Below are 226,863 nucleotides of genomic sequence, written 5' to 3'. Positions count from 1 at the left end.
CGGTGGCCGTCCCGGACGCGGCCTCCGCCTCCGGCTGGCGGATGCTGCGCGGCGACGAGGTCGGCGCACTGCTCGCCGCCCATCTCGTGCACAAGGGCGCCACCGGCGTCTTCGCCGAGTCGATCGTCTCCTCCTCCCTCCTCGGGCGGATCGCGGAGGCCGCGGGCGTGGGCTACGAGGAGACCCTCACGGGCTTCAAGTGGATCTCCCGCGTCGAGGGCCTGCGCTACGGGTACGAAGAGGCGCTCGGCTACTGCGTGGACCCCGAGGGCGTCCGCGACAAGGACGGCGTCACGGCCGCCCTGCTCGTCGCGGAGCTGGCCTCGGAGCTCAAGGAGCAGGGCCGCACCCTGACCGACCTGCTGGACGACCTGGCGATGGAGCACGGTCTGCACGCCACCGACCAGCTCTCGGTCCGCGTGGAGGACCTGTCGGTCATCGCCTCGGCGATGGCGGCTCTGCGCGCGGAGCCCCCGGTCTCGCTGGCGGGCCTGCGGGTCGCCTCGGCGGAGGACCTGAACGAGGGCACGGCGACGCTCCCGCCCACGGACGGGCTGCGCTACTACCTGGAGGGCGACTACAAGGCCCGGGTGATCGTCCGCCCGTCCGGCACGGAGCCCAAGCTGAAGTGCTACCTGGAGGTCGTGGTCCCGGTGGCGGAGGCCTCCGACCTGCTCCCGGCCCGCGCCCGCGGCCAGGAAGTCCTCGACGCGATCAAGAAGGACCTCGCGGCCGCGGCCGGAATTTAGCCGCTGCTTCCCGACGCGAAGGCCCCCCGAGCTCCTGCTCGGGGGGCCTTCGCGTCGGCGCGTCCCGCGTCAGGAAGGAGTCAGACTCGGAGCCGGGCTCGCCGACGGCCGCACCACGTCGCCCAGCGTCGGGACCGCCTCCGGGCGGGAGCGGACGGCGTCCGTGCACTCCCAGGCCCTCGGCGGATCCGCGTCGGGACCGCCCAGGACCACCGGGCCCGGCCCCGGCGACACCGCGTCGCTCTCCGCGAGCGTGCACACCAGCTGCGACAGCGCCACCGGCGGCAGGTCCTCGGGCTTGCGGCTCAGCCGTACCGTGCCCTCCGGATCGCCCGGCCGCGGCGCCGAGGCCGCCAGCAGGGCGGGCACCTCGGTCGTGAAACCGGCCTCCCGCTCCTCCGCCGACGGCTCCCGCTGGAGCACCTCCAGCAGGGCCTGGGTGACGAGCACCGCCACGTCCCGCGCCGGCCGCTTCTCCGGCACCGGCACCACCCGCTGGACGCCCACCAGCTGCGCCCCGCAGACCAGTTCCACCGTGGTCCGGATGCCCTGCATCCCGCCGGTTCCGGCCGGCGTTCCCGCCGGGGTCTTGCAGGAGACCCGCGAGGGCGCCGGACCCACGTCCACCGGCACGGTGGTCGCGCGGATCCCGCACCCGGTCAGGGCGCCCAGGGACAACAGGCCCATGGCCACCACGACGGCCGTCGTACCGAGCATCGCGCCGAGCGCGGCGCCGCGCCCCGCGCCGCGCCCCGTCCCGCGCTCCGCCGCCCTACGCCTCGTCGTCGTCGTCACCGGCGATCACCTTCCCCACGTCCACCGGCAGCCGCAGCGTGAACAGCGCACCGCCCTCCGCCCCGTTCTCCGCGGTGATGTCGCCGCCGTGGATGTGCGCGTTCTCCATCGCGATGGAGAGGCCGAGCCCGCTGCCGTCCGACTTCGGCCGCGACGCGCTCGCCTTGTAGAACCGGTCGAAGACGTGCGGCAGTACGGCCTCGGGAATGCCCGGCCCGTTGTCCCGTACGGCCATGACCAGCCAGTCCTCCTCCACCCGGATGGAGACCCGTACCGGCGATCCGCCGTGCTTGAGCGCGTTGCCGATCAGGTTGGCCAGGATCACGTCGAGCCGCCGCGGGTCGAGGCGCGCCACGATCCCGCGCTCCGCGTCGAGTTCGACCGCGTCGAGCCACGCCCGCGTGTCGATGCACGCCGTCACCTGGTCGGCGACGTCCACGTCGTCCAGCACCAGCCGCGCCGTTCCCGCGTCGAAGCGGGTGACCTCCATGAGGTTCTCCACGAGGTCGTTCAGCCGCCTGGTCTCGCTCACGACCAGACCCACCGCCGGTGCGATCATCGGATCGAGGTCGTCGACCTCGTCCTCCAGCACCTCGGCGACCGCCGTCAACGCCGTCAGCGGCGTGCGCAGTTCGTGGGACATGTCCGCGACGAACCGCCTGCTGGACTCCTCCCGCGCGCTCATGTCGGCGACCTTCTTCTCCAGCGCCTCCGCCGTCTTGTTGAAGGTGTGGGCCAGGTCGGCGAGTTCGTCCGTCCCGGACACCTCCAGCCGGTGGTCCAGCTCCCCCTCGCCGAGCCGGCGCGCCGCGTCGCCGAGCCGCTGCACGGGCTTGAGGACCGTACGGGCCGCGGCCTGCGCGAGCAGCGCGGACCCGAGCAGCGCGAGGCCGGTGGCGATGGTCAGCGACCAGGCCAGGGCGTTGAGGTCCTCGCGCTCCTGGGCGAGGGACTTGTACATGTAGCCGGTCGGGCCGCCGCCCACGATCCGGGTGCCGCCGACCAGGTACGGGTTCCCGTTCGGCTTCGTCCGCTGCCAGTACACGTGGTACTCGGCGTCGTTGGCCGAGGTGGTCTTCTGCCGGTCGTCGACGGCGTGCTGGAGCGACTTCGGTACGTCGGCCAGCGAGAAGGCGTCGGGACCGGCGGTACCGGCCACCTTGCGGCCGTCCTTCTCGTCCACGAGCAGCACGCTGTAGCCGGGGCTGCTGCCCGCCATCATCTCGGCGGTGTGCTGCAGCTCCTCCTGCGTCGGGTCGGCGGGCAGCGCCGCGGCCCGGTTCTGCATCTCCTGCCGGAAGTCGCCGAGGGCGGCGTCCTGGGTCCGGGTCAGGACGGCCTCGCGGTTGAGCCAGTACGCGATCCCGGACGCGGAGACGGCGGCCGTCAGCGCGACCAGTGCGAACACGACGAGGAGCCGCAGCCGCAGGCTGGTCCAGCGCCGGCCCGCGAACAGGGCTCTGATCACTGCGGGGAGTCCAGTCGGTAGCCGACGCCCCGCACGGTACGGATCAAGGTGGGCGAGGACGGCACTTCCTCGACCTTGGCGCGCAGCCGCTGCACGCAGGCGTCGACGAGCCGCGAGTCACCGAGGTAGTCGTGCTCCCACACCAGCCGCAGCAGCTGCTGGCGGGAGAGCGCCTGGCCGGGCCGGCGGCTGAGCTCGAGGAGCAGCCGCAGCTCGGTCGGGGTGAGCTGGAGGTCCTCGCCGTTCTTGGTCACCGTCATGGCGGAGCGGTCGATGACCAGCGGGCCGAAGACGGCGGTGTCCGTGGACTCGCGCTCACCGCGGCGCAGCACGGCCCGGATGCGGGCGTCGAGCACCCGCCCCTGGACGGGCTTGACCACGTAGTCGTCGGCTCCCGACTCCAGGCCGACGACCACGTCGATGTCGTCGTTGCGCGCGGTGAGCAGGATGATCGGCAGCTGGTCGGTGCGGCGGATGCGCCGGCACACCTCGAAGCCGTCGATTCCGGGCAGCATGACGTCGAGCACGATCAGGTCTGGCCGCTGCTCGCGCAGCAGTTTGAGGCCGTCCTCGCCCGTCGCCGCGGTGGCCACACGGTGGCCCTGGCGTGACAGGGAGAGTTCGAGGGCCGTGCGGATGGCGTCGTCGTCCTCGATGAGCAACAGGAAGGGCACGGGCTCATTCTGTCCCATCGCCCCTCGGGACTTCGACCGCCCTGCACCTCCAATCCCGGGACGGCCCCGGCACGGCTCCCCCCGGGACCCTGTGACAGGCCTGTGACAGTCGAAGGACACCCCGGTTATCTCGGGCGGGCAGTCTTCTTGGCAACGGACCAGACAGACTCCACGACGGGGGGCGCGAGATGAACACGCTGCACAGCACCAGCACCAGCGCGGTTGTCACGCGGCTGCACGATGTGAACCGCCGCACGGCAATCCGTACGGCGACGGCCCCTTCCCGGCGGCCGGCGCACGTGGTGGCCATCGACGCGAAGACCTACGAGCGCCCCTCCGTCCCCGCCCAGCGCACGGCGGGCTCCACGGACGTCCCGGACTCCTCCAACGAGGCCGAGTTCACGGCGTACGTCCAGGAGCGGCGGGCCGCCCTCTACGCGACGGCCTTCCACCTGACCGGCGACCGCTACGAGGCCGAGGACCTGCTGCAGACCGCGCTGTTCTCCACGTACCGCGCCTGGGACCGCATCAGCGACAAGGCCGCGGTCGGCGGGTACCTGCGCCGCACGATGACGAACCTGCACATCAGCGCCTGGCGCCGGCGCAAGCTCAACGAGTACCCGACGGAAGAGCTGCCGGAGACGGCCTCGGACACGGACGCCATGGGCGGTACGGAACTGCGCGCCGTGCTGTGGCAGGCGCTCACCCGCATCCCGGAGCCGCAGCGCACGATGCTGGTGCTCCGGTACTACGAGGGCCGCACGGACCCGGAGATCGCGGAGATCCTGGGCATCAGCGTCGGCACGGTGAAGTCGAGCATCTGGCGTTCGCTGCGCCGGATGCGCGAGGACGAGGCGCTGAGCTTCGGCCGCGACGAGTCGGAGTCCTTCGAGGACCTGGTCGCGTAACAGCGGCCTCCAACAGACCAAAGGGCCAGGGGGCCCGTCCTGCGGGGGTGGGACGGGGGCCACGGGGGCAAAGGGCGGGATCGAGCGGACGGGGGTCCGCACGATCCCGCCCTTTGGCATGCCGCCGGCCTACCAGCCGTCCGGCGGCCAGTCGGCGACGGCTACACCGCGGCCGCAGCCCGGTGCCGCCCGGCCGCGGCGGCGGCAAGCCGCCCAAGAGCCTCGTCACGCCCACAGGCATGCGCGCCCAGCGCGGTGTGCCGGGCCACGATCCCGCGCTCGGCCCGCATCAGCCGCCACCCCCGCCGCACGAGCACCGGCACCGATTTGCGGCCCTCGCGCAGATCACGGGCCAGGCGGCGCCGGAAGGTGGTGCTGGGCCGCCCGCGCAGGCAGATCGCGTCCGCCAGCAGCCCCAGCTCCTGGCACCGCACCGCGACGTCCGCCGCGAAGATCCCCTCGGCGATGAACAGCGGGGTCCGGGAGATGTCCAGCGTCTCCGTACCGGTCCGCGAGGAGGTGGCGATGTCGTACACGGGGACCTCGGTCCGCCCGCCCGCGCACAGCGCGGCGATCGCGGCCACGGCCGCCTCCGCGTCCCAGGACAGCGGGGAGTCCCAGTCGATGTCGGCGCTGCCCTCGACCAGCGGGAGGGTGGGGTCGTCGCCGTCCTTGTAGAAGTCGTCCAGGCGCAGCACGGGCAACCCGGAACGGGCCGCCAACGAGGACTTGCCGGAACCCGAGGGTCCGGTCAGCAGAACGACACGCGTAGGCAAAGGAGAGGTACGGCTCACGGAACACAAGTGTGAACTATTAACTCCGGCAGGGGACCTACCCAAAGGCCCGTTGGTATCCAGGATCACACCTCCACTACGCTGCGTGCGCACGCGATCACGACTCCGTACGAGCCCACAGGCGGGAATCCATGGCACGTCACGCAGCCCCCAAAGCCCCCCACCCCAAGGCGCTGCGCACCGCAGGCCTGACCCTCTCCATGGCCGGTGCGGCCCTCGCGCTGGCCGCCGGCGGTGCCCAGGCGGGCCAGCTCGACGTTCCGGCAGCCCTCGCCGGGGTCTCCGACCCGATCTCGAACCTCAAGGTGAACCCGCTGGCCCACACCGGCGTGGACCCCCTCGACAACGGCGTCGCCACCAAGGTCGCGGATTTCCCCTCGGTCGGCACCGGCATGGTCACCGGCATCCTGACCCAGGGGCCGTCGGTCGGCGAGCTGCCCACCGCCGCGGCCTCGTCCCTCCTGGGCCCCCTGACGGGCGGCAAGCAGCTCCCGTAGGACATGAAGAGGCCCCGGCAGCGCGGGGGACACTGCCGGGGCCCGTCTTCGGGGGGAGGGGCCTCTAGTACGAGGACCCGCCCGCGCCCAGCGACCCGGTCGGGTGCCAGACGGTCTTGGTCTCCAGGAACGCCGTCATGCGCGCCGTACCCGGGTCCGCGCTCCAGTCGTCCACAGGCTGTGGACGAAGGACGCGCTTGAGGTTGTCCGCGGCCGCGATCTCCAGTTCCTTGGCCAGCGCCTCGTCGGCGCCCGCCAGGTCGATCGCGTTGACGTCCTGGTGGGACGCCAGGTGCGGGCCCATCTCGGCGGCCTTGCCGGACAGGACGTTGACCACGCCGCCGGGCAGGTCGGAGGTGGCCAGGACCTCGCCGAGGGAGAGCGCGGGCAGCGGCGCCTTCTCCGAAGCGATCACGACGACGGTGTTGCCCGTGGCGATCACCGGGGCGATCACCGAGACCAGTCCGAGGAAGGACGAGTCCTGCGGGGCGACGACCGTGACCACACCGGTCGGCTCGGGGGTGGAGAGGTTGAAGAACGGGCCCGCGACCGGGTTGGCCCCGCCCACGATCTGGCCGATCTTGTCGGTCCAGCCCGCGTACCAGACCCAGCGGTCGATCGCCGCGTCCACGACGGCCGCGGCCTTGGTCTTGGACAGGCCTTCGGCCTCGCCGACCTCGCGGACGAACTGCTCGCGGCGGCCCTCCAGCATCTCGGCGACGCGGTAGAGGATCTGGCCGCGGTTGTACGCGGTCGCGCCCGACCAGCCGCCGAAGGCCTTGCGGGCGGCGACGACCGCGTCACGGGCGTCCTTGCGGGAGGACAGCGGGGCGTTGGCCAGCCACTTGCCCTTCGAGTCACTCACCTCGTACACCCGGCCGCTCTCGGAGCGGGGGAACTTGCCCCCGACGTACAGCTTGTAGGTCTTGAAGACGCTCAGACGCGTCTGCGCCGAAGAATCAGACATCGAGGTAGCCCTCCAGGCCGTGACGGCCGCCTTCGCGCCCGAAGCCCGACTCCTTGTATCCGCCGAAGGGCGAGGCCGGGTCGAACTTGTTGAACGTGTTGGCCCACACCACACCCGCGCGGAGCTTGTTGGCCACCGCGAGGATGCGGCTGCCCTTCTCCGTCCAGATGCCGGCGGACAGGCCGTACTGGCTGTTGTTGGCCTTGGCGACGGCCTCGTCGGGCGTGCGGAACGTCAGCACGGACAGCACCGGGCCGAAGATCTCGTCACGGGCGACGGTGTGCGACTGGGAGACGTTCGTGAAGAGCGTCGGGGCGAACCAGTAGCCGGCGTTCGGCAGTTCGCACGGCGCCGACCAGCGCTCGGCGCCCTCCGCCTCGCCGGTGTCCGCGAGGGCGGTGATCCGGGCGAGCTGCTCGGCGGAGTTGATCGCGCCGATGTCGGTGTTCTTGTCGAGCGGGTCGCCCAGGCGCAGCGTGGTCAGCCGGCGCTTGAGCGAGTCGATCAGCTCGTCGTGGATCGACTCCTGGACCAGGAGGCGCGAGCCCGCGCAGCAGACCTGGCCCTGGTTGAAGAAGATGCCGCTGACGATGCCCTCGACGGCCTGGTCGATGGGGGCGTCGTCGAAGACGATGTTGGCGCCCTTGCCGCCCAGCTCCAGGGTGAGCTTCTTGGAGGTGCCGGCGACCTGGCGCGCGATGGCCTTGCCGACGGCGGTGGAGCCGGTGAAGGCGACCTTGTTGACGTCGGGGTGCTCGACGAGGGCCGCGCCCGCGTCCCCGTACCCGGTGAGGATGTTGACGACGCCCTTGGGCAGGCCCGCCTGGCGGCAGATGTCCGCGAAGAAGAGCGCGGAGAGCGGGGTCGTCTGGGCCGGCTTGAGCACGACCGTGTTGCCGGTGGCGAGCGCCGGGGCGATCTTCCACGCGAGCATCATGAGGGGGAAGTTCCAGGGGATGACCTGGCCGGCCACGCCGAGGGGGCGCGGGTTCGCGCCGTAGCCCGCGTGGTCGAGCTTGTCGGCCCAGCCCGCGTAGTAGAAGAAGTGCGCGGCGACGAGCGGGAGGTCCGCGTCGCGGGTCTCCCGGATCGGCTTGCCGTTGTCGAGGGTCTCCAGGACGGCCAGCTCGCGGCTGCGCTCCTGGATGATCCGGGCGATGCGGAAGAGGTACTTGGCGCGCTCGGAGCCGGGCAGCGCGGACCACTTCTCGAAGGCCTTGCGGGCGGCCTTGACGGCACGGTCCACGTCGGCGGCGCCGGCCTGCGCGATCTCGGAGAGGACCTCTTCGGAGGCCGGGGAGACGGTCTTGAAGACCTTGCCGTCCGCCGCGTCGGTGAACTCGCCGTCGATGAACAGCCCGTAGGAGGGCGCGATGTCGACGACCGAGCGGGACTCGGGGGCGGGTGCGTACTCGAATGCGGATGCCATGGTGATCAGTCCACCGTCACGTAGTCGGGACCGGAGTAACGGCCGGTGCTCAGCTTCTGGCGCTGCATCAACAGGTCGTTGAGCAGGCTGGAGGCTCCGAAGCGGAACCAGTGGTTGGACAGCCAGTCCTCGCCCACCGTCTCGTTGACCAGGACCAGGAACTTGATCGCGTCCTTGGTGGTCCGGATGCCGCCGGCCGGCTTCACACCGATCTGGATTCCAGTCTGCGCCTTGAAGTCGCGGACGGCTTCGAGCATGAGGAGCGTGTTCGCGGGCGTCGCGTTGACCCCGACCTTGCCGGTGGACGTCTTGATGAAGTCGGCCCCGGCCATCATGCCGATCCAGGAGGCGCGGCGGATGTTGTCGTACGTGGACAGCTCGCCGGTCTCGAAGATCACCTTGAGCCGGGCCGCGCTGCCGTCGGGGCGGACGCAGGCCGCCTTGACGGAGCGGATCAGCTCGTAGGTGTCGAGGTAGCGGCCGGCGAGGAAGGCGCCACGGTCGATGACCATGTCGATCTCGTCGGCGCCGGCGGCCACGGCGTCGGCCGTGTCGGCGAGCTTGACGGGCAGGGCCGCGCGGCCGGCCGGGAAGGCGGTGGCGACGGAGGCGACCTTGACGTCGGCGCCGTGCAGGGCGGCCTTGGCGGTGGCCACCATGTCGGGGTACACGCAGACGGCGGCCGTCATGGGCGTGGTGCGGTCGGTCGGATCGGGGTTGGCTGCCTTGGCGGAGAGCGCCCGGACCTTGCCCGGGGTATCCGCGCCTTCCAGCGTCGTCAGGTCGATCATCGAGATGGCGAGGTCGATGGCGTACGCCTTGGCCGTCGTCTTGATCGAGCGGGTGCCGAGGGAGGCCGCGCGGGCCTCCAGGCCGACAGCGTCGACGCCGGGCAGCCCGTGCAGGAAGCGGCGCAGCGCACTGTCGGACGTCGTCACGTCAGCGAATGCGGTGAGGGTGGTGGGCATGGTCACCACATGAGCATATCTACGCGCGTAGCGGCCTGTCACCCCCTCCCCCCGATTCAATCGGAATCGGACACCCCGTTTGCTGTTACGCGGCCATGACAGGAAGCGGATCGTTCACACGTACAAGATCCGTAAATTCTTTCTCAGCAGCCCCGCCACACCTGACCCGGTGAACCAGACCGAACAGACTCAACGCGGCATGCGACTCTCCTCCACTCTCCTCACCCACGCTTCAGGAGTCGTTATGCGTACCGCCCTCCGCACCTCGATCGTCACCGCCGCCCTCGCCGGCGCGATGCTGGCGCCCGCCGCCGGTGCCGCCTTCGCGGCGCCCGGCCCGCAGGCAGCGACCTCGATGGAGGCGGCCGCGTCCAAGGCCAAGCGGGTCACCCTCAGCAAGAGCCTGGTCGCCGACATGATCAACTCCGCGACGGAGCCGCCCTCCGTCAAGGTCTTCGCCGTACTCCCGGATGGCACGGTCCACCCGAAGGCGATCGCCTCCCTCGACCGCAAGCACACCAAGGTCTCGGTCCAGGGCACGACCTTCACCCTCACCAAGGCGGACTCGGCCGAGCCGGTCCTCACCGTGTTCGTGGCGACCCCCGAGGGCGGCACCACCACGTCGTTCCCGCTGCCGAAGGGCAAGGCCGCCACCGAGCCCGCGTCCTGCGTCTCCGAGGTCAAGACGGTGCGGCTCGGCGAGTACCTGTCCGCAGACCTGACGATGTCTCCCAAGGGCCCGAAGGCCTTCGTGCAGACCCTGGAAGGGCAGCCCAACCCGCGGACCCTGGACCGCACCCACCCCGGTCGGAGCACGGACGCCCTGCGCATCGAGAACCCGAACGGCGCCAAGCCGGTGTTCCGGTGGGAGTACCAGGTCGGCGACGCCACCAAGAGCGCCTCCTTCCCCGCGCTCCCCAAGGGCTGCAAGCTCGACTACAAGATCATCGAGGAGCAGGGCGCGAAGCCGGCTCCGAAGCCGAAGCCGGGCGCGCAGACCAGTGTCGTCCCCAAGGGCCCGGTGGCCGCGGGTGCCGAGCTGCCGGTCGAGACGGTCGCCGACACCGACAACACCACCACGGCGCTGGCCGGCGCCGGCCTGATCGCGGTCTTCGGCGCGCTCGGCGCGAGCGTGTTCCTGCGCCGCCGCCGCGCCCAGGGCTGACAGCCACCCCGTTCAGATCTCGACTCGCCTCCGGCGGGCCACCCCCGGTGGCCCGCCGCGGCCCGTTTCACCGGAGCCTCCCATGAACCGCCGCACCGCCCGGTCGCTGATCGCCGCCGCCCTCCTCGCCGCCGCGCTGACCGGATGCGGCGGCGCCGCACCCGCCCCGGAGGCGGCGGCCACGGCCGCCGCGCCGCCCGCCGTCATCCCCACCTCCGCCCCGGCTGCCCCGGCGTCCCCGGCAGCGGCCCCGGCCGCCCCGAAGCCCGCCTCCGCGCCCGTGCGCGTACGGATCCCCTCGGCCGGGGTCGACGCCTCGCCGCTGCTGACGCTGGGCCTGGCTTCCGACGGCACCGTCGAGGTGCCCTCCGTGGCCGACGGGGACAAGATCGGCTGGTACGACAAGGGCGTCACCCCCGGGGAGACCGGGCCCGCCGTGCTGATCGGCCACTTCGACACCGCCCGCGGCCCGGCCGTGCTCAAGGACGTCTCCAAGGTCCGCGTCGGCGACGAGGTCACCGTCTCCCGCGCGGACGGCAGCACCGCCGTCTTCCGCGTCCGCGAGCTGGAGCAGGTCGACAAGAAGCGGTTCCCCACCGACAAGGTCTACGGGAACACCGCCCGCCCCGAGCTGCGCGTGATCACCTGCGGCGGTGAAATCACCGACGGCCACCGCCCCGACAACATCATCCTGTATGCCGATCTCGTGGGCTGAGACGGCTTGAGGCAGAATCTGCCGCATGAGCAGCGATCAGCCCACCGAAGAGCCGGCGTACGACGACCGGGTCTACCGTTCCCCGATGGCCACCGTCACCGGGGTGGTGCTGCTCGCGCTGCTCGCATGGCTCTGCGGGGACGCCGTGGTGCGGGGCGCCGGGAACGTCCCGTGGATCGCCCTCGCCTGCGCCCTGTGCCTGGCCCCGGTCATCGTCGCGTTCACGGTCCGCCCGGCCGTCTTCGCCAACGACGACCGGCTGCGCGTGCGCAACCCCTTCCGGGTCGTCGAGCTGCCCTGGGCGGCCGTCGACACCGTGCGGGCCCGGTTCTCCGCGGAGGTGCTGGCGGAGGGGACGACGTACCAGATGTGGTCCATCCCGGTCTCCCTGCGGGAGCGCAAGAAGGCCAACCGCCGGCAGGCGGGCCGGCTGGGCCTCGGCAACGGCCAGGCCAAGACGCCGGACGAGGAAGTCCGCCGGGCCTCCGCCGACCGGATCATCGACGAGCTGCGCGAACTGCACGAGCGCTGCGCCTCGCGGGCCGGCGCCCAGGGCGCCGTGAAGGTCTCCTGGTCGTACGAGATCATCGCGCCCGCCGTGATCGGCGCGCTCATCCTGATTGTGCTGCTCGCCACCGGCTGACCGGCGGTTTCCCCGGAACCGCGAACACCGGAAGCGGCGTCTCCACTGGCGTGCACCGTCTCAAGGGCAAGCGTGTCAAGGGCAGCCGCGTCAACTGCAGCGGCAGCGCCGCCGTACAGCTGTGGATCAGGCTTCTCGCCGGGGTCCTGCTGGCCGCCCACCTCCTCCTCGTCGGCTGGCTGATGCTGCGCCCGCTGGACGTGCCCTGGGCGGCGGCGGCCAATCTGGCCCCGCTGGAGGGGATCAGGGCCGACCTCTCCTACGGGCCCCTGGAGGCCGCCCGCCGGATCGGCGGCGGGCTGGCCCTGCTGGCCCCGCTCGGGTTCCTGCTGCCGCTGATCAGCGGTCGCGTGGAGCTGTCGCCGCTCGCCACGTGGTCCTCGCCGGCCCGGACGGCCGCTGCGGGCGCGCTGTTCTCGGTCGGCATCGAGATGCTCCAGACCGCGGTCCCGGGGCAGGTGGTCGATGTGGATTCGGTGCTGCTGAACACCCTCGGCGTGATGCTCGCGCACCTGGCCGTCGTCCCGGCCCTGCGGGCCCGGCTGCGGCGTTCTCAGGGCCCGACCCCGAGAATTACCAGGGTCGGGCTCGGCCCTTGGACCGACGTTCTTTCCTCTGTCCAGCGGGAGTATTGAGGCATCGCGGGAAAACATCCCGCGGACCGCACAACGACCGAGGAGAGACCATGAGCGCCCTTGCCCGCCCCCGTGACGGACGATGGATCGGCGGAGTCTGTGCCGGTCTGGCGCGCCGATTCGGAATATCCGCGAACACGATGCGGATCATCTTCGTCGTCTCGTGCCTGCTGCCCGGCCCGCAGTTCCTCCTTTACCTGGCGCTGTGGGTACTCCTGCCGAACGAGAAGTCGAGCGCCTCTTCCGCCGCCACCGGCTGGTAGTCGGCCGGACCCGGAATTCAGCGCGCGGCGCGGACCTTCTGGAGCTGCTTGTCCGCGACCTCGTGCGGGACCTGGGGGGCCTGCCGGCCGCCCGCGACGTTGAGCGCCATGAGGCGCATGACGGTGTCCCCTTGGCGTACGACGACCAGGTGCACCTGGGCGGTGACACCTTCGGCGGCCGCGGTCGTGGTCCAGCTGACGGTCTCGTCGCCGGCCGTCTTGTAGTCGGCCGCCTTCACGTCGCGGTACGAGCCGCTCTGCTTCTCGACCGTGGCGTTGAAGCCCCCGGCGCAGGCGGCCACGGCGTTCCTCAGCCGGGCGATCAGCGCCTTGGCGTCGGACTCGGCGTAGGAACTGACGGAGGCGGAGACGGCCAGGCCCATCTGCTTCTGGGAGCCGATGCCCCGGTTGACGGTCTCGCGCGCCGACGGGTCGGGCTTGTCGCCCATGATGTCGGCGAGGGGCTGGCAGGCCTTGCGGTCGGCCTGCGGCTGGCCGTCCGGGGCGTTCGGGTTCTTGCCGTTCGCGGAGATCTGGTAGCCGGTCAGGTCGCCCTGTTCCAGGGCGGAGCGCTCCAGCCTGCTGCCGCTCCGCTGGGGCGCGGTCGCGCCGCCCGTGGCGCCCGTACCACCGGCTCCGCGGGTGCCCGCGGAGCCGGGGGCTCCCGTGCCGGCCGAGCCCGCTGACGCGGACTGCCCGGGCGCGCTCGCGGAGCCCTTCGGGTCCGGGCCCTTGCCGGAGGCCGGGGTGTTCGTACTGGTGCAGCCCACCATCGCGGACAGCAGGGCGGGGAGCAGCACGGCCGTGGCCGTTCGCGCCTTCATCGGGCTCCTCTCGGTGCAGCCCCCTGTTGGATTGGGGAGGGGGCGGGGCCTTCGGGGCGGCTGGTGTAGGCATAGCCGTCGGCTCGTTGGAGAAGCCGGAAGTGCCTATGTCCGATGCCCTGAACGAGGCCCTGTGCGGTTTTGATGTTGAAGCTGCCGGTGGAGCGGACGGCGATACGGCCGATGTGAGTACCAGTCTTCTTGCCGGTGGGCACGACGGCGCGGGCGAGATCGCCGGTCTGATAGCCGAAGAACTGCTTCTGCCTGGGCAGGCGCAGACGGGGAAAGCCGTACTTGTCGGTGCGGGTGCGGGCGTAGCTACCGCGCCCGGTCGCGGCGACCACGAGGACACGGGCCGGCGTACGGGTGACAGAGTCGAATTCGCCTACGCACAGGGCATCGAGGGTGTGTGTCTTCGGGGTGCCGGTACGGTGCCGGTTCCACTTCGTGCGGCCACCGGATGCGGTGCACACCGCCGGAAAGACGGCGGCGAGGGCGTGCCACAGAGCCCATCGGGTGGCATTGACGGCTGCCGCGTCGCGGAGTGGGGCTTTCCCCTGGGCAAGGATGTGGGTCAGCAGGCGATGGGACTTCCTGAGGAAGTGTTCAACCGGCTGGTTGGATTTCTTCTCGTTGCAGGGGATGCAGGCAGTGCACAGGTTGGAGATGCGGTCGCTTCCGCCCCGTGAGCGGGGGCGGATGTGGTCGATGTTGAGCGGCACCCCGGTGGCCCCGCAGTAGGCGCAGGCCCTGCCCCACTTGGTCAGCAGGTACTCCCGTACCTCTGTTCCGTGCAACGTCCCGTGCTGGTATTCGGCCCCTTCCAGCTGCCCACCTTGGGACATGGCATGGGTGTCGAACGCGACCCGCTCCACGTGCACCGTACGGACAGGTGCCCAGCGTGCGAGTCGGGTGGTCCACGACATGGTGGTGTCCACGCGGTGACGCAGTGATGGGGCAAGCCAGCCCTTGGGGCGGGTGCGGTTGGAGAAGCGGGGTGCACGGTAGCGTAAGTTGCGCGATCGCCTGCCACGCCGGTAGGCGGCACGAGTAGCGAGCCTGTCCCGGATCGCGCCGCCTTGGTGGGCAAGTTCGAGTGCGTACAGCCCACGGCGATGGCCGTCCTTGGCTGTGAAGACAGCTATCCCGGTGAGCTTGGACCCGGGGTCAATGCCGAGTTCGACTCCGTCCACCTGGGATGCATGGACCGTACGATCCTTGAGACGGATGACGAACGGGGTGTGCCGAGCCACGACCGCCCGGCCCTGACGGAGGAGCCTGCGGGCTCTCGCGGGGCTGGTGGGTTGGAGCGGTATGCCGTGCCTGTCCAGGACGAACACGACGGGGTGGCCCTCACGGGCCCTCTCCCCAACCTTCTGATTGGGGGTGACGCGCCCGGCGCCAGGTGAAGCATCGGGCATCTCCCCTCGCACATGTTCCACGCCGGGTGCCTTGCGGCGTTCGAGTCCCGTTTCATTCCCGATCCGGGGGGTGTCTACTGATTCGAATTCCAGAGCAGCCCGCTGAGGAAGCACGGACTGGTGGGTCTTCTCGCCTACGTGGAACGTAGCCAACTTCGTTCACCTCCACACACGCGTGCTGGCTGGTGCTGGTAACGGCGGCCCCCAGCCGAAGCGGCTGCAAGCCCCCTCCCATCAGAAGGGGGATCCCGTTACACCCAGTGTTTTGGCGGGCAGTTGGCGGTGATCCTGGCACATGCCGCGACGCGGCACACACCTGGTCGAAGAGGTGTGCGCCGCGTGGGCGTGCGTGCGAATCGCGTACGGGTCGCGTACGAATCCGACAGGGGATCCGAAGTGGATCAGGCGCCGAGGCCGCTGGTCGGCAGACCGCCGAGCAGGCCGGTCACCGTGCCGAGCGCGGCGGCCGGGTCGGTCGCCTCGGGGGCCTGCTTGCCCTCTTCGGCGGTCACGTGCTGCTGGCTGGTCGCGCCCTGGACGGCGCCCGTGACGGTGCCCAGCGCGTCACCGAGACCGACGGCGGGGACGGCCGAGGCGGTACCGGCGGCGACGGCGGCGAAGGCGGCACCGAGAGCGGCAACACCGAGGGTCTTGGCAGCTGACTGCTTCATGAAGAATCGTCCTTGCGACGGGGAAATGAGCGGCTCCGCAAACTAGTCACTTCAAACCCCCTCTCGCAAACATCATTAAATACGAGAAAGCGCCCGGGAATTGCTCCTCCCGGGCGCTTTCAGTCCGTCACGCCATGGCCTAGGCCGAGACAGAACCGCTGGTGGAAGCGGTTTGACGGAACAGCCATTCCGACTTCAGCTCGGCATAACCGGGCTTGATCACGTCGTTGATCATGGCCAGTCGTTCATCGAAAGGAATGAACGCGGACTTCATCGCATTGACAGTGAACCACTGCATGTCGTCGAGCGAGTACCCGAAGGTGTCGACCAGGTGCTCGAACTCGCGGCTCATGCTGGTACCGCTCATCAGCCGGTTGTCGGTATTGACGGTCAGCCTGAAGTGCAGTTTCCGCAGCAGGCCGATCGGATGCTCGGCATAGGAGACCGCCGCGCCCGTCTGCAGGTTCGAGGTCGGGCACATCTCCAGCGGGATCCGCTTGTCCCGGACGTACGAGGCCAGGCGGCCCAGCGTCACGGAACCGTCGGCGGCGACCTCGATGTCATCGATGATCTTCACGCCGTGGCCGAGCCGGTCGGCGCCGCACCACTGCAGTGCCTGCCAGATCGACGGCAGACCGAAGGCCTCGCCCGCGTGGATGGTGAAGTGGTTGTTCTCGCGCTTGAGGTACTCGAAGGCGTCGAGGTGGCGGGTGGGAGGGAACCCGGCCTCGGCTCCGGCGATGTCGAAGCCGACGACGCCGTTGTCGCGGTAGCGGTTGGCCAGCTCCGCGATCTCCAGCGCGCGGGCCGCGTGCCGCATCGCGGTCAGCAGCGCGCCGATGCGGATGCGGTTGCCGTTGGTCCGTGCGCGGCGCTCGCCCTCGCGGAAGCCCTCGTTGACGGCCTCGACGACCTCTTCGAGGGTCAGGCCGGCTTCGAGGTGCTGCTCGGGCGCGTAGCGGATCTCGGCGTACACGACGCCGTCCTCGGCCAGGTCCTGGGCACACTCGGAGGCCACCCGGAAGAGGGCCTCCTTCGTCTGCATGACCGCGCAGGTGTGCGCGAACGTCTCCAGGTAGCGCGGGAGGGAACCGGAGTCGGCGGCTTCCCGGAACCAGATGCCGAGCTTGTCGGCCTCGGTCTCGGGAAGGTTCTCGTAGCCGACCTTGTGCGCCAGCTCGATGATGGTCCCGGGGCGCAGCCCACCGTCGAGGTGGTCGTGCAGGAGCACCTTCGGGGAGCGGCGGATCTGATCCGGTGTGGGCAGGTTGGGGGTCTCGCTCGTCATCTGGGCACTCTAGCTCCTACGCGCGTAGAGCGGTGAGACGGCGTCCACCCCCGATATGTAACAGTGACCGCGCGGACGGGTGGCGTACACCTCGGCGTCTGAGACTGTTCCGTCATGGCACAGCATGCGCCGCCGGCGCGCGGGGCCCGCCTGGGGCGGGCGGCCGGCGCGAACGGCTCGGTCTCAACGGTCAGTGGTGTGGTGCTCCTTCTCCCCGGAGCGTCCAGATTCTCCCCCGGTCCGGTACGTCCGCTGGCCCGGGCCCTGGCCCGTGCGGGCGCGGCGGACGGGCTGGTCACGCACCAGGTCATCCACGGCGCGGGCACCCGGGAGGGGGACGCGGAGTGGGCCGCGGACGAGGTGGTCCGGCTGTACGGGGACATCCCGGTATGCCTGGCCGGCTATGACGCGGGCGGCCGGGCGGCGCTCGCCGCGGCCGGCCACGAAGCCGTCAACTCCGTTCTGGCGCTCGCCCCCTCACTCCCGCGGCAGTCCGACACGGACTCCCCCGAACCGGTGAAGCAGCTCTCCGGCCGCCGGGTCCTGATCGTGCACGGCACCAACGACGCCCGCAGCGACCCGGAGTTGTCGTACCGGCTGGCGGCCCGGGCGAAGAAGGCGAACCGCACGACGTGCCGCTTCGAGGTGCACTCCGACGGGCACGGACTGCGCGATCACCAGGACGAAGTCGTGGCCCTGTCAGTGGACTTCGTCCTGGGCTCCGTGTTCTCGGGGTCCTACTCGCGGCCGGTGACCGACGCGCTGGCGGCTCCCCCGCCGCTGGGCCTGCGGATGCCGCTGGCCTCCGGCTACGGGCGTTCCCTGCGCGGCTGACACCCCGCGAAGGCGGCTGCGGATCAGGTGGTGGTCGCGCCGGGCCGTCCGTGCCGGCCGCGCCGTCCCCTCCCGGTCGGATGACACGGGCGGGCCCGGCGCGACCACCTGAGGCACCCGCCCGCGCGAGGGCGCGGTGCCAGGGCCGGCGAAGCGCGGACGTGTAGCTGCCCGCGCCCTCCCCCGAGAACGCCGTGGTACCACTGTGCCGGTTCGGCCTATCCTCACGAAGATCGGAGGGCATCGTCTTGGTGCCTTGCGGGAACACGAGGGGTTTACGAATCGGTACAGGCCAGGACGAATATGCATATGCCATCGGATGAAACGGACCAACTGAGCTCCGTGGCCCGGCGCCTTTACGGGTTCGCGGCCGAGCGGCACGCCTTCTCCGAGGCCGAGGCCGACGAGGCGCTCGGCGAGTCCGTCGGCGCCGCCCTCGCCGAACTGGCTGCGGCCCAGCTGATCCAGCCCCGCTCCCGCCCGGCCTCCATCGCGGACGGCGCCGGCCCCGACGAGCCCGCACGGATCCACTGGAGCGCCGTGTCCCCGCAGGCCGCGGTGGCCCGGACGCTGGCCCCGCTGGCCCTGCGCGTGCGCGAGACCCACGACGAGATGGACCGGCTGCGCGTCCGGCTGGAGGAGCTGCTCCCGGAGTACGAGGCGGGCACCGACCTGCGCGACCGGGGCCGGGCGAACGCCCTGGAGCTGGTCACCGACCCGGCCGCGCTGCAGGACCTGATCGGGGAGCTCATCGCCTCGGCCGAGTCCGAGGTGCTGACCTGCCACCCGGGCGGCGGCCGCAGCCCGGAGACCCTGGAGGGGGCGGTGGTCCGGGACGAGGCGATGCTGGCCCGGGGCGTGCGGATGCGCACCCTCTACCAGCACACCGCCCGCTACTCCCGCCCGACGGCCGCCTACGTGGAGCGGGTGACCGCCCTCGGCTCGCAGGTCCGTACCGTCGGCGACGGGCTGATGCGGATGATCCTCGTCGACCGGCACACCGGGCTGATGGAGGTGCAGGACGACATCAAGGCGGCGCTGGTGGTGCGCGAGCCCAACGTCGTCCAGTTCATGGCGCAGACCTTCGAGCGCTGCTGGTCCGAGGCCGAGCCCTTCAGCACCACGGTCGGGCCGGACCAGGCCCGTTCCATCTCCGACGAGCTGCGCCAGACCATCGTGCGGCTCCTGGCGGAGGGGCTGGAGGACAAGGTCATCGCCCGGCGCCTCGGCATGTCGGAGCGCACCTGTCAGCGCCACATCGCCGAGATCATGCGGGCGGTGGGGGCCAAGTCCCGTTTCCAGGCAGGGTTCCTGCTGTCGGCGACGGCGGCGGCCGTTGCCGCTTCCGCGGCCTCCCCGGAATCCGCGGCCTCCCCGGCCTCCGCCGACACTCGGGCCCCCCTCACTCACCCCCCGGCTGAAGCTCCGGAATCAGCCGCCCCCGACGGGACAGCAGAAACTTCTTGAACTCCGCCACCGGAGGCGTGTCCGGGTGCCCGTCGAGCCAGGCCACCCCGATCTCGCGGACCGCGCGCGGGGCGGTGACCGTCAGCTCGACGACCCCGGGCCGGGCCACCGCGGGCGGCGGCAGCAGCGCCACGCCGAGACCTGCGGCGACGAGCCCGCGCAGGGTCTCGGCCTCCTCGCCCTCGAAGGCGACCCGGGGTGTGAACCCTGCCTCCGCGCACAGGTCGTCGGTGATGCGGCGCAGACCGTAGCCCGGCTCCAGGGTGACGAAGGTTTCCTCGGCGGCCTCCGCGAGGCGGATCCGCTTGCGCGTGGCGAGCCGGTGGTCCTCGGGGACCACGAGCCGCAGCCGCTGCTCGTCGAGCCGGCGGGCCACCAGGTCCGGGGCGTCGGGCAGGGGCGAGGTCAGGCAGAGGTCGAGCTCGCCGGCGCGCAGCTTCTCCAGCATGGCCTCGCCGTAGTTCTGGACCAGGGAGAACCGTACGCCGGGGTGGTCGGCCCGGAAGGCCCGGATCAGGCCGGGTACGGTCTCGGGGCCCAGGGTGTGCAGGAAGCCGAAGGCGACCTTGCCGAAGGACGGGTCGGCGTCCTGCTGCACGGAGCCGGCGGCGCGGGCGATCTCGGCCAGCGAGCGCTCCGCCGAGGCGAGGAAGGTGCGGCCGGCCGTGGTGAGCGCGACCGTACGGCCCTTGCGGGCGAACAGCGTGACGCCCAGGTCCTGTTCGAGGCGGACCATGGCCCGCGACAGGGTCGACTGCGGAACGCCCAGCTCGTGCGCGGCGCGGGTGACGTGCTCGTGCCGGGCGACGGCGACGAAGTACGCGAGGCGCGGGGCCAGCGCATGTGTCACGGCCATGTCTTCTTCGTAACGACTCATCGATAGGCACCCATCTGACCTGCGCTGATGCACGGATGGATTGATTATCGCGAATCTGTGCATTGGACGCATGAAAAGGAGGACCCTACCGTCGTACGCATGCCTCCCGCTCATACCGGGGCACCCGTCATCCCGGGTGCCTCCACCCCGTCGTTCCCCGCCTCCGCACCCGAGGCGCACGAGCCCGGCCGTCCCGGCTACCGCCGCCTCAGCCTCGCGCTCTTCGCCGCCGGCCTGGCCACCTTCGCCCTCCTCTACTCCACCCAGGCGCTGCTGCCCGCGATCTCCGACGGCTTCGGCGTGACGGCGGGTCAGGCGAGCTGGACGGTCTCCGCGGCCACCGGCGCGCTCGCGCTGTTCGTCCTGCCGCTCAGCGCGCTCTCGGAGCGCTTCGGCCGGACCCGGATGATGACCTGGTCCATGGTGATCGCGGTCGGCGTCGGCCTCCTGGTGCCCTTCGCGCCGAACCTGGAATGGCTGGTCGCGCTGCGCGCCGTCCAGGGTGCGGCGATCGCCGGCATCCCGGCCTCCGCGATGGCGTACCTGGCGGAAGAGGTGAAGCCGAAGGCGCTGGTCGCGGCGATCGGCCTGTTCGTGGCGGGCAACTCCATCGGCGGCATGAGCGGCCGCCTCGTCACGGGCTGGGCGGCCCAGGCCTGGGGCTGGCGCGGCGGGCTGCTGACCGTGGGCCTGATGTCGCTGGCCTGCGCGGCGGCGTTCCTGGTGCTCCTCCCCCGGGCCCGGTTCTTCCGCCCGGCCTCGCTGAACCCGCGCGCGGTGGGACGTACCGTCTCCGGGCACCTGCGCGATCCGCTGCTGCTGCGGCTGTACGGGATCGGCGCGCTGTTCATGACCGTGTTCGGGGCGGTGTACACGGTCATCGGCTACCGCCTGGTGGACGAGCCGTTCTCGCTCGGGCAGGGCCTCATCGGCTCGATCTTCCTGGTCTACCTGGTCGGTACGGTCTCCTCGGCGGCGGCCGGGCAGCTGGTGGCCCGGCTGGGCCGACGCGGTGCGCTGTACCTGGCGGTGACCACGACGGCGGCGGGCCTGTTCCTCTCCCTCGCGGACTCCCTCAGCGCGATCCTCCTCGGCCTGATCCTGATCACGGCGGGCTTCTTCGCGGGCCACGCGGTGGCCTCCTCGGCGGTGAGCCGGACGGCGAAGACGGGCCGCGCGCAGGCCTCGGCGCTCTACCAGTCGGCGTACTACGTCGGCTCCAGCGCCGGCGGCACGCTGGGCGCCCTCGCCTACCACTCGGCGGGCTGGGCGGCCACGGTCACCCTCGCGCTGCTCGCGGTCGCCGGGGTCGTCACGATCACCCTGTACGGGTCCCACGCGGCCCGCTCGGCCCGGATCGCGGCGCTCGCGGCGCGCTGAGGAGCCGCCGCACCGGGGCCCGTCACCCGGGCCTGGCATGATCGCCGACCATGGCCACAGTCAACATGCACCTCATACTCGGCAGCACGGTCAGCATGGTCGTCCCGGCCCGCGTGGTGGAGTCTGCCGCCGACGGCCTGCTGCTGTGGGTGGCCCCCGGCACCCCGCTCTGGCGCGCCACCATCCCGCCCGGCACCCATCTGCGGGACCTGCCGCCGGAGGGCCCGTACCCGCTGCGGGCGGACCGGTGGCGGCACGGGGGCTCGCTGATCCTGCAGCCGGCCGGGGCGGGGCACGCGGTGTGGTGGAACTTCACGCCGGAGCAGGAGTTCCGCAACTGGTACGTGAACCTCGAATCCCGTGTCCGCACCCGGGACGGCGCGGACGTCCACGTGACCGACCAGGAGCTCGACATCACGGTGGCCCCGGACCGCGCGTGGGAGTGGAAGGACGAGGAGTCCTTCGCCGCGAAGACGGACCACCCGGTGTACTGGACGGCGGCCGAGGCCGCCGCCATCCGCGCGGAGGGCGTGCGCGTCACGCAGCTCATCGACTCGGCGGCCTACCCCTTCGACGGCACTTGGTGCGACTTCCGCCCCCCGCCGTCCTGGCCCCTCCCGGCCCGCCCGCCCCTCGCCCTCGGGCCGGTCACCGCCCCCTCGGGGGTGCTCGTGCTGGGCAAGGCGGGCTGGATCGACCACCGCCAGGACGGCGCCCCGCCCCTCTCCGGCCGCGCCCTGGCCATGGCGGCCACGGGCGGCGGCCACCTCCACGACGGCGGGGCGGCCGGCCCCGAGCCGTGGGGCTTCGAGGCCGTGGCCGTCCCCGCCGCCACCGACCGACCCCTCCCGGTACGCGCCTGGACCTCGCCGTCCCCCTTCGACGGCGCACCGGTGATCTCGGCCCTGGAGATATCCCTCGGCCTCCCCTGGACCCACGGCCCGACCCCGCTCCCCCTCGGCGACCTCCCGGTCGACCGCTGCGGCATGATCCTGGGCGACGCCCGGGCCCTGGACACCTTCGAGGGCCTGAACGGCGAGTCCGTGAACGGCCTGGCGGACGTCACCTACTGGGGCAGGTACGCGGACGAGGCCCAGACGGTGTTCGGCGGCGAGCCGACGTCCGAAGCCGCCGGCACCCGAGGCTTCCTCGGCCTCCCGCTCGCCGAGGCGGCGGCCCTCGCCGGGCGGATCGAGGACTGGGTCCGCGAAGGCCCGGGCAACGGGTTGATGGTCTCGCTGAAGGCCCACACCGACTACCACCGCTTCCGGCGCGCCGGCTGGGGGCACCCGGTACTGGCCGGGGCCATCGAGGTCGGCGGGTGCCGGGTGCTCGGCCTCGACTGGGACCCGGGCGACCACTCCGAGCGGCACCGGGGCGAGCGTGAGTACGGTCAGGTGTACCCGGTCACCCTGGAGGACCGGGCGGGCGAGGCCGTCCTGCGGTGGGTCATACCGCCGTACGAGGCGCCGGCCGGGACCGGGGACGAGGACTGACGTGCCGCCGCTGCCCCACGCGTACCGGGTCCACGGGCCGGGCCCGGTGGAGGCGCTAGGGGGACGCTCCGTCTCCGTGTTCCGGGCTGCGGTTGTCAGTGGGCTCGGGTAGTTTCCGAAGTATCGGGAACTAGCAGGGGGATCAAGGGACATGACGGAAACCACCGACCTCGGGCCCGGGCTGGACGCGGCGCTGGACCGGTACCGCGTCGAGCTCACCGGGTACTGCTACCGGATGCTCGGCTCGGCCTTCGATGCCGAGGACGCCGTGCAGGACACGTACATCCGTGCCTGGCGGAGCTTCGAGAAGTTCGAGGGGCGTTCCTCCCTGCGGTCGTGGCTGTACCGGATCGCCACCAACGTCTGCCTGGACCTGCTGAACGCGGGGAACAAGCGGGCCCGGCCGATGGACCTGAGCGCTCCGCAGCACCAGGCGTCCGCCGTGCTGAACGAGCGGCCCGAGGTGACCTGGCTGGAGCCGGTGCCCGACGGGCGGGTGCTTGCGCAGACCGCCGACCCGGCCGAGATGGCGCTGGCCAAGGAGTCCGTACGGCTCGCCTTCGTCGCCGCGCTGCAGCACCTGCCGGCCAAGCAGCGGGCCGTACTGATCCTGCGCGAGGTGCTGGCCTGGAAGGCCGACGAGGTCGCCACCCTGCTGGACACCACCGTCGCCTCGGTGAACAGCGCCCTGCAGCGCGCCCGCGCGACCCTCGCCGCGACCCGGATCCGGGAGAGCGAGTCCGCGGACCCGCTGGACACCGACCAGGTCAAGCTGCTGGAGCAGTACCTCGCCGCCTTCGAGGCGTACGACATCTCCCGGCTGACCGCCCTCCTCCACGAGGACGCGGTGCTGTCGATGCCGCCGTTCGACCTGTGGCTCCAGGGCCACGAGGACATCGCGGCCTGGCACCTGAACCAGGGCATCGGCTGCAAGGGCTCGCGGATGATCCCGACCACGGCGAACGGCATGCCCGCCTTCGGCCAGTACCGGCTGCGGGAGGACGGTCAGCCGGGCTGGACCCCGTGGGCGCTCCAGGTGCTGGAGGTGTCAGGCGGGAAGATCGTCGGGCTCAACGCCTTCCTCGACACCGCCCGGTGGTTCCCGCTCTTCGGGCTCCCCGAGCAGCTCGACGAGTCCTACGAGGTGGAGCAGGGCGCGTAAGGGCGGGCCGACCCCGGTGACCCGGAGGGGGATGCCGAGGCGCCGGGCGGTCAGGGCTGCACGTGCGAGGGCTTGAACGGTCGCGAGGGTGGGTGCGGCGACTGCGCGGACGTCGCACACCAGCCCGTCGGGCCCGTCCCTGCACAGGGTGCGCACGCGTGCGCACAGCTCAGCGGTGTCCGGCTCCGGCCCCTCCAGGGCCAAGGTTCTGATCTCCACATGAGGGCAGACCCCTGGCCTCGCCCGAACTCATCGGCAGGGGAGGGGGAAGTCCGAAGTGTCCAGCGTGCAGTCGAACGGCTTGGGGATGTGGATCGGCTCGCCGAACTCGACCACCGACAGCAACCGGTACGTGCCGCCCTGGGGCTCGCCGTACAGGTGGACGGTGGGCGTGCCCGACACGTGAGGGTCGATCAACAGGTAGAGCGGCACGCCTGCGGCGGCGTAGCCGTTCAGCTTGGCCACCCGGTCGTTGGAAGCATTCGACTTCGAGGTGATCTCCACAACGATCTCAGCGGTGTCCGCGGGGACGTAATTGCCCTCCCTGCGCACCACGTCGCGCGGCACGACCGCGAGGTCGGGAATGTAGAGGCCGTTTCGAGTCGGGACTGCGACATTGAGCGTCTGGTAGATCCCACAGTCGTCGGGCTTCGCCGCGTACAGGCCCTCATGAACCAGGTCGGCGATGTAGTTGTGACGGTTGACCGGTGGTGGTGCCACGGTGACGATCCCCTCGATGATCTCCACCTTGCAGCCCTCGGGTCGGTCCGTGTCCTCCCAACGACGGACGAGGCCCTCCCAGCCCTCGCCGCGTTCGGGCTCGTGCTCGTGCTGGACCGTGAGTGCGCTCATGGTGTGCTCCTCAAGCTGTTGGCACCGATCCCAGCATGCAGAACGGGACCGGCGGTCGTCCACCGGTCCCGTTCAGCCGTACGAGTGAGCGTGCAGGATTACGCGATGCGGTCCAGCACGATCGGCGTGGCCGAGAAGGCCGTGCCCGGCGCCGCGATGTCGAAGGTGCCGTCCAGCGCCGCGAGGGCGTAGTCGAACTTCTCCGGGGTGTCCGTGTGCAGGGTCATCAGGGGCTGGCCCGCGACCACCGTGTCGCCCGGCTTCGCGTGCAGCTCGATGCCCGCGCCCGCCTGGACCGGGTCCTCCTTGCGCGCGCGGCCGGCGCCCAGGCGCCAGGCGCCGACGCCGACCCCGTACGCGTCCAGCCGGGTCAGTACGCCCGAGGAGGGGGCCGTGACCACGGTCTGCTCCCGTGCGACGGGCAGGGCCGCGTCCGGGTCGCCGCCCTGCGCGGCGATCATCCGGCGCCAGACGTCCATCGCGCGGCCGTCGGCCAGCGCCTTCGCCGGGTCGGCGTCCTTGATGCCCGCGGCGTCCAGCATTTCCCGGGCCAGGGCCAGGGTCAGCTCGACGACGTCCGAGGGCCCGCCGCCCGCCAGGACCTCGACCGATTCGCGGATCTCCAGGGCGTTGCCCGCGGTGAGGCCGAGCGGGGTGGACATATCGGTGAGGAGGGCGACCGTCTTGACCCCGCTGTCCGTGCCCAGGCCGACCATCGTGCGGGCCAGCTCGCGCGCGTCCTCGATGTTCTTCATGAAGGCGCCGGTGCCGACCTTCACGTCGAGGACGAGAGAGCCGGTGCCCTCGGCGATCTTCTTGGACATGATCGAGGAGGCGATCAGCGGGATGGCCTCGACGGTGCCGGTGACGTCGCGCAGCGCGTAGAGCTTCTTGTCGGCCGGGGCCAGGCCGTCGCCGGCCGCGCAGATGACGGCGCCGGTGGTGTCCAGGACGTGCAGCATCTCCTCGTTGGAGAGCAGGGCGCGCCAGCCGGGGATGGACTCCAGCTTGTCCAGGGTGCCGCCGGTGTGGCCCAGGCCCCGGCCGGAGAGCTGCGGTACGGCCGCGCCGCAGGCGGCGACGAGCGGGGCCAGCGGCAGGGTGATCTTGTCGCCGACGCCGCCCGTGGAGTGCTTGTCCGCGGTCGGGCGGGAGAGGGAGTCGAAGTTCATCCGCTCGCCGCTCGCGATCATCGCGGCGGTCCAGCGGGCGATCTCGGTGCGGTTCATGCCGTTGAGCAGGATGGCCATCGCCAGCGCCGACATCTGCTCGTCGGCGACCACGCCGCGCGTGTACGCGTCGATGACCCAGTCGATCTGCTCGGGGCTCAGTTCACCGCGGTCGCGCTTGGTGCGGATGACGGAGATGACGTCCATGGAAGTGCTTCCTTCTACGCGCATAGAGAGAGGAGGGGGGTACGTACGGAGGAAAGGACGGCGGCCCCCCGCCCGGCAGGGCGGAGGGCCGTCGCGCGGCTATCTCAGGTGGTCCGGCCCGAAGGCCTGCGGCAGCATCGCGGAGAGCGGCAGGACGCCTTCCGGCGTCTCCACCTGGAGTTCGGCGCCGCCGAACTCGAAGAGGAGCTGGCGGCAGCGACCGCAGGGGACGAGGATCTCGCCCTTGCCGTCCACGCACGTGAAGTGCGTGAGGCGGCCGCCTCCGGTGGCCTGGAGGGAGGAGACCAGCCCGCATTCGGCGCACAGGCCGAGCCCGTAGCTGGCGTTCTCCACGTTGCAGCCGACGACGGTGCGGCCGTCGTCGACCAGCGCCGCGACGCCGACCGGGAAGCCCGAGTACGGGGCGTACGCCCGGGACATCGCCTCCCGGGCGGCCTCGCGCAGGGCCTCCCAGTCGGGAGCGGCCGTCACTTGCCCTGGCCCTTGCGGTACGGCATGCCGTCCGCCTTGGGCATCCGCAGGCGCTGCGCGGACAGCGCGAGCACCAGCAGGGTGGTCAGGTACGGAGCGGCGTCCACGAACTGGCTGGGCACCTGGTCCGTGAGCGCGTACCAGAGGAACAGCAGCACGGCGAAGACCGCCGAGATGCCGGCCGGGACGTAGCGCTTCTTGTAGAGCTGCCAGGCCACGACCAGGACGAGCAGGATCGCGATGAGCAGCAGCATCGCGTGGACGTTCTCGGCGCCGCCGCGCAGCTTGAGGCTGTCGGTGAAGCCGAACAGGCCGGCGCCCAGCGCCATGCCGCCCGGCATCCAGTTGCCGAAGATCATCGCGGCGAGGCCGATGTAGCCGCGGCCGCCGGTCTGGCCCTCCTGGTAGATCGGGCTGGCCACGATCGACAGGAACGCGCCGCCCAGACCCGCGAGGGCGCCGGAGACGATCACGGCGATGTACTTGTACTTGTAGACGTTGACGCCGAGCGATTCGGCGGCGATGGGGTTCTCGCCGCAGGAGCGCAGTCGCAGGCCGAAGGTGGTGCGCCACAGCACCCACCAGGTGCCGGGGATGAGCAGCAGCGCGACGACGGTCAGCAGCGACAGGCCGGTGACCAGGCCGCCGACCACGCCCGCGACGTCCGAGACGAAGAACCAGTGCTTGCCCTGGAGGGTCGCCATCCAGTCCGACAACCCCGGCACGGTGATCTCGTAGATCGGCTCGACGCGCGGGGACTGCTTGGAGGAGCCGCCGGGCGCCTCGGCGAACGTGAAGTTCGACAGGTACTGGGTGAAGCCCAGCGCCAGGATGTTGATGGCCACACCGGAGACGATGTGGTTCACGTTGAAGGTGACCGTGATGATCGCGTGCAGCAGGCCGCCGATGGCGCCGCCGATCAGGCCGGCGATGACGCCGGTCCACGGGCCCCACTGGTAGCCGGCCCAGGCACCGAACCAGGTGCCGAGGATCATCATGCCTTCGAGGCCGATGTTGACGACGCCCGCGCGCTCGGCCCACAGGCCGCCGAGTCCGGCGAGGCCGATCGGCACGGCGAGGGAGAGGGCTCCGGAGACCTGGCCGATGGAGGTCAGGTCGTTCGCGCCGCTGATCACGCGGACCAGCGAGATGAGCGCGAGGCCGCCCGCGATGATCAGCATGATCCACGGGAGGGTGAGCTTGCTGCGGCCGCCCTGCTTCTTGGGCGCGGCGCTGGTCGCGGAAACGGTGCTGGTGCTCACGCCGAGACCTCCTTCTCGGTCGTGATGGCGTGGCCTGCGGCCAGCTCCTCGCCGACCTTCTGCTGCTGGCGTCGGATCCCGTAACGGCGGACGAGCTCGTAGGAGACGACGACCGCGATCACGATCAGGCCCTTCATGATCGTGCCGATCTCCTTCGCGTACCCGGCCGTGTCGAGCGAGGCCGAGGCCTTGTCGATGAAGGCCATCAGGAACGCGGCGAAGAAGATGCCGACCGGGTGGTTGCGGCCGAGCAGCGCGATGGTGATGCCGGTGAAGCCGACACCGACCGGGAAGGACAGGCTGTACGTGTGGCTCTCGCCCAGCAGCACCGGCATGCCGGCGAGGCCGGCGACGGCGCCGGAGATGAGCATCGAGGTGATGATCATCTTCTTGGCGTCCACGCCGGAGGCCTGCGCGGCGGACTCGCTGGCGCCGGTGGCGCGCAGGTCGAAGCCGAAGCGGGTGCGGCCCAGCACGAACCAGTAGACGATGCCCAGCGCGAAGGCGAGGAAGGTGAAGCCGTAGATCTCCAGGCCGTCACCGAGGGAGATCGCCGGGAACCAGCCCGACTTGGCGATCTCGCCGGTGGTCAGGTCGTTGGAACCCTCGGGCTGGACGCCGAGGTTCTTCGGCAGGATCAGCCAGGCGATCAGGCTGGTGGCGATCGCGTTCAGCATGATCGTGGAGACGACCTCGCTGACTCCGCGCTTGGCCTTCAGGACGCCCGCGATGCCGGCCCAGAAGGCGCCGACCAGCATGGCGACGATCACGATCATCAGGATGTGCAGCGGGCCGGGCAGCGAGACCGCCGCGCCGACGACCGCCGACACCATCGCCGCGAGCCGGTACTGGCCGTCGACGCCGATGTTGAAGAGGTTCATCCGGAAGCCGATGGCCACGGCCAGGGCCGCCAGGTAGTACGTACCGGCCTGGTTGACGATGAGGACCTGGACGTCCTCGTAGCTCGCGTTCTCCACCATGAGCCGCAGCGGTTCGATCGGGTCCACACCCGTCGCCGCCAGTACGGCCATGGTCAGCAGGAAGGCGGTGACCAGCGCGAGCGCGGGCCCGGCGAAGCCGAGGAGCAGCCGGTCCTTGTCGAGTTTCTTCATCGGGCCTCGTCCTCCGGGGAGTCGGTACGGGCATCCGTGCCGGCGTCGGAGCGGTTGTCGGTGGCTTCGGTGGCGTCCGCGTCCTCGGCAGGTGCTTCGAGGTGCCCGGAAGCGGCGCCCGTCATGGCGGTGCCGAGTTCCTCGGGGGTCACGGTCGCGGGATCGGCGTCGGCGACCAGGCGGCCGCGGTAGATGACGCGCAGGGTGTCGGACAGGCCGATGAGCTCGTCCAGGTCGGCGGAGATCAGCAGGACCGCCAGGCCTTCACGGCGGGCCTCGCGGATCGCGTCCCAGATCTGCGCCTGCGCGCCGACGTCCACACCGCGGGTGGGGTGGGCTGCGATGAGGAACTTCGGGTTGTGGCTCATCTCGCGGCCGACGATCAGCTTCTGCTGGTTGCCGCCGGAGAGCGAGGCCGCGGTGACCTCGATGCCGGGCGTGCGGACGTCGTACTCGCGCACGATCCGCTCGGTGTCCTTGCGGGCGGCCTTCGGGTCGAGGATGCCGCGCTTGGAGTTGGGGGCTTCGGTGACGTGGCCGAGGATGCGGTTCTCCCAGAGGGAGGACTCCAGCAGCAGACCGTGCCGGTGGCGGTCCTCGGGGATGTAGCCGATGCCGCCCTCGCGGCGCTTGCGCACCGGGGACTTGGTGATGTCCTTGCCGTCGAGGGTGATGACGCCCGCGTCGGGGGTCATCATGCCCATGAGGGCCTCGATCAGCTCGGTCTGGCCGTTGCCCTCGACGCCTGCGATGCCGAGGATCTCGCCCTTGTGGATCGTGAAGCTGATCCCGTCGAGCAGCAGGCGCCCGGCGACCGGGGCCTCGCGCAGGTTGGCGTCCGGCAGGCCGGGCGTGCGCGCGGTGTCCTCCGTGGCGACGGGCACGCCGCCCTCGGCGACGGTCAGGTCCTGGACCTGGAGCATCGCGGTGGTGGTCACCGTGGACTCGCGGGTCTCCGGGGACGGCAGCTCGGAGCCGACCATCAGCTCGGCGAGCTGCTTGGTCGTGGTGTTCCGCGGGTCGGCGGTGCCGACCGTGGTGCCGCGCCGGATGACGGTGATGTCGTCGGCGACCTTCAGGACCTCGCCCAGCTTGTGCGAGATGAAGATGACCGTCAGGCCCTCGGACTTGAGCTCGCGCAGGTTGTCGAAGAGTGCGTCGACCTCCTGCGGCACGAGCACGGCCGTCGGCTCGTCGAGGATGAGGATCTGCGCGCCGCGGTAGAGGACCTTGAGGATCTCCACGCGCTGGCGGTCGGCGACACCGAGGTCCTCGACCAGGGCGTCGGGACGTACGCCGAGGCCGTACGCGTCCGAGATCTCCCTGATCTTCTTACGGGCCTTCGCGCCGATGCCGTAGAGCTTCTCGCCGCCGAGAACCACGTTCTCCAGGACGGTGAGGTTGTCGGCGAGCATGAAGTGCTGGTGCACCATGCCGATGCCGCGGGCGATGGCATCGCCGGGGCTGCTGAAGGAGACCTGCTCCCCGTCGATCGCGATGGTGCCCTCGTCCGGCTTCTGCATGCCGTAGAGGATCTTCATCAGCGTCGACTTGCCGGCGCCGTTCTCGCCGACGAGGGCGTGGACCGTGCCCTTGCGGACGGTGATCGCGATGTCCTTGTTGGCGACGACGCCGGGGAAGCGCTTGGTGATGCCGTGCAGTTCTACGGCGGGGGGCGGGCTGGACGCGTTGATGACGCACTCTCCTTGGCGCGGAAGGAGCTGAAGGCAGGGAGGGGACAGGGCGGGGGGGAGAAAGTATCGCGTCCACGATGCTTCTACGCGCGTAGCACTGTCGAAAGTGAAAACTTGCGGCCAACCGGCCACAAGATCACATGAAACCACGTGACACGGGCCGGGGCCCGGGAGCGATGAGACCGCTTCCCGGACCCCGGGTATCACGTGTGCAGCGAGCCGGACGGCACCTTACGGTGCGGTCTTGACCTGGATCTTCTTGGCGATGATGTCGGCCTTGGCCTTCTCGACCGCGGCGACGACGTCAGTCATCTCCTTGTACTTCGGGTTGGAGTCGGCCAGGCCGACGCCGTCCTTGTCGAGGCCGTAGCGGACCTCGCCGGACTCGGGCTTGCCGTCCTTGACCGACTTGATCAGGTTGTAGACGGAGTCCGCGACATCCTTGGTGACCGAGGTCAGGATGAACTCCTTGTACTTCGCCAGACCGGCCTGGTTGTACTGGTCCGAGTCGACGCCGATGGACCACTTGCCCTTGGCGGAGGCGGCCTCGATGGCACCCGAGCCGGCCAGACCGGCGGCCGAGTAGATCACGTCGGCGCCCTTGTCGAGCTGGCCCTCGGCCGCGGCCTTGCCCAGGTCGGGCTTGGCGAAGCCGTCGAAGTTCGGCGGCTGGGTCAGGTACTGGGTGAGCACCTTGGCGTTCGGGTTGGTGTCCTTGACGCCCTGGACGAAGCCCGCCTCGAACTTCTTGATCAGCGGAACCTCGACACCGCCGATGAAGCCGACCGTGCCGGTCTTGGACGCCTTGGCGGCGGCGACGCCGGCCAGGTAGGAGCCCTGCTCCTCGTTGAAGACGAGGTTGGCGATGTTCTTCGCGGTCACCGAGGTGTCGTCGATGATGCCGAACGTGGTGTTCGGGAACTTCTCGGCGACCTTCTTGATGGCCGGCGCGTAGGCGAAGCCGACGCCGATGACCGGGTTGTTGCCCTTGCGGGCCAGCTCGGTGAGGCGCTGGACCTTGTCGGCCTCGCCCTCTCCATCGGTGGGCTCCGCTTCGGCGCCCTTGACCTTGAGGTCCGTCTCGGCCTTCGAGAGGCCCGCGTAGGCGGCGTCGTTGAACGACTGGTCGCCGCGGCCACCGATGTCGTACGCGATGGCGGCGGACCCCTCCGAGGAGGTGGAGGCGGACGAAGACGAGTCCGAGGACTTCTTACCGCCACAGGCGGTGGCCGAGAGGGCCAGCGCCGCAGAGGCGATGCCCACGGTGGCGATCCTGGTGATCCGGCGCAAGGGGAGGCTCCTTCAAAACCTGACCGAAGCGCCACGACCGGCGCTGGTTTCGCCGAGATCGTAACGCGCGTAGATGTCAGTTAAAGGCCCGTTCATGAGTCGTTATCGGATCGTCGTGAACCAGACAGTAACCGATCAGTAACTGCCGACGCGTCCGGCCCATGTGTACCAAGGGCTGGACGCGTCCGCCGGATCAATCGCCGATGTTGTACGAACTTCTACCCCGCCGACCCTGCGAGCCTGGCGCGTCGCCCCTCGGCGGGGTGCCCGTCGAGCAGCGCGGCGGCCGTGAAGAACTCCACGCCGACCCCGATCGCGGCCTCGTCCACGTCGAAGTCGCCCCGGTGCAGATCCCGCTTCGCGGTGTCCCCGGGCGTACGGACGCCCAGGCGCGCCATGGCTCCGGGGACGTGCTCCAGGTACCAGGAGAAGTCCTCGCCGCCCAGGCTCTGCTCGGTGTCCTCGACCGAGGCGGCCCCGCGCCGGGCGCCCATCGCCTCGCGGAGCAGTTCGGTGACCACCGGGTCGTTGACGACCGGGGGCACTCCGCGCACGTAGGTGATCTCCGACTTGGCCCGGTGCATCGAGGCGATCTCGTCGATGACGGCGTGGATCTGGTCGGGGGCCTCGTGCCAGGAGGCCAGGTCCAGGCAGCGAACAGTTCCGGACAGCTCCGCGTGCATCGGGATCACGTTGCAGGCGTGCCCGGCCTCGATCCGGCCCCAGGTGACGGACATGCCCGAGCGGGCGTCCATCCGCCTGGCCAGCACGGCAGGCAGGTCGAGGGCGAGCCGGGCGGCGGCCGTCACCAGGTCGGTGGTGAGGTGCGGACGGGCGGTGTGCCCGCCGGGGCCGTCAAGGGTGACCTCCAGCCGGTCGCAGGCCGAGGTGATGGGCCCGGCGCGCAGGCCGATGCGGCCGGCGTCGACCCGGGGGTCGCAGTGCAGGGCGATGATCTTGCCCACGCCGTCCAGCACCCCGGAGTCGATGGCCTCGGTGGCGCCGCCGGGGAGCACCTCCTCGGCGGGCTGGAAGAGCAGCCGCACCGGGCGGGGCAGCTCCCCGCGGCGGTCGAGCTCGGCGAGGACGAGGCCGGCGCCGAGCACCACCGCGGTGTGCACGTCGTGGCCGCAGGCGTGGGCGCGGTCCGGGACGGTCGAGCGGTACGGGACGTGCGTCTTGGCATCCGGGATGGGCAGGGCGTCGATGTCCGCGCGCAGGGCCAGCATCGGCCGTACCCCGTCCCACGTGCCCACGTCACAGATGAGCCCGGTGCCGGACTTCAGCACCCGCGGGCGCAGGCCCGCTTTCTCCAGCCTGGCCTTGATCGCCGCGGTCGTGCGGAACTCGTGGTGACCTAGCTCGGGATGCATGTGCAAGTCCCGGCGGAAGGCGATCAGTTCGGCACGCAGGTGGTCCGGAAGCTTGCCGGGCAGCTCGGGCCGGTCGGGCGTGCCGGGCAGGGCGGTCTGGGACTCGCGGGACATCAACTGGTTCACCCGTTTAAGGGTAGGCCCACCCATGGGTCAACTGGCTGGAGATCACCAAAAGTTCATGCCGTTAGGGGAAAGAAACCCGACCTCTGGACGCATGACCGGATGGAGGCGCGGGTAAACTCGCGCGCTCACGCATCCACTCATCCGGCTGCCGGAGCCGCTTGAGCAGGAAGTCTGTGCACATCACGGGCGGTGTCGGTGACTCCGGCGAGGAAACCGCGGGCCCGTTCCGAGGCCGACGCGGTGAGCCAGCTCGGATCCACATCGCATACGGCCACCGTCACGCCGGTGCCGATCAGCGCGTAGGGCAGCGTGTGGACCACCGTGGAGGGAAAGCTGACGATCGTCCGGCCGACCGGGCCCCGCCTGGCGATCAGCTCCAGCGGCAGGTCGGGACGTACGATCTCCAGCCCGGTCGCCTCGCTCAGGCCGCGCAGCTTCTCCGGGGATTCCCGGCGGTGGGCGAAGTAGCGGGTGGCCCCGTGTTCCAGGGTCAGGGCGCGGACCGCCTCCAGGTAGCGGTCCGGGTCGACCACGCCGGTCTCCACCAGTGAGGTCCCGACCAGGTCGGTGCCCTTGGTCAGGCGGGGCGGGCCGAAGCGGGCCCGGGTCCAGGCGAAGTCGTTGAGGCGTACGGTCATCCCGCTGTGCGCGGTGACCGGCATCGAGGTGAACACCTCGACGCGGCGGCGCCCGTCCGGGCCAGGGGTGAAACGCCGCCGGGCCGTCGCCGAGACCGGCGCGTACGCCAGCTCGCGCAGCCGGCCCGGGAGGCCTCCGCCGCCGACCCGGTGCCAGCGCACGAGGCGCTCGCCGCGGCCCGTCTGGGCGACGAACTCCATGGTCGCGGTGCCGTCGTCGACCACGACGAGCTCCTCGGCCCGGACGAGGGTGAGCAGCAGCTGCACGTAGCGGGAGAACGGATCCCCTACCACCACCCGCTTGGCCGAACGCACTTCCCGCGCGAGCGCCGCGAAGGCCTGGAGCGGCGCGAACCGGCCCCCGCGGGCCTCCTGCCACCGCACCTCGTGCCCCTCGTCCCGGGCCAGCCCGGCCATCCGGCGGAGCTGGCCCCGGGACATGGGGTCGGTGGGCGGGAGCACCACGATCCGCAGGCCCTCGGCCGGGCCCGCCCCGGCCTGCCCCGCCCCGGACTGCCCCGGCTCGGTCCCGCCGCCGCGGGCCGGCTGGCGCGGGACGACTCCCAGGAGCCGGCCGGCGCCTTGGGCGTGCGCCCACTCCAGGACGTTGAGGAGCTGGACCGGGCTTTCGACGAAGGCCAGGGTCGGGGCGGGGGCTGAGGGTGTCACCACATACTCCTCGTCAGAGGGTGGAGGGGAACGGTGCGGTGCGAGGGGTGCGCGAAGGATCAGACGGAGGCGAGCTCGCCCTGGACGCGGCGGAGCTTCTTCATCGGGCCGAGCTCGGAGTCGTAGACCCGCTTGATGCCGTCGCCCAGCGCGGTCTCGATGGTGCGGATGTCGCGGACCAGGCGGGTCAGGCCGCCCGGCTCGACGGAGGCGGCCTGGTCGGAGCCCCACATCGCGCGGTCGAGGGTGATGTGGCGCTCGACGAAGGTGGCGCCCAGCGCGACGGCGGCCAGGGTGGTCTGCAGGCCCGTCTCGTGGCCGGAGTAGCCGATCGGGACGTTGGGGTACTCCTCCTGAAGGGTGTTGATCACCCGCAGGTTGAGCTCCTCGGCCTTGGCCGGGTACGTCGAAGTGGCGTGGCAGAGCAGGATGTTGTCGCTGCCGAGCACCTCCACCGCGTGCCGGATCTGCTTCGGGGTGGACATGCCGGTGGAGAGGACGACGGTGCGGCCGGTGGCGCGCAGGGCGCGCAGCAGCTCGTCGTCGGTCAGCGAGGCGGAGGCGACCTTGTGGGCGGGGACGTCGAACTTCTCCAGGAAGGCGACGGCCTCGGTGTCCCACGGGGAGGCGAACCAGTCGATGCCGCGCTTGGCGCAGTGCTCGTCGATGGCGCGGTACTCGCTCTCGCCGAACTCCACGCGGTGGCGGTAGTCGATGTAGGTCATCCGGCCCCAGGGGGTGTCGCGCTCGATGTCCCACTGGTCGCGGGGGGTGCAGATCTCGGGGGTGCGCTTCTGGAACTTCACGGCGTCACAGCCGGCTTCGGCGGCGGCGTCGATGAGGGCGAGGGCGTTGCCGAGGTCGCCGTTGTGGTTGATGCCGATCTCGCCGACGACGTAGACGGGGTGGCCGGGGCCCGCGATGCGGGAGCCGAAGGTCCGGAGGCGGGAGGTGGGGGTGACCGTCATGGCAGGGCTGTCCTTCGGAGCGTGGGGTGTACGGGGAGGTGCGGGCACGGACGCCGGCACCGGGGTGTGAGCTGAGGGGTGGACCGCGGTGGAGCGGGGCGTGGCGGCCGGTGCGGCCACGGGAGCGAGTACGGGTACGAGGGCGCGGGCGCGGGCCAGGTCGTGGGGATCGTCGATCTCCAGCACCCGTGCGGGGTCGGTGGCGACCGGGAGGGTCCGCCCGAAGAAGCGGTGGCGGGCGGTCCGGAAGCCGGCGGCGTCCATGGCGTAGGCGGCGCCGGTCTCCAGGAGGTCCTGGGGGCGGTCCTGGCGGCGGGGGCGGTACGCGATGTCGTGGTTGACCCCGGTGCCGGAGCCGTCGGGGGCCGCCCGCCAGAGGAAGCCGTGGAAGGGGGCTGCGGTGAGCGCGGAGTCGGCGGCGCCGGACGCGACGGCGGCGGCGACGGACTCCACGTCGCAGGCGGTGACGAAGGGGCTGGTGCACTGCACGAGGAGGACCACGTCGACGGTGACGGAGTGCAGTTCCTCGAAGGAGTCGAGCGCGTGCAGGACGGCGGCCTCGCTGGTGGCGGTGTCCCCGGAGATCCCGGCGGGGCGCCGCAGCACCACGGCCCCGGCCCCGCGGGCGGCGTCGCCGATGGCCTCGGAGTCGGTGGACACGAGGACGTCGGTCACGGTCGCGGCGCCCAGGCAGGCCCGGACGGCCCGGACCACGAGCGGCATCCCGCCGACGTCGGCCAGGTTCTTCCCGGGCACTCCCTTGGACCCCCCGCGTGCGGGAATCACGGCGAGCACCCTGGGCACGGCGCGGGCCGCGCGGAGGGATCCCGCGGTGGCCGGGGCGGGGACGGCGGCGGTCGCGGGGGGCGCGGGGGGCGCGGCGATCTCCACGGCGGCAGCCGCGGCAGCGGTGTCGGCGGCGGTCAGCGTTCCGGCTCCGGCCGGGCGGGGGCTCACAGCTCCCCCAGGCGGCGGATCACCGGCGCGACGCGCTGCACGCCGTGGCGGTAGGCGCCGCGGGCGGCTTCGCGCAGGTGGGCGCGGAGCCGGCGGCGCAGCCGGGAGCCCCCGGCGTCGGTCCGGGCCGCACCGGGCAACGGGTGGCCGTCGGGGCCGAGATGGTGTCTGGCCAGGATCCCGGGCAGGTATCCCGGCGCGGTGTCCTGCGTGTAGTAGGGCGCCACGGCCGGGAGCGGGCCCCCGTCCAGCAGCTCCGTGAGGCGTGCCCGGGCGGCGGCGTAGGGGTCGCGCCCACCGGCCGGTCCGGCCGCGCCGGCCAGCTCGGCCGCGCCCGCCAGTTCGATCGGGCCGGCCGCCGGTCCGGCCGCGCCGGCCGGTTCAGCCGCGCCGGCCAGTCCGGCCGCGCCGGTCAGCCCGATCGGGCCGGCCGCCGGGGTGCCCACGCCCTGCGCCGCCAGCCAGTCCGGATCCGCCTTCGGGAGCAGGCCCGCGTCGAGCTGGGTCCAGGAGGCCATGCAGCCGGAGCCCAGGAAGTGATGGTTGCCGAGGGCTTCGCGGACGCCGAGGTCGGTCAGGACGGCCGTCGGGATGCCCCGGTGGAGGGATTCCAGGGCTGCCGTGGAGGAGACGGTGACCAGCAGGTCCGTGGTGTCCAGGACCTCGCCCATGTTCCCGTACACCAGACGGCAGTTGGAGGGCAGGCCGCCGGGGAGCTGCTCCGCGAGGCGCTGGTACGGGAGCTCCTCCAGGTGCGTGGTGTGCTCCCCCGGCCGGCTGCGCAGCTTGATCAGCACCTCGCGCCCGGGGTGCAGCCGGGCGTGTTCCGCGGCGCGGCGCAGCAGGTAGGCGCGGTCCGCCCGGGTGTCCGGCACGGACGGCTGGACGGCGAAGACCACCCGGTGGGCGGTGGTGCTCACGGGTTCGTACGGCCGCCCGTCGAGGAAGGGCAGCGCGGTCTCCACGACGGCTCCGGCGTCCGCGCCGACTCCCTCGTAGACCCCGCGGAACCGCCCCGCGTCGTGGCGGGAGTTGGCGAGGACCAGGTCGGCCCCGTGGCGCAGCAGCAGGCCGTCGGCGAGCTTCTCGTAGACGACCCCGACGTACCCGGTGACGAACACCGGCCGCGCGGCCGGCTGCGGCCACAGGGCCCGGGCCCCGTGCAGGACGGCCTGGACGGCGCCGCCGACCAGGGCGAGGACGATCACGTCGTACGGCTCCCGCTCCGGCGCGCGGAGTTCGGCGAGGAACTGCGCGCAGGTGACCTCGGTGAGCCGGTCGGCCGCGACCCCGACCTCGCCGAGCTGGCGCGCGGTGGGCGTGGCCCGGCCGCGGAGCAGGTATCCCGTCAGGTGGACGGAGTCCGGCTCGGGGGCGAGACGGCGTGCGGTGAGCGCTCCCCATTTCCAGCGGGTGTCGGAATCGGCGAGTACGGCCACACGGAGGGCGGCCCCAGGGGCCGGGCTGTTGCTTGCTGGCACCCGGCAGAAGTTATTCCGGCTTTTCGGTGATCGGCCCAACGAACGCACAACAGCGGGTTAACAACCCGTCGATTCAATGCGAAAGCGTGCGGGTTAACGCTCCCGCCGTACGTCGTTCACATGGAATCCGCGTCCGGGCCACAGTCAATGACGAACCGCGCTCTAATGTCTCGCTAGTGCTCAAGCTCTCTGTTGTCGTGCCGTTCTTCAACGTGCAGACGTATGCGCCGGATGCCCTGAAAAGCCTCGAACTCAACGCTCGGGACGATTTCGAGTTCCTGCTCGTCGACGACCGCTCCACGGACGGGACGCCCGCGCTCCTGGAGCGGGCGGCCCGCGAGCTGCCGGGCGCCGTGCACCTCAGACACGAGCGCAACGGCGGCCTCGCGACGGCGCGGAACACCGGCCTGGACGCGGCCCGCGGCGAGTACATCGCCTTCCTGGACGGGGACGACTGGCTGGCGCCGGGCCACCTGGCCCGCACCCTGGCCGCCATCGAGGCCCTGAAATGCGATTTCGTCCGTACCGATCACGTCCAGTGCACGGGCAGGACGCGCATCGTCCAGCGCGTCCCCTACGGGCCGGAGTCGGTGGCGGCCGATCCGCGCACCGGGATCCTGCCCGTCAGCCGCGCCACCTCGGTGGACTATCCGTACGCCTGGGCGGGGATGTACCACCGCCGGCTGCTGGACCGCGGCCTGCTCCACTTCACGGACGGTCTGCGGACGGCGGAGGACCGGCCGTGGATCTGGCGGCTGCACCGGGAGGCGGAGTCCTTCGCCCCGGTCGGTCTGCCCGGAATCTTCTACCGTCGCGGGGTCTCCACCTCGCTGACACAAATCGGCGACGAACGACAGCTCGATTTCATCCGGGCATTCGATCAGGTGCTGACCGAAACGGCTTCCGACCGGGAATCCGATCTCCTGCTCCCGAAGGCCGTCCGAACATACTGCGCGATTATCGCGCACCATGTCGGGTCCATCGAAAGGTTCGAACCACCCGTGGCCAGAAAACTCCGCTCGATGAGCACGGCCGCACTCGGCAGAATGCCGCAGCAGCTCCTGGACCAGACCCTGGACACGATGGACGCCGACCGCGCGGCCCTGCTCCGCAGGCTCCGCCGGCGCGGCACGGCCGGATCCGCCCCGGCGGCTCCCACGCCACCCGGGACCCCCTCGGCCCCCGCCGCGCCCGCCGGGGTGAAGGCGTGAACGTCACCCAGATCTTCCTGGCCTCCACCCTCTACGGCACGGCCACCCTCGCCGCCGCCCTCGACGCGGACCTCTTCCCGCCCGCCGGCCGCCGGATCCTGCTGACCAGCAACCACGCCGTCACCGCCGAGATCACCCCGGACCTGACCGCCGCACCCGGCTTCGCCACGCTGAGCACCCGTTTCGACGAGGTCCTCGACTGGAACGCCTTCATCGCCCCGCAGCACCCCAGCACCTGGAGCCCGCGCCCCGACGACGTCCCGCTGTGGGAACGCCAGTTGCGCTCGGAGTGGGGGCTGGGCGCCGACCGCGTCGAGCTGATCGTGGAATCGCTCCAGGTGCCGCCCGCCCAGAGCCTGTGCCGGCTCTTCCCCGGAGCGGCCATGGAGGTCTACGCCGACGGCCTGATGAGCTACGGTCCCACCCGCTTCCGCCTCGACCCCGGGCTCGGGATGCGCGTACGGCGCGTGCTGCACCTGGACCTCGTACCGGGCCTGGAGCCGCTGCTGCTGACCGAGTTCGGCGTACGGGCCGAGGCGATCCCGGCCGCGGCCTTCCTCAAGGTCATCGGCGAGCTCGAAGCGGCCGTGGAGATGCCGGTGGAGCTGGTGTCACAGCCGGCCGGCGCGGACTCCGTGGCCCCCGCGCTCCTGCTGGGCCAGTACCTCTCCGCCCTCGACCTGGTGCCGGCCGACGAGGAGGAGGAACTGCACGGGGAGATGGTCCGCGGGGCGCACGCGCTGGGCCACCGCGAGATGGTCTTCAAACCGCACCCCAGCGCCCCCGCCGCCTACTCCCGCCGGGCGGAGGAGGAGGCCGGGCGGCTCGGCGTGCGGCTCACCGTGCTGAGCACCCCGGTGCTCGCCGAGACCCTCTACGAGCGGCTGCGCCCGGCCCTGGTCGTCGGCTGCTTCTCCACGGGACTGCTGACCGCCGCCACGCTGTACGGGCTCCCGGTGGCCCGGACCGGCACGCGAGCCGTGCTGGCGCGCCTGGCCCCGTACCCGAACAGCAACCGGATCCCGCTCGTGCTGGCCGACGCCCTGCTGCCCGACCTCGCGGACCCCGCGGCCGTACGCTCCTGGACCCCGCCGGGGCCCGAACGGGTGGCTGCCGAGCTGGCGGGCCTGGTCACGGCGGTGGGCTTCACCATGCAGCCCAAGCTCCTGGCGGAACGCCGCACGGAGGCCGAGCGCTGGCTCGCCGCGGGCCTGACCCCGGACACCTGGCGCTACTTCACCCGCGGCCGGCTGACCACCCTGGGCCTGCCGGGCGGCATCCCGGCGCAGTTGTCCTTCCTGCCCCGCAGCCGCGCGGCCCGCCGGGTGGCCCGGCTGCTGCGCAGGGCGGTCGGCTGACCGCCCGCCGGGTCAGCTGACGGCGAGCTTCGCGGCGAAGCCCAGGAACAGCACGCCGGCCGCGGAGCTGGCCCCGGCGGCGAGCCGCTTGCGGCGCCGGAAGACGGCCGCCAGGCGGTTGCCGCCGAAGATCAGCGTGGTCAGGTAGAGGAAGCTGCCGATCTGCATCAGGGTGCCCAGCAGCAGGAAGGACAGCGCCGGGTAGGCGTAGGCGGAGTCCACGAACTGCACGAAGAAGGACATCAGGAAGAGGATGGCCTTCGGGTTGAACACGCTGATCAGCAGCGCGCGCCGGTAGGGCCGCTCCGTCTCGCCGGGCTTCACCTCGGCGGCGGCCGCGCCCACCTCCGGGGCGGCCTCGACGGGTCCGTCGATCGCGGCGCGCTCGCGGCGGGCGCGCCACATGGTCCACGCGCCCCGCAGCATGCCGACGGCGAGCCAGGTCAGGTACCCGGCGCCGAGCAGTTTGACGACGCCGAACACGATCGGGCTGGTCTGCAGCAGCGCCCCCGCGCCGACCGCGGCCAGGGTCATGAGCAGGGCGTCCCCGGTGAACACGCCGGCGGCGGCCCGGTACCCCCGGCGGACCCCGCCGCGCGCGGCGACGGAGAGCACGTAGAGCGAGTTCGGCCCCGGCAGCAAAATGATCAGCACCAGGCCGGCGATGTACGTCGGAAGATCTGTGACACCCAGCATGTGCAGGAGTGTCCCATGAGGACACACCTGTCGCGCCACTCCATTTCACGGATCGGGACCGAACCGGAATCAGCCACGCTCACCAGCTGGAATCAGCCGCCACGTACGTCCCCCACACCTCCCGCAGCGCACCGCACACCTCCCCGACCGTGGCCCTGGCCCGCAGCGCCTCCCGCATCGGATAGAGCACGTTCTCCGTGCCCGCCGCCGCCTCCCGCAGTGCCGCCAGCGCCTCGTCCACGGCCGCCCCGTCGCGCCCCGCGCGCAGCGCGGCCAGGGAGGCGCGCTGCCGGTCCTCGATCGCCGGATCCACCCGCAGCGGCTCGTACGGCTCCTCCTCGTCCAGCGCGAAGCGGTTGACCCCGACCACCACGCGCTCGCCGGCCTCGGTCTCCCGGGCGATCCGGTACGCGTTCCGCTCGATCTCCGCCTTCTGGAAGCCCGCCTCGATCGCGGCCACCGCCCCGCCCATCGCCTCGACCCGCGCCATCAGGTCGAGCGCCGCCGCCTCCACCTCGTCCGTCATCCGCTCCACCGCGTAGGACCCCGCGAAGGGGTCGACGGTGTGCGGCACGTCCGTCTCGTACGCCAGCACCTGCTGGGTCCGCAGCGCGAGGCGGGCCGACTTCTCGGTGGGCAGCGCGATCGCCTCGTCGAAGGCGTTGGTGTGCAGCGACTGGGTGCCGCCCAGCACGGCGGCCAGCCCCTGCACGGCGACGCGGACCAGGTTGAGCTCCGGCTGCTGCGCCGTCAGCTGCACCCCGGCGGTCTGGGTGTGGAAGCGCAGCATCAGCGACTTCGGGTCCCGGGCCCCGAACTCCTCGCGCATGACCCGGGCCCAGATCCGCCGGGCCGCGCGGAACTTCGCGACCTCCTCCAGGAGGGTGGTGCGGGCGACGAAGAAGAACGACAGCCGGGGCGCGAACGCGTCGACCTCCATCCCGGCGGCCAGCGCGGTGCGTACGTAGGCGATCGCGTCGGCCAGCGTGAAGGCGATCTCCTGCGCGGGCGAGGCCCCGGCCTCGGCCATGTGGTAGCCGGAGATGGAGATGGTGTTGAACTTGGGGAGCTCGGCCCGGCAGTAGCGGAAGACGTCGGCCGTCAACCTCAGGGAGGGTCCGGGCGGGAAGATGTAGGTCCCCCGTGCGACGTACTCCTTCAGCACGTCGTTCTGGACCGTGCCGGTCAGCAGGCCGGGCTCGATCCCCTGTTCCTCGGCGACCAGTTGGTAGAGCAGGAGCAGCAGCGCGGCCGGCGCGTTGATCGTCATCGACGTGGAGACCCGGTCGAGCGGGATCCCGTCGAACAGCACCCGCATGTCCTCGACCGAGTCGATCGCGACGCCCACCTTCCCGACCTCGCCGTGCGCGAGCGGGGCGTCGGAGTCGTGCCCCATCTGGGTGGGCAGGTCGAAGGCCACGGACAGCCCGGCGGCGCCGCCCCCGATGAGCTGCCGGTAGCGGGCGTTGGACTCGGCGGCCGTACCGAAGCCGGCGTACTGGCGCATGGTCCAGGGCCGTCCGGTGTACATCGTCGGGTGGACGCCCCGGGTGTACGGGTACTCCCCCGGCTCTCCCAGTTCGGTCCCGGGGTCCCAGCCGGCGAGGTCGCCCGGGCGGTAGACGGGCGCGATCGGGATCCCGCTCTCGGTGTGCCGCTCCATGTGACGCGCTCCTTCGTGGATCCGGGGGGCCCGGGGCTGATAAAACGTCCCCGCGGCTACCGCGTGGTGTCCGCTGGTCACAATGGCGCAACATCGCGGCCGACCCTGCAACTGACCACGCCCACGTCGCATCACCTAGATACACACGTAGAAATCGGGGGACCGCTATGCACCGCCAGAGAGCAATAGTTCGCGCACTGGGCCTGGCCACCGCCGTCGCGCTGGCCGCGACCGCCTGCGGGCCGCAGGAGGCGGGGTCCGCGGGCCCCGGTTCTTCCGCGCCCGCATCGCCCACGGCGGTCGCCTCTCCCGACGCCTCGCCGTCGACGGACGGAAAGCCTGGCGACGCCTCGCCGTCGGCCTCCCCGTCCACGTCCGCGTCGCCGTCTCCTTCGGCTTCCGCCTCGCCCTCGCCGACCGTGAAGCAGGTCATGGCGAACGGCGACGAAAGCGAGCTGGTCCGCGAACTGCAGGCCCGGCTGCGCCAGCTCAAGCTGATGACGGTCGCTCCGACCGGTTTCTACGGTTCGAAGACGACCGCGGCGGTCAAGTCCTTCCAGGCGAAGAACGGCCTGCCCGCCACCGGCGGCGTGGACGAGCCCACCTGGAAGAAGATCCAGAACGCCACCAAGAAGCCGACCGCCGCCGAGCTGCGCCCGCCGACCGTCAACGAGCCGGACGCGCCCGACGCACGCTGTATGACCGGCCGGGTGATGTGCATCAGCAAGGAGAGCCGCACCCTCGCCTGGATGATCGACGGGAAGATCGTCTCCACGCTGGACGTGCGCTTCGGCTCGGAGAAGACCCCGACCCGCGAGGGCGAGTTCAAGGTGGAGTGGAAGGCCAAGGACTGGACGTCGACGATCTACCACACGCCGATGCCGTACTCGATGTTCTTCAACGGGGGCCAGGCCGTGCACTACTCGGCCGACTTCGCCGCCCGCGGATACGCCGGCGCCTCGCACGGCTGCGTGAACGTCCGGGACAAGGCCAGGCTGGCGACGCTGTTCGACGCGGTGAAGGTCGGCGACAAGGTCGTCGTCTACTGGTGATCCGCCGGCGGCCGGGAGCGGGGACGTCCGGTCCGGGCGTCCCCGGCCGGATCTCGGTGTCCATGGCGTCCATGGCGTCCATGGCGTCCACGGTCGGAAGTTGAGGGCGCGGGCGGGATCGGGGGAACGAATCCCGCCCGCGCCGGTTGCGCAGAGCCCAGGGGTACGGGGGGAACCCCGGCTCATGCGCGCCGATGACCAGTCGGCTCGTTATGTACTGCGCCACCGGTTCGAAAAGTGTTACAGCGGGGGTTCGAACCGTTTCACGCCAGTGTCCGGTACCCGGTCCTCAGCGGCGCTGACCCGCGTCCGGACCCTTCGGCGGAGCCGTCCCGGCCGGGGCCAGTTCCAGCGAACGCGACGGGGAGTCCGGGACCGAGGGCGTGTCCGAGCCCGGTGGGGAGCCCGGCGCGTCCGCGCCCGATCCCCCGCCGGTGGCCGCGTCGAGCACCACCTGGCAGTAGCGCGGGACCCGCAGCAGCCCCTTGGCCAGACGCACGAGCTTCTCGCGGCCGGCCTCGTCGATCCGCCCCGACCGGAAGTCCCGGCACAGCTGCGCCGCTCCGGTGCGGCCCTCCCGGTCCCGGTCGCCGTCGCGGGGGTCGGTCGTCGCGCCGTCGGCGCCGCCTTGGAGGGACCGGTCGTGACCGTCCCTGCCGCCGGTCGAGCCGCTCGAGCCGCTCGAGGAGGGCTCCCTGCCGGCGCCGCCGACCGCCCCGCCGACGCCGCCGGATGCCGTCGGCGCACGTCCTTCCGTGCCCGGGGTGTTGCCCGGGCTCGGGCTGCCGCTCCTGCCCCCGCCGTCCGGTGGCGTGGTGGTGCGGGGCAGCGCGAAGGGTGTCGCGTACCCGCCGTCCGCCGAGGCCCCGGAGGAGGAGCCGACCGACACCGAGACGGCCGGCACCCGGCCGGCGGTGTCCCGGGCGTCCGGGTCCAGCAGTCCGGTGCCCGCGGCGGCCGCCAGGCCGCCCACGGCGACGCCGGCCACCGCGGCCGCGAGGGCGAAGCGGATCGGACGGCCGCGCCGGGAAGGGGGTGCGGCCGGGCCGGCCTGCGGGCCGAGCTCGACCACCGTGTCCGCGGAGCCGAACAGCGCGGCGTCCGGAGCCCCTGCCTGGAGGTCCGCCCGGAGTACGGAGCCGCGCGCGCGGAAGGCGGCCACCGCGGCGGCCTCTCCGCGCAGTTCCCCGGGCAGCCCGCCACGGGCCGCGGGCGGCGGCTCGGCGAGAGCGTCGAGGGCGGCGCGCAGCCGCTCGGACCGGACCCGGGCCTGGTGCTCGGCGCCAGGTGCGGCCGGTTCTCCGCGCAGCAGTCTGTCCGCCGCGGCTTTGTCCAGCCACCTGTCGCGCTCGTCGGCCATCACATGTCCTTCTGCGTCCGCCAACGTGAATGCGTCACACCGGTTTGTTCTACGAGGCCCGCGGCGCGGGCCCGCTGCGCCGGTACGGCGTCGAGGTCCCGCCCGTCCCCGGCGTCCCGTGCGCGACTCGCGTCATTATCACCGAGGCCGCGCCGGCGCCCGGAGCCGACGCCCACGGCGGAGCCGGCGGCGGCCTCGGCGGCGGAGTCCGGATCGAAGTCCTCCTCCGCGCCGAGCAGCTCGGCCAGCTTCTTCAGGCCCCGGTGGGCGGCGGTGCGCACCGCGCCGGGGCGCTTGCCCAGGGTCTCGGCGGCGCTCTTGGCGTCCAGGCCGACGACCACCCGCAGGACGACGGCCTCGGCCTGGTCCTGCGGGAGCTGGGCTATGAGTTCCATGGTGCGGCAGGTGGAGAGGGACTCCATGGCCTCGCCGGCGGTGTCGGATTCGGCGGCGTGCCCCGTCAGCTCGGTCTCGTCCCCGCCCACGGCGGGCCGGCGCCCGCGCATCCGGATGTGGTCGAGGGCGCGGTTGCGGGCGATGCGGGCGGCCCAGCCGCGGAAGCGGTCGGCGTCGCCGGTGAAGGAGTCGAGGTCGCGGGCGATCTGCAGCCAGGCTTCGGAGGTGACGTCCTCCGCGTCGCCGTCCCCGACGAGCGTGCGGACGTATCCGAGCAGGCGCGGGTGCACGGAGCGGTACACAGAACGGAACGCGAGCTCGTCGCCGTCTTGTGCCGCGAGCACCGCGGTGGTCAGCTCCGCGTCGTCCCCCAGCAAAATCCCCAACCCGTTCACAGTCCCGTATGTGTGGCGCAAATCAGCACGTTACGGCGTTCAAGCACCTTCGTCCACGAGTTGTACAACGTGCAACCATCCCTGCGCGGAGCGAGGTGTGACACAAAACGCACCGAAGACGCTGACAGGGGTGCGGGCTTGTCGCACGAGTCCGCGACGGATGGCGGCCGGGGCCTCTCCTGTGGGGGGTGGCGGCCTCGGTCGCCCTCCCCTTCCGCGCCGTCCCCACGGCCATCATGCCCCGGCACCCGCGGGGGCCCCAAGTGGCCCCGCGTCCGGTCCGACATGCGCTCTCGTCATCCTTTCGGCTCACTTCCGAGTGAAATCCGCGAATGGGTACGACACACCCGGCCTCGCGTCGATAGCGTGGCGGGACACCCGCGCCACGCCACGAGGAGCCCCCCGCTGTCCAGCCACCTTCCGGCACAGGCCCGCGGAGGCTCCGACCCTTCACACGGCTCCCACTCCCTCCACGGCGCCGGCCCCTTCGGCGACTCCGACCCTTTCGCGGACTCCGGGCTCGGGCGGTTCAACGCCCTGTCCCCCGAAGCCGCGCACTCGGCCCTGCTGCACTGCTGCGGCAGCGGGCGCTGGGCCCAACGTGTGGCCGCCCACCGCCCTTACCCCGACTTCGGCGCGCTACTCGCCGCCGCGGACGAAGCTTCGTACGACCTCTCCCAGCCGGACCTCTCCGAGGCGCTGGCCTGCGAGTTTCCGCCGGAGCTGGAGCGCGGGGCCTCGTACGCCGCGCTCCTCGCGCTCGACGCGGCGCACGCGGAGTACGAGCGGACCTTCTCCCACGCCTTCGTGATCTGCCTCGACGGGACCACTCCGGAGGAGCAGGCGGACCAGCTGCTGGCCGCGATCCGGCGGCGGATGGAACTGGACGTGGACGAGGAGCGCGCGATCTCCGCGGACGAGCTCCGCCGCGTCGCGCAGGTCCGGCTCGCCGACCTGACACACTGGCTGACCTCGGCGGATGGGGTATCTGCGGCCGAATTCGGTCTATTCGCCCCTGTGGGATAGTCCGTCCGTGCCTGTTTGATCACACCGATGGCCCCCGCGCGAGGGAACCGACAAAGCGTCGCTACGATGTCCGGGGCCGGAGGACCGTACCCGGCCGGGCCCGACCGACAAAGAAGCCGGCTGGCCCCCGCCCCGCTTCCGGAGGGTTTTCCGTGCCGGCTGGAACGTTGTACCGCGGCCGGGAAGGAATGTGGTCCTGGGTGGCTCATCGAGTCACCGGCGTCCTCATTTTCTTCTTCCTGTTCGTACACGTCCTCGACACCGCTCTCGTCCGCGTCTCCCCCGAGGCGTACGACGATGTCGTGGCTACCTACAAGACGCCGATCGTCGCGCTGCTGGAATACGGCCTCGTCGCCGCAATCCTGTTCCACGCGCTCAACGGTCTCCGTGTCATCGCCGTGGACTTCTGGTCCAAGGGCCCCCGCTACCAGAAGCAGATGCTCTGGACCGTGGTGGGCATCTGGGTCGTGCTGATGGCCATGGCCCTGTACCCCGTACTGGGTCACGCCTACCTCGAACTCTTCGGGAAGTGACACGCATGTCTTCTGACACTTCTTTCGAAAAGGGCATCGGTGACGTGGAGGGCGTGTCCCTCTACGACGTCGACAACCCGGCGCCGTACATCGAGGCCCCGCGCAAGCGCACAGCCAAGACCCCGCGCTCGACCCGCGGCAACTTCGAGATGCTCGCGTGGCTCTTCATGCGCCTCTCGGGCATCGTGCTCGTCGTCCTGGTCATCGGCCACCTGCTGATCCAGCTCGTGCTCGACGGCGGCGTCTCCAAGATCGGCTTCGCCTTCGTGGCCGGCCGCTGGGCCTCCCCGTTCTGGCAGGGCTGGGACCTGCTGATGCTGTGGCTCGCGATGCTCCACGGCGCGAACGGTCTGCGTACCGTCATCAACGACTACGCGGAGCGCGCCAACACGCGGCTGTGGCTCAAGGGCCTGCTCTACACCGCCACCGTGTTCACCATTCTTCTGGGCACGCTGGTGATCTTCACCTTCGACCCGAACATCCGCTAGGCAACGGGGCTGAGGCGAAACCAATGAAGATCCACAAGTACGACACCGTCATCGTCGGGGCGGGCGGCGCAGGCATGCGCGCCGCCATCGAATCGACGAAGCGCAGCCGCACCGCCGTGCTGACCAAGCTCTACCCCACCCGCTCCCACACGGGCGCCGCGCAGGGCGGCATGGCCGCCGCGCTCGCCAACGTGGAGGACGACAACTGGGAGTGGCACACCTTCGACACGATCAAGGGCGGTGACTACCTGGTCGACCAGGACGCCGCCGAGATCCTGGCGAAGGAGGCCATCGACGCGGTCCTCGACCTCGAGAAGATGGGCCTGCCGTTCAACCGCACCCCGGACGGCACCATCGACCAGCGCCGCTTCGGCGGGCACTCCCGCAACCACGGCGAGGCGCCGGTCCGCCGGTCCTGCTACGCCGCGGACCGCACCGGCCACATGATCCTCCAGACGCTGTACCAGAACTGCGTCAAGGAGGGCGTGGAGTTCTTCAACGAGTTCTACGTCCTGGACCAGCTCCTGGTCGAGGAGGACGGCGTCCAGAAGTCGGCCGGCGTGGTCGCGTACGAGCTCGCCACCGGCGAGATCCACGTGTTCCAGGCGAAGTCCGTCATCTACGCCTCCGGCGGCACCGGCAAGTTCTTCAAGGTGACCTCCAACGCGCACACCCTCACGGGTGACGGCCAGGCGGCCTGCTACCGCCGCGGCCTGCCGCTGGAGGACATGGAGTTCTTCCAGTTCCACCCGACGGGCATCTGGCGCATGGGCATCCTGCTGACGGAGGGCGCCCGCGGTGAGGGCGGCATCCTCCGCAACAAGGACGGCGAGCGCTTCATGGAGAAGTACGCGCCGGTCATGAAGGACCTCGCGTCCCGTGACGTCGTCTCGCGCTCCATCTACACCGAGATCCGTGAGGGCCGCGGCTGCGGTCCCGCCGGTGACCACGTGTACCTGGACCTGACGCACCTGCCGCCGGAGCAGCTCGACGCGAAGCTCCCGGACATCACCGAGTTCGCGCGCACGTACCTGGGCATCGAGCCGTACACGGACCCGATCCCGATCCAGCCCACCGCGCACTACGCCATGGGCGGCATCCCGACGAACGTCGAGGGTGAGGTCCTCATGGACAACACCACCGTCGTCCCGGGCCTGTACGCGGCCGGCGAGGTCGCGTGCGTGTCGGTGCACGGCGCGAACCGCCTGGGCACCAACTCGCTGCTGGACATCAACGTCTTCGGCAAGCGCTCGGGCATCGCGGCGGCCGCGTACGCGCACGCCAACGACTACGTCGAGCTGCCCGAGAACCCGGCGCAGCAGGTCATCGACCAGGTCGAGCGGCTGCGCTCCTCCACGGGCAACGAGCGGGTCGCGGAGCTGCGCCTGGAGCTCCAGGAGACGATGGACGCCTGCGTGATGGTGTTCCGCACCGAGCAGACGATCAAGACCGCGGTCGAGAAGATCGCGGAGCTGCGCGCGCGCTACAAGAACGTGTCCGTCCAGGACAAGGGCAAGCGCTTCAACACGGACCTGCTGGAAGCCATCGAGCTGGGCAACCTGCTCGACCTGGCCGAGGTCATGGCCGTGTCCGCGCTGGCGCGCAAGGAGTCCCGCGGCGGTCACTACCGCGAGGACTACCCGAACCGCGACGACGTCAACTTCATGCGCCACACCATGGCGTACCGCGAGGTGGACGACAACGGCCAGGACTCGGTCCGCCTGGACTACAAGCCGGTCGTCGTCACCCGCTACCAGCCGATGGAGCGTAAGTACTGATGGCCACCCCGACCCTCAGCAAGACGGACCAGATGGAGGAGGCGGCCGCCGCCTCGCCCTTCATCACGGTCACGTTCCGGATCCGCCGGTTCAACCCGGAGATCTCGGACGAGTCGACCTGGCAGGACTTCCAGATCGAGATCGACCCGAAGGAGCGCGTGCTCGACGGTCTCCACAAGATCAAGTGGGACCTCGACGGCACGCTGACCTTCCGTCGCTCGTGCGCGCACGGCATCTGCGGCTCCGACGCGATGCGGATCAACGGCAAGAACAGGCTCGCCTGCAAGACGCTGATCAAGGACATCAACCCGGAGAAGCCGATCACGGTCGAGGCCATCAAGGGCCTGACGGTGATGAAGGACCTCGTCGTCGACATGGAGCCCTTCTTCCAGGCGTACCGGGACGTCATGCCGTTCCTGGTCACCAAGGGCAACGAGCCGACGCGCGAGCGCCTGCAGTCCGCCGAGGACCGCGAGCGCTTCGACGACACCACCAAGTGCATCCTGTGCGCCGCGTGCACGTCCTCGTGCCCGGTGTTCTGGAACGACGGCCAGTACTTCGGCCCGGCGGCGATCGTCAACGCGCACCGCTTCATCTTCGACTCGCGTGACGAGGCGGGCGAGCAGCGCCTGGAGATCCTGAACGACAAGGACGGCGTGTGGCGCTGCCGCACGACCTTCAACTGCACCGATGCCTGCCCGCGAGGCATCGAGGTCACGAAGGCGATCCAGGAAGTGAAGCGGGCGCTCATCACCCGCCGCTTCTGATCTTCTGACGTACGAAGGCCCCGCCCCCGGTGTCCGCATCGGGGGCGGGGCCTTCCGCGTACCGGCAATCACCCTACTGGCCCGCCCAAGCCTGTGGAATCATCGGGCACATGAGTGAGCAGCAGCCGAACCCGAACCCTTACGCGAGCGACCCCGGCCAGGGCGACGAGTACAAGTGGGGCCCGGGAACTCCGAGTTACGGCTACCCGCAGCCCTACCCCCAGCCCCCGGCCTATCAGCCGACCATCGGCGGGGCGGGCCTTCCGGCCCAGCTGCCACCCATGGCGCCGATGCCGTCGATGCCGTACCCGGCCGCCGGGCTCTCCCTGGGCGACATCACGATCGCCGGCGACCAGATCATCACCCCGTCGGGCACCATGCCGCTGCGCGGCGCCATCTGGAACGCCACGGACTTCTCGCGGACGGAGGAGAAGATCCCGGCGCACGCGATCGTGCTGGCCGTCATCTTCTTCCTGTTCTGCCTGCTCGGCCTGTTCTTCCTCCTGATGAAGGAGCGCCGCACGACGGGCTACATCCAGATCACCGTGAACAGCGGCGGCCGCCACCACTCCACGATGATCCCCGCGGTGGACCCGGGCACCTACATGTGGGTCATGAGCCAGATCAACCAGGCGCGCGCGCTGAGCATGTGAGCCCCGCCGGGCGGGAATCGGGTGGCGCGGCGGCGGCCGCTCACCGAGGATCACCGGATGATCATTTCTCATGATGTGGACGGTCCCGCCGATGCCCCGGCCGTCGTACTGCTCCATTCCTCCGTGTGCGACCGCCGGATGTGGGAGCCGCAGTGGCAGCCGCTGCTCGCGGCCGGGTTCCGGGTGGTCCGGCCGGACTTCCGCACCTGCGGGGACTCCCCCGCCGCCGAAGCTCCGTACAGCGACCACGGGGACGTACGGGCACTGCTGGACCACCTCGGCATCCGGCGGGCCGCGTTCGTCGGCAGCTCCTACGGCGGGCGGGTCGCGCTGACGCTGGCCGCGCTGCGTCCGGAGCTGGTGAGCGCGCTGGCGCTGCTCTGCCCCGCCCGGCCCGCGCAGCGGCGCGGTCCCGCACTGCTCGCCTTCAACGCCGCCGAGGCCGCCCTGCTGGAGGCCGGCGACCTGGAGGGCGCGGCCGAGCTCAACGCCCGCCAGTGGCTGGGCCCGGACGCCGACGGGGCCGCACACGCCCTCGTACGGGCCATGCAGCTCGGGAACCTGCGGGGCGCCCTGGCCGCCGACGAGGACCACGAACTCCCCGAGCCCGCCTTCGAGCCGGCCGCGGTCACCGCCCCCGTGCTCGCCGTCGGCGGCGCGCACGACATCCCCGACTTCCGGGACGTCCCCGCCGAGCTCTCCTCCCTCGTACCCGGCGCCGTCCACGTCGAGCTGCCCTGGGCCGGCCACCTCCCCTCCCTCGAACGCCCGGAGGAGATCAACCGGTTGCTGCTGCCCTTCCTCTTCGAGGCGGCCCTCCCGGGACGCTGACGCAGCCGGGCGCGGCATTCGCTTGAACCTGTTCAAAAAGAGGTCTACAGTCAGTGCTGTCAGCAGTTGAACACGTTCAAGGGGGCTGAGGGCAATGGACCTCACCGTGGTCGCGTACGTCATCTACCTGCTCATCAGCATCGGCCTCACCGTCTGGGTGGCCCGCACGCTCAGCCGCAACGGCCGGGTCTTCATCGGCGACGTCCTCCAGGGGAACGAGAAGCTCGCCGACGCCGTCAACCAGCTCCTGGTGGTCGGCTTCTACCTCGTCAACATCGGCTTCGTGACCCTCTACCTGCGGTCGGCCGAGGAGATCATCGCGGCCCGCGGGCTCTTCGAGGCCCTGTCGGTCAAGCTCGGAGTCGTGCTCCTGGTCCTCGGCTTCATGCACCTCGGGAACGTCTGGGTGCTGAACAAGATGCGCCGCCGGGGAATCATGGAGCGCCAGCAGACTCCGCCGGTCGCCCCCCAGGGGTGGACCGCGCCGGCCGGGGCCTGATCCCGGTGGACACCGCTCCGACCGCGGCACCGACGCCGGCTCCGGCCACCGCTCCGGCGCCGGCTCCGGCCGCCGCACCGACCGCCGCCGTGACCCGGCACCTGACGGTGCTCTACGACGCGAACTGCCCGCTCTGCGTGCACATCAGGCACTGGCTGCTCGGCCAGCGCTGGCTGGTACCCCTCCGGCTCATCCCGGCGGCCTCCTTCGAGGCGCAGCGGCGGTACCCGCGGCTCGACCACGCCTCGACGCTGAAGGAGATCACCGTCATCGGCGACTCCGGGCAGGTGTGGACCGGGACGGACGCCTTCATCGTCTGCCTGTGGGCGCTGGCCGAGCACCGGCCGAAGGCGAACTGGCTGGCCACTCCGGCCGGCCGGCCCTTCGCCAGGGCGGCCATGTACACCGCCTCCACCTGGCGCGAGGCCGTACGGGACGGTTCCCCGGCGCAGACGGGGGAACCGGCCTGTGACGACCAGTGTTCCGCGCCCCGATAGGCTCGGGACCGTGACTGATCAGAAGGCTCCCAAGAGCGAGCAGACCCGCACGCTCATCCTCGAAACCGCGCTCCGCCTCTTCCAGGAGCGCGGCTTCGACAAGACGACGATGCGCGGTATCGCCAAGGAGGCCGGAGTATCGGTCGGCAATGCCTACTACTACTTCGAGTCCAAGGAACACCTGGTCCAGGGCTTCTACGACCGGATCGGCGCCGCCCACCTGGCGGCGGTCCGGCCGATCCTGGACAACGAGACGGATCTGCAGAAGCGGCTCGCCGGCGTACTGACCAGCTGGCTGGACATCGCCGCGCCGTACCACGAGTTCGCCTCGCAGTTCTTCAAGAACGCCGCGGACCCCGAGAGCCCGCTCAGCCCGTTCTCCCCGGAGTCGGAGGCGGCCCGCAAGCAGGCGATCGACATGCACCGCGAGGTGCTGGCGGGGGCCAAGACCAAGGTGCCGGACGAACTGGCCGACGTACTGCCGGAGCTGATGTGGCTCTCGCAGATGGGCCTGGTCCTCTACTGGGTCTTCGACCGCTCCCCGGACAGCGAGAAGACCCGGCGCCTCGCACAGCGCGGCGCGCAGCTCACGACCCGGGGCATCATCCTGGCCCGGTTCCGGGTGCTGCGGCCGCTGGTGCGGGAGGTGCACGAGCTGTTCACGGACTTCCTGCCGGGCATGGCCCAGAGCGCGGTGTCCCGGCCGGGCCGCAAGCGGGCCTCCGACCCGGACGCCGGCCCGGAGCCGGGCCCGGAGGAGGGCCCGGCGTAAGGCCTGAAGCGGCAGTGGGTCCGGCCAGGGGCCGCGGTCCTACAGCCAGTTGAGCTCCCACAGCCGCCACACGCCGGTGCCATCCGAGAGGTACTGGGCGCCCGTGACGGCCTCGCGGGACATCACGTAGTCCTTCTTCTGCCAGATCGGCAGCATCGGGACCTGCTGGGCGACCAGCTTCTGCAGGTCGCGGAAGTCGTTGGCGGCGCCGCCGCGGTCCGAGAAGGACTGGGTGCGGGTGATGAGGGAGTCGACGGCCTTGTCGGAGTAGCCGTTGTTCATCGAGTTGTCGGCGCCGACGAGCGGGGCGAGGAAGTTGTCCGCGTCCGGGAAGTCGGCGATCCAGCCGATGGTGTAGGCGTCGAACTCGCCCGCCGCGTAGGCCTTCTGGAAGTCGCTCCACTTCTCGACCGGCTGGATGGTCAGCTTGAAGAGGCCGGTGGACTCCAGCTGCGCCTTCAGTTCCTCGGCCTCGGCGACGCTGGCGCCTCGCACGTTGACCCCGAGGGTGATCGCGACGGGGGTGGCGATCCCGGCGTCCTTGAGGAGCTTCTTCGCGGCGAGCCCGCTCGGCGTGGGATAGGCGTCGAAGAAGGGCGTGCTGTGGGCGGAGATGCCCGCCGGGACGAGGGAGTAGAGCGGGGTGACGGTGCCCTTGTAGACCTCGGTCGCGACCTTGGCCCGGTCCACGATCGCCGCGACGGCCTGGCGGACGGCGGGCTGGGCCACCGGGGAGCCGGGGCGGAGGTCGAAGACCATGCTGCGGATCTCCGTACCGCCCGAGGCCTGGTACCGGGTGTCCTCCAGGCCCGGGTTCAGGCCGGCCAGGACCGCCGGGGGCATGTCGCGGTGGGCGACCTCGATCCCGCGGTCGTTCCAGGCCTGCTCCAGCTGCGCGGAGTCCTTGAAGTACTTCACGGTGACCGCGCTCTCGGAGACCTTGCCCTGGCCCTTGTACGAGGCGTTGGGCCCCAGCTCGGCGCTCGCGCCGGCCGTGTAGCCGTCGAGGGTGAAGGGGCCGGAGCCGTCGACCTTCTCGTCCTCGCGCAGGGCCTTGGCCGGGTACTTGTCCTTGTCGACGATCGAGGCGGCGCCCGTCGCGATCTTGAACGGGAAGGTGGCGTCGCCGGCCGAGAGGCTGAAGGTGACGGTGCGGCCCTCGGCCTTGACCGACTCCAGGGTGTTGAACAGCGGCGCCGGCCCCTGGTCGGAGTTGATCGCCTTGATCCGGTCGAAGGAGTACTTGACGTCCTCGGCGGTGATCGCCCGGCCGGAGGAGAACTTCAGGTCCGGGCGCAGCTCGCACTGGTAGGTGGTGAGCTTGTCGCCGACGAAGTTGCAGGCGGAGGCCGCGTCGGGCACCGGGGTGTCCGAGCCGGTCTTGATGGTCAGCAGCGACTGGTAGACGTTGCTGAACAGGGCCCAGGAGCCCGCGTCGTACGCCCCTGCGGGGTCGAGGGAGGAGACCACGTCGCTCGTGCCGACACGGATCGGCTCCCCGCCGCCGGCGCTCTCCGGCAGCAACTGCCAGGTGGTGACGCCGGCCACGCCGAGGACCAGCCCGGCCGCGATGGCTTTCGAGCGGACAGACCGCAACATCCTTGACTCCACCCCACGTGGGCGCACACCGAAGTCTGCGACCCGTTATCCGATTATCGGTCACATCCCATCATGGAATTTCGGCCTCGGGAAGGCCGATTTGTCGCGTGGCGTTGGAGGTTCGGACGGTTCAGGCCTGATATGAGCCGAGTTCGACGACTGTGATGTCCGACGGCGCGCCCACCCGGACCGGCGGACCCCAGGCGCCCGCGCCGCGCGAGACGTACAACTGGGTGTCGCCGTAGCGCTCCAGCCCGGCGACGGTGGGGTTGGCGAGCTCGGCGAGGTACTCGCCGGGCCAGAGCTGGCCCCCGTGGGTGTGGCCGGAGAGCTGGAGGTCGGCCCCGTACCGGACGGCCTCGTCGATGACGATCGGCTGGTGGGCGAGGAGCACAGCACTGCGGGCGCGGTCCCGGTCGCCCAGGGCCGCCTGGAAGTCCGGCCCCTGGCCCTCGCTCTCGCCCGCGATGTCGTTGACCCCGGCGAGGTCGAAGTGCGGGAGCTCGCGGCGGGCGTTCTCCAGGGGGGTGAGGCCGAGCTCGCGGACGTGGTCCACCCACTGCTGGGCGCCGGAGAAGTACTCGTGGTTGCCGGTCACGAAGTACGAGCCGTGGCGCGCGCGGAGGCCGCGGAGCGGTTCGGCGGCGGGGCCGAGGTCTTCGACGCTGCCGTCGACGAGGTCGCCCACGATGGCGATGAGGTCGGGCTGCGTGCGGTTGATCGTGTCGACGATCCGGGTGGTGTGGGCGTGGCCCAGGATCGGGCCGAGGTGGATGTCGCTGACCACGGCGATGCGGAAGCCGTGGGCCGCGCGGGGGAGCTTCGCCAGGGGGACCTGGACCCGCTTCACGCGGGGGCCGCGGAGGACTCCGTACGTGCCGTAGCCGACGGTGGCGGCCGTTGCGGCGGCTGCCGTGCCGGCGACGATCCGCGCGAAGCGGCGGCGGCTGACGCCGGAGGGGGTGGGCTGCGCGGTGGGCTGCGCGGAGTCGGCCTCGGCGGAGGCGCCCGCCTCGGGGTTGGCCTCCGCCGGGTTGGCTGCCGCCTGGTCGGCCGCCGTGGCGTGCTGCGCGGCCGGGGCCGCGGGCTCGGCGGTGGCTTCGAGGGTGGCCTGCGGCGCTGATCCCCTCCCCGCCCCTTCCCGAAACTGGGGCTCCGCCCCAGACCCCGTCGCGTCCGCGCCTGCGGCGGCGGGGACGTTGCGGGGCTGCGCCCCCGGCCCCGAGGTGTCCGCGCCTGCGGCAGTGTGGCGGGGCTCCGCCCCGAGCCCCGGAGCGGCCGCGCCTTCGGAGGCCAGGGCGCTCAGGGCCGCCTGCGCGGTGGCCCTGTTCTGGCGGCGGAGCCAGAAAATGCGGACCGGCTCGGCCAGCAGCATGGCCAGGGTGAGGTAGAGGAGGACGGCCAGCCAGAGGTAGCCGGGCCAGGCGACCGTGCGCTCCAGCCAGAAGGGGGCTCCCGCGCGGCCCGCCATCAGGGCTGCCACCGAGAGGAGCGGGAGCGCGAAGGCCAGGGCCGTGCCCGTGCGGCGGATGGCGCTGCCGGGGGTGGTGGTGTCGCGGACCAGGCGGATCCACAGCCAGCGGTGCACGAGGACCAGGAGGGTCAGGACCAGCAGGGCCACGACCGCGAAGAGAAGGATCGTCACGCGCCCGCCTCCGTACGTGATTCACGCCGCAGCGCCCGCACCCCGCGCAACCCGATCACTCCGACGGCCGTCCCCAGGAGAAAGGACGCCACCGCCAAGAGAAGGTGGACCCAGAAGTACCCGGTCGGGTCCCCCGCGTCGTCGAAGGCCAGACCGCTGCCGTCCTTCCACAGGTTCCGGACGAAAGACACCCAGATGAACCAGCTCCACACTCCGAAGGCGAGCAGGAACCAGGAAACGGCGCGGCTGAGTTTCATGGACTCAGTATCGGTTTCGTCCCCAGGACGGACGCGCCGGGGTGGGCTGTCCCGGCGGTGGTTGCGGCGGGTTGGCCGGTCCGTGACGCTAAGCACAGCATCGGGATGTACTTTCACCTGCGTGTCTGCCAAGAAGACCGCGTTGACGGTCCTATCCGCCGCGCTTCCCGCCCTGCTGGTCCCGGCGCTGCTGGCCCCGCCCGTGCACGCCGCGCCGACGCCGACGCCACCGGTGGACGGGAAGGGGCAGCCGCGCAAGGCGCCGGCGCCGCCCGCCTCGATGTCCACGGTCGGCGGCTCGGCGCTCGGGCAGCCCGGTACGCAGGTCAGCCTGCTGCCCGGCGCGCCCGCGCTGCCGACGAACCTGACGGGCCGTTCGTGGATCGTGGCCGACGCCGAGACGGGCGAGATCCTCGCCGCGCACAACGCGCACTGGCGGCTCCCCCCGGCCTCGACCATGAAGATGCTCTTCGCCGACACCGTGCTGCCGGGCCTGCCCAAGGACCGGGTCCACAAGGTCAGCCAGGACGAACTGGACGGGGTCGGTTCCGGCTCCAGCCTGGTGGGCATCAAGGAGGACGCCGAGTACAGCGTCCACGACCTGTGGCTCGGGGTGTTCCTGCGCTCCGGGAACGACGCCGTGCACGTGCTTTCGGCGATGAACGGCGGCGTCGAGAAGACCGTCAAGGACATGCAGGCGCACGCCGAGGAGCTCCAGGCCCTGGACACGCACGTGGTGTCCCCGGACGGCTACGACGCTCCGGGCCAGGTCTCCAGCGCCTACGACCTCACCCTCATCGCCCGCTCGGGTCTGCAGAAGCAGGACTTCCGGGAGTACTGCGGCACGGCCAGCGCGAAGTTCCCCGGCCGGCAGGAGTCGGGCAAGCCGCGCGAGACCTTCGAGATCCAGAACACCAACCGGCTGATGACCGGCGCCGGCGGCCTCTCCCCCTACAAGGGAATCGCCGGGGTGAAGAACGGCAGCACCACGATGGCCGGCTCCACCTTCACCGGCGCCGCCCAGCGCGGCGACAAGAAGCTGCTGGTCACGGTGATGAACCCGGGCACCGGCGGCGCCAACTCCGTGTACGAGGAGACCGCCGACCTGCTCGACTGGGGCTTCGCGGCGAGCGGGAAGGTCAAGCCGGTGGGCGAGCTGGTGCCGCCGAAGAGCGCGGACACCACCTCCCACGGCTCCCCGGCCCAGTCCCACGAGAACAACCCGTCGGCGTCCGGTACGGGCTCCGGCGGCGGGATCGGTACGGCCTTCGGCGTGGCGGGCGGGGTGCTGGCCGTGGTGGCCGGCGGGGCCTACGCCGTCAACCGGCGCTGGCCGCGGGGGCGCGGCCGCCGGGCTCGCGGCCGGGCGTAGCGGAGCCGGCGGGCTCCGGGGCGGGCTCACGGCCGCCCGGCTCCGGGCCCGGCTCCGGGTCGGTCTCCCGGCCCGGCTCCGGGTCCTCCACGCCGTCGCCGTCGGCATCGTCGCGGCTCGCGGTCCACGCCGCGCAGAACAGCAGCAGCTTCGCCGTCAGGTTGATCCAGATCAGCAGCGCGATCGGCACGCCGAAGGCCCCGTACATGCTCTTCGTGGCGACCTCCCGCATGTAGCCGCTGAGCAGCAGCTTCAGCAGCTCGAAGCCGGCCGCGCCGAGGAGGGCCGCCTGGATCAGGCGGCGGCGGGGCGGTTCGACGCCCGGGAGCAGGGTCAGGACGTAGAGCAGGAGCAGGAAGGCGGCCAGCACTCCGACGACGAAGCCGCCGCCGCGCAGCAGCCCGCCGCCCGCACCGTCGCGCGGTACGCCCAGCCAGTCCCCGGCCTTGCCGACCGCGCTGGAGCCGAAGATCGAGGCGGCGGCCGAGGCCAGGCCGACGCCGCCGAGGCCGATGAGGACGAGCGCGTCCTTGCCCTTGCGGACGAAGGGGTTGCCCTCGTCCTCGTCGTCCTTCTCCCACACCGCGCGCAGGCAGTCCCGCATCGACGTGATCCAGCCGATTCCGGTGAAGAGGAGCACGGCGGCGGCGATCAGGCCGACCGTGCTCGCGTTCGCGACGAGGGCGTTGATGTCGAGCTGGTCGGAGATGCCGGGGACCTGCTCGGCGAGGTTCTTCTGCAGCCGGTCGAGCTGGTCCTGGGTGAGCAGTCCGGCGCCGATCGCGGCGGCCACGGTGATCAGCGGGAAGAGGGCCAGGAAGCTGATGAAGGTGATCGCGGCGGCGAGCCGGCTCCAGTGCACGCGGTCGAGCCGCTGGTACGAACGCCACAGGTGGGTGCGCATCAGGGCGGACACCAGGGGCCCGATCAGCGGGAGTTTCGTCAGCCAGTCCATACGGTCACCGTAAATGAGCTGTCGTAAATAGCCGGTATTGCCGCTTTTGGGGACTACGGTCGTCGATTGTGACTTTTCGCCCGACGGCTCGGCCGTTCCACGCCCTGATCCTGCGAAGGATCGGTTTCCGGTTGCGGTTCCTGCGTCAGGAACGGCGTGCGGTCGCCTCGCCCGCGGCTGCCGCCGCACTGCTGTCCGTCGCCGAGCCGAGCTGCGCCGGAACCGCGCTCGCCCCACCGCTTGCCCCGTTGCCGAACGGATATTCCCGCAGCTTGCGCCAGACCCCGTCCGAGCCCTGCTCGTAGAGGGCGAACCCGGAGCAGAGCCACTGGGCCGCGTAGTCGGCGAGGGTGTCGAACGCCAGGTCCATCGCCTCCTCGGAGATCCCGTGGGCGACCGTGACGTGCGGGTGGTACGGGAAGGAGAGCTCCCGGCTCAGCGGCCCGTCCGGGTCGCGGACCTGGCCCTGGAGCCGGGTGCAGCCGGAGCCGCCCTCGACGACCTGGACGAAGACCACCGGCGAGAGGGGACGGAAGGTGCCCGTGCCGGCCAGCCGCATCACGAACGAGCGGCCGGCGGCCGCGACCGCGGCCAGGTGGGCGCGGATCTCGGGCAGCCGGTCCGCGGCCACCTCCGTCGGCGGTACGAGGGTGACGTGGGTGGGAATGCCGTGCGCGGCGGCGTCCCCGAAGCCCGCGCGCAGCTCCTGAAGGCTGCTGCCGTACGGCTCCGGGACCGCGATCGAAACGCCGAGCGTTACGGTCCCCACGTAGCTCTCCTCCGCCTGTAGTCCCTGTGCGTGGTCTGTGCTTCGCATGTGCTCCGCGTGTGCGTCGCACGAGTGCTGCCGCCCCAGTGTGGCGGCAGCACCCCCCAGATCGCCAGGGCCCTCTTTCTCTTCGGTCCCCGTCAGTGCTTCGCGGGGAGGAAACCGAGGTGGTCGTAGGCCTGCGCCAGGGTCTCGGCGGCGACCGCCCTGGCCTTCTCCGCGCCCTTGGCCAGCAGGGAATCCAGGGTCTCCGGGTCGTCCAGGTACTCCTGGGTGCGCTGCTTGAACGGTGTGACGAAATCGACCATCACGCCGGCCAGATCGGTCTTGAGCGCGCCGTAGCCCTTGCCTTCGTACGCGGCCTCCAGCGCGGGGATGGACTCCCCCGTGAGAGTGGAGTAGATCGTGAGCAGGTTGCTGACGCCGGGCTTGTCGGCCGGGTCGAACCGGATCACGGCCTCGGTGTCGGTCACGGCGCTCTTGATCTTCTTCTCGGTGGCCTTGGGCTCGTCGAGGAGGTTGATCAGGCCCTTGGGCGAAGAGGCCGACTTCGACATCTTGATCGCCGGGTCCTGGAGGTCGTAGATCTTCGCGACCTCCTTGACGATGTGCGCGGCGGGGAGGGTGAAGGTCTGTCCGAAGCGCTGGTTGAAGCGCTCGGCCAGGTCCCGGGTCAGCTCGATGTGCTGACGCTGGTCCTCGCCGACGGGGACGGCGTTCGCCTGGTAGAGCAGGATGTCGGCGACCTGGAGGATCGGGTACGTGAACAGGCCGACGGTGGCGTTGTTGGCGCCGTTCTTCGCGGACTTGTCCTTGAACTGGGTCATCCGGCTGGCCTCGCCGAAACCGGTGATGCAGTTCATGACCCAGCCGAGCTGCGCGTGCTCGGGCACGTGGCTCTGGATGAAGAGCGTGCAGCGCTCGGGGTCGAGACCGGCGGCGAGGAGCTGCGCGGCGGAGAGCCTGGTGTTCGCGCGGAGATCCTTCGGATCCTGCGGCATGGTGATCGCGTGCAGGTCGACGACCATGTAGAAGGCGTCGTGCGTCTCCTGCAGGGCGACGTACTGCCGGATGGCTCCGAGATAGTTCCCGAGGTGGAACGAACCGGAGGTGGGCTGGATGCCGGAGAGCGCGCGAGGACGATCAGAAGCCATGGCTCCATTCTCTCAGGTGTGACACCGGGCTCGGCCCCGCCGCTGGCCGGAACCCGGCGGGTCGCACCCCCCTCGCCCGGCCCCCGCCCGGGTACCGCCCGGTAGCGCCCCGTCCGGATCTTGCCTCGGCCGAGCGACCGCTTTCCGTTGCTCCCGCGCCGAGGTCCAGGGGGTCCCGCTGCACGGGGCTCCGCGGGCGCCGCCCCACCCGCGCCTCAAACGCCGGCGGGGCTGGATTCACCCGGCGTGGCCGAGCCCCTGCGGCGCCGTTGCACGGGGGCCAGCCCCCGGACCCCCGCTCCTCAAACGCCGGAGGGGCTGAGATTGCCCTCCGGGCAATCCAGCCACGCCGGGGCCCACGATGCGCTGCGCGCACGTGAGGGCCGACGCCAGCCAAATCCAGCCCCGCCGGCGTTCAAAGCACGGGGTCCGGGGCGGAGCCCCGGGGCTTTTCAGCCGTCCGGCGTTTGAGGACCGGGGTCTGGGGCGGAGCCCCAGGGGGGTCCGGGCGCAGCCCGGGGCCCCGTTCCTTTCAGCCCGTCCGGCGTTTGAGGACCGGGTCAGGGCCGGCCCTGGGAACGGTGGAAGGGCGGGTCGGGGACTCCGCCCCGCAGGGACCGCCCCCGTCCGGGACGGGTCAGGCGACGGGGAGGCCCGGGGCCGGGAAGGCGGCCATCAGGTCGGCCACCGCGGAGCGGATCGCGCCGAGGGCCACCTCGTCACCCTTGGCGGCCGCGGAGACGGCCTCCGCGATCCAGTCGGCGACCACCGGCATGTGCTCCGCACGAAGCCCCCGCGAGGTCAGCGACGGCGTACCGATCCGGATCCCCGACGGGTCGAACGGCTTGCGCGGGTCGAACGGCACCGTGTTGTAGTTCACGACGATCCCCGCCCGGTCCAGCGCCTTCGCCGCGATCTTGCCGGATACGCCCTTCCCCGTGAGGTCGATCAGGATCAGGTGGTTGTCCGTACCGCCGGAGACCAGGTCGAAGCCCCGCTCCAGCAGAGCCGCGGCCAGCGCCTTCGCGTTGGCCACGACCGCGTGCGCGTACGACACGAACGAGGGCTGCGCAGCCTCGTGGAGCGCCACCGCGATACCGGCCGTCGTCTGGTTGTGCGGGCCGCCCTGGAGGCCGGGGAAGACCGCCTTGTCGATGGCCTTCGCGTGCTCCTCGCGGCACATCAGCATCGCGCCGCGCGGACCGCGCAGGGTCTTGTGTGTGGTCGTGGAGATCACGTCCACGTGACCGGCCGGGGAGGGGTGCGCCCCGCCCGCGATGAGGCCGGCGATGTGCGCCACGTCGGCGACGAGCACCGAGCCCGCCTCCTTCGCGATCGACGCGAACGCCTCGAAGTCGATCGTGCGCGGGAGCGCCGTACCGCCGCAGAAGATCAGCTTGGGCCGCTCCGCCAGCGCGAGGTCCCGTACGGCGTCGTAGTCGATGAGGCCGGTGTCGGCGCTGACCCCGTACTGCACGCCGCGGAACCAGGAGCCCGTCGCCGAGACCCCCCAGCCGTGCGTCAGGTGCCCGCCCATCGGCAGCGCCATGCCCATCACCGTGTCGCCGGGCTCGGCGAAGGCCAGGTAGACCGCGAGGTTGGCGGGCGAGCCGGAGTACGGCTGCACATTGGCGTGGTCGACGCCGAAGAGGCCCTTCGCCCGCTCCACGGCCAGCGCCTCGATGCGGTCGATGTTCTGCTGGCCCTCGTAGTAGCGGCGGCCCGGGTAGCCCTCGCTGTACTTGTTCTGCAGCACCGTGCCGGAGGCCTCCAGCACGGCCGAGGACACGTAGTTCTCGCTCGGGATGAGGCGCAGGGTCTCCGCCTGGAGGGTCTCCTCGGCGGCGACGAAGGACGCCAGCTCGGGGTCGGTCGCGAGCAGAGCGGGGTGACGGTACGGGTGGTGGTGGTTCGCGCTCATGGCGGCTCCTCCGGGGTCGATGTCAGGTCTCGTCCCCGCGAGGCCCAGGCGAGCGGCCCTGTATGCGGTCGTGCGCGCACGGCTCCCCCGGAGTTGGTTCTCCGTGCGCCAGTCGCCGTGCGTGTCCGACACCTTAGCGGGCACGCCACAAGAAAGGTTTCTCCGTCCGGTATTCGAGCGAGGATGGACAGTGACGCCACCCTCGTCACCGGCTTGACGGACGATCGGAGACCCCGTGTCGACAACTGCTGATGCCATCCGCTCCGCCGACGCGCACAGCGCGCACAACTACCACCCCCTGCCCGTCGTCGTCGCCACCGCGGAGGGCGCGTGGATGACCGACGTGGAGGGCCGCCGCTACCTCGACATGCTCGCGGGCTACTCCGCCCTGAACTTCGGCCACGGCAACCGCCGCCTGCTCGACGCCGCCCGCGCCCAGCTGGAGCGGGTCACCCTGACCTCCCGCGCCTTCCACCACGACCGCTTCGCGGACTTCTGTACCGAGCTCGCGGCGCTGTGCGGCAAGGAGGCGGTCCTGCCCATGAACACGGGCGCGGAGGCCGTGGAGACGGCGGTGAAGACCGCCCGCAAGTGGGGCTACGAGGTCAAGGGCGTACCGGACGGCCACGCCAAGATCGTGGTGGCGGCCGACAACTTCCACGGCCGGACGACGACCATCGTGTCGTTCTCCACCGACCACGACGCCCGCGACCACTTCGGCCCGTACACCCCCGGCTTCGAGATCGTCCCGTACGGGGACCTCACCGCGCTCGCCCACGCCGTCACCTCCAACACCGTCGCCGTGCTCCTGGAGCCGATCCAGGGCGAGGCCGGCGTCCTCGTGCCACCGGCCGGATACCTGCGGGGCGTACGGGAACTGACGCGCGAGCGGAACGTCCTGTTCATGGCCGACGAGATCCAGTCGGGCCTGGGCCGCACCGGGAAGACCTTCGCGTGCGAGCACGAGGGCGTCGTCCCGGACGTGTACATCCTCGGCAAGGCGCTGGGCGGCGGGGTCGTCCCCGTGTCGGCGGTGGTGGCCGACCTCGACGTGCTCGGCGTGTTCAAGCCGGGCGAGCACGGCTCCACCTTCGGCGGCAACCCGCTGGCCTGCGCCGTCGCCCTGGAGGTCATCGCGATGCTGCGCACCGGCGAGTACCAGCAGCGCGCCACCGAGCTCGGCGACCACCTGCACCGGGAGCTGAACCTGCTGGTCGGCGGCGGCGCCGTGACCGCTGTACGGGGCCGCGGGCTGTGGGCGGGCGTGGACATCGACCCGTCGCGCGGCACCGGCCGGGAGATCTCCGAGAAGCTGATGGAGCTCGGCGTGCTGGTCAAGGACACCCACGGGTCGACGATCCGGATCGCACCGCCGCTGGTGATCTCCAAGGAGGACCTGGACTGGGGGCTGGACCAGCTCAGGTCGGTCCTCGGCGCCTAGCTGCCCCTAGAGGATGCTGCGTCCTACAAAATGACGTGGGGCAGGAAGCGGGCGTACTCGTCCGTGACCGGCCCCGCCGATTCTCGGATGCCGAGGCCCGCCGACTCGTCCTCGACGACCCACGCGCCGAGCACCACCCGGTTGCCGTCGAAGTCGGGCAGCGGGGCGAGGCCCTGGAAGACGTACGTCTCGCCCTGCTCCGGTGTGAACGGCTCGCCGTCGACCGGGTGCAGGGTGACGCCCGCGCCCTCGCGGCCGAGCAGCGGCTTCGCCGCGTAGCCGGTGGTGGTGGCGAGTTCGCGCGGGCCGTCCAGGTAGGCGGGCAGCAGGTTCGGGTGCTCCGGGAAGAGCTCCCACAGGACCGCCAGCAGCGCCTTGTTGGAGAGCAGCATCTTCCACAGCGGCTCGATCCAGGCGGTGGTGCCGGAGCCTCCGCCGTGGTCGTACGTGCCGAGGACCTGCGGGGCGAACTCGTCGGTGGCCAGCCACTCCCACGGGTAGAGCTTGAAGATCGCGCGGATGAAGCCGAGCTTCTCGTCGACGAACCGGCCGGACAGGGAGTCCCAGCCGATCGCCTCCACCGACAGCTCCCGCGTCTCGATGCCGGCCTGCTCGGCGGTCTCCTGGAGGTAGGCGACCGTCATCAGGTCCTCGCCGAGCTCGTCGGTCTCGGAGTGCGCGAAGTGCAGCGGGCCGGGCGGGAGCAGCTCCGCCTGGCGCCGCCAGGCGTCGACGAGCCGCTCGTGGAGGGAGTTCCACTGGTCGGCGCCGGGGAAGCGCTCCTCCATCCAGAACCACTGCGGACTGGCCGCCTCCACGAGGGAGGTGGGGGTGTCGGCGTTGTACTCCAGCATCTTGGCGGGGCTGCCGGTGCCGTCGTAGCGCAGGTCGAAGCGGCCGTAGAGCGAGGGCTGTTCGGCGCGGCGCCGCCAGGACTCGGCGATCAGCGCGGCCAGCTTCGGGTCCGCGATGCCGAGGTCGGCGAAGCGGTCGTGGTCGACTATGTGCTGGGCCGCCGCCAGGCACATGGCGTGCAGCTCCTCGACGACGTTCTCCAGCGCCTCGACCTCGGGGAGGGTGAAGGAGTAGTACGCGCTCTCGTCCCAGTAGGGACGCAGGGAGTCGTCGGGGTAGCGGGTCAGGGGGTAGATCAGCCCCTGCTCCTCGACGGTCTTCTGCCAGTCGGGGCGGGGCTCGATGGTGTGGCGCTTCACGCTGGATCAGCCGCCCGAGGAGCTCTTGTGGCTGCCGCCGATGCCGCCGCGGGTGACGGCCGACTTGTCGAAGCTGCCGCCGCTGACCTTGTTCTTCGCGACGGTGCCGCCGTAGTAGTAGGCGCCTCGGCCGCCGCTCTTGCACTCCTTGGAGTTCAGCTTCTCCAGGGTGGCGCGGTCCGCGCAGCGCTTGTCGGGCTCGTTGCTGCTGCCGCAGGCCACGAGGGCCGCCGCGAGCAGGCCCATGCCGCCGAGGGCGACGGTCCCGGAGCGCATGCGGCGCTTGGTGCGGGTGGTGTCGGTGCTGCTGCTGCTACTGCTGCTGTCCATGGACTGTTCGCTCCCCCTGGGTGGCCGGCTGCGCACAGACTAGAACGGCCGCCCCGGCCGACGGAATCCGGCCGACGTGGGATCCGTGACCTAGAGTCGGTTCGTGCTCATTGGGATGATTTGCGCGCTCGGTGCGGCGGTCTGCTTCGGCACGGCGTCGGTCCTGCAGGCAGTGGCGACGCGGGCGACCGTGCCGGGGACGGGCTCCGGGGTCGACGCCGCGCTCTTCCTTCGGGCGCTGCGCCAGTGGCGCTATATCGCCGGACTCTGCCTGGACGGGGTCGGCTTCGTCCTCCAGATCATCGCCCTGCGGCACATCCCCATCTACGCGGTGGGCGCGGCCCTCGCGGCCAGCCTCGCGGTGACCGCGGTGGTCGCGGCGCGGCTGTTGCGGGTGCGGCTGAGCGGGACGGAGTGGGGCGCGGTCGGCGTGGTGTGCGCGGGGCTGGTGATGCTCGGGCTGGCGTCCGGGGAGGAGGGCTCGGGGAAGGGCACGCTCGCGCTGAAGCTTGGGCTGCTGGCGGTGGCGGGGCTGGTCCTGGTGGTCGGGGCCGTGGCGGGCGGGCTGCCGGACCGCAGCCGGGCGCTGACGCTGGGTCTGGCCGCCGGGACGGGCTTCGGCGTGGTGGAGGTGGCGGTCCGGCTCATCGACGACATCTCGCTCTCCGCCCTGTCCAACCCGGCGTTCTACGCACTGCTGCTCGGCGGCGGCGCCGCCTTCCTGCTGCTCACCTCGGCGCTCCAGCGCGGCTCGGTGACGGCGGCGACCGCCGGGCTGGTCCTGGGCGAGACGATCGGCCCGGCGGTGGTGGGCGTGGCCTGGCTGGGCGACCGCACCCGCGAGGGCCTGACCTGGCTGGCGGTCGCGGGCTTCCTGATCGCCGTGGCCGGCGCCCTGGCCCTGGCCCGCTTCGGCGAACCCCCGGCGGACCCGATCCAGCCGTCCGGCCCGCCCGCCGCGTGAGGACGGGGTCCGGGCGCAGCCCGGTGCTCCTGGGGCTCCGCCCCAGACCCCGCTCCTCGAACGCCGGAGGGGCTGGATTTTCCAGACCACCGGCGGTCGCGTGCGAGCTGACGCCGGCACGATCCAGCCCGTCCGGCGTTTGAGGAGCGGGGTCTGGGGCGGAGCCCGGGGAACGGGGGAACCGGGGGTCCCCCCGGACGGAGTCTGGGGGAGGGTAGGGGACAAGCCCCGCAGGGCACCCGTCACGGGAGCGCAGCGACCAGCGCCGGAGACGGACCATATCGGCGGGCCGCCCGGATCGTAGGTTGGAGCCATGACCCACACCGAGAAGGCACCCGAGCACACCCCCCGCATGCAACTGGCGAAGCTCGCACCGGAGTTCTACAGGGCCGCCGTGGCCCTGGACACGGCCGCCGCCAAGGGACTGGACCCGGCCCTGGTCGAGCTCGTCAAACTGCGCGCCTCGCAGATCAACCACTGCGCCTACTGCATCGACATGCACTCCAAGGACGCCCTCGCGGCGGGCGAGGACGTGGAGCGGCTGCTGCTGCTCGGCGCCTGGGAGGAGTCGCGGCACTTCTACACGGAGAAGGAGCTCGCCGCGATCGAGCTGACGGAGGCCGTGACCGTCCTGACCGACGGCTTCGTTCCCGACGAGGTCTACGAGCGGGCCGCGCGGCACTTCGAGGAGAAGGAACTGGCCCAGGTGATCGCCCTGATCGCCGCGATCAACGTCTGGAACCGGATCGGCGTCACCACCCGCCTGGCCCCGGGGCACTACACCCCGGGGATGTACGACAAGTAGCCGGCCCGACGGGCTCCCGGCCCCCCCGTCAGCCGCCCGTGGGGCGGAAGGCGGTCAGCGCGGCCTCGTGGTGCTCCTGGGTGAGCGTCCACTCGGCCGCCGGGCCGGCCGTCAGCACGGCCCACTTCTTGCCGTCCTGCGCGAAGAAGACCCGTTCCACGCCACGGCGCCGGCCGTGTGACTCCGCACTGTCGTACTCGTAGACCAGCTCCCCGCCCTCGGGGGTGCCCGGGGCCGGGCCGACGCGGATCTCCTGGTAGCCGGTGGTCTGGGCCCGCAGGTAGGTGGAGGCGCCCCGGACGGCCGCGAGCGGGGTCAGTTCGGCCTCGCTCACCTGGAAGACCTGGATCAGGGCGGCGCGGTCGGGAGAGCGGTAGAAGACCCCCGCGGCGGCTTCCTCGCGGAGCCACCCGGCCGGGACGGCGATGGTGAACCCCTTCGCGTCGCGCACGGTCTCGTGGGCGGGGTCGCTGCCGCTCGGGCTGGGACTCGGGCCGGGACTGCCGCCGTCCGTCGGCGACGGGGAGCCGGTGGCCGTGGCCGAGGGGGCCTGCGAGTACTCCCCGCTCGGCGCGGCGCTGGTGGCCGTCGGCCCCGCGTGCGCGGGCTGCTCGCCGGAGTCCCGCGCCACGAACCACACGGCCGCCGCCCCGATCGCGAGCGCGGCGACCGCGACGGCCGCCGTGCCCGGCGTCAGCCACCGCCCGCCGGACCGCACGGGCCGGGCCGGAGCGGGCTGCACCGGCTGTCCGGGCTGCGGGTACGGATACGCGGGGTACGGATACGGGTACGGGTCCTGCGCGGGCGCCCCGGGGCCGTAGCCGCCCGGGGCCGGGTGGTGGCCCGGGGCGGGTGCGTAGCCCGGAGCCGAGTCGTAGCCCGCGGCCGGGTCGTGGCCTTGGCCTGCGGCCGGAGCGGTGTCCGGGGCATGACCGGGAGCGGGGGCCGCCGGCGGCCCGGGGGCCGGGTCGTAGCCCGCCGGCGGGGTCGGCGGAGGGGTGTGGTTCGGGGGCGGGGCCGGCTGGGGGTCCGTGACCCAGCGTTGGGTCGCGGGGTCCCAGCGCGGGGTGTCCTGCGGGGGCACGGTCAGCCTCCCAGAGTGGTCAGGAGCCCGGCCAGGGCGGTCGCGGCGCTGACCGAGTCCACCAGCGGAGCCCAGCGTTCCAGGGCTCCGCGCAGCCGCGGGACCAGGCCGGGCCGGATCTCCTCGGCCCCCTCCAAGCCTTCCGCGACCCCGTCCAGTTCGGCGTCGAGCGCCGCCCTGTCCTCGCCGCGGGGCAGCCGTACGAGGGCCGCGCGCAGCTCCAGTACGGCGTCGAGCAGGGCCTGCGGCCCTACGGTGTCCGCCCCCGCTCCCCCGTGGTGCACGGTGTTGGTGTTGTTGCCGCCGCCGATGCTGAACGCGCTGCCCGTGACCCCGCCGATGTGGACCGCGGGCGCCTGCCCGGCCGCGCCGGCGCCCGTACCCGTACCCGTACCGCCGTTTTCAGTTGCCACCGGTGCTCCCCTTGACCTTCGTGCTGTTGGTGTTGTTGCTGCCGCCGACGCTGAAGGCGCTGTGGTTCACCGACTGGATGAACACCCCGCCCTCGGCGACGTTGACCGCGCGCTGCGCGAACTCCTCGGTGTGCCAGCCCGCTTCGTGCAGTGCGACGACGACGCCCCCGACGACCCGGTCCTGGATGGTCTTCAGGAAGCGGTCGAGGTCCATCAGGTGGAAGAGCGAGCCGTTGTCCTCGGAAGCCAGGTCGCGCACCGACACCCGCGGCCCCTCGGGCCGGGCCCCGCCGTGGCCGCCGGTGACGATCCGCCACCAGCTCGCCAGGCCGCGGCCCAGCGTGCCGGCGGAGGCGACCAGTGAGCCGGGCGTGTTGCGCAGGGCCCAGACGGCCTTGCCGAAGGGGTTGTTGTTGCGGTAGCGCTGGGCGTCCGCGTCGGCGTTGTGGAAGTCGGTCCGGACGGGCAGCAGCACGTGCGGGGCCACCTCCAGCATCACCATCCCGCCCTGCGTGTGCACCCGTACGAAGACGGTGACGACGAGGTTCTCGTCCCAGCCGCCCACCCGCACGCGCAGGAAGTGCCGGCGGCGCTCGCCGCCCTCCTCGATGGAGGCGGCCCGCTGCTCGCCGAACTGCCCGTGCACGACCTGCGCGGTGTCCCGGTGCGGCAGCCCGCCCGCGGGCAGGAACACGCACTCGTCCAGGACCAGTTCGCGCATCCGGTCGCCCACGGCGGCGGCCTGCTCCGGGGAACCGTGCGGGGAGGGCACCCGCAGGCGCTCCAGCAGCGGCACGATCCGCGCCAGGATGTGGGCGTTGGTGACGGCGACGGGCTTGCGCTCGGGGCCGAGGTCCTCGCGCGGGCGCAGTTCCACGGACAGCTGCCAGGGCCGGAAGGGATCACCCGCCCCGCAGAACGGGTCGTTGACGTCGTACATGATCATCGGCGCGTGCTGTTCGGCCCGGATGCGCTGGCGGACCCGCTGGAAGCGGGCCCCCTCGGCAGCTTCGGCCTGGTCGTTCGCGTGGTCGGCGTAGCGGCGCTCGGAGAGGTCGGTCGCGATGGTCCGGAAGACGTGGCCGCGCTGGAGCCCCACGACGGCGACCACCCCGGCGAAGACCACGGGCAGCCACCACAGGGCAGCGGCGGCGCCGAGCTCCCCGCCCGTCGGGAGGAACGACAGGAAGCCGCCCCCGCCCACCTCGTCCACGGCCCCGAGCAGGGCGAACCCGCCGGAGAAGAGGGCGAGCACGGCAGTGGCGATCGCCACCCAGACGTAGATCCGCAGGACCCGGGAGAGCAGGCGCAGCACCGGCACGTTCCGGGCGCGCAGCCAGTCGGCCAGGCTCAGCAGCAGGAAGGGCACGATCAGCGCGGCCAGCGCGCCGCCCGTGAGCAGCGAGCCGACGAACCAGGCTCCGAGGACTCCGGCGGCCCAGCCGAGTTCGGCGCGGCGGGCGCGCAGCGCGTGGGCGAGGACCCGGGAGGCGTCGTAGCCGTAGGAGGGGGCGACGATCCGTTCCTCGTGGACGTACAGCTCGTCGATGACCCGGTCGCGGTACCCGGCGTCGAGGTACGTGCCCGCACACAGGAAGCGGCCGGCCTCACTGAGGGAGGGGTGAACCGGGGGGCGGCCCGCGGAGGGGTCGGCCCAACTGCCGATGGGCTGACGGGGAATCGGGTTCTCGGTCACCGACCGACCCTAGGGTTCCCCTCCATGCGGCGACAGAAAGATTCACGCCAAACGCCCCGGCCAGGTTTGGCCGGGGCGTTTCGGTGTTCACACGGGTTCACGTGCACTCACACGCGTTCGTACGGGGGCCTGCGCGGCCGTGCCGTACGGAGGCGGTCAGATCAGGCCGAGCTCGCGCACCGCGTCGCGCTCCTCGACGAGCTCCGCCACGGAGGCGTCGATGCGCGCACGGGAGAACTCGTTGATGTCCAGGCCCTGGACGATCTCGTAGCGGCCGTCCTTGGTGGTGACCGGGAAGGAGGAGATGATGCCCTCCGGGACGCCGTAGGAGCCGTCCGACGGGATGCCCATGGAGGTCCAGTCGCCCGCCGCGGTGCCGTTGACCCACGTGTGCACGTGGTCGATGGCGGCGTTGGCGGCCGAGGCGGCCGAGGACGCGCCGCGGGCCTCGATGATCGCCGCGCCGCGCTTGGCGACGGTCGGGATGAAGTCGTCGGACAGCCAGGCCTGGTCGTTGACCAGCTCGGCGGCGTTCTTGCCGGCGATCTCCGCGTGGAAGATGTCCGGGTACTGGGTCGCCGAGTGGTTGCCCCAGATGGTGAGGCGCTTGATGTCGGAGACGGCGGCGCCGGTCTTGGCGGCCAGCTGCGAGATCGCGCGGTTGTGGTCCAGGCGGGTCATCGCGGTGAAGCGCTCGGCCGGTACGTCCGGGGCGGCGGCCTGCGCGATGAGCGCGTTGGTGTTGGCCGGGTTGCCCACGACCAGGACCTTGATGTCGTCCGCGGCGTTCGCGTTGATCGCGGCGCCCTGCGGCTTGAAGATGCCGCCGTTGGCGGAGAGCAGGTCACCGCGCTCCATGCCCTTGGTGCGCGGGCGGGCGCCGACCAGCAGCGCGACGTTGGCACCCTCGAAGCCCTTGTTCGGGTCGTCGAAGATGTCGATGCCGGCGAGCAGCGGGAAGGCGCAGTCGTCGAGCTCCATGGCGGTGCCCTCAGCGGCCTTCATGCCCTGAGGGATCTCCAGAAGACGGAGCTTGACCGGCACGTCCGCGCCGAGCAGGTGGCCGGAGGCGATGCGGAAGAGCAGCGCGTAGCCGATCTGGCCGGCGGCGCCGGTGACGGTGACATTCACGGGAGTGCGGGTCATGGCCTTCTCCGTTAGACAGCTGGCGGTGGGGCGTCCCTGCCCCATGTGCTGGGAGGACGCCGCTCCGTGGCCCAGTAAATCTTGACGTGAAGAGACATCCGCCGTCAGGCTATCCGACCCTGGAGCACCCCAATCCCCCGCCCCGTGTGGCGCGGGGCACACGGGGCCTCCCCCGGGGGTGTCCCGGGGGCTCCGGGAGGGTCAGCGGACCGTGAAGCGGACCGCGGTCTCCAAGAAGGGGACGTCCAGGAGCGGGTTGGGCTCCATCACCAGGGCGAGCAGCACGATCGCCACGCCCAGCAGGCCGTACGTGACCATGTCCGTGAAGCGGGAGCGCACCGCGAGCATGCCCACGGAGGGCAGCAGCCGGCGCATCACCGCGCCCGCGATCAGCGCGGCGCCGATCAGCAGGCAGCCGATGCGCGGATGGCCCATCGCGGTGAGCAGCAGCCCGGCGGCCGTGGCGGTGAGGACGGCCAGCATCGGCCACTGCCGGGCCGGAGCCGGAGCGTCGCCGGGCGCGGCCCGGCCGCCGCCCTCGGGACGCGCGGTGTCCCGGGTGACGGAGGGGAAGCGGCGGGACCTGGCAGCCCCTTCGGGCCCCGGCGGGGCGGTTGCCCCGGCGGGCACGGGCTCGGGGACCGCGCTGTGCGCCGGCTCGGGCTCAGCCGGCACGGGGAACCGCCCGCTCGGCCGCCTCGACCACGTTGACGAGCAGCTGCGCCCGGGTCATCGGGCCGACGCCCCCCGGGTTCGGGGAGATCCAGCCGGCCACGTCCGCGACCCCGGGGTGCACGTCCCCGACGATCTTGCCGTTCTCGTCGCGGCTGACGCCGACGTCGAGCACGGCCGCGCCCGGCTTCACGTCCTCCGGCTTGACCAGGTGCGGCACACCGGCCGCCGCGACGATGATGTCGGCCTGCCGCAGCTGTGCGGCCAGGTCCCGGGTGCCGGTGTGGCACAGCGTCACCGTGGCGTTCTCGGACTTGCGGGTGAGGAGCAGGCCCATGGAGCGCCCGACCGTGATGCCGCGGCCGAGGAGCACCACGTGCGCGCCGTTGATCTCGATTCCGTGGTGGCGCAGCAGCTGGACGATCCCATACGGGGTGCACGGCAGCGGGCCCGGCTCGTTCAGGACCAGCCTGCCGAGTGACATCGGGTGCAGGCCGTCGGCGTCCTTCGCCGGGTCCATGAGCTCCAGGACGCGGTTGGTGTCGATGCCCTTGGGAAGCGGGAGCTGCACGATGTAGCCGGTGCACTCCGGGTTGGCGTTCAGCTCGCGCACGACCTCCTCGATGTCCTCCTGGGAGGCCGTCGCGGGGAGTTCGCGCTGGAGGGAGGCGATGCCGACCTCGGCGCAGTCCTTGTGCTTGCCGTTGACGTACCAGCGGCTGCCCGGGTCGTCGCCGACCAGCAGGGTGCCGAGGCCCGGGGTGATGCCCCCGGCCTTGAGCGCCGCCACGCGGGCGGTCAGTTCGGACTTGATCGCGGCTGCGGTGGCCTTGCCGTCGAGAATCTGGGCAGTCATGGACCCATCCTCCCGGATGGAGCGGTCGCGGATCCAGTCGCGGATCCGGTCGCGGGTCCGATCGCGGATCCGATCGCGGATCCGATCGCGGGCCCGGTCGCCGCCCCGCACGACCTGTCATCGCTTCGTTCCGGCTTCGTTGCACTTGCACAACAAGTGCCGGGCGGACGGTGTCCCGGCTGGACAAGCCCGGTCCGGCCGGACCACGATGCGGGGATCAGTAGTGCCGCGAGCAGTGCCGGGGGGCGGGCCGCACGACTTGCAGCGACTCCTCCGCGCGTGCCGTGCGTCCCCGCACTTCCACGGAGGAACACCCCAGATGAGCTTCGGCGACCCGAACAACCCGTACGCGCAGCAGCCGCAGGGCGGCCAGCCCGCCTACGGCTACCCCCCGCAGGCCCCCCAGGGCATCCCGGCCCAGGGCGGCTACGCCTACCCGCAGCAGGCCTACCCGGGCGTCCCCGGCTACCCGGGCTCGCCGATGCCGATGCCGGGTGGCGTCAAGGGGGCCCGCGTCATCCTGTTCATCCTCGGCGGGTTCCAGGCCCTGCTCGGCCTGTTCATCGGCGTCGGTGGCGCGCTGTTCGCCTCGGCGCTCTCCGATTCCAGCTCCAGCTCCAGCGAGGCGGGGACCCTCGCGGGCGGGTTCGCCGTCGTCATCGGCCTCGTCGTCGTCGGGTTCTCGCTGTGGCCGATCCTGACCGCCGCCAAGCTGGGCAAGGGCCGCGGCGGCGTCCGGGTCTCCGGCATCATCTACGGCTCGCTCCAGACCTTCTTCGCCGCCGCCAGCCTGATCATCAACATCGTGACGCTCAACGGCCTGCACGAGGCCGGCGGCGCCCCCCTGCTGCTCGCGTTGATCCCGGCCCTGATCTCGCTCGGCCTGGGCCTGTGGATCCTCTTCGGCCTGGCCAACTCGGCCGCGGGCGAGTACTTCCGCCGCCCGCAGTACTGAGACGGCTCCGTGCACAGCGAAGGCCGCGACCCGCACTGTTGCGGGTCGCGGCCTTCGCCGTATGCCTACGGGGTGACGGGTCCGGGTCAGTGGAAGAAGTGACGGGTCCCCGTGAGGTACATCGTCACGCCCGCCGCCTTCGCGGCCTCGATCACCAGCTCGTCGCGCATCGAACCGCCCGGCTGGACCACGGCCTTGATGCCGGCCGCCGTCAGGATCTCCAGGCCGTCCGCGAAGGGGAAGAAGGCGTCGGAGGCGGCGTACGAGCCCTGCGCGCGCTCGGCGCCCGCCCGCTCGACGGCCAGCTTCGCGGAGTCGACGCGGTTGACCTGGCCCATGCCGACGCCGACCGAGGCGCCGTCCTTGGCGAGGAGGATCGCGTTGGACTTCACGGCGCGGCAGGCCTTCCACGCGAAGGCGAGGTCGGCGAGCTCGTCGGCGGAGAGGGCCTCGCCGGTGGCCAGTGTCCAGTTGGCCGGGTCGTCGCCCTCGGCCTGGACGAGGTCGCTCTGCTGGAGCAGCACGCCGCCGGAGATCGGCTTGAGCTCGGCCGGCTGGTGCGGGGTGCCCGCCACCTTCAGGACGCGGATGTTCTTCTTCTTGGCGAGGACCTCGACGGCGCCCGGCTCGAAGTCGGGGGCCACGATGACCTCGGTGAAGATCTCCGCGACCTGCTCGGCGAGCTCGACGCTCACCGGGCGGTTGACGGCGATGACGCCGCCGAAGGCGGAGGCCGTGTCGCAGGCGTGCGCCTTGCGGTGGGCCTCGGCGCCGTCCTTGCCGACCGCGATGCCGCACGGGTTGGCGTGCTTGATGATCGCGACGCAGGGCTCTTCGTGGTCGTAGGCGGCGCGGCGGGCCGCGTCGGTGTCCACGTAGTTGTTGTAGGACATCTCCTTGCCGTGCAGCTGCTCGGCGTTGGCGAGCCCGCCCGGCTGCCCGTCCGTGTACAGCGCGGCCGCCTGGTGCGGGTTCTCGCCGTAGCGGAGGGTGGACTTGCGCTCCCAGGCGCCGGCCAGGAACTCGGGCAGTACGGCCTCCGGCTCCGGGGCGTACGCGTTCGTGAACCAGGAGGCCACGGCCACGTCGTACGCGGCGGTGTGCTGGAAGGCCTCGGCCGCGAGCCGCTTGCGGGCGGTGAGGTCGAAACCGCCGCCCTGGGCCGCGGCGAGCACGGCGTCGTAGCGCGCCGGGCTGGTGACCACGGCCACCGAGGGGTGGTTCTTGGCTGCGGCGCGGACCATCGAGGGGCCGCCGATGTCGATCTGCTCCACGCACTCGTCCGGGGTCGCGCCCGACTGGACGGTCGCGAGGAAGGGGTAGAGGTTGACGATCACCAGGTCGAAGGGCTCGACGCCCAGCTCGGCGAGCTGGTTGCGGTGGTCCTCCAGGCGCAGGTCGGCGAGGATGCCGGCGTGCACGCGCGGGTGCAGGGTCTTGACCCGGCCGTCCAGGCACTCGGGGAAGCCGGTCAGCTCCTCGACCTTGGTGACGGGCACCCCGGCGGCGGCGATCTTCGAGGCGGTGGAGCCGGTCGAGACGAGCGCGACACCCGCCTCGTGCAGACCGCGGGCCAGCTCTTCCAGGCCCGTCTTGTCGTAGACGCTGATGAGCGCGCGCCGGATCGGGCGCTTCGACGCGGCGCGGTCCTCGCCCTCTGCGGTCACGGTCTCTACGGTCCCTGCGGCCTCTGCGGCGGTCACTGGATTGTTACCTTTCGTCCCTCGATGCGGTAGCCGTGCCGGGCCAGGCGCCCCACGACGTCGACGAGCAGCTCGCGCTCGACTTCCTTGATCCGCTCATGGAGAGCGGCTTCGTCCTCTTCGTCCCTGACCTCGACCACACCCTGGGCGATGATCGGACCGGTGTCCACGCCCGCGTCCACGAAGTGGACGGTGCAGCCGGTGACCTTCGCGCCGTAGGCGAGGGCGTCCCGTACGCCGTGGGCGCCCGGGAACGCCGGGAGGAGGGCGGGGTGCGTGTTGACGAACCGGCCGCCGAAGCGGCCGATGAACTCGGGCCCGACGATCTTCATGAACCCCGCCGAGACCACCAGGTCCGGCGCGTGCGCGTCGGTGGCCGCGGTCAGGGCGGCGTCCCATTCCGCACGGCTCGCGTACGCCTTGACCGGGCACACGAAGGTGGGGATCCCGGCCTTCTCGGCGCGCTCCAGGCCGGCGATGTTCTCGCGGTCGGCTCCCACGGCGACGACTTCGGCGCCGAAGCCCTCGGGTCCGCCGGGATGGGCGTCGATGGCGTCGAGCAGGGCCTGGAGGTTGGTGCCGGATCCGGAGACCAGCACGACCAGGCGGGAGGCGGCCATGGGAGGCCCTTTCTCGTCGAGCGGGGGCGCCTCCCGGCGTGAACCAGGGGCGCGTCGTTCGTCTTGTGCGATCGCATGAAACTTCGGGTCCCCGGTATACGGGGGACCATACGAAGCCACCGACCGCCTGCAACGATACCGGCACACCGGACGGCCCCCGAGGGACGGGGGGACGGGTGGGCGGTAGCGTCTGGCGTACACGCCGTAAACAGGCCTCGGACGTCGCAGCGGCGTCCACGACACAGGGGATGAAACACACCCGATGCCGGACCGCCCCCAGCCCGACCGCCCCACCGACGACAACCCCTTCGCGGCGCCCCCGGAAGGCCGGCCCGACCAGCTCTGGGAGCCGCGCGCCGGCAGTGACGGCGGCGACAAGCAGAACCCCGGGTCGGGACCGGGCGCGGACCCCGGGTCGGGACCGGCGCGCTGGGACCCCACGGACCCGATCCAGCGGCGGGCCCGGTACGCCCTGCTGGCCGGCATGTGGGGCTTCTTCTTCGGGGTCTTCGGCATCCCCTCGATGGGGTTGCTGCTGGGCGCGCTCGCCCTGTACTGGGGCATCAGCGCGCTGCGCGGGGTCCCGCCGAAGCCGTCCGGGGACGGCGCGCAGGGCGGCTCGCGCGGCTCGCGCGGCACGGGCGCCTCGGCGGCGGACGTGGGTACGGGGACGGGCAGGGACGCCGCTGCGGATGCGGGTGCCGGTGCGGCTCCCGGGGCGGCCCGGGGCGGACTGGCGGCGATGGGCGCCGCCGCCCGGCCCCAGCGGACGGCGGCGGCGAGCGGCCTGGTGACGGCTTCGCTGGCGATCCTGCTGGCGCTGTCCTCGTACGCGGTGCAGCTCACGTACAAGGACTTCTACGTCTGCAAGCAGGACGCCCTCACCAAGCCGGCCGAGCTGCAGTGCAACGACCTGCTGCCCGACAACTTCATCGGCAAGATGCTCGAGGTCCAGCGGTAGTCCGGCGGCAGTCCGGCGGTGGCTAGTCGATCCGGGCGGCCTCCGGCTCGGGCCGTCCGGCCTGCCCCGGGTCCTTTTCCGGTCCCGGTTCAGGTCCCGGTTCCGGTCCCGCTGCCGGTCCAGGTTCCGGCTTCCGGCGGGTCAGTACGCGGGCTCCGGTCACCGGCGGGACGAGCGGGGCCGGGGGCGCCGGAAGGGACGATCCTGCTGCCACCAGGGCCCCGGGCTGGGGCGCGGGTACCGGCGCGGGCGCGGTTGCCCCCGCGATCGCCGGTGGCGGCTCCGCGGGCAGCGCGGGGAGCGGGATCGGGGTCAGGTCCAGCTTGAGGCCGGGCATGACCAGTACCGGACGCTTCGGCGGTGCGGACACCGGCCGGGGCGCTTCCTCCGGGACCCGGGCCGGGGACGGCCCGTCGCCCTCGGCCGGGGTGCTGGAGAAGTCCGGGATCAAGGTGCCCGCCGCCCGGCGCAGGGCCGCCCAGCGGACCTCGCGGACGCCGCTGTCGTGCCAGCCGTCCTCGGCGCCTTCCAGGTCGCCCTGCGCGGGCCGGTTCCGCCAGGCGTGCACCGTGACGGCCAGCGGAACCGCGAGGACCAGGGTCCAGCCCAGGGCCGCCGCACCCGTCTGCCACCACACGGGGCCGAAGGCGGCCAGCTCCCGGGAACCGAGCGGCCCCGCCGAAGCCGCGGCGAGGGCGGCGGTCGCCAGCGCGCACACCAGGGAGCCCAGCGCCGCCGTGAGCGCGGTCTCCCCGTACGAGACGTCGCGCGCCCGGCGTACCGCGAACCAGCCCACCGCCAGCCCGGCCACCACCGGCACCGCGCCGACGGCCCAGGTCAGCGGCGTGCCGGGGCCTTCCGGAGGCAGCGCCGCGAGCAGCGGGAAGCCCGGCAGCGCGGGCGAGGCGCCGAAGCCGAGCGGGGTCGCGGCGGCTCCGGTGCCCAGCGCGAAGCCGGGGCCCAGCGCGTAGGCGGCGCCCCAGACGACGGCGTTCGGGATCAGCACGAGGGCGAGCAGCAGCACCGCGAAGCGGCCCGACCAGTCCCCGGTCAGCGTCGCGAAGGAGCCCTGCACCTGCGCCCCGTGCCAGGCCAGCGAGGCCCCGACCAGCAGGGCTCCGCCGCCGAGGAGCACCAGCACCCCGCCGGCGCCGGCCCGCAGCGCGAGGGCGTAGCGAGGCCGGGTGAGCCGGCCGGGCAGCTGCCCGAGCGGCCTCCCCCGGGCCTCCCAGACCCCGCCGGCGGCGGCGAGGGCGGCGACGATCGGGAGGTGCCGGGCCGCGCTGAGCGGGTCGGCGGGCATCGGCCCGGCGGCGGCGTACACGACGGCCAGGGCGCCGACCCCGAGGTAGCCGCAGAGCACGGCGGAGAACACCACGCCCGCGGGCAGCGGCTCCGCGCCCCGGTCCTCCTGCGCGGCGCTGCCGAGCCGGGCGGCGCGCCGGATGAGCAGCGCCGGCAGGGCCACGAGCAGCAACGGGGTCAGGCCGACGGGGGCCGGCACCCCGGAGAGCGTCTCGTAGCGGACTAGCTCGGTCCCGTGGGCGAGCAGCCAGAGGCCCGCGGCGAGGTGCAGGGCACCGCCGGGGCCGCTGTCGGGGTAGGGGGAGCTGATCCACAGCACGATGACGAGCACGGCGAGGAAGCCGAGCCCCAGTACTGCGGCGACGGCGCCACCCACGACACACGCGGCGGCCGCCGGTGAACGGCGCCGTGCGGGGGCCCTGGGGGGCATGGGCAACGAGGTCCCGCGTTCGGTCACTTGGGTCACACCGCCATGGTGCCAACGACACGCGCTATGGGCGGGTAACAGGCGAATGACCGTGGTGTCGCTCAAGATACGTTTATGTACTTTTTCGCTCAGGGCGTCCGGGTCGCGGGGAGTGTGGCATGACACAAAGCGTCACGGAGCTGGGCCTCCCCACCCCGAAGGAACGCCGACGCCTGCGCGAAGCGGCCGACCTGACGCACGAAGAGGTCGCGGCGGCAGTGGGCGTCACCTCGAACACGGTCCGCTCCTGGGAGACAGGCCGCACCCACCCCCGGGGCCGCAAGCTGGAGGCCTACTCCAAGCTCCTGACCCGCCTGTCCGCGGACGAGTCGGCCCGATCCGCCCCCTCGGGCCCCACCGCACGCGGCGACGGCTCGGCTTCCCCAGACGGCCCCGCCGCGGGGGCCGCTGCCGCGGCGCGCCCGGACCGGGGCGGTGACGGGCCCGAAGACGGTGCCGTCACCGGCGCGGTGGGGGTTGCCTCCGCCGGTACGCCCACCCGGCCCGCCTGGGCCAACGGCAGCGCCGCAGTTCGGGCCGACACGGCGCACGCCGGCGCGTCCACCGTCGGCGCGTCCGCCTCAACCGGCCCCGCGGGGGCGGACACGGACGCGGCGTCAGCCCCGGGCGCCGCGCCCGCCAGCCCGCTCGACAGCTCGCCCGACAGCTCGCCCGACAGCGACGCGGAGCACGCCGCGTCGGCAACCGGCGCCGCTCCGGCGGACGCAGACACGGCGTCAGCGGACGACGCCCCCGAGAGCCGGTTCGGGCTGCGCGTGATGCGCGGACTCACCCGGCCCGCCGGGGCGCAGACCAGGCCCAAGGCCGCCGTCAAGCGCGCCGCGAAGCCCCCCGTCGGGACGCCCCGGCACGAGCCCAAGCCGACGGTCAGGACCGCAGCCGCGCTGGGCGGCGGCCACGGCGGAGCCGGCTTCGCAGCCCTCCGCCCCGGCGGCCCCCTGCCCCCGGGCAGCGGTACGGGCACCAGCACGGGCACCGGCACCGGCGCGGCCCCTGACACCGGCTCAGGCGCCGGACCTGACTCCGAGGCGCGCTCCGAGAAGGCCACCGCGCCGAGCACCGGGACGAACACCGGGCCGGGCAGGGGCAACCACGCCGGGTGGGGCTCCGAAGCCGCCACCCGGACGAGCACCACCGGGCCGGACTCCGCGCCGGCCACCGGTCCGGCGCAGGCCGGGCCGGACTCCGAGGCGGGCTCCGGCCCCGGCTCCGGCCCCGCGCAGTCCGCGGGGAAGGCCGCCGTGGAAGCCCCCGCTCCGGAATCCGCTCCGGACTCCGCCTCGAACTCCCCGTCCGCCGGCGAGAACGCCGGCAAGGACGCCGGACCAGCGGCCCCCGAGGGAGGCGCCGACACGGCGGGCGGCCCGGCCGAGGAGGCCCGTACCGCCCCCGACGACGCCCCCCGGGACGCTCCCGGCGAGGCCGCCCCGACGGTGACGGCGGTCTCCGCCTTCGACGCCCTCTACGACCGCACCGCCCCCGCCCTGGCCCGCCAGGCCTACCTCCTCACCGGCCGCCACGCCCTCGCCTGCGAGGCCGTGGAGCACGCCTTCCAGCAGGCCTGGGAGCGCTGGCCCGAGGTCGCCACCGATCCCGATCCGGTCGGGTGGGTGCGCGCGGCGACGTACGAGTACGCGCTCTCCCCCTGGCACCGGTTCCGGCGGTCCCACCGGCACCCCGACAAGCCCCCGGCCGACCCCGCGGACCGCGTCCTGCTGGACGCGATGCTCGCGCTGCCCCCGGCCCACCGCCGCACCGTGCTGCTCTACGACGGCGTCGGGCTGGACCTCCCCGACACCGCCGCCGAGACCGAGGCGTCCACGCCGACCGCCGGCAGCCGCCTCGTCAACGCGCACGCCGACCTCGCCGACCAGCTCCCCGAACTGGACGGCGTAGCGCCCGCGAAGCAGTCCGCGGTGCTGCGCGAGCGGCTCGGCACGCTGAGGCCGGCCCTCCGGCTGGAGCCGCGCGCGGCAGCCGTCGTACGGGTGGCCGGCGAGCACCGGACCCGGCTGTGGACGCGGGCGGTGATCGGGGTGACGGCGGCCATCGCCGTGGCGACGGCCTACACCTGGGCGACCGCTCCGACCGAGTACGAGCCTCCGCGCGCCCCCGGCGCGAGCGTGTCGGGCGTGCCCCCGCACAGCGGCCCGCAGCAGCTCACGGACGAGGGCCGGCAGCTCCACGACAAGCTGCTGTCCGATCCGTCGGCCGGCCCGTCCCGGATCTCACCGAGCCTCGAATAACCGTACGACCGGCGTTCGTCGCGTTCGCCGCGTACGCCGCGTACGGAAACGGGCGTGGCCCGCACCCCTCACAGGGTGCGGGCCACGCCCGTCTGCACGTACAGCCGAAGACGGCTGCTCACTGCAACTGCTACTGCTACTGCTTGCTGCTTACTGCGCGGCGTTCAGGATCTCGCGCGCCAGCTTCGCGGTCTCGGTCGGCGTCTTGCCGACCTTCACACCCGCGGCCTCAAGGGCTTCCTTCTTGGCCTGTGCGGTGCCAGAAGAGCCGGAGACGATCGCACCGGCGTGACCCATGGTCTTGCCCTCGGGGGCGGTGAAGCCCGCGACGTAGCCGACGACCGGCTTGGTGACGTTCTTCGCGATGAAGTCCGCCGCGCGCTCCTCGGCGTCGCCGCCGATCTCGCCGATCATGACGATCAGGTCGGTGTCGGGGTCCGCCTCGAACGCCTCGAGGGCGTCGATGTGCGTGGTGCCGATGACCGGGTCGCCACCGATGCCGACGGCGGAGGAGAAGCCGATGTCACGGAGCTCGTACATCATCTGGTAGGTCAGCGTGCCCGACTTGGACACGAGACCGATGCGGCCGGGCTTGGTGATGTCGCCCGGGATGATGCCGGCGTTGGACTGGCCGGGGGTGATCAGACCCGGGCAGTTCGGGCCGATGATCCGCGTCTTGTTGCCCTTGGACGTCGCGTACGACCAGAAGGCGGCGGAGTCGTGCACCGCGATGCCCTCGGTGATGACGACGGCCAGCGGGATCTCGGCGTCGATCGCCTCGACCACGGCGGACTTGGCGAACGCCGGCGGGACGAAGAGGACGGAGACGTTGGCGCCCGTCTTCTCCATCGCCTCGGCGACGGAGCCGAAGACCGGGACCTCGGTGCCGTCGAAGTCGACGGTGGTGCCGGCCTTGCGCGGGTTCACGCCGCCGACGATGTTGGTGCCGTCAGCCAGCATCAGCTTGGTGTGCTTCATGCCCGTGGCACCGGTCATGCCCTGGACGATGACCTTGCTGTCCTTGTTGAGGAAGATAGCCATGTGAGTCTGTGACCTCTGCCCTTACTTCGCAGCCGCGAGCTCGGCGGCCTTGTCGGCCGCGCCGTCCATGGTGTCCACGCGCTGAACCAGCGGGTGGTTGGCGTCCGAGAGGATCTTGCGACCCAGCTCGGCGTTGTTGCCGTCGAGGCGGACGACGAGCGGCTTGGTGACCGCCTCGCCCTTGTCCTCGAGCAGCTGCAGCGCCTGGACGATGCCGTTGGCGACCTCGTCACAGGCGGTGATGCCACCGAAGACGTTGACGAAGACGGACTTGACGTCCGGGTCGCCGAGGATGATCTCGAGACCGTTGGCCATGACGGCGGCGGAGGCGCCACCGCCGATGTCCAGGAAGTTGGCGGGCTTGACGCCGCCGCCATTCACCGACTTGTACGCCTCGCCGGCGTACGCGACGACGTCGAGGGTGCTCATGACGAGACCCGCGCCGTTGCCGATGATGCCGACCTCGCCGTCGAGCTTCACGTAGTTGAGGTTCTTCGCCTTGGCGGCGGCCTCGAGCGGGTTCGCGGCAGCGTGGTCCACGAACTCCTCGTGACCCGGCTGGCGGAACTCGGCGTTCTCGTCGAGCGAGACCTTGCCGTCGAGCGCGATGACGTCGCCGTTGGCGACCTTCGCGAGCGGGTTGACCTCGACGAGGAGCGCGTCCTCGGCGATGAAGGTCGCCCACAGGGTCACGAGGACCTCGGCGACCTTCTCGGCCACCTCGGCCGGGAACTGCGCCAGCGCGACGATCTCGCGGGCCTTCTCGATGGTCACGCCCTCGTTGGCGTTCACCGGGACCTTGGCGAGCTTCTCCGGGGTCTCCTCGGCGACCTGCTCGATGTCCATGCCGCCCGCGACCGAGGCCATGGCCAGGAAGGTGCGGTTGGTGCGGTCGAGGAGGTACGAAACGTAGTACTCCTCGAGAATCTCGGGAGCCGTCTCGGCGATCATCACCTTGTGGACCGTGTGGCCCTTGATGTCCATCCCGAGGATGTCCGTCGCACGGGCGACGGCCTCGTCCGGGGTGGCGGCGAGCTTGACGCCGCCGGCCTTCCCGCGGCCGCCGACCTTCACCTGCGCCTTGACGACCGACTTGCCACCCATGCGCTCGGTGGCCTCGCGGGCTGCCTCAGGCGTGTCGATGACTTCACCGGCCAGCACCGGTACACCGTGCTTGGCGAAGAGGTCCCTCGCCTGGTACTCGAACAGGTCCACGCGCGTCCGTCCCTTGTCTTTTTTAAAGATTCGCAGTGATTCGCGGTTGTCTGCTATCTGCGTGGGCGTGCCGCGGAGGGCAACGTGACGGCGCTGTCACAAGGAAGGCGCACACGGTGACCGTGGACGCGGCATGTCCGTCCCGCAGGTTATCCCCGTGGGACGTAGGTCCCTAAATCGCAGATCACACCTGAGCGGTGATACCTGTCACAGATCGCCTCACGGTTGAACTGCATCTTCGTGCGATCTGCCGATGGCCGACCGCCGCGAGGGCTCCTCTACTGGCCCCCGGCGCGGGCGGCGCCGCAGCGGACCGACAGCTCACGGGACGGGCAGGGGACGCTTCTCCAGCGCCGCGGCCATCACCTCCGGGAACAGGTCGGGCGTGCAGGCGAAGGCCGGTGCGCCGAGCGCGGCGAGGGCCGCGGCGTGGTCCCGGTCGTAGGCGGGCGCGCCCTCGTCGGACAGCGCGAGCAGCGTCACGAACTCCACCCCCGCCGCCTTCATCGCCGCGACCCGCTTCAGCATCTCGTCGCGTATGCCGCCCTCGTAGAGATCACTGATGAGGACGACGACGGTGTCGGCGGGACGGGTGATCTTCGACTGGCAGTAGGCGAGCGCGCGGTTGATGTCGGTGCCGCCGCCGAGCTGGGTGCCGAAGAGGACGTCGACGGGATCGTCGAGCAGGTCGGTCAGGTCCACGACAGCGGTGTCGAAGACGACCAGCCGGGTCGCGATCGACCGCATCGAGGCCAGCACCGCCCCGAAGACGGATGCGTAGACGACGGAGGCCGCCATCGAACCGGACTGGTCGATGCACAGCACGACCTCCTTCTTCACCGCCCGCGCGGCGCGGCCGTACCCGACCAGCCGCTCGGGGACGACGGTCCGGTACTCGGGCAGGTAGTTCTTCAGGTTCGCCCGGATGGTCCGGTCCCAGTCGATGTCCGCGTGCCGCGGCCGGCTGATCCGCGCGGACCGGTCGAGCGCACCCGTCAGCGTGGCCCGCGTCCGGCTCGCGAGCCGCTTCTCCAACTCCTCGACCACCTTGCGGACGACGGCGCGGGCGGTCTCCCGAGTGGTCTCGGGCATGGCCTTGTTGAGGGAGAGCAGGGTGCCGACGAGGTGCACGTCCGGCTCTACGGCCTCCAGCATCTCGGGCTCGAGCAGCAGGGCGGACAGCCCGAGGCGCTGGATCGCGTCGCGCTGCATGACCTGCACCACGGAGGTGGGGAAGTACGTCCGGATGTCCCCGAGCCAGCGCGCCACGTTGGGCGCGGACCCCCCGAGCCCGGCCGACCGCTCCCCGGCCCGCTTGCGCCCCCCGCTCCCGCCGGCCCCGTAAAGCGCCCCGAGCGCGCCATCCATCCCGGCATCCGCCCCGCTCAGCGCGCACCCGGTCCCGTCCCCCTCTCCCCCACCGAGCACCATCCGCCACCGCCGCAACCGCTCCGCGCCGCCACCACTCACTTCCGCACCAGCCATCTGTCCTACCTCCCGTTCTCGAAGCGATACCGACCACCACCGACCGCCCCCGCCGGCCGGTGCCGCTGCACGGGGCGAGTCCCAGCAGCACCCTTTACCGCTGCGCGGGGCGAAGTCCCCGCAGCTCTCTCTGCCGCTGCGCGGGGCGAAGTCCCAGCAGCACCCTTCGCCGCTGCGCGGGGCAAAGTCCCCGCAGCACCCTCTGCCGCTGCGCGGGGCGAAGTCCCAGCAGCACCCTTCGCCGCTGCGCGGGGCAAAGTCCCCGCAGCACCCTCTGCCGCTGCGCGGGGCAATGTCCCCGACCCGCCCTTCCACCGTTCCCCGGGCTCTGCCCGGACCCCGGTCCTCAAACGCCGGACGGCTGAAAAGCCCTGGGGCTCCGCCCCAGGCCCCGCGCCTCAAACGCCGGCGAGGCTTGAATTGCCCTCCGGGCAATACCAGCCCCGCCAGGGCGCACTTCGTGCACGTACAGGCTGACGCCAGGCAAAATCCAGCCCCTCCGGCGTTTGAGGAGCGGGGGTCCGGGGGCCGGCCCCCGGGAACGCCGCCGCACGGGCACACCCACCACGGCTACACCCAGCCCCGCCGGCGACTGAGGCACAGGGGCCGAGGGCTGGCCCCCAGGTGCGGCGCCGCACGGGCACATCCACCACGGCTACACCCAGCCCCGCCGGCGTCTGAGACGCACGGATCCGGGGGCCGGCCCCCGGGAACGCCGCCACACGGGCACACCCACCACGGCTACACCCAGCCCCGCCGGCGTTTGAGGCGCAGGGGTCCGGGGGCCGGCCCCCGGGTGCGGCGCCGCGCGTGGCGGGGGTCCGGGCGGAGCCCGGGGAACGGGGGAAGGGTGGGTAGGGGACTCCGACCCGCGCAGCGGCACACCGCAGCCCGCCCGCGCCGGGCCCGGGCCACCCCCGACCGCCGCGGCCCCGCCAGGGCCCCTCACCCCGGCGCCCCCGCCAGCAGCAGCCGGACCAGGTCCACCACCGCATCCGCCCGGACGGGATCCAGCTCCGGACCGAAGCCGACCGGCGCCACCCCGGCACTCGCCCCGGCCGGCCCCCGACCCGGCCCCCGCCGGACCAGCTCCCCCAGGCTCCGCCGCACCCCCGCCTCGTACCCCCCGAAGGTCCTCCGCAGCAGCGGCAGCACGTCGATGAACGCCCGCTCCGGCACCGACACCAGCCAGCCGTCGATCAGCGCCAGCAGCCGCTCGTCGTGCAGCAGCAGCGTGCCGCCGCCCGAGCCCCCGCCCGCGAACCCCTCGATCCAGCCCGCCGCGTCGGCCGGCGCGCACGCCGGGGACAGCGAGAGCCCCATCAGCCGCGCGGTCTCCTCGGGCGGCAGCCGCCCGTCGTCGAGCAGCAGCCGCGCCGCCCGCCCGCGTATCAGCCCGGGAACGGTGTCCCGCGCGGCCAGCGTCCGCAGCACCGCCGCCCAGCGCTCCCGCAGTCCGTCGGTGTCCAGTGCCTCCAGCAGCCCGATCGCACCGTGCACGCCGTCCACGTGCCCCCGCAGCTCCTCCGCCGCGTCGGCGTCCAGCCCGGCCGCGCAGGCGGGCGGCAGCGCCACGCATATCCGCTCCGCGAGCCCGGCCGCCACCGTCCCCAGCGCCGCCGCGTCGGTGCCGCGCACGTCCCCGTACCGCAGCGAACGGGCCAGCGCGGGCAGCGCCTTGGCCAGGCCCGCCACATCGGTGTCCAGCGCCGCCCGGTCGGCGAGGGCCCGCAGTACGGCGGGCAGTGCCCCGGAGAGCCCGGCCAGCAGGCACCGCTCCGCCAGGGCGGTGACCTCGCCCAGCTCCCCGGCGCCCGCCGCGTCGGCCTCGGCCCTGGCGGTGGCCGCCCCGAGGACGGTGGTCCCCCAGATGCCGGCTTCGGCCACCCGCACCGCGAGCTCGGGCTCCCAGCGCAGGCGCCAGGTCTCGCGGAAGGTGCCCGTGCTCCCCCGGGAGGCCGTCGGGACGCCCCAGTCGACGCCCAGCAGCCGCAGCCGGTGCAGCAGCAGGGACTTGGCCGCGTCGGTGTCCTTGCGCAGGTCGAGCTCCAGCTCCCGGTCCTGCGCCTCGGGCTTGAGTCGCAGCGAGCGCTGCTGCCGGGTCAGGTCCCGCTGGAGCGGTACGACGGGCGCCGCGTCGGGGACTTCGCCGAGCACGTCCCCGACGACGAGCCGGTCCTCGATCAGCGCGAGCGGTATGTCGGAGCCGTCGCACATCACCGCCCGGACCGCTTCCAGGGTCTCCGTCAGCCCCGGCACCGGCCGGCCCCGCATCGCGGCCAGGGTGTCCGCGAGCCGGACGGCTTCGATGACGTGGGCCGGGGACACCTGCCGGTCCTCCTCGCGGAGCAGGCCCGCGACCTTGGTCAGCCAGCGCTCGACGGGCCGGTCCCGGGCCGCGAAGAGGTGCGCGTACCAGCCGGGCGAGGTGATGCCCGCGCCGTACCCTCCGGCCCGGGCGAGGCGCCGGTGGGTCCAGGGCACCCAGGTGGTCTCCACCTTGACCTTGGGCAGCCCCGTGAGGAGCGCCTTGTCCGCGGCCGCGGTGGTCCTGGCCCGCAGTGCCGGGACGTGCCAGGCCCCGCAGACCACGGCGTAGGCGTCGCCGAACTCCCGGCGCGCGGCCCGCATCCGCTGCCGCATGTACGCCTCGCGCACCAGGTCCCGGTGGTGGCCGCCCGCCCCGTACTCCTCGCGCAGGGCGCCCATGGCCTCCCCGAGCGCCTCGAACACGCCCAGCGGGTCGGCGGCCGGTCCGGTCCCGCCGCGGTGCTCGACGACGTCCTCCCACCACCGCTCGGGGTCCTCGTACCCGGCGGTCGCGGCCAGCACGGCGAGCGGGTCCAGCCGTACGGATCCGGGCGCCGCTCCGTCCGCCCCGCCCTCCCGGTCCGCCTCGCCCTCCTGATCCCCCGCCCCCTCCCCCACGGCCAGCGAGTGCGCGGCCGGCAGGTCGATGAACCGGACCGGCACGTCCCGCTCCTGCGCCCACCGGATGGCCGCCCATTCCGGGGAGAAGCCGGCCAGCGGCCAGAAGGCGGCCCGCCCCGGGTCGTCGGCCGCGTGCGCGAGCAGGGCGACGGGCGGCCGCATCCCCGGGTCCGCAGCGAGCGGGAGCAACGCGTCCCCCTCCGGCGGTCCCTCGATCAGCACCGCCGCCGGCTGCGCCGCGTCCAAGGCTGCGCGCACCGCCCGGGCCGAGCCGGGCCCGTGGTGCCGTACGCCCAGCAGCAGCGGGCCGGTGGCGTCCTTGCCGGCCGTACCCGGGCTCATGCCGTCACCTCCCTGCAGGCCCGGTAGAAGTCCTTCCAGCCGTCGCGCTCGCGGACCACGGCCTCCAGGTACTCCTGCCAGACGACCTGGTCGGCGGCCGGGTCCCGGACGACGGCTCCGAGGATCCCCGCGGCCACGTCGGAGGGGCGCAGGACGCCGTCCCCGAAGTGGGCCGCCAGGGCGAGGCCGCCCGTGACCACCGAGATGGCCTCGGCGGTGGACAGGGTGCCGCTGGGCGACTTGATCTTCGTGCGCCCGTCGTCGGTGACTCCGCCGCGCAGCTCGCGGAAGACGGTGACGACGCGGCGGATCTCCTCCAGGCCCTCCGGGGCCGCGGGCAGGTCGAGGGCGCGGCCCATCTGGTCGACGCGGCGGGCGACGATGTCGACCTCGGCGTCGGCGGTGGCGGGCAGCGGCAGGACGACGGTGTTGAAGCGCCTGCGCAGCGCGCTGGAGAGCTCGTTGACCCCGCGGTCGCGGTCGTTGGCGGTGGCGATGAGGTTGAAGCCGCGCACGGCCTGCACCTCCTGGCCGAGCTCCGGTATCGGGAGCGTCTTCTCGGACAGGACGGTGATGAGGGTGTCCTGGACGTCGGCGGGGATCCGGGTGAGCTCCTCGACTCGGGCGGTCATGCCCTCGGCCATGGCCCGCATGACCGGGCTCGGTACGAGCGCTTCGCGGCTCGGGCCGTGGGCGAGGAGGCGGGCGTAGTTCCAGCCGTAGCGGATGGCCTCCTCCGGGGTGCCCGCGGTGCCCTGGACGAGGAGCGTGGAGTCTCCGCTGACGGCGGCGGCGAGGTGCTCGGACACCCAGGTCTTGGCGGTGCCGGGCACGCCGAGGAGCAGCAGCGCACGGTCGGTGGCGAGGGTGGTGACGGCGACTTCGACGATCCGGCGCGGGCCCACGTACTTGGGCGTGATGACGGTGCCGTCGCCGAGCGTGCCGCCCTGCAGGTACGTCGCCACGGCCCACGGGGAGAGTTTCCAGCGGGCCGGGCGGGGCCGGTCATCTGCGGCCGCCAGGGCTTTCAGTTCGTGCGCGAAGGCGTCTTCGGCGTGCGGTCGCAGCGCCTCTGCGGTGGTCTCGTTCCCGGTCGTGGCCATGGTCCCCCTCCAATGCTCCGCAGCCGCTCGACGACTGCTGGAACCACGATGCACCCGACCACTGACAACGACCCCCGGGAGATGCGTCGTTGCAGGTCAGAGCGATTGTCAGTGGGGGTCTCTACGGTGGAACACATGACTGAGCAGGGGGTTCGCTGGACAGCGGAACAGGTACTGGCTCTGGCTCCTGACGACGCCTCACGCAAGGCGGGGGCCAGACTCGGCGGCGCGGGGCCGTGGTCACAGACCGGAGGTTCCGCTTCCGGTGCGGTGTGGGGGTTGTGCAAGGGCAGCGGCAGCAAGCCGTACCGGACGGTCGTCGACCTGTCCGGGCCTGCGTACAAGTGCTCCTGCCCGAGCCGGAAGTTCCCGTGCAAGCACGCGCTGGGCCTGCTGCTGCTCTGGGCCGAGGAGGGGCTCGACACACCGGCCGACACCGCGTCCGGCACCGCGTCCGGAGCCTCGGCCGAGGCTCCGGACTGGGCGGACGAGTGGCTCACGGAGCGGGCGGCGAAGGCCGCGCGCCCCACCGACGGTTCCGGCCGGGCCGGGCCGGCCGACGCCGAAGGGGCCCGCAAGCGGGCCGAGCGGCGGGCGGCCCGGATCGGCGCGGGCGTCACCGAGCTGGAGCAGCGGCTCGCGGACCTGGTGCGCGGCGGCCTCGCCGGTCAGGAGCAGGCGGGATACGCGGCCTGGGAGGAGACCGCCGCCCGCATGGTCGACGCCCAGGCACCCGGCCTGGCCGCGCGGGTGCGGGAGTTGGGGACGATACCCAGTTGCGGCACCGGCTGGCCCGCCCGGATGCTGGAGGAGGCCGCGCTGCTGCACCTGCTGGACCGGGCCTGGCTCGGGGTTTCCGCACTGCCGCAGCCGCTGGCCGCGACGGTCCGCAGCCGTCTGGGACTGCAGCCCCAGACGGAAGGCGAGGCCGTACGGGACCACTGGCTCGTGCTGGCCCAGTACGACACGGCGTCACCGGACGGCCGTCTCACCACCCGCCGGATATGGCTGCGCGGGCTGGCGAGCGGGCGGCCGGCCCTGGTCCTGGACTTCGGCCCGCCCGGGCGACCGCCGGGGCTGGCGCTGCCCGTCGGTCTGGTGCTGGAGGCGGAAGCCCGCTTCCGGCCCGGCTCCGCCGGGCTGCGCGCGGACCTCGGGGAGAGGTTCGCGCCGGCCGCACCGTCCCGGACCGCGCCGACCGGCGTGAGCACGGGCGCGGCACTCGAGGCGTACGGCGCGGCGCTGCGCGAGGACCCCTGGCTGGAGTCCTGGCCGGTGGTGCTCGGACCGGTGGTTCCGATACCGGGGGGACAACAGGGAGGAAGACAGGGGGAGCAACAGGGCACAACCTCATGGCAATTGGCGGACGCGGAGGGGACGTCCGCCCTGCCCGTGCCCCTGACCGGGCCCGGGAGCCGGCCCGGGACCGGGCTGTGGCAGCTGGCCGCGCTTTCGGGGGGCGGCCCGGTGACGGTGTTCGGCGAGTGCGGACACCGCGGATTCACCCCGCTGACGGCCTGGCAGCCGGGCTCCTCGGAGCCGGTGGTGCTGGGCTGAGCGGGCGCAGGGGAAGGCGGCGGCGCGGGGGCGCCGACGTATTCGAAACGAGTGAGCCGGGGGGCTTTCGTGGACGACAACCACGCCAGTTGAGGCCGTAGTCACGGCCGTGTGCGCCACAGGGGAAACAGACCGGGCTGCTCCGGTCCCGCGGAGGGGGCGGGACCGGGGCGGCCCCGCCACCCGCACACGGCACACGAGGGAAGAGGGAGGGCATCCGGTGAACACGACCACGGAAACAGCGACGAACAGCGCGACGGGCAGAGCCGCAAGCGGGCCCACGGACACGGCCTACGAGGACGAGAACTGGGACGAGCTGGTGGGCGCCGCACTGCTGGGCACCGAGCGGCGCCGGGGCAGCCCCGAAGCCCTGCTCAGGACAGCGGCCGTGCAGACGCTGCGGCGCCGGGCCGGGCTCAGACCCGCCGAGGCGGGTCCGCTGCCCGAGCCCGCGCCGCGCGACCCGCGCCCGGAGCCTCCGGAGCCGGCCCGGCGGCGGCTCGCGCAGCTGCTGGCGGGCCGGGCCGGTGCGGGCAGCGGCAGCGGGCGGCGGGGGGCCGCCCCGGACCTGACGGAGCTGCTGCCGCAGTGGCTGGCCGCCGCCGGACAGCACGGATACCGGGCGCCGGCCCCGCTCGTGCCCGCGCTGCTGGACGTCGCGCGGGCCCGCAGCGACCTCCGGCCGCAGGCCCTGGCCCTGGCCGGGCCGCGCGGGCTGTGGCTGGCCCGGCTCAATCCGGACTGGCGGTTCGCACTGCGCGGGGGTTCCGGGGGCGCCGGCGAACTGCCCGACGTGCAGGACGCGGTGGGGGTGGAGCGGCTGTGGCAGGAGGGGCTGTTCGCGGAACGGGTCGCACTGCTCGGCCTCGTACGGGCCCACGAGGCGGCCGCCGGGCCTCGACTGCTGGAAACCACGTGGAGCACCGAGCGGGCCGAGGACCGGCTGATGTTCCTCGACTCCTTGCGGGTGGGGCTGTCGGCGGGTGACGAGCCGTTCCTGGAGGCGGCACTGGGCGACCGCAGCCGCAATGTCCGGGCGACGGCCGCCGAGCTGCTGTCGGCGCTGCCGACCTCGGCGCTGGCCGGGCGGATGGCCGAGCGGGCGCTGGCCTGCGTCGGCCCGGAGGGGGTGACGCCGCCCGCCGAGTGCGACGCGGGGATGCTGCGCGACGGCGTGGTCAAGCGGCCACCGGCCGGACGCGGGGAACGGGCCTGGTGGCTCGGCCAGTTGGTGGAGTCCGCGCCGCTGTCGTGCTGGCGGGACCGGTTCGGGGGGCTCGGCCCGGCGGAGATCGTGGCGCTGCCGGTGGCCGAGGGCTGGGCGGAGGAACTGCACGCGGCCTGGTGCCGGGCCGCGGTCCGGCAGGGCGACCCCGCCTGGTCCCAGGCCCTGCTCGGCTCGGCCTCCGCACCGCCCGCGGCGGGCCCTGCGACGGCGTCGCTGGCAGAACGGGCGAAGCTCCTGTCGATCCTCGGGGCGGAGGAACGGGCGGCGTGGGTAGCGGAGTTCATACGTGCGCACGGGCTGTCGGAGGCGTTCCAACTGCTCGGGGTGTGCGTGGTGCCGTGGGCGGGGGCGCTGGGCCGGGCGGTGATCGAGGCGCTGGACTCCGCGCGGGAGGCGGGCGGCTACCCGTGGAGCTTCAGCGGGGTGATGGGGCTGGCGGAGCGGTGCCTTGATCCTGCGGAGGCGGGGCGGCTCGATGCGGTGGCGGCGGAGCCGGTGGAGGAGGGGGGTGCGGCGGCGTACTGGTCGGAAGCCTTCCAACGCCTGGTCGCCACCCTGCGGCTGCGGGCCGCGTTGCACGCGGAACTGACCCCGCCCCACTGACCCCCCACGCGTACCGCAGCCGGATCGGCCCTGCGGGGCGAAGTCCCCTACCCACCCTTCCACCGTTCCCAGGGCCAGCCCTGACCCGGTCCTCAAACGCCGGACAGGCTGAAAGAACCTGGGGCTCCGCCCCAGACCCCAGTCCTCAAACGCCGGACGGCTAAAAAGACAAACCCCGGCCGGGACGAAACACTCGCCCCCCCCGGGGGTACGGAACACTCGAACCCCCGGCCGTGGGGGGGAACGCTCGGACCCCCGGCCGGGACTGGACGTTCCCCCGGTCGGGGTCGGACGTTTCCCCCGGTCGGGGTCAGATGTTCCCCCTGGCCGGGGTCGGACGTTTCCCCCGGGCGGGGTCGGAGGCTCGGCGGGGCGGGGACGGGGGCGGGGTGGGGTGTCGGCCTGGACGTAAAGCGTGATTTGTGGCGCACAAGAAGGCCGCCACTCTCAAAGCCGAACACAGGGCGCCTAAATCATGCAGTCCAGGCCGACACCCCACCCCGACCCCGGCACCGACCCCCACCCGCAGCCACCGCGCCCCGGCACAACCCAGCCCCGCCGGCGTTTGAGGCGCAGGGGTCCGGGGACTGGTCCCCGGCAGCGGCGCCGCACCGCGCGGGCTACGCCGGCTGACGCACGTGCGCCCGAACCCACTCGACGATCGCCGTGGTCGTCGCGCCCGGAGTGAAGATCTCGGCCACGCCCTTCTCCTTCAGCGGAGCGATGTCCGCCTCCGGGATGATGCCGCCACCGAACACCTTGATGTCTGCCGCATCGCGCTCCGCGAGGAGTTCCAGCACGCGCGCGAACAGCGTGTTGTGCGCGCCCGACAGGATCGACAGACCGATCGCGTCGGCGTCCTCCTGGATCGCCGTGTCGACGATCTGTTCGGGGGTCTGGTGGAGGCCCGTGTAGATGACCTCCATGCCCGCGTCCCGCAGGGCCCGCGCGATCACCTTGGCGCCTCGGTCGTGGCCGTCGAGGCCCGGCTTGGCCACCACCACACGGATCGGACCGGTCACACCCATCGCACTGCCTCCCGAGTGAACGAACGTTAAGTACAGCATCGCGCACACCCCCGTTTCGCGGTCAACCACGAGGGGGAAATCACACGTGGGATGGCGTACCACCGCTCCGCGCCGACAGCCGCACGGCACGGGGCGGTCGGACGCCCCGGTCCCAAGACGCTAGGGGGGCCGTCCATGGGGCTGACCATGTCCGGGGCCGCGCTGCGGGCGGGCGTACTGGAAGTCATCGTGCTCGGCGGGCACATCCTGCTGTATCCGACCGGGGTACTGCCGGAGCGACCCGCCGCCGCCACCCACGAGCGCCCGCCGGTGGTACTGCTCCACGGGTTCACCGACAACCGCTCCGTCTTCGTCCTGCTGCGCCGCGCCCTCGGGGCCGGCGGCCGGCGGCAGGTGGAGGCGTACAACTACTCCCCCTTCACCCGCGACCTGCGCGCCACCGCCCGGCATCTCGGCCGACGCGTCGAGGAGCTGTGCGAGCGCACGGGGCAGGACCGCGTGGACCTGGTGGGGCACAGTCTGGGCGGGCTGGTCGGGCGGTACTACGTCCAGCGCCTCGGCGGCGACGCACGCGTCCGCACGCTCGTCACGCTCGGCACCCCGCATTCCGGCACCCGCGTGGCGCCCTTCATGGACGCGCACCCCCTAATCCGGCAGATGCGCCCGGATTCCGAGGTGCTCACCGAACTGCGCGCGCCCGCGCCCGGTTGCCGGACCCGGTGCGTGGCGTTCTGGAGCGAGTTCGACGAGCTGATGGACCCGCCCGGGACGGCCCGTATCGAACACCCGGACCTGATCGCGGAAAACGTGCAGGTCACCGGCATCGGACATCTCGCCCTGCCCGCGCACCCCACCGTCATAGCGGCGGTCCGGCGCTCGCTCGACGGACCCAGGCCGATCGCGCTCCCCCACCCCGGCGCCGCTTCCGTCGCCTGACCGTCCGGCCGCGCCGAGCCCGCGCCGAGTCCGCGCCCAATTCCGCTTCGAGTCGGCCTCGACAGTGGGAGCGAAAACCGACCCCCAGTCGAACATTTTTCGAACTCAAGGCCAAGGGTGGGTCTGCAGCCGACCGAAAGGCGGCCGAATGCCCGGTTCCGCCGAGCACAAAAGCCTCCGAAGATTGTCGTTGCGTGTAACCGCCGGGTACAGTCACGCCACTGCTCTCCTCCGAGGACCCCACATTCCTCGGCCACCCAGGCCCCCCGCTGCCGAGGCGAAAGAGAAGTTGGTGAACGACCGCCCCTCGTCGGGCCAGTACCCCGATTTTGGGTATGACGGCCTTTCCACCACCACTTTCGCTGGCGATTCAGCGTATGCGTCCTATGAAACGCAGGGCCAGGGCTACAACTACGGCGCCACCTACGGTTCCTACGACACCGGTTCGTACGACACCACGGCATGGGCCGCCCCCCAGAACGGCTACGCGCAGCCGTCCGTCGACGGATACGCCGACTACGACGGCTACCTCTCGACCGTCCCCACCCAGGGCGGCGTCTCCATGGACTACCAGTCCACCGCCTTCGGCTACGAGACCTCCGCCGAGCAGACCGGCCACTGGTCGGCCCCCGGCTACGGGACCGAGACCGGCGCCTACGACGCCACCGCCTGGACCACGGCCTCCGAGCAGACCTACGGGTACGGCGGTTACGAGCAGCAGCACCACCAGCAAGTCCCGGAGCAGTTGCAGGCGCAGGAGCAGGCCCACGGCCAGGCCCACGCCCAGGCCCAGGCCCAGGCCCACGAGCAGCAGTACACCTACGACTACGGGTACGAGGTCTACGCCGCCACCTCCCCCGAGGTCGTGGCCGAGGCCGACATGGCCTACACCGAGACCGCCGTCTTCGAGTTCCTCCCCGCCGACGCCGACGCCGACGGCATGGATGCCGACCCGGACGCGGACGCCAAGGTGCACGATCTCCCCACCCAGGCCATGCCCGTCACCCCGGCCGCGCCCGCCGAGCCGCGCCCCTCGCGCCGCGCCGGCTCCAAGCCCGGCTCCAAGCCCGGCTCGAAGCCCGTCGCCAAGGCGAGTACCGCCAAGGCCGGCGGCAACAACCGCCGTCGCACTCCGGCCAAGCGTTCCGCGCTGCTGACCGTGGCCGTTCCCTCGGCCTGCGTGATGGGTGTCGCGGGTGTCGCCGCCGCCTCCGTGGGCGGGCTCACCGGTACGGAGAAGCCGTCCGAGGAGATCACCACCCTGGCCGCCCCCGACCCGGCGTCGATCAAGCCGGTCGCGGCGAACAGCAAGCTCGACACGCAGCTCGCCGCCCTCAGCGCCGACGCCGGCGACTTCGCGGACCGCGCGAGCCGCACCCAGGAACGCATCGACCTGCGCATTCGCCAGGACGAGGAGAAGAAGCAGAAGGCGGAGGAGGCGGCGGCCAAGGAAGCGGCCCGCCCCAAGTTCGCCCTCCCCGTCGCGCGGCACGGCCTCAGCGCCGGCTTCGGCCAGGCGGGCGTCAACTGGATGTCCGTGCACACCGGCATCGACTTCCCGGTGTCCTACGGGTCTTCGGTCATGGCCGCCACCGACGGCACCGTGCGCAGCCAGTGGAACCCCGCCTACGGCAACATGGTGATACTCACCGCGCCCGACGGCACCGAGACCTGGTACTGCCACCTCAGCAGCGCCAAGATCCGCTCCGGCAAGGTCAAGGCCGGCGACGTGATCGCGTACTCGGGCAACTCCGGCAACTCCACCGGCCCGCACCTGCACTTCGAGGTACGCCCGGGCGGCGGCTCCCCGGTCGACCCGCAGTCGTGGCTGCGCGCCAAGGGCCTGAACCCGAACTAGGACCGAGCACGAACGCGGAAGGGCCCGCCCCTCGGGGGGCGGGCCCTTCCGCGTTCGGCTGCCCTTCCGCGTTCGGCGGGCCGCCCCACCTTCGGCGGGCCCCGCCCGTCAGAGCTTCTGCACCGGCGCGTACCGCAGCAGCAGCCGCTTCGGCTTCTCGTCCCCGAAGTCGATGGTGGCCTGCGCGTCCGCGCCCGCTCCCCTGACCTCCATGACCGTGCCCAGACCGAACTGGTCGTGCGTGACCCGGTCCCCGACCACCAGCGCGATGACCGGCTTGTCGGAGGCCCGCCGCGTGGCGAACCCCGACGGGCCCGACTTCGTCCGCGACGAGGACAGGAAGGCCTCCGGCGAGGTGCCGAACGAGGCCTTCGACCCGCCCGAGCCCGAAGACCCGTACCCCGAGCCCGAGCTCCGCATGGGGCCCGCCGGCTTCTGTGCCGCGCCCGTCCGCTTCCACTGCAGGTACTCGGCCGGGATCTCTTCCAGGAACCGAGACGGCGGGTTGTAGGAGGGCGTGCCCCACGCGCTGCGCATGCTCGAGCGGGTCAGGTACAGCCGCTCGCGCGCCCGCGTGATGCCGACGTAGGCGAGGCGGCGCTCCTCCTCCAGTTCCTTGGTCTGGCCCAGCGCGCGCATGTGCGGGAAGACCCCGTCCTCCATGCCGGTCAGGAAGACCACCGGGAACTCGAGGCCCTTGGCGGTGTGCAGGGTCATCAGGGTGATGACCCCGTTGCCGTCGGTGTCCTCGTCCGGGATCTGGTCGGAGTCGGCGACCAGCGCGACCTGCTCCAGGAACTCCGCGAGGGTGCCGGGGCCCACCGGCGGGGCGCCGTTCTCGGCGGCCTCGGCCGCCGCGGCTTCCCTGGCCTGCTCGAACTCGAGTGCCACGGCGGCGAGTTCCTGGAGGTTCTCGATGCGCGTCTCGTCCTGCGGGTCGGTCGAGGCCTGGAGCTCGGCGAGGTACCCCGTACGCTCCAGGACCGCTTCCAGGACCACGGCCGGGCCGGCGCCCGAGTCGACGATCGTACGGAGCTCTTCCATCAGCACGTTGAAGCGCTTCACGGCGTTGGTCGAGCGGGCGGCCATGCCGAAGGCCTCGTCGACCCGGCGCAGCGCCTGCGGGAAGGTGATCTTCTCGCGCATGGAGAGCGCGTCGATCATCGCCTCGGCGCGCTCGCCGATACCGCGCTTGGGCACGTTCAGGATGCGCCGGAGCGGGACGTTGTCCTCGGGGTTCGAGAGGACGCGCAGGTACGCGAGGACGTCGCGGACCTCCTTGCGCTCGTAGAACCGGACGCCGCCGACGACCTTGTAGGGCAGTCCGACGCGGATGAAGATCTCCTCGAACACGCGGGACTGCGCGTTGGTCCGGTAGAAGATCGCGACGTCGCCGGCCTTCGCGTCGCCCGCGTCCGTCAGCCGGTCGATCTCGTCGGCGATGAACTGCGCCTCGTCGTGCTCGGTGTCCGCGACGTAGCCGGTGATGACGGCGCCGCTGCCGGCCTCGGTCCACAGGTTCTTCGCGCGGCGGTTCTCGTTGCGCTCGATGACCGCGTTGGCGGCGGACAGGATCGTCTGCGTGGAGCGGTAGTTCTGCTCGAGCAGGATCGTGGTCGCGTCCGCGTAGTCCTCTTCGAACTGGAGGATGTTGCGGATGGTCGCGCCGCGGAAGGCGTAGATCGACTGGTCGGCGTCGCCCACGACGCACAGCTCGGCGGGCGGCAGGTCCGGGTAGCCGGTGCCGACCAGCTCGCGCACCAGCGTGTACTGGGCGTGGTTGGTGTCCTGGTACTCGTCGACCAGCACGTGCCGGAAGCGGCGCCGGTAGTGCTCCGCGACGTCCGGGAAGGCCTGGAGCAGGTGGACCGTGGTCATGATGATGTCGTCGAAGTCGAGCGCGTTGGCCTCGCCAAGGCGCCCCTGGTACATGGCGTACGCCTGGGCGAGGGTCTTCTCGAAGCCGTCCGCGGCCTGCCCGGCGAAGGCGTCCGCGTCGATGAGCTCGTTCTTCAGGTTCGAGATCTTGGCGCTGAAGGCCTTCGGCGGGAACTTCTTCGGGTCCAGGTCCAGGTCGCGGCAGACGAGCGCCATCAGGCGCTTCGAGTCGGACGCGTCGTAGATCGAGAACGACGAGGTGAAACCGAGCCGCTTCGACTCGCGGCGCAGGATGCGCACGCACGCGCTGTGGAAGGTGGAGACCCACATGGCGTTCGCGCGCGGGCCGACCAGGCCCTCGACGCGCTCCTTCATCTCACCGGCGGCCTTGTTGGTGAAGGTGATCGCCAGGATCTGGCCGGGGTGGACCCCGCGCGCGCCCAGCAGGTGGCCGATGCGGTGCGTCAGCACGCGCGTCTTGCCGGAGCCGGCGCCGGCCACGATGAGCAGCGGGGAACCCGCGTGCACCACGGCGGCGCGCTGCTCCGTGTTCAGCCCCTCCAGGAGCGCCGCCGGGTCGATGACGGGCCTGGGGGCACCGTCCCGGTAGTACGCGTCCCCGTGCATGGGCGCGTCGAACCGGCCCCCGAAGAGATCGTCCGCGCCCGTCTCCGGGGCGGCGTGGTCTTCGGGCGGCGGGGGGACCTCTTCGGAGGGGGAGAGGTCGGCCAGGAAACTGTCGTCAAAGAGGCTGCTCATCGCCTTCCGAGTTTAGAGGGCGGGACCGACAGCCGGTCCCGCCCCCGGAAAATCCCGGTCCCCCCACGGAAAATTCGGCGGCATATGCCCTGCGGACCCTTCCCGCCCCCTCCCGCCCCCTTCCGAGTCGCTCCCTCCACCGCTAGCGTGCTCCGCCAACCGGAAGGAGGTGCCGGCCCGTGTACACGTACGGATTCCCCTCGTCCCACCCCTCCCCCCACCACCGCAAGCCGCGCACCCGAAGACATCCGAACGCCCCCGCCGCGGTCGTCACGACCGCGGCCCTGTCCTCCTTAGGCCTGCTCCTCCCCCACCAGGCCGCGGCGGTGCCGGCGCCCCGCCCCTCGGTGGAGGCGGTACGGACCCGCGTGGACGAGCTGCACCGGCAGGCGGGCACGGCCACCCAGGCCTACGACGCTGCGGCCGGGCGGACCGCGGAGCAGCGGGCCCTGCTGTCGGCGCTCATGGACCAGATCGCCGGCACCACGCAGAAGCTGAACGAGGCCCGGCGGCTGCTCGGCAGCTATGCCGCCGACCGGTACCGCGGCGCGGGCGGCCTCGGCGGGACCGCGACCCTGCTGCTCAGCGACGATCCGCAGGCCTTCTTCGCTCAGACGCACCTGCTGAACCGGCTCGGCGGCCGCGAGGACGCGCTGCTCACCCAGTACACCCGGGCCAGGGCGGAGACGGCGGGCAAGCGCCGGGAGGCGGCCGTGGTCGTCGCGGAACTGGAGCGGGCGCAGGAGGAGCTGCGCGGACGCAAGCAGGAGGTGCAGACCCGGCTCGCGGAGGCGAACACCCTGCTGGCGCGGCTCACCGCGGCGGAGCGGGCGCGGGCCCTGGCCCCCCGGGCTCCCGCCGCCTCGGGACCGCTGCCCGTTGACGCCGCCGCGTCGGCGTCGGGGGCCAAGGCGGTGGCCTTCGCCCGGGCCCAGCTGGGAAAACCGTACGTCTGGGGCGCGACCGGCCCGCGCTCGTACGACTGCTCCGGCCTGACCCAGGCCGCCTGGCGGTCCGCGGGGATCACACTGCCGCGCACCACCTGGGACCAGGTGAAGGCGGCCCCGCGGATCGCCACCAAGGATCTGCGCCCGGGGGACCTGGTCTTCTTCTACGCGGACATCAGCCACGTCGGGATCTACATCGGCGGCGGCCGCATGATCCACGCCCCGCGGCCGGGGACGTCCGTGCGCGAGGACTCGGTCTACTACCAGCCGATCTACGGGAGCGTCCGGCCGGGGTGAACGCGCCGGAGGCCACGGATCAGTCCATCGGCGTCCGTTGACGTCCATCGGCGTCCGGCGGCCGCCCCCTCGGCGTGTCCGTCACTCAGCGCCACCACGCGTCGGGCCGTCCGGCGTGCCGCTCACCGTCCGTATCAGAGGAGTTGGCGCGGCGCCCGCCAACTCACTCCCGCCGTTGGTCCGTTCGTGCCGTTCGATTCGCAGGTTCCGCCAACCGGACCTAGCGTCTAGCACATCGAGGGGCATTTCCTGCCTTTTGCGGACAAATTGTTCGCGGCTGCGCCTCGGGGACCCGGAGGATTCACCATGCGCTCCATACGTGTCGCGTCCGTAGCCCTGCTGTCCACCGCCGCCTTCGCGCTCGCCGCGCCGATGGCGTCGGCCAACGACGGCGGGACCACGCCCAACGTCACGTCCTTCGGCTTCACCGTCTCCCCCGCCACCGTGGCCCCGGGCGGCACCGTCACGCTGAACGCCACCGAGTGCCAGGAACCGCTGGTGAAGGTCTCCTCCGGCATCTTCGACGCGGTCGAGCTCAACGAGGGCAAGTCCGCCACCGTCAAGGTGGACGCGGACGCCAAGCCGGGTGCCCAGTACGAGGTCACCTTCGACTGCAAGGGCGAGAAGGGCACGACCACCCTCACGGTCGCGGGCAGCTCGACCGGTACCGGCACCGGTACGACCACTCCCTCCAAGGGCGTCAAGGCCGGCCTCGGCGGCGGCGCCGCCGGGCTGAACGGCACCGAGATCGCGGCCGGTTCAGCCCTGCTGGCCGGTGCGCTCGGCGGCGGCGTGTTCCTGATGCGCCGCCGGGCGGGCGACAGCGCCTGACCGCCGGACTCCTGACCGCCGGGCCCGTCCGACCCGCCCCTGGCGACCGGACGGGCCCGGTCCAGTACCGGCCGCCGAACCTCCGGCACCCGAACCCCCGGCACCCCAACCTCCGGCACCACCGAAGGAGCACGCATCATGCCCCGCCCCCAGGAGCGTACGAGGCCTCGCGGCGGCTGGGGCGTCGTTGCCGTGGTCGCCCTCAGCGGCACGTTTCTCCTCACCAACGGGCTCGACCTGAACGGCGGTCCGCCGCAGCCCGCGCAGGCTGCCGTGCTGGTCAGCGACCCGGCCCACGACGAGGCCGCCCGCCGCCTCCCGCCGGCCCCGCAGCCGATGAAGCCCTCCCCGCCGACCCGGATCCGGATTCCGGCCCTACAGGTCGACGCCCCCGTCACCCGGGTCGGACTCGACGCCGAGGGCTGGGTGGACGCCCCGCCGCCGCAGGACCGGAACCTGGCCGGCTGGTACGAGGGCTCCCCCGCCCCGGGCGCCCGGGGCACGGCGGTGATCGACGGGCACGTGGACAACAAGCAGGGTCCGGCCGTCTTCTACACGCTCGGCTCGCTGGGACAGGGGCAGCACATCGAGGTGGACCGACAGGACGGCCGTACCGCCGTGTTCACGGTCTACGGCATCGAGGTCGTCGGCAAGGACGACTTTCCGGCGGCGCGGGTCTACGGCCCCAAGGGCGCCCCTGAACTCCGCGTGATCACCTGTGGCGGCGGCTTCTCGAAGAAGGGGGGCTACGACGGCAACGTGGTCGTCTTCGCCCGCCTGACGGAGATCCGCGGATAGCGGACGGCCATCGACAGACGCCCGACCAGGCAAGTCCGGTCACGTCCGGCCACTTTCGATCATCTCGTCATCTGGCCGTTACCTTCGGGTCTAGCGTCCTCCCCCAAGCACCGATGGAGGAAGGACGTGAGGCCCTCGTGGCCAGTCATCGAAAGCCCAGGCAGCGCCCGCTCACCGGCGGCACGGCACGGAGCTCCGTACGCACCACCGCCGCCACCCTCGCCCTCGCGGGCGCTGCCACCGCCACCGCGTTCGAAGGCACCTCCCAAGCCGATCCGCAGCCGACGCCCTCGCAGGTCAAGGCGGAGATGGACCGGCTCTACGAGGAGGCCGAGGCCGCGACGGACCAGTACAACGGGGCGAAGGAGAAGGCCGACGAGGCGCAGCGCGCGCTCGACGGGCTGCGGGACGAGACCGCACGCAAGACCGACCGGCTCAACGCGGCCCGCAGCGCGCTCGGTTCGCTGGCGGCGACGCAGTACCGCAGCGGCACGCTGGGCGCCGCCGTACAGCTGGCGATGTCCGACGATCCGCAGGAGTACCTGAACCGGGCCGCCCTCATCACCCGGGCCGGGAACCGCAACGCGGCCGACATCTCCGCCGTGCGGCGGGGGCTCGACGAGGTCGGGAAGCTCAAGGACCAGGCGGCCGGGCGCCTCGCCGAACTGCGGGACCGGCAGCGCGAACTCGCGGGCCACAAGGTCGAGATCGAGGAGAAGCTGACCGCCGCGCAGCGGCTGCTGGCCAAGCTGACGGCCGAGGAGCGGGCGGCCTACGAAGCCCGCTCGGCCGGCCCCGCCCCGAGCGGCCCCGCCACCCAGGCTCCGCCGCCCGCCGACGGCTCCCGCGCGGCCCGCGCGGTGGCGTTCGCGTACGGGGCAATCGGCAAGCCGTACGTGTGGGGCGCGACGGGCCCGGGCTCGTACGACTGCTCCGGTCTGACCCAGGCGGCGTGGCGGGCGGCCGGGGTGTCGCTGCCGCGCACCACCTACACGCAGATCAACGCGGGACAGCGGGTCTCCCGCGACCAGCTGGCCCCCGGCGACCTGGTGTTCTTCTACTCCGGTGTCACGCACGTCGGCATGTACATCGGCAACGGCCAGATGATCCACGCCCCGCGCCCCGGCTCCACGGTCCGCCTCGCGCCGATCGACTCGATGCCCTGGGCCGGAGCCTCCCGACCGGCGTAACCACCTGACCGGGTCGGACCGGCACGATGGCCCGACACGAGGGGAGGAGTGGTCATGGCAGCGCAGAGGGTGAGACGCCCGTCGAGTCCGACCGTGCGCAGACTGCGAGGCTGGCAGAACAATCTGGTTAACGATACGCGTGGTTCACCGATTCGCGACAAGAAGGCTTGGGTGACGGCCGTCCTGTTCCCCGCTCTGCTGGTCGTCGTCACTACTGTGCTTCCCGGCGGCTGGAGCTGGGTCCTGGGGCTGTTCTCCGGCCCGCCCGAAGTGAAGTTGTACTCGGACGGGCCGATGGGCTGCGTGCCGCGCTATTCCGCGGCGAGCCTCGACGAGCTGAAGGCGAAGCCCGACATGCTTCGCCGCGAGGGTGTCCCCGTGGCGGACTCCAAGGCGGGCGACGTATCCGTGCACGTGACCCTTCAGACGAAGAGTAGCCAGAGCATCGTCGTCACCGGTGTGCGAGTGGACGTCCTGGCCACCGACCCCCTCCCGGGTACCGGGCAGGTGATCGACGCATCGGGCTGCGGTGGCGGGATGGACCCCCGGCCGTTCGACGTCGACTTCTCCGCCCATCCCGTCTCGGTGAAGCCGGGCGTCGTCCGGATGCCCGGCGGCGTCACGAAGCCCGGTATTGGCTTCCCGTTCAAGGTCTCTTCCAACGACCCGGAACAGCTCGTGCTCGATCTGCGCTCCGTCCAGGGCGACGTACGTTTCTCCGTCACGGTGACGTGGGTATCCGAAGGGGAACTGGGAAGCGCCACTCTCGACAACGGCGGTAAGGGGTACCGGGTGATGGGGCCGGGCAATCTGCCCAGGCACCCCAACAGCATGCTGTATCCCCGTAAGGCTCAGCCCTGACTGCGGCGTCTTGACCGTCTTGCTCAGCAAGTCAATGGTCTTCGGCAGCTGCTTCGACCACGATTCGAGGTTATGGTCGCCGATGACCATCTCCGCGTGCACCGGGATCGGGTTCTGTGCGAGGGCCTATCGCGGTCAGCGCGATCGCCGCCGCGAAGAGGAGCGTCCCCGTCAAGCTCATCACGGCAACGGAGAGCGGGTCCACGCCGCGCCCGGGTTCCCGGTGCCGCCCCGGGTTCCCGGTGCCGCCGACTGCGGTGTAGGTCACAGGGGCATACGTCCCGTGATCCGCATATCGATGCTGAGGCATCAGCCTGTGGAAACATCTCCCAGCCACACCCTGCGGCCCATCTCGTCCAGCTCCTCTTTGAGGCGCTCGCACTCCGGGATCGCTCGCCGCAAAAGCCGCCAGTAGTCAGGGCCGTGCCCGGACACCCTGATGTGCGCCAGTTCGTGAGCGATCACATAGTCGACGAGCTGCGCCGGCAGCTGGAAGACCGCCCAGTGCAGGGCCATCTGGCCATTATCCGTATCACCCGGCCGATACGTACCCCAGCGGCGCCCCACGTCCCGCACGGTCACGTCGGGTTCCTTTACGTCCATGCGCGCTGCCCAGGGCTGAAGCCGCCCCTGCGCCCAGCTCAGCCCCACCCTGCGGTACCAGTCAGTGACGGCACGGCGGGCCAGCTGTACGTCCGCGGCCGTGGCCCTGTCCAGCCGCAGCCGCCCGGCGGACAGGCGGACCGACGCGCCTGGTTCTTCGACCAGCAGCAGCCGGTACTCGCGCCCCAGGTATCGGTACGTCTCACCATCGATGAAGCCACGGGTCGGATGGACCGGCCTCAGTTGGTCACGTAGCCGCAACTTGCCGTCGATCCAGGGCCGGCCGGACCGCACGAACGCCTCGGCTCGATCGGCTTCACAGACCAGGGGTGCCCTCAGAGTCAGGGAGCCGTCCCGCTCCACCGTCAATCCGAGCTTCGAGCGCCGGGAGCTCACCCGTACCCGGAGCACCCGGCCGTCGACGGAGAGCTCCTGCCCGTCGCTGAGCAGCAGCGGGGCGGAAGTCTTCGGCAGGGGCGAATCAGGCACCCCCCTATTGTCCCCGCCTTTCCGAGCGGAAGGCAGCGGCGTGCTGCTGCGCGAACCCGGCAAGTGAATTGGACAGGATCGTCAGCTGCGGTAGCCCTCCGTTCTTGGGCCGGATCCGCTCCTTCTTCAGGAAGTTCCAGATCTGCACTTGCAGGTCGTCCAGGCTCGTCTCCTGCTCCGCCCAGGACGCGCGCGACACGTGCGCCGAGATCAGGTCGGAAAGACCCACTGCCAAAGTGCGCAGGACCTCCTGGTCGGGCACGTCGAAGGCTGGGTGCGCGGTCAGCTGGTCGGAGAGCTTCGCGTACATCCGCCGCTCCATCGCGGTCAGGTCCGACACGGTCGGGTCGGCCTGCTCCGCCTGCCGGGCCCGCTCGACGAGCGGTCCGAGCTCCCGCTTGATGTCCTCCCAGCGCCCTTCGAACTCGTCCAGTACCTTCTGCAAGTCCTCCGCGAGCGTGCGGTATACCGGCCGCTCGTCCTCTTCGAGGCGTTCCTGGAGGTGGTAGCGCAGTGCCTGCACCTGCTCGGCAGCCGACTCGCGCACGTTCGGAATACGTCCCACGATCTCGTCAAAGTCGGGATCGAGAATCGAAACAGGCGCGATGGCCTGCGTGATCTCGGGCAGCGTCAGGTGCTCGGCGATCAGGGCCCGTACCTTGCGCCCGTAGCCGCGCATCGAGAACGTTCCATCCGCCTCGTCGCGATAGTGCCTGCGCACCCGCTGCTGAAGTTGTGCCCAGCGGCGGGCATACGGCACCAGCTCCAGGGCCGCCTCGTGCGGCAGTACGCGTTCCATGGCATCTAGGAACTCACCAAGGAGCCGGTCATACTCGGCCCGCTCCAAAGGATCGTGCAGCGCCAGCATCGCGCGCGCCATGCGCCCGGGACCATCCAGCCCGCCCGTGCCCAGCTGCTTGAGGAACCGCCGCAGGTGCGTCGCCGCCCCGTGCATCGCGGGTACTTCCGAGGACAGAGACCGCACCCCGGCGAGCACGGGCGGGTCACCGCGGTACGCGGCGAGGGTGACGCCGAGGTTGTCGAGTACACCGTAGTAGTCCACGACGTGGCCCTCGCGCTTGAGGCGGGCCGGCCGGTTGACCCGGGCCACCGCCTGGAGCAGCTCGGCATCCTGGATCGGACGGTCCAGGTACAGCGCCTGCTCGATCGGGGCGTCGAAGCCGGTCAGCAGCATCGACTTCACGATCAGGAAGGCGATCGGCGGCTTCTCGGCGGGGGCTTCCAGGGAGCCGTCGCTCCAGGGGTTCAATCCGACGGTGCCGCCCGGCAGCGGGTCGGTCTCCACCGGGTGCTCGATCACCCACGGATTGTCCGGCGGAAGCTCGGGGAACGGCTCCAGGAACCGCTCGATGTGCTCTTCCTGGAATTTCGCGTCGGTCCACTCCCGCCACGCGCCGCTCTTACGCTCGTCACCCTCCGAGATCACCGGTACGAAGTCCATGCGGCGCAGAACTTCCTGGTACTGCCAGGCGCGCAGCAGGAGGAGCTCGTCCTGGGTGTACTCCTCGGGCTTCTTGCCGCGCAGCTCCTCGGGGTCAAACTCGTTGCGCACCCGGGCGAGCAAATCGGCACGGACGTCACGGAGGGCGGCGCGGTAGTACACGGCCGCGCGTCGGCTGACGGCTGCGATCTGCGCCTTGAAACCGCCGGTGAGCGGCCCCCGCACGTAATGCGCGAGCATGTCCGCGGCCTTCGCCCGGATCATGGGGAAGGACTCGGCTACGTCGCGGCTCGTGGGCTTGGTCCCCTTACGCGCCTCGTCCTGATGCTCTTCGGGTGCGGAGGCGATGAGGTCCTCAAAGATTTCGTTCATCCCCTCCTTCCCTCTGATCTCCGCGGGTCCGGTGCGCCCTTCGTACCGGACGGGGACAACGACCTTGTCCTTCTCGGCCTCCGTCATCCGGTAGGAGTCAAGGAAGGTGTTGCCGGGATCCAGGCCGAAAATCCGGCCTGTATCGGTCAGCTTGCCCTTCATGATCGGCGTTCCGGTGAATCCGATCCGGGCGGCGTTGGGCACTGCATCCCGCAGGCATGCGTGCAGCACGGAGGTGTGCGAGCGGTGCGCCTCGTCGACCAGCACCAGGACGTGGGGATCGGTGCTGCACTCCGTGAATCTCCGTCTGACCGCTTCAGTGGTGGCTTCATCCGGCGTCGGATCGGTGATCTCCTGCGGGTCCTCGCCCGCGGCGATACGGTCCTTCGCCTGCCGCAGCTCTTCGCCGAAGTCCCGGTCATCGCCGTCCGTCTCGCCGATGAAGCCGGGCACCCGGCCCAGATACTTCTGGATCATCGCGAAGATCACGGCCCGGCCACCGGGCTTCCCGGCCCGCCGCAGCATCCCCTCGACGTCGGTCTGGGACTTGGCGATACGGATCGGGCTGCCACTGACCTGCACGGCGGCCGAGAGCTGCCGCTGGAGCTGCTTGCGGTCGGTGACCACGAGCAGGGTGAAGCGGTTCAGCTCCCGATCCCGGCTCATGTGCAGGCGTCGAGCCAGGAAGGACATCGTGAGGCTCTTCCCGGAGCCCTGGGTGTGCCAGATGACACCGCCGCGCTCATCGTCCTCGGCACCGGCCTCACCACGCTTGCGGGCGGTACGCAGCTTGCGGACGATCTTCTCGACCGCGCGGTACTGCTGGTGCCGGCAGACCGCCTTGACGGTGAGCGGGGGCTCGCCCTCCTTGGTCTTGACGGGCAGCTCGAAAACGTAGTGCCGGATGATGTTCAGCAGGTTGCGGGGCTTGAGGACAGTAGCGATCAGCTTGTGCTGCCCGGTGAGCTTCGAGTCACCCCGCAGGAGCCTGCCGGCCTCCAGCTCTGCTCGCAGAGCGCCCTCGTCGGGGTAGTCCGGTTCCACACTGCGCCAGACCGCGTAGTGCTCCTCGGCGGAGGAGATCGTGCCGAGCGCAGCGGTGGCGCCGCTGGCGGCGATCAGCAGCTGGACGGGGGCGAACAACTCCGGTACACCGGTACGGATCTGCGCCGCCGCCCGCCCATCGGTGTCCAGCGGCTGGCCGGCGTACATGCGCAGGTCCCGGATGGCATCGCCGATGGCGTCCTTGCGCTCCGGGCTCTTGCACTCGACGACGGCGATGGGGATTCCGTTGACGAACAGCACCAGGTCGAGGACGGCGTCCTTGCCGTCGGCCTTCCGAACGCGGAACTGGTCGACTACGAGAAACTGATTCCGCGCCAGGATCTCTTCGTCCTCCAGCCCCTCCCACTCCCAGTCGACGTACTGGACGAGGAAGTCCTTGTTCCCCGGCCCATCCATCCGAATACCGCGCAGCAACAGGGCGGTCGCGTCCCCGTTGGCCTTGAGCAACGACTGCACGGCCACGCTCCGGGCGGCCCGCCGCATGTCGTCGACAGCCTGCTCGGCCTCGGCCTTCGTCATCCATGGGTCGTCGGTCCCGGGCAGCCGGTTCACTCGCTGCAAGGCGGCGGTGAGGCGCTTGGTCAGGAGTACGTCGCCGGGGTACGCACGCTCGTCGGCATCGAGATCGGGGCCGTGTACGTGCTCCCAGCCCATCGCCTTGAGCTGCGCAATGAAGGGCAGCTCGACCTCGTCCCGCTCGACCGCGCTCCGTACCATCCCCCGCGCCCCTCTGCCCCTGAACCGTGCAGCTGATCATCCGTCTGCCTATTCTGCGACAGGAGGTCAAGGGAGGAGCCAGGTCAAGCCAAAGCCCCCAGTGAGGGCCAGGTGGGGTTTGTGATCTTTCGCGGCTTTTCAGGTGGCTCAGGCGGGGAACTCCCCGGCCTTCACGGCATCGACGAACGAGGACCAGCCATCCGGCGGGAAGAGCAGGGCGGGGCCTTGGGGGGTCTTGGAGTCCCGGACAGGGACGCCGGAGGGGTAGCCGTCCAGGACTTCGATGCAGCTGCCCGCTTCGTTTCCGCTGTAAGACGACTTGCGCCAGCCGCTCAGCTCGGAGGCTTCCGGGATGGTGTGCTCAGTCATGGTGTCCGAATTCCTTCGCTGTCGCCCGCATCAGGGCAAGTGACTCTTTGAGCGGCAGTGCGTCGCCCAGTGCGAGATCGTAAGCGCCCTGGAGCTGCTCGACCACGGCCGGAGAGTCATGCACCTTGCCCATGCGCAGACCTTCGGAATAGGCCGCCGGGGGCTGATCCTCAAACCACATCAGCGTCAGCATGCTCTGCATCAGCGGATGACCCCCCAGTCCGAACGGCACCACGTGTACACGCACGCGCTCATCCTCTGCCAGGCGGACGACGTGCATGATCTGCTCAGCCATGACATCCGGGCCGCCGATCGGGCGACGTAACACTGCCTCGTCCAGCAGCGCCCACACTACGGGCATCACCGGGTCAGCGAGGATCTTCGAGCGCTCAAGCCGTGTGACAACGGTCCTGTCACGCTCCTCCTCACTCACAGGAGGGAAGCCGATACGCAGAACCGCACGCGCGTACCTTTCCGTCTGAAGAATGCCCGGGACGAAGGACAGCGCGAACTCACGGATCATCGTTGCCTGTTGTTCGAGCTGACGCGCAGGCTCGAAGTAGTCGGCGACCGCCACATCATCATGCGGCAGGAAGCTGCTGAGCACATCTCCCGTGTTCAGCGCCTTGTCCAAGCGGCGCGCGTCCTCTTTGGACGGGACGCGTCGGCCAGCCTCGATGTGCGAGATGTGCGAACGGGTCATGACCGCCGCTTCGGCCAGCTGCTCTTGCGTCAGCCCCGCCGCTTCCCGCTGAGCCCTCAGCCAGTCACCGTAGGTATTACTCATGGGCAACTCCCTTGTGACAAAAGCCTTGTCACCCTCTACCCCCTAGCGAGCCTAGCTCGCACGGTCTCAGCCTGTGAGCAGATCGCTACACACCGGAGGGGTGGGCGTTGGCGGCGGCGCGCCCGGGAGCCTCCCATTTAGGCGGCCAGGGACGCACAACTCCGTCAGGCGCCCTCGTGGACCTGGAGTGCTGCTTCCTGCGCCCACCACGGGGACCGCCCGGTCCCGCACAACAAGACAGACAGACCACACGCGAAGGACCCCCGCGACCGCGTCAACGGCCCGGGGGCGTGGCCAACCTGAAGAAAGCAGGTCGACGTGAACCACCGTATCGCCCAAGTCTTCGAGCAGTTGCTGAGGCTGCTCTTCCCTGCACGCCGATGGCGGCGGTGTGCCGCGTCGCCGATCGCGGCGTCTGTTCCGGCGGCGCCGAAGGCCATGGGGCAGCCCGCCGCCCACACCGTGCCGGCCTTCCGGGGCGAGGACTCCCGTCTCACGCCTCGGCGTCTACGCACGCACGATCCCCGCTGCCGCGAGGAGGAACGGCTGTGTCGACAGCGGCGGCGGAACCTGTGGTTCGCCACGTACGGAATCGACCTCGACACCCGCAACATCCACGGGGTAGGGGTCGCCTGATGGACTCGAACTACACCGCCCGACTGCTCCCCTGGACCAGCCCCGAGGGCAAGCCGTGCTATCTCGTGGGCGACGGCACGGGACACGTCTCCCGCCTGGCCGACCGCATGGAGGTGGACCAGCTCGCCATGGCGGCCGAGCTCCTGGACGAGGCGCAGTGCGTGCTCGCCGAGCTCAAGTGGACGCCGGGGGAACTCCACCTCCTGGCGCTCCAGCTGACCGAGTCCCTCGGCGCCGTCCACCGCGTCGCGGAAAGTCGGGGCGCGCGCCTGCCTGCTACCGCCTACGACCCCTACGAGAACGGCGACCCTGTTCGCCATCCAGCCATCCAGCACCGGGCTGACTGACGCGACCCTGGCCCGGCAACGGGCGGAGCGAATAGAGGCGGGGACTGCCGTGACAGGGCAATGCCGGCGGCCCCCGCCCCACCAGCCTCTGGTTGGAGCCTGCCGATGGACCCATAGCCCACCTACCCGACGTCGGAAACCCCCACCTCGCCGGTCAGCAAGTCGTCCGCGAGGCCCTCCTTGAGCTGGCGCAGCTTACCGAGCTCCACCCTCAAACGCTCCTGAGAGCTTCGGACGGCCCAGACCGCATCCGCCACGCGGCGCTGTTCCGCCAACTCCGGAACTTCGACTGAAAGCGCAGAGAACTCCGTCTTGTTAATGATCGGCGTGACCTGAAGATTGACACGCTCACGGGCCAGTCGCATGGCTTTCGCTACGGCGAGGTAGACATAGCGTGAGTCCATTCCCGAATATGGAATGACGGAGTTGATCTGTTGATTCGTGCAGCAGTCAAATTCGACAAAACCAACTTTCCCCACCCCGAACCCGATACACACAGCAAGAGTTGCACCACGCGCGACGCCACGCACACCCTGTCGATACCCAGGGGAAATCATCCGCGAGAAGCCCGCGACTCCACCTATGTTCGACACTTGCGACGGCGTAATCATGGGAATTCCATTACATCCATCCAGGGCATCCCACTCGATGGGTGGAGTCATTCCAGTAACTACCGCACCAAGGTCCCCGATGGTTGATGTGCCATATCCCGCCGGAAGCCGACCCAATAGATCCAACGCCATCGCATCTTCAACAAGCGACAGCTTGGCCAGCGAAGCCTCGATAGAGTTTTCTGCCGCCGATACAGCCCCGAGCACTTTAACGATATGCCGCTGCTCAGCCAGCGAAACGAGCGGCACCGACAAACTGCGCACCATCTCTGCGGAAATTTTCACCATACTCTCTGATGTACCCTGCGCCATAGCCATAATGCGGCGACGGACGCCAGTTGAGCGCAGCATTAGCTCCATGAACTCAGGAATGCACTCCCGCGAGGGCCGTAGGCGCATCATCAGATCCGGATATATGCATGGCGTGCCAATGTCTCGATAGACACCAGCAAGCCCGACCAGGCCACGCGTATTCGCCCTGCTGATCAGCAGGGCGCCATCATCCAGTACCGCAGGATGTCGAGCAGAGAAACCCGCTGGGGCGTTTTTGAGCTGTCGCGGCTGGAAGCCATCTGGCGTCAGGCAGGCAAGTCCAAGCATCTGCACGCCCGTCCAGGCCTGGGTCTCCAGCGGGGAGATCCCATTGCGGATTGCGCCATCCAGATAATAGCCCAGGGGAACCTCTGCATACGGTTCATCTGACATACCCCAGCTCCTTCAGGAATCCGTCCAGCTGTTCAAATGCCTGGGTCTGGCTGGCCTCAATCGCCCGCATCGAGACCGCATACTTCTCCTCCCATACGTGGAACGACTCCACCAACTCACGTCGGTTGCGCACCGTATGTCCCTCAAGCTTGCTCGCGAGGTCAGCGCGAAGAATGCCGAGGACAGCACGTCGTTCGTCGTTCTCGCTCAGGGCCCGACGGGCGCGCATGAGGCGAGGCAGTACCTCCTCTGCGTCATCACGGTCCGGGAGCATATCCAGCAGGAACTCCTGGACGTCACCCGACTCAGCCTCCGCCGGCTTCGGTTTGCGCGTGGACTCGATCGGCCAGAAATCGTCCTCCAGCTCGGTCACGACCTTGCCCGCCGCCGTGCGGTCCTTCTTCAGCTTCGCGAGGTCCTTCGGAGACAGGACCGCCTTCGCCAGCTCCGGGTCCACCTCCGCGTCCTCGTCGCCCGCCTCGGCCGCCGCCTTCGCCGCCGCGAGGGCCGCCTCCGCGTCCAGGGCTGTCTTCACCCGCGCGTCGAGGTCCGCCTTGACCCGGTCCGCCTCCGCCAGCTCCGTGAGGAAGTCGGGGGCGATGACGGCGACCACCTTGTGGTCGTACGCCTGGCGGCGTTCCGCCGCCGAGCGCTTGCGGCTGCCGCCCGTGCTCGGGTTCGGTTCCGGCGCGAGCATCGTCTTAACCATCTCGACCCAGCCGTCGATGACCCCGGAGAACCCGGTCACCGAGAGCGCCATCAGGTCGTACTTCGCCTCGTGCCACCAGCCGGCGACCGCGCCCGCCAGGGCGTACCGGTCCAGGAGGCCGACCTCAAGGAGTCGGGTGCGGAACGAGGTGATCAAGTCCGCGCGCAGCCGTGCCAGTTGGGCCTTGCGTTCGCCCTCCGTGCGGTCGTCGCCTTCGGCAGGGGCCAGCAGCGCGATCTGTTCCGTTTCGGACTTCCACCATTCCTCGAAGGCTTCCCACAACACCGCCTCCCGCTTGGCCGCCAGCTCAGTCAGCCGCGCCGCGTCCGGCCGCTCGCCCTCCGGCAGGAAGTCGACATACTCCGGGTCGCCTTCCCGCGCCGCGAACAGCTCCAGCGCGTTCACCTCGTAGGCACCGAGCAGGTCCTTCTTCGCCTCGATCTCCGCGACCGGCACGCCACCCACCAAGTGGGCCCGCACATCCTGCGGCTCCGGCGGCGGCGTGTTGTCCACGTACCGGCGGATGTTCAGGTTGTCCGCGTTCTCCGCCAGCTCCGAACGGTCGACGACCTTCGCGAAGCCCTCTACGTCCGCGTACGCGTGGAACGTGGAGACGATCTTCTCGACGTGCTCCGGCAGCAGCATGCTCTGCGCACGCACCGCGTGGTATTCGCGATCGGCGTTGATGAAGAGCACCTTGCCCCGCCGCGCCTGCGGCTTGTGGCCCGGTGCCCGCAGCACGATCACGCACGCGGGGATGCCAGTCCCGTAGAAGAGGTTCGGAGCGAGACCGATCACCGCCTCGATCAGGTCCGCGTCCAGTAGCGCCGTACGGATCCGCTGCTCGCCGCCGCCCCGGAAGAGCACCCCGTGCGGCATGACGGTGAAGACCGAGCCGCCCTTCCCCCGCACCATGTCCAGCATGTGCTGGAGGAACATCAGGTCAGCCTTGCCCTTCTCGGGCGCCTCCCCGTACGGCATCCGCGACTTCAGGTGCAGTACATCGGTCTGCTTGTAGTCCATGGAGAACGGCGGATTGCTGAGCACCAGGTCGAAGTTGCCTTCTGGGTGCAGCGGATTCGTGAGGGTGTCGCCGGTCTTCAGGGAGAAGGACTTGGCACCGTGGAAGAGCATGTTCATGGTGGCCATGACCCAGGAGCCGCTGTTGGCGTCCTGGCCCGCGAGGAACAGGTTCCCGGAATCGCCGCCGTGCTCGTCGATGTACTCCTTGGCGTGGATCAGCATGCCGCCCGAGCCCACGCACGGATCGTAGATCCGCATTCCAGCCGTCGGCCGGGCCAGCTCGACCATCATCCGGACCACCGCACGGGGGGTATAGAACTCGCCGCCCTTGCTACCCGCCGTATCCGCGAAGTCCTTGATCAGGTACTCGTACGCGGCACCGATCATGTCCGGGAACTCGAAGTCCTCGCCACGCATCCGGATGCTGCCGAAGTGCTCGATCAGCGCCGCCAGCCGCTTGTCGGCCAGGTCCGCCGCGGACTTGCCCCCGCCCCCGCCCCCGCCGATGCGGTTGAAGTTGACGTGGCTGAACAGGCCGCGCAGCTCGCCGTTGCCCTCCTGGTTCTCCAGCTCGTTGAGGGCTGGCTGGAGGTAGTGCGTCGCGACCTCGTCGACCGCGCCGGCGAGCCGCTCCCAGCGGGCCGCCTCCGGTACGTACAGGACTCCGCGCAGCCGGTAGTTCTGGTACGCCTCCGCCTCGTCCTGGACGTCCTCCTCCGAGGCGCCCGCCGCCCGCTCCTCGGCGATGATCACGTCACGCGCGGCCTCGAACTCGTCATTGACGCGCTTCAGGAACAGCAGCACGAAGATGAAGTCGCGATACTCCGCAGCGTCCATCGTGCCGCGCAAGATGTCCGCCGCCGCGAAAAGATGGCGTTCCAATTGCGCGAGCGTCAGCTTGGCCACGTAGGGCACTCCCTCTGCGTCTGGCTAGTCCGGTTGCACCGGGAAGCCTACGGCCTCGGGAGATACGGGGGTGCCGCTCTACGATCAGTAGTCGATGACGCCCAGACCGTCCTCGATGAAGCTGACCACGTCGGTGTACGGGTCCCACTTGTTCTGGTCCGGCCCCTTGTGCCGAGCGTTCAGCTGCTTGGCGAACCCACGGGCCTTCTTGTACTTGTCACGGACCTGGTCCGGCATCACGCGCTTCGCCGCCTCCGGGGAGACGCTCTGAATGCTCGGACCGTAGGTCTGCACGAACCCGGGCTGCTGCTTCAAGCGGGCCGCGGCGCTGTCACAGACACCGCCGAAGGTGCTGGTGTAGTTCTGGTAGTGCAGCAGCCGCCACAGCTCGAAGCAGGGGTGCGAGTAGGCGATCTTCACACCCGCCCTCTTCGCCCTGGCGAAGGCGGTCGGGACGTCCTCGTGCTGGTCGCGGTCGAAGAGGCACCAGACCTGCGGCCAGTTCCAGTCGCCTTCCTCCAGCCCGGCCTTCCGTGCCGCACGCTCAGCCGTCGCGACATAGGGGATGGCCTCCTCCACCAGGGGCAGAGGCTTGCGACGCTTGGTCGGCGCGTTCAGATTCTTGAAGAGGATCTCCACGCTGCGTCCCTGCTGTGCGGGCGCGCCGTGATCACGTACGAACTCGACGAAACCCGGCTCGGTGACCTCGCCCTCGGTGAGGACGTACACCTCGCGCGGACGCTCCTCCGGTCGCACCTTCTTCGCGCGCCCCGGATTGTCCCTCCCCTTGTCCCTCGCCATCAGGCCTGCTCCGCCCCCTGTGCCCGTGCCGTCAGCAACTTTCGCCCGATCTGCCCCGCCGCCATGCGCGGCACACCCCCGAAGGCACCCGCGAGGTAGGAGTCCGTGAGGTCCTCCTCCGCGCCCGGCCCCACGTCGCTCAGCGGATAGATCTCCGTAGCGCCCTGCTTGTCCTTCTCCGTGAGCCAGATCTGGCCCGGCTCCAACTGCCGCCCACCACGGGGAGAGCTGAGCAGCGAAGGGTCGTGGGAGGTGAACACGAGCTGAGCGCCCTTGGTGTTGGCCCACGACGCCTGGAAGAGCCGCACCACCTCCGCCGCGAAACGCGGGTGAAGGCTCGCATCCAGCTCGTCGATCAGGAGGACCGCACCCTTGTCCAGAGCCAACAGGAGCGGGCCGATCAGCGCGAACCAGGAACGAGTACCGAAGGACTCGCGGTCCCAGTCGAGGGAGACAGACTCCCCGTTTTCACCGGCGTGGAGGAGCCGGACCACGGGCGCCTTCCCTGGCCGTCGCTCGACCTCGGCCCCGGTGATACCCAGGTCGGCGACCCGCAGAAGCTCTTCAATGCGTTCGCGTGACTGTTCATCGAGCAGCTTGCCCGCGGTGAAAGCCTCGCGCTGCGCGATCTCTGTCTCCGGGGTGACGTCCCAGAGGTTCTCCTGGAACCAGCGGTAGATCCGGGTGAGCTGCGGGTGATTGTCGTTGGCTGCGCGGGAGAGGAAGAGTGCGTCCGGGCGGGTCGTCCGGGCAAGCAGCGCGCGGTCCTGAATCCGGTCGTTCGGGAAGTTGAAGACCTTCTCGCGCGAGGCGTCCCTGTCGAGCCACTCCTGCCGCCGCCCCTTGGGGTAGGCGTGCAACCACTCGGACTCCACTCGGGTGGGGCCCAGTTCGAATCCGTAGGTCCAGCGAACTCCGTCGTCGAGGACGAAGTTCGCCTCGTAGAAGGCGCTTTCCTCAGCTGCTTTCGGATCGAGAGCGAATACGTCGCGAGGAATCCCCTGGTACGAAGTCCACTGCGCATAGGAGTTGAGGACAGCCTCGCGCATCTTCTTCAGCGCGAAGATCACATTGGACTTACCCGAAGCGTTCGCACCGAAGATGCCAAGCAGGGGATAGACCCGTAGCTGCCTTCCATCGGACAGCTCCACCGTCCTCGCGGTGTCCGACTCCTCGTCCTGCGGTACGACGAAGGAAAGCTCCTGCTCGTCACGCAGCGACCGTACGTTTGCCGTGCGGAATCCCAGCAGCATGCTTCCTCCTTTCGTCGCGCACAGAGTAGTCGCGAGATCGCTTATACGCCTACTGGACGGTCAGATGAGCCGGCGGGCCGTCGCCCAGCGGGTCAGCTCGTGGCGGTTGGAGAGCTGGAGCTTGCGCAGTACCGCCGAGACGTGGGATTCCACGGTCTTGACCGAGATGAACAGCTGCTTGGCGATCTCCTTGTACGCGTACCCGCGCGCGATGAGCCGCAGCACCTCGCGCTCGCGCTGGGTGAGGCGGTCGAGGTCCTCGTCGACCGGCGGGGCGTCCGTCGAGGCGAAGGCGTCGAGCACGAAGCCCGCGAGGCGCGGCGAGAACACCGCGTCCCCGTCCTGGACGCGGAAGACCGAGTCCACCAGGTCGGTGCCCGTGATCGTCTTGGTGACGTAGCCGCGGGCGCCGCCCCGGATGACACCGATGACGTCCTCGGCGGCGTCCGACACCGACAGGGCCAGGAACCGTACCGGGTCCTCGACGGCGCCCATCAGCGGGGCGCAGCGGCGCAGCACCTCGACGCCGCCGCCACCGGGCAGGTGCACGTCGAGGAGCACCACCTCGGGCCGGGTGGCGGTGATGACGGTGACGGCCTGGTCCACGTCGGCGGCTTCGCCGACGACCTCGACCCCGGTCCGCTCGGTCTCGCCGATCTCGGCCTGCACCCCGGTGCGGAACATCCGGTGGTCGTCGACGAGCACCACCCGGACCCTCCTGGTCACGCCGCCGGTGCTCGCGCTGTCCTCGGTCATGCTGCTTTCGCCGCCCTCTCCATCTCCAGCTCGACTTCCGTGCCGCCGTCGGGCGCGGACCGCAGTCGAGCGGTCCCGCCGTTGCGCTGCATCCGGCCGATGATCGATTCTCGTACGCCCATCCGGTCTTCCGGTACCGCGTCGATGTCGAAGCCGGGTCCGCGGTCCCGTACGGACACGAACACCGTCTGGCCCTCCACCTCGGCGTACACCTGGACGGGGCCGCCGTCGCCACCGTACTTGGCGGCGTTGACCATCGCTTCGCGCGCGGCCTGCATCTGTGCGGCCAGCTTCTCGTCGAGGGGGCAGTCGCCGACGACGACCACCTCGATCTGGACCCCGTGGTGGTCCTCCACCTCGGCGGCCGTCTTCTTCACGGCCTCGGCGAGCGTCGTGGGCTCCTCGCCCTCGTCCTTGCCGGTGCCCTCGGGCTTGTACAGCCAGTTGCGCAGCTCCCGCTCCTGGGCGCGCGCGAGGCGGCGCACCTCCCCGGCGTCCTCGGCGTTGCGCTGGATCAGGGTGAGGGTGTGCAGCACGGAGTCGTGGACGTGGGCGGCCACCTCGGCGCGCTCCTGGGCGCGGATGCGCATCAGCCGCTCCTCGGAGAGGTCCTGGGTCATCCGGATCAGCCAGGGTCCCGCCAGGAGGGCGACGCCGACGAGGACGGCGAGGGTGGCGGTCAGTACGTTGCCCAGCTGGGCGGCGGAGCCGCGGACCACTATGAAGACGGTCAGGCCCACGCCGACCAGGGCGACGCCCGCGAGTGCGCGGGCGGCCTGCAGCAGCCGGGCGTGCCGGCCGGCCGCGGCGTTCCAGTGGGCGCGGCGGGCGTTGTCGGCCTGGCGCCAGACGAGGACTACGCCGGCGCCGACGAGCAGGGTCGGCCACACGTACCGTCCGGAACTTCCGCCGACCTGGACCTGGGAGATGAAGATGCCCGCGCCGACGCACAGCGCGATCAGCGCGAGGATCTGGCCGCGCTCGGGCTTGCGCAGCCGCCGGGTGCCGTCCGGGAGGGTGTCAAAGTAGGAGCGGTGGCCGCTGCGGCCTCCGACGCCGAGCGGTACGAAGACCCAGAACGCGGCATAGAGCAGCATGCCGAGGCCGTCGCCCCACATGAACAGGCCGAGGAAGGTGAGCCGGACCCAGACGACGGGCAGGCCCAGGTGCCCGGCGAGGCCGCGCGCGACTCCGCCGAGCATCCGGCCGTCGGCGCTGCGGTAGAGCTTGCGCTGCGGCGTTTCGTCGGAGTCCGGTGCGTACGGCGTGCGTGGGGCGGCTGCTACGGGCATGTCACCGATGGTCACACGCTCGCGGCGGCCGTGGCATCAGGGCAGCCCCCCAGTTCTCTCGGGGGGATATCAGGGTTGCGCCAGGGTAGATCCGGATGCCCGCGGCGGCGGCGGACCGTCACCATGTACGCATGACCGAAGTACACGATTCCCCGCCGCCGGACGCAGGAGCCGGCAGAAGCGCGGCCGGCGCGAGCGCCGGGTCCGCTTCGCCGCTCGCCGAGCGCCCTCCCCTGCGCCGCGGCAAGCGGGACAAGGTGCTCGCGGGCGTGTGCGGCGGTCTGGGCCGGTACTTCGGTCTCGACCCGGTGATCTTCCGGATCGTGCTCGGCGTCCTCGCCGTCACCGGTGGCGTCGGTCTGATCTTCTACGGCTTCGCGTGGCTGCTGCTGCCCCAGGAGGGCGAGGAGGACAGCGAGGCGAAGAAGCTGCTGACCGGCCGGGTCGAAGGCTCGACGCTGGCGGCGGTCTTCGCCGCGCTGGTGGGCTGCGCCCTGTTCCTGTCGATGCTGGACAACGGCGGGCTGGCGGTCTTCTCCGTCCTGGCCGTCCTGGCACTGGGCGCCGCGGCGTACTGGTCGCAGCGGCGGCGGAGCGGGCCCGGCGCGGCTCCCGAGGAGCAGGCCGGGCCGGGCGCCGAGTTCGTGTACCCGGCGGCCACCCGCACCGGGCACCGCACCGCGCACAGTCCGGCGCCGCCCGAGACCCAGGCGCCGCCCGTGCCCGGCGGCCCGTCCTGGTGGCGGGATCCGCTGGTCAAGGACGGCACCACGGGGCCGGTCGGCTCGACGGGCTACCTGTGGGGCCCCGAGGACTCGGTCCCCTCCGGCCCCGGCGGCGATCCGGCCGCGCCCGCGGCCCCGGAGTACGCGCAGCAGGTCCGCAGGGAGTCGCGGGGCGGTATCGGCGGCCGGGTGTTCGTGCTGGCCCTGCTCGCCTGGGTCGTCGCCACCGCCTCGGTCTGGGAGGGCAGCACCCTGAGCCACGCCCTGCAGGTCGGCTTCGCCTCCGCCCTCGCCGTCTTCGGCCTCGGGCTGGCGGTGAGCTCGGTCAAGGGCCGCACCGGCTTCGGCACCGTCCTGCTCTCGGTGATCACCGCCGGGCTGCTGGCCGGGGCGGTGGCCCTGCCCAAGGAGATCGGCACCGAGTGGAAGGACGTCGTCTGGCGGCCGGCCGCGGTGGCCGACGTGGCGCCGTCCTACGAGGCGGGCACCGGGCTCGCCACCTTGGACCTCAGCCGCCTGGACGTGCCCAAGGGCGCGACCGTGGTCGTCCGTGCCTCCATGGACGCGGGCCGGCTGCGGGTGATCCTCCCGAGGGAGGTCACCGCGGAGACGGAGGCGCTCATCAAGCTGGGCGACATCCAGATGCCCGGCGATACGAGCGACCACATACGCATCCAGGGCCGCGACGCCTTCCGGCGGGTGACCCTGCAGCCCTCCCCCGGCACCGAGGCGGGCGGCACGATCGAGCTGCACCTCAGCGCGGGTGTGGGACAGGTGGAGGTGACCCGTGCGGCGTCATGAGTTCCAGCCGGGACGGCTGATCGCTGGACTGGTCCTGATGGCGGCCGGGGTGCTCTACCTCCTCGGCGCGGCCGGCGAGGCCGACCCGCCCTGGTTCTTCGTCCTGATGATGACGGCGGGCGGTCTCGCCTTCGCCGCCGTCGCCGGACTGGTGACCTACGCCGTCCGCCGCGACCGGCGGGAGGGCATCAGCGAGTCCAGCGAGAGGTAGGGCGCCCCGGCGAGGATCAGCGGGGTCCAGGCCATGAGGTAGATCAGGTCACTGGCGTACTGCTGTTATAGGGTCCCTTGCCATGAAGCCTGTGCGTGTACTGATCGCCCTCAGGATCAGCAACGAGACCGACGCGTCCACTTCGCTGGAGCGCCAGCTCCAGGACTGCATGGCCTACGTAGCCGAGAGGCAGCACCTCGGATGGCAGGTTGTGGGCGTAGCCAAAGACGCCCACATCTCCGCCACCAAGTCTCATCCATTCGAGAGACCAGAACTCGGTGAATGGCTCAACAATCGGGCACCTGAATTCGATCTACTGCTCTTCTGGAAGATGGACAGGTTCGTCCGCAAAGTCGTCGACATGCAAGACATGATCAAATGGGCGACCGCTCACGGCGGCAAGTTCTTGGTATCAGCCAAGGAACCGGTACTCGACATGGTCGGCCCCTTTCGACACGTCATTATCGACCTGTTCGCGGCCATTGCCGAGACTGAAGCGCAGAACATCTCGATGCGAGTCAAGTCATTCCAGAGCTACGCCAAATCCAAGAATGTCTGGGCCAAGGGAAAGCCGCCCTACGGCTACGAATCCTTCCGCGACACCGACGGAGCCATGAGGCTCCGAGTTCGAGAGAATCAGAAGGAAGTCATTCGGGAGATGTACAGGCGGGTCGTCGAGGACGGAGAACCCTACTCGGCCGTCTGTGACGACTTCAACACCAGAGGGATTCCGTCTCCCGGAGGCGAGAGGATGTCCAATCGCCGGAAGAACAATGGTGATCCACTGCCGATCTGGCGGAGCCGCACCGTCACAACCATTCTGAGGTCCGAATCCATCCTCGGCTGGAAGTGCGAGGAGGTGAAGGTTCCCGGAAAGAAGTACGGGACATCCCAACCGATCCTGACTTCTGAGGGGAAGATTCGGATGGCAGACCCGATTCTCACAGGCGAAGAATGGACAAAGCTCCAGGATGAAATGAATGGGCGTCCCAGCGCCGGCCGTCGCTCCACAAAGAACACGACTGCTTATCGCGGCGTCGTCCTCTGCGGCGGCTGCGGCGGGAACCTGTACCTCTTCAACCCGGAGAGGCAGCAGGGTAAGCCCGTCTACCGCTGCAACAAGTCAGCCAACCGGGAGTCCTGTGGCAAGGGCTACGCCTTCCGAGCCGAGAAGGTGAGGGAGATCGTAGAGAGCATGGTGCTGGGAGTCATCGGAGACTTCCCCATGCACGAACGTCACTACGTCAAGGGCTCAAATAACTCGCAGAGGCTCCAGGAAATCAAGGAGTACGTAACAGAACTCCAGAGGTCCATCCGCCCCGGAGGCAAGAACTCGTCCGGCTTCGCCAAGAAGTCCACCGAGGAAGAGGTTGCAGCCCTCTACGAGGAACATGACTCCCTGGCGGCCGAGGGAGACAAGCCGGATAGGTACGAGTACCGGGATACCGGTGAGACCTTCCGCCACATGTGGGAGCGGAACGAAGCCAACGACACCGAGAGGACACGTCACCTGCTCAAGGCGGGAATCAGTGTCCGGTTGAACCCAGTCGTCAAGGGAATCTCCAATACCATCGACTTCGGTGCAGAGGTGGACCTAGGAAACCTGAGCCAGCCGTTCACGGTCCACTGAGAAGCATCTGGGCCCCGAAGGGGGCCCAGCGCTATCAGGCATTAGATATAGAGAACCCCTCAAAATAGATGTACGTGTCCTTTGAGCGATCCTCGGACGGAACCCAGGAAACCGAGATCGGGATCACACCAAGAGGTCAAGACGCCCAGGAAACCCGTACAGCATGAACTGAAGGCGCCCCGGCGGTCCGCAGGGTAGGCATTTACCAAGCGTTACCCCGGACAGATCACAGGAGGGTGTTCAAAACCCGTCTCGAAACATGGCCCAACCCCTTGAGGTTCTGAGACGAGTTGTGAGACTGCGTCGGCATGACGATGCCCGGTAGGACAACAGGCCACCTGATCGGATACGCCAGGGTCTCGACCGACTCTCAGGAGGCACAGCTACAACTCGATGCGTTGGAAGTTGCGGGATGCTCTCGGACCTTCATCGACAAGGCGTCAGGGAAGAACACGGAGCGGCCGGAACTCAAGGCAGCCTTGGACTACCTCAGGGACGGCGACTCGCTCTGCGTGTGGAAGCTGGACCGGTTCGCGCGGTCCCTCATCGACCTAGTGGCAATGGTGGACGGGCTCGCAGAACGAGGCATCGGCTTCAAAGTACTGACCGGCGCACTGGCAAACATCGACCCGAACACTCCGGACGGCCGTCTGATGCTCCAAGTAATCGGAGCCATGGCGGAGTTCGAGCGCTCTCTCATTCGGGAGCGCACCAAGGCCGGGCTGGAAGCGGCCAAGGCTCAGGGACGAACTGGCGGACGTCCCACAGTCATCACTGACGACATGCTCACGGTGGCCAAGGCGCGGAAGCGCAAGGGGGAAAGCGTCAGCGCCATCGCCAAGGCGCTTGGAGTCTCAAGGGCCACCCTGTACCGGTACCTCGATGAGAGCACCTGAGGCAGGCTCGCAGGTGTCAACCCGCTCAACCGCCCGGGGAGGGACTTGCCACTCACGGCCCCCATGCTCAGGCACCAGAAAGGCCACAGGCCGCTTGCGACGCTCCTGTGGAGGTTCCGATGGGTCCTCATAGTCAGGGATGACATCACGCAGGATGCCGATCCGTCCGGCCGCATCCTTCACCCTGAAACCGATGTCTCGCGCCGTGATCACGTCGAGCACTTCTCGTAGTGGCGATAGACCACGATGGGTGCGCCTGGCTGGCGCTCGAAGCGGCCACGACGTACCCGCTCAAGGGGCTTGATCTGCTTCAAGCAAGCTGGGCATCTCTCGCCCCTGGGCGCATAGGTCACGTACTCCCACTGGCTTGCGTCTGTATCTGCTGCTGCATGGATCACCACGTCCGGCCCTCTGCTCTCCCTCGCTGAGAGGCTTCATGGTCCGGCCGGCAGCCAGGACGGGGGAACCTCGTACATTCCCCACTCTGGGACGTCCTGATGGGGGTAGAACGTCCCTATGGCTGGCAATGAGCGCCTGCGGGCAACGATGACTTCCAGGGGTTGGACACACTCGACTCTTGCTGAAGCCTCTGGAGTTGACCCCAAGAGTGTTGAGCGATGGGTGAACCTCGGGAGAGTGCCCCGGAGGGCAACCGCTATGAAGGCTGCCGAGGCCCTGGGGGAGGACATACACGCGCTGTGGCCCGCGTTGAGGCAGGCTCGGTCGGCACGGGCCGTGAGTCCCGAACTGGTGGCCCTCTACGAGCAGCGGGCAGACCTCCCCGTATCGGTGTTCGTCGACCTTCTGTCGTCAGCCCAAGAGCGGGTCGATGTCCTGGTCTATGCGGCCGTCTTCCTGCATGAGGCGTATCCCCGGCTCAATGACCTACTCAGGGAGAGGGCGGAGGCCGGATGCCGAGTGCGCATCTGCCTGGGTGACGCCGACTCGCAAAACGTTCAACTCCGGGGCCAGGAGGAGAGGTTCGGGCACGGCATTGAATCGCGGTGCCGGCTGGCGCTCCTTCACTACCGGTCACTTGTCGACGTCTCCGGCGTGGAGATCAGGACCCATGGAACGACGCTCTACAACTCGATCTACAGGGCCGACGACCAAGCCCTGGTCAATGCCCATGTGTGGGGCGTGAACGCATACGGTGCGCCGGTGTGGCACCTGCGACGCGCTGAGGGCGGGACCATGTTCGACACCTACGCCGAGAGCTTTGAGTCCGTGTGGTCGACGGCCCAGGAGGTCAGCTAGTGGCACGCACTGAGTATTTTGATGATCCGGACGCCCCAAAGCCGAACAGCATGGTTGTAGCGGCATCTGCCGTGGTGACCGACGACAAGGGCCGCATCCTGCTTCAGAGGCGCTCAGACAGCGGTCTGTGGGCTTTGCCTGGCGGAGGCATGGAGATGACCGACAGTCTGCCCGGAACGGCCGTCCGAGAGGTCAAGGAAGAGACCGGCCTCGACGTAGAGATCACTGGGCTCGTCGGGACGTACACCGACCCCCGGCACGTCATCGCGTACACCGACGGAGAAGTACGCCGACAGTTCAACGTGTGCTTCCGGGCCCGCACGGTGGGCGGGACCCTGGCCGTCTCGGACGAGTCTCTGGAACTCCGCTGGGTGGACCCTGAAGCTCTCGACTCCCTGGACATGCACCACACGCAACGGCTGAGGCTGGCTCACTTTCTGGAGGACCGAAAGACCCCCTACCTCGGGTAGCACCATCCTCAGGTGGTTGCCATCCGCTTACGCCTGATCAGGGCATCCAGTGACCAGTAGGGCGCCCCGGCCAGCACGAGCGGCACCCAGCAAAACATGTACGGGAGGTCGTTGCCGTAGTAGTAGGGGGTCACTGCCCAGGACACGGTGAGCCACAGGCTGAGCGAGATCAGGGCCCCGCCGACGGCCGCGATCCGGGTCAGCAGCCCGGCCAGGACCCCCAGGCCGACCAGGAGTTCCCCGATGGCCAGGGCCACGGCGAAACCGACGGGCGCCCTGAGCGCCAGGTCCACCAGGGCCGGGATCGCCGAGGTGTCGCGCACCCCGTTCATCAGTTCGCCGATGGAGCCGCTGCCGGTGGCCCTGAGGAACGCCGAGTCGGTCAGCTTGTCCAGGCCGGCGTAGACGAAGGTCACGCCGAGGAAGATCCGCAGGGGCAGGAGCGCGTGCCGGGAGGCGAGCTCGCGCAGGTCGCGCAGGTCGCGCAGGCGGCTCGGACCGGTAGGAGCGTCAGGGGCGCCGGAGGGGACGTCAGTTCGGGTCACGCGCTATGTGTACCCGCTTCACTCCGCCACGTCGATGGTGCACCGGTTTGATTCCACCCCTGCGGCGGTGACGACCTGGATCTCGATCCGCCCCGGTTCCACTTCCGCCGGGACGGGCACCGTCAGCACGGCGTCGGACGGGTTGGTGAAGCCGCCCGCCACCGGGACCAGGGGTACGTGCACATGGACCGCACCCACCCGGACCACCAGCCGGGCCAGCATCTCCGGCGTCTGCGCCCCCGGCGGGACGAAGCCCACGCCGCGGATCTCGATGTCGTCCCCGGGGCGGATCGCCGCGTCCAGATCCCCGGGCTCGCGTCTGCGCACCACCGACAGGACCAGCGGGCGGCTGCCCTCCGCGTACTTCGCCGCCAGGTAGACCGCCGCCGACAGCGCCACCAGCAGCGCCAGCGCCCACGGCAGGGCCGGCAGCCGGTCCGGGAACCGGGCCAGCGAGACCCCCGCGAAGGCCAGCACCACCGTGGAGACCAGGACGTACTGGGCGTCCGGGAAGGAGCCCCGGCCCGCGTCGTCCGTCAGCAGGTCCGCCCCGGTGGGGCGGTCCGCCGGCAGCTTCTGCAGCCGCTGCCCCATGATCCGTACGGAGACCACCCGGCGCACCAGCACCGCGACCCCCGAGGTCAGCCCGAGCACCGCCAGCAGCGGCAGCGCCCGGTCGAGCGCGAGTCCCGCGTACAGGGCCTGGCGCTCGGGTCCCGGCGAGGAGGCCGCGAGCCGCAGCGCGGGCAGCAGCGTCGCGAAGGCGGTGAGCACCAGCCAGGCGCTCGGCACCGTCTTCGAGGTGGACAGCCGGTTGTCCTCGCCGACCAGCGGGGCCAGCAGACCGCCCCGGAGCGTCTGCGCGCGGGCCGCCACCGTCAGCAGGGCGGCCAGGACGAGCGCGGCCAGCAGCCCGGCGGTGCGCGTCGTGGACCAGCCGGTGCCGAGCGCGGTGCCGACCTGGACCAGGAGCAGCACCCCCGCGGCGATCCACACGGCGAGGACGGCCCGCCGGGAGAACAGGTAGAGCCAGGAGCTGCCCGCCTCCCGGCCCCGGTCGGCGACCGTCCGGGCCGACAGGGTCAGCTCGTCGGAGACCCACTGCCGGGAGGCTCCCAGCGAGTGGGCCACGGCGGCCGGCACCCCCTGCCCGGAGGCGAACTCGTCGCGCTTCTCCAGGAACGCTGCGACCGCGCGGCGGTGCCCCTCTCGTGTGCAGTCCTCGCAGGCACAGGCCGCGGTATGGGTGCTTCTGGACATCTCTTGGACAGCCACGAACGTGCCGCCTCTCTGAACTACGGTGCAGTGCCAGCGAATTGTGCACCACTGCGGCAGTGTTCCGGATTGCGCACGATGTCAGAGCAGGTGATTAACCGTTCATGATGTTGACGCACCCGCGTCCGCGGCCTCCAGCAGGGGCTGACAGTTCACCCACGCCGCCAGATCGGACCCGAACCGCTCCCGGGTCGCGAGGGCGCTGTGGTGGCTGATGAGCACCGCTTTCCCGGCCGCCCGCGCGATCAGCTGCACCTGCGCGGCCCGTTCCGCCGCGATGAACCACCAGGCGGCCGCCTCCACCGAGTCGCCGACCGTCAGCAGCCCGAGGTTCCGCAGGACCAGCGCCTTGTAGGGGCCGAGCGCGCCCGCGATCCGCCCGGCGTCCCCCTCTCCCGCGGCCCCGCCGCCCAAGAACTCGTCGAGCAGCGCGTGGTCCTCGTAGAAGGCGCAGGCCTCCTGGGTGACGGGGGCGAGCAGTTCGCCGAGCGCGGCGAGCGCCCTGCCGTACGGGGCCTGCGTGCGGACGACGGCCACCACGGCGGGCCGGGCCCGGTGGACGGCCGCGTGCACGGCGAAGGCCAACTGGTTGACCCTGCGCTCCCCCTGACGGACCCGCCCCTCCCCGTCGACCAGCAGCAGGTCCTCGGGGCCGATCCCGCCGAAGGCCCGGCCGAAGGGGTTCACCCAGTAGCAGTCCTCGAACTCCGGGTCCCGGGCGCTGACATGCCCGCCCACCCCGTCCTCGTACCCGAGCCGCCCCAGCAGCCGCAGCACCCCGGCGAGCCGCTCCTTGCGGTGCGCGCGCTCCTCCCCGGCGGTGGCGAAGACCGGCGGCATCTCGAAGCCCAGCCGCTCGACGGGCACGGGTGCGGGTGCGGGTGCGGATACGCTGGCCGGCTGCTCGGACATGGCTCCTCCTCCAAGGTCGCGCGCAAGGTACCGGCGGGCGGGCCAAGAGGCCATACACGCGACAAGGCCGCCGCTCCCCGGCAGGGAGCGGCGGCCTTGTCACCTACGTGCGGGCGGGTGGGACTACTCCCACTCGATGGTGCCCGGCGGCTTGCTCGTGCAGTCCAGGACCACGCGGTTGACGTCCGGCACCTCGTTGGTGATGCGGGTGGAGATCCGCGCGAGCACCTCGTACGGCATGCGCGTCCAGTCCGCGGTCATCGCGTCCTCGGAGGAGACGGGGCGCAGCACGATCGGGTGGCCGTACGTACGGCCGTCACCCTGGACGCCGACGCTGCGGACATCGGCCAGCAGGACGACCGGGCACTGCCAGATCTCGCGGTCCAGGCCGGCCGCCGTGAGCTCGTGGCGGGCGATGGCGTCGGCCTCGCGGAGCAGGTCCAGGCGCTCCTTGGTGACCTCGCCGACGATGCGGATGCCGAGGCCGGGGCCGGGGAACGGCTGGCGCTGGACGATCTCGGCGGGCAGGCCGAGCTCCTGGCCGACCATCCGGACCTCGTCCTTGAACAGCTGGCGCAGCGGCTCGACGAGCTCGAACTCGATGTCGTCGGGGAGCCCGCCCACGTTGTGGTGGGACTTGATGTTGGCGGTGCCGGTGCCGCCGCCGGACTCGACGACGTCCGGGTACAGGGTGCCCTGGACCAGGAAGGCGACCGCCGGGCCGTCCTCCTGGAGGATCTCCAGCTGGGCCGCCTCGAAGACGCGGATGAACTCGCGTCCGATGATCTTGCGCTTGGTCTCCGGGTCGGAGACCCCGGCCAGCGCGTTCAGGAAGCGCTCCTGCGCGTCGACGACCTTCAGCTGCACGCCGGTGGCGGCGACGAAGTCCTTCTCGACCTGCTCGGTCTCGCCCTTGCGCATCAGACCGTGGTCCACGTACACGCAGGTGAGCTGCGAGCCGATGGCCTTCTGCACGAGGGCCGCGGCGACCGCGGAGTCCACGCCGCCGGACAGGCCGCAGATGGCGCGCTTGTCGCCGACCTGCTCGCGGATGAGGGCGACCTGCTCCTCGACGATGTTGCCGGGGGTCCAGGTGGGCTGCAGGCCCGCGCCGCGGTAGAGGAAGTGCTCCAGGATCTGCTGGCCGTGCGTGGAGTGCATCACCTCGGGGTGGTACTGCACGCCGTAGAGCTTCTTCTCGTCGTTCTCGAAGGCCGCGACCGGGACGACGTCGGTGGACGCGGTGACGGTGAAGCCCTCGGGAGCCGCCGAGCAGGCGTCGCCGTGGGACATCCACACCGACTGGTTCTCGGGGGTGCCCTCGAAGAGGGTGGATCCGGCCTTGGAGACGGCCAGCGGAGTACGGCCGTACTCGCGCGAGCCGGTGTTGTCGACGGTGCCGCCGAGGGTGACCGCCATGAGCTGGAAGCCGTAGCACATGCCGAAGACGGGGACGCCGGCCTCGAAGATCGCGCCGTCGAGCTGGGGGGCGCCCTCCTCGTACACGGAGGACGGGCCGCCGGAGAGGATGATCGCCTTCGGGTTCTTGGCGAGCATCTCGGCCACGGGCATCGTGCTGGGCACGACCTCGGAGTAGACCCGTGCCTCGCGGACGCGGCGGGCGATCAGCTGCGCGTACTGGGCGCCGAAGTCGACGACGAGAACCGTGTCCGGGGCGCTGTCGTGGGTGGCGAAGGTGGCTTCTGGCACGGGGCAGGCCTTCCGGCGGAAAGAGGGGGTTGTTTTGTCGATTCTAACGGGGGACGGATACCCCTCTTCGTCTCACCGTCCGAACCGGCTTGGCACGGAGCGGGACAGAGGGTAATAATCCCTCCATGCGCAAGCAGCTGAGCTTCCTCTTTACCTATGGCACCGGCCGGTCCGGTCGCCATGGGTCATCGTGATGCTCGCTTGAGCCACTGACTTCCCAGAGCGCCCCGGTCCGACAGGACCGGGGCGCTCTGCGTTTCCCGCTCCGGTCGGACCCTCCCTCCCCACCCACACCACAGGAGACCGACCATGAGCACGATCACCGCCACCGCCCCCACCGCCGTCACCCCCGCCGCCACCGCCCCCGAGGAGCTGATCGCCGGTTCCCGCGAGCGGATCGACGCCATCGACGACCGGATCATCGGCCTGATCCAGGAACGGATGGCCGTCTCGACCGTCATCCAGGAGGCGCGGATCGGCTCGGGCGGGCGCCGGGTGCACCTGTCGCGGGAGATGGAGGTCCTGAACCACTGGAGCGACGCCCTCGGCAAGCCCGGCACCTCGCTCGCGATGACCTTGCTGGAGCTGTGCCGCGGCCGGGTCTGAGCTCGCCGCGGTTGCCCGTGACGCCTGTTCGTCACCCGTCCGGACCGTGACCGCCCCCACGGCCCTTCGTTGATGCGGATGACCGTGCCAGCCAGGTGCGGGACCGCAGCACCACGCGTGGCTCGCTGGAGCGATGAGACGCACCCCCCTGCGGGTGTGCGTCGTGGGACCTCGCTCCTTCATGTGACCGGACGGCAGGGGACAGCAGCCCGGTCACCACACAAGGACGGCCGGCCCGGGGGACGCCCCGGACCGGCCGTTCTTCTGTTTCCCCCGTTGGGATCCCCCGTCATTCCCCCCGTTGGATCCCCCCGCCTACGCCGTTACGCGCGGCCGGTGGCCCTCCGGCGGAACACCAGGAACACCGCGCCACCGGCGGCCACGAGCGCCGCACCGGCGATCAGGACCGGCCCGGCGGTGGAGCCGGTGTCGGCGAGGCCGCCGTTCGGGGTCTTGCCGTTGCCGGAGCTGGCGCCCGGGCTCGGAGTGGTGCTCGCACCCGGCGTGGGCGACGGGCTCGTGGAGGCCGTCGGCTTCGGGCCGGGGGTGGTCGGCGACGTGGTCGGCGTGGGGACGATGCCCTTGCCGTTGATCACGAAGGCGGCCTTGTTGTTGGCGTGCTTCGGGTCCCAGCTCGCCGGCACGGTGCCCTCCGGGGACCAGCCGCCGACCGAGACGGAGCCGGTGGCGTCCGCGATCACCTTCTCGATCTTCAGCTCGAACGGGTAGGAGAACTTCTGCTTCTCCCCGATGACGTGCGAGGTCTCGCACCTGTAGCGCGGGGCGCCCAGCTGCTGCTCGCGGTGGCCGCCCGAGGCCGTGGCGGCCGTGCAGGACTTCGGCACCTTGGTGACCTTCGCGCCGGCCGGGATCACGATGTCCGTCAGGGCCACGCCCTCACCGGAGCGGAGGTAGGCGACCCATGCCGGACCCTCGTTGTGGAAGCCGAGCTCGGCCTTGACGGTCTCGCCCGCCTTGCCCTTGAGGAAGGTGGAGTCGGCCACCAGGTCGGCGGTGTTCTTCACCTGGAAGCCGAACTCCTGCTGGTTGTTCCACGGGTCCAGGTCGACCGCCCGCGGAGCGGCCTTGGCAGAACGCACCTTGAGGCCCAGCTTCTTGCCCGTGCGGGGCGTGCTGAACTTCTGCGTGGACTTCGGCTGGGAGCCGGCCTCGTGCACCCCGTAGATCAGCTCGTCGATGAAGGCGTGCGGGGCGGCCTCGAGGGTGAGCGCGCCGGCGATCTCCCAGACCTCGCCCGGCTTGATCTCGTTGTCGAAGGTGCAGACCGTCGTGCCCCAGCCCACGTTCCAGGGCTGGCCCTCGGTGTCGTCCTCGCTGTAGGCGCAGTTGTCGTACTCCTCGACCAGGCCCATGCCGTGCGTGGTCTGCAGCTCCAGCGCCACGCCGTCGACGGACTCGGTGCCCGCGTTGCCGAAGACGATCGGGAGCGGCTGGGTCTCGCCGGGAACGATCTTCGACTTCAGCTTGGCCTCTTCCAGCACCAGGTCCGGGCCGCCGACCTTGACCTTGGTGGTGGTGGGCTTGAAGGTGGCTCCCTGCGCCGCGCCGGTCATCGTCAGGTCGACGACCGTGCCGATCTTGCTGCCCTTGGCGGCGGCGAGGTCGAGGGCCACGACCTCGCTTCCGTGCGGCCAGACCACCCAGTCCGTGCAGGTGACCTTCGCCGCCGTGAGGGTGCAGCCGTTGGACCGCTCCGGGGTGAGCTTCACGTCGGCGACGCCCTTGAGGGGGCTCAGGTCGATCGTGTAGGTGCTCTGCTCGCCGAAGCCCTTGCCGGTCTCGTTCTCGACGACGAAGCCGACCGTGGTCGTCTGCGGCTTCCCGGCGTCCCCGGGGTGCGGGTGCAGGCCGGTCTCCGCCGGGCTGACGAGCGTGAACACCGGATCTGCGGCGTACGCGGGAGTGGCGGCCAGACCGACGGCCACCAGGCCGGCTGCCGCCAGCAGGGAGATGTTCTTTCTCATGCCGGTCCTGACACGCGAAGCCCCTCCTCGGTTGCCCCCTTGACCATGTGACGCACACCACACCGCCGTCGCCGGTTTCCGCTACAACCATCCGGGCCGGGCGGATGTCTTCCATGTAGTTCGGCGGGTACCGCGCTCGGAGGGGGAGTGCGGTGCCCGCCGAAGTCATTCGGCGTGGCGTGCGGCGCCGGCGGCTATTCGGCGGGGGACGCCGTGCGCGGCGGGACCTCCGGTACGGCCAGGAAGGGCAGGCGGAGCGCCCCGAAGGCCTCCTTCGGCACCGCCGGGCGGACCGGTTCCACGGCCGTCAGGCGGGTGTAGGCCGCCCCCTGCTCCGGGCGCGGATCGTGCTCGCCGTTGTTCGGCCAGTAGGACATCGCCCGTTCCGCCTGCGCGGTGATCGTCAGCGACGGGTTGACCCCGAGGTTCGCGGAGACCGCCGAGCCGTCCACCACCGAGATGCCCGGGTGCCCGTAGAGCCGGTGGTACGGGTCGACCACGCCCTCCTCGGGCGAGGCGCCGATCGGGCAGCCGCCGAGGAAGTGGGCCGTCAGCGGGGTGCCCATCAGCTCGCCGATGTTGCTGCCGGGGAACCCGTTGATCTCCTCGGCCAGCAGGGTCGCCGCCCGCGTGGCCTCGGCGATCTGTACGGGGTTGGGCGCTCCGTGGCCCTGCCGGGCGGTGAGCAGTCCCTTCCCTATGCCGCCTGGCTTGCGGTAGGTGGTCAGGGAGTTGTCGAGGGACTGCATGACCAGGCCGATGATGGTCCGCTCCGACCAGCGCCGGTTGGACAGCGAGCGCAGCAGCTGCACGGGGTGCCGGGCGGTGCGCCCGAACCAGGCGCGGACCCGGTGGGTGGAGTACGGCACCTGGAGGATGGTCATGAACCCCATCGCGTTGGAGCCCTTGCCGTAGCGCACCGGCTCGATGTGCGTGTCGGCGTTGGGGTGCACCGAGGAGGTGATGGCCACGCCCCGCGTGAAGTCCGCCCGCTCCCCCTTGCCGTGCCGCTTGCGGTAGCGGCGGTCGTCCGTCTGCGCCCCTACGAGGCCTTCGGAGTTGGTCCGGGTCAGATCGCCGAGCCGGTCCGAGAGGCGGGGCAGCTCGCCGAGGTCCTTCATCGTGTGCAGGAGGGTCTGGGTTCCGTACGTGCCCGCGGCGACGACCACGTAGCGTGCGCGCAGCACCTTGGCCTCGGCGCGGCGGCGGCCCTCGGTGGGGACGGTGCGGACGCGGTAGCCGCCGTCGGGGTGGTCGGAGAGCGCGGTGACCGTGGTCATGGGGTGGATGACGGCGCCGGCCCGCTCCGCGAGGTGCAGGTAGTTCTCGTTCAGGGTGTTCTTCGCGCCGTGCCGGCAGCCGGTCATGCACTCGCCGCACTCGGTGCAGGCCTTGCGGGCGGGGCCGGCGCCGCCGAAGTAGGGGTCGGCGACCTCGTCACCGGGGCGGACCTTGCCCTGGCCCTCGGCATCGTCGCCGTCTCCGAAGAAGACTCCGACCGGGGCCATGTGGAAGGAGTCGGCGACGCCCATCTTGGCGGCGGCCGCCTTGAGGTGGACGTCGGAGGGGGTCGTCGTCGGGTTGAGCCGGACCCCCAGCATCCGCTTGGCCTGGTCGTAGTAGGGGGCGAGCTCGTCCTGCCAGTCCGTGATGGACGCCCACTGCCGGTCCTCGAAGAAGGCGGTGGGGGGCACGTAGAGGGTGTTGGCGTAGTTGAGGGAGCCGCCGCCGACCCCTGCGCCCGCGAGGACCATCACGTTGCCGAGGAGGTGGATGCGCTGGATCCCGTACAGGCCGAGGGCCGGGGCCCACAGGTAGTTGCGCAGGTCCCAGCTGTTCTTCGGCAGGGTCGCGCGGGTGAACCGGCGTCCCGCCTCCAGGACGCCGACCCGGTACCCCTTCTCGGTGAGCCGCAGCGCCGAGACCGACCCTCCGAAGCCCGATCCGATGACGATGACGTCGTAGTCGAAGTCGTTGTCGTACGACACTGCGGTGCCTCCTGAACGGAACGGACGGACGGGCGGACGGGCGGACGGGCGGACGGCCTAGCGGAGCCGGAAGGCCTTCATGACCTTGAGGCTGCGGGTCATGAACGCCGCGTACTTCTCGTCGTCCATCCCGAACGAGGGCGCCATCGGCAGCAGCCGCTGGTGGGCGACGGTCTGGGCCTCGGTGTACTTGAGGATGCCCTCGGAGCCGTGGCGGCGGCCGAGGCCGGATTGCTTCATGCCGCCCATGGGCGCCTGGGCGCTGCCGTAGGCCGGGGCGTACCCCTCGTTGATGTTGACGGTGCCGGTGCGCAGGCGGGCCGAGACGGCGTGGCCGCGGCGGGCGTCCTTCGTCCACACGCTGGAGTTGAGGCCGTAGGGGGTGCCGTTGGCCTCCTCGATGACCTCGTCCTCGTCGGTGAAGCGGTAGATGGAGACGACCGGGCCGAAGGTCTCCTCCCCGCACACCGCCATCGCGGTCTCGACGCCGTCGAGGATGGTCGGCTCGTAGAAGAGCGGGCCGATGTCGGGGCGGGCGACGCCGCCGGTGACGAGGGTGGCGCCCTTGGCCACGGCGTCGTCCACGTGGCGCTGTACGGCCGCCAGCTGGCGTTCGCCGGCGAGGGAGCCCATGTCCGCGCCGTAGGCGAGGGAGGAGCCGAGGCGCATGGCCTTCGTCCGGGCGGCGAACCGGGCGACGAACTCGTCGGCGATCGAGGCGTGGACGTACATCCGCTCGATGGAGATGCACAGCTGGCCCGCGGAGGAGAAGCAGGCGCGGACGGCGCCGGCGGCGGCCTTCTCCACGTCGGCGTCGCGCAGGACGAGCATGGCGTTCTTGCCGCCGAGTTCGAGGGAGACGCCGACCAGGCGGGCGGCCGCGCCCTGGGCCACCTCGCGGCCGGTACGCGTGGAGCCGGTGAACGAAACGTAGTCGGCGTGCCGGACCAGCTCGGGGCCGACGACCGGGCCCTCGCCGAGGACGATCTGGAACACCTCGGCCGGCAGGCCCGCCTCGATCATCAGGTCGCGGGCCCACAGGGCGGTGAGCGCGGTCTCGGTGTCGGGCTTCATCACGACGGCGTTGCCCGCGACGAAGGCGGGCAGGGCGTCGCCGATGGACAGTTCGAGGGGGTAGTTCCAGGGGGCGATCTGGCCGATGACCCCGCGCGGCTGGCGCAGCTCGGTGACCTTGGTGAGGGTGGGCATGGCGCCCGTGTGGCCCTTGGGGCGCAGGTACGAGGGCGCCTTGCGGCCGTAGTGCCGGGCGGCGACCGCGACGGCCTGCAGCTCCTCGTGGGCGTGCAGGCGCGCCTTGCCGGTCTCCAGCTGGATCAGGTCGAGCACCTCGGCCTGCCGGGCCAGGACCAGGTCGTGGAAGCGCAGCAGTACGGCGGCCCGCGCGCGGACCGGCACGGCGGCCCAGGCGGGCTGCGCGGCGCGGGCGGCGGCGAAGGCGTTCGCCACGTCCTCGGGGGTGGCCTCGGGGAGCTCCGCGAGCCGGTCCCCGGTGAAGGGGCTGTGGTTGGCGGTGCGGCCGGACCCGGCCACTCCGCGGGTCAGCCGGGCGACCAGTTCGGGGGTCACCACGTCGGCGGCGCTCCGGGCGCCGGCCGGGGCGGGGGCGACCGGGTTGGTGGGCTGCGGGGCGCTGCGGAGGGGGGCCGGGGCCTGGGTGTCCGTCATGGCCGTGAGCGTATTGCGCCCGAGGGTGCTTTGGGTACCCGCCGGTAACCGGATTTTGCCATTTCTGCCAGTGATCGCTGGCAGGATGGCGGAATCCGGACACGGGGGCACGCCGGGGGCCGGTCCCAACGGGCCGGGAGACGGGGCTCACAGGGCCCCGGGGGGCGGCCTCAGCCGGCCGGGGCCGGCTGCCAGCCGCTGAGCACGATGCCGAACTGTGACCGGGTGGCGTCCCAGTCCGCGACCGGACCCGACATGTACACCGCGTACTCGGTGCCGTCCGGCGCGTAGTACATCTGCTCGATGGCCTTCCGGGGCCCGGTGAACGCCCCGGTCCTCTCCGTCCACGCGAACTCCCACAGGGCGGCCTTGGCCTGCCCGCGGAAGGTGTTCGGGTGCAGGGTCTGGCGGACGTAGTCGGAGCGCTTCTGGACCTGCTTCTCCAGGTCCAGCAGGTGCGCGTACGGGTCCTTGAACACCGGCTTGCGGTCCATCGCGATCCGGATGAAGTGCTTGCCGCCGTCCCCGGTGTAGTCGATCTGCGTCCCGTCCTCCCGGCGCTTCCAGCCGTCCGGGACGAAGAGGGAGAAGCCCTGCTTGTCGACCGTCTTCTTCCAGCCCGCCGGCGGCGCCTCGTCCGCCTGCACCTTGGCATCCCCGCCGCCGGAGTCACCGGGCGAGGCGCCGGGCGGCTGGGGCGCGCCGGCGTTCCGGCCCGGAATCCCACCGTCCGTTTCCGAGTCGCTGGTGTACTTCAGGATCCCGAACACCCCGCCGCCGCCGAGCAGCGCCGCCACCACGGCGATGACCGCCGCGCGCCCGATCCAGCCGGGGGCCCCGGCGCCCGGGCGACCCTGACCGCCCGGCCCGGCCTGCGCGCCCGGTCCGGCCCCGGACCCGGCGGCGAACGCCGGCTCCGGGTCCGCGGCGCGGGCCTGGTCCGGCCCCGGCCCCGCCCCCTGCTCCCCGTCCCCGGGCAGCGCGGCCGTGTCCGCCGGCTCGTTCCGGGCGGCGCCCAGCTCCTCGGAGCCCATCGCGCGCGTGGGTACGTACGCCTGCGCCGACTTCGGCTCCCGGCCCTCCATCGCCTGCAGCAGCATCTGCTCGGCCTCGTCGGCCGACGGCCGCTGCGCCGGGTCCTTGCGCAGCAGCGCCGTGATGACCGGGGCCAGCGCGCCCGCGTGGGTCGGGGCGGGCGGCTCCTCGTTCACCACGGCCTGGAGGCTGGAGATGGGCGAGGTGCGGCGGAACGGCGAGCGCGCCTCGACGGCCGTGTACAGCGTCGCGCCGAGCGACCACAGGTCGGAGGCCGGATCGGGGGACCCGCCGGTGACCCGCTCGGGGGCCAGGTAGTCGATGGAGCCGATGAGTTCGCCGGTGCGCGTGATGGAGGAGTCGCCCTCGATCGCGGCGATGCCGAAGTCGGCGAGCATCACCCGGCCGTCCTTGGCGAGCATCACGTTGCCCGGCTTCACGTCGCGGTGCAGTACGCCGACCGCGTGCGCGGCGCGCAGCGCGCCGAGCACGTGCAGCCCGATCCGGGCCGCCTCGCGGGGTTCGATCCGGCCGGCCGTCTTCGCCGCGTCGGCGAGGGAGGGGCCGTCGATGTACTCCATGACGATCCAGGGCCGGTCGTCGTGTTCCAGTACGTCGTGCACGGTGACGACCGCCGGATGCTGGATCCGGGCCGCGGCCCGGGCCTCCTTCTGCGTCCGGGCGTGCAGGACGTCCCGGTCCGCCTGGGCGACGTACAGGCCGGCCGTCAGTTCCTTGACGGCGACCGTCCTGTGCAGCAGCTCGTCGTGGGCGCGCCACACCTTGCCCATGCCGCCCCTGCCGATGGGCTCGACGAGCCGGTACCGGCCCGCGAGCACCGCACCCGCACCTGTCTGCTGTTCCACGAATCCCCGCCGCCGCTCTGTGCACTTCCGGTCAGACTACGGAGATCGCGGGCGGCGGCGGAACCACCGGGGGGCGGTTGGGCCGCACTGTGACGCAATTGCCGTACTGATGTCTCGTCAGCCGCCGCTCTTGTAGCTGGCCGTCGCCTGTTCGAAGGTCTCGGTGACCTTGCCCTCCTGGTCCTGCGGGCCGGTCACCATGACCACGTGGTAGGAACCTCCGAGCGCGACCACGAAGTTGCGGGCCACGACGGAACGGCCGTTGCCGTCGATCCAGGTGTACCGGCCGGTGACGCGGAGCTGGTTGCCGACCTTGGTGGACTTGATGTCGCTGACGCTGGACCAGGTGGAGGAGCGGTACGGGGCCAGCTCGGGCTCCTTGTCCTTCTGGTAGGTGGCCGGGTCGGGATTGCCCTGGACCTTGTCCCGGCCGGGGACGACGGTCAGGACGAAGTCCCCCTCCGTGTAGCGGACCTGACCGGACTCGTTCATTCCGCGACGCTCCCAGCCGTTCGGAACGTTGATCGAGAAGTGCTCGGCGTCCTGCTGGGCCGTGTACCCGGGCGGGGCGGGGGCGTTGGTCTGCGGGGCGGGCTTGGACTCGGGCGGGTTCACGGAGGGGCTCGGGGCCTGACCGGACCCGCTCGGCTTCGGGCTCGGGCTCTGGCCCGGGCTGCGGCCGGGGCCCTGCGACTGGGTCGCGGCGGGCGGCCGCATTCCGGCGGCCTTCTGCCCGCCCTGCGGATCGGCGGCCCGGGGCATGAAGAACAGGGCGTAGGCCACCGCTCCGGAGAGCAGGACGAGTACCCCCAGCAGCAGGGAACGCCCCAGCGAGCGCGGCTTGCGGGGGTGTTCGGCGCTGCGGTGCCGGCCGTGCAGGTCGGCCCGCCGCCGTACGACGGGCAGCCTGGCCGGATCCTCCACCACCGGCGGCAGCATGGCGAAGCCGCCGTCGGGCTCCGGGGCGGACCGCACGAGGGAGCGAAGCCAGCCGCGGAGCTCCTCGAAGTCGGGCCGCTCGGTCGGGTCCTGGCGCAGCAGGGATTCCACGATCGGGCGCAGCGGGCCGCACTCCTCGGCGAAGGCGGGGGGCTCGGCGCAGATCATCTCCACGAGCTCGGCGACGCTGTCCTCGGGGTACGGGGCATGGCCCTGCACGGCCCGGTACAGCAGCGCCCCCAGTCCCCAGAGGTCGGTGGCCGGCCCGACCGGTGCGGCCAACTGCCACGGCCCGTGCACGGCCTGCGCCTGCTCGGGAGCCCACCGCTCGGTGACGGCCCCGACCACGGCCATCCGCGTCTGCCGGGCCCGCTCGGCATCGAGCCCGCTCTGCGGCCCGCTCCCCCACCCGGCACCACCACCGCCGGGGCGGGCCCCCCCGTAACCGCCCCCCGCGGAAACCACCGGGTACCCGCCACCACCCTGCGGCCCCGGGTACCCGGCACCACCCTGCGGACCGGCCTGGCCATGCCCGCCCGCCCCGGAAGCCCCGGCACCGCCGTGCGGACGGCCCTGCGTACTGCTCTGGCCGTACCCGCCGGCCCCGGTAGCCGTCGGGTACCCGGCACCGCCCTGCGGACCGGCCTGGCCGTAGCCGCCGGCCCCGGAAGCCGTCGCGTACCCGGCACCGCCCTGCGAATCTGCCTGCGGGCCGCTCTGGCCGGGGCCTCGGGCCCCGGTAGCCGTCGCATACCCGGCGCCGCCCTGAACGTGCCCGACCGCCCCGGAAGCCCCGGCACCGCCCTGCGGACGGCCCTGGCCGTACCCGTCGCCCCCGGGAAGCCCGGTGTGCCCGGCGCCGCCGTGCGGATGGCCCTGGCCGTCGGCCCCGGAAACCGCCCCGTATCCGGTGCCGCCTTGCGGGCCGCCCTGGCCGGAGCCCGCCTGGTCCGGGCGGCCCGGTCCGAGCTGGGGCTGCCGGCCGTGGTCGGCGCCGCCCCGTGGGACCGGCTGACCGGTGCCCGCCTGATCCGGGCGGCCCGGTCCGGGCGAGGGCCGCCCGTAGCCGGGCTCGTGCCCCGGCCCGGGGACCGTCCGGCGCTCGGCGCCGTCCTGCGGATGCGCCTGGACGCCCGGCGCCGTCGGCTGCCCAGGACCCTGGCCGTCGTCGGAGGCCCGGGGTGTGCCGTCGCCCGGGGTGTCCGCCTGCTGGTAGCCCTGCGGAAGCGCGAGTTGCGCCGGCAGCGCGGCGCGGGCAGGCGGCTCCGTCTCGGCCGGGGGCAGGGCCTGGCGGCGCGGGGTGGCGCCGTGCCAGGCCGCTCCGCTGTCGGGGCCGCCGTACGGGTACGAGTACCCCTGCGGCAGCTTCGACCCCTCCGGCCTCGGCTCCGCCTCCTGCTCCGCCGCGGCCTCCGCCCCGGCCGCCCTGCGCTGCTCGGTGATCCGCGCGGCGGCCTGGGCCCCGGCCCGGTACGCGGCAACGGCCCCGGCCCGCGCGGCGGCCTTCAGATCGGGCCGCTCCCCGGAGGTGCCGGAGGTACCGGGAGCTCCAGAGATTCCCGGAGCGCCGGAGGTTTCGGGAACGCTGGGGGTTCCAGACGTGCCGGAGGTGCCGGAGGTACCGGTCGTGCCAGGGGTACCGCCCGTGCCAGGGGTACCGGTCGTGCCGGGGGTACCGGCCGTGCTCGGGCTTATGTGGTCCCGGTAGCGCGGCCCGGTGTCGTACCCCGGAGCCACGAGCGGCGCGTACTCCGCCGCGTACCCGCCCTCCTGGACGGCCGCACCCCCGCCGGCCCCGCCATCGGGCCCGGACGGCTCCGCGGCCCCGCCGCCGTACGCGTCTTCGTACCGGTAGCCGAGCTCCGTACTCCGCTCCCCGCCGGACGGCCCAGGCACCTGCCCGTACCCCGCATCCGCCGCCGGCCCGCCCCAGGAGCCGCCCGGGGACCCGCCGCCGTACCCCGCGCCCGCCCCCGGCCCTGCCGGAGCGCCGCCGCCGTATCCGTCTCCGTACCCACCGCCACTCGCCGGCCGCCCCGCCGGGAGCCCCACGCCACCGCCCGGTTCACCACCCGGTTCACCGCCCGGCCAGGGCCCCGCGGAGCCGCCCGTACCGTCCCGCGCAGGGACCGGGTCGTACCCGCACAGGGCGTCCTCCGCCGCACCCGCCGCGAGCCCGGTCAGGACGACCCGACCGTCCTCGCAGATCAGTACCGTCCGCATGGTGATGTTCCGGTGCGTCCACCCGTGCGCGTGCAGCACCCGCAGGGCGGTCAGCACGTCCGCCGCCACCTCCGCCGCCCGGTACGGGCTCAGCGGTTCGTCGGCGATCAGCGCCGCCAGCGGCCGGGCCGGGACGAGTTCGCTCACTATCCACAGCGAACCGCCCTCCGCGAACACGTCGAAGACCTGGTCCAGCCGCGGATGGTCCGGCACGGACGCCGCCGCCTGCGCCGCCTCGATCGCCCTGCGCACGGCGGGCAGTTCACCGTGCGGTACGCGCCCGCCCCCCGCGGCGGGAGGGCCGCCCCGCGTGCCGTCCAGCAGCTCCGCGTCGACGACCTCCGGCAACGGGACCTGCCGTACGAGGACTTCCTGGCCGCTGCGCGTGTCGAAGGCCCGGGTCTCGATCAGTTCGTAGGCGTCCGAAGGCGGCAGCGGCAGACGGTAGCGCTCGGCCAGGATCCGGCCCGCGTAGTCCTCCACATCGCCTCCCCCGAGAGCTGCGGGCCCGTCCCCCAGGCCCCGCTGACACGATACGACGCCCGAGGCGCCCGCGTCCCGGCCCTGGAGAGGCTGACCCGAGCCCGCTGGGGGCGGGTATCAGCCCCGTGGCTGGAAGGTGTCGAACGCCGTGCTGCGCATCGACGCGCACTCCGCCGCGTCCCACTGGTCGGCGAGGCAGGTGATCATGATGGCGTAGCCGTGCTTCGCGTCGATCCGGAACCCGCGGTCGAGCACCCGGACCCGCACGCCCTTCTGGTCCCGCTCGAACTCCCAGTCCGCGACGGTCGGGTACCCGCGGTACTGGACCGGTTCGAGGCGCAGCAGGTTGTAGTTGGTGCTGCTCCTCGCCACGCTCGGGGCCAGCGCGAGCCAGGCGGCGCGGGCGTCGTCCTTCGGCGAGCTGTTGAAGTCGATCTGGATGCGCGGGAAACCGCCGTCGCGGCTGTAGACGACGCCGTCGTTGTTCCCTATCACGCCGGTCTGCTTGAAGCCCTCGGGCATGACCATCGCGAAGTGGAACCCGGGGTCGTCGACCTGGAAGTAGCCGGGCGGGATCCCGGGCAGCGATCCCCCGGGCGTGGCTCCCTGACCCTGGCCGGGGTTGGTGCCGGAGCCCTGCGACTGGCCCGGGTCCGGCGAGGCGGCCCCTCCGCCCGACGCATCGCCGGACTTCGGCGAGGGCGAGGGCGAGGGCGAAGCCGGGGACTGCGGCACGGAACCGCCCGCGGGGCTCGAAGCGGCCGCGGAACTGCCGCCCTTGCCGTCCTTCGGCGAACCGCCCTTCTCGTCGTCGCCGGTGATGGCGTACACGATGGCCGAGCCGATGACGGCGAGCGCCACGACCACGCCGGCGATCGCGAGCGCGATGGTGCGGCGCGGCACGACGTCGGTGAGCGGGGCCGCGACGGGCGCGGGGCGCGGCGACGGGGATTCGGCGGCGCTCGCGGTCGCGGCCTCGGCGGCGACGGCCGCGGCACTGGCGGCCGCCTCCTTGCGGGCCGACTTCAACGCCGCGCGGGCGCGCTCGCGCTGCTCGCGCTCACGGCGCTCGCGGTCCTTCTTCTCCGCCTTCTCGGCGGCCTTGGCCGCCTTGTCGGCGGCCGCCTTCTCGGCGGCGTCCCGCGCCTCGGCGAGCGATATCTGCCGGGTCTCCTCGACGTCCGGGGCGGGTACGGGAGCCGGCGGCTCGGGCGCTTCGATCACGGCGGTCAGCAGCGCCCGCGCGCGGTCGTCGTCGAGCCGGTGGGCGGGGTCCTTGACGAGGAGTCCGTAGATGACCTCGGTCAGCGGACCGGCGTTCTTGGGCGGTTCGACGGGCTCCGTCATCACGGCGGTGAGCGTCGCGAGCGCCGACCCCTTGTCGTACGGGGGAACCCCCTCGACCGCGGCGTACAGCAGGCCGCCGAGCGACCACATGTCCGCCGGCGGGCCGGGCCGCTGGCCGCGGGCCCGCTCGGGCGAGATGTACGAGGGCGCGCCGACGAGCATGCCGGTGGAGGTGACGGAGGGGTCGCCCTCGACCTGGGCGATGCCGAAGTCGGTGAGGATCACGCGGCCGTTGCCGTGGTCGGCGAGGAGCACGTTGGAGGGCTTCACGTCCCGGTGCAGGATGCCCTGGCGGTGGGCGGCCCGCAGTACGTCGAGCACGGCGAGGCCGACTTCGGCGGCGCGGCGGGGGGTGAGCGGGCCGCTCTCGCGGATGAACTCCGCGAGCGAGGGGCCCTCGATGAGCTCCATGACGATCCACGGCCGGCCGTCTTCGTCGACGACGTCGTAGACGGTCACCGCACCGCCGCTGCGGATCCGGGCGATGGCCTTCGCCTCGCGGAGGGTGCGGGTGATGAGGCGGCGCTTCTCGTCGTCGTCGACGCCGCTGCCGAAGCGGAGTTCCTTGACGGCGACGGTCCGGCCGAGGGTCTCGTCCTGGGCGCGCCAGACGGTGCCCATGCCGCCCTTGCCGAGGATGTCACTGAGCCGGTACCGGCCCGCGAGCAGCCGGCCCTCGTCCTGGGCGCCCGATCCCGCCTTGGCGGCGGCGGCCTTGACGGCGGCGGCCACCTCGTCGGCCTTGCTCACGGCGACGGGCTTGGCATCCTCGCCCCCACCGTCCGCCCGCACAACGGCAGCCTTCCGCAACTCGGCCTTCACACCGAGAGGCTTCGCATCCTCGGGCCCAGCCTCCACCCCGGCAGGCTTCGCATCCTCGGGCCCAGCCTCCACCCCGGCAGGCTTCGCATCCTCGGGCCCAGCCTCCACCCCGGCAGGCTTCGCGTCCTGGGACGCGGCACCCACACCAGCAGGCTTCGCGTCCTCAGGCTCACCCTTCACCCCGGCAGGCTTCGCACCCTCGGACCCGGCACCCACACCAGCAGGCTTCGCATCCTCGGGCTCAACAACCACACCGGAGGCCTTCGCACCCGCGGACCCGGCACCCGCAGGCTTCGCGTCCTCGGGCTCAGCCTCCGCCCCGGCAGGCTTCGCAGCAGCCGCCTTCCGCGGCTCCGGCTCCGCCGCGGAAGCCGCGGGCTTCGCGTCCTCCGGGCCGGCCACCCCCGCAGCGGCCTCAGGAGCCCCGCCCACACCGGATTCGGCGTCGGCTCCGGCTCCGCTGTCAGCGTCGGCCGGGCCTGCGGTGCCCGCGGCCGAACCGCCGCCGGCCTTCGCAGCCCGCGCCACAGCACGCTTCGCACCCGCGGGCGCGGCCTTCGCGGCTCCCGCCGCAGGCGTCTCGGCAGGAGACTTCGGGTCCGTCGGGGGTGTCGCCGGAGGCACCGGCGATCCCGTCCCGACAGACGGCTCCGGCGACTCGGTGTGCTCCGGCTTCGACATGCGTCCCCTCTGCGTTCGTGCCGCCTGCTCCGGTTGCCCTGGCAGCGGCCGGGGTGCCCGGTAACCCGCCCCGGCAGAACCCTCATTGTCCCTTACTCCGCAACGGACGGGAGCCCCGGGTCCGCGGTTCCGCCCGCGACATCCCAGAGTTACAACGGGACGATGTCCGGCGCCCCCAGCCTCGCCGCGTCCGCCGTCTGATCGTCCGGCTGGCGCTGCGATTCCCGTTCAGCCTGCACCCTTTTCTCGTAGTGCTCCACTTCCTTCTCGATCTGCTGCTCGTCCCAGCCCAGGACCGGAGCCATCAACTCCGCGCACTCGCGCGCCGATCGCGTCCCCCGGTCGAAGGTCTCGATCGAGATCCGCGTCCGCCTGGTCAGCACGTCGTCCAGGTGCCGCGCCCCCTCGTGCGAGGCCGCGTAGACCACTTCGGCGCGGAGGTAGTCGTCGGCGCCCGTCAGCGGCTCCCCGAGGGTGGGATCCTGCGCGATCAGTGCCAGCAGTTCCTCCGTCAGCGAGCCGTACCGGTTCAAGAGGTGCTCCACCCGCACCACATGGAGCCCCGTCCGCGCGGCGATCCGCGCCCGGCCGTTCCACAGGGCCCGGTACCCCTCGGCCCCGACCAGCGGCACGTCCTCCGTCACGCAGGGCGCGACCCGCTGGTCCAGCCCGTGCACCGCCTCGTCCACCGCGTCCTTGGCCATCACCCGGTACGTCGTGTACTTGCCGCCGGCGACCACCACCAGCCCCGGCACCGGGTGCGCCACCGTGTGCTCGCGCGAGAGCTTGCTCGTCGCGTCCGACTCCCCGGCCAGCAGCGGCCTCAGGCCGGCGTAGACCCCCTGGACGTCGTCCCGGGTGAGCGGGACCGCCAGCACCGAGTTCACGTGCTCCAGCAGGTAGTCGATGTCCGCGCTCGAAGCCGCCGGGTGCGCCTTGTCCAGGTCCCAGTCGGTGTCCGTGGTGCCCACGATCCAGTGCCGGCCCCACGGGATGACGAAGAGCACCGACTTCTCGGTCCGCAGGATCAGCCCGGTCGAGGAGTGGATCCGGTCCTTGGGGACGACGAGGTGGATGCCCTTCGAAGCCCGCACGTGGAACTGCCCGCGCTCCCCGATCAGCGCCTGGGTGTCGTCCGTCCACACCCCCGTGGCGTTCACGATCTGCTTCGCCCGGATCTCGTACTCCCCGCCGCCCTCCACGTCCTGCACCCGCGCCCCGACGACCCGCTCGCCCTCCCGGAGGAAGCCGATGACCCTCGCCCGGTTGGCGCACTGCGCCCCGTACGCGGCGGCCGTCCGGACCAGGGTCGCCACGTATCGGGCGTCGTCCATCTGGGCGTCGTAGTACTGCAGGGCGCCCACCAGCGCGTCCTTGCGCAGCGCCGGCGCGATCCGCAGGGCGCGCTTGCGCGAGAGGTGCCGGTGCGTCGGCAGACCGCGCCCGTGGCCGCTGGAGAGCGACATGGCGTCGTACAGCGCGACGCCCGAACCGGCATAGAACCGCTCCCACCCCTTGTGCTGCAAGGGGTAGAGGAACGGCACCGGCTTCACCAGGTGCGGGGCGAGCCGCCCCAGCAGCAGGCCGCGCTCCTTGAGCGCCTCCCGCACCAGGGCGAAGTCGAGCATCTCCAGGTATCTGAGCCCGCCGTGGATGAGCTTGCTGGACCGGCTGGACGTACCCGAAGCCCAGTCCCGGGCCTCCACCAGCCCGGTCGCCAGGCCTCTGGTCACGGCGTCGAGGGCGGTACCGGCGCCCACCACACCGGCGCCGACCACCAGCACGTCGAGCTCCCGCTCGGCCATCCCTGCGAGCGCCTCGGCCCGCTGCACGGGCCCCAGCGAGGCCCGCCCACCGCCTCCCCCCATCCCCGCGCCCATCCCCATCCCCGACCCCGCACCTGCCGCTGCGCCCGTCCCTGCCCCTGTCCCAGTCCTCACGGCTGCCTGCCTCCCGTTGACGCGGGTCGCCCCGTCCGTCCTGTGCGGTCATCCCACCGGTTATGGGTGATCCCGCTCACATCGCCCGTTCATGATTCTGTCCGGCCGCATCCACATCAGCCACCGCCTGTGGATAACACGGAGGCGACCAAGACCCCTGAATACGACATATCTGTCATATATACGCCTAGTCTGACATTGCGCCAGATTTCCTCCTCCACAGGACTTGCGCGCACCGCCCCCTCATGCATGTCAGGGAAGGGAAGGGACGGCACCCCCATGCCCGCAGATCTCGCCGTCATCGGACTCGGCCATCTCGGCCTCCCGCTCGCCCAGGCAGCCGTGGCCGCCGGGATCGAGACGGTCGGCTACGACAGCGGTCCGGCGACGGACTCCACCCTCACCGCCGCCGAGATCCGCCGCATGTCGGCGGCCGGCTTCCGGGTCACCACCAACCCCGCCGAACTGGGCCGGGTCCGCACGGCCGTCATCTGCGCCCCCACCCAGCTCGGCGCCGACCGCGCACTCGACCTGTCCGCGGTCGGCGAGGCGGGCCGCACGCTCGCCGCCCGGCTGCGCCCGCACACCACCGTCATCCTCGAATCGGCGGCCCACCCGGGCGTCACCGAGGACTATCTGCGCCCGATCCTCGAATCGGGCTCCCGCCTGCGCGCCGGCCGGGACTTCCACCTGGCCTACTCCCCCAGCCGCCTCGACCCCGGCAACCGCACGCACGGCATCTCCAACACCCCCAAGGTCATCGGCGGCCTCACCCCCGCCTGCACCGAGTCGGCGCACGCCTTCTACGCCCGCCTCACCGAGAAGGTGGTCCGCGCCCGCGGCCTGCGCGAGGCCGAAACGGTCCAGCTCCTCGAAACGAACTACCGGCACGTCAACATCGCCCTCATGAACGAGATGGCCGTGCTCTGCCACGACCTGGGCGTGGACCTGTGGGACGTCATCCGCTGCGCCGAGACCAAGCCGTACGGGTTCCAGGCCTTCCGCCCCGGCCCCGGAGTCGGCGGCCACGGAGTCCCCCTCGACCCCAACTACCTCCCCCACACCACCCGCACCCCGGGTCACCCGCTGCGCATGGTCGGTCTGGCGCAGGAGATCAACGACCGGATGCCGCAGTACGTCATCCAGCGCAGCGCCACCCTGCTCAACGAGCACGGCAAGTCCGCGCGCGGCGCCCGCGTCCTCCTCCTGGGCGTCACCTACAAGCCGGACCTCGCCGACCAGGAGGGGTCCCCGGCGCGCGAGATCGCCAGCCGCCTCCTCGACCTCGGTGCGCTGATCAGCTACCACGACCCGTACATCGCCGGATGGCGCGTCAGGGACCAGCCCGTCCCCCGCGCCGAGTCGCTGTACGAGGCCGCCGCCAACGCCGATCTGACGATCCTGCTCCAGCACCACCGCACCTACGACCTGCAAGGCCTGGCGGTCAAGGCCCAGTTGCTGCTGGACACCCGCGGCGCCAGCCCGGCGGGCGCCGCACACCGCCTCTAGGCCGCGCGACCGCCCCGCCGAAACCTCTCCACGGATGTCGCAGGCTGCTGCTAGCCTGCGGCGACTTATCTCGCGCATACACCCCCCACGTCAGCCGTGCGGGCCCCGTGTGCCCAAAATCCCTGGGGGGGATTTCTCCATGAGCCAGCAGTTCCCGTCGCCCACGCCCGACTCCACCACTCCCGCGTCGCCCGCACCCGAAGCCGCCGCCCCGGCCCCTTACCCGGGCCCGTCCGGCGCCGACTTCCTCCAGGCCCAGGCCCCGGCCCCGGCGCGCCCCGCCAACGTGGGTCTCGGGATCGCCGCGGCCGTGGGCGCCGCTCTGGTCACCGCCGGCGTCTACGGCACGATCATCGGCCTGACCGAGTACCAGATCGGCTTCGCGGCCGTCGCCGTCGGCGCCGCTGTCGGCTTCGCCGCCGGCAAGCTCGGCGGGGCCAACCCCCTCCTGCCGGTGCTCAGCGCCCTGCTCTCGCTGGCCGCCGTGTTCGCGGGCCAGATCCTCGGCATCGCCATGATCGGTGCGGACGAGCTCGGCGTGAGCACCCTCGACGTGCTCGACCTCGGCACCTCCCTGCTCGTCGACGCCTGGAAGGAAGCCTCGGGCCCGATGACGTACCTCTTCCTCGCCCTCGGCGGCTACACCGCCTTCCAGTCGGCCCGCAAGGCCGCCTGACCCCTCGGCTCTCCACGCGCGACCGGCCCCGGAATCCACCAGGACTCCGGGGCCGTCGACCGTGTGCTGCAATTCTGCCGACTTCACCCCGAATGCGCCTCTGAGCAGCAAGAATTCGGTGCGACACGGAGCCGAAACGAGATCAGAATTCCCTTTCGCAACGCAGCGAAACGATCATATGATCCGCCCGTGTCCGTCACCTCGCCGCCCGAACGGCCCCTCCTCGATCCCACACGCGCCATCCCGGCCCTCGCACCGCTGCGCGCGGCCGCGCTGGCCGGGGACTGGGACTCCCTCGCCGCCGCCTTCGAGGCGCTCCCCGACGAGGACGACCGCACCCTGGCCGCCCGGGTCGTCGCCGAGACCCCGGGGAGCGAGAAGTTCCTGCGGCTCACCGCCGAGCGACTTCCGCGCGATCCCCTGGCCCGGACCCTGTACGCCGACCGGCTCATCACCATGGGCTGGCAGATCCGGACCGGCGACGAAGCGCGGTTCGTGCCGGCCGGCCGGATGCAGCGGTTCCATGAGCAGCTGCGGCTCGCCGAGGGCCTGCTCATCGCGGTCTGCGCCGGGCATCCCGAATACGCCCTCGCCTGGTACCTCAGGCTGAAGACCGCGCGCGGCCTCGAACTCGGCCTGAGCGAGGCCCGCCGCCGCTACGACCGGCTCACCGAGCACCACCCCGGCCATTTCGGCGGGCAGTTCCAGCTGCTCCAGCGGCTCTGCCCCAAGTGGGGCGGCACGTGGGAGGCCGCGCAGGGGTTCGCCGACGCCTGCGCGGAATCCGCCCGGCCCGGTTCCCCCGCCGCCGTCCTCGGCGCCGTCGTCCAGCTGGAGCGCTGGCTGGAGTTCATCGGGATGGACCACGACGAGGCCGAAGAGTACGTGGAGGACCCCGCGCAGCGCACCGCGCTGACCCGGGCCGCCGCCGACTCCGTCCTGCACCCGGACTTCGACGCCGAGCGCCATCACGCCATCGAGTGCCACAGCGTCTTCGCCGCCCTGCACTCGCTCGCGGGCCGCTGGGACGACGCCGCACCGCACTTCCGCGCCCTCGGCAACCGGATGAGCGCCTTCCCGTGGGAGTACGTCGACAGCGACCCGGTCGCCGAGTTCGCCCGACACCGCAAGCTCGCCCTGCCGAAGGGCTGAGGAGCACCATGATCACCGAAACCTCCGTGGACGGCGTGCGCACCGTCCTCGCCCACCGTCCCGGCCCGGTCACCGCCGGCCTGTTCTTCCGCGTCGGCCGCGCCGACGAGACCCTCGCGACCGGTGGGATCACCCACCTCGTGGAGCACCTCGCCCTGTACCGGCACGGCCTGGGTGACCTGCACTACAACGGCGCCACCGCCGCCGCCCACACCCACTTCCACGTGACCGGCACCCCGGCGGACGTGGTCGAGTACCTGAACGGCGTCTGCGCCGCCCTCCGCGACCTGCCCATGGAACGGCTGGAGACCGAGAAGGAGATCCTGCGCACCGAAGCCGCCGGCCGCAGCCGCGGAGTCGGCCACCAGTCGGCCCTGTGGCGCTACGGCGCCGGGTCGTACGGTCTGCAGAGCTACACGGAAGCCGGCCTGCCCGGACTGACCCGGGAGGCCGTGCGCGACTGGGCCGAGGAGTGGTTCACCCGCGAGAACGCCGTCCTGTGGATCACCAGCAACACGGTGCCCGAGGGGCTGGACCTCACCCTGCCCTCCGGCACCGCCCGCCCGGCCCCCGCCGCCACCTCGGCGCTGCCGCTGACCCCGGCCTACTTTCCCGGCGAGGACGGCGCGGTCGTCCTGACCTCCGTCGTACGGCGCTCGACCGCGGCCTCGCTCTTCGCCGAGGTGCTCGGCAAGGAGCTGTTCCGGTCCCTGCGGCAGAAGGGGGGCTACTCGTACACGGCGGCCGCCGACTACTCCGTGCGCGACGGCGAGTTCGCGACACTCACCGCCGTCGCCGACGCGCTGCCCGAGAAGCAGGACGCGGCCGTCGGCGGTTTCGTCGACGTCCTCGCCGCCCTCCGGGCCGGCCGGATCGCCCAGGCCGACCTGGACTCCATACGTGCCACCGCGCTCTCCCGGTTCGGCCTGCCGGATGCCGCGGCCGCCCTGCTGCCCGACCGCGCCCGCGACATCCTCCTGGGCCACCCGCCCCTGACGGACCAGGAGGCCAGGGCCGAGATCGAGGCCGTCACCGTCGAGGACCTGCGGCAGGTCGCCGAGGCGGTGTGGGCGGACGCCCTGATGCAGGTGCCCGGTCGGGGCGTGGAGTGGGCGGGCCTGACCCTCGCGCCGCAGGATTCCACGGACCTCGCCGATGGCCGCCGCTTCCCGATGCGCGGCGACGGACTCACCGTGCTGATGGTCGCCGAGGACGCCATCAGCCTGGTCACCCCGGACACCAGGCTCACGATCCGCTACGAGGACTGCGTGCTGCTGCAGATCCACGCGGATGGCGGGCGCCGCCTCGTCGGCGCCGACGGCTTCACCTTCGCCGTCGAACCCACCCTCTTCGATATCACCGAGGCCGACCTGGCCCCGCTGGACACGAGCGTGCCCGCAGCTGCGGTGGTGCGGCTGCCCGCCCGCACCCCGGAGCAGATCCCCCGGCCGGCCGGGAAGCGGGTCACGCTCTCCGCGCTGGCTCCCCACATCGGGATCTGGGTGATGCTCTCGCTGCTCACGACCCTCATAGCGCTGGCCTTCCTCCAGGGGGAGCTCCAGTCCCCGGGACCCGCCGGGGCCGACTGGACCACCACCGGCTGCTTCGCCGCCCTCGCTGCCCTCTGCGTGATCCCGACGGTGCGCACCCTGCTCAACATGCGCGCCTTCAAACGCTCCCAGTAACACCACCCCGAACGACGCCGGAGGCCCGGCTCCCCCGAAGGGGAGCCGGGCCTCCGGCACATGCGGTGCGGACGGGCGTCAGCGGCTGTGCTGCGAGTCCGCGATGGTGACCTCGACCCGCTGGAACTCCTTGAGCTCGCTGTAGCCGGTGGTGGCCATCGAGCGGCGCAGCGCGCCGAAGATGTTCATCGAGCCGTCCGGGGAGTGCGACGGGCCGGTGAGGATCTCCTCGGTGGTGCCGACCGTGCCGAGGTCGACCTTCTTGCCGCGCGGCACGTCCTCGTGGACGGCCTCCATGCCCCAGTGGAAGCCCCTGCCGGGCGCGTCCGTGGCACGGGCCAGCGGGGAGCCCATCATCACGGCGTCGGCGCCGCAGGCGACGGCCTTGGGGATGTCGCCGGACCAGCCCACGCCGCCGTCGGCGATGACGTGCACGTAGCGGCCGCCGGACTCGTCCATGTAGTCGCGGCGTGCCGCGGCCACGTCGGCGACGGCGGTGGCCATCGGGACCTGGATGCCCAGCACGTTGCGCGTGGTGTGCGCGGCGCCGCCGCCGAAGCCGACCAGGACACCGGCCGCGCCGGTGCGCATCAGGTGCAGGGCCGCGGTGTAGGTGGCGCAGCCGCCCACGATGACCGGGACGTCGAGCTCGTAGATGAACTGCTTCAGGTTCAGCGGTTCGGCGGCGCCGGAGACGTGCTCCGCCGACACGGTGGTGCCGCGGATCACGAAGATGTCCACGCCCGCGTCGACGACGGCCTTGGAGAACTCGGCCGTGCGCTGCGGGGAGAGCGCGGCGGCGGTGACGACGCCGGAGTCGCGCACCTCCTTGATCCGCTGGCGGATCAGGTCCGCCTGGATGGGGGCGGAGTAGATCTCCTGGAGACGGCGGGTGGCGGACTCCTCGTCCAGCTCCGCGATCTCGTCGAGCAGCGGCTGCGGGTCCTCGTACCGGGTCCACAGGCCTTCGAGGTTCAGCACGCCGAGGCCGCCGAGCTCGCCGATGCGGATGGCGGTCTGCGGGGAGACGACCGAGTCCATGGGGGCGGCCAGGAACGGGAGCTCGAAGCGGTAGGCGTCGATCTGCCAGGCGATCGAGACCTCCTTCGGGTCCCGGGTACGGCGGCTGGGGACGATGGCGATGTCATCGAACGCGTACGCCCTGCGGCCGCGCTTGCCGCGCCCGATCTCGATCTCAGTCACGTGTGGTGGCCTTTCCTGTGGGTCTGCCCGTCCAGTATCCCCGAACCCCGGCGCGCCGCGTTCCGGTGACCGCTGTACGGACGCACGCACCGGGCACGCCGGAGGGGCGGACCCGTGCGGGCCCGCCCCTCCCATGGTGCCTAGGTGCTGCTGCGATCAGCCCTTGCGGCTGTAGTTCGGAGCCTCGACCGTCATCTGGATGTCGTGCGGGTGGCTCTCCTTGAGCCCCGCCGAGGTGATCCGGACGAACCGGCCCCGGTCCTGGAGCTCCGGCACCGTGCGGCCGCCGACGTAGAACATCGACTGGCGCAGGCCGCCGACGAGCTGGTGCACGACCGCGGAGAGCGGGCCGCGGTACGGGACCTGACCCTCGATGCCCTCGGGGATGAGCTTGTCGTCGCCGCCCACGCCCTCCTGGAAGTAGCGGTCCTTGGAGAAGGACTTGCGGTCGCCGCGGGACTGCATCGCGCCGAGCGAGCCCATGCCGCGGTACGACTTGAACTGCTTGCCGTTGATGAAGAGCAGCTCGCCCGGGGACTCCTCGCAGCCCGCGAGCAGGGAGCCGAGCATCACGGTGTCGGCGCCGGCGACGAGCGCCTTCGCGATGTCGCCCGAGTACTGCAGGCCGCCGTCGCCGATGACCGGCACACCGGCCGCCTTGGCGGCGAGCGCGGCCTCGTAGATCGCGGTGACCTGCGGGACGCCGATGCCGGCGACGACGCGGGTGGTGCAGATGGAGCCGGGGCCGACGCCGACCTTGATGCCGTCGCAGCCGGCGTCGATGAGGGCCTGGGCGCCGTCGCGGGTGGCGATGTTGCCGCCGATGACGTCGACCGTCGAGTTCGACTTGATCTTGGAGACCATGTCGCCGACCAGTCGGGAGTGACCGTGGGCGGTGTCGACGACGATGAAGTCGGCGCCCGCCTCGATCAGGGCCTGGGCGCGCTCGTACGCGTCGCCCGCGACACCGACGGCCGCGCCGACGAGCAGCCGGCCGTCCTTGTCCTTGGCGGCGTTCGGGTACTTCTCGGCCTTGACGAAGTCCTTGACCGTGATGAGGCCCTTGAGGAGGCCGGCCTCGTCGACGAGCGGCAGCTTCTCGATCTTGTGGCGGCGCAGCAGCTCCATGGCGTCCACGCCGGAGATGCCCACCTTGCCCGTGACCAGCGGCATCGGGGTCATGACCTCGCGCACCTGGCGGCTGCGGTCCGACTCGAAGGCCATGTCGCGGTTGGTGACGATGCCGAGCAGCTTGCCCGCCGGGTCGGTGACCGGGACGCCGGAGATCCGGAACTTGGCGCAGAGCTCGTCGGCCTCGCGCAGGGTCGCGTCGGGGTGCACCGTGATCGGGTCGGTGACCATGCCGGACTCGGAGCGCTTGACCAGGTCGACCTGGTTGGCCTGGTCGGCGATGGAGAGGTTGCGGTGCAGGACGCCGACGCCGCCCTGGCGGGCCATCGCGATGGCCATCCGGGCCTCGGTGACCTTGTCCATGGCCGCGGAGAGCAGCGGGACGTTCACACGGACGTTGCGGGAGATGAGCGAGGACGTGTCGATCGCGTCCGGGGACATGTCCGAGGACCCCGGGAGCAGCAGCACATCGTCATAAGTGAGGCCGAGCGTGGCGAATTTGTCGGGCACTCCGTCGGCGTTCACAGTCATGACACCTTCCAAGATGGTCTTGCTCAGCGCGGATGTCCATGCTAACGGGATCCCGACGCGTCTCATTCCACGACCAAGATCAAGGGCAATGTTCGTAGCTTCCTACGGGAAAAACCCCGTACGGCCTACTGCTCGGCGAGCGCACGGAGCCGGCTCAGCGCCCGGTGCTGGGCGACGCGCACCGCCCCGGGGGACATTCCGAGCATCTGCCCGGTCTCTTCGGCGGTCAGCCCGACGGCCACGCGCAGGACGAGGAGCTCGCGCTGGTTCTCCGGAAGGTTGGCGAGCAGCTTCTTGGCCCAGGCGGCGTCACTGCTCAGCAGCGCGCGCTCTTCAGGACCCAGGGAGTCGTCGGGCCGTTCCGGCATCTCGTCGGAGGGCACGGCGGTACTGCCCGGATGGCGCATGGCGGCCCGCTGGAGATCGGCGACCTTGTGCGCGGCGATGGCGAAGACGAAGGCCTCGAAGGGGCGCCCGGTGTCGCGGTAGCGCGGCAGGGCCATCAGCACGGCGACGCAGACCTCCTGCGCCAGGTCCTCCACGAAGTGACGAGCGTCACCCGGAAGTCGCGACAGGCGGGAGCGGCAGTAGCGGATGGCGAGGGGGTGCACGAAGGCGAGCAGATCGTGGGTGGCCTGCTCGTCGCCTTCCACCGCACGGCGTACGAGCGCGCTGACGGTACCGTCGCCGCTGTTCCGGGAGGCGTCGCTGTTTCTGGAGGCACTGCTTCGGGAGGCGCCGCTGCCGCCTGTGGTCGCGGGTGACCCCGGGGCCTCGTCGTCGCGCATCAATCCATGGTGCCTTGGCGCCGGGGCATTCGCGGCACCGCGGCCCGTGTTGTACGTCGAAGCGTTATGCGTCGACGGGTTGTGCGGGGTGGGTGCACCGGAACTCATGCTCTGGCCCCTCCCCTCCCGCTCGGCCGAATCGTCCCCGCGGCGACATCTCCAGGATGCGCCACACCCTCAAGCATGCGGCATCGCGCCCGAAGCGACACGTCCCCCGGATTGTGCACCGTCAATCTCCGGTGCGCACCAGGGTGCGGCGGATCGGACGGCGGGAGATTCCGGAGGGCGGTCGGGACCACGGGATCCGGGGAGCCGGGCGGGGCGGCCCGCCCGCGGCACCGCCGGCCGGTGAGGGCCGGCGGTCGCGCGGTCAGCGGACCAGGCCCCAGCGGAACCCGAGCGCCACGGCGTGCGCCCGGTCGGACGCACCCAGCTTCTTGAACAGCCGGCGGGCGTGCGTCTTGACCGTGTCCTCGGAGAGGAAGAGCTCGCGCCCGATCTCCGCGTTGGACCGGCCGTGGCTCATGCCCTCCAGCACCTGGATCTCGCGCGCGGTGAGCGTGGGCGCGGCGCCCATCTCGGCCGAGCGGAGCCGGCGGGGGGCCAGCCTCCAGGTCGGGTCCGCGAGGGCCTGGGTGACCGTGGCCCGCAGTTCGGCGCGCGAGGCGTCCTTGTGCAGATAGCCCCGGGCGCCGGCGGCGACCGCGAGGGCCACGCCGTCCAGGTCCTCGGCGACCGTCAGCATGATGATGCGGGCGCCGGGGTCGGCCGAGAGCAGCCGGCGAACCGTCTCCACACCGCCGAGCCCGGGCATCCGTACATCCATCAGAATCAGGTCGGAACGGTCGGCACCCCAGCGGCGGAGGACTTCCTCGCCGTTGGCAGCCGTCGTCACACGCTCGACGCCGGGCACGGTGGCAACCGCGCGACGGAGCGCCTCTCGGGCAAGCGGGGAGTCGTCGCAGACGAGGACGGATGTCATGACCGCCCTCCGCAGCTGCTGATGCGCGTCACCTTGAGCCTCCAGGCTGGTACGTATCGTCACCTGTGCGGTCGATGCTCCCGGACACCTGTCCGAGAACTTCTTGGTTCAACCGCCTTCGCACTCTCAACGATGGTCACTCGAAAGAGTTACGGGTCGGACGGACACCTTCGGCACTCTACGTGAGGAAGCGAACACGAGGCAGGAGCCACTCACCGCGTGTCCTCCAGATGACGGTATGCCCTATTTGGCGGCTTTCCTTCCGTTTGGCGCATGTCTGAGGCTAGATTCCCAATGAGTCATATTTACATCTACTACGACAGTAGGTGTGGAGACATGGACCGTATCCGCCTCAGTACCGGCACCAAGAGGACTACCAATGGCAGATTTCTCCCGCCTCCCCGGACCGAACGCCGACCTCTGGGACTGGCAGCTGCTGGCTGCCTGCCGCGGGGTCGACAGCTCCCTCTTCTTCCACCCGGAAGGCGAGCGGGGCGCGGCCAGGAGCGCGCGCGAGACCTCGGCTAAAGAGGTCTGCATGCGATGCCCGGTGCGTTCTGAATGCGCCGCGCACGCACTCGCCGTCCGCGAGCCCTACGGGGTGTGGGGCGGCCTCACCGAGGACGAACGCGAAGAACTGATGGGCCGCGCACGCCATCGCCTGATCCCGGCGACGAGCGCGATCGGACCGAGCACGCCGATCGCTCCGCACTGAGCGGGCTTCACACGAAACGACCGAAGGAACGTTTCTCTGAGTCGGCACACAGCACCGGCACGCCCGGGTGTGCCGCGTACCGGACCGGGCCGTCACCCGACCGGCCGTACCGCCGTACGGTCCTTCGCGTGGCGGCCCCGTCCGGGGGCCGGGGGTCCGGCGCCGATGGGCCGGATGGCCTGACCGTCAGCGCCGGGCTGCCGTTGTCGGACCGTCGGCGCCGGACCGTCGGCGCCGGACCACCGGTGTCGGACCACCGGTGTCGGACCACCGGTGTCGGACCGTCGGTGTCGGACCGTCGGCGCCGGGCCGTCAGCGCCGGGCTGCCCGCTCCAGCTGGGCCAGGGTCGCGGCCACCGCCGGGACCCGGGCCAGGTCGGGCAGGGTCAGCGCGACGACCTCCCGCTCGACGGCCGGTTCCACGACGAGGGTGCTCACTCCCTTAGCCCGTACGGACTCCACCGCGAGCTCCGGCAGCACCGCGACCCCGAGCCCGGCCCCGACCAGGCCGACCACGGCCGGGTAGTCGTCGGTGGCGAAGTCGATGCGCGGGGTGAAGCCGGCGGCTTCGCAGACTTCGACCAGATGGCGGCGGCAGCGCGGACAGCCCGCGATCCAGGGCTCGTCGGCCAGCTCCGCCATGCCCACCCGCTCCGCGCCCGCGAGCCGGTGCCCCTCGGGCACCAGCCCGACGAGCCGGTCGGTCAGCAGCGGCCGGACCACGAGGTCCTCCCATTCGGCCGCCGATCCGGAGGCCCCGCCGTAGCGGAAGGCCAGCGCGAGATCGCAGTCGCCCTCGCGCAGCATCTCCACCGAGCGCGGCGGCTCCGCCTCGACCAGCGAGATCCGGGTCCCCGGATGCTCGGCGCGCATCGCCGCGAGCGCGGTCGGCACCAGCGTGGAACTGCCGCTGGGGAAGGAGACCAGCCGGACCCGGCCGGCGCGCAGCCCGGCGATGGCCGCGACCTCCTCCTCGGCGGCCGTCAGCCCGGCGAGGATCCCGGCGGCATGCCGGACCAGCGCCTCACCGGCCTGGGTGAGGCGCATTTCGCGCCCGGTGCGGATCAGCAGCGGGGTGCCGGCGGACTGCTCCAGCGCCTTCATCTGCTGGGAGACGGCCGGCTGGGTGCAGCCGAGCTCGCGGGCGGCGGCGGAGAAGGACCCGGTTCCGGCGACAGCGCGCAGAACTCGGAGATGGCGTGCCTCGATCACCCTTCGAGCATAAGGGGTGCTTTGATGCGGGCGCGAATAATCCCCGGACGCTTTGAGGCCGTTCGGCTAGCGTGGAGCCATGCATCTGATCTCCGTGAACCTGGGCCGCGCGACGGCCGTCGACTACACCGACGCCCCCGACGGCCTGACCGGTCACGGCAAGATTCCGGTGCCGGGACCCGTACGGGTCTTCGCGCCCGGCCCCAAGGGGGTCGGCGCGAGCGGCGTGGAGGGGGACGACGTCTGCCATCTGCGCCATCACGGCGGGGACCACCAGGCCGTGTACGCGTACGCCCGCGAGGACCTGGAGTGGTGGGAGGGCGAGCTCGGCCGCGAACTGCCCGGCGGGATCTTCGGCGAGAACTTCACCACCTCCGGCCTCGACGTGAACGGCGCGCTGCTCGGCGAGCGCTGGCGGGTCGGCCCCGACCTGCTCCTGGAGGTGGCCTCGGCCCGCATCCCGTGCCGGACCTTCCAGGGGATGCTCGGCGAGAAGGCCTGGGTGAAGCGGTTCACCCAGGAGGCCCGGCCGGGCGCCTACCTGCGGGTCCTGCGGGAGGGATCGGTCTCCCCGGGCGACACCATCGAGATCGTGCACCGCCCGGACCACGAGGTGACGGTGGAGTTCTGGTTCCGCGCCTTCACCACCGAGCGGGAGCTGCTGCCGCGCACGCTGGCGGCCGGTGACGCGCTGGAGCCGGAGGCCCGGGACAAGGCACTGGCCCACGTGGAGAAGTACGGGAAGCAGGGCGACTAGGTTGCGCCTATGACGACTGCGTTGATTACGGGAGCCACGGCGGGCATCGGCGCCGCCTTCGCCCGGCGGCTCGCCGCCCAGGGGCACAACCTCGTCCTGGTGGCCCGGGACACGAAGCGACTCGGCGAGCAGGCCACCGAGCTGCACGACCGGCACGGGATCGAGGCCGAGGTGCTGGCCGCCGACCTCTCCACCGAGGAGGGCATCACGGCGGTCGAGGAGCGCCTCGCCGACCGCAAGCACCCGGTCGACCTGCTGGTGAACAACGCGGGCTTCGGCAACAAGGGCCGCTACCTCGAAGTCTCCATGGCCGACGAGCTGACCATGCTGAAGGTCCACATCGAGGCCGTGCTGCGGCTGACCTCGGCGGCCGTGGAGCCGATGCGCTCGCGCGGGCGCGGCGGCGTGATCAACGTGGCCTCGGTGGCCGCCTTCCTGCCGCGCGGCACCTACGGGGCGAGCAAGGCCTGGGTCGTGCAGTTCACCCAGGGCGCGGCCAAGGACCTGACCGGCTCGGGCGTACGGCTGATGGCGCTGTGCCCGGGCTTCGTGCGGACCGAGTTCCACGAGCGGGCCGGCATGGGCACGGACAACATCCCCGGCTGGATGTGGCTCGACGCCGACAAGCTGGTGGCGGCGGCCCTGGCCGATCTGGCACGGGGCAGGACGGTGTCGATCCCGGACCCGCGGTACAAGGCGCTGATGGGCGTGGTGAAGCTGACCCCGCGGGGGCTGCTGGGCGGGATGTCCTCGCGTACGGGGCGCAAGTACGGGCCCCAGTGACCAGGCCGCGCGCGGTGACCAGTGGGTAAACGAGGCATATGGGTGAAATCTCCCTAGACTGAATGTGTCCCATCCAGCGCGGGAGACGCCATGACATTCGTACAGATAGTCGATTACGAAACCACCCAGCCCGAGGCGGTCAACGATCTCCTCGACCGCTACGTGGAGCAGACTCAGGGCAGGCGTACGGTCCTCGCCAGCCGTGTCGCGCAGGACCGTGACTCCAAGACCCACTACGTCGACGTCGTCGAGTTCCCGTCGTACGAAGCCGCCATGAAGAACTCTCAACTCCCGGAGACCGACCGGATGTTCCAGGAGATGGTGGCCCTCTGCGAAGGGATGCCCAAGTTCACCAACCTGGACGTCGTACGGGACGAGCACCTCAACACCCTGCTCGTGAACCGGCTGTACGACGAGGTCGTGACGAAGGGCGACATGTCCGTCGCCGACGAGATCGTCGCGGCCGACTACCACGACCACGACATCAGCAACCCCGTGGACAAGATCGGGCGCGAGGGCATCCGCGAGGACGTCACGATGTGGCGCGGCGCCTTCGACTTCAGCTTCACCCGCGACGCCCAGATGGCACAGGACGACTACGTCACGACCCTGTGGACCTGGACCGGCACCCACAAGGGCGAGTTCATGGGGATCGCCCCGACCGGCAAGACCTGCACGATGACCGGCACGACGGTCTTCCGGTGCGAGGACGGCATGCTCAAGGAAGGCTGGTGGCACTACGACGCCATGCGCCTCATGAAGGAACTGGGCGCGATGTAGCCACCCACCACCCACCGACCGCAGTGCCTGCGGCCCCGGCACACGGGAAAGCCCCGGTCACCACCGCTTGGCAGCGGTGACCGGGGCTTTGCCGTGCTTACTTGCCGTGCTTACTGGCGAGGTCAGTGGCTGTGGCCGTGGCCACCGTGGCCGTGACCGGCGTCGCCCTCGTCGTCGGCCGGCTTCTCGACGACCAGGGTCTCGGTCGTGAGCAGCAGCGACGCGATGGAAGCGGCGTTCTCCAGCGCGGAGCGGGTGACCTTGACCGGGTCGATGACGCCGGCCTTGACCAGGTCGCCGTACTCGCCGGTGGCGGCGTTGAAGCCCTGGCCCTTCTCGAGCTCGGCGACCTTCGCGGTGATGACGTAGCCCTCGAGGCCGGCGTTCTCCGCGATCCAGCGCAGCGGCTCGACGGCGGCGCGGCGCACGACCGCGACACCGGTGGCCTCGTCGCCCGACAGGCCGAGGTTGCCTTCCAGCACCTTCACGGCGTGGACGAGAGCGGAGCCACCGCCGGAGACGATGCCCTCCTCGACCGCGGCGCGGGTCGCCGAGATGGCGTCCTCGAGACGGTGCTTCTTCTCCTTGAGCTCCACCTCGGTGGCGGCGCCGACCTTGATGACGCAGACGCCGCCGGCGAGCTTCGCCAGGCGCTCCTGCAGCTTCTCGCGGTCCCAGTCCGAGTCGGTGGACTCGATCTCGGCCTTGATCTGGTTGACGCGGCCGAGGACCTCGTCGGAAGAGCCGCCACCGTCGACGATGGTGGTGCTGTCCTTGGAGATCGTGACGCGGCGGGCGGAGCCCAGTACGTCCAGACCGGCCTGGTCGAGCTTGAGGCCGACCTCCTCGGCGATGACGGTGGCACCGGTGAGGGTGGCCATGTCCTGCAGCATCGCCTTGCGGCGGTCACCGAAACCGGGCGCCTTGACGGCGACGGCGTTGAAGGTGCCACGGATCTTGTTGACGACGAGGGTGGAGAGCGCCTCGCCCTCGACGTCCTCGGCGATGATCAGGAGCGGCTTGGAGGCGCCGGCCTGGATGACCTTCTCGAGCAGCGGCAGGAGGTCCTGGATGGAGGAGATCTTGCCCTGGTTGATCAGGATGTACGGGTCATCGAGGATGGCCTCCATACGCTCCTGGTCGGAGACCATGTACGGGGACAGGTAGCCCTTGTCGAAGGCCATGCCCTCGGTGAACTCGAGCTCCAGGCCGAAGGCGTTGGACTCCTCGACGGTGATGACACCGTCCTTGCCGACCTTGTCCATCGCCTCGGCGATGAGGTCACCGACCTGCTGGTCCTGCGCGGAGAGCGCGGCCACGGCGGCGATGTCGGACTTGTCCTCGATCGGACGGGCGGTCGCGAGGAGCTCCTCGGACACGGCCTTGACCGCGGCGTCGATGCCCTTCTTCAGGGCGGCCGGGGAAGCACCCGCGGCGACGTTGCGCAGACCCTCGCGGACCAGCGCCTGCGCCAGGACGGTGGCGGTGGTGGTGCCGTCACCCGCGACGTCGTTGGTCTTGGTCGCGACCTCCTTGACGAGCTGCGCGCCAAGGTTCTCGTACGGGTCGTCGAGCTCGACCTCACGCGCGATGGTGACACCGTCGTTCGTGATGGTGGGAGCGCCGAACTTCTTGTCGATGACGACGTTGCGGCCCTTGGGACCGATCGTCACCTTCACGGTGTCGGCAAGCTTGTTGACGCCACGCTCAAGGGCGCGACGGGCGTCCTCGTCAAACTTGAGAATCTTCGGCATGGGAGCGGTTCAGCCCTCTCGTTGCTATCCCCGGCCGCTCACCGCGACCGCCTGTCTAGAACGAGCTACGCCCCTCGCCGCCCGGCATCAGCAGGGGTGACCAGGGGCGTAGCTCAAAGCAAAACTGGAGAAGTGATTACTTCTCGACGATCGCGAGCACGTCGCGGGCCGAGAGGACGAGGTACTCCTCGCCGTTGTACTTCACTTCGGTGCCGCCGTACTTGGAGTACAGGACGACGTCGCCGACGGTGACGTCCAGCGGGAGACGCTGGCCGTCCTCGAAGCGACCCGGACCCACGGCGAGGACGACGCCCTCCTGGGGCTTCTCCTTCGCGGTGTCCGGGATGACCAGGCCAGAGGCCGTGGTCTGCTCGGCGTCGAGCGGCTGGACCACAATGCGGTCCTCGAGCGGCTTGATGGCAACCTTGGAGCTGGTGGTCGTCACGATCTGACCTTCCGCTTCGGAGATCCGGGGTTAATTGTCTGAGGTGGCGACCATGTCGATCCGTCGTCGCGGGTGCCGGATCTGCCTGTCGCCGTGTTGGCACTCACCAGGGGCGAGTGCCAGATGCGAGACTATTCCGGGGATTAGCACTCGGTCAAGCGGAGTGCCAATACGCGCCGCTGGTTTCGCAGCCTTGGCCGCCTGGATGCCCCCGTTCCACGCGCGCCACCACTGCCGGGGACCCGTCCCCGGACCCCTGCGCCTCAAACGCCGGCGGGGCTGAAATTGCCCTACGGGCAATCCAGCCCGCACGCACCGATCCAGCCGTCCGGCGCCTGAGGACCGGGCCCGGGCAGAGCCCGGGGCATACCCAGCCCCGCCGGCGTTTGAGGCGCGGGTCCGGGCAGCGCCCGGGGAACGGGCGAAGGGCGGGTAGGGGAACTCCGCCCCGCAGGGCAGACCCAGCCGCACCCGCCCACGGGGCCCCGCGCCGGGACGGCGGTGGCGAGCGGTCCGGCCGGCCACCGCCGGACGGAGTCCGGCGCAGCGGGGTGAAGCCCGCGCAGCGGTGCGAGCTCGGCGTCAAGAAGGACTGTTGCCCGGTATGTGAGGCTTGGGGCATGCGGATCCTGGTCGTCGAAGACGAAGTCAGCCTCGCCGATTCACTGCGGCGCGGCCTCTCCGCCGACGGCCACTGGATCGACCTCGCCCACGACGGCCACCGCGGCCTGGACCTGGCCCTCACGGGAGGCCCGTACGACGTGGTCCTCCTCGACCTGATGCTCCCCGGCCTCTCGGGCTACGAGATCTGCACCCGGATGCGTTCCCACGGCGTAGCCACGCCCGTGCTGATGCTGACCGCCAGGGACGGCGAGTACGACGAGGCCGAGGGCCTGGACTCGGGCGCGGACGACTACCTGACGAAACCGTTCTCCTTCGTCGTCCTCGCCGCCCGCCTCCGCGCCCTCACCCGCCGCGCCACCGCCGCCGCCGGCGACGCCGCCCGGACCGGCGTCCTGCAGGCCGGCGACCTCGTCCTCGATCCCCGCGGCCGCCGTTGCCGCCGCGGCGCCCACGAGATCGAGCTGACCGCCCGTGAGCTCGGCGTCCTGGGCTGCCTGATGGAGCAGCCCGGCCGGGCCGTCGCCAAGCAGGACATCCTCGACGAGGTCTGGGACACCCCGCACGGCATCGACCCGAACATCGTCGAGGTCTACGTCTCCTCGCTCCGCCGCAAGATCGACGCCCCCTTCGGCCGCCGCTCGATCCTCACCGTGCACGGCACCGGCTACCGGATGGCCCCGGACGGTGGCTGAGCCGGGGCCGAAGCCCCGGCGGCCCCGCCGCCTCGGCAGCCTGCGCACCCGCGCCGCCGCGGCCGCCGCCCTCGCGATGGCGGCCGTCCTGGCCGCCGGCGGGCTGTGGCTCTACACCCTGCTGCGCGCCAACCTCATCGAGAACACCACCGGCCGCACCGAGCTCGCCGCCCGCAAGGTCGCCGCCCAGTACGACACCGGGAGCCTCCCGGCCGGGGGCCGGCTGCCCGCGCCCGAGGGCGGGGTCGACCTGGTCCTCGTACGGAACGCGGCCGGGACGGTCGTGGCCACCAGCGGGGATCTGAAGGACACCCCGGAGCTGACGGAGCTGAGCCCCGCGCCCGGCCAGGACGTGCGGTCGGCCGTCCTGCCGCCCGCGCGCCCCGGCGCACAGCGGCGCGTGGTGGTCGCCGTGGACGCGCCCGGCCCGCCGGGGGCGCACGACCCGCACACCGTCTACGCCGCGACCGTGCTCGGCGACGTCGACGACGCCAACCGGGCCGTCGCGCTCGGCCTGCTGGCCGGCGCGCCCCCGCTGATCGTCTTCTCGGCGGCCCTGGCCTGGTGGGTGACGGGCCACGCGCTGCGCCCGGTCACCGCGATCCGCACCGGGCTGGCGGCGGTCACCGGGAGCGAGCTGGACCGGCGGGTCCCGGACCCGGGCGGCGCCGACGAGATCGCGCAGCTGGCCCGGACGGTCAACGACACGCTCGACCGGCTGGAGCGCAGCCACGCCCGGCAGCGGCAGTTCACCGCCGACGCCTCGCACGAGCTGCGCAACCCCCTCGCGGCCGTCCGGTCCCGGCTGGAGGTGGCGCTGCGGGACCCCGACCGGGAGTCGGTGGCGGCCGCGCTGGCCGATACCGAGCGGCTGCAGGCCATCGCGGCCGACCTGCTCCTGCTGGCCCGCCTCGACGGCGGGCCCGCGCCGCGCACCGAGCCGGTGGACCTCGCGCTGCTGGCCGCCGAGGACGTGGCGCGGCGCCCGGAGACCCGGGTTCCGCTACGGCTGGACGCGCGGGCTCCCGTACCGGCCGCCGGGGATCCGGCGCGGCTGGAGCGGGCGCTGGCCAACCTGGTGGACAACGCCCTGCGGTACGCCCGTACCGGGGTCGTGGTCCGGGCCTCGGCCGAGGACGGCTGGGCACTGCTGGAGGTCACGGACGACGGGCCGGGCATCCCGGAGGCCGACCGGGACCGGGTCTTCGAGCGGTTCGTACGCCTGGACGCGGACCGGGGCCGGGCCGGCGGCGGCACCGGCCTGGGGCTGGCCATCGCCCGGGAGATCGCCCGGGCGCACGGCGGTGAGGTCCGCGCGCTCCCGGCGCCCGCCGGAGGCGCCCGGCTGGTGCTGCGCGTGCCCGGCGCGACCCGTCCCTGAAGGCGCCTTCAGGACCCTCAGGGTTCCTTCAGCACCGCTCCCCCACCATCGACAGGCATGAGCGCCCACCGCAGGAAGACCCGTGAACCGAAGTCCCCGGTGTCCGCGTCCCGCCGCCGCAGGCTCACCCGCACCCTGCTGGCGTCCGGCTGCGCGCTGGCGGTGCTCGTGGGGGCGACCGCCTGGTACCTGTACGACGACCTCGCCTCCAGCATCGGCAGCTCCAAGGCCCTGGAGGGTGCCGAGAAGTCGAAGTACGGCGATGTGAACATCCTGCTGATGGGCCTGGACAGCCGCCGGGACCAGAACGGCGAGGACCTCCCCCCGGCGGTCCTCGACAAGCTGCACGCGGGCGCGAGCTCCGACGTCGGCGGCTACAACACCAACACCCTGATCCTTCTGCACGTCCCCGGCGACGGGAGCAGGGCGAAGGCCTTCTCGGTGCCGCGCGACGACTTCGTCGAGCTGCACGGCGTGCCCGGATTCACCGGCAAGGCCAAGATCAAGGAGGCCTACGGGCGGGCGAAGGCCAAGGTGGAGGAGCAGCTCGCCGCCAAGGGGGTCAAGGACCCGCGGCAGCTGGAGCGCGAGGGGCGCGAGGCGGGCCGCAAGGCGGAGCTGGAGACGGTGCGCACCTTCCTGGGCGTGCCGATCGACCACTTCGCCGAGCTGAACCTGGCCGGTTTCTACCAGCTCGCGAGGGCGCTGGGCGGCGTACCGGTGTGCCTGAAGAAGGCGGTGAAGGACCGATACTCCGGGGCCGACTTCCCGGCGGGGCGCCAGACGCTCGACGGGCAGCAGTCGCTGGCCTTCGTACGGCAGCGGCACGGCCTGACCATGGGCGACCTGGACCGGACGAAGCGGCAGCAGGCGTTCCTGGCGGGGGCCACGTACAAGCTGAACCAGGCCGGGACCTTCACCGATCCGGTGAAGCTGATGAAGCTGATCGACGCGGCGAAGCAGGACGTCGTCACCGATCAGGGGTGGGACCTGCTGTCGTTCGTGAAGCAGGCGAAGAACCTGTCCGGGGGCAACGTGGAGTTTGTGACCCTTCCCATCGAGGGCTTCGGGAGGAACCATGACGCCGAGATAAACGTCGTAGACGATATGAAGATAAAGCGGTTCATAGCCGAGCGGATCGGGCCCGGGGCCACTGCGAGCCCGAGCGCACCCGGCGCCGCTCCCTCCTCACCGGGCACTCCCTCCGCACCCCAGGGCTCCGCCCCGGGCTCCCCCCGGAGCTCCGCGCCCGCCCCCTCACCGTCCCGGAGCGGCAGCGCAGCCCCCGCCATCGACGGCGGCGGCGTCCCGTGCGTGGACTGAAGCCCCTGACCACGGCGGGCGCGCGCCGCCGCACGGAAGCACTGCTGCTCGTCCTCGTCCTCGCGGTGACCATTTCCGGCCACATCAGCGCCGGCCTCGCGATGAACGACGAGCTGCCGAGCGGTCTCACCGGCTTCGTGGTCAGCATGACGCTGCTCGCGCTGGTCGGACACCTGGCCGTGCGCCGGTTCGCGGCGTACGCGGATCCGCTGGTCTTCCCGCTGGCCCTGCTGCTGACCGGGCTGGGGCTGGTGCTGCTGCACCGCCTCGACCAGGGGTACATCGAGCGGTACAACTCCGAAGCGGTGGCGCCCGGCCAGCTGATGTGGACGGTGATCGGCGTCGCGGTCTGCATCGCGGTGCTGGGGCTGCTGCGCGACCACCGGCTGCTCCAGCGGTTCATCTACATCACGATGGTCGTCGCGCTGGTGGCGCTGATCGCGCCCGCCTTCTTCGGCGCGGACACCTACGGGGCGAAGCGCTGGATCAAGTTCGGCGCGCTCTCGGTCCAGCCCGGCGAGTTCGTGAAGATCATGATCGCGGTCTTCTTCGCGGGCTACCTGGTGATCCACCGCGATGCGCTGGCCCTGTCGGGCCGCAAGTTCCTGGGCATGCGGCTGCCGCCGATGCGCCAGCTCGGCCCCCTCATCACGGTGTGGATCGTCTCGCTGATGGTGCTGGTCTTCGAGCGCGACCTCGGCACCTCGCTGCTCTTCTTCGGCGTCTTCGTGGTCATGCTCTACGTGGCCACGGAACGCACCAGCTGGATCGTCGTCGGCCTGGTGCTCGCCTCGGCGGGCGCCTTCGTCGTGGGCACGACGGAGCCGCACGTCAAGGCCCGCGTGGCCGCCTGGCTGAACCCGCTGTCGTACTACTGGAAGGACCGGCCGCCGGGCGTCGTCTCGGACCAGTCGGCGCAGGCGCTGTTCAGCTTCGGCACGGGCGGCATCTCCGGCACGGGCCTCGGCATGGGCCATCCCGAGCTGATCAAGTTCGCGGGCCGCAGCGACTTCATCCTGACGACGGTGGGCGAGGAGCTCGGCCTGGCCGGGGTCATGGCCGTCCTGATCCTCTACGCGCTCCTCGTGCAGCGCGGGCTGCGGATGGCACTGGGCGCCCGCGACCCCTTCGGCAAGCTGCTGGCGGTGGGCCTGTCGTCCGCCCTGGCCCTCCAGGTCTTCATCGTGGCCGGCGGCGTCACGGGGCTGATCCCCCTGACGGGCAAGGCCCTGCCCTTCCTGGCCGCGGGCGGCTCGTCCCTCCTGGCCAACTGGATCATGATCGCCCTGCTGCTGCGCATCTCCGACAGCACCGAGAGACAGCGCGAGGCGGACGCCCGGGGCCCGGCGGAAACGACGATCACCCCGACACTCACACCACCGGCCGGACCCGAGCCCCACCCCGCCGCGTCTTACAGGTAGTCCTCCAGGCGGCCGATCCGGTAGCCCTGCTCCTGTATCCGCCGGAGCATCCGGGTCGTCATCTCGGTCTCCGTCGTGCCCTTCAGCTCCGAGGGGCCGCGGAAGTGGGCCAGGATGATGTCACCCGGTTTGAGGGCGTTGCCCTCGGCGTACTGGAAATTGTTGATCTGCATCGACACGCGCCACAGGAGGAGCTGGGATATCCCGCACTCGTGCGCGGCCCTGAGGGTGTCGTCGTTGTGATTGCCGTACGGCGGGCGGAAGAGCGTCGGCCGCTTGCCGAAGCGCTTCTCCAGGCGTTCCTGCTGCCCGCATATCTCCTTCTTCTGTCCCTCGAAGGACAGGGTGCGCAGGTTCGGGTGCGTCAGGGTGTGGTTGTTTATCGTGCTGTCGGAGCCGTTGTCGCGGAGCTTTTCGAAGTGGCCGTAGTCCGACGAGGCGATGTTGTCCGTCAGGAACATGCTGATCGGCAGTTTCAGATCGGCGGCCATCTTGAGGAACTCGGGGCTCTTCTCGGCGCCGTCGTCGAACGTCAGGAAGACGACCTTGTCGTCCGCCGGGACGGGTATTCGGTCGACGACCTGGACCCGCCCCGCCCCGGCCGGGGCGATCCGGGGTTTGACGGCGGGCTTGGGCGCGTACTGGAGGGGGCCGCTGAGGCCCCACTTCTTGTACGCCTCGTCCGCCGCGGCCGTCGATCCCTGGGTCACCGCGGAGGGGGAGTCCACCACCGAGGGCGACGGGGTCGCCCTGGCCTCCGTGGTCTTGCGCCCCAGCCTCTCGATGGGGTCCACGCTGTCCCCGCACCCCGTCAGGGACAGCGCGAGCGCGCCGGCCGTCAGCGTTCCGGCTACGAACCGGCGCGGGAGCTTCACTTGTTTCCTCCTGGGAAACCCTGGCCTTCAGACCGGGGAGAAATGGGTTCTCGGCGCGGAGGTGTGGAGCGCCTAAGGTCGGTTCGCATCTGGCCTGGCCTGCTCTTTCCGTTGTTGTCAGTGGCCGACGTTAGGTTGTCGGGATGGTGACGACAGCATTGGCGGGGGGTGCCGGGCTTGCCCGGTGGGCCTTCCGCGTGCGCGTGTCGTCTACCGCACTCGCCGCCTTGACGGCGGAGTGGGACCGGTGCCGGTGGATCTGGAACGAGTGCTGCGCGAAGTCGAAGCAGACGCACCTGTGGAACAAGGACCGGCCCGAGGGCACGGCCAAGCGGACCTGCGGCCCCGCGCAGCTCGACAAGATGCTGACCGAAGCCCGCACCCGGAACGCCTGGCTGCGGGACGGGTCCTCGGTTGTGCAGCATCAGGCGATCCGGGATTTCGGGAAGTCCCGCGCCAAGGCGCAGAAGGACATCAACGACCGGCTGCCGGTGCGGCGTCGGGCCGGCATGCCGAAGTGGAAGAGGAAGCGGGAAGCGCTGCCGTCGCTGAACTACACCAAGCGCGGTTTCAGCTTGAAGGACGGCCGCCTGTACCTGGCGGGCGGAATCGCCCTGACGGTGGTGTGGTCGCGGAACCTTCCGGCCGATCCGTCCAGCGTGCGCGTGTACCAGGACAGTTTCGGGCACTGGTACTGCTCGTTCGTCGTCCCCACCGAGGTCGAGCCGCTGCCTGAGACCGGTCGGGCGATCGGCATCGACTGGGGCGTGAAGGAGACGGCGACCACCACCAGCGACGACCACGACCTCCCGCATGCCGAGCACGGCAAGAAGACCGCCACCGGCCTCGCGCATTATCAGCGGATGATGGCCCGTCGGAAACCGGCGAAGGGCAAGCCCGGGTCGAAGGGCTATCAGGCGGCGAAGAAGCAGGTCGCGAAGCTGCACAGGAAGGTGGCCCGGCAGCGCAAGGACACCGGCCGCAAGTGGGCCAAAGCTGTCGTCCGCGACCATGACGCACTGGCCGTAGAGGACTTCCGCCCGAAGTTCCTCGCCAAGTCCACCATGGCCAGGAAGGCGGCCGACGCGGCGATCTCCGCGACGAAGACGGCGCTGGTCGAGATGGCACGGAAGCACGGCCGTGCCGTGTTCCTGGTACACCCCGCGCACACCACGATGGACTGCGCGCAGTGCGGAGCGAGAACCAAGCACGCACTACCTCTCTCAGAACGAACCTACGCCTGCACCGCGTGCGGAGCCGTGTCCCCCAGGGACAAGAACTCCGCCCGCGTGATGCTGGTCCGGGCTGGTCTCAACCCGGCTGGCGCTGATCGCGTAAGACCGGACCAGGCGCTGCCTGGCCTGGCAGCGTGAGTCAGAAATCCCCGATCAACCCTGGAGAGTGAGGGATCCTCTTCTCTCCAGGGAGGGGAGGATTCAAAAGTAATCCTCCAGGCGAGCCACGGCATAACCCTTGTCCGTGACGGTCTTCATGACGTGACGGATCATGTCAGTCATGCTTCCCTTCCAGTCTTCCTTGCCCCGGAAGTGGGTGAGGATGATGTCCCCGGGGTGCAGGTCCTTGTCCCACTCCCGCCAGTCCATCCGGTTGGGGAAGGCCTCCTCGTTCCACAGCGGAACGGCCTTGATCCCGCAGGACTTGGCCGCGCGCAGCGTGTCCTCGTTGTAGTTCCCGTACGGCGGGCGGAAGAGCGTCGGACGCTTGCCGAACGTCTTCTCGATGGTGTCCTGCTGTCCGCAGATCTCCTGGCGCTGCTTCTCGTACGAGAGCGCCGGCATGTAGCGGTGGTTGAGCGTGTGGTTGTTCAGCGTGACGCCCGCCGCCTGCATCTCCTTGAAGTACGGGTAGTTGTCCCGGACCAGGTAGTCGCTCAGGAAGGCGGTGTACGGGAGCTTCAGTTCCTGCATCATCTTCAGGAACTCGGGGTCCTTCTCGGCCCCGTCGTCGATCGTCAGGAAGACGACCTTCTCCTCCGTGGGGACGGTGGTGAAGACGGGGGGCAGCTCGTCCTGGCCCTCGACCTCGAAGCCGTCGCGGGTGCTGATCTCCGGCTTCTCCTTGGGCGCTTGCGGAGCGACGAGCGGCGGCTTGGCCAGCCCCCACTTCTTCGCGGCCACGATCCTCGCCTGCTGGAGGGCCTTGAGCCTCTCGGCGTAGGTGCCGAGCGCTCCGGCCGCTCCGGCCTGCTCGCCCGCGGCGCCCGCGGCCGCCTTCGCCTTGGCGGCCTTGTCCGGCGTCTCGGACCCGCCGGCTCCGCAGCCCGTGCCGAGTGCGGCGACGAGCAGTGCGGCCATCGCGGCCGTACCCAACCGGCCGCGCGCGACTGCCGCGATCCGGTGACCGTGTTGCGTCTTATGTTCCGTTTGTCGGACTAGCTGCATAGTTGGGGATCTTTACACCAGCCATGCACGCACCCCGGCCGACACCGCGAGAGGAATCCGAGCTTCCTCCGAGTGGCCCACCGTGGCCGACAATGGACCCGTGACCCCCGAAGACTTCGCCGCGCTCCTCGCCCCCGAGGGCCACGCCCTCCTCGACTCGCTCCGCGACTACGACCCCGCCCAGGAGCTCGCCGTCGCCACCCGGCTGCGCCGCGAACACCCCGCCGCACTGGTCTCCGCCGCCCTCGGACAGGCCCGGCTGCGGCAGCGCGCGGTGGCGAAGTTCGGGGCCGAGGACGCCCACCGGATGTACTTCACCCCCGGCGGCGGGGAGATGGCCACCCGCGCCTCGGTGGCCTCGTACCGCGCCGAGCGGCTCGCCGCCCTGGGCGTACGGAGCCTCGCGGACCTCTGCTGCGGGATCGGCGGGGACGCCCTCGCCCTGGCCCGGCTCGGCATCCGCGTCCTGGCGGTGGACCACGACCCGCTGACCGTCGCCGTCGCGCGGGCGAACGCCGAGGCGCTGGGGCTGGCGGACCTGATCGAGGTCCGGGAGGCCGATGTGACGGAGGTCGACACCGCGGGCTACGACGCCGTCTTCATCGACCCGGCCCGCCGGGGCGGGCGCGGCCGGATCTTCGACCCCGAGTCCTACTCGCCGCCGCTGTCCTGGGCGATCGCCACCGCCCGCGCCGCGAAGGTTGCCGCCATCAAGATCGCCCCCGGGATCCCGCACGAGGCGGTGCCCGCCGAGGCGCAGGCCGAGTGGATCTCCGACCAGGGGGACGTGAAGGAGGCCGTGCTGTGGTTCGGGACGGCTCCGGGCGAGATCCGCGCCACCCTGCTGCCCGGTCCGCGCGCGCTGGCGACCGCCGATCCGCTGCCCGACCCCGAGGCCGGTCCCGTCGGCCGCTACCTCTACGAGCCCGACGGGGCCGTGATCCGCGCCCACCTCGTCGCCGAGGTCGCCGAGCAGCTGGGCGGGCGGCTGATCGACCCGACCATCGCGTACATCACCGCCGACGAGCTGCACGAGACCCCGTACGCGACCTCGTACGAGATCACCGACGTGCTGCCGTTCGGGCTGAAGAAGCTCAAGGCGCTGCTGCGCGAGCGCGGGGTCGGCATCCTCACCGTGAAGAAGCGCGGCTCCGCGATCGAGCCCGAGGAGCTGCGCAGGAAGGTGAAGCCGCAGGGCCCGAACTCCGCCACGGTGTTCCTGACCCGGGTCGCCGGCGCCCCCTCGATGCTGATCGGCTCACCGACCGCCCGCCCCTGACGGCCCGCCGGGCCCCCGGAGCCCTCCCCCGAAGACGCGCAGCGCCCACCGGTAGTGCGCGCCCGCCTTGCCGAGGCCCAGCAGGGCGGTGATCCACAGGATCATGCCGATGCCCATGGTGTAGGCGACCTCTCCGTAGGTGTCGGCTCCGGGCCGGGCCGTCGCCGCCGCCGCCGCGAAGGTCACCCAGAGTCCGATCCCGCCCAGGGCGAGGGAGGCCAGCAGCCAGATCAGGCTGCGTCCGGGGGCGCGTACGGCGGCGTCCACGGGCGGGTCCCGGTCCAGCTCCGCCCAGGCGCACAGCAGCCGGCGCACCTGCCGGTCCCGCTTGGCGCCCCAGGCGAACCAGAAGCCGGCCGGTATCAGCACGCCCACGCCGAGCGCGGCGAATATCAGGCCGAAGAGGTACGAGAACGGGTCCTGGGACTCGATGGACATCAGGGCCATGCCGACGAAGGTCCAGCCCAGGACGAAGACCGCCGAGACCGACCAGAGGAGCAGGAGCCGGCCGAAGCCCAGACTGCGCCGCCCGAGCTCCCTCAGGAAGCGGGCGCGGTCGGCCCGTACGGCCCGTACGGCGTGCTCGTCGAACCAGGCGCGCAGGTGCGGCGGAGGGGGCGGCGGCGGCAGGTCACGACGGGGCATGCGCATGACCATATCCGCACGCCACGGGTCCCGGCGGGCCGCCGGACGGAGCGTCAGCTTCCGCCGGTCTCCCCCACCTCCACCGATTCGAAGCGCCAGCGATGGACCGCCCGCGTGATCAAATCGGCTGCGGGCTCCGGCAGTTCGGGCAGTTCGGCGCCGATCCCCTCAGGGGTCTCCCACCAGGTGATGACGAGCACCCGGTCCTGCGGGGCACTGAACACCTCGCGCCGCACCGGGTCTTGGGCCAGGATCTGCGAACGAGCCCACTCCAGCAGCTCGTTGGCCCGGCCGGGAACGGACCGGGCCTCCCACATCAGCGCGACGGTGCTCACGAGTAGAGGTTGTCCTTGCTCAGCTCGTGCACGTGGTCGTGGTCGTGCGCATGGCCGTGCCCGTGGGCGTGCCCGTCGCCGCCGCCGTCCCCGTGGGAATGGCCGTGGGAATGGCCGGGAACATGCGGGTCGGTGACCGGAAGCGAAGAGTCCGCCGACAGGTCCCAGTCCGAGGGGGCCCTGTTCCGCTTGACCATCTCCGCGCCCAGCGCCGCCACCATCGCGCCATTGTCCGTGCAGAGCCCCGGCCGCGGCACCCGCAGGATGATCCCCGCGTCGTCGCAGCGCTCCTGGGCGAGGCTGCGCAGCCGGGAGTTGGCCGCGACCCCGCCGCCGATCATCAGGTGGTCGACGCCCTCGTCCTTGCAGGCGCGGATCGCCTTGCGCGTCAGTACGTCCACGACGGCTTCCTGGAAGGAGGCCGCCACATCGCGCACCGGCACGTCCTCGCCCGCCTTGCGCTTCGCCTCGATCCAGCGGGCGACCGAGGTCTTGAGCCCGGAGAAGGAGAAGTCGTACGGGGCGTCGCGCGGCCCCGTCAGCCCGCGCGGGAAGGCGATCGCCTTCGGGTCCCCCTCGCGTGCGAGCCGGTCGATGACCGGGCCGCCGGGGAAGCCCAGCTGCAGGACGCGGGCGATCTTGTCGAAGGCCTCGCCCGCCGCGTCGTCGATGGTCGCGCCGAGCGGCCGTACGTCGGAGGTGATGTCGGGGGCCAGCAGCAGCGAGGAGTGCCCGCCGGAGACCAGCAGCGCCATCGTCGGCTCGGGCAGCGGCCCGTGCTCCAGCTGGTCGACGCAGATGTGCGAGGCCAGGTGGTTCACCCCGTACAGCGGCTTGCCCAGCGCGTACGCGTAGGCCTTCGCGGCGGAGACGCCCACCAGCAGGGCCCCCGCGAGGCCGGGGCCGGCGGTGACGGCGATGCCGTCGAGGTCGCGGGCGCTGACCCCGGCCTCCTTCAGGGCGCGCTCGATGGTGGGGACCATCGCCTCCAGGTGCGCGCGGGAGGCCACCTCGGGCACGACCCCGCCGAAGCGGGCGTGCTCGTCGACGCTCGACGCGATGGCGTCCGCGAGCAGTGTGGTGCCGCGGACGATGCCCACGCCGGTCTCGTCGCAGGAGGTCTCGATGCCGAGGACGAGCGGTTCGTCAGCCATGGGTCGTCTCACCTTGCAGGGGTACGGAGTCGGGGAGTGCGGAGTCGGGGTCCGCGGGGTCCGCGGGGTCGGAAAGCCGGCGCATCACGAGGGCGTCCACGTTGCCGGGCTGGTAGTAGCCGCGCCGGAAGCCGATCGGCTCGAAACCGAAGCGGGCGTAGAGCTTCTGGGCCCGGACGTTGTCGACCCGCACCTCCAGCAGCACCTCGGCGCACTCGAAGGCACTGGCGGCGCGCAGCAGCTCGGTCAGCAGCCGGGCGCCGAGCCCGGTGCCCCACTGGTCGCGGGCCGCGGCGATGGTCTGTACGTCGGCCAGGTCCCCGGCGGCGGCCAGCCCGGCGTAGCCGACGAGCCGGCCGGCCTCCTCCGCCACGACGTAGCGGCGCGTGGCGCCGGGGCCGCGGGCGTGGGCCAGCTCGGACCAGAACATCCCGGCGGACCAGGCGTCCTCGGGGAACAGCTCGTGCTCCAGCTCCAGCACGGGCCCGATGTCCCACCAGCGCATCTCGCGCAGGACGACGGCTGGGGCGGCTGAGGTGGCTGTCACTGCGGGGTGACCACCTTGTAGTTCTTGGGCACCTCGGCGTCGGGCCGGCGCAGGTAGAGCGGGGTCGGGGGCAGGAAGGCCTCCCCCGCCGCCAGCTTTTCCGCGGCCAGGGCGGCCAGCGCGGCCGCGCTCTGGTGCTCGGGGGCCCGCGCGTCGGTGAACACGTCCGGGTACAGCCGCGCGCCCTGTCCGACGGCGGGCAGTCCGGCGACGCGCTCGGCGATCTCGGCCGGCCGGTCCACCGCGGGCTCTGTGGCCCGGGTGCGGGGGTCCTCGTAGCGCGCCCAGTAGACCTCCTTGCGCCGGGCGTCGGTGGCCACGGTGAAGGGGCCCTCGATCCCGGCGGCGCCGGCCGCGTAGGCCAGGCCGTCGAGGGTGCACAGCCCGTGGACGGGCACGCCGAGGACGGAGGCGAAGGTGGACGCGGTCACGAGGCCGACGCGCAGTCCGGTGTAGGGGCCGGGGCCGACGCCGACGACGATGCCGGTGACGGCTTCGAGCGTGACCCCCGCCTCGGCGAGGACCTTGTCGACGGAGGGCAGCAGGAGCTCCCCGTGGCGGCGGGCGTCGACCTGGTTCGACTCGGCAAGGACGGACTCGCCGTCGTGCAGGGCGACGGTGACGGCGGGCGTGGCGGTATCTACAGCGAGCAAGAGCACGCGAACAGCCTACGACTCCGGGGCCCCCGGCCCTTGCGGCCGGTCTGCGGGCACCCCTGCTGCTACCTTCGGACCAGGTGTCGGGGTGTGATCGTCCGCCTGACATCCGACTGGCATCGACTGACCATGCGGAGAGGTGGAGCAAGGTGGCACGCAGCAGCTCGGGAATCGTGGCCGGGCTCACCGTCGCGGCGCTCGCCGTCGTCGGTTTCCTCGGCTACCAGGCCTCCGCCTCCGCTCCCGAACTCCCGCCGAAGGCCGCCGCGCAGAGCCCGGCGCCCGCTCCGAGCGACTCCGGGCCCGCCAAGGCGGACCCGTCGAAGCCGGTGGCCCTCCCGGCCGGTTCCGGTACCGGCGTGCGCGTCGTGTACTCGCTGAGCGCCAAGCGCGTGTGGCTGGTGGGACCCGGCGGGGAGCCGAAGTCCTTCGCGGTGGTGCCGAGCACGGTGCACCCGGCGACCGGCAGCTACACGGTGGGCGGCCGTACGGGCAAGGTGACCGGCTCGGACGGGGTGCCGATCGAGCACGTCGTCCGGTTCGCGAGTCCCCGTGGGGTCACGGTCGGCTTCAGCTCCCGCGTGGACAACACCCTGCCCGCGCCCGACCCGGCCAAGAAGACCGGTGGTGTCCGCATGCTGCGCGCGGACGGGGACGCGATGTGGGCCTTCGCGACGATCGGCACGAAGGTCGTCGTCGTTCCCTGACGCCGCGTTCTCCGGCCCGGCGTTCCCTGACCCGGCCTCGACACGCCGAATTCACTCGTACGGGGACTCCGCGTCAGGCGGCCCCCCGCTTCAGGCCGCTTCGGACTCCGGGGCGGCCTGTTCGCTGCCCTCCACCCCGTCCCTTTCGGGATCGGGCTGCGGGGCGTGCTCGCGCGCGGGCGGCGTCGACACGGCGCTGGCGGCGACGCCCGCCGCGAGCAGCGCCCCCATGGACACGGCGGACGAGCGGGGGGACCGGCCCGCTGCTCCTGTTGCCGACATGGCTGCCTCCTGGCCGGGGCCAGCCCGTACTTAGGTACGCCTAACCAGCCCTCGCTACCATGTGACCACGCGCCCCACCGCCCGCGCAATATCTTCCCGACGACTTGTCGGAACGTTTCGCGCCGCTCCGCACCGCGCCGCGCTACGCCTGCTCCGCCGACAGGACGCCCGCGAGGCTCTCCAGACCCGCCCCGGCCGACCAGCGGGTGCCGATCCCGCGGACCGTCACCTCGCGCACGTCGTCCAGGACCTCCTCGTGGCCGACCGCCCGGCTGATCACCACGTGCAGCCGGTCGTCGGACAGCTCCTCGACCTTGCCGTCGCCCCATTCCACGACGACGACGGACTCGGGCAGCGAGACGTCGAGGTCCAGGTCCTCCATCTCGTCCAGCCCGCCGCCCAGCCGGTACGCGTCCACGTGCACCAGTGCCGGACCGCCGGTCAGAGAGGGGTGGACCCGGGCGATCACGAAGGTCGGCGAGGTCACGGCCCCGCGCACGCCCAGGCCCTCGCCGAGGCCGCGGGTCAGCGTGGTCTTCCCGGCGCCGAGCTCCCCGGTCAGCAGGACGAGGTCGCCTGGGCGCAGCAGGGCGGCGATCCGGCGCCCGAGATCCTGCATGGCGTCGGGCGAGCCGACGGTGACGTGCGTTTCCGTGTCAGGTACTTCTTCCATGCCCGCCAACGTTAGCCGCTGCGGGCACCGTCCCCGTGCGCGCGAGGAGCTCGGTGAGCAGCCGGGTCACGGTGTCCGGCTGCTCCAGCATCATCAGGTGCCCGGCGCTCTCCAGGACGACCAGCTCGGCCGAGGGCAGGGCTTCCTTGATGGCCCGGCTGTGGTCGGGCGGGGTGACCATGTCGCGGTCCCCGGCGATGACGGTGACGGGGATGTCCGCGAACCGCTGGAGGGCGGCCGTCTTGTCGTGCGACTGGAAGGCCGGGTAGAACTCGGCGACCACGTCGATGGGCGTGGCCTCGATGAGCCGCTCGGCGAAGCGGGCGACGCCCGGATCGACGTCGCGCGAGGCGAAGGAGTACATCTTGACCATCCCGGCGAACAGGTCGGCGGTGGCCCGGCGGCCCTTCTCCACCAGCTCCACCTGGGAGCCGAGCGCCTTGAGCACCCCGGGCAGCAGGCGCCGTACGGTGCTGAAGCCCAGGGTGGGCAGCCCGTACGTGACCTCCTGCAGCCGGCCGCTGGAGGTGCCGACCAGGGCCACACCGGCCACCCGGTCCCGGATGAGGCCGGGGAACTCCTGGGCCAGTCCCATGATGGTCATCCCGCCCATCGAGTGACCGACCAGGATCAGCGGTCCCTCGGGAGCGGCGGCGTCGATGACGGCCTTCAGGTCGCGGCCGAGCTGCTCGAAGGTGACCGGCTCGCCTTCGGCCTGGGCCAGGCCGCGCGCGCTGCGGCCGTGGCTGCGCTGGTCCCAGTACACGGCGCGGACCACGCCGCGCAGGGCCGCGCGCTGGAAGTGCCAGGAGTCCTGGGCGAGGCAGTAGCCGTGGCAGAACACCACGGTCGGCCGGACCGGGGCCTTGCGGCGCAGGCGGCGCCGCTTGCCCTCCTCGGGCAGCTCGTCGACCTCGTAGTAGAGCGCGGTGCCGTCGTCGGCCCGCGCGGTGCCGGGGGCTCCGCGCAGGGATCCGTAGTCCCCGGTCGAGTCGAGGGCGAGGCGCGCCTTCATGCGCATGCCCCGGCCGACGGTGATCCGTTCGACCGCGACCCCGGCCGCCGCTCCGGCGGCTATCACGCCGATGGCGGCTCCGGCCCAGCCCGCCTTGCGCCAGTTCTCGCTCACGCCGCCGCCTCTCGCTCGCTCAGCCGCCCAGGTACACGCGGGGCACCCGGGCCCCGATACGGGTGACGATCTCATAGGCGATCGTGTGCGCCGCTCGAGCCCAGTCCTCGGCGGTGGGTTCACCGCGCTCGGCGTCCCCGAAGATGACGGCCTCGTCGCCGGCGCGGGCGTGGCCGCCGTCCAGGTCGACCACGAACTGGTCCATGGCCACGCGCCCGGCGACGGTGCGGATGCGGCCGCCGACGAGCACCGGGCCGAGCCCCGACGCCTGGCGCGGGACGCCGTCCGCGTAGCCGGCGGGGATCAGCGCGAGGGTGGTCTCCCGCTCGGTGACGTAGTGGTGGCCGTAGCTGACGCCGTGCCCGGCCGGCACGGTCTTGACCAGCGCGACGGTGGCCTTGAGGGCCATCGCGGGCCGCAGGCCGAGCTGGGCGGGGGTGCCGAGCTCGGGCGCGGGCGAGACCCCGTAGAGGGCCAGGCCGCAGCGGACCAGGTCGAAGTGGGACTCGGGGAGGGTGAGCGTGGCCGGCGAGTTGGCGATGTGCCGGACCTCGGGCTCGACGCCCTCCTTCTCCGCGTACGCGAGCATGTCGCGGAAGGCGGTCAGCTGGAGCTGGATGGAGGGGTGTCCGGGCTCGTCGGCGCAGGCGAAGTGCGACCAGACGCCGGTGACGCGGACGGTCCCCTCGGACTGGGCGGCGACGGCCGCGGTCACCAGGGCCTCCCAGTCGGCGGGCTGGCAGCCGTTGCGGCCCAGGCCCGTGTCGGCCTTGAGCTGGATCCTGGCCGTCAGTCCGGTGGCGCGGGCTGCCTCCCGTACCTCGTCGAGGGCCCACATCGCGCTGACGGACACGTCGATACCGGCCTCGATGGCCTCCCGCCACGGCCCGCCGGGGGTCCACAGCCAGCACAGGACGGGCCCTTCGAGCCCGGCGGCGCGCAGCGCGAGGGCCTCCTCGGGCGTGGCGGTCCCGAGCCAGCTCGCACCGGCCTCCTGGGCAGCCCTGGCGCAGGCCACGGCCCCGTGCCCGTAGGCATCCGCCTTGACGACGGCCATCAGGGCGGAGCGGGGCGCCCGCTCGCGCAGGGCCCGTACGTTCGCCCGGACGGCGTCAAGATCGATCTCGGCGTACACGCGCGCGGCTGTCTCGTTCATCCCCCACAGTCTCTCAGAGCCCCACCCACGGGGCCGAACAGGCGGGGCCACACCCCCGCGACCCCCCTCTACGCCCCACACAGCCGGGCCACCCCACCCCGGTCCCCGCACCCGCAGGCCGACTCCAGCCAAATCCAGCCCCGCCGGCGCTTGAGGCGCGGGGGTCCGGGGGCGGAGCCCCTGGCAGCGGCGCCGCACGCTCACCCACGGCCCGCACAGCTGCGGCGGGCGACGGGCGACGCTGCCCGCACATCCAGCCCCGCCGACGTGTGAGGCGCGGGGGTCCGGGGGCGGAGCCCCTGGCAGCGGCGCCGCACGCGCCCAGGGCCCCGGCGCTAGCGGCGAGCGACCTCGCGCCAGGCCCTCGGCAGGGCTTCGGCCACCTGGTGGGCCAGGAGGGGGCCACCGGTGAGGCGGGCCGCCAGGCCGTGGAGGTACGCCGCCACCGACCCGGCGTCCACGGCCGGCAGCCCGGCCGCCAGCAGGGACCCGGCCAGCCCGGACAGCACGTCCCCGCTCCCCGCGGTGGCCAGCCACGGGGTCCCGGTCGGGTTCACCCGGACGGGGCCGGGCCCGGCCGGGGCGATCAGGGTCGTCGACCCCTTCAGCAGCGCCACCGCCCCGTACCGCTCCGCGAGCCCCCGCACGGCCTCCAGGCGGCCCGCCTCGACCGTCTCCCGCGCGAGCCCCAGCAGCGCCGCCGCCTCCCCCGCGTGCGGGGTCAGCAGGGTCGGGGCCGCCCGGGCCCGCAGCTCCCCGGGGTCCAGCCCGCGCAGCCCGTCCGCGTCCACCAGCACCGGCACCGGCTGCGACAGCGCCTCCCGCACCTCGGGGCCGCCCTCGTCGCCCAGCCCGGGCCCGACCACCCACGCCTGGACCCGGCCGGTTCCGATCAGCGTCTCGGGGTACCGGGCCAGTACGGCGTCCGCCACCGCCGGCGGCCCCACGTAGCGCACCGCGCCCGCGCCGCCCCGCAGCGCCCCCGCCACGGCGAGCACCGCCGCGCCCGGGTAGCGCGCGGACCCGGCGACGACCCCGAGCACGCCGCGCCGGTACTTGTCGCTCGACGCCGTCGGCTCCGGCAGCAGCCCCGCCACGTCGGCGTGCTGCAGGGCCTCCAGTCCGGGGGTCCCGAACAGTCCGGGGGTCCCGAAGTCCAGCCCGATGTCCACCAGGTGCAGCGCCCCCGCCCGCGAGGCCCCCGGGTCGATCAGCAGCCCCGGCTTGTACGCCCCGAAGGTCACCGTCACGTCCGCCGTCACGGCCGCTCCGGCCACCTCCCCGGTGTCCGCGTCCACCCCGCTCGGCAGGTCCACCGCGACCACCACCGCGCCCGCCGGGATCCGCTCCACCAGCGCGGCCGCGGCCGGCCGCAGCGCGCCCCGGCCGCCGATGCCGACCAGCCCGTCGAGCACCAGGTCGGCCCGCTCGGGCACGGCCCCTTCGAGGCGCCCGCCGGCGGCCCGCAGCGCGGCCAGTCCGCCCGCGTGCAGCCGGGCCGGATCCATCGCGACCGCCGTCACCCCGGCCCCGCGCCGGGCCAGCTTCGCGCCCGCGTAGAGGGTGTCGCCGCCGTTGTCCCCCGGGCCGACCAGCAGGACCACGCGGGCCCCGTACACGCGGGGCAGCAACCGCACGCAGACGGCGGCCAGTCCGGCCGCCGCCCGCTGCATCAGGGTGCCTTCGGGCACCCGGGCCATCAGCTCGCGCTCGGCGGCCCGTACGGTCTCCACGCTGTAAGCAGTACGCATGCCACCAGCCTGCCCGACGGAGGCCTTAGGGCGGGTCTTTCGGATCAGGCCGGGCTTGCGGTGTCCGGCACCGCAAGCTGATCCGGCCTGATCCGAAAGACCCGCCCTACCCCTCGGCGATCACCACGGCGGAGGCGATGCCCGCGTCGTGGCTCAGCGAGATGTGCCAGGACTTCACGCCCAGCGCCAGCGCCCGCGCCTGAACCGTGCCCGTCACCCGCAAGCGCGGCTGCCCGGTCTCCTCGACGTACACCTCGGCGTCGGTCCACAGCATCCCGCCGGGCGCGCCGAGCGCCTTGGCCAGTGCCTCCTTGGCCGCGAACCGGGCGGCGAGCGAGGCGGCTCCGCGCCGCTCGCCGCTCGGCAGGGTCATCTCGGAGTCGAGGAACAGCCGTTCGGCCAGGTGCGGCGTGCGCTCCAGCGCCGCGCCGAACCGTTCGATCTCCGCCACATCGATCCCGACGCCGATAATCACAACTACAGCTCCAGCCCAGCCCGCTACTCCACCGTCACCACGGTGCTCAATTGCCGGCGACCTGCTCCGCTCGCTGCGCTCACTCCACAGTCACCGACTTGGCGAGGTTACGCGGCTGGTCCACTTCGTTGCCACGGGCCGTCGCCAGCTCGCACGCGAACACCTGCAGCGGCACGGTGGCCACGAGCGGCTGGAGCAGCGTCGGGGTGGCCGGGATGCGGATGAGGTGGTCGGCGTACGGGACCACAGCCTCGTCCCCCTCCTCGGCGATCACGATGGTCATCGCCCCGCGCGCCCGGATCTCCTGGATGTTGGACACGATCTTGTCGTGCAGCACCGAGCGCCCGCGCGGCGACGGTACGACGACCACGACCGGCAGGTCCTTCTCGATGAGCGCGATCGGCCCGTGCTTGAGCTCGCCCGCCGCGAAGCCCTCGGCGTGCATGTACGCCAGCTCCTTGAGCTTGAGCGCACCCTCCAGCGCCACCGGGTAGCCGACGTGGCGCCCCAGGAACAGCACGGTGTTCTTGTCGGCGAGCGACCGCGCCAGCTCCCGTACCGGCTCCATGGTCTCCAGTACGGTGTCCACCGCCGCGGCGATGTCCGACAGCTCCCGGATCACCGACCGGATCTCGTCGCCCCACTTCGTGCCCCGGACCTGCCCGAGGTAGAGGGCGACCAGGTAGCAGGCCACGAGCTGCGTCAGGAACGCCTTGGTCGAGGCGACGGCCACCTCGGGCCCGGCGTGCGTGTACAGCACGGCGTCCGACTCGCGCGGGATCGTCGAGCCGTTCGTATTGCAGATGGCCAGCACCTTGGCGCCCTGCTCGCGCGCGTGGCGCAGCGCCATCAGGGTGTCCATCGTCTCGCCGGACTGCGAGATCGCGATCACCAGCGTCCGCTGGTCCAGGATCGGGTCGCGGTAGCGGAACTCGCTGGCCAGCTCCGTCTCGCAGGGGATGCGGGTCCAGTGCTCGATGGCCAGCTTCGCGATCATGCCCGCGTGGTACGCCGTACCGCACGCCACGATCACGACCTTGTCGACCTCGCGCAGCACCGAGTCGGGGATGCGCACCTCGTCGAGGGTGAGCAGGCCGTTCGCGTCGATCCGGCCCAGGAGGGTGTCGGCGACGGCCTTCGGCTGCTCGGCGATCTCCTTGAGCATGAAGTAGTCGTATCCCCCCTTCTCGGCCGCCGAGGCGTCCCAGTCCACGTGGTACGCCCGCACGTCCGCGGCCGTCCCGTCGAAGTTGGTCACCGTGACCCCGTCGCGGCGCAGCTCCACGACCTGGTCCTGGCCCAGCTCGATCGCGGAGCGGGTGTGGGCGATGAAGGCGGCCACGTCGGAGGCGAGGAAGTTCTCGCCCTCCCCGACGCCCACCACGAGCGGCGAGTTGCGGCGCGCGCCGACCACCACGTCCGGCTGGTCCGCGTGCACGGCGACCAGCGTGAAGGCCCCGTCGAGGCGCCGGCACACCTGCCGCATGGCCTCCGCCAGGTCCCCGCCCGCGCCCTCGAACAGCTCGGCCAGCAGGTGCGCCACGACCTCGGTGTCCGTCTCGGACTCCAGCCGGTGGCCGCGCCCGGCGAGCTCGGCCCGCAGCGCGGCGAAGTTCTCGATGATCCCGTTGTGCACGACGGCCACGCGCCCCGAATTGTCGAGGTGCGGGTGGGCGTTGACATCGGTGGGCCCCCCATGGGTGGCCCACCGGGTGTGTCCGAGCCCCGTGGAACCGGCCGGCAGCGGGTGCCCGACCAGCTCCTTCTCCAGATTGACCAGCTTGCCGGCCTTCTTGACGGCGGCAAGAGATCCGTCGGCGAGCACGGCGACACCCGCCGAGTCGTAGCCGCGGTACTCCAGCCGCTTGAGTCCGGCAATGACCACATCGAGCGCCGACTGCGCTCCCACGTAACCCACGATTCCGCACATAAGCCGCAGGGTACGCCGTAGTTGGCCCGGTGCCCGGTACCTGAACAAGACGAAAACCCCGCCCCGGCGAATGCGCCGGGGCGGGGTCTGCTCCCGCGCGGAACGGGCAGGACGGAGGAACCGTCAGCCGAGCTTCTTGAGCTGCGCCGCGACGAGGGCCGTCGGCTGCTCGGCCGTACCGGTCAGGCTGAGGGCGGAGAAGGTGGCGAGGGTGTTGCCCTGGCGCACGACCACGAGCTGCGTCGTGAACGCCGAGCCGTCCGCGTCACCCACGACCGTGTAGGCGAGCGCCTCGTCCCCACCGGTGACGGGGGTGCCGGCGGCGACCTTGGTGATCTTGCCCGTTTCGCCGGCCTGGGTGGCCGCGTAGCCGGCGGCGCACGCCGCGCCCGCGCTCTTGAGCGAGGCGAAGGCCTCCGCCGCGCCCGCGCCCGCGAACGACTCCATGGTGACGGCGGTGGCGGTCGAGCCGAGGGCCTTCATCGCTGCCTCCGCCTTCTCCTCCGGACTCGCGTCCGCGGCCGGCTGCTTCGGCACGGCCACGGCCTTGACCCGCGCGGTGCCGGTGCCGGCGCCCTGCGCGGCCATGGACTGCGCCTTGACCAGCGGAAGGCACGCGGGCTTGTCGCTGGTGGCCCCGGCGCCGGCCGTGGCCTCCTCGGGGGTGGCGGCCTTGAGGACGTGGTCCGGCAGGTCCGCCTGGGCCACGAGCAGGCCGCCGAGCTCGGCGTCCGTCTTCGCCTTCGCCGCGGGCGCCGCCGGAGCGGACGCGGACGCGGACGGCTTGGTGTCGTCCTTCGCGTCGGTCGTGCCGGAGCCGCCGCACGCGGTGGCGAGCAGCGCCAGGGACAGGGCCGAGGCGGACAGGACGGTACGGCGGACGAGTGCGGTACGCACGATGTTTCCCCCCACGAGACGATCAGCGAATGGGCAGCACGCGACTGCGCCCCGAAAGCGGGGCGCCCTCCAGAACTGCGGTGATCAACACCGTACGGGGACCCCGGTACCGCCGCCGCCCCATTACTCGCACGCCGGACGCATCGTGACCCCGCCGATACCGCAGATCCCTCCAATCGAGACCCGCCCCTGCACAACCCCTCCCACCCCGGGCCATAAGACCCCACTCCACGTGACCGACCACACCACCCACGGCGGCCCGCGACCCGTGACAATGGCCGTGTGATCTCTTCGCCGCCACGAAGCACGCCGGACCGCGCAACGGAGCGCCCCGACGGATCGGAGCCCCCGACGCAGGCCCAGCAGGCCCAGCCGACCCAGCACCCCGAGCACGCCGCGCACCCCACGCGCCGCCGGGGCCACGAGGCCTCCCCCTACGTGGACCTCACCCGTGCCGAGTGGAGCGCCCTGCGCGAGCGCACTCCGCTCCCGCTGACGGCCGACGAGGTCGAGCGGCTGCGCGGACTGGGCGATGTCATCGACCTCGACGAGGTCCGCGACGTCTACCTGCCGCTCTCCCGGCTGCTGAACCTGTACGTCGGCGCCACCAGCAACCTGCGCGGCACCCTCAACACCTTCCTCGGCGACGCCGGCAACGGCCACGGCGCCCAGCAGGGCACCCCCTTCGTCATAGGGGTCGCCGGCTCGGTCGCCGTGGGCAAGTCCACCGTGGCCCGTCTCCTCCAGGCGCTGCTGGCCCGCTGGCCGGAGCACCCGCGCGTGGAGCTGGTCACCACCGACGGCTTCCTGTACCCGATGAAGGAGCTGGAGCGGCGCGGGCTGACCGCGCGCAAGGGCTTCCCGGAGTCCTACGACCGCCGGGCGCTGACCCGCTTCGTCGCCGACATCAAGGCGGGCAAGGACGAGGTCAAGGCCCCCGTCTACTCCCACCTGATCTACGACATCGTCCCCGGCGAGGAACTCGTCGTACGCCGCCCCGACATCCTGATCGTCGAGGGGCTCAACGTCCTGCAGCCCGCCATGCCCGGCAAGGACGGCCGCACCCGGGTCGGCCTCGCCGACTACTTCGACTTCAGCGTGTACGTGGACGCCCGCCCCGAGGACATCGAGCGCTGGTACCTCAACCGGTTCCGCAAGCTGCGCGAGACGGCGTTCCAGAACCCCTTCTCCTACTTCCGCAAGTACACCCAGGTCTCCGAGGAGGAGGCGCTGGAGTACGCGCAGACGATGTGGCGGACCATCAACAAGCCCAACCTGCTGGAGAACGTGGCCCCGACCCGCGGCCGCGCCACCCTCGTCGTCCGCAAGGGCCCGGACCACAAGGTGCAGAAGCTGAGTCTGCGCAAGCTCTGAGCGCCACCTGAAACCGGGGGCCTCCGGAGGCTAGGGTGCGGCCATGCTGCATCTACGGATGATCATTCCGTCGGACCGGACCGATGCCGTGGTCAAGATCGTCGAGAGGACGGTCGGCACCACCCATCTGGCCGTGCTGCCCGGCGCCGCCCGCATCCCGCGGGGCGACATCGTGCTGTGCGACGTCGCGCGCGAGGCGGGCGACGAGCTCCTGCACGAGCTCCGGGAGCTCGGCATCGACAAGGACGGGTCGATCGCGGTCGAGAACATCGACCTGTCCCTCTCGGACCGCGCCGACCGGGCCGAGGAGGAGGCTCCGGGCGAGGCCGCCGACGCCGTCCTGTGGGAGCAGTTGACCGAGGCGACCCACGAGGAGTCCACCCTCACCATCACCTACAGCGCCTTCATGATCGTCGCGACGATGATCGCGGCCTGCGGCGTGGTCCTCGACAACGCCATCCTCATCGTGGGCGCGATGGCGGTCGGCCCGGAGTTCGGCCCGCTCGCCGGCGTCTGCACCGCCGTGGTGCAGCGCGCCCCCAAACTGGCCGTCCGCTCGCTGATCGCCCTGCTGGTGGGCTTCGCCGCCGCGATGGTCGCGACCACCGTCTTCACCCTGGTCATGGACGCGCTCGGCCTGTTCCACCACGACATGCTGGACAAGCCCCGCCCCAACACCAGCTTCATCTGGCAGCCGGACCTGTTCTCGTTCGTCGTGGCCCTGCTCGCCGGCGTCGCCGGGGTGCTGTCCCTGACCTCGGCGAAGTCCGGCGCGCTGGTCGGCGTCGCGATCTCGGTGACCACGGTCCCGGCGGCCGCCAACGCGGCCGTGGCCCTCGGCTACGGCGAGTTCGGCCAGATGTCGGGCTCCATCCAGCAGCTGCTGCTGAACCTCTTCGGCATCATGCTGGCCGGCGTCCTGACCCTGCTCGCCCAGAAGCTCCTGTGGCGCACCCAGCGGGGCCACTGGCGGCGCACCCCGGCCAAGGCCTGAACCCCCGGCAACCCCGGCAACGACAGCGGCCCCGCGCTACGAAGCTTCGTAGCGCGGGGCCGCTGTCGTGACGGGAGGGCGGGAGGGCGGGCTCTAGCCGAGCGCCGACTTCACGACGTCCGCGAGGCGCCCCGCGACCGAGCGGGCCTGCTCGATGTCGGCGGCCTCCACCATGACCCGCACGAGGGGCTCCGTGCCCGACGAACGCAGCAGTACGCGCCCGGTCGTGCCCAGCTCCCGCTCCGCCTCGGCGACGGCCGCGGCCAGCTCGCCCGAGGTGGTGACGCGCGACTTGTCCACGTCGGGGACGTTGACCAGCACCTGCGGCAGCCGCGTCATGATCTCGGTCAGCTCGTCCAGCGGCGTGCCGGTGGCCGCGATCCGGGCCGCCAGCATCAGGCCGGTCAGGGTGCCGTCGCCGGTGGTGGCGTGGTCGAGGATGATCACGTGGCCGGACTGCTCGCCGCCCAGCGCATACCCGTGCTCCTTCATCGACTCCAGGACGTACCGGTCGCCGACGCCGGTCTGCACGACGCTGATGCCCGCCGACTCCATGGCCAGCTTGAAGCCCAGGTTCGACATCACGGTGGCGACGACGGTGTCCTCGCGCAGGTGCCCGGACTCGCGCATCGCCAGCGCCAGCACCGCGAGGATCTGGTCCCCGTCGACCTCCTGGCCCTTCGCGTCCACGGCCAGGCAGCGGTCGGCGTCCCCGTCGTGCGCGATGCCGAGGTCGGCGCCGTGCTCGACGACGGCCTGCTTCAGCAGACCGAGGTGGGTGGAGCCGCAGCCGTCGTTGATGTTCAGGCCGTCGGGCTCGGCACCGATGGTGACGATCTCCGCGCCGGCCCGGGTGAAGGCCTCGGGCGAGACGTAGGCCGCCGCGCCGTGCGCCTCGTCCAGGACGACCTTGAGGCCGTCGAGACGGTTGGGCAGGACACCCATGAGGTGGGCGACGTACTTGTCGAAGCCCTCGGTGTAGTCGGAGACCCGGCCGACGCCGCCGCCCGTCGGGCGGTCCCAGGGAGCACCCGTGCGGTGGTCCTCGTAGACCGACTCGATCCGGTCCTCCAGCTCGTCGGCGAGCTTGTGACCGCCGCGCGCGAAGAACTTGATGCCGTTGTCGGGCATGGCGTTGTGGCTGGCCGAGAGCATGACTCCGAGGTCGGCGCCCAGCGCACCGGTGAGATACGCCACCGCCGGGGTGGGCAGCACACCGACGCGCAGGACGTCCACGCCCGCGCTCGCGAGACCGGCGACGACTGCGGCCTCCAGGAACTCGCCCGAGGCCCGGGGGTCCCGGCCGACCACCGCGGTGGCCCGGTGGCCGGCGAAGGTGCCTGCCTCGGCCAGTACGTGTGCGGCCGCCACGGAGAGGCCGAGCGCGAGCTCGGCCGTCAGATCCGCGTTGGCAACGCCTCGTACACCGTCCGTCCCGAAGAGTCGTCCCACTGTTGTCCTCCCGAGTTCACACTTCGCTATGAGCAGTTGTGCCAATTATTTGCCGCTTTTGGCGGTAAACGAACCGCCCCGGCAGCACACAGAGTGCTGCCGGGGCGGATTCGTGCTGAACAGCAGGCGAGATTAACGCTTGCTGTACTGCGGAGCCTTACGGGCCTTCTTGAGACCGGCCTTCTTGCGCTCGACCGCACGGTCGTCGCGGGAGAGGAAGCCGGCCTTCTTCAGCGCCGGGCGGTTGTTGTCCTGGTCCGCCTCGTTCAGCGCACGGGCCACACCGAGGCGCAGGGCGCCGGCCTGGCCGGACACGCCGCCACCCGAGATGCGGGCGATGACGTCGTAGCGGTTGTCGAGCTCGAGCAGCTTGAACGGCTCGTTGACTTCCTGCTGGTGCACCTTGTTGGGGAAGTAGTCCTCAAGGGTGCGACCGTTGATCTTCCACTTGCCGGTGCCCGGAACGATCCGGACGCGGGCGATGGCGTTCTTGCGACGGCCCAGGCCGGCGGCCGGCTGGGGGTCACCGAAGCGACCGGCAAGGGACTCGGACGTGTAGTCACCCTCGACTACGTCCGCGGTCTCGGTGGTGTACTCCTCGACGTTGCCCTCGAACTCTTCGACGGGGGTCGTCTCGGCGGTGGTCTCGGCCACGATGCTCCTCAGAAGTTTCTTGTCTTAGGGGGTGTGGTGGCCGGAACTACTGCGCGACCTGGGTGATCTCGAACGGCACCGGCTGCTGAGCAGCGTGGGGGTGCACATCGCCCGAGTAGACCTTCAGCTTCGAGAGCATCTGACGGCCCAGGGTGTTCTTGGGGATCATGCCCTTGATGGCCTTCTCGACGGCCTTCTCCGGGTTGTTCGCCAGGAGGTCGTCGTAGCGGACCGAGCGGAGGCCACCCGGGAAACCGGAGTGGCGGTACGCCATCTTCTGGGTCGCCTTGTTGCCGGACAGGTGGACCTTGTCGGCGTTGATGATGATGACAAAGTCGCCCATGTCCATGTGGGGGGCGTAAGTCGGCTTGTGCTTACCCCGCAGGAGGGTAGCGGCCTGGGTCGCCAGACGGCCGAGGACAACGTCCTGGGCGTCGATGACGTGCCACTGGCGCGAGATGTCGCCGGGCTTGGGGCTGAACGTACGCACGCGTATGCCTTCGCTTCTTCAGTGGTGGGTCATCCCCGGGGGGTGAGCCCGAGGGACGGGTCCTGACATGGGTCACCACGGACGATCACGACAGCCCTGGTTCACATCGGAGACGCAACCCGTGTGTACCGCTGGTCATCGGCCCGGTGGACCGGCGTAAGGCAGATTCACGTGAGAATGAGAAAGCCAATACGCATAACGAACCAGCAGGGTACCCCTGAAGACCTGGAAGGGTCAAAACGCGGTCCGCGAACCCGTTTCGACGGGGGTCGCGGCGCACTCCGGTTCGGTCCTGGGTGGGGACCCCGTAGTTCGTACAGGTTCCAGAGTAACCCGGATCGGACGCAGTGCTCGACGCGCCAGCAATCCGGCGAGCGCGCACAGGGTCACCATGTCCCTGAATGCCCGCCTCTTGGCCTCGAACTCCGAGGGCCACGGAATGCCCGCCGTCTGCGGCACCAGCGCCACCCAGAACCAGGGCGAGCGCGGCATCGAGCCCGGCCGCACCCCCGATGCCAGCAGCAGCGGGAGCACCACGATCAGGTAGTGGTCGAAGGAGGGCCGGGACACCAGGAATGCGGCCAGCATCACCATGCAGGCCGTCTCCACCAGCCTCAGCTCGCCCGCGTCGCCGTCCGCCTCCACCGGCCTGCGCCAGCGCCGCCAGGTCGCCCACAGCCCGCACCCGGCCCCCGCGAAGGCCAGCGCCACCGCCAGCGGCGCCGGCACGCCCAGCCGCGGGAGCGCCGCGATCGGCGAGGCGTCCCAGGGCAGCGCGTAGGAATCCTGGCCCTGCAGCAGGAACGGCAGGGTCTTGGTGAAGAACAGCGTCGGGTGCGGCATCATCAGCGCCCCCGCCAGCGACAGCCCCACCGGCACGCCCACCGCCAGGGCGAGGCCCCGCCACTGGCGTGCCAGCAGGAAGAGCAGTCCGAGCGGCACCAGCATCGGCTTGCACGCGATGGCGAGTCCCACCACCAGCCCGGCCGCGGCCCAGTGCTTGCGGTGCGCCAGCAGCAGCGCCACCGGCAGGGCGGCGGCGGAGATGGCCGTCCAGTTCCCGATCAGCACGAGGTTGATGTACGGCTTGTAGGCCAGCGCGAACAGGGCGAAACCGCCGACCGCGAACCGCGAGCGCACGGGTACGGAGAACAGCCGCAGCGAGGCCCACCAGCCGATGCCGACGAGCCCGGTCATCCCCAGCGGCAGCACGCAGCGCAGCAGCGGCGCCGGCAGCAGGGCCTCGGGGATCGCCATGATCACGGCGCTGGGCAGGTAGAGGAACCGCTTGTCCTCGTACGGGGACACCCCGGCGAGCAGGGCGTCGGCCGCCTTGACCACGAAGGCGTTGTCGGAGCCCCAGTTCTCCCGCAGGCTCGCCGCGACCGCCACCGACAGCAGGATCACCAGGCCCGCGAACCGCCAGGACCGGGGCGCCGGCCGCAGCAGCCAGGCCAGCCCCCGGTCCCAGGAGGACGGGCTGTCCCACTTCATGACCCAGACACTCGGCCGCAGCCCCACAACGAAGTCCCCTCGACCCAAGCCGGGGGTGGTCTCCCCCTAGCGCTTCCGCTCGACCCTACGTTCGTCCCAGACGGGCTCCGTAGTCTCTCGCACAACACCGTCCGAACCGAAGACCAGATAACGGTCAAATGTGCGGGCGAACCACCGGTCGTGCGTGACGCACAGCACAGTGCCGTCGTACGCCTCCAGCCCGTCCTGCAGTGCTTCCGCCGACTCCAGGTCGAGGTTGTCCGTGGGCTCGTCGAGCAGCAGCGCGGTGGTCCCCGCCAGCTCCAGCAGCAGGATCTGGAAACGCGCCTGCTGGCCGCCCGAGAGCCTCTCGAAGGGCTGCTCGCCCTGGCGCTCCAGCTCGTAGCGGCGCAGGGCGCCCATCGCCTGGCCGAGCGGCTTGGCCGCCTCCGTCCACAGGATGTCGACGAGCGTGCGGCCGAACAGCTCGGGGTGGGCGTGGGTCTGCGCGAAGTGGCCGGGAACCACGCGGGCGCCGAGCTTCCACGTACCCGTGTGCTTGACGTCCTCCCCCGCCATCAGGCGCAGGAAGTGGGACTTCCCGGAGCCGTTCGAGCCCAGGACCGCGACCCGCTCCCCGTAGAAGACCTCCAGGGAGAAGGGCTTCATCAGCCCGGTGAGCTCCAGGTTCTCGACGGTGAGCGCGCGCACGCCCGTACGGCCGCCCTTGAGCCGCATCTTGATGTCCTGCTCGCGCGGCGGCTCGGGCGGCGGACCGGCCTCCTCGAACTTCTTGAAGCGGGTCTGCATCGCGTGGTACCGCGAGGCCATGTCCGGGCTGATCGCGGCCTGGCCGCGCAGTCGCAGCACCAGGGCCTTCAGCCGGGCGTGCTCCTCGTCCCAGCGCCGCTTGAGCTCCTCGAAGCGCGCGAAGCGCTCCTTGCGGGCGTCGTGGAAGGTCGCGAAGCCCGAACCGTGGATCCACACGTCCGAGCCGTTCGGGCTCGCCTCCAGGCTGATGATCTTCTCGGCGGACTGGGTCAGCAGCTCCCGGTCGTGGCTGACGAAGAGCACCGTCTTGCGGGTGGCCTTGAGCTGCTCCTCCAGCCACCGCTTGCCCGGGACGTCGAGGTAGTTGTCCGGCTCGTCGAGCAGCAGCACCTCGTCCGGCCCGCGCAGCAGCGCCTCCAGCACGAGCCGCTTCTGCTCACCGCCCGAGAGCGTGCGCACCTCGCGGAACTGCGCCGAGTCGTACGGGATCGCCAGCGCGGCCATCGTGCAGACGTCCCACAGCGTCTCCGCCTCGTACCCCTGCACGTCGGCCCAGTCGCTGAGCGCCTGCGCGTAGGCCATCTGGGCGGGCTCGTCGTCCACCGTGAGGATCAGCTGCTCGGCCCGGTCCACCGCCTTCGCGGCGTCCCGGATCCGCGGCTGGGCCACCGAGACCAGCAGGTCCCGTACGGTCGTCTCGTCGCGGACCGAGCCCACGAACTGCGACATCACGCCCAGCCCGCCGCTGACGGTCACGCCGCCGCCGTGCGGCTGGAGCTCGCCGGAGATCATCTTCAGCAGCGTGGTCTTGCCGGCCCCGTTCGCCCCGACCAGGGCGACGACCGACCCCTCCCCCACCCGGAAGGAGACGTCGGGGAGCAGGACCCGCCCGTCGGGAAGGTAGTACTCCAGGTGGCTGGCTTCGAGATGTCCCATGCGGGGCATTGTCCAGGTCCGGCCCCGATCCGCCCAAACGGATTAGGCCCGCACTAGCAGCAGCCGGCTCCCGGCAGCGTCCGCAGGTTCCGCGCTTCCTTGCTGCGGGCGGCCAGCAGCTCGTCGGCCGGGTAGCCGACCTCCTCCAGGGTCAGCCCGTGCGGCTTGACCACGTGCACCGAGGAGTCCCGTACGGCCGCGGCCAGCACCTTCCCGGGCCAGTCGGTCGTGCGGTGGCCGTCGCCGACGTGCAGCAGGGCGCCGACCAGCGAGCGCACCATGTTGTGGCAGAAGGCGTCCGCGCGGACGGTCGCGGTGATGATGCCCTCCGCGTCCCGCTCCCAGCTGAGCTGCTGGAGGGTGCGGATCGTCGTGGCCCCCTCGCGCTTCTTGCAGTACGCGGCGAAGTCGTGCTCCCCGACCAGCGCGGCGGCGGCCTCGTTCATGGCGTCCACGTCGAGCGGCCACTGGTACCAGAGCACGTGCCCGCGGCGCAGCGGGTCCACCCCGGCCTGGTGGTCGCCCACGCGGTAGGCGTACCGGCGCCAGATCGCGGAGAACCGCGCGTTGAAGCCGGCGGGGGCCTCGGCGGCCTTCCACACCCGCACGTCGTGCGGCAGCCGCCCGGCGAGACGGCGCAGCAGCTTGTCCTGGTGCTCGGCCCACACCTCGTCCCGTACGTCGAACTGCGCGACCTGCCCGCGCGCGTGCACGCCCGCGTCGGTCCGGCCGGCCACGGTCAGCTCCACCGGGCCGGGCAGCCGCATCACGGTCTGCAGGGCCGACTCCAGCTCTCCCTGGACGGTCCGCAGCACGCGCTGCTTCGCCCAGCCGGAGAAGTCCTTGCCGTCGTAGCTCAGGTCCAGCCTGACCCGGACGTGTCCGGGCTCCACCTCGTCACTCACGTGACAGATCCTCTCAGAAACGCGAAAACGCCAGGAAACGCAGAACGGGCCCGCCCCGGTAAGGGGGCGGGCCCGTTCAGAGCCGATCAAGCGAGCTCTGATCCCGAAGGATCAGGCCTCCTTGGTCTCCTCGGCGGGGGTCTCGACAGCCTCCGCCTCCTTGACCGCGCGCTTGGTGGCGGCCTCGGCCTCACCAGTGGCCTGCTGGGCGACCGTAAGGGCCTCGACCAGCTCGATCACGGCCATCGGGGCGTTGTCGCCACGACGGTTGCCGATCTTGGTGATGCGCGTGTAACCACCGGGGCGGTTTTCGTAGCGCGGGGCGATCTCGGTGAACAGCGTGTGCACGATGCTCTTGTCCGTGATCGTCTGCAGCACCAGGCGACGGTTGTGGATGTCGCCCTTCTTGGCCTTGGTCACCAGACGCTCGGCGTAGGGACGCAGGCGACGGGCCTTGGCCTCGGTGGTGGTGATGCGGCCGTGCTCGAAGAGCGCCTTCGCGAGGTTCGCGAGGAGGTGCTTCTCGTGCGCGGCGCTGCCGCCCAGACGGGCACCCTTTGCGGGACGCGGCATGGTCATACTCCTTCATATCTGCACCGGCCGTGTCAGGTACCGGTGTCAGTTCCCCCGCGGCGGATGCCGCGGGAAAGTTCACATCAAGCCCGGCCGGCGTTTGAGGCCAAAGACCTCAGCCGCCGGCGACGGGAAGAATCAGTACTGCTCGGTCTCGACGAAACCCGCGTCCGCGTCGTCGTCGGCGCCAAACGCGTCGGCGGCGGCGGTCGGGTCGAATCCGGGCGGGCTGTCCTTGAGGGCCAGGCCCATGCCGGCCAGCTTCGCCTTGACCTCGTCGATCGACTTCGCACCGAAGTTGCGGATGTCGAGCAGGTCGGCCTCGGAGCGGGCGACGAGCTCACCCACGGAGTGGATGCCCTCGCGCTTGAGGCAGTTGTACGACCGAACGGTGAGCTCGAGCTCCTCGATCGGCAGGGCGAGATCAGCGGCCAGGGCCGCGTCCGTCGGCGAGGGGCCCATGTCGATGCCCTCGGCGTCGATGTTGAGCTCGCGGGCCAGACCGAACAGCTCGACCAGGGTCTTGCCGGCGGACGCCATGGCGTCGCGCGGGCGCATGGCCTGCTTGGTCTCGACGTCGACGATCAGCTTGTCGAAGTCGGTGCGCTGCTCGACTCGGGTCGCCTCGACCTTGTAGGTGACCTTGAGGACCGGGCTGTAGATGGAGTCGATCGGGATGCGACCGATCTCCTGGCCCAGCTGCTTGTTCTGGACGGAGGAGACGTAGCCGCGACCGCGCTCGACGGTCAGCTCCATCTCCAGCTTGCCCTTGCCGTTGAGCGTGGCGAGGACCAGGTCCGCGTTGTGCACCTCGACACCGGCCGGGGGCGCGATGTCGGCAGCGGTGACCAGGCCGGGACCCTGCTTGCGCAGGTACATCACGACCGGCTCGTCGTGCTCCGAGGAGACGACCAGCTGCTTGATGTTGAGGATGATGTCGGTGACGTCTTCCTTGACACCCGGCACGGTGGTGAACTCGTGCAGGACGCCGTCCACGCGGATGCTGGTGACAGCGGCACCCGGGATCGAGGACAGGAGCGTGCGGCGGAGCGAGTTGCCGAGGGTGTAGCCGAAGCCCGGCTCCAGCGGCTCGATCACGAACCGCGAGCGGTACTCGTCTACGACCTCTTCGGTCAGCGAGGGGCGCTGAGCGATAAGCATGTGGATTCCTTCATTCGTGGACGCCCACTATTTGACGCCCGACGGAGTGCAGCACAGGGCCGCGGACTACAAGGGTACGGGCGGTACGTCCCCAGCGAAGGGTTCGTACCGCCCGGACACTCAAAGACGCACAGGTGCGAAGCCTGAGCGCGCCTCGTCACACGCGGCGGCGCGGATCGCGCCGCCCCGGATCAGACGCGGCGGCGCTTGGGCGGACGGCAGCCGTTGTGCGGGGTGGGGGTGACGTCCTGGATCGAGCCGACCTCCAGGCCAGTGGCCTGCAGGGAGCGGATCGCGGTCTCGCGGCCGGAGCCGGGACCCTTGACGAAGACGTCGACCTTGCGCATGCCGTGCTCCTGCGCGCGACGGGCGGCCGACTCAGCGGCCATCTGCGCGGCGAAGGGGGTGGACTTGCGCGAGCCCTTGAAGCCGACGTGGCCGGCGGAGGCCCAGGAGATCACGTTGCCCGCGGGGTCCGTGATCGAAACGATGGTGTTGTTGAACGTGCTCTTGATGTGGGCGTGCCCATGAGCGACGTTCTTCTTTTCCTTGCGGCGCACCTTCTTGGCAGCGCCCTGACGACCCTTGGGGGGCATCTAAATCTCCTACGGGAGGTGGTCGGTCCTACAGCGCAAGACCGCTGAACAGGACTACTTCTTGCCCGGCTTCTTCTTACCGGCGATCGCGCGACGCGGACCCTTGCGGGTACGGGCGTTCGTGCTGGTGCGCTGACCGTGCACGGGCAGGCCACGACGGTGGCGAACACCCTGGTAGCACTGGATCTCGACCTTGCGGCGGATGTCGGCCTGGATCTCGCGGCGGAGGTCACCCTCGGTGCGGAGGTTGGCGTCCACGTACTCGCGGATCTTGACCAGGTCCTCTTCGGCCAGGTCACGAACGCGGGTGTCGGGGTTCACACCGGTGGCCGCAAGGATTTCCTTGGACCGGGTGCGACCGACACCGAAGACGTAGGTAAGTGCGATCTCCACACGCTTTTCGCGCGGGATGTCAACACCGGAAACGCGTGCCATTCAATGGCTCCTGTGTGTTCGGGGGTCTTCCGCAGAACCGAACCCCGACCGCCGACCACACCTGCTGGGTGGTGGTACGCCCGGGTCCCCGGCCCCCGCCGGAGGTGCCGCCGGTCCTGGTCAGGACTGGGCGGGTTCTGCGTATGTACGTTTTCTTACGTCGCGCGAAGAACTGCGTAGTGCAGGTCGGTCGGCGTGCGTCAGCCCTGGCGCTGCTTGTGGCGCAGGTTGTCGCAGATGACCATGACCCGACCGTGACGGCGGATCACCTTGCACTTGTCGCAGATCTTCTTGACGCTCGGCTTGACCTTCATGTTGGTGAGGTTCTCCGGGTCAGTGCCACCACCCGCGCCGGGACAGGACGTCCGGACGGGAGTGAAGACAAGATCTACTTGTATCGGTAGACGATCCGGCCACGCGTCAGGTCGTACGGAGAGAGCTCCACGACGACCCGGTCATCAGGGAGGATGCGGATGTAGTGCATGCGCATCTTGCCGCTGATGTGCGCGAGGACCTTGTGACCGTTCTGGAGTTCCACCTTGAACATCGCGTTCGGGAGGGACTCGATCACGGTGCCCTCGATTTCGATGGCACCTTGCTTCTTGGCCACGCTTCGCCTTTCGAATCGGCTACCTTGATCAGCTCCCCGCCTTCGCATGAGGACATGCGGGTGCAAAGGAGCCGACGAGTCAGTCTACGTCAGGGCCTTCCGAAAGACGAATCCGGAAAGTGTGCCCTACAGGATAGATCATCAATCCTGCCCATACCGGACCGCTTCCCAACGCCCCGCTCGCGGGCTCGGCGCTGGCGCGCCTCACAGGCTTCGCGCGGCTGCGCCGGACTCCGTCCGTCGAGCGCAGGGTCGAAGCCCCGCCCGGACCCACCCCACCCGGCCCGCCGGATCGCACGACCCGGCTCAGCCCAACGGGTCCGGCGCCGTCGTGACCCCGTACTCCGCCAGCTTCGCCTTGCCGCAGTCCGGGGAGGTGAGGACGATCGGGCCCTCCTCGGTCAGGGCGATGGAGTGCTCCCAGTGCGAGGACCAGGTGCCGTCCGTGGTGATGACCGTCCAGTCGTCCGCCAGGACCTCCGTCTGGGCGGTGCCCAGGGAGACCATCGGCTCGATCGCCAGGCACAGGCCCGGGACGAGCTTGATGCCCTTGCCCCGCTTGCGCGAGACGTAGTTCAGCAGGTGCGGGTCCATGTGCATCTCGGAACCGATGCCGTGGCCGCCGTAGTCCTCGATGATCCCGAACTTGCCGAGGCTGTGCTCACCCGTCGTCGGACGCGGCTGCCGCTTGATGTACGTCTCGATCGCCTTCGAGATGTCCACGAGGCGGTTGCCGAGCTTCATGGCGGCGATCCCGGCCCACATGGACTCCTCGGTCACCCGGGAGAGCTCCACGAGCTCAGGGGCGTGCCCAGAGCCCACGAAGGCGGTGTACGCGGCGTCGCCGTGCCAGCCCTCGACGATCGCGCCGGCGTCGATCGAGATGATGTCGCCGTCCTTGAGGACCGTCTTGTCGTCGGGGATGCCGTGGACCACGACCTCGTTGACCGAGGTGCAGATGGTCGCGGGGAATCCGCCGTACCCGAGGAAGTTCGACTTGGCGCCGGCGTCCGCGATCACCTTGCGGGCCACCATGTCCAGATCCCGCGTCGTGGCGCCGGGCACGGCCGCCTCACGGGTCGCCGCGTGGATCGCCGCGACGACCAGCCCCGCCTCGCGCATCTTCGCGATCTGCTCGGGGGTCTTGATCTGCACCATGGACGGGCCTTCCACCTTCGGATTCGGGGTCATGTCAACAGTAAGGCCGCGGCGTCCCGAGGACACCGCGGCCTTGTCTGCACTACGTACTGCGCACTACGTGGGAACTACTTCTTCAGGGCGTCCATCGCGCGCTGCGTGACGTCCTTGACCTCACCGAGGGCCGGGATCGTCGACACGAGGCCCTGGGCCTTGTAGTAGTCGATGATCGGCTCGGTCTGGGTGTGGTAGACGTCCAGCCGGTTGCGGACCGCGTCCTCGGACTGGTCCTCGCGCACGTACAGCTCGCCGCCGCAGATGTCGCAGACACCCTCGACCTTGGGCGGCTGGTACGCGATGTGGAAGACGTGCCCGCCGTCGTTGCGGCAGGTGCGCCGGCCGGCGAGGCGCTTGACGACCTCGTCCTCCTCGACCTCCAGGTCCAGGACGGCGTCGAGGTTCATGCCCTCGGCCTTCAGCATCACGTCGAGCGCCTCCGCCTGGGAGACGTTGCGCGGGAACCCGTCGAGCAGGAAACCGCCGGCGGCGTCCTCCTGCTCCATGCGGTCCTTCGCCATGCCGATGGTGATCTCGTCCGGGACGAGGTCGCCCGCGTCCATGAACGCCTTCGCGCGACGGCCGAGCTCGGTGCCCTGGCTGATGTTGGCCCGGAACAGGTCGCCCGTGGAGATGTGCGGGATCGACAAGGTCTTGGCAAGGACAGTCGCCTGCGTTCCCTTGCCCGCACCGGGCGGGCCGACGAGGACGATTCGCATCAGCGGAGGAACCCTTCGTAATTACGCTGCTGGAGCTGGCTCTCGATCTGCTTCACGGTTTCCAGACCCACACCCACGATGATCAGGATGCTCGTCCCGCCGAACGGGAAGTTCTGGTTCGCTCCGAAGCCGGCCAACGCCATCGTCGGCACAAGAGCGATCAGACCCAGGTACAGCGACCCCGGCCAGGTGATCCGGTTGAGTACGTAGCTGAGGTACTCGGCGGTGGGCCGACCGGCGCGGATGCCCGGAATGAACCCACCATACTTCTTCATGTTGTCTGCAACTTCCTCGGGGTTGAACGAGATCGCCACGTAGAAGAACGCGAAGAAGACGATCAGGAGGAAGTAGGTCGCGATGTAGTACGGGTGGTCGCCCTTGACGAAGTGCTTCTGGATCCAGGTGGCCCAGCCGGCGGTGGAACCGCTGAACTGCACGACCAGTGCCGGGATGTAGAGCAGCGACGAGGCGAAGATGACGGGGATGATGCCCGCCTGGTTCACCTTGAGCGGGATGTACGTCGAGGTACCGCCGTAGGCACGGCGGCCGATCATGCGCTTCGCGTACTGGACCGGGATCCGTCGCTGCGCCTGCTCGACGAAGACCACCAGGCCCACCATCGCGAGGCCGACCAGCATGACCACGCCGAACTCGACCCAGCCGTCCGCGATCTTGCCCTGCTCCTTGATGGCCCACAGGGATCCGATGAAGCCCGCGGCGATCGAGATGAACATCAGGATCGACATGCCGTTGCCGATGCCCCGGTCGGTGATGAGCTCACCGAGCCACATGACGACACAGGTACCGGCGGTCATGGTGAGCACCATGACGACGGTGGTGAAGATCGACCGGTCCGGAACGATCTGACTCGCGACCGAGCAGTTCTGGAAGAGGGCGCCGCTGCGGGCGGTGGCGACGAGGCCGGTGCCCTGCAGGATCGCCAGTGCGACCGTCAGATAGCGCGTGTACTGCGTGATCTTCGACGTGCCGGCCTGACCCTCTTTCTTGAGGGTCTCCAGCTTCGGGATGACCACGGTCAGCAGCTGCAAGATGATGCTCGCCGTGATGTACGGCATGATGCCGAGCGCAAAGATCGTGATCTGCAGCAGCGCACCGCCACTGAACATGTTGACCAGTCCGAAGAGCCCGCCGTTCTGGCCGGACGCCTGTTCAACACAGATCTGGACGTTCGTATAGCTCACGCCGGGTACGGGAACGTGGGACCCGAGCCGGAACAGCACGATGATGCCGAGCGTGAAGAGCAGTTTCTTGCGCAGGTCGGGCGTCTTGAACGCCCGGGCGAACGCGGTTAGCACGGTGCCTCCTGCGACCCCCGCGCTACTGCGTCAGAGGTGACGGTCTGAGGGATCGACGAATGTGTACAAGCAAAGGTGCAGGCCACCTTACCGGCGTCTGCACCTTCCATGGAACGACCAACCGGGGATGCCCCATATGTGAGGCACCCCCGGTCGGGTTTCTAGCTATTTGTCACTGAGTTCGTCTTAGACGAGCTCGGTCACAGAGCCACCAGCGGCGGCAATCTTCTCCTTGGCGGAGCCGGAGACGGCGTCAACCGAAACCTGCAGCGCCACGGAGATCTCGCCCTGGCCCAGGACCTTGACGAGGCTGTTCTTGCGAACCGCGCCCTTGGCGACCAGGTCGGCCACCGTGACTTCTCCACCCTCGGGGTAGAGAGCGCCGAGCTTGTCCAGGTTCACGACCTGGAACTCGGTGCGGAACGGGTTCTTGAAGCCCTTGAGCTTCGGGAGACGCATGTGGAGGGGCATCTGCCCGCCCTCAAAGCGAATCGGGATCTGGTAGCGGGCCTTCTGGCCCTTCGTACCACGACCGGCCGTCTTACCCTTCGACGCCTCACCACGACCGACACGGGTCTTCGCGGTCTTGGCGCCGGGGGCGGGACGGAGGTTGTGGGCCTTCAGCGGGCTGCTCTCAGCCATGTTAGTCAACCTCCTCAACCGTCACGAGGTGGCGGACGGTGTGAACCATTCCGCGGAACTCGGGGCGGTCCTCCTTGACCACGACGTCGTTCAGGCGCTTGAGCCCGAGCGAACGCAGCGTGTCGCGGTGGTTCTGCTTGGTGCCGATGTACGACTTGATCTGCGTGACCTTGAGGCGAGCCATTACGCACCCGCCCCAGCACGTGCACGGAGCAGAGCCGCGGGGGCGACGTCCTCAAGGGGCAGACCACGGCGAGCCGCGATCTCCTCGGGACGCTGCAGGCCCTTGAGGGCCGCCACGGTCGCGTGCACGATGTTGATCGCGTTGGAAGAACCAAGCGACTTCGACAGGATGTCGTGAACGCCGGCGCACTCCAGAACGGCGCGCACCGGGCCACCGGCGATAACACCGGTACCGGGGGCAGCCGGCTTCAGCAGCACGACGCCCGCGGCACGCTCGCCCGTGATCGGGTGAGGAATCGTGCCCTGGATGCGCGGAACCTTGAAGAAGGACTTCTTGGCTTCCTCGACACCCTTGGCGATGGCCGCGGGAACTTCCTTGGCCTTGCCGTAACCGACACCTACAGTGCCGTCACCGTCGCCCACCACGACCAGCGCGGTGAAGCTGAAGCGGCGACCACCCTTGACAACCTTGGCGACGCGGTTGATCGCGACAACGCGCTCAACGTAAGCGGTCTTCTCGGCGGCAGGGCCACCGTCGCGACCCTTCCGGTCCCGCCGCTCGCCGCCACCGGCACCGCTTCCGCGGCGCTGGGGTCCAGCCATTGGATTACCTCTCTCTGTTACGTCCGTGAGTCCCGGAAAACGGGGCTTAGAACTTCAGCCCGGCTTCGCGGGCGGCGTCAGCCAGAGCGGCAATGCGCCCGGCGTATCGGTTGCCACCGCGGTCGAACACGACGGTCTCGACACCCGCGGCCTTGGCGCGCTCGGCGACGAGTGCGCCGACGGCCTGGGCCTGGGCGCTCTTGTCGCCTTCGCCACCGCGGATCGAGGTGTCCAGGGTCGACGCGGACGCCAGGGTGTGACCCTGGAGGTCGTCGATGACCTGAGCAACGATGTTGCGGTTGGAACGCGTCACGACGAGGCGCGGACGCTCCGCCGTACCCGAGACGTTCTTGCGGATGCGGATGTGACGGCGGGCCTTGGCGGCACGCTTGTACGCGTCGCCCTTGGCGATCTTTACACCGTATGCCATGGCTACTTACCAGCCTTTCCGACCTTGCGGCGGATGACTTCGCCGGCGTACTTGACACCCTTGGCCTTGTACGGGTCGGGCTTCCGCAGCTTGCGGATGTTGGCGGCGACCTCGCCGACCTTCTGCTTGTCGATGCCCTCGACCGAGAACTTGGTGGGCGACTCGACCTTGAAGGAGATGCCCTCGGGCGCCTCGATCAGGATCGGGTGGCTGTAACCAAGCTGGAACTCCAGGTTGGAGCCCTTCGCGGCGACGCGGTAACCGACACCGCTGATCTCAAGAGCCTTCACGTAACCCGTGGTCACGCCGGTGATCATGTTCGCCACCAGCGTGCGGGACAGGCCGTGCAGGGCCTTGTTCTGACGCTCGTCGTTGGGGCGGGTGACGTTCAGAACGCCGTCCTCACCCTTGACGATCTCGATCGGCGCCTTGACGGTGAGCGCGAGGGAACCCTTGGGGCCCTTCACAGCCACAGCCTGGCCGTCGATGGTGACGTCCACACCGGCGGGAACCTGGATGGGGAGCTTGCCGATTCGCGACATTGCTTTTCCTCCGTTCCCGACTACCAGACGTAGGCGAGGACTTCCCCACCTACGCCCTTCTTGCCTGCCTGCTGGCCGGTGAGCAGACCGTGGGACGTGGAGATGATCGCCACGCCCAGGCCGCCGAGCACCTTCGGCAGGTTGGTGGACTTTGCGTACACACGCAGACCGGGCTTCGAGATCCGCTTGATGCCCGCAATGGAGCGCTCGCGGTTCGGGCCGAACTTCAGCTCGAGGACGAGGTTCTTGCCGACCTCGGCGTCCTCGACCTTCCAGCCGGTGATGAAACCCTCCTGCTTGAGGATTTCTGCGATGTGCGACTTGATCTTGCTGTGCGGCATCACGACGGAGTCGTGGTACGCCGAGTTAGCGTTACGCAGACGCGTGAGCATGTCTGCGATCGGGTCAGTCATGGTCATGAAGTGGCCTTCGGCCTCTCTCGCCGGGGTTTCCTGTATGCGCCATCCCTCTCCCCACTCAGTGGCGGGACGGGTGCGGTGCGGGGACCTACGGCGTAGTAAGTCGTTATGGGCGGCGGACGCCCAACCACACAAGCCTAAGGCATGCGCGGCCGGGCATCCGCCGACCAGATGCTTACCGAGAGTGCCTGGAAGTTCCCAAGTCCTTGCGGACGAGAGGGAATTACCAGGAGCTCTTGGTCACGCCCGGCAGCTCGCCACGGTGAGCCATCTCACGAAGGCAGATGCGGCACAGGCCGAACTTGCGGTACACGGAGTGAGGGCGACCGCAGCGCTGGCAGCGGGTGTACGCACGCACACCGAACTTGGGCTTACGGGCAGCCTTCGCGATGAGAGCCTTCTTCGCCATCTCGCTTACGCCTCCTTGAAGGGGAAGCCGAGGTGACGAAGGAGGGCGCGGCCCTCGTCGTCGTTGGTCGCCGTGGTAACCACGGTGATGTCCATACCCCGGGTACGGTCGATCTTGTCCTGGTCGATCTCGTGGAACATGACCTGCTCCGTGAGACCGAAGGTGTAGTTGCCACGGCCGTCGAACTGCTTCGGCGACAGACCACGGAAGTCACGGATACGCGGAAGCGCGAGCGACAGCGTACGGTCCAGGAACTCCCACATGCGGTCACCACGGAGGGTGACGTGGCAGCCGATCGGCTGACCCTCGCGCAGCTTGAACTGCGCGATGGACTTGCGGGCCTTCGTGACGGCCGGCTTCTGACCGGTGATCGTCGTCAGGTCCTTGATGGCGCCGTCGATCAGCTTGGAGTCGCGGGCGGCGTCGCCCACACCCATGTTGACCACGATCTTCACGAGGCCGGGAATCTGCATGACGTTCTCGTAGGAGAACTCTTCACGCAGCTTGCCCGCGATGTCCTCGCGGTACTTCGTCTTGAGACGCGGAGTGGTAGCCATCAGATGTCCTCACCCGTCCGCTTGGCAACGCGGATCTTGTTGCCCTCGTCATCGAAGCGGAAACCGACGCGGGTAACGACCTTCTGGCCGTCCTTCTCCACAACCAGCTGAACATTGCTGACGTGGATCGGCGCCTCGGTGATCACGATGCCACCGGTCTGCGAGCCACCAGCGGTCTGGCCGGCCTTGGTGTGCTTCTTGACCCGGTTGACACCCTCGACGAGGACACGGTTCTCAGTAGGGATGGCCAGAATGACCTTGCCCTGCTTGCCCTTGTCCTTACCGGTGATGACCTGAACCAGGTCGCCCTTCTTGATCTTCATGCTTACAGCACCTCCGGCGCGAGCGAGATGATCTTCATGAACTTCTTCTCGCGCAGCTCACGGCCCACCGGGCCGAAGATACGGGTGCCACGAGGGTCGCCGTCGTTCTTCAGAATGACGGCGGCGTTCTCGTCGAAGCGGATGTACGAGCCGTCCTGGCGGCGGCGTTCCTTCACGGTGCGAACGATGACGGCCTTGACGACGTCACCCTTCTTCACGTTGCCACCGGGGATCGCGTCCTTGACGGTGGCAACGATGACGTCACCGATGCCCGCGTAGCGGCGACCGGAACCACCGAGAACACGGATGCAAAGGATCTCCTTGGCACCAGTGTTGTCGGCGACACGCAGTCGCGACTCCTGCTGGATCACGTCTATCTCCTGTTTGTCTGCCGGTTCCCGGCGGGGGCATCACTCCGAAGAGCTACCGCCCCCACCGAGCCTGGCGGAACGAACCTGAGGGGCCCCTGGGCTTGATGCCCAGGGCCTCAGATAATTACTTGGCCTTCTCGAGGATCTCGACGATGCGCCAGCGCTTGCTCGCCGACAGCGGACGCGTCTCCATGATGAGGACGCGGTCGCCGACGCCGGCAGCGTTCTGCTCGTCGTGCGCCTTGAGCTTGTTGGTACGGCGGATGACCTTGCCGTAGAGCGCGTGCTTCACGCGGTCCTCGACAGCGACGACGACGGTCTTGTCCATCTTGTCGCTGACGACAAGACCCTCACGGGTCTTGCGGAAGCCGCGGTCAGTCGTCTCAGTCACGTTCTTCTCGCTCATCAGGCGCTCTCCACCGTCTCGATACCGAGCTCACGCTCGTGCATCAGGGTGTAGATGCGAGCGATGTCCTTACGGACGGACTTGAGCCGGCCGTTGTTCTCCAGCTGACCCGTGGCCGCCTGGAAGCGCAGCTTGAACAGCTCTTCCTTGGCCTCGCGCAGCTTGCCAACGAGCTCCTCGTTACCGAGCTCACGCAGCTCGGACGCCTTGGTTCCCGTCGCCATCACGACTCACCTGCCTCGCGCCGAACAATCCGGCACTTCATCGGAAGCTTGTGAGCAGCGCGGGTGAGCGCCTCACGAGCAATCTTCTCGTTCGGGTAGGACAGCTCGAACATGACCCGGCCCGGGTGCACGTTCGCGATCCACCACTCGGGAGAACCCTTACCGGAACCCATGCGGGTCTCGGCAGGCTTCTTCGTCAGGGGACGGTCCGGGTAGATGTTGATCCAGACCTTGCCGCCACGCTTGATGTGGCGGGTCATCGCGATACGAGCCGCCTCGATCTGGCGGTTCGTCACGTAGGCGGGGGTAAGCGCCTGGATGCCGTACTCGCCGAACGAGACCTCAGTACCGCCCTTGGCCATACCGCGGCGCTTCGGGTGGTGCTGCTTGCGGTGCTTGACCCTACGAGGGATCAGCATGTCGGTCAGGCCTCCGTTCCGGTGCTCTCAGCCGGAGCGGCGGCGGGAGCGTCGGCCTTGGGGGCCTCGGCACCAGCAGCCTGCTGCGGCTTGCGGCCACCACGGCCGCCGCGCTCGCCACCACGGCCACCACGGCCGGCGGGACGGTCGCTAGCGCCGGCGGCACCACGGGCCGGGCGGTTACCCGCACGGGCCGCAGCGTTCTCGGCGCGAACCTCGGCGATGTTCTTGACGTCGCCCTTGTAGATCCAGACCTTCACACCGATACGGCCGAAGGTGGTCTTGGCCTCGAAGAAGCCGTAGTCCACGTTCGCGCGGAGGGTGTGCAGCGGCACACGGCCTTCGCGGTAGAACTCGGAGCGGGACATCTCGGCGCCGCCGAGGCGACCGCCACACTGGATCTTGATGCCCTTGGCGCCGGCCTTCATCGTGCCCTGCATGCTCTTACGCATGGCGCGACGGAAGGAGACGCGGGAGGAGAGCTGCTCGGCAACGGCCTGCGCGACGAGCTGAGCGTCGACCTCGGGGTTCTTGACCTCGAGGATGTTCAGCTGCACCTGCTTGCCCGTGAGCTTCTCGAGGTCACCGCGGATGCGGTCGGCCTCGGCGCCACGGCGGCCGATGACGATGCCCGGACGAGCGGTGTGGATGTCCACACGCACGCGGTCACGGGTGCGCTCGATCTCAACCTTCGAGATGCCGGCGCGCTCCATGCCGGACGTCATCATCCTGCGGATGGCGACGTCTTCCTTGACGTAGTCCTTGTACAGCTTGTCGGCGTACCAACGCGACTTGAAGTCGGTGGTGATGCCGAGCCGGAACCCGTGCGGGTTTACCTTCTGGCCCATTACCGGGAACCTTCCTTGCTGCTGACGACCACGGTGATGTGGCTGGTCCGCTTGCGGATCCGGTAGGCACGGCCCTGGGCACGCGGACGGAACCGCTTCAGGGTCGGGCCCTCGTCCACGTACGCCTCGCTGATGACCAGCGTGGAGGCGTCCGGGTGGTTGTAGTTGTGTGCGGCGTTGGCAATGGCGCTGTCAAGCACCTTGCCAACCGGCACGCTCGCGGCCTGCGGGGCGAAACGCAGGACCGCCTGAGCCTCCGTGGCATCCATGCCACGGATAAGGTCCACCACTCGGCGGGCCTTCATGGGCGTGACGCGGATGTACCGCGCCTGGGCCCTGGCTTCCATGGTTGTCCCTTCGGTGTAAGTCATAGTCGTTACCACCCCGCCTTTAGCGGCGCTTCGACTTCCGGTCGTCCTTGACGTGGCCGCGGAAGGTGCGAGTCGGCGAGAACTCGCCGAGCTTGTGGCCGACCATCGACTCGGTGACGAACACCGGGACGTGGATCTTGCCGTTGTGCACCGCGATGGTGTGACCCAGCATGGCCGGGATGATCATCGAGCGACGGGACCAGGTCTTAATGACGGTCTTGGTACCGGCTTCGTTCTGTACGTCCACCTTCTTAATGAGGTGTCCGTCGACGAAGGGTCCCTTCTTGAGACTGCGCGGCATCTAAACCCGCTCCTAGCGCTTCTTGTTCGTCTTGCGGCGGCGGACGATGTACTTGCTCGAAGCCTTCTTCGGCGAGCGAGTACGACCCTCCTTCTGACCCCACGGGGAGACCGGGTGACGACCACCGGAGGTCTTACCCTCACCACCACCGTGCGGGTGGTCGACCGGGTTCATCGCGACACCGCGGACGGAGGGGCGAACGCCCTTCCAGCGCATGCGGCCGGCCTTGCCCCAGTTGATGTTCGACTGCTCGGCGTTGCCGACCTCACCGACGGTCGCGCGGCAGCGCGCGTCGACGAGACGGATTTCACCCGACGGCATACGAAGGTGGGCCATGGTGCCCTCCTTCGCCAGCAGCTGCACGGAGGCACCAGCGGAGCGGGCGAACTTGGCGCCGCCACCGGGACGGAGCTCGATCGCGTGGATCGTGGTACCGACCGGGATGTTGCGGAGTGCCAGGTTGTTACCGGGCTTGATGTCGGCCGTGGGGCCGTTCTCAATCCGGTCGCCCTGCTTCAGGTTCTTCGGCGCAATGATGTAGCGCTTCTCACCGTCGGCGTAGTGCAGGAGCGCGATGCGCGCAGTGCGGTTGGGGTCGTACTCGATGTGCGCGACCTTGGCCGGCACGCCGTCCTTGTCGTGACGACGGAAGTCGATCACACGGTAGGCGCGCTTGTGGCCGCCACCCTGGTGTCGAACCGTGATCCGACCGGTGTTGTTACGGCCGCCCTTGCTGTGCAGGGGGCGGACCAGCGACTTCTCCGGCGTGGACCGCGTGATCTCGACAAAGTCGGCGACGCTGGAGCCACGACGGCCCGGGGTCGTCGGCTTGTACTTGCGGATACCCATTTCTCAGTCCTCGTCCGATTCCGGACGACTAGACCTCCGTTAGGAGGCCTGGCCGCCGAAGATGTCGATTCGGTCGCCCTCAGCGAGGGTCACGATGGCGCGCTTGGTGTCAGCGCGCTTGCCGAAACCGGTCTTGGTGCGCTTGCGCTTACCCTGACGGTTGATCGTGTTGACCCCGGTGACCTTGACCCCGAAGACCGCCTCGACGGCCTGCTTGATCTGAGTCTTGTTGGAGCCGGGCGCGACGATGAACGTGTACTTGTTCTCGTCCAGCAGCGCGTAGCTCTTCTCCGAGACAACCGGCTTGATCAGCAGGTCGCGCGGGTCGGTGAAGGTCTTGCTGGTAACGGTCGCCTCAGACATCAGGCGTCGCTCCCTTCGGTCTCATCGGCCTTGGGGCCAGACACGAAGGACTCGAAAGCGGCCTGAGTGAAGACCACGTCGTCAGAGACGATCACGTCGTACGTGTTCAGCTGGCCCGGCTCCAGGATGTGAACCTGGGGCAGGTTGCGGGCGGACAGCCACGCGGCCTCGTCGGCGCGGTCGACGACCAGGAGCAGGTTCTTGCGCTCCGAGATCTTGCCGAACAGCGTCTTGGCGGCCTTCGTGGAGGCGGCACCCTCGACCACACCGGTGACGATGTGGATACGGGAGTGACGCGCACGGTCCGAGAGGGCACCGCGGAGGGCGGCGGCCTTCATCTTCTTCGGGGTCCGCTGCGAGTAGTCACGCGGCTGCGGGCCGTGAACGACGCCACCTCCGACGAACTGCGGAGCGCGGGTGGAACCCTGGCGAGCGCGGCCGGTGCCCTTCTGGCGGTACGGCTTGCGGCCACCACCACGGACTTCGCCACGACGCTTGGTCTTGTGCGTGCCCTGACGGGCAGCAGCCAGCTGAGCGACAACGACCTGGTGGATCAGCGGAATGCTGGTCTTCGCGTCGAAGATCTCCGCGGGGAGCTCGACGGTACCGGCCTTGTCGCCTGCCGGCGAAAGGATGTCAATGGTGCTCATTACCTCAAGCCCCCTTGGCCGCGGTACGGACCAGGACGAGGCCGCCGTTCGGACCGGGGACCGCGCCCTTGATGAGGAGCAGACCCTTCTCCGCGTCAACCGCGTGGATGGTCAGGTTCTGGGTGGTGACGCGCTCGTTGCCCATACGACCGGCCATGCGCATGCCCTTGAAGACACGCCCAGGGGTGGCGCAGCCACCGATCGAACCGGGGGAGCGGTGCTTGCGCTGGACGCCGTGCCCGGCGCCGAGGCCCTTGAAGTTGTGACGCTTCATGACACCGGCGAAGCCCTTGCCCTTGCTGTTGCCCGTGACGTCAACCTTGACGCCGGACTCGAACACGGCAGCCGTGATCTCCTGGCCGAGCGTGTACTCGCTGGCGTCGGAGGTACGGAGCTCCACCAGGTGGCGGCGGGGGGTGACGTCGGCCTTGGCGAAGTGACCCTTGAGGGGCTTGTTCACCTTGCGCGGGTCGATCTCGCCGAAGGCGATCTGGACCGACTCGTAGCCATCGATCTCGTTCTTACGGACCTGGGTAACAACGCAGGGCCCGGCCTTGACCACGGTCACCGGGACGACACGGTTGTTCTCGTCCCAGACCTGGGTCATGCCGAGCTTCTCGCCCAGGACGCCCTTGATCTGCTTTGCCATCTTCTCCGTGCCTCTCAGAGCTTGATCTCGATGTCAACGCCGGCCGGAAGGTCCAGGCGCATCAGCGAGTCAACGGTCTTGGGCGTCGGGTCGAGGATGTCGATCAGGCGCTTGTGAGTGCGCATCTCGAAGTGCTCGCGCGAGTCCTTGTACTTGTGCGGCGACTTGATGACGCAGTACACGTTCTTCTCAGTGGGCAGCGGCACCGGGCCCGCGACCGACGCACCAGTGCGCGTCACCGTCTCGACGATCTTCTTCGCCGACGAATCGATGACCTCGTGGTCGTAGGCCTTGAGCCGGATGCGGATCTTCTGTCCCGCCATGGCTACTCCGTAGTCCTGTCTGTTGTGGAAACGCTCTGGTCTTCGGCCGGCTGCGGATCGCTCCGCCGCTCTCCTCCGACCCACGCGGTCGGGCGTGTCGCGCTCCCTCTACAGAAAATTCCCATACGGAAATTCCCTCGTCCAAGGGGGCGCGGTCCCAAGACCGCAGATCGGGGGCAAACACCCACCGAGTACCTGGCAGACACCGTGCTGACGCTTCCCAGAAGATTCCCGTACGTCCGCCCCATTGCTGCCCCGAGAGGCAGGTAAGGCGACGAGTACTGTGGGACTCGCTTCCGGTCCTCCCGGCGGGAGGCGCGCAGCATCGGCACACGGCCGAGCAACTTGAGTAGTCTGCCATACGAGACACGTATGGCGCCAATCGGGCGGAAGAGAATACCCCGCCACGCTGAGTGGTCAAACTGCACCACGCTGCGGGGCTTCCCGTCCCTGCTCCGGCGCCCGCTCAGGAGCGCGAGATCACGCCGCAGCCCGCCTGTCGCCCGTCTTCCATGCCCTGGCTCCGGTCGTACGGGTCCATCGGGACTCCGGAGGGCGTGGGCCCGGCCGGGGCGTCCTCGTCGAAGACGGGGTGCAGGAATCCGTCGTGGACGTCACATCCGCTGTTGGCCAGGTACACGTGGACGTTCTCGATCCAGAGCTTGCCCACGGTGGCCTGCCACTTCCGCGGGTCTGCGACGGAGAAGGTGATCTCGCGGCGCACGATGGAGCGCTCGACCTGGTCGGCGCCCGGCGTCGCCTTCACGAACGGGTACACGAACGTGTAGTCGACCAGCACGTTGGCCTTGCCGGGCTTCTCGCCGGGCTCCACCCGCATCCGGCCCCGGACCTTGACCACCTCGCCCGCGGGCTTCAGCTCGGCCGGGCGGGTCCGGGTGACGAGGTTCAGCGGGTCGTTCTCCTCGCTCGGAGCGGCCAGGGCCTCTTCCAGGCGGCCCGCGCCCTCCTTGCGCGCGGTGAACTTCGGATCCAGCAGTGCCAGCGCCGCCTCCGGGCGCTCCCCGCGCAGGGTCGCCGGGTCCAGATTGGCCGTGACCAGGAACTGCTTGACCTTCGCCAGCGCGTCCGCGACCTGTTCCTTGCTCATGCCGCCGACGGCCTGGGCCTGCGGCACCTCGATGCCGGCCGCCCCGTCGGCCCACTGGAGGGCCGGGGAGCCCCGGAAGGGGTCCGCGAGCGTCGGCCGGTCCGGGTCCACCGAGGCCGGCGGAGCGCTCGGGCGCGCCGTCTCGACCGGCAGGGACTGCCGCGCCTTCGCGTCCTGGTCGGCCTTACCGGTGATCTTGTCGATGACCAGCTCCGGCCGGACGGCGATCAGCGCGAGGGCCGCGACGAAGGCGATGGCCAGCGCCGCCTTGAGCCGGCGCCCGCCCCTCCCCCGCTGCCGCGCGGCGACACCGGCCCGCCAGGCGGGCGGCCCGTCGTAGCCACGCCGGGACTCCTCCTCGCGCAGCCGCGCGGTCACCATGCGCGCCCGGGCGGACGGCTCCTTGGGCGCCTCCCCCGCGCCCGCCTCGGCCTGCGCCAGGAACCGCGCCCAGTCCTCGTCGGAGACGCTCGGCCCCGCCTGTCCGTCGGATCCGTCCGGTCCGTTGTCGTGCTTCTTCCCCATGCCCCCACCCCCACCTGCGGATCCCCATCACCTGTCGCAGGAGCCGGTGATGTCCGCGGTCAGCCGTACGTCGTCGATGCAGGAGCCGATCTTGCCATCGATCAGGGGTTCGACCACCAGGTCCGCAGGTGTGGAACCCGGCGCAGGCCGTCAGCGGTGGCGCCAGAGCACCCACCCCTGCACCCGGTCCACCTCGGCCGCGTACCAGCCCGCGGGCGCCGCCGGCCAGGTGTCCTCCGGCCTCGTGTCCTGCCGCTTCAGCCCCAGTACGGCCGCGTCCGCGGCGGCCGGCGGCTGCTCGCCGTGCCTGAGGTCCCTGGTCCAGACCCGCCCGTCGTACACCTCGTACCCCTGGGCCATCCGCAGGTCCCAGCCGGCGCTCGGGTCCATCACCAGGTTCTCGCCCGGCCTGAGCCCCGCCGACCTGGTGAAACCGGTGGCGGCGGCCTCGCGTTGCTCCGTGTGCGGCTCGGCCACGTTCGAGGTGACCGCGGTCGTCGCGTAGGCGGCGAACAGGGCCAGCGACACCGCCACGGCCCAGACCGCCCGGCGCCCGCCGGCCAGCCGGAAGAGCACGCAGACGGCGAACACCAGCAGCGCGCCGGCGGTCGTCCGCCCCATGTGCAGCCCCGTCCACTCCGAGGCCAGGAACAGAGCGTCCGGCATGCCCCAGGCGATGATGCCCACCTTGTGGAGGCCCTTGCCGACCACCAGGACGACGAACCCGGCCGTGACCCCGGTGAACAGCACCGCCCCCGCGCCCAGCCGCAGCAGCGCACCGGCCCGTGCCCGCGCCAGCACCGCGACACCCACGACGAAGAACGCCGGAACCAGCGGGGCCAGGTAGCGGGCGTAGATCCAGTTGTCGATCCGGCCGTGGTCGTCCGGCAGGCCCGCGGCCGAGGCCAGCGCGATCCCGCACAGCAGGGCGACCATGACGAAGGAGACCACCCGCGAGGCCCGGGTGAAGCGGGGGCTGAACACCACGCACACGCACAGGGCGATGGCGAGCGCACCGAAGCCCCAGGACGAGACCGAGAAGTACCAGAACTGGCCGATCGTACGGGTCACCGTGCGGCGCAGCAGTTCGGGCTCGACCAGGGCGTCCAGGACCTTCGTGCCCACCGAGCTCGGCGGGGTGTCCGTGAACTGCGCCTCCAGCCAGCCGGCCAGCAGCCGGGCGCCCAGCACGGAGACGGCGAGTCCGCCCCAGGCCGCGAGCGTGGTGCGCAGGGGGGCCCATCCGAAGAGGAGCGCGCCCACGAAGACCGCCGCGGTGAGGGCGACCACCACCCCGCCGCGGTCGTGGACGGCCATGGCGTAGCCGGCCAGCAGACCGGCCCCCGCGCCGTACGCCGTGCGGCGGCGCGTGTCGCCCTCGCTCAGCCAGCCGTGCAGCGTGATCAGCCAGCCGAGGAGGACCACGGGGAGCACGGTGTCGGACATGGCGAACTCGGAGTAGAAGACCACGGGCGGCATCAGCGCGGCCGCCGTGGCGGTCGCGAACGAGAGCCCCCGGGACAGGCCGAGCCTGCGCAGGGCGGCGTGGGCCAGGAGGAAGACGAGCGCGTTGATCAGCGTGTTGATGCCCATGACCAGCTGGTACGCGGTGACCGGGTCGTCCGCGATGCGCAGGGCCGGGGAGAGGAGCAGCGAGTAGCCGCCGGGGATGACCGATCCGACCGGCATCTCCGTCGCCGGCCGGCCCGCGAGCACCCGGGCCAGCACGAGGTACGAGGACTCGTCCGCGTGGACCGCCGGGTAGGCCTTGCCCCACACCAGGGAGAGGCGGAACAGCACCTGCGCCGCGTATCCGGCCACGAGGGCCGCCGGCCAGAACCACCGCCGTCCGGCGAAGGACTCCCGCTCCCGCCGTGCGGGCAGCCGCTCGGTCCCGGCCGGCTGCCCGACCCGCTCGGGAGCGGACGTGTCGTTCACTCCGACCTTGCCCATCATTTCGGTTCCCGCCTTCAACTCTGGTACGTCCTGTTCACGTTGGGACCGCTCGCCGAGGCGGGCGGTCTCCTGGAGGTAAAGTCCGCGCACATGACCGTCACCGCTCCCGCGCCCGTCCCGGTAGCCGTACACCGGGCCCCGAGCGGCTCCAGTGGCCGCATATCCCGCGCCTTCGCCCTCACGGCCGCAGAGGCGGCCGTGTCGGTTCTCGCGGCACTGCTCCTCACCGTCCTGAGCAAGCGCCTCGACGTGAATCCCCTGCAGCGGATCGGGCAGGTCAGCGGGCTGGCCGGCATCCAGCTGCGGCTGCTGGTGCTGCTGGCCGGGATCGTGGTGCTCTACCTGGTCCTGTCCCGGTGGATGCCCGGTGCGGCGGTGCGGATCGGCGCGGCGGCCGTGGCCGGCCTGGCCACCGGTGTGACCGCGAGCGGCAGCGTGGTGGCCCTGCGGGGTACCAGCTGGCCGTACAACGGGTACGGCGGTGACATCGGGAACCTGCAGCAGTGGGCGTTCCACGTCATGGACGGGGTACCCCTGCCGGCCGAGTACCCGCCCGGCTTCCCGCACGTGCTGGCGTGGAGCTCCCAGCTGTTCTTCGACGGCAACGCCCCGCTCGCCGTCAAGTGGGTGATGATCGGTTTCCTGGCGGTCTCCGGCCCGGTCGCCTACCTGGCCTGGCGCATGCTGCTGCCCCCGCTGTGGGCCCTCGGCATCGGTGTCACGGCATCCCTGACGCTGATCGAGCCGTACAAGCCGTACTCCCCGATCGTCCTGATCGTCGTCGTCCCCCTGCTGGCCAAGCTCGCGCAGGTGGTGACGGACTCCTCGAAGCTCGGCCGCAAGCGTTCGGCGGCGGTCGGAGCGGGTCTCGGAGCGCTGCTCGCCGCGCTGTTCCTGCTGTACGCGGGCTGGTTCGTGTGGTCCGCGGTCGGTGTGATCGTGCTCTTCGCCGTGGTGCTGACCGGCCGCGCCCGCTCGGGCGGGAAGCGCGCCCTGCTGGACGCACTGCTGCCGCTGGGAGCCGCCTCCGGCGTCTTCCTCGCACTGGCGGGGCGGTACCTGATCCGGCTGCTCGGCGCGAGCGGAGCGACCCGGGACACCTACTTCTACTTCGACACCGCCACCGACCCGGCCTACTTCGCCTCGTCGGGCACCGCGTTCCCCGGCCCGCTGCGCTCCCTCGGGTGGCCCCTGCCGGGCGAACTCGGCGGCGTCGGCCTCTTCACCGTCCTGCTGGTCATCGGCCTGGGCGCGGCCATCGCGCTCGGCCTGCGCCGGCCGCTGGTGCTGACCCTGGCGGCCTGCACCGGCAGCGCCTTCCTGCTGCGCTACTGGTACGCCTCGCACATGGCGGCCGACGGCGCCGTGCAGCTGTACCCGCGCACCAGCCTGCAGATCGTCTACTGCATGCTCGCGCTGTCGGGCGTGGCCGTGTACCTCGGCGCAGGACGCGTCAGGGCGTGGACCCGGGCCAACGAGGTGCGACTGCCCGGCCGGGAAGCCCTCCGGGCGGCGGGGCACCGGCCCCGGGCCGCCGTGATCGGGGTCCTGGTCCCGCTCGGGCTGCTCTTCGGCTCGGCCGGATCGTCCACGGCCGACGCCTACATGCCCAGGCCCCCCTCCGAGAACACCCTCGGCACCCTGGCCTGGACGGCGCACACGACGGGAATGCCCGACGGGAAGTGCCCGAAGTACGCGCCCCACGGAAAGTGCACGCCGTACGACCCGCTGAAGCGCACGAAGCGGAACTGAGCTCACCTCCACCCTGCGGCGAAGGCGTGCCGGGCCAGCGTGCGCACGCCCGCCCAATGCCCTCGCCGCAGGGCGCCGGGCAGCATTCCGAGCGCGTGCAGGCGGGAGCCGTGGTGGAGACGGGCCGCGCGGGCGGCCCGGGGCCAGCCACGGGCTTCCATCCGCTCGGCGACCGCCGCGAAGTAGCGCTCGGCCTCGGTGAAGCGGGTACCGGAGAGGGCCTGGACGGAGGACTCGCTGGCCGCGTGCCGGCGGTAGCGGAAGACCGTGGTGGACTCGTCGATCACCATCCGCTCGCCGGCTTCGAGCAGGTCCACGACGAGGGCCAGGTCCAGGACCACCGAGTAGCCGTCCCGGAAGTTCACCTCGCGCAGCGCCGGGCCGCGCCAGACGATCGAGGGGAAGTAGAGCCAGTTCCCGCGCAGCACGCTGGCGGCCGGCTCCTCGCCGGCCATCAGCCTCCGGCCCTTCACCCGCGGCGCGAACATCCACCGCTTGGCCACGTCGGGCAGGCCCCGCGCGACCCGGCCCGCGCCGTCGATCACCTCGACGCCGGGCTGGACCATGCCGATCCCGGGGTGGGCTGCGAGGATCCCGCGGACGGTCTCCAGGTAGTGCGGGTGCAGCAGGTCGTCGCAGCCCATGACGACCACGTGGTCGGCTTCGGAGAGCTCGACGCACTTCTGGAAGTTCTTCGTGATGCCGAGGTTGCGCTCGTTGCGGAGGTACCGCACCCGCGCGTCACCCAGCCCCTCGAACCAGCCGGGCACGTCCGGCTCCCGGCCGTCGTCGTCGATGACGACGAGCCGGAAGTCGCGGTCGGTCTGGGCCAGGACGCTGCGGACGGCGTCCCGCATCTGCCCGGCGTCCCCGTAGTACGGGAGCATGAAGTCGAAGGACCCCACGGGCGTCAGACCTTCGCGGAGTCCGCGCCGGAGGAGGATCCGGCGGATCCGGCGCCGACGGGCCCGGCGCCGACGGGCCCGGATGCCTCGTCGGGCGCCCCGAGCCGCACGTCGTTGTGCCGGACGCCCTCGGTGATGGCGACCGTCCGGGCGAGGTCCGTGATCTTCTGCTCCAGCGAACGGAAGCGCAGGAAGGTGTTGAGCGTGAGGAAGCCCATCGCGAGGACCATCACGTAAAGCACGAGGTCAGTGCCCCGGCCGACGCCGAGGTGCTGCGCGACCCAGGTGACGTCGGTCGGGCGGAGCACCGCGTAGACGTTGACGATGACGAACACCGAAAAGGCAATTCGCTTCCAGGCCCGGTTCTTCGCCTGGCTCCAGGTCCGGATGAACACCAGCGCCATGGAAACGGAACCGGCGATGAGCAGCAGCTGGATCCAGAAATATTTCATCGACGCCCACGCTCCCGCAGCGAAATATCAAAAACGATGTTGACGCCGTTGATGAGGGACTGGCCCTTGGCCCGCGAATAATCGGTGTAGAGGATGTCCACCGGAATCTCGGTGACCCGCAAGTCGGAGCCGGCGAGGAAACCGACGAGTTCCGAGGCGTGGGCCATGCCGTTCATGGTGATGTTCAGACGCTCGGCGGCCGCACGGCCCAGGACGCGCAGACCGTTGTGCGCGTCGGTGAGCCCCAGCTTGCGCGCGGTGGGACTGACCGCGGCGGCCGTGCGCAGCACGACCTGCTTGATCCACGGCACCTGGCCGTTCTGCTCGATGAACCGGGAGCCGAGCACCACGTCGGCCTCGCCGGCCCGCAGCACCGCGACCATCGTCTCGACGTCCTTGGTCTGGTGCTGGCCGTCCGCGTCGAAGGTGGCGAAGTACTGCGCGCCGGGCTGGGCGAGTGCGTACGTGAGGCCGGTCTGCAGGGCCGCGCCCTGACCGAGGTTGACCGGATGCCGCACCAGGTGGGCGCCGGTGGTCGCGATGTGCTCGGCCGAGTCGTCGGTGCTGCCGTCGTCGACGACGACGACGTTCGGAAACGTCCTGCGCGCCTCCTCGACGACGCCGGCGATCACTCGGCCCTCGTTGTAGGCGGGAATGACCAGCCAGACATCGTCGTATTCGGACACGGCAGCTCCAACGCCCAGGCCTCTCACGGCGGCCGCGTCTCGGGCCTCCGGGCCGCCCAGCGTAGGGAGTTCGGGTTTCGCGAAGCTGGCGCGCAGGCAACGTCCACACGCACAGCGTGGTGCCCCGCGGGGTCCTCAGCCCACCCGGCTGTCCCGGGCCGCCTGGGCCAGAGCGCCGAAACCGGGGGTGGCCAGGGCCTTGGCCAGCTGCTCCCGCCAGTCGCTCATCGGGGCCAGGCCCACCAGGGCCCAGCGGTCGTGCGCGAGGACGCTGAAGGCGGGGCGGACCGCGGGCCGTACGAAGGAAGCGGAGGTGGTCGGACGGATCCGCCCGGGGTCCAGCTCGCTCAGCCGGTAGACCTCGCGCGCCAGCCCGAACCAGCTGGTCACCCCGCTCGCGGTGCCGTGGTAGATGCCGGCGGGGGCCCGGCCCGCCAGAGCGGCCCGGCCGAGCTCGACGAGCCGCTGGGCGAGCGCGACGGACCAGGTGGGCTGGCCCTGTTGGTCGTCGACCACGTCCAGGGTGTCCCGTAGGGCGGCCAGTTTGAGCATGGTGGCGACGAAGTTCGGGCCGTGATCGCCGTACAGCCAGGCGGTGCGGACCACATAACCGTCCTGCGGGAGGAGTTCGGCCACGGCCTGCTCGCCGAGCAGCTTGGAGCGGCCGTACGCGTTCACCGGCCCGGTGTCCGCGTCCTCGGCGTAGGGCTCCGCGGCGTCCCCGGGCAGCACGTAGTCGGTGGAGATCTGCAGCAGGCGCGCCCCGTTGGCGGCGCAGGCCTCGGCGAGGATCCGTGCGCCGGCGCCGTTCACGGCGGCGGCGGCCTCCTCGGCGGTCTCCGCACCGTCCACGTCGGCCCAGCCTGCGCAGTTGACGACGAGGGTCACGCCCTTGAGGGCCGACCGGACCGCGGCCGGGTCGGTGATGTCCAGTTCGGCGCGGCTGAGGCCGACGGTCTCGATCGCATGGCGCCGCAGTTCGGCCACGACGTCCCGGCCGAGCATCCCGGCCGCGCCCGTGACCAGCCAGCGGTCATTTCTCCGGTCACCCGTCATTTTTTCGGTGCCGCCTTCGTCCCGGCCCACGGGCCGCATCCATATTCGTCGCCCCCGTTGCCGCACCACGGAATGGTCTTCCGCGATAACCGGCCATTCCGTTTGGGCCGGAATCTGCCCTTCACCAGGATGCACATGAAGTGAACATTAGCTGTGCGGTCCGCCGGTCACGGGCTTAACCGGAAAATGCCCCGTCCGCTCGCATAGTGTTGCGCCATGCGTGGAATTCTCTTGGCCGGCGGCACCGGATCCCGACTCTGGCCGCTGACGCGGGCAGTGTCGAAGCAGCTGCTGCCCGTCTTCGACAAGCCGATGATCTACTACCCGCTCTCCACTCTGGTCATGGCCGGGATCAGCGAGATCCTCGTCATCACCAACCCGGACGACCGCGACCAGTTCGAGCGTCTGCTCGGCGACGGCTCGCAGTTCGGCATCCGGCTGGAGTACGCCGTCCAGGAACGCCCCGAGGGCATCGCCCAGGCCTTCGTGCTCGGCGCCGACTTCATAGGCGACGACTCCGTCGCCCTGATACTCGGCGACAACATCTTCCACGGCAGCGGCCTCGGCACCCGCCTGGCGCAGCACACCGACTCCAAGGGCGGCCGGGTCTTCGCGTACCCGGTGGCGGACCCGACGGCGTACGGCGTGGTCGAGTTCGACAAGGGCGGCCAGGCCATATCCATTGAGGAGAAGCCGGCCAAGCCCAAGTCCCGCTACGCCGTGCCCGGTCTGTATTTCTACGACAACCAGGTCGTGGAGATGGCCCGGGGCCTGAAGCCCAGCCCCCGCGGGGAGCTGGAGATCACCGACATCAACGACGCGTACCTCCAGGCCGGTCAGCTGAGCGTCACCGTCCTCGACCGCGGTACCGCCTGGCTGGACACCGGCACCTTCGTCTCGATGGTGCAGGCCTCGGAGTTCGTGCGCGTGATCGAGGAGCGCCAGGGCTTCAAGATCGGCTGCATCGAGGAGGCCGTCTGGCGGGCGGGTCTGATCGACTCCGCGCAGCTGCGCACGCTGGCCGAGCCGCTGACCAAGAGCGGCTACGGGGACTACCTGATCGGTTTGCTCGAAGCGGAGGTCGCACGATGAAGTTCCGGGAGCTCTCCATCGAGGGCGTATTCGAGGTCACGCCCCAGCAGCACGGTGACCCGCGCGGCATGTTCATGGAGTGGTACCGCTTCGACCGGCTCGCCGAGGTCGTCGGGCACCCGCTGAACCTGGCGCAGGCCAACCTCTCGGTCTCCCAGCGCGGCGTGGTCCGCGGCATCCACTTCGCCGACGTCCCGCGCGGCCAGGCCAAGTACGTCACCTGCGTGCGCGGCGCCGTGCTCGACGTCATCGTGGACATCCGGGTCGGCTCCCCGACCTTCGGCCGTGTGGAAGGCGTCCGCCTGGACGACGTGGACCGGCGCGCCGTCTACCTCCCCGAGGGCATGGGCCACGGCTTCTGCGCGCTGACGGACGACGCCACGCTGTCCTACATCTGCTCGGAGACCTACAACCCCACGGGCGAGCACTCGATCCACCCGCTCGACCCCGCCCTGGGCATCGACTGGCCGGCGGACGTCCCGCTGCTGTCGGCCCGTGACGACGCGGCCCCCTCGATGGCCGAGGTCACCGCGGCCGGGCTGCTGCCGGACTACGCCGCGTGCATCGAGTTCACGGAGTCCCTGCGGGTGACGTAGCCGCCGCGCACGGAGCGACGCAGGGAAGAGGGCCGCACCCCCGCGGGGAGTGCGGCCCTCGGCACGTGAGCCCGTACGACGCCTGAGCCCGTACGACGAAGGGCCCCTTCCCCGTCGCGTGAACGACGGGGAAGGGGCCCTCCTGTCAAACATGGTGCCCGCGTCAGCGAGCTACCAGGTCAGAACACGAATTACTTCGTGATCTTGATGACCTGGCCGGCGCCCACGGTACGACCACCCTCACGGATGGCGAACTTGAGGCCCTCCTCCATGGCGACCGGCTGGATCAGCGCGACCGTCATCTCGGTGTTGTCGCCCGGCATGACCATCTCCGTGCCGGCCGGCAGGGTGACAACACCCGTGACGTCCGTGGTACGGAAGTAGAACTGCGGACGGTAGTTGTTGAAGAAGGGGGTGTGACGGCCACCCTCGTCCTTCGACAGGATGTAGGCCTGGGCCTCGAACTCGGTGTGCGGGGTGACCGAACCGGGCTTGATGATGACCTGGCCGCGCTCGACGTCCTCGCGCTTGATGCCACGGAGGAGCAGACCGACGTTCTCGCCCGCCTGGCCCTCGTCGAGCAGCTTGCGGAACATCTCGATACCGGTGACCGTGGTGGTGGTCTTGGTCTCCTTGATGCCGATGATGTCGACAGTCTCGTTGACCTTCAGGATGCCACGCTCGATACGGCCGGTGACGACGGTACCGCGACCGGTGATCGTGAAGACGTCCTCGACGGGCATGAGGAACGGCAGCTCGGTGTCACGCGGGGGGGTCGGGATGAAGTCGTCGACGGCAGCCATGAGGCCGAGAAGCTTCTCGCCCCACTCCTTGTCGCCCTCGAGCGCCTTCAGCGCGGAGACGCGGACGACCGGCAGGTCGTCGCCCGGGAAGTCGTAGTCGGAGAGGAGCTCACGAACCTCGAGCTCGACGAGCTCCAGGATCTCCTCGTCGTCCACCATGTCGGCCTTGTTCAGGGCGACGACGATGGAGGGGACGCCGACCTGGCGGGCCAGGAGCACGTGCTCCTTGGTCTGCGGCATCGGGCCGTCGGTGGCGGCGACCACGAGGATCGCGCCGTCCATCTGCGCGGCACCGGTGATCATGTTCTTGATGTAGTCCGCGTGACCCGGGCAGTCGACGTGGGCGTAGTGACGCGCCTCGGTCTGGTACTCGACGTGCGCGATGGAGATGGTGATACCGCGCTGGCGCTCTTCGGGAGCCTTGTCGATCTGGTCGAAGGCCGAGGCCTCGTTCAGGTCCGGGTACGCGTCATGCAGCACCTTGGTAATGGCGGCCGTGAGGGTCGTCTTACCGTGGTCAATGTGACCGATGGTGCCGATGTTGACGTGCGGCTTAGTCCGCTCGAACTTCGCCTTCGCCACGGGGTCCTCCTGGAGAGTGGTTCTGTACGCCTTACAGATCGGCGCCAGGTGATCTTTGCTGGATAGCCGGTTCCCCGGGGGCAACGGGAGGGTTACTCCTGTTGCCCCAGAGGCTCCGGTGACAAGCCTAAAGCGTGTACTCGGAAGAGTTACTCGCCCTTGGCCTTCGCGATGATCTCCTCAGCGACGTTCCGGGGAACCTCGGCGTAGGAGTCGAACTGCATCGAGTAGCTGGCGCGACCCGAGGTCTTGCTGCGGAGGTCTCCGACGTAGCCGAACATCTCCGAGAGGGGCACGAGGCCCTTCACGAGGCGAGCGCCGTGACGCTCCTCCATGGCCTGGATCTGGCCACGGCGGGAGTTGATGTCACCGATGACGTCACCCATGGACTCCTCCGGCGTGGTGACCTCGACGGCCATCATCGGCTCGAGGAGCACGGGAGAAGCCTTGCGCGCGGCCTCCTTGAAGGCCTGCGAACCGGCGATCTTGAAGGCGAGCTCGGAGGAGTCGACCTCGTGGTAGCCACCGTCGAGAAGGATGACGCGGACGCCAGTCATCTCGTAGCCGGCGAGGATGCCGAACTTCATGGCTTCCTGCGCACCCGCGTCGACCGAGGGGATGTACTCCCTCGGGATGCGGCCACCGGTGACCTTGTTCACGAACTCGTACGCCGGACCGTCGGCCTCGAGGATCGGCTCGATCGCGATCTGCACCTTGGCGAACTGACCGGTACCACCGGTCTGCTTCTTGTGGGTGTAGTCGTGACGCGCCACCGTCTGGCGGATCGTCTCGCGGTAAGCGACCTGCGGCTTGCCGACGTTGGCCTCGACCTTGAACTCGCGCTTCATACGGTCGACCAGCACCTCGAGGTGCAGCTCGCCCATACCACCGAGGATGGTCTGGCCGGTCTCTTCGTCCGAGTGAACGTGGAAGGAGGGGTCCTCCTCCGCGAGAGACTGGATGGCTACACCCAGCTTCTCCTGGTCACCCTTGGACTTGGGCTCGATGGCGACCTGAATGACCGGGGCCGGGAAGTCCATGGACTCCAGGATGACCGGGTTCTTGTCGTCACACAGCGTCTCACCGGTGGTGGTCTGCTTCAGGCCCATGACGGCGACGATGTCACCGGCGCCCACCGCTTCGATCTCTTCACGCTTGTTCGCGTGCATGCGGTAGATCTTGCCGATGCGCTCCTTCTTGCCCTTGACGGAGTTCAGCACCGCAGTGCCGGCCTCCAGGCGGCCCGAGTAAACCCGGACGAAGGTGAGCTTGCCGAGGTGCGGGTCGCGCATGATCTTGAACGCGAGCGCCGAGAGGGGCTCCTCGTCAGACGGCTTGCGCTTCACGACGACCTCGGCGTCCCGGACGTCGTGGCCTTCGATGGCCTCGATGTCCAGGGGCGACGGGAGGTAGCGGACGACGGCGTCGAGCAGGGGCTGAACACCCTTGTTCTTGAACGCCGTGCCACAGAACACCGCGGTGACGGTGGCACCCTTGTCGCCCTTGGAGCCGATGATGATGCGACGCACAGCGGCGTGCAGCTGCTCGACGGTGGGCTCGACGCCCTCGAGGAACAGCTCCATGATCTGGTCGTCGTTCTCGGCGACCGTCTCGACCAGCTTGGCGTGCCACTCTGCAGCGGCTTCCGTGTGGGTGGCCGGGATGTCGACGATGTCGTACATCTCGCCCTTGGTCGCCTCGGCGGACCAGACGAACGCCTTCATGGTGACCAGGTCGACAACGCCCTGGAAGTCCATCTCGGCGCCGATGGGGAGCTGCATCACGATCGGAACCGCACCGAGGCGGTCCTTGATCATGTCGACGCAGCGGTGGAACTCGGCGCCGGTGCGGTCCAGCTTGTTGACGAAGCAGATGCGCGGGACGCCGTAGCGGTCCGCCTGACGCCAAACGGTCTCGGACTGCGGCTCCACACCGGCGACACCGTCGAACACGGTGACGGCACCGTCGAGGACGCGGAGCGAACGCTCCACCTCGACCGTGAAGTCAACGTGACCCGGGGTGTCGATGATGTTGATGGTGTGGTCGACGTCTTCGAGCGGCCAGTGGCAGGTCGTCGCGGCAGACGTGATCGTGATGCCGCGCTCCTGCTCCTGCTCCATCCAGTCCATCGTGGCAGCGCCGTCGTGGACTTCACCGATCTTGTAAGACACACCGGTGTAGAACAGGATGCGCTCGGTGGTGGTCGTCTTGCCCGCGTCGATGTGAGCCATGATGCCGATGTTGCGCACCTTGGCCAGGTCAAGCGAAGTGGTAGCCATATCGGCTCAGTCTTCTCTCGGTCTCGATGTGGGTTGGGACTACCAGCGGTAGTGCGCGAAGGCCTTGTTGGACTCGGCCATCTTGTGCGTGTCCTCACGCTTCTTGACGGCAGCGCCAAGACCGTTCGACGCGTCGAGCAGCTCGTTCATGAGGCGCTCGGTCATCGTCTTCTCGCGGCGGGCGCGGGAGTAACCCACGAGCCAGCGCAGCGCGAGGGTCGACTGACGACCCGGCTTGACCTCGATCGGCACCTGGTAGGTGGCGCCACCGACACGGCGGGACTTGACCTCAAGCGACGGCTTGACGTTCTCCAGCGCGCGCTTCAGCGTGATGACCGGGTCGTTGCCGGTCTTCTCGCGGAGGCCTTCCATGGCGCCGTAAACGATGCGCTCGGCGGTGGAGCGCTTGCCGTTCATGAGGATCTTGTTGATGAGCGACGTCACCAGAGGAGATGCGTAGACCGGGTCGATGATGACCGGGCGCTTCGGGGCGGGGCCCTTACGAGGCATTTTTTACTTCTCCTTCTTGGCGCCGTAGCGGCTGCGGGCCTGCTTGCGGTTCTTGACAGCCTGGGTGTCAAGCGCACCGCGGATGATCTTGTAACGAACACCCGGCAGGTCCTTCACACGGCCACCACGCACGAGCACGATCGAGTGCTCCTGCAGGTTGTGTCCCTCACCCGGAATGTAAGCGGTGACCTCGATGCCAGAGGTCAGACGCACACGCGCGACCTTACGCAGCGCCGAGTTCGGCTTCTTCGGGGTGGTCGTGAACACGCGCGTGCAGACGCCGCGACGCTGGGGCGAAGCCTCGAGCGCGGGGGTCTTGGTCTTCTCGACCTTGTCCTGCCGGCCCTTACGGACCAGCTGCTGGATCGTAGGCACTACTTCTCCGGTTTCTGTGTGCCGTGTAGTGAAGCTAACCTGGAACATTTGCCGACCCACGCGGTCGGGTGTGTCGGATCCGGCGGACCTCCACGCAAGCGTGGAAACGCATGAATCGCGGTGGCTGATACGGCTCAGGTGCGGTTGATGGACACGCACAGGAGCCCAGGCACACCCCAGGCACAAGGTCTGAGCGTACCTACCGCATCCACTCCGGTCAAAACAAAAGCCCCGGCCCCCCAAGCCCGAAGGACCCGCAGGCCAGTCGCCACAAGGCCGAAGCCGGGATGCGACCCCTCCGACGTGCGGCCGTGGTGCACATGTGCTAAGCGGAACCACCGCCGCCCCCGGCCGCACGCACCGTACCGGGGCGGTGGCCGTGGGTTCACCCGCGTCCACGGGCCCACGATCCCCGGCCGACAACCGCGGCCCCGCCGCTCCACCGAAAGGTGGAACCCCCGCGTC

The 226,863-nt window shown here is 70.9% G+C and carries 213 protein-coding genes, 1 pseudogene and 1 riboswitch (1 of these 215 running past the window's edge); of the genes and pseudogenes, 71 read left to right on the top strand and 143 right to left on the bottom strand.

Going from position 1 to position 226,863, the window contains the following annotated elements:
* A protein-coding gene (locus ACODT5_RS43130) for a phospho-sugar mutase (protein ID WP_422525215.1) crosses the window boundary here: on the top strand, positions 1-749 show its end. The gene continues 901 nt to the left of window position 1, outside the view; 749 of the gene's 1,650 nt are visible here — the last part of the coding sequence; the start codon falls outside the window, past its left edge; its stop codon occupies positions 747-749.
* Between the two features lie 69 nt (positions 750-818).
* Here the strand turns inward: ACODT5_RS43130 and ACODT5_RS43125 are convergent, their stop codons facing one another.
* Genes ACODT5_RS43125 through afsQ1 form a run of 3 tightly spaced genes read right to left on the bottom strand, consistent with a single transcriptional unit; the run spans position 819 to position 3,686 of the window.
* Positions 819-1,544, bottom strand: coding sequence for a hypothetical protein (locus ACODT5_RS43125; RefSeq protein ID WP_422524369.1), 726 nt, complete (start codon positions 1,542-1,544; stop codon positions 819-821).
* Entirely contained in the window at positions 1,522-3,012 is a 1,491-nt protein-coding gene (locus ACODT5_RS43120) for a sensor histidine kinase (protein ID WP_422524368.1), read from the bottom strand. The genes ACODT5_RS43125 and ACODT5_RS43120 overlap by 23 nt, the downstream gene beginning before the upstream one ends.
* A complete protein-coding gene (afsQ1, locus tag ACODT5_RS43115; protein ID WP_254382550.1) occupies positions 3,009-3,686 on the bottom strand; it encodes a two-component system response regulator AfsQ1 in 678 nt (225 codons plus the stop codon). Before afsQ1 ends, ACODT5_RS43120 begins: the two co-directional genes overlap by 4 nt.
* Before the next feature lie 188 nt (positions 3,687-3,874).
* On the opposite strand from afsQ1, the gene ACODT5_RS43110 reads away from it, so the two are divergent.
* On the top strand, positions 3,875-4,594 hold the full coding sequence (locus tag ACODT5_RS43110) for a SigE family RNA polymerase sigma factor (RefSeq protein WP_422524367.1): 720 nt from the start codon (positions 3,875-3,877) through the stop codon (positions 4,592-4,594).
* A 161-nt stretch (positions 4,595-4,755) separates the two neighbouring features.
* Here the strand turns inward: ACODT5_RS43110 and ACODT5_RS43105 are convergent, their stop codons facing one another.
* On the bottom strand, positions 4,756-5,454 hold the full coding sequence (locus tag ACODT5_RS43105; protein WP_422525214.1) for a uridine kinase family protein: 699 nt from the start codon (positions 5,452-5,454) through the stop codon (positions 4,756-4,758).
* Positions 5,455-5,519: 65 nt separating this feature from the next.
* Between ACODT5_RS43105 and ACODT5_RS43100 the strand changes: the two genes are divergently transcribed.
* Positions 5,520-5,885 (top strand): hypothetical protein, encoded by a 366-nt coding sequence (locus tag ACODT5_RS43100; RefSeq protein ID WP_422524366.1) that lies wholly within the window; start codon positions 5,520-5,522, stop codon positions 5,883-5,885.
* Positions 5,886-5,949: 64 nt separating this feature from the next.
* On the opposite strand, the gene ACODT5_RS43095 is transcribed toward ACODT5_RS43100, so the two are convergent.
* The 3 genes from ACODT5_RS43095 to deoC are packed head-to-tail and all read right to left on the bottom strand — an operon-like array spanning position 5,950 to position 9,249.
* Complete coding sequence (locus ACODT5_RS43095) at positions 5,950-6,852, bottom strand: aldehyde dehydrogenase family protein (RefSeq protein WP_422524365.1); 903 nt, start codon at positions 6,850-6,852, stop codon at positions 5,950-5,952.
* Entirely contained in the window at positions 6,845-8,281 is a 1,437-nt protein-coding gene (locus tag ACODT5_RS43090; protein WP_422524364.1) for an aldehyde dehydrogenase family protein, read from the bottom strand. Before ACODT5_RS43090 ends, ACODT5_RS43095 begins: the two co-directional genes overlap by 8 nt.
* 5 nt (positions 8,282-8,286) lie before the next feature.
* Positions 8,287-9,249 carry a deoxyribose-phosphate aldolase gene (gene deoC, locus ACODT5_RS43085; protein WP_422525213.1) on the bottom strand — a complete coding sequence of 321 codons (963 nt, stop codon included), beginning with the start codon at positions 9,247-9,249 and terminating at the stop codon, positions 8,287-8,289.
* A 244-nt stretch (positions 9,250-9,493) separates the two neighbouring features.
* On the opposite strand from deoC, the gene ACODT5_RS43080 reads away from it, so the two are divergent.
* From ACODT5_RS43080 to ACODT5_RS43060, 5 genes are all read left to right on the top strand, one after another.
* On the top strand, positions 9,494-10,414 hold the full coding sequence (locus ACODT5_RS43080) for a hypothetical protein (RefSeq protein WP_422524363.1): 921 nt from the start codon (positions 9,494-9,496) through the stop codon (positions 10,412-10,414).
* Positions 10,415-10,496: 82 nt separating this feature from the next.
* Positions 10,497-11,129, top strand: a complete 633-nt coding sequence (locus tag ACODT5_RS43075; protein ID WP_422524362.1) for a class F sortase — start codon at positions 10,497-10,499, stop codon at positions 11,127-11,129.
* A gap of 25 nt (positions 11,130-11,154) precedes the next feature.
* Positions 11,155-11,772, top strand: a complete 618-nt coding sequence (locus tag ACODT5_RS43070; protein ID WP_422524361.1) for a PH domain-containing protein — start codon at positions 11,155-11,157, stop codon at positions 11,770-11,772.
* A gap of 119 nt (positions 11,773-11,891) precedes the next feature.
* Positions 11,892-12,407 (top strand): VanZ family protein, encoded by a 516-nt coding sequence (locus ACODT5_RS43065; protein ID WP_422525212.1) that lies wholly within the window; start codon positions 11,892-11,894, stop codon positions 12,405-12,407.
* 50 nt (positions 12,408-12,457) lie between these two features.
* On the top strand, positions 12,458-12,670 hold the full coding sequence (locus ACODT5_RS43060; RefSeq protein ID WP_327254600.1) for a PspC domain-containing protein: 213 nt from the start codon (positions 12,458-12,460) through the stop codon (positions 12,668-12,670).
* Positions 12,671-12,687: 17 nt separating this feature from the next.
* Here ACODT5_RS43060 and ACODT5_RS43055 read toward each other — a convergent pair whose 3' ends face one another.
* From ACODT5_RS43055 to ACODT5_RS43040, 4 genes are all read right to left on the bottom strand, one after another.
* Positions 12,688-13,494, bottom strand: a complete 807-nt coding sequence (locus ACODT5_RS43055) for a hypothetical protein (protein ID WP_422524360.1) — start codon at positions 13,492-13,494, stop codon at positions 12,688-12,690.
* Complete coding sequence (gene iscB / locus ACODT5_RS43050) at positions 13,491-14,915, bottom strand: RNA-guided endonuclease IscB (protein ID WP_422525211.1); 1,425 nt, start codon at positions 14,913-14,915, stop codon at positions 13,491-13,493. Before iscB ends, ACODT5_RS43055 begins: the two co-directional genes overlap by 4 nt.
* 401 nt (positions 14,916-15,316) lie before the next feature.
* Positions 15,317-15,586 (bottom strand): hypothetical protein, encoded by a 270-nt coding sequence (locus ACODT5_RS43045; RefSeq protein ID WP_422524359.1) that lies wholly within the window; start codon positions 15,584-15,586, stop codon positions 15,317-15,319.
* Positions 15,587-15,725: 139 nt separating this feature from the next.
* Positions 15,726-16,874: an adenosine deaminase gene (locus ACODT5_RS43040; RefSeq protein ID WP_422524358.1), complete on the bottom strand. Its 1,149-nt coding sequence runs from the start codon at positions 16,872-16,874 to the stop codon at positions 15,726-15,728.
* Between the two features lie 114 nt (positions 16,875-16,988).
* Here ACODT5_RS43040 and ACODT5_RS43035 point away from each other — a divergent pair, with 114 nt between their 5' ends.
* Positions 16,989-17,708, top strand: a complete 720-nt coding sequence (locus tag ACODT5_RS43035; RefSeq protein WP_422524357.1) for an alpha/beta hydrolase — start codon at positions 16,989-16,991, stop codon at positions 17,706-17,708.
* 342 nt (positions 17,709-18,050) lie between these two features.
* On the top strand, positions 18,051-19,175 hold the full coding sequence (locus ACODT5_RS43030) for a helix-turn-helix transcriptional regulator (RefSeq protein ID WP_422524356.1): 1,125 nt from the start codon (positions 18,051-18,053) through the stop codon (positions 19,173-19,175).
* Here ACODT5_RS43030 and ACODT5_RS43025 read toward each other — a convergent pair.
* Positions 19,111-20,052: a LysR family transcriptional regulator gene (locus ACODT5_RS43025; protein WP_422524355.1), complete on the bottom strand. Its 942-nt coding sequence runs from the start codon at positions 20,050-20,052 to the stop codon at positions 19,111-19,113. The two genes, ACODT5_RS43030 and ACODT5_RS43025, sit on opposite strands and share 65 nt — an antisense overlap.
* A 99-nt stretch (positions 20,053-20,151) precedes the next feature.
* Here ACODT5_RS43025 and ACODT5_RS43020 point away from each other — a divergent pair, with 99 nt between their 5' ends.
* The 3 genes from ACODT5_RS43020 to ACODT5_RS43010 all read left to right on the top strand — a co-directional run bounded on the left by ACODT5_RS43020 (position 20,152) and on the right by ACODT5_RS43010 (position 24,090).
* Positions 20,152-21,432, top strand: a complete 1,281-nt coding sequence (locus ACODT5_RS43020; RefSeq protein ID WP_422524354.1) for an MFS transporter — start codon at positions 20,152-20,154, stop codon at positions 21,430-21,432.
* 50 nt (positions 21,433-21,482) lie between these two features.
* A complete protein-coding gene (locus tag ACODT5_RS43015; protein WP_422524353.1) occupies positions 21,483-22,928 on the top strand; it encodes a ribonuclease FAU-1 family protein in 1,446 nt (481 codons plus the stop codon).
* A gap of 151 nt (positions 22,929-23,079) precedes the next feature.
* Positions 23,080-24,090 (top strand): sigma-70 family RNA polymerase sigma factor, encoded by a 1,011-nt coding sequence (locus ACODT5_RS43010; protein ID WP_422524352.1) that lies wholly within the window; start codon positions 23,080-23,082, stop codon positions 24,088-24,090.
* Here the strand turns inward: ACODT5_RS43010 and ACODT5_RS43005 are convergent.
* The 13 genes and pseudogenes from ACODT5_RS43005 to ACODT5_RS42945 all read right to left on the bottom strand — a co-directional run bounded on the left by ACODT5_RS43005 (position 23,977) and on the right by ACODT5_RS42945 (position 38,380).
* Entirely contained in the window at positions 23,977-24,210 is a 234-nt protein-coding gene (locus tag ACODT5_RS43005; protein WP_422525210.1) for a hypothetical protein, read from the bottom strand. The genes ACODT5_RS43010 and ACODT5_RS43005 overlap by 114 nt on opposite strands.
* Before the next feature lie 129 nt (positions 24,211-24,339).
* Entirely contained in the window at positions 24,340-24,942 is a 603-nt protein-coding gene (locus ACODT5_RS43000) for a Uma2 family endonuclease (protein ID WP_422524351.1), read from the bottom strand.
* Positions 24,943-25,040: 98 nt separating this feature from the next.
* Positions 25,041-26,318 carry a thymidine phosphorylase gene (locus ACODT5_RS42995; protein WP_422524350.1) on the bottom strand — a complete coding sequence of 426 codons (1,278 nt, stop codon included), beginning with the start codon at positions 26,316-26,318 and terminating at the stop codon, positions 25,041-25,043.
* A 99-nt stretch (positions 26,319-26,417) separates the two neighbouring features.
* A complete protein-coding gene (locus tag ACODT5_RS42990; protein WP_243333749.1) occupies positions 26,418-26,810 on the bottom strand; it encodes a cytidine deaminase in 393 nt (130 codons plus the stop codon).
* Complete coding sequence (locus ACODT5_RS42985) at positions 26,807-28,072, bottom strand: ABC transporter permease (RefSeq protein ID WP_422524349.1); 1,266 nt, start codon at positions 28,070-28,072, stop codon at positions 26,807-26,809. The genes ACODT5_RS42990 and ACODT5_RS42985 overlap by 4 nt, the downstream gene beginning before the upstream one ends.
* Positions 28,069-29,184, bottom strand: a complete 1,116-nt coding sequence (locus ACODT5_RS42980; RefSeq protein WP_422524348.1) for an ABC transporter permease — start codon at positions 29,182-29,184, stop codon at positions 28,069-28,071. The genes ACODT5_RS42985 and ACODT5_RS42980 overlap by 4 nt, the downstream gene beginning before the upstream one ends.
* Positions 29,181-30,878, bottom strand: coding sequence for an ABC transporter ATP-binding protein (locus ACODT5_RS42975; protein WP_422525209.1), 1,698 nt, complete (start codon positions 30,876-30,878; stop codon positions 29,181-29,183). Before ACODT5_RS42975 ends, ACODT5_RS42980 begins: the two co-directional genes overlap by 4 nt.
* Positions 30,879-31,109: 231 nt before the next feature.
* Positions 31,110-32,168, bottom strand: a complete 1,059-nt coding sequence (locus tag ACODT5_RS42970; RefSeq protein ID WP_422524347.1) for a BMP family lipoprotein — start codon at positions 32,166-32,168, stop codon at positions 31,110-31,112.
* 218 nt (positions 32,169-32,386) lie between these two features.
* The gene (locus tag ACODT5_RS42965; RefSeq protein ID WP_422525208.1) at positions 32,387-33,655 is read right to left on the bottom strand and encodes an amidohydrolase; all 1,269 of its coding nucleotides are present in this window, start codon (positions 33,653-33,655) and stop codon (positions 32,387-32,389) included.
* A 149-nt stretch (positions 33,656-33,804) separates the two neighbouring features.
* A complete protein-coding gene (locus ACODT5_RS42960; RefSeq protein ID WP_422524346.1) occupies positions 33,805-34,974 on the bottom strand; it encodes a hypothetical protein in 1,170 nt (389 codons plus the stop codon).
* 59 nt (positions 34,975-35,033) lie between these two features.
* A complete protein-coding gene (locus ACODT5_RS42955; protein ID WP_422525207.1) occupies positions 35,034-35,942 on the bottom strand; it encodes an N-acetylneuraminate synthase family protein in 909 nt (302 codons plus the stop codon).
* Between the two features lie 432 nt (positions 35,943-36,374).
* A pseudogene (locus tag ACODT5_RS42950) lies at positions 36,375-36,728 on the bottom strand (acylneuraminate cytidylyltransferase family protein); the annotation flags it as partial.
* 167 nt (positions 36,729-36,895) lie between these two features.
* Positions 36,896-38,380: a DUF6716 putative glycosyltransferase gene (locus tag ACODT5_RS42945; RefSeq protein ID WP_422524345.1), complete on the bottom strand. Its 1,485-nt coding sequence runs from the start codon at positions 38,378-38,380 to the stop codon at positions 36,896-36,898.
* A gap of 176 nt (positions 38,381-38,556) precedes the next feature.
* Between ACODT5_RS42945 and ACODT5_RS42940 the strand changes: the two genes are divergently transcribed.
* Together ACODT5_RS42940 and ACODT5_RS42935 are read left to right on the top strand one after the other, a co-directional pair.
* Positions 38,557-39,591: a glycosyltransferase family 2 protein gene (locus ACODT5_RS42940; RefSeq protein ID WP_422524344.1), complete on the top strand. Its 1,035-nt coding sequence runs from the start codon at positions 38,557-38,559 to the stop codon at positions 39,589-39,591.
* Positions 39,588-40,949, top strand: a complete 1,362-nt coding sequence (locus ACODT5_RS42935) for a polysialyltransferase family glycosyltransferase (RefSeq protein WP_422524343.1) — start codon at positions 39,588-39,590, stop codon at positions 40,947-40,949. Before ACODT5_RS42940 ends, ACODT5_RS42935 begins: the two co-directional genes overlap by 4 nt.
* Before the next feature lie 12 nt (positions 40,950-40,961).
* On the opposite strand, the gene leuE is transcribed toward ACODT5_RS42935, so the two are convergent.
* Both leuE and ACODT5_RS42925 read right to left on the bottom strand, forming a co-directional pair.
* Entirely contained in the window at positions 40,962-41,645 is a 684-nt protein-coding gene (leuE, locus tag ACODT5_RS42930) for a leucine efflux protein LeuE (protein WP_422524342.1), read from the bottom strand.
* A 79-nt stretch (positions 41,646-41,724) separates the two neighbouring features.
* Positions 41,725-43,308: an acyl-CoA mutase large subunit family protein gene (locus ACODT5_RS42925; RefSeq protein WP_422524341.1), complete on the bottom strand. Its 1,584-nt coding sequence runs from the start codon at positions 43,306-43,308 to the stop codon at positions 41,725-41,727.
* Positions 43,309-43,475: 167 nt separating this feature from the next.
* On the opposite strand from ACODT5_RS42925, the gene ACODT5_RS42920 reads away from it, so the two are divergent.
* Positions 43,476-44,360 carry a L,D-transpeptidase family protein gene (locus ACODT5_RS42920; RefSeq protein ID WP_422524340.1) on the top strand — a complete coding sequence of 295 codons (885 nt, stop codon included), beginning with the start codon at positions 43,476-43,478 and terminating at the stop codon, positions 44,358-44,360.
* Positions 44,361-44,649: 289 nt separating this feature from the next.
* Here the strand turns inward: ACODT5_RS42920 and ACODT5_RS42915 are convergent, their stop codons facing one another.
* Both ACODT5_RS42915 and ACODT5_RS42910 read right to left on the bottom strand, forming a co-directional pair.
* Complete coding sequence (locus ACODT5_RS42915) at positions 44,650-45,720, bottom strand: hypothetical protein (protein ID WP_422524339.1); 1,071 nt, start codon at positions 45,718-45,720, stop codon at positions 44,650-44,652.
* Positions 45,720-46,493 (bottom strand): RNA polymerase sigma factor, encoded by a 774-nt coding sequence (locus ACODT5_RS42910; RefSeq protein WP_422525206.1) that lies wholly within the window; start codon positions 46,491-46,493, stop codon positions 45,720-45,722. The genes ACODT5_RS42915 and ACODT5_RS42910 overlap by 1 nt, the downstream gene beginning before the upstream one ends.
* A 384-nt stretch (positions 46,494-46,877) precedes the next feature.
* On the opposite strand from ACODT5_RS42910, the gene ACODT5_RS42905 reads away from it, so the two are divergent.
* The 10 genes from ACODT5_RS42905 (at position 46,878) to ACODT5_RS42860 (ending at position 54,355) form a co-directional block, all read left to right on the top strand.
* Positions 46,878-47,537, top strand: a complete 660-nt coding sequence (locus ACODT5_RS42905) for a 2-oxo-4-hydroxy-4-carboxy-5-ureidoimidazoline decarboxylase (protein WP_422524338.1) — start codon at positions 46,878-46,880, stop codon at positions 47,535-47,537.
* Positions 47,538-47,689: 152 nt separating this feature from the next.
* A complete protein-coding gene (sdhC, locus tag ACODT5_RS42900; RefSeq protein WP_422524337.1) occupies positions 47,690-48,070 on the top strand; it encodes a succinate dehydrogenase, cytochrome b556 subunit in 381 nt (126 codons plus the stop codon).
* Between the two features lie 5 nt (positions 48,071-48,075).
* Entirely contained in the window at positions 48,076-48,558 is a 483-nt protein-coding gene (locus tag ACODT5_RS42895) for a succinate dehydrogenase hydrophobic membrane anchor subunit (protein ID WP_422524336.1), read from the top strand.
* 23 nt (positions 48,559-48,581) lie between these two features.
* Positions 48,582-50,336: a succinate dehydrogenase flavoprotein subunit gene (gene sdhA / locus ACODT5_RS42890; RefSeq protein ID WP_422524335.1), complete on the top strand. Its 1,755-nt coding sequence runs from the start codon at positions 48,582-48,584 to the stop codon at positions 50,334-50,336.
* Positions 50,336-51,103: a succinate dehydrogenase iron-sulfur subunit gene (locus ACODT5_RS42885; protein ID WP_422524334.1), complete on the top strand. Its 768-nt coding sequence runs from the start codon at positions 50,336-50,338 to the stop codon at positions 51,101-51,103. Before sdhA ends, ACODT5_RS42885 begins: the two co-directional genes overlap by 1 nt.
* A 110-nt stretch (positions 51,104-51,213) precedes the next feature.
* A complete protein-coding gene (locus tag ACODT5_RS42880; RefSeq protein WP_422524333.1) occupies positions 51,214-51,756 on the top strand; it encodes a hypothetical protein in 543 nt (180 codons plus the stop codon).
* Between the two features lie 57 nt (positions 51,757-51,813).
* Positions 51,814-52,587, top strand: coding sequence for an alpha/beta fold hydrolase (locus ACODT5_RS42875; RefSeq protein WP_422524332.1), 774 nt, complete (start codon positions 51,814-51,816; stop codon positions 52,585-52,587).
* Positions 52,588-52,681: 94 nt separating this feature from the next.
* Entirely contained in the window at positions 52,682-53,086 is a 405-nt protein-coding gene (locus ACODT5_RS42870; protein ID WP_422524331.1) for a hypothetical protein, read from the top strand.
* A gap of 89 nt (positions 53,087-53,175) precedes the next feature.
* Positions 53,176-53,583, top strand: coding sequence for a thiol-disulfide oxidoreductase DCC family protein (locus tag ACODT5_RS42865; protein ID WP_422525205.1), 408 nt, complete (start codon positions 53,176-53,178; stop codon positions 53,581-53,583).
* Between the two features lie 10 nt (positions 53,584-53,593).
* Positions 53,594-54,355 carry a TetR family transcriptional regulator gene (locus ACODT5_RS42860; RefSeq protein ID WP_422524330.1) on the top strand — a complete coding sequence of 254 codons (762 nt, stop codon included), beginning with the start codon at positions 53,594-53,596 and terminating at the stop codon, positions 54,353-54,355.
* Positions 54,356-54,394: 39 nt separating this feature from the next.
* Here the strand turns inward: ACODT5_RS42860 and ACODT5_RS42855 are convergent, their stop codons facing one another.
* The 3 genes from ACODT5_RS42855 to ACODT5_RS42845 all read right to left on the bottom strand — a co-directional run bounded on the left by ACODT5_RS42855 (position 54,395) and on the right by ACODT5_RS42845 (position 57,856).
* Positions 54,395-55,951 carry an ABC transporter substrate-binding protein gene (locus tag ACODT5_RS42855; RefSeq protein ID WP_422525204.1) on the bottom strand — a complete coding sequence of 519 codons (1,557 nt, stop codon included), beginning with the start codon at positions 55,949-55,951 and terminating at the stop codon, positions 54,395-54,397.
* A gap of 133 nt (positions 55,952-56,084) precedes the next feature.
* Complete coding sequence (locus ACODT5_RS42850) at positions 56,085-57,599, bottom strand: metallophosphoesterase (RefSeq protein ID WP_422524329.1); 1,515 nt, start codon at positions 57,597-57,599, stop codon at positions 56,085-56,087.
* Positions 57,596-57,856: an SCO4848 family membrane protein gene (locus tag ACODT5_RS42845; RefSeq protein ID WP_385374592.1), complete on the bottom strand. Its 261-nt coding sequence runs from the start codon at positions 57,854-57,856 to the stop codon at positions 57,596-57,598. The genes ACODT5_RS42850 and ACODT5_RS42845 overlap by 4 nt, the downstream gene beginning before the upstream one ends.
* Before the next feature lie 121 nt (positions 57,857-57,977).
* Here ACODT5_RS42845 and ACODT5_RS42840 point away from each other — a divergent pair, with 121 nt between their 5' ends.
* Entirely contained in the window at positions 57,978-59,228 is a 1,251-nt protein-coding gene (locus ACODT5_RS42840; RefSeq protein ID WP_422524328.1) for a D-alanyl-D-alanine carboxypeptidase family protein, read from the top strand.
* Here ACODT5_RS42840 and ACODT5_RS42835 read toward each other — a convergent pair.
* The 4 genes from ACODT5_RS42835 to ACODT5_RS42820 form a co-directional block, all read right to left on the bottom strand.
* Positions 59,176-60,183, bottom strand: a complete 1,008-nt coding sequence (locus tag ACODT5_RS42835) for a YihY/virulence factor BrkB family protein (protein WP_422524327.1) — start codon at positions 60,181-60,183, stop codon at positions 59,176-59,178. The genes ACODT5_RS42840 and ACODT5_RS42835 overlap by 53 nt on opposite strands.
* Before the next feature lie 145 nt (positions 60,184-60,328).
* Positions 60,329-60,952, bottom strand: a complete 624-nt coding sequence (locus ACODT5_RS42830) for a 2'-5' RNA ligase family protein (protein ID WP_422524326.1) — start codon at positions 60,950-60,952, stop codon at positions 60,329-60,331.
* A 140-nt stretch (positions 60,953-61,092) separates the two neighbouring features.
* Complete coding sequence (gene trpS / locus ACODT5_RS42825) at positions 61,093-62,106, bottom strand: tryptophan--tRNA ligase (RefSeq protein WP_422524325.1); 1,014 nt, start codon at positions 62,104-62,106, stop codon at positions 61,093-61,095.
* A 637-nt stretch (positions 62,107-62,743) separates the two neighbouring features.
* A complete protein-coding gene (locus ACODT5_RS42820) occupies positions 62,744-64,027 on the bottom strand; it encodes a serine hydroxymethyltransferase (protein ID WP_422524324.1) in 1,284 nt (427 codons plus the stop codon).
* A 35-nt stretch (positions 64,028-64,062) separates the two neighbouring features.
* Positions 64,063-64,153: riboswitch (ZMP/ZTP riboswitch) on the bottom strand.
* Positions 64,154-64,262: 109 nt separating this feature from the next.
* Here ACODT5_RS42820 and rocD point away from each other — a divergent pair.
* Positions 64,263-65,468 carry an ornithine--oxo-acid transaminase gene (gene rocD, locus ACODT5_RS42815; protein WP_422524323.1) on the top strand — a complete coding sequence of 402 codons (1,206 nt, stop codon included), beginning with the start codon at positions 64,263-64,265 and terminating at the stop codon, positions 65,466-65,468.
* A 23-nt stretch (positions 65,469-65,491) separates the two neighbouring features.
* Here the strand turns inward: rocD and ACODT5_RS42810 are convergent, their stop codons facing one another.
* A complete protein-coding gene (locus ACODT5_RS42810; RefSeq protein ID WP_422524322.1) occupies positions 65,492-66,682 on the bottom strand; it encodes a glutathionylspermidine synthase family protein in 1,191 nt (396 codons plus the stop codon).
* Between the two features lie 6 nt (positions 66,683-66,688).
* The gene (locus ACODT5_RS42805; RefSeq protein WP_422524321.1) at positions 66,689-67,012 is read right to left on the bottom strand and encodes a hypothetical protein; all 324 of its coding nucleotides are present in this window, start codon (positions 67,010-67,012) and stop codon (positions 66,689-66,691) included.
* 115 nt (positions 67,013-67,127) lie between these two features.
* Between ACODT5_RS42805 and ACODT5_RS42800 the strand changes: the two genes are divergently transcribed.
* A complete protein-coding gene (locus ACODT5_RS42800) occupies positions 67,128-67,976 on the top strand; it encodes a DMT family protein (protein WP_422525203.1) in 849 nt (282 codons plus the stop codon).
* A 313-nt stretch (positions 67,977-68,289) separates the two neighbouring features.
* Positions 68,290-68,781: a carboxymuconolactone decarboxylase family protein gene (locus ACODT5_RS42795; RefSeq protein WP_422524320.1), complete on the top strand. Its 492-nt coding sequence runs from the start codon at positions 68,290-68,292 to the stop codon at positions 68,779-68,781.
* Between the two features lie 28 nt (positions 68,782-68,809).
* Here the strand turns inward: ACODT5_RS42795 and ACODT5_RS42790 are convergent, their stop codons facing one another.
* From ACODT5_RS42790 to ACODT5_RS42765, 6 genes are all read right to left on the bottom strand, one after another.
* Positions 68,810-69,865, bottom strand: coding sequence for a hypothetical protein (locus ACODT5_RS42790; RefSeq protein WP_422524319.1), 1,056 nt, complete (start codon positions 69,863-69,865; stop codon positions 68,810-68,812).
* Between the two features lie 2 nt (positions 69,866-69,867).
* Positions 69,868-70,278 (bottom strand): hypothetical protein, encoded by a 411-nt coding sequence (locus ACODT5_RS42785; RefSeq protein WP_422524318.1) that lies wholly within the window; start codon positions 70,276-70,278, stop codon positions 69,868-69,870.
* The gene (locus tag ACODT5_RS42780) at positions 70,268-71,974 is read right to left on the bottom strand and encodes a hypothetical protein (protein ID WP_422524317.1); all 1,707 of its coding nucleotides are present in this window, start codon (positions 71,972-71,974) and stop codon (positions 70,268-70,270) included. The genes ACODT5_RS42785 and ACODT5_RS42780 overlap by 11 nt, the downstream gene beginning before the upstream one ends.
* A gap of 156 nt (positions 71,975-72,130) precedes the next feature.
* Positions 72,131-73,120, bottom strand: coding sequence for a malate dehydrogenase (locus ACODT5_RS42775; RefSeq protein WP_327254557.1), 990 nt, complete (start codon positions 73,118-73,120; stop codon positions 72,131-72,133).
* A gap of 201 nt (positions 73,121-73,321) precedes the next feature.
* Entirely contained in the window at positions 73,322-73,795 is a 474-nt protein-coding gene (locus ACODT5_RS42770) for a DUF3017 domain-containing protein (RefSeq protein ID WP_422524316.1), read from the bottom strand.
* Positions 73,785-74,648, bottom strand: coding sequence for a bifunctional methylenetetrahydrofolate dehydrogenase/methenyltetrahydrofolate cyclohydrolase (locus ACODT5_RS42765; protein ID WP_422524315.1), 864 nt, complete (start codon positions 74,646-74,648; stop codon positions 73,785-73,787). The genes ACODT5_RS42770 and ACODT5_RS42765 overlap by 11 nt, the downstream gene beginning before the upstream one ends.
* Positions 74,649-74,967: 319 nt before the next feature.
* Here ACODT5_RS42765 and ACODT5_RS42760 point away from each other — a divergent pair, with 319 nt between their 5' ends.
* Positions 74,968-75,603: a hypothetical protein gene (locus tag ACODT5_RS42760; protein ID WP_422524314.1), complete on the top strand. Its 636-nt coding sequence runs from the start codon at positions 74,968-74,970 to the stop codon at positions 75,601-75,603.
* A gap of 86 nt (positions 75,604-75,689) precedes the next feature.
* On the opposite strand, the gene purH is transcribed toward ACODT5_RS42760, so the two are convergent.
* On the bottom strand, positions 75,690-77,270 hold the full coding sequence (gene purH / locus ACODT5_RS42755; RefSeq protein WP_422524313.1) for a bifunctional phosphoribosylaminoimidazolecarboxamide formyltransferase/IMP cyclohydrolase: 1,581 nt from the start codon (positions 77,268-77,270) through the stop codon (positions 75,690-75,692).
* A 32-nt stretch (positions 77,271-77,302) separates the two neighbouring features.
* Positions 77,303-77,926: a phosphoribosylglycinamide formyltransferase gene (purN, locus tag ACODT5_RS42750; RefSeq protein WP_266905318.1), complete on the bottom strand. Its 624-nt coding sequence runs from the start codon at positions 77,924-77,926 to the stop codon at positions 77,303-77,305.
* Positions 77,927-78,188: 262 nt separating this feature from the next.
* On the opposite strand from purN, the gene ACODT5_RS42745 reads away from it, so the two are divergent.
* On the top strand, positions 78,189-78,887 hold the full coding sequence (locus tag ACODT5_RS42745; protein ID WP_422524312.1) for a hypothetical protein: 699 nt from the start codon (positions 78,189-78,191) through the stop codon (positions 78,885-78,887).
* A 22-nt stretch (positions 78,888-78,909) separates the two neighbouring features.
* On the opposite strand, the gene ACODT5_RS42740 is transcribed toward ACODT5_RS42745, so the two are convergent.
* A complete protein-coding gene (locus ACODT5_RS42740; RefSeq protein WP_422524311.1) occupies positions 78,910-80,658 on the bottom strand; it encodes a cell division protein PerM in 1,749 nt (582 codons plus the stop codon).
* Positions 80,659-80,777: 119 nt separating this feature from the next.
* Between ACODT5_RS42740 and ACODT5_RS42735 the strand changes: the two genes are divergently transcribed.
* Positions 80,778-82,925, top strand: coding sequence for a helix-turn-helix domain-containing protein (locus ACODT5_RS42735; RefSeq protein ID WP_422524310.1), 2,148 nt, complete (start codon positions 80,778-80,780; stop codon positions 82,923-82,925).
* A 150-nt stretch (positions 82,926-83,075) separates the two neighbouring features.
* Here ACODT5_RS42735 and sucD read toward each other — a convergent pair whose 3' ends face one another.
* The 5 genes from sucD to ACODT5_RS42710 form a co-directional block, all read right to left on the bottom strand.
* Positions 83,076-83,966 (bottom strand): succinate--CoA ligase subunit alpha, encoded by an 891-nt coding sequence (gene sucD / locus ACODT5_RS42730; RefSeq protein ID WP_385375917.1) that lies wholly within the window; start codon positions 83,964-83,966, stop codon positions 83,076-83,078.
* A 21-nt stretch (positions 83,967-83,987) separates the two neighbouring features.
* Positions 83,988-85,181: an ADP-forming succinate--CoA ligase subunit beta gene (sucC, locus tag ACODT5_RS42725; protein ID WP_422524309.1), complete on the bottom strand. Its 1,194-nt coding sequence runs from the start codon at positions 85,179-85,181 to the stop codon at positions 83,988-83,990.
* Between the two features lie 321 nt (positions 85,182-85,502).
* Positions 85,503-86,666, bottom strand: coding sequence for a VWA domain-containing protein (locus ACODT5_RS42720; RefSeq protein ID WP_422524308.1), 1,164 nt, complete (start codon positions 86,664-86,666; stop codon positions 85,503-85,505).
* A gap of 945 nt (positions 86,667-87,611) precedes the next feature.
* On the bottom strand, positions 87,612-89,939 hold the full coding sequence (locus ACODT5_RS42715; RefSeq protein ID WP_422524307.1) for a DUF5682 family protein: 2,328 nt from the start codon (positions 89,937-89,939) through the stop codon (positions 87,612-87,614).
* Entirely contained in the window at positions 89,936-91,042 is a 1,107-nt protein-coding gene (locus ACODT5_RS42710; RefSeq protein WP_422524306.1) for an ATP-binding protein, read from the bottom strand. The genes ACODT5_RS42715 and ACODT5_RS42710 overlap by 4 nt, the downstream gene beginning before the upstream one ends.
* Before the next feature lie 135 nt (positions 91,043-91,177).
* On the opposite strand from ACODT5_RS42710, the gene ACODT5_RS42705 reads away from it, so the two are divergent.
* Positions 91,178-92,599 (top strand): SWIM zinc finger family protein, encoded by a 1,422-nt coding sequence (locus ACODT5_RS42705; RefSeq protein ID WP_422524305.1) that lies wholly within the window; start codon positions 91,178-91,180, stop codon positions 92,597-92,599.
* A gap of 220 nt (positions 92,600-92,819) precedes the next feature.
* Positions 92,820-94,430, top strand: coding sequence for a DUF5691 domain-containing protein (locus ACODT5_RS42700; RefSeq protein ID WP_422524304.1), 1,611 nt, complete (start codon positions 92,820-92,822; stop codon positions 94,428-94,430).
* A 620-nt stretch (positions 94,431-95,050) separates the two neighbouring features.
* On the opposite strand, the gene ACODT5_RS42695 is transcribed toward ACODT5_RS42700, so the two are convergent.
* Complete coding sequence (locus ACODT5_RS42695) at positions 95,051-95,458, bottom strand: coenzyme B12-dependent isobutyryl CoA mutase small subunit (protein WP_422524303.1); 408 nt, start codon at positions 95,456-95,458, stop codon at positions 95,051-95,053.
* 174 nt (positions 95,459-95,632) lie between these two features.
* Between ACODT5_RS42695 and ACODT5_RS42690 the strand changes: the two genes are divergently transcribed.
* Positions 95,633-96,394, top strand: coding sequence for an esterase/lipase family protein (locus ACODT5_RS42690; protein ID WP_422524302.1), 762 nt, complete (start codon positions 95,633-95,635; stop codon positions 96,392-96,394).
* Positions 96,395-96,542: 148 nt separating this feature from the next.
* The gene (locus ACODT5_RS42685; RefSeq protein ID WP_422524301.1) at positions 96,543-98,252 is read left to right on the top strand and encodes a M23 family metallopeptidase; all 1,710 of its coding nucleotides are present in this window, start codon (positions 96,543-96,545) and stop codon (positions 98,250-98,252) included.
* A gap of 108 nt (positions 98,253-98,360) precedes the next feature.
* On the opposite strand, the gene pcrA is transcribed toward ACODT5_RS42685, so the two are convergent.
* Complete coding sequence (gene pcrA / locus ACODT5_RS42680) at positions 98,361-100,889, bottom strand: DNA helicase PcrA (protein WP_422524300.1); 2,529 nt, start codon at positions 100,887-100,889, stop codon at positions 98,361-98,363.
* A gap of 179 nt (positions 100,890-101,068) precedes the next feature.
* On the opposite strand from pcrA, the gene ACODT5_RS42675 reads away from it, so the two are divergent.
* From ACODT5_RS42675 to ACODT5_RS42655, 5 genes are all read left to right on the top strand, one after another.
* The gene (locus ACODT5_RS42675; RefSeq protein ID WP_422524299.1) at positions 101,069-102,133 is read left to right on the top strand and encodes a C40 family peptidase; all 1,065 of its coding nucleotides are present in this window, start codon (positions 101,069-101,071) and stop codon (positions 102,131-102,133) included.
* 306 nt (positions 102,134-102,439) lie between these two features.
* A complete protein-coding gene (locus tag ACODT5_RS42670; protein ID WP_422524298.1) occupies positions 102,440-102,964 on the top strand; it encodes a hypothetical protein in 525 nt (174 codons plus the stop codon).
* Between the two features lie 138 nt (positions 102,965-103,102).
* A complete protein-coding gene (locus tag ACODT5_RS42665) occupies positions 103,103-103,762 on the top strand; it encodes a class F sortase (RefSeq protein WP_422524297.1) in 660 nt (219 codons plus the stop codon).
* Positions 103,763-103,899: 137 nt separating this feature from the next.
* Positions 103,900-104,952 (top strand): C40 family peptidase, encoded by a 1,053-nt coding sequence (locus ACODT5_RS42660; RefSeq protein WP_422524296.1) that lies wholly within the window; start codon positions 103,900-103,902, stop codon positions 104,950-104,952.
* Positions 104,953-105,045: 93 nt separating this feature from the next.
* Positions 105,046-105,813 carry a hypothetical protein gene (locus ACODT5_RS42655; protein ID WP_422524295.1) on the top strand — a complete coding sequence of 256 codons (768 nt, stop codon included), beginning with the start codon at positions 105,046-105,048 and terminating at the stop codon, positions 105,811-105,813.
* A 309-nt stretch (positions 105,814-106,122) separates the two neighbouring features.
* Here ACODT5_RS42655 and ACODT5_RS42650 read toward each other — a convergent pair whose 3' ends face one another.
* The 4 genes from ACODT5_RS42650 to ACODT5_RS42635 form a co-directional block, all read right to left on the bottom strand.
* Complete coding sequence (locus ACODT5_RS42650) at positions 106,123-106,905, bottom strand: M48 family metallopeptidase (RefSeq protein ID WP_422524294.1); 783 nt, start codon at positions 106,903-106,905, stop codon at positions 106,123-106,125.
* 4 nt (positions 106,906-106,909) lie between these two features.
* Positions 106,910-110,521 carry a type I restriction endonuclease subunit R gene (locus ACODT5_RS42645; protein WP_422524293.1) on the bottom strand — a complete coding sequence of 1,204 codons (3,612 nt, stop codon included), beginning with the start codon at positions 110,519-110,521 and terminating at the stop codon, positions 106,910-106,912.
* 147 nt (positions 110,522-110,668) lie between these two features.
* Positions 110,669-110,890: a DUF397 domain-containing protein gene (locus ACODT5_RS42640; protein WP_422524292.1), complete on the bottom strand. Its 222-nt coding sequence runs from the start codon at positions 110,888-110,890 to the stop codon at positions 110,669-110,671.
* Positions 110,883-111,677, bottom strand: coding sequence for a helix-turn-helix domain-containing protein (locus ACODT5_RS42635; RefSeq protein ID WP_422524291.1), 795 nt, complete (start codon positions 111,675-111,677; stop codon positions 110,883-110,885). The genes ACODT5_RS42640 and ACODT5_RS42635 overlap by 8 nt, the downstream gene beginning before the upstream one ends.
* Before the next feature lie 318 nt (positions 111,678-111,995).
* On the opposite strand from ACODT5_RS42635, the gene ACODT5_RS42630 reads away from it, so the two are divergent.
* Positions 111,996-112,313, top strand: coding sequence for a hypothetical protein (locus ACODT5_RS42630; RefSeq protein ID WP_422524290.1), 318 nt, complete (start codon positions 111,996-111,998; stop codon positions 112,311-112,313).
* Positions 112,313-112,660, top strand: a complete 348-nt coding sequence (locus ACODT5_RS42625; RefSeq protein ID WP_422524289.1) for a hypothetical protein — start codon at positions 112,313-112,315, stop codon at positions 112,658-112,660. The genes ACODT5_RS42630 and ACODT5_RS42625 overlap by 1 nt, the downstream gene beginning before the upstream one ends.
* Before the next feature lie 122 nt (positions 112,661-112,782).
* Here the strand turns inward: ACODT5_RS42625 and ACODT5_RS42620 are convergent, their stop codons facing one another.
* From ACODT5_RS42620 to ACODT5_RS42595, 6 genes are all read right to left on the bottom strand, one after another.
* Positions 112,783-113,976 (bottom strand): restriction endonuclease subunit S, encoded by a 1,194-nt coding sequence (locus ACODT5_RS42620; protein WP_422524288.1) that lies wholly within the window; start codon positions 113,974-113,976, stop codon positions 112,783-112,785.
* Positions 113,966-116,614, bottom strand: coding sequence for a type I restriction-modification system subunit M (locus ACODT5_RS42615; RefSeq protein ID WP_422524287.1), 2,649 nt, complete (start codon positions 116,612-116,614; stop codon positions 113,966-113,968). The genes ACODT5_RS42620 and ACODT5_RS42615 overlap by 11 nt, the downstream gene beginning before the upstream one ends.
* Before the next feature lie 84 nt (positions 116,615-116,698).
* Positions 116,699-117,415 (bottom strand): RloB family protein, encoded by a 717-nt coding sequence (locus ACODT5_RS42610; RefSeq protein WP_422524286.1) that lies wholly within the window; start codon positions 117,413-117,415, stop codon positions 116,699-116,701.
* On the bottom strand, positions 117,415-118,668 hold the full coding sequence (locus ACODT5_RS42605; protein WP_422524285.1) for an AAA family ATPase: 1,254 nt from the start codon (positions 118,666-118,668) through the stop codon (positions 117,415-117,417). The genes ACODT5_RS42610 and ACODT5_RS42605 overlap by 1 nt, the downstream gene beginning before the upstream one ends.
* Before the next feature lie 60 nt (positions 118,669-118,728).
* Entirely contained in the window at positions 118,729-119,424 is a 696-nt protein-coding gene (locus ACODT5_RS42600; RefSeq protein ID WP_243333471.1) for a LuxR C-terminal-related transcriptional regulator, read from the bottom strand.
* Positions 119,421-120,716, bottom strand: a complete 1,296-nt coding sequence (locus ACODT5_RS42595; protein WP_422524284.1) for a PspC domain-containing protein — start codon at positions 120,714-120,716, stop codon at positions 119,421-119,423. Before ACODT5_RS42595 ends, ACODT5_RS42600 begins: the two co-directional genes overlap by 4 nt.
* A gap of 131 nt (positions 120,717-120,847) precedes the next feature.
* Here ACODT5_RS42595 and ACODT5_RS42590 point away from each other — a divergent pair, with 131 nt between their 5' ends.
* From ACODT5_RS42590 to ACODT5_RS42565, 6 genes are all read left to right on the top strand, one after another.
* Positions 120,848-122,242 carry a PspC domain-containing protein gene (locus ACODT5_RS42590; RefSeq protein WP_422524283.1) on the top strand — a complete coding sequence of 465 codons (1,395 nt, stop codon included), beginning with the start codon at positions 120,848-120,850 and terminating at the stop codon, positions 122,240-122,242.
* Complete coding sequence (locus ACODT5_RS42585) at positions 122,229-122,453, top strand: hypothetical protein (RefSeq protein ID WP_422524282.1); 225 nt, start codon at positions 122,229-122,231, stop codon at positions 122,451-122,453. The genes ACODT5_RS42590 and ACODT5_RS42585 overlap by 14 nt, the downstream gene beginning before the upstream one ends.
* Before the next feature lie 82 nt (positions 122,454-122,535).
* Positions 122,536-124,083: a recombinase family protein gene (locus tag ACODT5_RS42580; RefSeq protein WP_422524281.1), complete on the top strand. Its 1,548-nt coding sequence runs from the start codon at positions 122,536-122,538 to the stop codon at positions 124,081-124,083.
* A 308-nt stretch (positions 124,084-124,391) separates the two neighbouring features.
* Complete coding sequence (locus ACODT5_RS42575; RefSeq protein WP_422524280.1) at positions 124,392-124,979, top strand: recombinase family protein; 588 nt, start codon at positions 124,392-124,394, stop codon at positions 124,977-124,979.
* A gap of 546 nt (positions 124,980-125,525) precedes the next feature.
* A complete protein-coding gene (locus ACODT5_RS42570) occupies positions 125,526-126,236 on the top strand; it encodes a DUF5919 domain-containing protein (protein ID WP_422525202.1) in 711 nt (236 codons plus the stop codon).
* Positions 126,236-126,706, top strand: coding sequence for an NUDIX domain-containing protein (locus ACODT5_RS42565; RefSeq protein WP_422524279.1), 471 nt, complete (start codon positions 126,236-126,238; stop codon positions 126,704-126,706). The genes ACODT5_RS42570 and ACODT5_RS42565 overlap by 1 nt, the downstream gene beginning before the upstream one ends.
* 8 nt (positions 126,707-126,714) lie before the next feature.
* Here ACODT5_RS42565 and ACODT5_RS42560 read toward each other — a convergent pair whose 3' ends face one another.
* The 4 genes from ACODT5_RS42560 to guaA all read right to left on the bottom strand — a co-directional run bounded on the left by ACODT5_RS42560 (position 126,715) and on the right by guaA (position 131,148).
* The gene (locus ACODT5_RS42560) at positions 126,715-127,194 is read right to left on the bottom strand and encodes a DoxX family protein (protein WP_422525201.1); all 480 of its coding nucleotides are present in this window, start codon (positions 127,192-127,194) and stop codon (positions 126,715-126,717) included.
* A 75-nt stretch (positions 127,195-127,269) separates the two neighbouring features.
* Positions 127,270-128,526, bottom strand: coding sequence for a hypothetical protein (locus ACODT5_RS42555; protein ID WP_422524278.1), 1,257 nt, complete (start codon positions 128,524-128,526; stop codon positions 127,270-127,272).
* A gap of 102 nt (positions 128,527-128,628) precedes the next feature.
* On the bottom strand, positions 128,629-129,438 hold the full coding sequence (locus ACODT5_RS42550; RefSeq protein ID WP_422524277.1) for a class II aldolase/adducin family protein: 810 nt from the start codon (positions 129,436-129,438) through the stop codon (positions 128,629-128,631).
* A gap of 123 nt (positions 129,439-129,561) precedes the next feature.
* Positions 129,562-131,148, bottom strand: coding sequence for a glutamine-hydrolyzing GMP synthase (gene guaA / locus ACODT5_RS42545; protein WP_266905358.1), 1,587 nt, complete (start codon positions 131,146-131,148; stop codon positions 129,562-129,564).
* Positions 131,149-131,457: 309 nt separating this feature from the next.
* On the opposite strand from guaA, the gene ACODT5_RS42540 reads away from it, so the two are divergent.
* Positions 131,458-131,754 carry a chorismate mutase gene (locus tag ACODT5_RS42540; RefSeq protein ID WP_422524276.1) on the top strand — a complete coding sequence of 99 codons (297 nt, stop codon included), beginning with the start codon at positions 131,458-131,460 and terminating at the stop codon, positions 131,752-131,754.
* A 323-nt stretch (positions 131,755-132,077) separates the two neighbouring features.
* Here ACODT5_RS42540 and ACODT5_RS42535 read toward each other — a convergent pair whose 3' ends face one another.
* The 7 genes from ACODT5_RS42535 to ACODT5_RS42505 form a co-directional block, all read right to left on the bottom strand.
* A complete protein-coding gene (locus tag ACODT5_RS42535; protein WP_422524275.1) occupies positions 132,078-133,739 on the bottom strand; it encodes an LPXTG cell wall anchor domain-containing protein in 1,662 nt (553 codons plus the stop codon).
* A gap of 194 nt (positions 133,740-133,933) precedes the next feature.
* Positions 133,934-135,727 carry a GMC oxidoreductase gene (locus ACODT5_RS42530; RefSeq protein ID WP_422524274.1) on the bottom strand — a complete coding sequence of 598 codons (1,794 nt, stop codon included), beginning with the start codon at positions 135,725-135,727 and terminating at the stop codon, positions 133,934-133,936.
* 57 nt (positions 135,728-135,784) lie between these two features.
* Positions 135,785-137,413: a succinic semialdehyde dehydrogenase gene (locus ACODT5_RS42525; protein ID WP_422524273.1), complete on the bottom strand. Its 1,629-nt coding sequence runs from the start codon at positions 137,411-137,413 to the stop codon at positions 135,785-135,787.
* Between the two features lie 170 nt (positions 137,414-137,583).
* Positions 137,584-139,314, bottom strand: coding sequence for a serine/threonine-protein kinase (locus tag ACODT5_RS42520; protein ID WP_422524272.1), 1,731 nt, complete (start codon positions 139,312-139,314; stop codon positions 137,584-137,586).
* A gap of 117 nt (positions 139,315-139,431) precedes the next feature.
* Complete coding sequence (locus ACODT5_RS42515; RefSeq protein ID WP_422524271.1) at positions 139,432-142,959, bottom strand: hypothetical protein; 3,528 nt, start codon at positions 142,957-142,959, stop codon at positions 139,432-139,434.
* Positions 142,960-143,076: 117 nt separating this feature from the next.
* On the bottom strand, positions 143,077-145,809 hold the full coding sequence (locus tag ACODT5_RS42510; RefSeq protein ID WP_422524270.1) for a serine/threonine protein kinase: 2,733 nt from the start codon (positions 145,807-145,809) through the stop codon (positions 143,077-143,079).
* A gap of 149 nt (positions 145,810-145,958) precedes the next feature.
* The gene (locus ACODT5_RS42505; protein ID WP_422524269.1) at positions 145,959-147,677 is read right to left on the bottom strand and encodes a glycerol-3-phosphate dehydrogenase/oxidase; all 1,719 of its coding nucleotides are present in this window, start codon (positions 147,675-147,677) and stop codon (positions 145,959-145,961) included.
* A 351-nt stretch (positions 147,678-148,028) separates the two neighbouring features.
* Between ACODT5_RS42505 and ACODT5_RS42500 the strand changes: the two genes are divergently transcribed.
* The 4 genes from ACODT5_RS42500 to ACODT5_RS42485 all read left to right on the top strand — a co-directional run bounded on the left by ACODT5_RS42500 (position 148,029) and on the right by ACODT5_RS42485 (position 152,771).
* A complete protein-coding gene (locus tag ACODT5_RS42500) occupies positions 148,029-149,258 on the top strand; it encodes a nucleotide sugar dehydrogenase (RefSeq protein ID WP_254382460.1) in 1,230 nt (409 codons plus the stop codon).
* Positions 149,259-149,397: 139 nt separating this feature from the next.
* On the top strand, positions 149,398-149,934 hold the full coding sequence (locus ACODT5_RS42495; RefSeq protein ID WP_422524268.1) for a hypothetical protein: 537 nt from the start codon (positions 149,398-149,400) through the stop codon (positions 149,932-149,934).
* A gap of 189 nt (positions 149,935-150,123) precedes the next feature.
* Positions 150,124-151,086 carry a hypothetical protein gene (locus tag ACODT5_RS42490; RefSeq protein ID WP_422524267.1) on the top strand — a complete coding sequence of 321 codons (963 nt, stop codon included), beginning with the start codon at positions 150,124-150,126 and terminating at the stop codon, positions 151,084-151,086.
* 8 nt (positions 151,087-151,094) lie between these two features.
* Positions 151,095-152,771 (top strand): M16 family metallopeptidase, encoded by a 1,677-nt coding sequence (locus ACODT5_RS42485; RefSeq protein ID WP_422524266.1) that lies wholly within the window; start codon positions 151,095-151,097, stop codon positions 152,769-152,771.
* A 78-nt stretch (positions 152,772-152,849) separates the two neighbouring features.
* Here ACODT5_RS42485 and ACODT5_RS42480 read toward each other — a convergent pair whose 3' ends face one another.
* The 4 genes from ACODT5_RS42480 to ACODT5_RS42465 all read right to left on the bottom strand — a co-directional run bounded on the left by ACODT5_RS42480 (position 152,850) and on the right by ACODT5_RS42465 (position 157,406).
* On the bottom strand, positions 152,850-153,974 hold the full coding sequence (locus tag ACODT5_RS42480; RefSeq protein ID WP_422524265.1) for a GuaB3 family IMP dehydrogenase-related protein: 1,125 nt from the start codon (positions 153,972-153,974) through the stop codon (positions 152,850-152,852).
* A gap of 156 nt (positions 153,975-154,130) precedes the next feature.
* The gene (gene guaB, locus ACODT5_RS42475; RefSeq protein WP_327254520.1) at positions 154,131-155,636 is read right to left on the bottom strand and encodes an IMP dehydrogenase; all 1,506 of its coding nucleotides are present in this window, start codon (positions 155,634-155,636) and stop codon (positions 154,131-154,133) included.
* 125 nt (positions 155,637-155,761) lie between these two features.
* Positions 155,762-156,424 carry a sigma-70 family RNA polymerase sigma factor gene (locus ACODT5_RS42470; protein ID WP_422524264.1) on the bottom strand — a complete coding sequence of 221 codons (663 nt, stop codon included), beginning with the start codon at positions 156,422-156,424 and terminating at the stop codon, positions 155,762-155,764.
* Positions 156,425-156,794: 370 nt separating this feature from the next.
* Positions 156,795-157,406 carry a response regulator transcription factor gene (locus ACODT5_RS42465; protein ID WP_003948568.1) on the bottom strand — a complete coding sequence of 204 codons (612 nt, stop codon included), beginning with the start codon at positions 157,404-157,406 and terminating at the stop codon, positions 156,795-156,797.
* Between the two features lie 379 nt (positions 157,407-157,785).
* On the opposite strand from ACODT5_RS42465, the gene ACODT5_RS42460 reads away from it, so the two are divergent.
* A complete protein-coding gene (locus tag ACODT5_RS42460) occupies positions 157,786-158,121 on the top strand; it encodes a WhiB family transcriptional regulator (protein WP_266905387.1) in 336 nt (111 codons plus the stop codon).
* A gap of 312 nt (positions 158,122-158,433) precedes the next feature.
* Here the strand turns inward: ACODT5_RS42460 and ACODT5_RS42455 are convergent, their stop codons facing one another.
* Positions 158,434-159,333: a LysR family transcriptional regulator gene (locus ACODT5_RS42455; RefSeq protein ID WP_422524263.1), complete on the bottom strand. Its 900-nt coding sequence runs from the start codon at positions 159,331-159,333 to the stop codon at positions 158,434-158,436.
* 79 nt (positions 159,334-159,412) lie between these two features.
* Here ACODT5_RS42455 and ACODT5_RS42450 point away from each other — a divergent pair, with 79 nt between their 5' ends.
* From ACODT5_RS42450 to ACODT5_RS42440, 3 genes are all read left to right on the top strand, one after another.
* A complete protein-coding gene (locus tag ACODT5_RS42450; protein ID WP_422524262.1) occupies positions 159,413-160,090 on the top strand; it encodes an MOSC domain-containing protein in 678 nt (225 codons plus the stop codon).
* 9 nt (positions 160,091-160,099) lie between these two features.
* Positions 160,100-160,873 (top strand): SDR family NAD(P)-dependent oxidoreductase, encoded by a 774-nt coding sequence (locus ACODT5_RS42445; protein WP_422524261.1) that lies wholly within the window; start codon positions 160,100-160,102, stop codon positions 160,871-160,873.
* 90 nt (positions 160,874-160,963) lie between these two features.
* Positions 160,964-161,653, top strand: a complete 690-nt coding sequence (locus ACODT5_RS42440; RefSeq protein WP_422524260.1) for an ester cyclase — start codon at positions 160,964-160,966, stop codon at positions 161,651-161,653.
* A 122-nt stretch (positions 161,654-161,775) separates the two neighbouring features.
* Here ACODT5_RS42440 and groL read toward each other — a convergent pair whose 3' ends face one another.
* Positions 161,776-163,407: a chaperonin GroEL gene (gene groL, locus ACODT5_RS42435; RefSeq protein WP_327254515.1), complete on the bottom strand. Its 1,632-nt coding sequence runs from the start codon at positions 163,405-163,407 to the stop codon at positions 161,776-161,778.
* A 136-nt stretch (positions 163,408-163,543) separates the two neighbouring features.
* Positions 163,544-163,852 carry a co-chaperone GroES gene (gene groES / locus ACODT5_RS42430; protein ID WP_008739621.1) on the bottom strand — a complete coding sequence of 103 codons (309 nt, stop codon included), beginning with the start codon at positions 163,850-163,852 and terminating at the stop codon, positions 163,544-163,546.
* 620 nt (positions 163,853-164,472) lie between these two features.
* Between groES and ACODT5_RS42425 the strand changes: the two genes are divergently transcribed.
* The 4 genes from ACODT5_RS42425 to ACODT5_RS42410 are packed head-to-tail and all read left to right on the top strand — an operon-like array spanning position 164,473 to position 169,293.
* The gene (locus tag ACODT5_RS42425; RefSeq protein ID WP_422524259.1) at positions 164,473-165,168 is read left to right on the top strand and encodes a response regulator transcription factor; all 696 of its coding nucleotides are present in this window, start codon (positions 164,473-164,475) and stop codon (positions 165,166-165,168) included.
* Complete coding sequence (locus ACODT5_RS42420; RefSeq protein WP_422524258.1) at positions 165,161-166,549, top strand: sensor histidine kinase; 1,389 nt, start codon at positions 165,161-165,163, stop codon at positions 166,547-166,549. Before ACODT5_RS42425 ends, ACODT5_RS42420 begins: the two co-directional genes overlap by 8 nt.
* 57 nt (positions 166,550-166,606) lie before the next feature.
* Positions 166,607-167,872: an LCP family protein gene (locus tag ACODT5_RS42415; RefSeq protein ID WP_422524257.1), complete on the top strand. Its 1,266-nt coding sequence runs from the start codon at positions 166,607-166,609 to the stop codon at positions 167,870-167,872.
* Positions 167,860-169,293 carry an FtsW/RodA/SpoVE family cell cycle protein gene (locus ACODT5_RS42410; RefSeq protein ID WP_422524256.1) on the top strand — a complete coding sequence of 478 codons (1,434 nt, stop codon included), beginning with the start codon at positions 167,860-167,862 and terminating at the stop codon, positions 169,291-169,293. Before ACODT5_RS42415 ends, ACODT5_RS42410 begins: the two co-directional genes overlap by 13 nt.
* On the opposite strand, the gene ACODT5_RS42405 is transcribed toward ACODT5_RS42410, so the two are convergent.
* The gene (locus ACODT5_RS42405) at positions 169,284-170,168 is read right to left on the bottom strand and encodes a polysaccharide deacetylase family protein (protein ID WP_422524255.1); all 885 of its coding nucleotides are present in this window, start codon (positions 170,166-170,168) and stop codon (positions 169,284-169,286) included. The two genes, ACODT5_RS42410 and ACODT5_RS42405, sit on opposite strands and share 10 nt — an antisense overlap.
* A 143-nt stretch (positions 170,169-170,311) precedes the next feature.
* Between ACODT5_RS42405 and ACODT5_RS42400 the strand changes: the two genes are divergently transcribed.
* Complete coding sequence (locus ACODT5_RS42400) at positions 170,312-171,541, top strand: RNA-guided endonuclease InsQ/TnpB family protein (RefSeq protein ID WP_422524254.1); 1,230 nt, start codon at positions 170,312-170,314, stop codon at positions 171,539-171,541.
* 63 nt (positions 171,542-171,604) lie between these two features.
* Here the strand turns inward: ACODT5_RS42400 and ACODT5_RS42395 are convergent, their stop codons facing one another.
* Complete coding sequence (locus tag ACODT5_RS42395) at positions 171,605-172,570, bottom strand: polysaccharide deacetylase family protein (RefSeq protein ID WP_422524253.1); 966 nt, start codon at positions 172,568-172,570, stop codon at positions 171,605-171,607.
* A 100-nt stretch (positions 172,571-172,670) separates the two neighbouring features.
* On the opposite strand from ACODT5_RS42395, the gene ACODT5_RS42390 reads away from it, so the two are divergent.
* A complete protein-coding gene (locus tag ACODT5_RS42390; protein ID WP_422524252.1) occupies positions 172,671-173,849 on the top strand; it encodes a class I SAM-dependent methyltransferase in 1,179 nt (392 codons plus the stop codon).
* On the opposite strand, the gene ACODT5_RS42385 is transcribed toward ACODT5_RS42390, so the two are convergent.
* From ACODT5_RS42385 to tsaB, 5 genes are read right to left on the bottom strand one after another with little or no spacing between them, the layout of a single operon-like run.
* Positions 173,829-174,494, bottom strand: a complete 666-nt coding sequence (locus ACODT5_RS42385; RefSeq protein WP_422524251.1) for a hypothetical protein — start codon at positions 174,492-174,494, stop codon at positions 173,829-173,831. The two genes, ACODT5_RS42390 and ACODT5_RS42385, sit on opposite strands and share 21 nt — an antisense overlap.
* Positions 174,495-174,547: 53 nt before the next feature.
* On the bottom strand, positions 174,548-174,829 hold the full coding sequence (locus ACODT5_RS42380; protein WP_422524250.1) for a hypothetical protein: 282 nt from the start codon (positions 174,827-174,829) through the stop codon (positions 174,548-174,550).
* On the bottom strand, positions 174,826-175,983 hold the full coding sequence (tsaD, locus tag ACODT5_RS42375; protein ID WP_422524249.1) for a tRNA (adenosine(37)-N6)-threonylcarbamoyltransferase complex transferase subunit TsaD: 1,158 nt from the start codon (positions 175,981-175,983) through the stop codon (positions 174,826-174,828). The genes ACODT5_RS42380 and tsaD overlap by 4 nt, the downstream gene beginning before the upstream one ends.
* Entirely contained in the window at positions 175,976-176,488 is a 513-nt protein-coding gene (rimI, locus tag ACODT5_RS42370) for a ribosomal protein S18-alanine N-acetyltransferase (protein WP_422525200.1), read from the bottom strand. The genes tsaD and rimI overlap by 8 nt, the downstream gene beginning before the upstream one ends.
* A gap of 38 nt (positions 176,489-176,526) precedes the next feature.
* Positions 176,527-177,189, bottom strand: a complete 663-nt coding sequence (gene tsaB / locus ACODT5_RS42365) for a tRNA (adenosine(37)-N6)-threonylcarbamoyltransferase complex dimerization subunit type 1 TsaB (RefSeq protein WP_422524248.1) — start codon at positions 177,187-177,189, stop codon at positions 176,527-176,529.
* Positions 177,190-177,335: 146 nt separating this feature from the next.
* Here tsaB and ACODT5_RS42360 point away from each other — a divergent pair, with 146 nt between their 5' ends.
* Complete coding sequence (locus tag ACODT5_RS42360) at positions 177,336-177,893, top strand: hypothetical protein (RefSeq protein WP_422524247.1); 558 nt, start codon at positions 177,336-177,338, stop codon at positions 177,891-177,893.
* Between the two features lie 90 nt (positions 177,894-177,983).
* Here ACODT5_RS42360 and ACODT5_RS42355 read toward each other — a convergent pair whose 3' ends face one another.
* From ACODT5_RS42355 to ACODT5_RS42320, 8 genes are all read right to left on the bottom strand, one after another.
* A complete protein-coding gene (locus ACODT5_RS42355; RefSeq protein ID WP_422524246.1) occupies positions 177,984-178,175 on the bottom strand; it encodes a hypothetical protein in 192 nt (63 codons plus the stop codon).
* 142 nt (positions 178,176-178,317) lie between these two features.
* Positions 178,318-178,848, bottom strand: coding sequence for a tRNA (adenosine(37)-N6)-threonylcarbamoyltransferase complex ATPase subunit type 1 TsaE (tsaE, locus tag ACODT5_RS42350; RefSeq protein ID WP_422524245.1), 531 nt, complete (start codon positions 178,846-178,848; stop codon positions 178,318-178,320).
* On the bottom strand, positions 178,832-180,052 hold the full coding sequence (locus ACODT5_RS42345; protein ID WP_422524244.1) for an alpha/beta fold hydrolase: 1,221 nt from the start codon (positions 180,050-180,052) through the stop codon (positions 178,832-178,834). Before ACODT5_RS42345 ends, tsaE begins: the two co-directional genes overlap by 17 nt.
* Entirely contained in the window at positions 179,997-181,133 is a 1,137-nt protein-coding gene (gene alr, locus ACODT5_RS42340) for an alanine racemase (RefSeq protein ID WP_422524243.1), read from the bottom strand. Before alr ends, ACODT5_RS42345 begins: the two co-directional genes overlap by 56 nt.
* Positions 181,134-181,468: 335 nt before the next feature.
* Positions 181,469-182,884 (bottom strand): NAD(P)H-hydrate dehydratase, encoded by a 1,416-nt coding sequence (locus ACODT5_RS42335; protein WP_422524242.1) that lies wholly within the window; start codon positions 182,882-182,884, stop codon positions 181,469-181,471.
* Between the two features lie 106 nt (positions 182,885-182,990).
* On the bottom strand, positions 182,991-183,359 hold the full coding sequence (locus ACODT5_RS42330; protein WP_422524241.1) for a holo-ACP synthase: 369 nt from the start codon (positions 183,357-183,359) through the stop codon (positions 182,991-182,993).
* Between the two features lie 79 nt (positions 183,360-183,438).
* On the bottom strand, positions 183,439-185,289 hold the full coding sequence (gene glmS, locus ACODT5_RS42325) for a glutamine--fructose-6-phosphate transaminase (isomerizing) (RefSeq protein ID WP_422524240.1): 1,851 nt from the start codon (positions 185,287-185,289) through the stop codon (positions 183,439-183,441).
* A gap of 123 nt (positions 185,290-185,412) precedes the next feature.
* Complete coding sequence (locus tag ACODT5_RS42320) at positions 185,413-186,186, bottom strand: hypothetical protein (protein ID WP_422524239.1); 774 nt, start codon at positions 186,184-186,186, stop codon at positions 185,413-185,415.
* Positions 186,187-186,624: 438 nt separating this feature from the next.
* Between ACODT5_RS42320 and coaA the strand changes: the two genes are divergently transcribed.
* Together coaA and ACODT5_RS42310 are read left to right on the top strand one after the other, a co-directional pair.
* Positions 186,625-187,560: a type I pantothenate kinase gene (gene coaA, locus ACODT5_RS42315; protein WP_327257621.1), complete on the top strand. Its 936-nt coding sequence runs from the start codon at positions 186,625-186,627 to the stop codon at positions 187,558-187,560.
* Between the two features lie 43 nt (positions 187,561-187,603).
* Positions 187,604-188,554 (top strand): DUF389 domain-containing protein, encoded by a 951-nt coding sequence (locus ACODT5_RS42310; protein ID WP_422524238.1) that lies wholly within the window; start codon positions 187,604-187,606, stop codon positions 188,552-188,554.
* 93 nt (positions 188,555-188,647) lie between these two features.
* Here ACODT5_RS42310 and glmM read toward each other — a convergent pair whose 3' ends face one another.
* The 38 genes from glmM to ACODT5_RS42120 form a co-directional block, all read right to left on the bottom strand.
* Positions 188,648-190,006 (bottom strand): phosphoglucosamine mutase, encoded by a 1,359-nt coding sequence (gene glmM / locus ACODT5_RS42305; RefSeq protein WP_422524237.1) that lies wholly within the window; start codon positions 190,004-190,006, stop codon positions 188,648-188,650.
* 132 nt (positions 190,007-190,138) lie between these two features.
* Positions 190,139-190,660 (bottom strand): 30S ribosomal protein S9, encoded by a 522-nt coding sequence (rpsI, locus tag ACODT5_RS42300; protein ID WP_327254492.1) that lies wholly within the window; start codon positions 190,658-190,660, stop codon positions 190,139-190,141.
* A gap of 46 nt (positions 190,661-190,706) precedes the next feature.
* The gene (gene rplM / locus ACODT5_RS42295; RefSeq protein WP_112447734.1) at positions 190,707-191,150 is read right to left on the bottom strand and encodes a 50S ribosomal protein L13; all 444 of its coding nucleotides are present in this window, start codon (positions 191,148-191,150) and stop codon (positions 190,707-190,709) included.
* Positions 191,151-191,384: 234 nt separating this feature from the next.
* A complete protein-coding gene (locus ACODT5_RS42290; protein ID WP_422524236.1) occupies positions 191,385-192,644 on the bottom strand; it encodes a glycosyltransferase family 87 protein in 1,260 nt (419 codons plus the stop codon).
* Between the two features lie 66 nt (positions 192,645-192,710).
* Positions 192,711-194,330, bottom strand: a complete 1,620-nt coding sequence (locus ACODT5_RS42285) for an ABC-F family ATP-binding cassette domain-containing protein (RefSeq protein WP_422524235.1) — start codon at positions 194,328-194,330, stop codon at positions 192,711-192,713.
* A 53-nt stretch (positions 194,331-194,383) separates the two neighbouring features.
* Positions 194,384-195,235, bottom strand: coding sequence for a tRNA pseudouridine(38-40) synthase TruA (truA, locus tag ACODT5_RS42280; RefSeq protein WP_422524234.1), 852 nt, complete (start codon positions 195,233-195,235; stop codon positions 194,384-194,386).
* A 111-nt stretch (positions 195,236-195,346) separates the two neighbouring features.
* Complete coding sequence (gene rplQ / locus ACODT5_RS42275) at positions 195,347-195,808, bottom strand: 50S ribosomal protein L17 (protein WP_030154710.1); 462 nt, start codon at positions 195,806-195,808, stop codon at positions 195,347-195,349.
* A 138-nt stretch (positions 195,809-195,946) separates the two neighbouring features.
* Positions 195,947-196,969, bottom strand: a complete 1,023-nt coding sequence (locus tag ACODT5_RS42270; RefSeq protein ID WP_422524233.1) for a DNA-directed RNA polymerase subunit alpha — start codon at positions 196,967-196,969, stop codon at positions 195,947-195,949.
* A 191-nt stretch (positions 196,970-197,160) separates the two neighbouring features.
* Positions 197,161-197,565, bottom strand: a complete 405-nt coding sequence (gene rpsK, locus ACODT5_RS42265; RefSeq protein ID WP_006376016.1) for a 30S ribosomal protein S11 — start codon at positions 197,563-197,565, stop codon at positions 197,161-197,163.
* A gap of 54 nt (positions 197,566-197,619) precedes the next feature.
* Positions 197,620-198,000, bottom strand: a complete 381-nt coding sequence (gene rpsM / locus ACODT5_RS42260) for a 30S ribosomal protein S13 (RefSeq protein ID WP_053682609.1) — start codon at positions 197,998-198,000, stop codon at positions 197,620-197,622.
* Between the two features lie 200 nt (positions 198,001-198,200).
* A complete protein-coding gene (rpmJ, locus tag ACODT5_RS42255; RefSeq protein ID WP_003956441.1) occupies positions 198,201-198,314 on the bottom strand; it encodes a 50S ribosomal protein L36 in 114 nt (37 codons plus the stop codon).
* Positions 198,315-198,388: 74 nt separating this feature from the next.
* A complete protein-coding gene (gene infA, locus ACODT5_RS42250; protein WP_003956442.1) occupies positions 198,389-198,610 on the bottom strand; it encodes a translation initiation factor IF-1 in 222 nt (73 codons plus the stop codon).
* Positions 198,611-198,916: 306 nt separating this feature from the next.
* Complete coding sequence (gene map / locus ACODT5_RS42245; protein ID WP_266880620.1) at positions 198,917-199,768, bottom strand: type I methionyl aminopeptidase; 852 nt, start codon at positions 199,766-199,768, stop codon at positions 198,917-198,919.
* 107 nt (positions 199,769-199,875) lie between these two features.
* Positions 199,876-200,523, bottom strand: coding sequence for an adenylate kinase (locus tag ACODT5_RS42240; protein WP_266905452.1), 648 nt, complete (start codon positions 200,521-200,523; stop codon positions 199,876-199,878).
* On the bottom strand, positions 200,523-201,839 hold the full coding sequence (gene secY, locus ACODT5_RS42235; RefSeq protein ID WP_356507278.1) for a preprotein translocase subunit SecY: 1,317 nt from the start codon (positions 201,837-201,839) through the stop codon (positions 200,523-200,525). Before secY ends, ACODT5_RS42240 begins: the two co-directional genes overlap by 1 nt.
* A 186-nt stretch (positions 201,840-202,025) precedes the next feature.
* Positions 202,026-202,481: a 50S ribosomal protein L15 gene (gene rplO / locus ACODT5_RS42230; RefSeq protein WP_422524232.1), complete on the bottom strand. Its 456-nt coding sequence runs from the start codon at positions 202,479-202,481 to the stop codon at positions 202,026-202,028.
* 1 nt (position 202,482) lies between these two features.
* Complete coding sequence (gene rpmD / locus ACODT5_RS42225) at positions 202,483-202,665, bottom strand: 50S ribosomal protein L30 (RefSeq protein ID WP_422524231.1); 183 nt, start codon at positions 202,663-202,665, stop codon at positions 202,483-202,485.
* Positions 202,665-203,267 (bottom strand): 30S ribosomal protein S5, encoded by a 603-nt coding sequence (gene rpsE, locus ACODT5_RS42220; protein ID WP_008739695.1) that lies wholly within the window; start codon positions 203,265-203,267, stop codon positions 202,665-202,667. Before rpsE ends, rpmD begins: the two co-directional genes overlap by 1 nt.
* Before the next feature lie 46 nt (positions 203,268-203,313).
* The gene (gene rplR, locus ACODT5_RS42215; RefSeq protein WP_008739696.1) at positions 203,314-203,697 is read right to left on the bottom strand and encodes a 50S ribosomal protein L18; all 384 of its coding nucleotides are present in this window, start codon (positions 203,695-203,697) and stop codon (positions 203,314-203,316) included.
* A 2-nt stretch (positions 203,698-203,699) separates the two neighbouring features.
* A complete protein-coding gene (rplF, locus tag ACODT5_RS42210; protein WP_243333369.1) occupies positions 203,700-204,239 on the bottom strand; it encodes a 50S ribosomal protein L6 in 540 nt (179 codons plus the stop codon).
* Between the two features lie 20 nt (positions 204,240-204,259).
* Positions 204,260-204,658, bottom strand: coding sequence for a 30S ribosomal protein S8 (rpsH, locus tag ACODT5_RS42205; protein ID WP_008739698.1), 399 nt, complete (start codon positions 204,656-204,658; stop codon positions 204,260-204,262).
* 223 nt (positions 204,659-204,881) lie between these two features.
* A complete protein-coding gene (locus ACODT5_RS42200; RefSeq protein ID WP_422524230.1) occupies positions 204,882-205,067 on the bottom strand; it encodes a type Z 30S ribosomal protein S14 in 186 nt (61 codons plus the stop codon).
* Between the two features lie 5 nt (positions 205,068-205,072).
* Positions 205,073-205,624 (bottom strand): 50S ribosomal protein L5, encoded by a 552-nt coding sequence (rplE, locus tag ACODT5_RS42195; protein ID WP_030388859.1) that lies wholly within the window; start codon positions 205,622-205,624, stop codon positions 205,073-205,075.
* Positions 205,624-205,947 (bottom strand): 50S ribosomal protein L24, encoded by a 324-nt coding sequence (gene rplX, locus ACODT5_RS42190; protein ID WP_215023444.1) that lies wholly within the window; start codon positions 205,945-205,947, stop codon positions 205,624-205,626. Before rplX ends, rplE begins: the two co-directional genes overlap by 1 nt.
* 2 nt (positions 205,948-205,949) lie before the next feature.
* Complete coding sequence (gene rplN, locus ACODT5_RS42185; protein ID WP_003956455.1) at positions 205,950-206,318, bottom strand: 50S ribosomal protein L14; 369 nt, start codon at positions 206,316-206,318, stop codon at positions 205,950-205,952.
* A 124-nt stretch (positions 206,319-206,442) separates the two neighbouring features.
* A complete protein-coding gene (gene rpsQ / locus ACODT5_RS42180) occupies positions 206,443-206,724 on the bottom strand; it encodes a 30S ribosomal protein S17 (protein WP_243333368.1) in 282 nt (93 codons plus the stop codon).
* Entirely contained in the window at positions 206,724-206,948 is a 225-nt protein-coding gene (gene rpmC / locus ACODT5_RS42175; protein WP_008739703.1) for a 50S ribosomal protein L29, read from the bottom strand. The genes rpsQ and rpmC overlap by 1 nt, the downstream gene beginning before the upstream one ends.
* On the bottom strand, positions 206,948-207,367 hold the full coding sequence (gene rplP, locus ACODT5_RS42170) for a 50S ribosomal protein L16 (RefSeq protein WP_030026326.1): 420 nt from the start codon (positions 207,365-207,367) through the stop codon (positions 206,948-206,950). The genes rpmC and rplP overlap by 1 nt, the downstream gene beginning before the upstream one ends.
* 5 nt (positions 207,368-207,372) lie before the next feature.
* Positions 207,373-208,215: a 30S ribosomal protein S3 gene (rpsC, locus tag ACODT5_RS42165; protein WP_422524229.1), complete on the bottom strand. Its 843-nt coding sequence runs from the start codon at positions 208,213-208,215 to the stop codon at positions 207,373-207,375.
* Positions 208,215-208,562: a 50S ribosomal protein L22 gene (gene rplV, locus ACODT5_RS42160; RefSeq protein ID WP_007265904.1), complete on the bottom strand. Its 348-nt coding sequence runs from the start codon at positions 208,560-208,562 to the stop codon at positions 208,215-208,217. The genes rpsC and rplV overlap by 1 nt, the downstream gene beginning before the upstream one ends.
* Before the next feature lie 43 nt (positions 208,563-208,605).
* Complete coding sequence (gene rpsS / locus ACODT5_RS42155; RefSeq protein WP_112447747.1) at positions 208,606-208,887, bottom strand: 30S ribosomal protein S19; 282 nt, start codon at positions 208,885-208,887, stop codon at positions 208,606-208,608.
* A gap of 12 nt (positions 208,888-208,899) precedes the next feature.
* Entirely contained in the window at positions 208,900-209,736 is an 837-nt protein-coding gene (gene rplB, locus ACODT5_RS42150) for a 50S ribosomal protein L2 (RefSeq protein ID WP_112447748.1), read from the bottom strand.
* A gap of 39 nt (positions 209,737-209,775) precedes the next feature.
* Entirely contained in the window at positions 209,776-210,099 is a 324-nt protein-coding gene (gene rplW / locus ACODT5_RS42145; protein ID WP_030154694.1) for a 50S ribosomal protein L23, read from the bottom strand.
* Positions 210,099-210,749 (bottom strand): 50S ribosomal protein L4, encoded by a 651-nt coding sequence (rplD, locus tag ACODT5_RS42140; protein WP_214946848.1) that lies wholly within the window; start codon positions 210,747-210,749, stop codon positions 210,099-210,101. The genes rplW and rplD overlap by 1 nt, the downstream gene beginning before the upstream one ends.
* A 4-nt stretch (positions 210,750-210,753) precedes the next feature.
* Positions 210,754-211,398, bottom strand: a complete 645-nt coding sequence (gene rplC, locus ACODT5_RS42135) for a 50S ribosomal protein L3 (protein ID WP_112447750.1) — start codon at positions 211,396-211,398, stop codon at positions 210,754-210,756.
* 14 nt (positions 211,399-211,412) lie between these two features.
* Positions 211,413-211,721, bottom strand: a complete 309-nt coding sequence (rpsJ, locus tag ACODT5_RS42130; RefSeq protein ID WP_003948644.1) for a 30S ribosomal protein S10 — start codon at positions 211,719-211,721, stop codon at positions 211,413-211,415.
* Between the two features lie 466 nt (positions 211,722-212,187).
* On the bottom strand, positions 212,188-213,354 hold the full coding sequence (locus ACODT5_RS42125; RefSeq protein WP_422524228.1) for a hypothetical protein: 1,167 nt from the start codon (positions 213,352-213,354) through the stop codon (positions 212,188-212,190).
* A 150-nt stretch (positions 213,355-213,504) separates the two neighbouring features.
* Positions 213,505-215,400, bottom strand: a complete 1,896-nt coding sequence (locus ACODT5_RS42120; RefSeq protein WP_422524227.1) for a DUF2339 domain-containing protein — start codon at positions 215,398-215,400, stop codon at positions 213,505-213,507.
* On the opposite strand from ACODT5_RS42120, the gene ACODT5_RS42115 reads away from it, so the two are divergent.
* Positions 215,401-217,062, top strand: a complete 1,662-nt coding sequence (locus ACODT5_RS42115) for a hypothetical protein (RefSeq protein WP_422524226.1) — start codon at positions 215,401-215,403, stop codon at positions 217,060-217,062.
* A gap of 2 nt (positions 217,063-217,064) precedes the next feature.
* On the opposite strand, the gene ACODT5_RS42110 is transcribed toward ACODT5_RS42115, so the two are convergent.
* The 4 genes from ACODT5_RS42110 to rfbD form a co-directional block, all read right to left on the bottom strand.
* Positions 217,065-217,967: a glycosyltransferase family 2 protein gene (locus ACODT5_RS42110; RefSeq protein ID WP_422524225.1), complete on the bottom strand. Its 903-nt coding sequence runs from the start codon at positions 217,965-217,967 to the stop codon at positions 217,065-217,067.
* A gap of 5 nt (positions 217,968-217,972) precedes the next feature.
* Positions 217,973-218,419 (bottom strand): DUF2304 domain-containing protein, encoded by a 447-nt coding sequence (locus ACODT5_RS42105; RefSeq protein WP_422524224.1) that lies wholly within the window; start codon positions 218,417-218,419, stop codon positions 217,973-217,975.
* Entirely contained in the window at positions 218,416-219,105 is a 690-nt protein-coding gene (locus tag ACODT5_RS42100; RefSeq protein ID WP_422524223.1) for a glycosyltransferase family 2 protein, read from the bottom strand. Before ACODT5_RS42100 ends, ACODT5_RS42105 begins: the two co-directional genes overlap by 4 nt.
* Before the next feature lie 135 nt (positions 219,106-219,240).
* Positions 219,241-220,161 carry a dTDP-4-dehydrorhamnose reductase gene (gene rfbD, locus ACODT5_RS42095; protein ID WP_422525199.1) on the bottom strand — a complete coding sequence of 307 codons (921 nt, stop codon included), beginning with the start codon at positions 220,159-220,161 and terminating at the stop codon, positions 219,241-219,243.
* A gap of 216 nt (positions 220,162-220,377) precedes the next feature.
* Between rfbD and rfbA the strand changes: the two genes are divergently transcribed.
* Both rfbA and rfbC read left to right on the top strand, forming a co-directional pair.
* The gene (gene rfbA / locus ACODT5_RS42090) at positions 220,378-221,253 is read left to right on the top strand and encodes a glucose-1-phosphate thymidylyltransferase RfbA (RefSeq protein WP_422524222.1); all 876 of its coding nucleotides are present in this window, start codon (positions 220,378-220,380) and stop codon (positions 221,251-221,253) included.
* Positions 221,250-221,849 (top strand): dTDP-4-dehydrorhamnose 3,5-epimerase, encoded by a 600-nt coding sequence (gene rfbC, locus ACODT5_RS42085; RefSeq protein WP_422524221.1) that lies wholly within the window; start codon positions 221,250-221,252, stop codon positions 221,847-221,849. Before rfbA ends, rfbC begins: the two co-directional genes overlap by 4 nt.
* A 191-nt stretch (positions 221,850-222,040) precedes the next feature.
* Here the strand turns inward: rfbC and tuf are convergent, their stop codons facing one another.
* From tuf to rpsL, 4 genes are all read right to left on the bottom strand, one after another.
* The gene (tuf, locus tag ACODT5_RS42080; RefSeq protein ID WP_422524220.1) at positions 222,041-223,234 is read right to left on the bottom strand and encodes an elongation factor Tu; all 1,194 of its coding nucleotides are present in this window, start codon (positions 223,232-223,234) and stop codon (positions 222,041-222,043) included.
* A 149-nt stretch (positions 223,235-223,383) separates the two neighbouring features.
* Positions 223,384-225,513 carry an elongation factor G gene (fusA, locus tag ACODT5_RS42075; protein ID WP_422524219.1) on the bottom strand — a complete coding sequence of 710 codons (2,130 nt, stop codon included), beginning with the start codon at positions 225,511-225,513 and terminating at the stop codon, positions 223,384-223,386.
* Between the two features lie 39 nt (positions 225,514-225,552).
* Entirely contained in the window at positions 225,553-226,023 is a 471-nt protein-coding gene (gene rpsG / locus ACODT5_RS42070; RefSeq protein WP_267751584.1) for a 30S ribosomal protein S7, read from the bottom strand.
* A gap of 3 nt (positions 226,024-226,026) precedes the next feature.
* Positions 226,027-226,398 (bottom strand): 30S ribosomal protein S12, encoded by a 372-nt coding sequence (rpsL, locus tag ACODT5_RS42065; protein ID WP_007265893.1) that lies wholly within the window; start codon positions 226,396-226,398, stop codon positions 226,027-226,029.
* Positions 226,399-226,863 lie beyond the last annotated feature (465 nt).

It is taken from the genome of Streptomyces tatrensis, assembly GCF_049310065.1.
Lineage (GTDB): Bacteria > Actinomycetota > Actinomycetes > Streptomycetales > Streptomycetaceae > Streptomyces.
Note: the sequence above shows the minus strand (reverse complement) of the source record. Positions and strands in the feature narration are given on the sequence as shown.

Bases quoted from the DNA above. Each gene is read 5' to 3' on its own strand.
- ACODT5_RS43110 (WP_422524367.1), top strand. From the start codon at position 3,875: ATGAACACGCTGCACAGCACCAGCACCAGCGCGGTTGTCACGCGGCTG.
- ACODT5_RS43100 (WP_422524366.1), top strand. From the start codon at position 5,520: ATGGCACGTCACGCAGCCCCCAAAGCCCCCCACCCCAAGGCGCTGCGC.
- ACODT5_RS43095 (WP_422524365.1), bottom strand. From the start codon at position 6,852: ATGTCTGATTCTTCGGCGCAGACGCGTCTGAGCGTCTTCAAGACCTAC.
- ACODT5_RS43090 (WP_422524364.1), bottom strand. From the start codon at position 8,281: ATGGCATCCGCATTCGAGTACGCACCCGCCCCCGAGTCCCGCTCGGTC.
- deoC (WP_422525213.1), bottom strand. From the start codon at position 9,249: ATGCCCACCACCCTCACCGCATTCGCTGACGTGACGACGTCCGACAGT.
- ACODT5_RS43080 (WP_422524363.1), top strand. From the start codon at position 9,494: ATGCGTACCGCCCTCCGCACCTCGATCGTCACCGCCGCCCTCGCCGGC.
- ACODT5_RS43075 (WP_422524362.1), top strand. From the start codon at position 10,497: ATGAACCGCCGCACCGCCCGGTCGCTGATCGCCGCCGCCCTCCTCGCC.
- ACODT5_RS43070 (WP_422524361.1), top strand. From the start codon at position 11,155: ATGAGCAGCGATCAGCCCACCGAAGAGCCGGCGTACGACGACCGGGTC.
- ACODT5_RS43060 (WP_327254600.1), top strand. From the start codon at position 12,458: ATGAGCGCCCTTGCCCGCCCCCGTGACGGACGATGGATCGGCGGAGTC.
- ACODT5_RS43055 (WP_422524360.1), bottom strand. From the start codon at position 13,494: ATGAAGGCGCGAACGGCCACGGCCGTGCTGCTCCCCGCCCTGCTGTCC.
- iscB (WP_422525211.1), bottom strand. From the start codon at position 14,915: ATGCCCGATGCTTCACCTGGCGCCGGGCGCGTCACCCCCAATCAGAAG.
- ACODT5_RS43045 (WP_422524359.1), bottom strand. From the start codon at position 15,586: ATGAAGCAGTCAGCTGCCAAGACCCTCGGTGTTGCCGCTCTCGGTGCC.
- ACODT5_RS43040 (WP_422524358.1), bottom strand. From the start codon at position 16,874: ATGACGAGCGAGACCCCCAACCTGCCCACACCGGATCAGATCCGCCGC.
- ACODT5_RS43035 (WP_422524357.1), top strand. From the start codon at position 16,989: ATGGCACAGCATGCGCCGCCGGCGCGCGGGGCCCGCCTGGGGCGGGCG.
- ACODT5_RS43025 (WP_422524355.1), bottom strand. From the start codon at position 20,052: ATGAGTCGTTACGAAGAAGACATGGCCGTGACACATGCGCTGGCCCCG.
- ACODT5_RS43020 (WP_422524354.1), top strand. From the start codon at position 20,152: ATGCCTCCCGCTCATACCGGGGCACCCGTCATCCCGGGTGCCTCCACC.
- ACODT5_RS43015 (WP_422524353.1), top strand. From the start codon at position 21,483: ATGGCCACAGTCAACATGCACCTCATACTCGGCAGCACGGTCAGCATG.
- ACODT5_RS43010 (WP_422524352.1), top strand. From the start codon at position 23,080: ATGACGGAAACCACCGACCTCGGGCCCGGGCTGGACGCGGCGCTGGAC.
- ACODT5_RS43000 (WP_422524351.1), bottom strand. From the start codon at position 24,942: ATGAGCGCACTCACGGTCCAGCACGAGCACGAGCCCGAACGCGGCGAG.
- ACODT5_RS42995 (WP_422524350.1), bottom strand. From the start codon at position 26,318: ATGGACGTCATCTCCGTCATCCGCACCAAGCGCGACCGCGGTGAACTG.
- ACODT5_RS42980 (WP_422524348.1), bottom strand. From the start codon at position 29,184: ATGAAGAAACTCGACAAGGACCGGCTGCTCCTCGGCTTCGCCGGGCCC.
- ACODT5_RS42965 (WP_422525208.1), bottom strand. From the start codon at position 33,655: ATGTCCCGCGAGTCCCAGACCGCCCTGCCCGGCACGCCCGACCGGCCC.
- ACODT5_RS42955 (WP_422525207.1), bottom strand. From the start codon at position 35,942: ATGACGGTCACCCCCACCTCCCGCCTCCGGACCTTCGGCTCCCGCATC.
- leuE (WP_422524342.1), bottom strand. From the start codon at position 41,645: ATGCTGGGTGTCACAGATCTTCCGACGTACATCGCCGGCCTGGTGCTG.
- ACODT5_RS42925 (WP_422524341.1), bottom strand. From the start codon at position 43,308: ATGGAGCGGCACACCGAGAGCGGGATCCCGATCGCGCCCGTCTACCGC.
- ACODT5_RS42920 (WP_422524340.1), top strand. From the start codon at position 43,476: ATGCACCGCCAGAGAGCAATAGTTCGCGCACTGGGCCTGGCCACCGCC.
- ACODT5_RS42915 (WP_422524339.1), bottom strand. From the start codon at position 45,720: ATGGCCGACGAGCGCGACAGGTGGCTGGACAAAGCCGCGGCGGACAGA.
- ACODT5_RS42895 (WP_422524336.1), top strand. From the start codon at position 48,076: ATGTCTTCTGACACTTCTTTCGAAAAGGGCATCGGTGACGTGGAGGGC.
- sdhA (WP_422524335.1), top strand. From the start codon at position 48,582: ATGAAGATCCACAAGTACGACACCGTCATCGTCGGGGCGGGCGGCGCA.
- ACODT5_RS42885 (WP_422524334.1), top strand. From the start codon at position 50,336: ATGGCCACCCCGACCCTCAGCAAGACGGACCAGATGGAGGAGGCGGCC.
- ACODT5_RS42880 (WP_422524333.1), top strand. From the start codon at position 51,214: ATGAGTGAGCAGCAGCCGAACCCGAACCCTTACGCGAGCGACCCCGGC.
- ACODT5_RS42875 (WP_422524332.1), top strand. From the start codon at position 51,814: ATGATCATTTCTCATGATGTGGACGGTCCCGCCGATGCCCCGGCCGTC.
- ACODT5_RS42870 (WP_422524331.1), top strand. From the start codon at position 52,682: ATGGACCTCACCGTGGTCGCGTACGTCATCTACCTGCTCATCAGCATC.
- ACODT5_RS42845 (WP_385374592.1), bottom strand. From the start codon at position 57,856: ATGAAACTCAGCCGCGCCGTTTCCTGGTTCCTGCTCGCCTTCGGAGTG.
- ACODT5_RS42835 (WP_422524327.1), bottom strand. From the start codon at position 60,183: ATGGACTGGCTGACGAAACTCCCGCTGATCGGGCCCCTGGTGTCCGCC.
- trpS (WP_422524325.1), bottom strand. From the start codon at position 62,106: ATGGCTTCTGATCGTCCTCGCGCGCTCTCCGGCATCCAGCCCACCTCC.
- ACODT5_RS42820 (WP_422524324.1), bottom strand. From the start codon at position 64,027: ATGAGCGCGAACCACCACCACCCGTACCGTCACCCCGCTCTGCTCGCG.
- ACODT5_RS42805 (WP_422524321.1), bottom strand. From the start codon at position 67,012: ATGGACAGCAGCAGTAGCAGCAGCAGCACCGACACCACCCGCACCAAG.
- ACODT5_RS42800 (WP_422525203.1), top strand. From the start codon at position 67,128: ATGATTTGCGCGCTCGGTGCGGCGGTCTGCTTCGGCACGGCGTCGGTC.
- ACODT5_RS42795 (WP_422524320.1), top strand. From the start codon at position 68,290: ATGACCCACACCGAGAAGGCACCCGAGCACACCCCCCGCATGCAACTG.
- ACODT5_RS42775 (WP_327254557.1), bottom strand. From the start codon at position 73,120: ATGACCCGCACTCCCGTGAATGTCACCGTCACCGGCGCCGCCGGCCAG.
- ACODT5_RS42765 (WP_422524315.1), bottom strand. From the start codon at position 74,648: ATGACTGCCCAGATTCTCGACGGCAAGGCCACCGCAGCCGCGATCAAG.
- ACODT5_RS42760 (WP_422524314.1), top strand. From the start codon at position 74,968: ATGAGCTTCGGCGACCCGAACAACCCGTACGCGCAGCAGCCGCAGGGC.
- purN (WP_266905318.1), bottom strand. From the start codon at position 77,926: ATGGCCGCCTCCCGCCTGGTCGTGCTGGTCTCCGGATCCGGCACCAAC.
- ACODT5_RS42745 (WP_422524312.1), top strand. From the start codon at position 78,189: ATGCCGGACCGCCCCCAGCCCGACCGCCCCACCGACGACAACCCCTTC.
- ACODT5_RS42735 (WP_422524310.1), top strand. From the start codon at position 80,778: ATGACACAAAGCGTCACGGAGCTGGGCCTCCCCACCCCGAAGGAACGC.
- sucD (WP_385375917.1), bottom strand. From the start codon at position 83,966: ATGGCTATCTTCCTCAACAAGGACAGCAAGGTCATCGTCCAGGGCATG.
- ACODT5_RS42720 (WP_422524308.1), bottom strand. From the start codon at position 86,666: ATGGCTGGTGCGGAAGTGAGTGGTGGCGGCGCGGAGCGGTTGCGGCGG.
- ACODT5_RS42715 (WP_422524307.1), bottom strand. From the start codon at position 89,939: ATGAGCCCGGGTACGGCCGGCAAGGACGCCACCGGCCCGCTGCTGCTG.
- ACODT5_RS42710 (WP_422524306.1), bottom strand. From the start codon at position 91,042: ATGGCCACGACCGGGAACGAGACCACCGCAGAGGCGCTGCGACCGCAC.
- ACODT5_RS42705 (WP_422524305.1), top strand. From the start codon at position 91,178: ATGACTGAGCAGGGGGTTCGCTGGACAGCGGAACAGGTACTGGCTCTG.
- ACODT5_RS42695 (WP_422524303.1), bottom strand. From the start codon at position 95,458: ATGGGTGTGACCGGTCCGATCCGTGTGGTGGTGGCCAAGCCGGGCCTC.
- ACODT5_RS42690 (WP_422524302.1), top strand. From the start codon at position 95,633: ATGGGGCTGACCATGTCCGGGGCCGCGCTGCGGGCGGGCGTACTGGAA.
- ACODT5_RS42685 (WP_422524301.1), top strand. From the start codon at position 96,543: ATGCCCGGTTCCGCCGAGCACAAAAGCCTCCGAAGATTGTCGTTGCGT.
- pcrA (WP_422524300.1), bottom strand. From the start codon at position 100,889: ATGAGCAGCCTCTTTGACGACAGTTTCCTGGCCGACCTCTCCCCCTCC.
- ACODT5_RS42670 (WP_422524298.1), top strand. From the start codon at position 102,440: ATGCGCTCCATACGTGTCGCGTCCGTAGCCCTGCTGTCCACCGCCGCC.
- ACODT5_RS42665 (WP_422524297.1), top strand. From the start codon at position 103,103: ATGCCCCGCCCCCAGGAGCGTACGAGGCCTCGCGGCGGCTGGGGCGTC.
- ACODT5_RS42645 (WP_422524293.1), bottom strand. From the start codon at position 110,521: ATGGTACGGAGCGCGGTCGAGCGGGACGAGGTCGAGCTGCCCTTCATT.
- ACODT5_RS42640 (WP_422524292.1), bottom strand. From the start codon at position 110,890: ATGACTGAGCACACCATCCCGGAAGCCTCCGAGCTGAGCGGCTGGCGC.
- ACODT5_RS42635 (WP_422524291.1), bottom strand. From the start codon at position 111,677: ATGAGTAATACCTACGGTGACTGGCTGAGGGCTCAGCGGGAAGCGGCG.
- ACODT5_RS42625 (WP_422524289.1), top strand. From the start codon at position 112,313: ATGGACTCGAACTACACCGCCCGACTGCTCCCCTGGACCAGCCCCGAG.
- ACODT5_RS42620 (WP_422524288.1), bottom strand. From the start codon at position 113,976: ATGTCAGATGAACCGTATGCAGAGGTTCCCCTGGGCTATTATCTGGAT.
- ACODT5_RS42610 (WP_422524286.1), bottom strand. From the start codon at position 117,415: ATGGCGAGGGACAAGGGGAGGGACAATCCGGGGCGCGCGAAGAAGGTG.
- ACODT5_RS42605 (WP_422524285.1), bottom strand. From the start codon at position 118,668: ATGCTGCTGGGATTCCGCACGGCAAACGTACGGTCGCTGCGTGACGAG.
- ACODT5_RS42600 (WP_243333471.1), bottom strand. From the start codon at position 119,424: ATGACCGAGGACAGCGCGAGCACCGGCGGCGTGACCAGGAGGGTCCGG.
- ACODT5_RS42595 (WP_422524284.1), bottom strand. From the start codon at position 120,716: ATGCCCGTAGCAGCCGCCCCACGCACGCCGTACGCACCGGACTCCGAC.
- ACODT5_RS42590 (WP_422524283.1), top strand. From the start codon at position 120,848: ATGACCGAAGTACACGATTCCCCGCCGCCGGACGCAGGAGCCGGCAGA.
- ACODT5_RS42580 (WP_422524281.1), top strand. From the start codon at position 122,536: ATGAAGCCTGTGCGTGTACTGATCGCCCTCAGGATCAGCAACGAGACC.
- ACODT5_RS42575 (WP_422524280.1), top strand. From the start codon at position 124,392: ATGACGATGCCCGGTAGGACAACAGGCCACCTGATCGGATACGCCAGG.
- ACODT5_RS42570 (WP_422525202.1), top strand. From the start codon at position 125,526: ATGACTTCCAGGGGTTGGACACACTCGACTCTTGCTGAAGCCTCTGGA.
- ACODT5_RS42550 (WP_422524277.1), bottom strand. From the start codon at position 129,438: ATGTCCGAGCAGCCGGCCAGCGTATCCGCACCCGCACCCGCACCCGTG.
- ACODT5_RS42540 (WP_422524276.1), top strand. From the start codon at position 131,458: ATGAGCACGATCACCGCCACCGCCCCCACCGCCGTCACCCCCGCCGCC.
- ACODT5_RS42535 (WP_422524275.1), bottom strand. From the start codon at position 133,739: ATGAGAAAGAACATCTCCCTGCTGGCGGCAGCCGGCCTGGTGGCCGTC.
- ACODT5_RS42525 (WP_422524273.1), bottom strand. From the start codon at position 137,413: ATGACGGACACCCAGGCCCCGGCCCCCCTCCGCAGCGCCCCGCAGCCC.
- ACODT5_RS42510 (WP_422524270.1), bottom strand. From the start codon at position 145,809: ATGTCGAAGCCGGAGCACACCGAGTCGCCGGAGCCGTCTGTCGGGACG.
- ACODT5_RS42505 (WP_422524269.1), bottom strand. From the start codon at position 147,677: ATGGGGGGAGGCGGTGGGCGGGCCTCGCTGGGGCCCGTGCAGCGGGCC.
- ACODT5_RS42500 (WP_254382460.1), top strand. From the start codon at position 148,029: ATGCCCGCAGATCTCGCCGTCATCGGACTCGGCCATCTCGGCCTCCCG.
- ACODT5_RS42495 (WP_422524268.1), top strand. From the start codon at position 149,398: ATGAGCCAGCAGTTCCCGTCGCCCACGCCCGACTCCACCACTCCCGCG.
- ACODT5_RS42485 (WP_422524266.1), top strand. From the start codon at position 151,095: ATGATCACCGAAACCTCCGTGGACGGCGTGCGCACCGTCCTCGCCCAC.
- guaB (WP_327254520.1), bottom strand. From the start codon at position 155,636: ATGACTGTGAACGCCGACGGAGTGCCCGACAAATTCGCCACGCTCGGC.
- ACODT5_RS42470 (WP_422524264.1), bottom strand. From the start codon at position 156,424: ATGCGCGACGACGAGGCCCCGGGGTCACCCGCGACCACAGGCGGCAGC.
- ACODT5_RS42465 (WP_003948568.1), bottom strand. From the start codon at position 157,406: ATGACATCCGTCCTCGTCTGCGACGACTCCCCGCTTGCCCGAGAGGCG.
- ACODT5_RS42460 (WP_266905387.1), top strand. From the start codon at position 157,786: ATGGCAGATTTCTCCCGCCTCCCCGGACCGAACGCCGACCTCTGGGAC.
- ACODT5_RS42450 (WP_422524262.1), top strand. From the start codon at position 159,413: ATGCATCTGATCTCCGTGAACCTGGGCCGCGCGACGGCCGTCGACTAC.
- ACODT5_RS42445 (WP_422524261.1), top strand. From the start codon at position 160,100: ATGACGACTGCGTTGATTACGGGAGCCACGGCGGGCATCGGCGCCGCC.
- ACODT5_RS42440 (WP_422524260.1), top strand. From the start codon at position 160,964: ATGACATTCGTACAGATAGTCGATTACGAAACCACCCAGCCCGAGGCG.
- groL (WP_327254515.1), bottom strand. From the start codon at position 163,407: ATGCCGAAGATTCTCAAGTTTGACGAGGACGCCCGTCGCGCCCTTGAG.
- ACODT5_RS42425 (WP_422524259.1), top strand. From the start codon at position 164,473: ATGCGGATCCTGGTCGTCGAAGACGAAGTCAGCCTCGCCGATTCACTG.
- ACODT5_RS42415 (WP_422524257.1), top strand. From the start codon at position 166,607: ATGAGCGCCCACCGCAGGAAGACCCGTGAACCGAAGTCCCCGGTGTCC.
- ACODT5_RS42400 (WP_422524254.1), top strand. From the start codon at position 170,312: ATGGTGACGACAGCATTGGCGGGGGGTGCCGGGCTTGCCCGGTGGGCC.
- ACODT5_RS42395 (WP_422524253.1), bottom strand. From the start codon at position 172,570: ATGCAGCTAGTCCGACAAACGGAACATAAGACGCAACACGGTCACCGG.
- ACODT5_RS42385 (WP_422524251.1), bottom strand. From the start codon at position 174,494: ATGCCCCGTCGTGACCTGCCGCCGCCGCCCCCTCCGCCGCACCTGCGC.
- tsaD (WP_422524249.1), bottom strand. From the start codon at position 175,983: ATGGCTGACGAACCGCTCGTCCTCGGCATCGAGACCTCCTGCGACGAG.
- rimI (WP_422525200.1), bottom strand. From the start codon at position 176,488: ATGCGCTGGTGGGACATCGGGCCCGTGCTGGAGCTGGAGCACGAGCTG.
- ACODT5_RS42355 (WP_422524246.1), bottom strand. From the start codon at position 178,175: ATGTCGGCAACAGGAGCAGCGGGCCGGTCCCCCCGCTCGTCCGCCGTG.
- tsaE (WP_422524245.1), bottom strand. From the start codon at position 178,848: ATGGAAGAAGTACCTGACACGGAAACGCACGTCACCGTCGGCTCGCCC.
- ACODT5_RS42345 (WP_422524244.1), bottom strand. From the start codon at position 180,052: ATGAGATCGTCACCCGTATCGGGGCCCGGGTGCCCCGCGTGTACCTGG.
- alr (WP_422524243.1), bottom strand. From the start codon at position 181,133: ATGAACGAGACAGCCGCGCGCGTGTACGCCGAGATCGATCTTGACGCC.
- ACODT5_RS42335 (WP_422524242.1), bottom strand. From the start codon at position 182,884: ATGCGTACTGCTTACAGCGTGGAGACCGTACGGGCCGCCGAGCGCGAG.
- glmS (WP_422524240.1), bottom strand. From the start codon at position 185,289: ATGTGCGGAATCGTGGGTTACGTGGGAGCGCAGTCGGCGCTCGATGTG.
- ACODT5_RS42310 (WP_422524238.1), top strand. From the start codon at position 187,604: ATGCTGCATCTACGGATGATCATTCCGTCGGACCGGACCGATGCCGTG.
- ACODT5_RS42290 (WP_422524236.1), bottom strand. From the start codon at position 192,644: ATGAAGTGGGACAGCCCGTCCTCCTGGGACCGGGGGCTGGCCTGGCTG.
- ACODT5_RS42285 (WP_422524235.1), bottom strand. From the start codon at position 194,330: ATGGGACATCTCGAAGCCAGCCACCTGGAGTACTACCTTCCCGACGGG.
- rplQ (WP_030154710.1), bottom strand. From the start codon at position 195,808: ATGCCGCGTCCCGCAAAGGGTGCCCGTCTGGGCGGCAGCGCCGCGCAC.
- ACODT5_RS42270 (WP_422524233.1), bottom strand. From the start codon at position 196,969: ATGCTTATCGCTCAGCGCCCCTCGCTGACCGAAGAGGTCGTAGACGAG.
- rpsK (WP_006376016.1), bottom strand. From the start codon at position 197,565: ATGCCCCCCAAGGGTCGTCAGGGCGCTGCCAAGAAGGTGCGCCGCAAG.
- rpsM (WP_053682609.1), bottom strand. From the start codon at position 198,000: ATGGCACGCGTTTCCGGTGTTGACATCCCGCGCGAAAAGCGTGTGGAG.
- rpmJ (WP_003956441.1), bottom strand. From the start codon at position 198,314: ATGAAGGTCAAGCCGAGCGTCAAGAAGATCTGCGACAAGTGCAAGGTG.
- map (WP_266880620.1), bottom strand. From the start codon at position 199,768: ATGGTGCAGATCAAGACCCCCGAGCAGATCGCGAAGATGCGCGAGGCG.
- ACODT5_RS42240 (WP_266905452.1), bottom strand. From the start codon at position 200,523: ATGCGAATCGTCCTCGTCGGCCCGCCCGGTGCGGGCAAGGGAACGCAG.
- rplO (WP_422524232.1), bottom strand. From the start codon at position 202,481: ATGGCTGAGAGCAGCCCGCTGAAGGCCCACAACCTCCGTCCCGCCCCC.
- rpmD (WP_422524231.1), bottom strand. From the start codon at position 202,665: ATGGCTCGCCTCAAGGTCACGCAGATCAAGTCGTACATCGGCACCAAG.
- rpsE (WP_008739695.1), bottom strand. From the start codon at position 203,267: ATGGCTGGACCCCAGCGCCGCGGAAGCGGTGCCGGTGGCGGCGAGCGG.
- rplR (WP_008739696.1), bottom strand. From the start codon at position 203,697: ATGGCATACGGTGTAAAGATCGCCAAGGGCGACGCGTACAAGCGTGCC.
- rplF (WP_243333369.1), bottom strand. From the start codon at position 204,239: ATGTCGCGAATCGGCAAGCTCCCCATCCAGGTTCCCGCCGGTGTGGAC.
- rpsH (WP_008739698.1), bottom strand. From the start codon at position 204,658: ATGACCATGACTGACCCGATCGCAGACATGCTCACGCGTCTGCGTAAC.
- ACODT5_RS42200 (WP_422524230.1), bottom strand. From the start codon at position 205,067: ATGGCGAAGAAGGCTCTCATCGCGAAGGCTGCCCGTAAGCCCAAGTTC.
- rplE (WP_030388859.1), bottom strand. From the start codon at position 205,624: ATGGCTACCACTCCGCGTCTCAAGACGAAGTACCGCGAGGACATCGCG.
- rplX (WP_215023444.1), bottom strand. From the start codon at position 205,947: ATGAAGATCAAGAAGGGCGACCTGGTTCAGGTCATCACCGGTAAGGAC.
- rpsQ (WP_243333368.1), bottom strand. From the start codon at position 206,724: ATGAGCGAGAAGAACGTGACTGAGACGACTGACCGCGGCTTCCGCAAG.
- rpmC (WP_008739703.1), bottom strand. From the start codon at position 206,948: ATGGCGACGGGAACCAAGGCGTCCGAGCTGCGTGAGCTCGGTAACGAG.
- rplP (WP_030026326.1), bottom strand. From the start codon at position 207,367: ATGCTGATCCCTCGTAGGGTCAAGCACCGCAAGCAGCACCACCCGAAG.
- rpsC (WP_422524229.1), bottom strand. From the start codon at position 208,215: ATGGGCCAGAAGGTAAACCCGCACGGGTTCCGGCTCGGCATCACCACC.
- rplV (WP_007265904.1), bottom strand. From the start codon at position 208,562: ATGGAAGCCAGGGCCCAGGCGCGGTACATCCGCGTCACGCCCATGAAG.
- rpsS (WP_112447747.1), bottom strand. From the start codon at position 208,887: ATGCCGCGCAGTCTCAAGAAGGGACCCTTCGTCGACGGACACCTCATT.
- rplB (WP_112447748.1), bottom strand. From the start codon at position 209,736: ATGGGTATCCGCAAGTACAAGCCGACGACCCCGGGCCGTCGTGGCTCC.
- rplW (WP_030154694.1), bottom strand. From the start codon at position 210,099: ATGTCTGAGGCGACCGTTACCAGCAAGACCTTCACCGACCCGCGCGAC.
- rplD (WP_214946848.1), bottom strand. From the start codon at position 210,749: ATGAGCACCATTGACATCCTTTCGCCGGCAGGCGACAAGGCCGGTACC.
- rplC (WP_112447750.1), bottom strand. From the start codon at position 211,398: ATGGCAAAGCAGATCAAGGGCGTCCTGGGCGAGAAGCTCGGCATGACC.
- rpsJ (WP_003948644.1), bottom strand. From the start codon at position 211,721: ATGGCGGGACAGAAGATCCGCATCCGGCTCAAGGCCTACGACCACGAG.
- ACODT5_RS42125 (WP_422524228.1), bottom strand. From the start codon at position 213,354: ATGGGGAAGAAGCACGACAACGGACCGGACGGATCCGACGGACAGGCG.
- ACODT5_RS42115 (WP_422524226.1), top strand. From the start codon at position 215,401: ATGACCGTCACCGCTCCCGCGCCCGTCCCGGTAGCCGTACACCGGGCC.
- ACODT5_RS42105 (WP_422524224.1), bottom strand. From the start codon at position 218,419: ATGAAATATTTCTGGATCCAGCTGCTGCTCATCGCCGGTTCCGTTTCC.
- rfbD (WP_422525199.1), bottom strand. From the start codon at position 220,161: ATGACGGGTGACCGGAGAAATGACCGCTGGCTGGTCACGGGCGCGGCC.
- rfbA (WP_422524222.1), top strand. From the start codon at position 220,378: ATGCGTGGAATTCTCTTGGCCGGCGGCACCGGATCCCGACTCTGGCCG.
- rfbC (WP_422524221.1), top strand. From the start codon at position 221,250: ATGAAGTTCCGGGAGCTCTCCATCGAGGGCGTATTCGAGGTCACGCCC.
- fusA (WP_422524219.1), bottom strand. From the start codon at position 225,513: ATGGCTACCACTTCGCTTGACCTGGCCAAGGTGCGCAACATCGGCATC.
- rpsG (WP_267751584.1), bottom strand. From the start codon at position 226,023: ATGCCTCGTAAGGGCCCCGCCCCGAAGCGCCCGGTCATCATCGACCCG.